The following is a 226,276-nucleotide window of genomic DNA, read 5'->3' as shown; positions in this document are numbered from 1 at the left end:
CTGCATGCGCCGCTGTCAGCGATGATTGAAACGAAGGCTATTTATCAGAGCCTCCATATCAGCCGGTTAAAAGACGTTTTGTCTCTTGAACGAAAGGCCCAGGAAAATATGAGAAAAACGGATGATCATAAAGAGGGCATCCGCGCCTTTTTAGAAAAACGGACGCCGCAATTTAACCGGTAAAATACAGAAGCCGGAAAGCTTCTGTTATCTGTGGAATAAAATCAGCTTTCCGGCTTCATTTACCAAGCGATGAGTACTGTTCTCAAGCTTTTTTTCCTTCAATAAAGCCTCTCCGGCGGCCTTCGCCTCCGCCTCATTATCCGCTTCGATCCGTTCATTCAGCAGCGTTTCTCCCGACGCATGGAATGCGGTCAATACATATTGTCCCATCATGTCACCCCCTTTATAGAATGATATTCTGATAAAGAATTTAAAATCCTCCATTAATTTTTACCCATTATTAGTATATAATGGGTCAAGGAAGGAGTTGGATTTGTGCTTACAATTGAAAACGTAACGAAAACATTCGGCAGCTTTACCGCTGTTGACAATTTGAACCTGCAAATACCTGAAAGGGAAATGTTCGGGCTGCTCGGCGCAAACGGCGCGGGAAAAACGACGACCTTTCGGATGATTTTAGGTCTTTTAAGCCTGACTGACGGGCATATCACCTGGAAAGGGCAGCCGGTCAATTATTCCATCAGTGAAAAAATCGGCTATCTCCCGGAAGAGCGGGGGCTGTATCCGAAAGTGAAGGTGAGTGACCAGCTTGTCTATCTGGCGAGATTAAAAGGAATGGGCAAAAAAGAGGCGGAAAAAGAGCTCATGACATGGCTCGAGCGGTTCGGCATTACAGATTACAAGAATAAGAAAGTCGAAGAGCTGTCGAAAGGAAACCAGCAGAAAATCCAGTTCATTTCGGCCGTCCTGCATAAGCCTGAACTGCTGATTCTCGATGAACCTTTCAGCGGTCTTGATCCGGTGAATGTCGAGCTGCTGAAAGAAGCGGTTATTTCTTTGAAAAACAGCGGCGTTTCTATCGTTTTTTCAAGCCACCGAATGGAGCATGTGGAAGAGCTTTGCGAGAATTTGTGCATTCTCCAGAAGGGAAAACCCGTCGTTCAAGGCAATCTGAAAGACATTAAGCGGTCTTTCGGCAAAAAAAATGTCACCGTTCATTCAGATGATGACCTCAGCTTTTTAAAAACGCATGAAGGCGTCGTGAAATGGAAGGAAACAAATGACGGGATCAGACTGCAGGTCGCGAATGAACCGGTTTCTCAGGATATTTTCCGGGCCCTGCAAGGGAAAGGTTTTATACGGAAGTTCGAATTGGAAGAGCCGTCACTGCATGATATTTTTATAGAAAAGGTGGGGGCCGTTTATGAATAAATTTTGGATTATGCTGTTTCATACATATAAAAACAAAATCGCGGCAAAGTCATTCATTATTTCGACCGCCATTACCGTTTTATTAGTATTAGCGGTGACCAACCTGCAATCGATTATATCCGTGTTTCAATCGGATGACGGCAAGCAGCAAATCGCGGTGATTGATGAAACGGGCGGGCTGTACCCGGCGTTTGCAAAACAGCTTAAAGCGGCGGATACAGACAATGATCTCCAGGCAATGGAGACGAAGGAGTCCGAAAAAGATGCCGTAAAGCGTGTCAAAGACGGTGAATGGGACGGACTGTTTATCATCAGACAAGATCAAAAAGGAACGATAACAGGAGCATACAAGGCGCTGACCATTTCCGATGAATCAGCGTATAAACTGCTCAAGCAGGCTTTAACCCAGACAAAAACCGCTGTCGAAACCGCCAAGCTTGGCATTTCGGCAGAAAAAGTCAGCAGCCTCTACACTCCGCCGGAAGTCAGCAAAGACGCGCTGGAAAAAGGGGCGAAGTCTGAGGAAGAGCTCGGTCAGGTAATGGGGCTTGTATACATCATGCTGTTTGTCATCTACTTCTCAGTTATCATGTACGCAAGCATGATTGCGATGGAAGTGGCGACGGAAAAATCGTCCCGCGTCATGGAAATTTTAATTTCAAGCATGCCGCCGATTCAGCAGATGTTTGCCAAGCTGTTCGGTATCGCGCTCGTGGGGATCACACAGTTTGCGGTGCTGATTGCAGCGGGTTATCTCTCACTGAAGCTGAACCCTCATAATGAGGCGTCGTCGCCGATCAGTGCATTTCTCAATTTTACGGATGTTCCAGTCTCGACGATAGTCTATGCCGTCATTTTCTATTTGCTCGGCTATTTTCTTTACGCGACGCTTGCCGCGTTTCTCGGCAGTGTTGTCAGCCGGATAGAGGACGTACAGCAGACGATTCAGCCGATGGTTTTTTTAGTCGTGGCAGGTTTTATGATCGCCATGTTCGGCATCGGCAATCCTGACGCCGGTTTTATTACCGTTACATCTTACATTCCGTTTTTCACGCCGATGATTATGTTTTTACGCGTAGGGATGCTCGATATCCCGTTTTGGCAGGCTGCGGCCGGAATCGCCCTGACACTGGTCACTATCGTGATCTTTGCGGCGGTCGGCGCGAAAATTTACAAAGGCGGCGTATTGATTTACGGAAACGCCAGCGGATTCAAAGCGATTAAACAAGCGCTGCGCATCTCCAAAAAATAAGAGAAACAGCCCGGAACAGCCGGGCTGTTTTTTTATTTTGCAGAACGTGCATTCGTATAAAAACGGTGCTAAAATAAGGGTAATTCAATTTGCAGAAAGGGGAGGGCGAGATGACTGATCTGACGTTTATTCATGCAGCTGACCTGCATCTGGACAGCCCGTTTTACGGCATTTCGAATCTGCCTGAACCGGTATATGCGCGTATTAAAGAAAGCACATTTCACAGCGTCCGCCGTCTGACGGACGGGGCACTCCGGGAGCAGGCAGATTTCGTGCTGCTTTCGGGGGATCTGTTTGACGAAGCCAACAGAAGTTTAAAAGCCCAGCTGTTTTTGAGAAAACAGTTTACGAGATTACAGGAAGCGGATATCCAAGTGTTCGTCATATTCGGCAACCATGATCATTTGGGCGGTAAGTGGACGCCGATTGAATGGCCGGAAAATGTACATATCTTCACCTCGGATACACCGGAGGAAAAATCTTTCTTTAAAAACGGAGAGCTTGCGGCAAGCATATACGGATGCAGCTATCAAGAAAGAAGCGTAATGGTCAATCAGGCAGCCCGTTACCGGAAAATGACCGGCGCGCCTTATCATATTGGCATGCTCCACGGCATGTTATCAGGAGCGGAAGGGCATGACCCGTACTGCCCGTTTACGAAAGAAGACCTTGAAAAAAGCGGCATGGATTACTGGGCGCTCGGACACATTCATAAACGGCAGGTTCTGTCCGCCCGGCATCCCGCCGCCATTTACCCCGGGAATATTCAAGCACGGCATTTAAAAGAAACCGGGCCTAAGGGATATTATCTCGTCCGGGCGGCAAACGGTGAGATGTCTTGGGAATTCAAAGAAGCGCATGATGTGTTATGGGAGGAAATTGATCTTGATATCTCCGGAGCTGAACATATGACTTCACTTCTGAAAGCCGCATCGGATACATTCTCCGGCTTGCGCGCGGCGGGCCGCCCGGCATGTGTCAGGCTGGTGCTTCGCGGCGCGGCGCCCCGCTTTTGGACGGAGGCGCCCGCAGGCATCGCGGAGGAGCTTCTTTCCGCTTTACAGGAGGAAGAGGCCGAAGAGGAATGTTTCGTCTGGCCGCTTGCGCTTGAGGATCGGACGGATGAAACAGACACCGTGCCGCCCGATCCGTTTTTTAAAGGGCTCCTTCAGGACATAGAACAATGCGCGGACATGAGCGGTGTATTTGAAGCCCTTGAGCGTCATCCCGTATACCGGCGTCAGATAGCTTCATTTACAGATGAAGAGATACTGGATATTAAGCGGCAGGCTCAAGCCGTTTTAAGACGCCAGATGAAGGAGCTTCAGCGATGAAAATAACGGCGATGCATATTTACCAATACGGAAAATTTTCCGACCGAAGTTTTCAGCTGTCAGATTCTTCCGTGCAAGTGATCTACGGGTTAAATGAAGCGGGGAAAACGACATTGATGTCCTTTATCAAAAGCGTGCTGTTCGGTTTTCCGAAATCAAAAAAATACGAACCGAAAAATGGCGGGGTTTACGGCGGCACTGTGGAATTGAAGCATGTCGATCACGGTGCTGTCAAAATCGAACGGACAAAAGGCGCTGCCGAAAAAGTCAGAGTGTATACGGCTTCAGGCGAAATTAAGGACGGAGAATGGCTCAAACAGCTTCTTTCCGATACAGATCGGGCGCTGTACGAAGCGATCTATTCGTTCGATGTATTCGGACTGCAGGAGATTCAAGCTTTTAACCGGGACAAAATCGGCGAGTTTCTCCTGTATTCGAGCTTATTCGGGTCGGAAGCGGCGGCAAAGCTTGACGGGCGGCTGGCAAAAGAACTTGACAGGATGTATAAGCCGAACGGGCGGAACCCCCGCTTAAATCAGGAGTTGGATACATTAAAGCGGCTCAGCGCCCAGCTGAAACAGGCGGAAGCTGCGGAAGCGGGCTATCACAGCCTTCTGGAAGAGAAAAAAAGCGCCGGCGGCCGTTTGCAGGATGCCGAAGCACGATTGAAAGACATAACTGAAGAAATCAAAACAGTAAAATCAGCGATAGAAGCAAAGCCGCTCGCAGACAAAAAAACAGCCTTGGAAAGCGAACTTTCTTCTTATCCGGAAGCATTGAAGCAATTCCCGAAGGACGGAATGCATCAGCTTGAAAAATACGAATCGCATCTCCATCCGAAAGCGGCCCGTCTTGAGGGGCTTCGGGCAAAAGCGGATGAACTCCGGCGGCAGGCTGAGCTGCTCGCTCCAAATGAGGACTTGCTGCAAAAAGAGCGGCAGCTGCAGGAGCTTTCCGGCGAGCAGCATATGTACGAATCGCGCGGCGAACAGCTTGCCGCCATCCAATCACAGATCCGGCAGACATCTGCCCGCGTTTCGTCAGGATTGCAGCAGCTCGGAAGACATGAGGAAGACGGCATTCTTTCACTGAACACCGATTATGAATATGAATGGCGGCTGCAGGAAGCCGTGCAGAGCGCCGGACAGGCAAGAGAAAGAAAGGCACAGCTTGATGCGATGTTCGAACAAGCGCGGCTGGAGCTGGAAGAAGCCGAACGAAAACATGCCGTGACGGCGGAAAACATTTTGGACCCCGCTGTCAGGAAAGAAAAAGAAGCCGCTTTACAATTATATAAGCAAACGGCTGATACAGAAGGAAACGAATGGCAGGCACATGTTCAGCATCTGGAAAAACAGCGCGCCAAACAAAAAAAGCTCTTTCTCGGTGCGGGCATTCTGTTCATTGCGATTTTCGCTATGTTAAAAGAATGGCTGCCCGCCGCCCTTTTTACCGGCGCTCTGCTGCTGTATATGCTGTCCGGCATGCAAAAGCCGCTGCCGTCAGAAAGAGGAGGGCCCGGACACAAGAAAAAGAAGCCGGCGATCTCTAAAGAAGCGGCTGATCTTCTGCAGGAAGAGCTTTGGCGTGACGGCCGGCACCGGCAGCAGCTGATTGCGGATCAAGCCGTGCTTGAACAGAAAGAAGCGGCATATGAAAGAGTCATCCGCCAATATGAAGAATGGGAGGCGGAAATGGCGCCGTCTGAAAAACAGGCGGAACTTTTTATGAAGGAACTGGGGTTTTCAGGAAGTCCTTCCCATCTTCTTGACGCATATCATGTGATGAAAGATGTCAAAAAAGAAATCCTTAACAAGCATGAGCTGACCATTGAAGCGGGCCGGCTGCAAAAGCTGCAAAGAGCATTTGAGGACCGGGTCAAAAAGCTGAGTCCTTCAGACGGAAGGGAGCTGTCCGTAAAAGAAAGACTGCACGTTTTGCTGGCGCAGGCGGAACGGGCCCGTGAGGAAGCAAAACGAAAACAGGCGCTCGAAACGGATCTGCTGCATGCACAAGAGCAAATGCGTGAATTAAACGAAGAAGTTCATTACTACGAACAGCAGGTCAAACTGCTTTTCATGGCGGCAGGCGCAAAAAACCGCGAACACTTTTGTGAACTCGCCAGGCTGAATGAAAGCCGCCGGGAAACAGAGCGGCAGCTGCGCGAAATCAAAACGCACTTGTCCGGCATAGGCGGAAAACAGCTGGAGCCGTACATGAGCCGCACAGTGTCCGAACTTGAACATACAGTCGTTCAGAAGGAAACAGAGAAAAAAACGCTTGAGGAAAAAAGCGCCCAGCTCCGTGAGCAAACCGCTTTATTAACGGTGAAGCAAGAGCAGCTGGAGTCCTCGGGGCTTGTATCCGATTTAAAACAGCAGACAGAAATGCAGAAGGAGCGCGTGAAAAAAACCGCTAAAGAGTGGGCCGCATTACAGACGGTCAGACACATTATCAGGGAAAAAATGGAGCGGCATAAAAAAGTGACGCTTCCCCGTCTGTTAGAAACCGCCGGTGCATTATACGGACCGCTTACGGACGGACGCTATCACAAATTGTATTTTTCCGAAGCTGATGATTCCATTATGGTCATGCGGAAAGACGGAACGGTGTTTTCTGCAGGCGAACTGTCACAGGCGGCATGCGAGCAGCTTTATGCGGCGATTCGTTTTGCCCTTGCGTCAGAGAGGGAGTCTGCGGTATCACTGCCGTTTTTACTTGATGACAGTTTTGTCCATTTTGACAGGCAGCGGCTGCAGCGGCTGTTTGATGTGCTGAATCAGCTTTCAGAAGGCGGGCGGCAGATACTTTATTTCACCTGCCATGAGCATGTCAGCCGGTCTTTTCACAGCGGACAAGTCATGCGGCTCCTGTCATAAAAGAGTTTATTTTCAAAAAAGAGGTATGTGCTATACTGGTATTATGTAAGATATGGAGGGAGCTTTTAATAGAATGGCAAAAGGTATTATGCTGCACGAGGTCGGCGAGCAGGTCGATCAATACTTTCTGATTAAATCTTCGACTAAAGGAATCGCAAGCAACGGAAAACCATTCCTGACGTTAATACTGCAGGACCAATCGGGAGATATCGAAGCGAAGCTGTGGGATGCCAAGCCGACTGATGAAGTAACGTACGCGGCGCAGACGATCGTGAAGGTGATCGGAGATGTCCATCACTATCGCGGACGAAACCAGCTTAAGCTGAGAAACATCCGGCCGGCCGGCGAGAACGAAAATGTCAGCATTGATGATTTTCTGGAAACGGCGCCGATTCCGAAAAATGAAATGATGGAAACCGTCACTCAATACATTTTTGAAATGAAAAATCCAAACATCCAGCGGATCACAAGACATCTGGTCAAAAAATATGCGGCTGAGTTTATGGATTACCCGGCTGCGGCTAAAAACCACCATGAGTTCGTCTCCGGGCTCGCGTATCATGTAGTGTCCATGCTGAACCTGGCAAAAGCGATTGCCGATCTGTATCCGTCTCTTGACCGGGATTTACTGTATGCCGGAGTCATTCTGCATGATCTCGGCAAAGTAAAAGAGCTTTCAGGCCCCGTCTCCACAACGTACACCGTGGAAGGGAATCTGCTCGGGCACATTTCGATCATGGTGACAGAGCTTTCAAAAGCAGCCGAAGAGCTTCAGATTGACGCTGAAGAAGTGCTGATTCTGAAACATTTGATTTTAAGCCATCACGGAAAAGCGGAATGGGGAAGCCCGAAACCGCCGATGGTGAAAGAAGCGGAAATTCTGCACTACATTGATAATCTGGATGCAAAAATGATCATGATGGACAGAGCGCTGGAACGGGTGAAGCCGGGCGAATACACAGAGCGTGTATTTGCGCTTGAAAACCGTTCTTTCTACAAACCGACTTTCCATCAATAAGATAAAAAGGCCGATTCTCTATGATCGGTCTTTTTTACGTTCAGCTCTCATAACTTGTCTTTATCAAGCATAGCTTAGAATAAAGACTCTGGGTGAAAAAGGGAGGAAACCGACGTGCTATTTTTTCCTTGGTGGGTATACCTTTGCATTATCGGAATTATTTTCAGCGCATATAAGCTTTTCACAACAGCTAAAGAAGAGGAAAAGCTTGACCAGTCGTTTATTGAAAAAGAAGGAAGGGTGTATATTGAACGGATGGAACAGGAACGCGAGCGCCGTATGGCTGCGCCCGCAAGTGAAAACGGGGATGCAGAAGAAAACTCCAATCATTCCATCGCATAAAAAAACTGTGCGGCTCGCCGAGAGCCCGCACAGTTTTTTTATTTAGATTCAGAAGATGTTGAAGTGTTAAACGTGTCTTTTAAGTCTTTGTCTTCAACTTTTACGTCAGCTTTTTTCATGACTTTTTGAATCGCTGCCTGTACAGCTGAGTTGTCGTTTAATTTCTGTTTAAGAACTTCTTCTTTCAGTTCTTTTTTCATGTCATCATATTTGCCGCGTTCTTCCGTCTTTTTGATGATATGATAACCGAATTTTGTTTTGACCGGATCGCTGACTTGTCCGACTTTCAGGCCGAATGCAGCTTTGCTGAATGTTGCATCCATTGACTTTTTATCGAACCAGCCAAGGTCGCCGCCGCTGTCTTTTGATGTGTCAGTTGAGTATTCTTTCGCAAGCGTTTCAAACTTCTCGCCTTTTTTCAGCTTTTTCTCCACTTCGTCAGCTGTCTTTTTGTCAGCGACAAGGATGTGGCTCGCGCGGATTTTACCTTTTAAGCCGTCGTAATATTCTTTCGTATCAGCGTCAGTCACTTTGATGTTGTCTTTCGCCGCTTTTTGTGCAAGCAGTTCGTACTTCACCTGATCTTTCAGGTAATCTTCGCCGTACTGCTGTTTAAGGGCGCTGTACTGATCGCCGAGCTGCGTTTTGTACTCTTTCAGCTTGTTATCGATTTCTTTATCCGTTACTTTGTATTTTTTTGCTAATACTTTTTCTTGTACGAGCTGTGTCAGCACACTTGCACCCGCGGTTTTTTTCATGTTCGTGTAGAGCTCGCCTTTTGTTACATTTCCGGCATCTGTCTTGGCGATTACGTCGTTGTCGCCGCTGCTGCAAGCGCTGAGAGCCAGGACGCTCGTTGCCGTAATAGCTGCTATCGCGATTTTCTTCATTCCTTTAAACACTCCTAATCATCCAAATTAAATTGCATATGCGTATCATAACATATTGTGGCTTTCTGTAAAAAGATTTTAAATAAAGGGCATTCGTCTAGTCAAACTTTTTCCTGATACATACAAATATATTGATCATGAAAAGGAGGTAATGAACCATGGGCGGAGGATATTCAAACGGTTTCGCGCTGCTCGTAGTACTGTTCATATTGCTTATCATCGTAGGTGCAGCTTACATTTGTTAAGCGAAACGGATCGCTTTTTCTAAAAGCGGTCCGTTTTCTTACCCGGGCGCCTAATCGTTTCAGAAGTACATTGCATATGATGTAATTGGAAAAATAAAACGTTTTGTAGGAGGTGCTTTTGGAGATGGGTGAAGTATTTGCAGGCGGTTTTGCATTATTGGTTGTTCTGTTCATCTTATTGATCATCATCGGCGCTTCTTGGCTTTATTAAGAAAAAAATATGGCTGTCGGGGGTCAGACCTCCGTCAGCCATATTTTTTTGCCTGTTTACACAGTAAAGGAGATCTCGACGAATGAAGAGATCAGTAAAATTAAAATAGATACATTAATAAAACGGAATACCTTATCCTGCCGGTCTTCAGGAATCTCTCTGACAAGGCATAATGTATTTGTGAGCCTGTTTATGAAATAAAGAATAAACAGGGCAGCCACGATAAAATAGAATAAAATGATGGGAGATTCCCCCTCTCTCTGAACTGCTCCCATATTACATTACCAAATATTTATTAAAAAAGATAGAATGTAACCTGAAAAATCAGCGGGACATCAAGACTCCGGCACTTTTTTCACTAAAATATCAAAACCGTCGGATTCCTGGTCAATCAGACATGATTTGGGCGCTTTGACCAGATGGAGCGCAAACAGAAGATCAGGCAGGCAATACCCCGCATGAATGCTCGAAATCATATAAAAGTAATGAGCGTGTCTCGGAAATGCCAGTCCGGCATAAAACAATAACGGCGTAATGAATAAAAACGGGCTGATCGTAGAAATCAGCATCGTCGTTTTCGGTATGCCTTTCCATGTCGGCATCCGCAAGAAGTACATTTTCATTTCCTTTTTTCTTTTTTTACAGATCATCGGCAGGACATGTATGACTTTATGTACAAATAAAGTAACAACGAGCAGAACACAAAAAGCAAACACGTGCCCGTCACTTAAACTGATATTCGGACGCAGCAGCCCGAATGCCAAGAAGTTGCATATAAAAAACAGGATCATAAAACCTACAGCAGTCAATAATAAACGAACCGCACCATAATCTTTGATCAGATTAATGGTTTTCCAGCAATTCATCAGAGTCATCCTTCCGTACAAAGATGGAATACAATCTCAAAATAATTTACTCTCTTCAGGAGAAAAAATCAATCCTTTTTTAAAGAAAAAAATAAACCTGGAAAGAGAAGAACAGAAGAGCTCGGTGAAACATGGAAATGTACGGTTTAACCTTTCTTCTCCATTCATTATCAGCTAAAATAAGATTAAAGATAGAAAGAAGTGAAACGGATGGATTCAATGGATCAGCGTATCGGGCGTTTAGAATATTACATACAATTGCTGGTGAAAACGGTGGATATGGATAAGTACCCTTTTTATGCGATGATGATTGAAAAAGGGCTGACCGAAGAAGAAGGAGAAGAGGTCGGGCGGATCTGCCGCGAATTGGAGGACGAGCTGGAGTCGCAAAAAGCGCAAGGCTTTGTGACGTTTGACAAGCTCCTTGCGCTTTTTGCGGGACAGCTGAACGAAAAATTAGATGTTCATGAAACGATTTTTGCTTTGTATGAGCAGGGGCTTTATACAGCGCTGATGGAAGAGTTTATTGAGATTATGAAGCACTTTGATTAACTGTTGATCGGTTCCAGCTCTTCAGCCGTTTCATGGACAGCCGATTCGTCCGTTTTTTTCTTCAGCCTTCCGTCTTCACTTTCAAAATCATTGTTTATGTTTGTCAATGATTTCTCGAATATCTCCATAAAATCTTCGCCGTAAATGTGGCGGATGACACAGGTTAATTCTTCAACCTCAGGAAACTTCCCGAATAAGTGGTAGATCGGCTGTGAGCCTTTAAACACCGCGTTCCTCGACGGATCAAACTCCTCAAGCAGGCTTTCGAATACATTTTCCCCTTCTTCAGTTAACTGAATGTACGTGTTCCGTTTATCATTCAGCCGCTTGGAAAATTTCAGATATCCCCGTTCTTCAAGCTTTTTTGAAAAGTTAAATGCAGTTGATACGTGCATAACGCCGAATTTGGCGATTTCTGAAATAGAAGCTCCTTTAAGCTGATAGGCAATCCATAATATATGATGCTCATTAATATTAAGGTCGTACGGCTTCAGCCAATTCTGCCAGTCTTTCTCGATAGATTTCCAGAGCGCTTTGGACAGCTGCGCCATTTTTTGGGTATAGATTAAAGCTTCTTTTAGATCGTAAGGCGGTTCAACACGATTCAATACAGATCACCTGCTTCACATTTTCTTTTCCTCTATTATGCCAATAAAATAAAGATTAATAAAGATGAAAATTTAAGAATTTTATAATAAATTCTTAATCCTTTGCTGGGAAAGGCTTTAAACCGCAAAAAAAAGTGCGGAACGCAATAGGTCCGCACTTTTTTTGGTTGTATAGGATATTAGTTTTGTAAGGTTTTCTCCAGCTGTCTGATTTTCTCTTCGATATCAGCGATTTCCTTTTGGAGATCCTGCTGGTGCGGCTTGATTTCCTCCTGCCACCTTTTAATGCTGGTCTGAAGCTCTCCGCCTACGTCTTTAATGACTTCTGCGCTTTCTTTCGCCGTTTGGACAAGCTGGTCCTTAAGCGCCATTCCGTCTTTTTTTAACCGTTTGATTGTGTCCTCAATTGAATTGCAATTCTCTTTGATTTTGCCCCGCAGCTCTTTTCCGGATGAAGGAGCCGAGAGTAACACCGCTGCGCCTCCGATCAATCCGCCTACGAAAAGGCCTGTTAAAAGGGAACGTCCGTCAGCCATTTGAAATCACCCCGTTTTTTTTCTCATAACTTTTATCATTTTTGTTCAGAAGAATAAACTTCTATACATAGCTTGCTTTATTTTAGCATATTTTTTAAGGGAAAAGGAGGGAGAAGGTTGTCTGTCTTTATGATTGTTTTATCTTGTATGGCTCTTGTCTTTGCGGCGGGCGCCGTTTATTACCTGAAACTGCTCGGCCAGGCCGCTTCATATCCGCCGAAGCGGGTCGTCCGCCAAAAGGCCATTGTCTGCTCAGCAGGAACCGCCCTCGCATTGTTCCTTATCTTTTTCACAAAACTTCTCGTATAAAACATGCTGAAACACATTAAAAAACCTCTTCCGGCCGGAAGAGGTTTCGGTATGCGGTTATTACACCGTTTCAATCATATTGGACCGTTTTAAGATCGTCTGCACAATCGGATGCATAATGATCATGGCGATCGCGTTCAGCACAGCCGCCGGAAGGACGACCGCGAGCACCAATGCGGTGAATCCGCCCGGCAGGCCGACAATCAGAAGGGCCAGCGCCAAAAAGAGCAAACCGGAGATGAAGGTGCCGGCTATCGTAATGACGGCGGCGGCCGCAGTTTTCACGCTCTTTTTCACCAAAAGCGCCAGCGCGAGAAACAGAAACGCCGTTACCGGTTTTTCAATGATATTCGGAAGCTGTCCGCCCGGAAAAGATGTCGTGAGTGCGGAAATGATTCCCGTTACAATCCCGATCATCAGCACGTTCTGCACACGGGGGAATAACAGAATACCCATAAACATCATCACAAGCATCATATCGGGTTTCATTCCGAATAATACCGGCGGCATAATGGAATGAAGCACCGCTCCGATTGCCGCAAACAGGGCCATAATGACTAATTCTTTTGTTTTCATACTAAGCTCTCCTCTGCTAAGCTTTTTCGCCATCCAATAATATGCTCGTCATTTATTGCGATGGCCGGAAAAATTGATATGCAAACAGTATATCAAAGGAACCGTTATGTTAGAAGAAATTTATTCGTTTTCCTGCTGGAACTTTCTCATAAACTGAGCCAGTTTTTCACAATCAGCCAGGCTGACGGCGTTGTAGATAGACGCCCTGCAGCCTCCGACTGAGCGGTGGCCTCCGAGTCCGATCATTTTAGCCGCTTTCGCTTCTTCAACGAATTTTTTCGTTAGACTGCTGTCGCGGAGGGTGAACGTGACGTTCATGTGAGAACGGCTGTCTTTTGCGGCATGCCCCGCGTAAAACCCGCCGCTTGCGTCGATTGTGCCGTACAGGACATCGGCCTTTTCCTGATTGCGCCGTTCAGCCGCTTCGACACCGCCGTTTTCAGCCAGCCATTCAAGGACGAGGCTCAGCATATAAATCGCAAATGTAGGCGGCGTATTATACAGTGAGTCGGCTTTTGTGTGAGTGGAGTATTTCAAAATTTTAGGGACGTTGGCGTTTTCGTTTTCAAGCCATGATTTTTTCATGATGACGACCGTGACGCCGGACGGCCCGAGGTTTTTCTGGGCTCCGCCATAGATAACATCAAACGTTTTGACATCAATTTTTCTGCTCAGGATGTCGCTTGACATGTCGGCTACGAGCGGGATCGGTGAATTCGGGAACTCTTTCCACTGCGTTCCGAAAATCGTGTTGTTTGACGTAATATGCAGGTAGGCGCCGTCTTTGATTCCTGAGAGGTCCGCTTCCGGTATGCGGTTGTGGTTTGAATCTGCGCTTGTTGCCGTGACGGATGTGTTTCCGAACAGTTTCGCCTCGGCGAGTGCTTTTTCAGACCATGCGCCCGTTACGATGAAGTGCGCCGTTTTTTCCGGCGTTAAAAAGTTCATCGGCAGCATGGAGAATTGAAGGCTTGCGCCGCCTTGAAGAAATAAAATATCATAATCGTCGGGAATATCCATCAGTTCTTTCAGAAGGCTTTTGGCTTTTTGGTGCACCGCATCATATTCCGTGCTCCGGTGGGACAGCTCCATGACGGACATGCCGGTATCATTGAAGTTGACAAATTCTTTTTGTGCTTTTTGCAGCACATCCAGTGGAAGGGCTGCGGGTCCTGCATTGAAATTCGTTGTACGTTCCATGTTTACGATCTCTCCCTGTTTTCCGCTTTAGTGTAAGAAATAATACAATTATCCTATCACAATTTTTTGATTTTTTTGATATAAAAAAATATAATTTATGTTTTTTGTGTTTCCGGATGCAAAAAAACCTCATCTTTAAGATGAGGCAAGCCGTTTTCTGACGGTTGAAGCGATCTCCTGAAGATCGTCAGGCGTATAGTCTTCGGCGTGGGTCTTCCAGACAGCCCCGAAACCGTCGCCTTTTCCGTAACGCGGAATGATATGCATGTGAAAATGGAACACCGATTGGCCCGCTTTTTCACCGTTGTTATTGAGAATATTCAGCCCGATCGGCTCGAATTCATCGCGGATGGCGCGTGCGATTTTCGGCACCGCTTCAAAATATTCTTTAGAAAGCTCAGGCGTAAACTCGTACACGTTTTCGATATGTGTTTTCGGAATCACGAGCGTGTGGCCCTTTGTGACCTGGCTGATATCAAGAAACGCCGCGACGTGTTCATTTTCGTATACTTTTGAAGACGGAATGTCACCGGCAATGATTTTGCAGAAAATACAATCGTCCGCTTTGTGCATAGATGGGTTTCCTCCCTGAAAAGAAATATATGTATATTCTCATCGTACCACAAAAACGGCCAAAACAAAAAACAGGATGAACGGCTGCGCGTTCACCCTGATGCAGAAGTACGAAGCTTTATCACAGAAAATTGAATATGCCTTTTGTAAGCACCTCATTTGTTTTTAAAATGAAGACTTATGGGTCTGCTTAATCATTCCTGGGACAAACACCTCATTTGATTATTTCATCATGAATGAAGAACATCATCAAAGCAGTGTGTGAAGAAATTGTAAGCACAGGACATGTTGATTTTCATCCAACTGTTCTAAGACGTCTTTTATAAACACCTCATTTTCAGTTGATTAAAGCTGTTTCCTTCTACATACATTATGATGTCCGCCAAAACGATAACTATGCACGATTTTCACGTGAGAAAAAAAGGGAATCGTTTCAAATCAGACTTTATTTTTGGTACTATGAAGAAAAACGAATCAGAAGGGGAGAAATTATGTCTCTGCTATCGGTAAAAGACTTAACCGGCGGTTATACGAGAAACCCGGTCTTAAAAAATGTTTCATTCACCCTTGAGCCGAACCAGATTGTCGGACTCATCGGATTAAACGGCGCGGGCAAAAGCACGACGATCCGGCATATTATCGGATTAATGGACCCGCATAAAGGCTCGATCGAGCTGAACGGCAAGACGTTTTCGGAGGATAAGGAAAGCTACCGCTCGCAATTTACGTACATCCCCGAAACGCCGGTGCTGTATGAAGAACTGACGCTCAAAGAGCATTTGGAGCTGACGGCCATGGCGTACGGCCTTTCCAAAGAAACACTTGAAAAAAGGCTTCCTCCGCTTCTGAAAGAATTCAGAATGGAAAAAAGGCTGAAATGGTTTCCCGCTCACTTTTCCAAAGGGATGAAGCAGAAGGTCATGATCATGTGCGCGTTTCTCGCGGAGCCTTCGCTTTATATCATTGACGAGCCGTTTCTCGGCCTTGACCCGCTTGCGATCAATGCATTGCTGGAGCGGATGGACGCCGCGAAAAAAGCCGGATCAAGCGTGCTGATGTCAACGCATATCCTGGCTACGGCAGAGCGCTACTGTGACGCTTTCATTATTTTACATAACGGCGAAGTGCGGGCAAGCGGCACACTGGAAGAACTGAGAGAGCAGTTCGGCATGAAAGACGCAGCTCTTGATGACTTGTATATCGAACTGACGAAGGAAGACGCCGGCCATGAATAATATGTCTACGATTTGGCAGTCCCGGCTTGAAGAGCATATAAAGGAAACCAGAATGTATATGAAATATATGCTCAATGATCATCTCGTCATTGTGCTGATCTTTTTTATTGCCGGCGCGGCAAGTTGGTACAGCAAGTGGGTCAAAGACATTCCCGTTCATTTTCCGTCATTTTGGGTGATGGCGGTGCTCTTTTCATTTGTGCTGACCGGTTCATACGTCCGGACGCTGTTAAAGGAAGCGGACCTCGTGTTTCTGCTGCCGCTTGAACCGAAAATGGGGACATACTTTAAGCATTCATTTAAGTACAGCTATCTGTCACAGCTGTTTCCGCTTATTGCCCTGTCGCTTGTATGCATGCCTCTGTTTTTCGCTGTAAGTCCGGGGGCGTCGCTTGCGTCGTATGCCGCCGTATTTATTCAGATGCTGGCGGTAAAAGCGTGGAATCAGGCCATGGAGTGGCGGATGACGTTTATGAATGACAGAAGCATGAAAATGATGGATGCGGTCATACGCTTTATCTGCAATATGCTGCTTTTATACTTCGTCTTACAGTCGTTTTATGTGTACGCTGCCGCCGTCTACATTGTGATGGCCGGCCTTTATGTGTATTTCACATCGGCCGCAAAACATAAATCATTAAAATGGGAAGCCCATATTGAATATGAATTAAGAAGGAAGCAGCGGTTTTACAGAATCGCCAATCTGTTTACCGATGTGCCTCACCTGAAGAAACAGGCAAAACGCCGGGCGTATCTCGACTTTTTGCTCAGAATGATTCCGTTTGAACAGCGGAAAACGTTCTCCTATATGTATGCGCGGGCCTTTCTGCGTTCAAATGATTATCTCGGCATTCAGGTCAGGCTCACGATTATTTTTATCCTGATTATTATGCTCGTTTCCGCCAATCCGTGGATAACGGCGGCGTTAACCGTATTTACCGTCTTTATTACGGGGATACAGCTTCTACCGCTGTTCGGGCATTTTCATCATCTGTCGTTACAGGAGCTTTACCCGGTCAACCAGAAAGCGAAGCTGCAAAGTTTCTTTTCGCTGATGAAATCGGCATTAACCGTGCAGGCGCTGCTGTTCTGTGCAGCGTCAGCTTATGCCGCGGGAGTCAGCGGGGCGCTGTATGCGGCTGTTGCTTCAGCCGTTCTGATTTTTGTGATCATGCCTTCGTATATGGGCGGAAGATTGAAAAAGTACGGCAAGCTGTAATCAATCGGGTTTTTGAAACCTCAATGAAAGAAGGAGACACAGATGACCGACGATCAGCAGCTGATACAGGAAGCACTGCAATGGAAAGCGCGTTTTTTGCGCAAAGATTCCATGCTTGAACGCTTTTCTAAAGGAATGCAGGCGAAAATAAATGAGCGGATTCCCGATAAAATTCATGCCGTCATCACAGAAAGCATTAAAAAAATGACCGAAGCAACAATGGCGGGTTCAAATCTGGTGAAAAGCAAGCGGGATACAAACGGTATGACGCTTGCTGAAAAAGATGCCCTCGCCAGACAAACCGTCGCATCGTACCAAAAGGTCGCGGCAGCTGAAGGTATCGGTACGGGGGCCGGCGGAATTTTTTTAGGGATGGCTGATTTTCCTTTGCTGTTATCCATTAAAATGAAATGTCTGTTCGATCTTGCCTCCATTTACGGCTATGATGTGAAAGACAGGGATGAACGATTGTTTTTGTTGTTTATTTTTCAGCTGGCTTTCTCAAGCGGTGAACAGCGGAAACGCATATACTCAATGATTGAACAATGGGATTCGAAAAAGCATGATGTCGATTGGAGAGTTTTTCAGCAGGAATACCGCGATTATCTGGACGTGGTGAAATTGTTTCAGCTTTTGCCGGTCGTCGGAGCCGCCGTGGGCGGAGCGGCCAATTATAAACTGCTGTCACAGCTCGGTGAGACGGCAAGGCACGTTTTTCATTTAAGAATCACAGCAGCCGGTACGTAATGTACCGGCTGTTTTTTATGTCAGCGGGGGTAGCTCACCGCAGCACCGATAAGCACCTTGGCGGCCGTCAGCATCGCTTTTTCATTAAAATCAAATTTCGGATGATGATGAGGATAAATGGTTTCCGCGTTTTCTAAAGCGGCGCCCGTAAAGAAAAATGCGCCTTTTGTATGCTGCAGATAATAGGAAAAATCCTCTCCGGCCATCTGCGGCTCTCCTTCAACGACCTTCGTGACGCCGTCTGTTTCCGCTGCGGCTGCCGCAGCGTGCGCCGCTTCCTCAGGATGATTAACGACGGCGGGATAACCGCGCTTGAAACGATATTCATAGGAAGCGGAGTGCATGGAACAGATTCCTTTTACGACGGCTTCTATTTCTGCTTCGAGCAGGCTGCGCACACTTTCGTCAAACGAGCGGACGGTACCTGATATGACTGCCTGATCGGCAATCGCATTAAACGGATTTTCAGCGATGAATGAGCCGGCTGAGATGACGGCCGGCTGCACCGGATTTACCCGCCGGCTGACGATATGCTGAAGAGCCGTGACGATTTGTGAGCCGATTAAAACGGCGTCCTTCGTATCGTGAGGAATCGCGCCGTGGCCGCCTTTGCCGATGACTTTAATCGTAAAGCCGTCAGCGGCGGCCATCACTGCGCCCGGGCGGCATAAGACCGTCCCGACGGGTTCAGTCGCCCAAAGGTGTGTGCCGAAAATGGCATCGACATGTTCGAGGCAGCCATCCTCAATCATTGCTTGTGCTCCGCCGGGAGATAATTCCTCAGCGTGCTGATGGATCATCACAAATGACCCTTTCAGTTTTTCCCGGTTGCGGTACAGCACTTTTCCGACCGCAAGCAGAGCCGCCGTATGGCCGTCGTGCCCGCAGGCGTGCATGACGCCGGGAATTTGTGAAGCATAGGGCACATCTTTTTCATCCTGTATCGGCAGAGCGTCAAAATCAGCTCTGAGTGCCACGGCCGGTCCCGGTTCACCGCCTTCAATATAGGCTGTGACACCGTTGCCCCCGACATTCGTCCGGATGGGGACGCCGAGCTTTTCATAAAATGAGGCGATGAACGCCGGTGTTTTTTTCTCCTTAAAGGATGGCTCGGGATTCATGTGAAGGTGACGCCTGATTTCAACCATTTCCTCATACAGCCCGTCAAGCTGAGCGTTTAAGCTTTTTTGAAGTGTCGTTAACGTCAAAAGCGATGCCCCCCTCGTCTGCTTTTCCCATGATTGTATAGAAAATGTCAGAAGATTTCAATCCTTTTGCTACGGGAGAATGATGATGGCGGCCATCGTTGTGACGACTAGCCCGGCCGCAACCGGGATAAAGTTTTTCCTGGCAAGCTCAAACGGATCAACTTTACAAATAGCCGCAGCGGGGATCAGTGCCCAAGGGACCAATGTTCCGCCCCCGACCCAGATCGCTGAAATCTGGCCCAACGCCGTTAAAACGGCCGGGTCCGTATGAAGCGCGGCGGAAAACAGCTTTGCCATCGAGCCTGCAAGAGATATACCGGAAAACCCTGACCCGTCGAGCCCGGTAATCGCACCGACTGCTGCCAGGGCGATGCCGGCGAATTCTCCGGACATCGGAAAAGAATGGGACAGGGCCAATCCGAGGTCATTGACGATCCCCGCAGATCCTTTCGGCAGCGGGGTGTTCAAAATACTTTTAAACCCCGCGTCACCGAGATAAAAGAAGGCCGCGATCGGAATGACGGGGCCGAATACTTTAAAGCCGAATTGAAAACCGCCGATAAAATACTCGGTGATCTTTTCTAAATGCCGCTCTTTATATACAATGAAATGAACGATCAGGAGAATGCCGATCGCGGTTCCTCCGACGAGTGCCGTCGCCTCGTTTCCCTGCAGACGGTATACGATCATGCAGATAATATCGGCGAGAAAAACAAGCGGAATGAAAACCGCCAGGATCACCCTGAGTTTTTTCGGCAGATACATACTTGTGTCCAAAGAACCGGAGCTGTCCAAGGAGAGGGGGGCCTTCGTTTTTTTTCGATCCCGCATGATGAGGAAGAAAGCGGTGATTGTCGTCGTTAACCCCATGATCAAAACGAGCGGAATACTTGCCTGCATGACATCGCCCACGGGAATGCCCGCGGCATCGGCCGTTAATTTCGGGGCCGCCTGAATGACGTAATCCCCCGATAAAGCGAATCCGTGGCCGAACAGGTTCATCGCCATAGCCGCGGCGATCGGAGAAAGGCCCGCCCGGATCGCTGCGGGAAGCAGCACAGCGCCGATCAGCGCCACCCCTGGTGACGGCCAGAAAAAAAGAGAGATGGCAAACATCAGACAGCCGATAACCCAATACGCGACAGCCGGCCCTTTCATCAGCTTTGCAAACGGAGAAATCATCGCTTCATTAATACCGGTTTCGGTCAAGAGGCCGCTCATCGCCACGATAAAACAAATGATAAAAATCGTCGGCAGCAATTCTCCGGCGGCATACGTGAAGCTGTGAAACAGGCTGCTGACCGAAGCGGAGAATGAATGCGTCGTCCATAGCGCAATCACAAAAATGCCGGCGAGTGAAATAAAGGTTGTATCTTTTCTGAGAAGCATAAAAACGATAATGGCCGCGATAAAAGCAACATAAAGCAGATGTACCGAGTAGACGCCGATCCCCAATTGAACCACTCCGTTTATAAATAGGATTGCTACAGGTTATTCATAGGCGGGCGGAAGGTGCAAAGAACGAAGCGTAAAATCGGGACATTAAAAAAGCCGGAGAATCTCCGGCGGTTTTTTAGTCTATTGCGTAATAAGCGGTTACATAAGACGGCCGGGAGAAAATAGACGTCGTGTCGATGCCGGCAGATGTTCCGCGTTTTTTATGAGCTTCCTGATAAGAGTTTGACTGCTGCCAATCCTGAAAGGCTTTTTCCTCTTTCCACAGGGTCAAAATGACATACGTATCGCCTTCGAGCGGTCTTAATACGCGGATGGCTTGAAAACCGGGTTCATTTTCCACTTTGCCGGCGCGGTTTTTAAACCGGTTTTCAAACAGCGGACGGCCTTCCTGGGTAACGGCGATGTTGTTGAGGACGGCGTAGCCCGGATTTTTGATTTCCCCGACGCTGTCGATGCTTTCATAGGAATGGGGCGCCTGAAAAACGGTTTCTCCATTTGTTTCATGAATTAAAACCGCATTATCCTCACCTTGCATCAGCACCATATTCTCACTCGGGTGTTTCTTTGCAATCGTCTTTAAAAAATCGGCTGTCCCGTATGTAATATAAACCTTCATATCAGCCACCTCCTGCTTGCTAGTATATCAAAAGAGTGGTATAAGTTTCTATTGGCGACTCATTCTGACATAATTCGAAACAATATTTCCCATACTACAAGTTAAGAAAGGCGAGGTGACTTATGCTGAAAAAGAAAAAAAGATTCTTTATTCCGGCTGTAATTGCGGCGGCAACCGCTTTTCTCGCGTTAATCGGATACATTATCATTATATTTCTCGGCCATTATGTCATCGATGAAAAGAAATTAATACTGCACGCATCTTCAAAAATCGTCGATCAAAACGGTGATAAAATCGCGAGCCTCTATACGGAAAATCGCGAGCCGGTATCCATTCAGCAGGTTCCGGAAGATGTGAGAGATGCCTTTATCGCCGTTGAAGATAAACGGTTTTACGAACATCACGGCATTGATGTGAAGTCTGTCGGCCGGGCGGTGTTCCGGGATGTTTTAGCAGGCGGCAAGGTGGAAGGCGGAAGCACGATCACCCAGCAGCTGGCGAAAAACATTTTTCTGACTCATGATAAAACATTTTTGCGCAAGACGAAGGAAGTCATTATCGCCATCAATCTTGAGCGTGATTACAGCAAGGACAAGCTGCTTGAAATGTACCTGAACCAGCTTTATTTCGGCCATGGCGTTTACGGCATTCAAGCCGCGTCCCACTACTACTTTAATAAAGAAGTAAAAGATTTAACCGTTGCGGAAGGAGCCGTTCTGGCAGCGATTCCGAAGGCGCCATCTCTTTATTCGCCGATTCAGCATCCGGATAAAAATAAAGAACGCCGCGATACGATTCTTGCAATGATGAACGACCAAGGCTATATCAGCGCCAAGGAAGCCGTCAGAGCCCAGGGCCGGACATTGGGGCTTCATGTCAAGAAAACATCAGAAACGCCTTGGTTTGACAGTTATATCGATCTTGTCATCAAGGAGGCGGAATCCCGTTATTCGATGTCGGGTGAACAGCTGCTTCAAGGCGGCTATACGATCCGGACGTCACTTGATTCCAAGCTGCAGAAAACGGCATACACCCTCATGAAGGAAAGCGGCTATTTTCCGGGGACGGATCAAGCGGCAGAGGGAAGCGCCGTCTTTATTGATAATAAAACCGGAGGCGTGCGCGCGGCGGTCGGCGGACGCGACTACGTGACAAAAGGATACAACAGGGTTACGGCGAAGCGGCAGCCGGGCTCAACGTTTAAGCCGATTGCCGTATACGGTCCCGCCATGCAGGAAGACAAGTTCAAACCGTATTCGCTTCTCCAAGACAAACTCACGTCCTACGACGGGTATGAACCGAAAAATTATGACGGACAGTACAAGGGGGAAGTGACGATGCAGGATGCGATCACTTACAGCATAAATGCGCCCGCTGTCTGGACATTGAAGCAGATCGGCGTAGATACGGGAAAATCGTATCTTGAGAAAAACGGTATGAACATTTCTGACAACGGACTCGCGATTGCGCTGGGCGGTCTGTCTGAAGGCGTCACCCCGCTTCAGCTTGCCGGAGCTTATCATACCTTTGCGGCAAGCGGAATGTATACGAAGCCATTTTTTATAGAGAAAATCACGGACGAAGACGGAGAAACGTTGTCCGGGCCTAAAAACGGCAAAACGCGCGTCTTCAGCGGACAGACGGCATGGAATATGACGAGAATGCTTCAGCAGGTCGTAAAAGAAGGAACCGCTTCACAAGGCAGCTATCAAGGTGACCTGGCGGGGAAAACCGGCACGACCACATTTACCGGCGTCCCCGGCGCGACAAAGGACGCCTGGTTTGCGGGATACACTCCCGGACTGACGGGAGCCGTCTGGATGGGCTATGACAAAACGGATAAAACCCATTACCTGAAAGGCGGAAGCCAATACCCGGTCAGACTCTTTAAAGATATCGTTACAAAAGCGGGGGAAAACGGCCGGACATTCAAAAAGCCTGAAAATGTGAAGGAACTGGGCAGCCCGATTGAGCTGGAGGCGGTAAAGTCCCTGTCGGCCCGTTATACATTTAAGGCGATGGGACTGATTACGGTTCAATTAAAATGGGATATTCAAAAGGATGATCGGGTTGTTTACCGAATATATGAGAAGAAAGACGGAAAAGACAAGCTTCTGGATTCAGTGAAAGGAAAAGGCAGCTTTGACATACCGTACGCCAATCTGTTTTCAGGGGCTTCATACAAAGTCGTTCCATATAATTCACAGACGGATCAAGAAGGAGAGGGAACGGAATACGTTCAGCCGAAGCTTTTTTCTTCTTAATCATGAATTCGGCGATTTTTTGAACATTAAGCCTCAATTCTATACGCTTTTGAAAAAACAAGGTATAGTGTAATGGGCGAAGAACACGAACGTATGGTTGCAGGAGGAAAGGTGGAAATTCAGATGAGTAAACGAGAAGCGTTTAATGATACGTTTTTAAAAGCGGCACGGGGAGAAAAGACAAATCACGTCCCTGTCTGGTACATGAGACAGGCGGGGAGGTCGCAGCCGGAATACCGCAAGCTGAAGGAAAAGTACGGCTTAGTCGAAATTACGCATCAGCCCGAGCTGTGCGCGTATGTGACGAGGCTCCCGGTCGAGCAGTACGGAGTGGACGCTGCCATTTTATATAAAGACATTATGACGCCGCTTCCTTATATCGGAGTGGATGTTGAAATAAAAAACGGAATCGGCCCGGTGATCGATCAGCCGGTGCGCTCTGCTGCGGATATTGAAAAGCTCGGCGAACTGAATCCCGAACAGGATGTTCCTTACGTGCTGGAAACGATCCGATTACTCGTAAACGAACAGCTGAATGTTCCGCTCATCGGTTTTTCGGGAGCGCCTTTTACGCTGGCCAGTTATATGATTGAAGGCGGGCCTTCTAAAAATTACAACAAAACAAAAGCGTTTATGCACAGTATGCCGCAAGCGTGGCAAATGCTGATGGACAAGCTCGCGGACATGATTATCGTTTATGCAAAAGCGCAGATTAACGCCGGCGCAAAAGCCATTCAGATTTTTGATTCATGGGTCGGCGCGCTGAACCGCGAAGATTACCGGCAGTTTATAAAACCGGTGATGGACAGAATTTTCCGGGAGCTTTCTGCAGAGCAAGTTCCGCTGATCATGTTCGGCGTAGGCGCAAGCCATCTGGCCGGGGATTGGCATGACCTTCCTCTTGATGTCGTCGGTCTTGATTGGAGACTCGGCATAGATGACGCCAGAAAACAAGGCATTACAAAAACGGTTCAGGGCAATCTTGATCCGTCGCTTCTTCTTGCGCCTTGGGAAGTCATCGAGAAAAAAGCGAAAGCGATACTTGATCAAGGCATGAAAGCGGACGGGTTTATTTTCAATTTAGGGCACGGCGTATTCCCTGATGTCAATCCGGAAACGCTGAAAAAGCTGACGGCGTTTGTACATGAATATTCCGCTGCCAAAAAAACGGAACAATCTTCCTGAGCAGATCGTTGGTTATAAGTAGATTTTCCTGTCAAAATCAAGGTAGACAGACCATCAAAAGAGGTGTTTAACAAAATGAGCAGCAAAAAGAAAATGGGACTTCTTGTCATGGCTTACGGAACGCCTTACAAAGAAGAGGACATAGAACGTTATTATACGCATATCAGACGCGGAAGAAAGCCGGAGCCTCATATGCTTCAAGATTTAAAAGACAGATATGAAGCGATCGGAGGCATTTCTCCGCTGGCGAAAATCACGCAGGAGCAGGCGGAGAAGCTCGCACAGCGTTTAAATGAAATCCAGGATGATGTAACATTCAAAGTGTATATCGGATTAAAACATATTGAACCGTTTATTGAAGACGCGGTGGCGGACATGCATAAAGACGGCATTACAGAAGCTGTCAGCCTTGTGCTCGCCCCTCATTTTTCAACATTCAGCGTCCAGTCATACAACAAACGCGCGAAAGAAGAAGCGGAGAAGCTCGGCGGCTTGACCATCAAGTCCGTTGAAAGCTGGTATGATGAACCGAAATTCGTTGATTATTGGGTCGGCCAGGTGAAGAAAACGTATGAATCAATGCCGAAAGAAGAACGGGATGACGCGATGCTGATCGTCTCAGCGCACAGCCTTCCTGAAAAAATTAAAGAATACGGCGATCCGTATCCTGACCAGCTGGAGGAATCCGCAAAACTGATTGCCGAAGGCGCCGGAATTACCGATTACGCAGTCGGCTGGCAAAGCGAAGGGAACACCCCTGATCCGTGGCTCGGGCCGGATGTGCAGGATCTTACGCGCGAGCTGAATCAAAAGCATCCTTATAAGGCATTTGTATACGTGCCTGCAGGCTTCGTTGCCGATCATTTAGAGGTGCTTTACGATAATGATTATGAATGCAAAGCTGTGACCGAAGAAGTCGGCGCAAGCTACTATCGTCCGGCCATGCCGAACGCACAGCCTGAATTTATCGACGCGCTTGCAGCGGTCGTGCTGAAAGAGCTGGACAAGTAGAATTAAACGGTAAAGAAGGCGATAAAAATGAGTGGCGATAAAAAACATCTGGTCATCATCGGCGGCGGCATAACGGGATTAGCCGCCGCCTTCTACATGGAAAAAGAAATCAAAGAAAAACAGCTGCCGCTTGAGGTCACCCTGATCGAAGCGGGCCCGAGAGCCGGCGGCAAAATTCAGACGGCGCATAAAGACGGCTACATCATTGAGCGGGGGCCGGATTCTTTTTTGGAAAGGAAAAAAAGCGCGCCGCAGCTCGTCAAGGATTTGGGGCTTGAGCATCTGCTCGTCAACAATGCGACCGGACAGTCTTACGTGCTCGTCAACGAGACGCTTCATCCGATGCCGAAGGGCGCGGTGATGGGCATTCCGACCAAAATCGCTCCGTTCATCTCCACCGGTTTATTTTCTGTTCCCGGAAAGGCGCGGGCGGCGCTTGACTTTGTCCTGCCTGCGAGCAAACCGAAGGAAGATCAGTCTCTGGGGGAATTTTTCCGCAGACGCGTCGGTGACGAAGTCGTTGAGAATTTAATAGAACCGCTTTTATCAGGGATTTATGCCGGAGATATTGATAAGCTGAGCCTCATGTCCACGTTTCCGCAATTCTATCAGACTGAGCAAAAGCACAGAAGCCTGATTCTCGGTATGAAAAAATCGCGTCCGCAGCCTTCGGGACAGCAGCTGACGGCCAAAAAGCAGGGCCAGTTTTTAACGCTGACGACAGGGCTTCAAACGTTGGTGGAGGAGCTGGAAAAGCAGCTTACGCTGACAAAGGTGATGAAAGGAACGAAAGTCACCCATATCGGCCGCGAGGAGAAAGGATATTCCGTGACGCTTGATAACGGCAAAGTGCTCTATGCGGAAGGATGCATAGTAACAGCCCCGCATAAAGCCGCGGCGAAAATGCTTTCTGATCTGCCGGCGGTTTCATGTCTCAAAGACATGCATTCTACGTCCGTTGCCAACGTCGCCTTAGGTTTTCCTGAGGGAGCCGTCAAGATGGAGCATGAAGGTACGGGATTCGTAATCTCAAGAAACAGCGACTTCTCCATCACGGCCTGCACATGGACGAATAAAAAATGGCCGCACGCGGCGCCGGAGGGCAAAACGCTTCTCAGGGCGTACGTCGGAAAGGCCGGAGATGAATCCATCGTAGATCTTTCAGATAACGAGATCATTAAAATCGTAATGGAAGATTTGAAAAAAGTAATGAAAATGAATGGCGAACCGGAAATGACCTGTGTGACCCGCTGGAACGAAAGCATGCCGCAATACCATGTCGGCCATAAGGAGCGCATCAAAGAGTTCAGAGATGCGCTGAAAGCTTCCTATCCGGGCGTATACGCGACGGGCGCATCTTTCGAAGGGGTGGGCATCCCCGACTGTATCGACCAGGGAAAAGCCGCCGTATATGATTCACTGGCTTATTTATTTGAAACGTACCAGCCTCCGTTATCGTAAAACGGAGGTTTTTTTGCATGTTCCCGTTCTGTAAAGGGAACACCAATAAAGAGAAAAAACATTTGAATCTTCTTTGCGACTGTGATAAGTTATCTTATGTACAAAATGACTAAAACGTTCAAACGGTCAATTTAACGAGGTGGGAAACATGTCCGTCGATCGGAAAAAGCTCATTCTGGAAGCGGCAACGAAGTCTTTTACACAATTCGGCTACAAAGCAACGACAATGGATCTGGTGGCAAAGCTTGCAAATGTGGGGAAGGGAACCATCTACACGTTTTTCAAAAACAAAGAAGAACTGTTTGATGATATTTTCACCACTATTTTAAGAGAAATGAAGGAACACGCAGACGAAGCGATGAAACCGGAGCTTTCATTTCACGAAAATGTCCACCGGGCGCTTGTCGCGATTTTGGAATTCAGAAAAACACACCAGCTGACTATTAAAATTTTTCAGGAGAACGCCGAGATTGGTACAATAGCCGTTCAGGATGTCATTGCGAAAATGGAGCGGGCCATTCTGTCATACATTAAAGAAAAGATAGAAACAGCCATTGAAAACGGAAGCATTAAACCGTGTGATCCGGAACTGACCGCTTTTGTGATGCTCAAGCTCTACATCGCGCTGATATTTGACTGGGAAAAAAACCATCCGCCTCTTGAAAAAGAGACGATCGCCGAATTGCTGGAAATGTATGTTGGTCAAGGATTATCTAAATAATAGATGATCCTTCACTTTTTAGGTGCCGTGACCGTTTTGTCAAATGAGTCAGTTTGCGGAAGGAGGCAACAGGGTTGAATACAATAAAAAGCCAGTGGAAAGACATTGTAACGAACAAGAAACTGTTAATCCCCATCATTGCCATATTATTCGTTCCGCTGATCTACAGCGGAGTGTTTTTGAAGGCGTACTGGGACCCGTACGGCACGGTGGATCAGCTGCCGGTTGTCGTTGTCAACCAGGATAAAGGGGCGGACTACGAAGGGAAACATCTTCAGATCGGTGACGATCTTGTGAAAGAGTTAAAGAAAAATGATAATTTTGATTGGCATTTTTCAAGCGATCTTGATCAATCGTTAAAGGACTTATTAAATGCTAAATATTATTTATTGGTCGAGATTCCTGAAGATTTTTCGAAAAACGCCAGCACGGTAATGGATAAAAATCCGAAGAAGCTGGATCTGAAATATCATACGAATGCCGGATCAAACTATGTCGGCGCGACAATCGGGGAAAAGGCGATCGACAAACTGAAAGCCTCCGTGTCGAAAGAAGTGACAGAGCAATACGCAAAAGTTATTTTTGATAACTTTAAAGATATTGCCAAAGGGCTCGGCAAAGCCAGCAGCGGAGCCAAGAAAATAGACGACGGCACGAAAAACGCGAAAGACGGCAGCGCCAAGCTGAAGGAAAATTTAGCGAAGCTTACTGAAAGCACCGCCACCATCAGCGATAAAACGCAGCAGCTTGCAGACGGAGCGGCGAAAGTGACAAGCGGAATTCAAACGCTTGACAGCTCTATCGCAAAACTTCAGAGCGCAAGCGCCGAAATTCAAGATAAATCAGGACAGATTGCTTCAGGAGGAGGCCAAGTGGCCAGCGGGCTGAAAACAAGCCTTGACGCACAAAAGCAGCTCCAGCAAAAGCTTCCGGATTTAACGAATGGATTAAGCGCGTTAAACAGCAAGGCGCAGGAAGTGTCGCAAAAAGCGGCGGCATTTGAAGATGCGATCAATTCAGTCAACCTGTCAGACATTGAAAACGCGGTTGGGCAGCTCGAGCAGACTGAAAAGGACCTGCAGCAGTTTAAGAAGAAGCTTTCTGATCTGAAAAACAACCTGGATGCCCGGGATGACGCGGTCAAAAAGGTGATTAAGGACAGTGATTTCTTAACGGATGAGCAAAAAGCGAAACTTGTTCAGCTACTGAATGAGAAGCTTCCGAAGGCCGACCTTCCGGATTTAGACAATATCGTCAGCCAGCTTCCGTCCGGCGGAGATATTCAGCTTCCGGATATGTCAGTCATAAAAAACGCGCTCAAAGATGTAAAAGCGAAGGCTGATCAGCTGAAAGCACTGCCTCAGTCCACATCGAAACTGTATAACGGCGCAGCGGCGGTACAAGACGCGATTAACCAGCTGACAGCTGGAACTGATAAATTGTACAGCGGAGCGCAGACCGTCTTTGAAAGCCAAAACAAACTGACGGCCGGCATCGGTGAATACAACAGCAAGTTCGGACAGCTCAAATCAGGATCAGAAGCGTTAGTGTCAGGGAGCGGCCAAGTATCAGGCGGCTTAACGAAACTCCTGGATGCGCAAAACAAAATCCATGACGGCTCGTCCAAAATTGAGCAGGGTCAAGCATCTCTCGGCACCGGTTTAAGCAAGCTTTTAGACGGCACCGGACAATTGTCCAGCCAGCTGAAAGATGCGGCCGATCAAACCGGGGACATTAAGACAGATGACAAAACGTACAGCATGTTTGCCGATCCGGTAAAAACGGACGATAACGCGATTCATTCCGTGCCTAACTACGGTACCGGACTGACGCCTTATATTCTCTCTATGGGCTTGTATGTCGGCGGATTGATGCTGACGGTCGTATTCCCTCTGAGTGAAGCTTCAGGGCGTCCGAGAAACGGTTTTGAATGGTTCCTCAGCAAATTCAGCGTTATTCTGCTTGTCGGACTGATTCAATCTGTTATTGTCGCCACGGTTCTGTTAAAAGGAATCGGGCTTGATGTGGAGAGCACTTGGAGATTCTATCTCTTTACGATGATTACCAGCATCGCGTTCCTGTCCATGATTCAATTATTGGCGACAACGATGGGAAATCCGGGACGCTTTATCGCTGTCATCATTCTGGTGCTCCAGCTCGGGGCAAGCGGAGGAACCTTCCCGCTTGAACTCCTGCCGGGATTCTATCAAGTGATTCACGGGGCACTGCCGATGACTTACAGCATCAACGGGTTCCGCGCCGTCATTTCAAATGGCGATTACGGCTATATGTGGCAGCAGGCATCCATTCTGTTAGGCATCGCCGTTGTCATGATCGCGCTGACCATCGTGTATTTTACGGTGCAAAGCAAAAAAGAACACAAAACGGAAGAAGAAATAACAGCATAAGAAAAAGAGGCTCTGAGCAGATGCTCAGGGCCTCTTTTTTTTTAGATTTCGATCGTCGTGCTATTAAAATCCCCATCTCACCAACAGTCCGGTATACGTCAATCCTCCGCCGAACCCGAATAATACCAGCGTCTGGCCTTCCGACAGTTTTTTTGCTTTCACAGCTTCATCCAAAGCGAGAATAATAGAAACCGATGAAGTGTTGCCGTAATATTCAACGCTTGTCAATGTCCGTTCAAGCGGGAAGGGCAGTTTTTCACAGATGGATTCGATCATCCGCATGTTGGCGCTGTGAGGAACGAACCAATCCAGATCGTCTTTTGAAAAGCCGGCTTTTTCTAAAAGGGCATTGCATTCCTCAGGCACTGTTCTGGCCGCCCATTTATATACTTCGCGCCCGTTTTGCACCATGTTTCCTCCGCCTTTAAGCGGCTCGCCGTTTAATTCTGCGCTCAGTCCCGTGCGATACAGCACGTCCGCGCTGCCTCCCGCTGTTCCTTGCACGGCTGCCAAAAAGCCCGGCGCTGATTCATCGCGTTCCACCAATAGGGCGCCAGCAGCGTCTCCGAAAAGAACGCAGGTCGTCCGGTCAGTATAATCCGTTACCTTTGATAATGTTTCACCGGCAATGACAATCACTTTTTGATGGGAACCGGCGGTAATTAATGCGTCTGCGAGCTGAAGGCCGTAAGTGAGTCCGGCGCATGTGGCGTTAATATCAAGCGCCCCCGTTTGCGGCCAGCCGAAGTAAGCCTGCACGCGTGCCGCGGTGCTTGGAAACGCATAGTCCGCCGTCGTTGTGGCGACAAGGATCATATCGACATCATCAAGAGTTCCGCTGTATCGTTCTGCAAGATTTTTCACCGCTTCCACACACAAATCCGATGTGAATTCATGTTCGCCGGCAATGCGTCTTTCCTTCATACCGGTGCGCTGGACGATCCATTCATCAGATGTATCGACGATGCGCTCCAAATCCGCGTTTGTTAATCGGCGTGCCGGAGCATATGTACCGATTGCTGTAATTTTAGATTTTGACATGAAAAAATCACTCCTTTATATCAGATTATAACACCTGATATTATTACTTGGTACTAATTTTAATAAAAAAACCCAAGCAGCATCCGCTGTTTGGGGAGCATGAGAATCTATTTGTAAAACGGGCTTGTGTGAACGATTACCAATGACGGCAGCGGCAGCATGAATGATGATGCTTCTTTTTATCTTTCTTCTTTTTACAAGGGTCTTCTTTTTTCTTTTTACAGTGATCTTTTTCTTTTTTACAGCCCCAGAAGGCTGCACCAGACCAATTATCCTCAAACCAATCCTCAAACCAATCATTATGAAATCTTTTCCGCTTGTGCGGTTTACGGCTGATCATACATTTCCCTCCTATGCTCATGCTCCCTTCATTCTATGAAAAAAGAGAAGGAAAAGATTGGACGGGTTATGGATCAAAAGAGTATATTTTAAGAAGAATAAAATTGATAGGAGGAATGACCTGTGGAAAATATGAAACATACGATGGAACTGATTAAAGAATTGGTGTCGATTCCGAGTCCGACGGGCAATACATACGAGGTTATCGCCTATACAGAAAGTCTTTTAAAAGAATGGGGCGTCTCCTCTTACAGAAACCGCAAAGGCGGTCTTTTTGTCACAATTCCCGGCCGTGATGACAAGAAACACAGATTGCTGACGGCGCATGTCGATACGCTCGGCGCGATGGTAAAGGAGATAAAGGCGGACGGCCGGCTGAAGATTGACTTGATCGGCGGCTTCCGATATAACTCGATTGAAGGGGAATATTGCGAGATCCAAACTTCTTCCGGCAAAACCTATACAGGCACCATCTTAATGCATCAGACTTCAGTGCACGTCTACAAGGACGCCGGCAAGGCAGAGCGGAATCAGGAGAATATGGAAGTCCGCCTTGATGAGCCTGTCCGGACGAAGGAAGAGACGTCCGATCTCGGCATCAGGGTCGGCGATTTCATCTCATTTGACCCGCGTGTGCAGATTACGCCGAGCGGCTTTATTAAGTCCCGGCATCTTGATGACAAAGCGAGCGTGGCACTGCTCTTGAATTTAATCCGCCGCATCACGGAAGAGAAAATCGAACTTCCGTATACGACGCATTTTCTGATTTCTAATAATGAAGAAATCGGCTACGGCGGCAATTCCAACATTCCTCCTGAGACCGTCGAATACTTGGCTGTTGATATGGGAGCGATCGGCGACGGCCAGTCTACGGATGAATATACCGTCTCCATTTGCGTGAAGGATGCGAGCGGCCCGTACCATTATCAGCTCAGAAAACATCTGGCCGGGCTTGCGGAGCGCTATGGCATTGATTATCAGCTTGATATTTATCCGTATTACGGTTCTGATGCCTCAGCAGCCATCCGTTCGGGCCATGACATCGTCCACGGGCTGATCGGCCCGGGAATTGACGCTTCACACGCTTTTGAACGCACGCATGAATTATCGCTTCTTAATACGGCGAAGCTTTTGCATCGGTACGTTCTATCGCCGATGGCATAAAAAACCCTGCGCGGAAATCATTCCGTGCAGAGTTTATTTTAACCTGAGATGGTTGTGTTTTGTTCTGTTTTGGCGAGGCTCATGACCTTCGCGCCTTTAACGGGATCATACTGGCCTTCCCATTTTGACATCACAACGGATGCCAGCGCGTTTCCGGTCAGATTGACGACCGTACGGGCCATGTCCATAATCCGGTCAACCCCGGCGATGAATGCAAGGCCTTCTGCAGGAATGTTGAATGCGCCTAATGTCGCAAGCAGGACGACGAAAGAAGTCCCGGGCACGGCAGCCATTCCTTTGGAAGTGACCATCAAGACAAGCACAAGGGTAATCTGCTGCCAAATGGACAAGTCAATGTGGTATACCTGAGCGAGGAATAAAGCGGCGATAGATTGGTACAGCACAGATCCGTCTAAGTTAAAGGTATATCCGATCGGCACAACAAAGGAAACAATACCTTTCGGACAGCCGATTTTCTCCATTTTTTCCATAACGCGGGGGAGTACGGTTTCGGAGCTTGACGTACTGAACGCTAATAAAATTTCATCCTTCATATAGGCGAGGAATTTGAAAATGTTTACTCCGGCAAGCTTTCCGACGATTCCGAATACAACAATGAGAAAGAAAGCCAAAGCTACATATACTAAACCGACCAGTTTACCGAGTGAAAGCAGGGAACTGAGCCCAAATTTGGAAACGGTAACACCAATCAACGCAAAAACACCAAACGGCGCAACTTTCATGACCAGGTTCACAACATGGAACATCGCATGAGAAACACCTTCAAAGAAGGCCAAGACAGGCTTTCCTTTTTCACCGATTGCCGAGATGCCGAGTGCAAACAGCACGGTAAAGCAGATAATGGCAAGCAGATCTCCTTCGGCTAATGATTGGAAGAAGTTTGTCGGTACGATATGCAGGAATGTGTCTGCGATAGATTTGTTATTTTGTTCTTTTTCTGTTTCAACATATTGACTGATATCTGTCTTTTGAGCTTCATGTATATTAACGCCTGTTCCCGGATGAAACAGATTCGCCAAAGCCAGCCCGAGAATAATGGCAAAAGTGGTAATGATCTCAAAATACAAAATCGTTTTGAAGCCTAATTTTCCGACTTGTTTTCCGCTTCCCGCGCCGGCAACGCCGATGATTAAGCTGGAGACGACAATTGGAATCACTATCATTTTGATTAAGCGTAAAAACAAATCGCCGATAGGCTGTAAATATGTTGGAATGGCGGGATTGCCGTACCAGATGACACCGACTACAACCCCTAGTATGAGTCCGACGAAAATTTGCGTCGCTAGTCCAAAGCGTAATTTTTTCATAGATTACCTCCCGAAGAAAAAAGTGCAATAAGTATCTAAAAAGATAGCTATTAGAACAAATTATAATAGAAAAGAAAACAATCCGTCTATAGAAAAATATAGATTGAAAATACTGAATATTTTAAAACGTACAGATAATTGCTAATAATGGTGAATAACGCCCTATTCAGAAAGTATGATGACGGACGAAAAAAACGGGCGCCGCACAACTTAGAATTGTGCGGCGCCCTATTGTCACATATCCTTAATTTTCAAGCAGTCATTACACAAATTAATGTGACACTCATACTGCTCAACAATCTCATTTCCGCATTCTTCGCATTTCTTACCGGGTAAATTTCTGAAAAAATCCGACATCTTTTCCAACATACCCATCCCTCTTTCATTGTTTTGTCTTTACATTGTATTATAACAGTTTGAGAAAATCAACGGCTGTTTTGGCACAATGTTTAAAACATGCAATTTGTACGAAAAATAGGTATATTGGAGGAAAGGAACTTTTTATCATAAACATTCGGAGGATTATATGAAAGTTACAGTTATTGGATGCTGCGGCGGGTTTCCGGCCGCAAACGAAGCAACTTCAGGCTATCTGTTTCAGTCCGGCGGCTATTCTCTGCTCGTCGATTGCGGAAGCGCCGTATTATCAAAGCTGTTTGCCTATGTTCCGGCAGAAGAGCTTGATGCCGTCATTTTGTCCCATTATCATCATGATCACATCGCTGATATCGGGCCGCTTCAATTTGCCAAACAGGTCGGCTCCTTTCTCGGAAAAGGGACGCATGCACTGCCGATTTACGGGCATGATGCTGATATAGAACAGTTTGAGCGTCTTACATATAAATCGCATACAAAAGGAGTGGCCTATCAGCCGGACCGCCCGCTTTCTGCCGGGCCGTTCACCATTACCTTTCTGAAAACGGTGCATCCGGTCACTTGTTATGCGATGCGGATTACTGACGGTTCAGCTTCTGTTGTGTATACGGCTGATTCAAGCTACCAGGACGCGTTTATCCCGTTTGCGGAAAATGCCGATCTGCTGATCTGTGAGTGCAATTTTTACGCAGACCAGGACGGCACGTCAGCCGGCCATATGAACAGTTTGGAAGCCGGACGTATCGCGAAGGAGGCCGGAGCGGGGGAGCTGATTCTCACGCATCTGCCTCATTTCGGCGAGCACCGGAAGCTGAAAGAAGAAGCGGAATCCGTGTTCGGGGGCGAAGTGACAATCGCCGCTTCCGGATTGAAGTGGGAGAAATAAAGGAGGAGCACCATGTTATTTATCGACAATCAAAACATAACCGACCCGAGGATCAACCTCGCGATCGAGGAATATTGCGTGAAGCATCTCGACCCTGAACAGACATACCTGCTGTTTTATGTCAATCAGCCCTCGATTATCATCGGGAAGAACCAAAACACAATAGAAGAAATCAATACGAAATACGTAGAAGATAACGGAATCATCGTCGTCCGCAGGCTGTCAGGGGGCGGTGCGGTTTACCATGACCTCGGGAATCTGAATTTCAGTTTTATCACCAAGGATGACGGCGACAGCTTTCACAATTTTAAAAAATTCACCGAACCCGTTATTCAGGCGCTGCGCCAGCTCGGTGTGGAAGCTGAATTAAGCGGCCGAAACGACATCGTCGCGGACGGCAGAAAAATTTCCGGCAACGCTCAATTTTCGACGAAAGGGCGTATTTTCAGCCACGGAACATTAATGCTGGATTCCGCCATTGATCATGTCGTGTCAGCCTTGAAAGTGAAAAAAGACAAAATCGAATCAAAAGGCATTAAGTCAATCAGAAGCCGTGTCGCCAACATCAGCGAGTTTCTTGATGACAAAATGACGGCGGACGAATTCAAAAAGCACCTGCTTCACCATATTTTTAATACAAATGATCTTTCCGAAGTGCCGGAATATAAACTGACCGATGAAGACTGGAAAGCGATCCGGAAGATTTCCGAAGAGCGCTATCAAAACTGGGACTGGAATTTCGGAAGGTCGCCCGCATTTAATCTTCAGCATTCGAAACGTTATCCGGTCGGATCGATTGATCTGCGTCTTGAAGTGAAAAAAGGAATCATTCAGGACTGCAAAATTTTCGGTGATTTCTTCGGTGCGAAAGATGTGAGTGAAGTCGAACAGGCACTGACCGGAAAACAGTATGACCGAACCGCTATCAGGGAGGCGCTGGCCGGAATCGATCTGAAACAGTATTTCGGCAAAATAGAGCTGGAAGATTTCCTCGAGCTGATTTATTAGAGCATTTGCCGAACGCATGATTTGAATCAGCGCCCGTTTTTGTGAAATGATAGAACCATAATGAATAGGGAGGGATCATGATGAAAGTATTTCTCATCGGAGCAAACGGACAGATCGGACAGCGGCTGACCGGGCTGTTTCAAAAAGACGGCACGCATACGCTGCGGGCGATGGTCCGGAAACAAGAGCAGAAAGAAGCGCTTCAAGCCGCGGGAACAGAAGCCGTTCTTGCAGATTTGGAAGGAAGCCCGGAAGACATCGCGAAAGCCGCCGAAGGCTGTGACGCGATTGTGTTTACCGCCGGATCAGGAGGAAGCACCGGATACGATAAGACGCTTTTGATTGATCTTGACGGAGCGGCGAAAGCGGTAGAAGCGGCAAAGAAAGCCGGCATCAAGCGGTTCATTATGGTAAGCGCCCTTCAGGCTCATAACCGCGGCAATTGGAATGAAGCGCTGAAGCCGTATTACGCCGCAAAGCATTATGCGGATAAAATTCTTGAAGCGAGCGGTCTGACGTATACGATTATCCGGCCGGGCGGGTTATTAAATGATCCCGGCACGGGAAATATCAAAGCCGCGGCCGATTTAGAAAGAGGCTCCATTTCAAGAGACGATGTCGCCAAGACCGTTATCGCATCCCTTGATGAACCGAATACGTATGAAAAAGCATTCGATCTGACGGCGGGCGGCACGCCGGTCAGTGAAGCGCTGAAACAATTATAGTTTCCGGTTTTACGGCACTCGGGGCTTTTTGCCCTTGAGTGTTTTTCTATATTTTTCTATAATAAAAGTGAACGTTTATTCCGGATAAATGAATGACTATTCATTCATTACATTTTTAAAGGGGTGGGAAAATGAATCTGGTTTCCAAATTGGAAGAAACGGCATCGCAGAAACCGGAAAAACCAGCTTGTCTGTTTCAAGATCAGTACATGACGTATGAGGAGCTGGCAGGTAAAATCAAAGCATTTGCAAACGGCTTGGAGGACAGGGGACTGAAAAAAGGGGATCATCTCGCGCTGCTGCTCGGAAATACGCCTGATTTTGTTATTGCGTTTTTCGGCGCGTTAAAAGCGGGAATTGTCGTCATACCTGTTAATCCGGCATATACACCTTCAGAAATCGCATACATGCTGAAAAACGGCGATGTCAAAGCGATCGCCGGCATCGATCTATTAATTCCCGTATTTGAAAGCCTGCACGGCTCGCTGCCGCTGCTGGAGCATATCATTATCAGCCAGACAGCAGAGAACGCTCCATCGACAGAAGACCCTCAATTGCGCTTAAAAATGACAACGTTTACAAAAATGCTTCGCCCGGCGGAGCGCAGCAGAACTTATCCGACATTGTCAAAAGATGATACTGCCGTCATTTTATACACCTCAGGGACGACCGGAAAACCGAAAGGCGCCATGCTCACCCAACAGAATCTTTTCTCCAATGCAAATGATGTCGCCGGATACTTAGGAATGAATGAGAAAGACAAAATTGTGGCGGCATTGCCGATGTTTCACGTTTTTTGTTTAACCGTTTGTATGAATGCGCCTCTGATGAGCGGAGCGTGTGTCTTAATCGAGCCGCAATTCAGCCCGGCTTCTGTGTTTAAACTGATTAAAAGCCGTCAGGCAACCATTTTTGCCGGCGTTCCGACGATGTATAACTATCTGTATCAATACGAGCACGGCAAGGCGGAGGATTTTGCGTCCGTCAGACTGTGCATTTCAGGCGGCGCCTCCATGCCGGTCGCTCTGTTGCAGACGTTTGAACAAACCTTTGACGTCACCATTCTGGAGGGGTACGGACTTTCTGAAGCGTCGCCGGTTACTTGTTTTAATCCGTTTGACCGGGGGAGAAAGCCCGGCTCGATCGGGACGAATATTTTACATGTCGAAAATAAAGTCGTCGATACACTCGGACGCGAATTGCCCGACCATCAAGTGGGAGAATTGATCGTGAAAGGGCCGAATGTGATGAAAGGCTATTACAAGATGCCCGAGGAGACGGAGCACGCGCTGAAAGACGGCTGGCTGTACACGGGTGATTTGGCGAAGCGCGACGAAGACGGTTATTTTTATATCGTCGACAGAAAAAAAGATATGATTCTCGTCGGCGGATACAACGTCTATCCGCGCGAAGTAGAAGAAGTGCTCTACAGCCATGAGGGCATTAAAGAAGCCGTGGTCATCGGCGTTCCTGACGCCAAAACGGGGGAAGCGGTGCATGCTTATATAGTGCCTGGGGACGGTGAGCTGACAGAGCAGGCGGTTTTTGATTACTGTGAAACACATTTGGCAAAATATAAACGGCCGGCGGAAGTAGTTTTTCTTGATGAGATTCCGAAGAACGCGACCGGGAAGCTGCTGAGACGGGCGGTCCGGGACATGCTTCCGAAATGACGGACGAAAAGCGAAGCCGGGGGGCTTCGCTTTTACATGCTGATCCGGTCAGCTCTGCGATTCTTCCTTAATGATGCTTTGCACAAGCTTCGTATCATGCCGGGTCAGTTTGTAATACGTGTTTTTATACTTGTACATCATATAATTGCCGCCTTCGAGCCACATGCTGAATGAATCAAAACGGTCTTCATGGTATTTGACCGTTCCGTCGTAATCGGGAGATACGCTTTTGGTCAGTTTGACTTGTTTTCCTTGGTTCAAGATATCGAGCATATCTTTTACATTCTGCCTGTCTTTAATTTTGATTTCTTTTTTTCCGTGCTCAGACAGAATAATCAGATCTGCGTTGCTTGATGGAAACACATCGCCGGTCCGGCTGTATACATAGAAGAAAGCAATAACCAAAAGGGCGATTACTACAATAAACGCAATTATTTTTTTCATATTCATCACTCCGTCTTTTAGTCTTTCCCGCTTCCTGTTGTTCCATTCTTTTCTGTTGTGAAAAGATTAACATCCGTTTGGAGGCTTGGTTCTATTTATTTGCATTTATGCTTACAATAGGAGTAAGTCATAAGGCTAAGGAGGGAGACTTCCATGCGCAAATGGATAGCGGCAGCGGGACTTGCCTATGTGCTGTACGGCCTTTTTTTCTATTGGTATTTCTTTATGACAGGAGACTCCGCCGTCCCGGAGGCCGTAAAGGGAACGAAAGCCGATCCGTCCTCGTTTATGGACCCGGGCCGCCTGGCAGCCGCTGAAAACTTTTCAAATGTAAAGGATTTTTTGTTTTTCATCGGAGCGCCGTTAGATTGGTTTTTATTTTTTCTGCTGCTCATTACGGGGCTTGCCAAAAAAATAAAGCATTGGCTGGAAGCAGCGGTGCGCTTTCGGGTGCTGCAAATCGTAAGCTTCGTCTTTGTGATTTCACTCATCGTTACGGCGGCTTCGCTTCCGCTTGAGTGGATCGGATATCGGGTTTCGCTTGCGTATCATATTTCGACGCAGACAACAGCAAGCTGGATAAGAGACCATGTCATTGATTTCTGGATCAGCTTTCCGCTGTTTGCCGTGTGTGTGCTTGTGTTTTACTGGCTGATCACAAAGCATACAAAAAAATGGTGGTTTTACGCTTGGTGTCTTACTGTGCCGTTTACCCTGTTTTTGTTTTTCCTGCAGCCGGTCGTGATTGATCCTTTATACAATGATTTCTATCCGCTGAAAGACAAGGAGCTGGAAAGCAAAATTTTGTCGCTTGCCGACAAGGCCGACATTCCGGCCAGCCATGTTTATGAAGTAAATATGTCGGAGAAAACGAATGCGCTGAATGCGTATGTGACGGGGATCGGTTCGAATAAGCGAATCGTTTTGTGGGATACGACGCTTAACAAACTGAAGGATCGGGAAATTTTGTTCATTATGGGGCATGAGATGGGGCACTATGTGATGAAGCACGTGTACATCGGACTGGCCGGGTATCTGCTGCTGTCATTAGCCGGGTTCTATATCATTGACAAGCTTTATAAGCGGCTGTCCAAATTCTTCGGCCGAATGCTCCATATAAAGGGGCCTGAAGATCTGGCCGCCCTCCCGCTGTTATTGCTGCTCATATCCGTTCTCAGTTTTGCTTCTGATCCGGTTACGAATGCCGTCTCCCGGTATCAGGAAAACGCCGCCGACCGCTACGGCATCGAGCTGACCGGAAACCGGGAAGCGGCGATTGAGACGTTTCAGGACTTGGCCGATACGGGACTGAGCCGGGTCAACCCGCCGTTTCTCGTCAAAATTTTCAGAGGGAGCCACCCGTCGATCATGGAGCGGATTGAACATGCGGAGGAAGAAAAATAATAAAAAAACCGGCGGGGCCATGGCCGACGCCGGTTTTTTATGTTTTACTGAGCTGCCGCCTGTACGTTGATCAGCCCTTTTCCGTAGTAGAAAGCATCACCAAGTTTTGTAGTGGTGTTTTCTAAACTGCTGCGGACTTGAGTGTTTGTCCAGTTCGGGTGCTTAGAAAGAATCAAAGCAGCCGCTCCGGCAACGTGCGGAGATGCCATTGACGTACCATTGTACGCGCCGTATTTGTTTCCAGGAAGCGTGCTTTGGATAGAGACGCCTGGTGCCATGACATCAAGCTCAGAACCTACGCTTGAGAAAGATGCTCTTTGGTTGCTGCTGTTAACTGCCCCTACCGCAATGACAGAAGGGTATTTACCAGGGTAGCCCACTGTGCTTGAGCTGCCGGAAGTGCCTTCGTTACCGGCTGCCGCTACGACTACGATGCCGGAAGCAACGGCTTTGTCAACTGCCGCTTTTAACGCTGCAGAACCAGAAGGTCCGCCGAGGCTCATGTTAATAACGTCCATATTGTTTGCGATCGCCCACTCAATTCCGTTAATGATCCAGCTGTACTGGCCGGAACCGTCAGCGCCGAGAACTTTTACAGCGTAAAGAGATGCGCTTGGCGCAACGCCTAATACACCGACTGAGTTATTAAGAGCCGCAACTGTACCGGCAACGTGAGTTCCGTGAGAGTTGTTGTCTTGGAAAGGATTTGTTTCAGAAGGAACCATGCTGGCTCCGCCTGCTACCTTTAAATCAGGATGAGAAGAATCGATACCGCTGTCGATAACCGCTACTTTAACATTTGATCCGGTGAAGCCTTGAGAGTGCAGAGCAGGGGCTTTAATCTGTGATACGCCGTAAGGCACGGACTGCGCGTACGCCTGTGCAACGTGATCTTCTTCAACGTAAGCGACGCTAGGGTCTTTTTTCAGCTCTTTTACAGCTTTTTCATTTAATGTAGCTGAAGCTGCGTCTACATATTTGAATTGCTTTTGCACTTTCCCGCCTTTTTCAGAAATGACATCTTTTTTCTTAGCGGCGCTCATCGTGCTCATTGTCTGTTTAAATCCGACAATGTATTTCTTTTCCCCGTTTGATTTCCCTGCCGCCTGGGCAGGAGACGTGCTGCCGAACGCCATCGTAAAGATTAACGCTAAAGCAAACAGCAAACTGATCCATACCTTTTTGCCTCTCACTCTTTATCCTCTCCTTTTTTTCATTTGCAGAACAACCAATAGACAGATTATTCTGTGGATTAATTGTATAGCATGGAATAATATTTTAGTAGACCCAATTTTTTTCAGTTTGTTTTATTTCTATTTAGGTATATCATCTCTCTTTCGTTTAATAGGAACCCGAAATATTTAAATTTTAATGGAAAAAACCGATGGAAGGACATGAGTATTTGTACACAGCCGCGAGCGCTCTCTTGTTTGCTGGGTCGAACGGTTTGATTCCATTTTTGGAAGCTGCGGCAAAAACAGGATAAATGTCACCTTTTGTTGAATGCAGAAGTCTGATGGAAACGAAAGCGGAATGAAATAAAGCGGCCGGCATGAATCAGTCTTCGGCTTTCTTGACGTAGAAAAGCTGGGAAACCATTTTATAAAAATAATGATAATGAATATCATTGATACTTATATTGTCAATGATATAATTGCGGAAAAATGAAAGAGGGGGAACAGATGAAACCAATTTTCAGTATGCTGATGATCTTATCCGTTCTCTTCATAACGGGATGCTCAGAACAGGAACATGAAACCGCCGTCAGGCATGATCTGGGGACGGCACATGTGGCTGCGCATCCGCAGCGCGTCGCCGTATTGAATGATGGCTTTATTGATACCCTCCATGATCTCGGCATAAAGCCGGCGGCCGCGGCGGATGACCGGGCAGAGCGAAACGACGGCAGTCCGTCCGTCGGGCTCCCGTCACATCCCGATTTGAAAAAGATCACTTCGTTAAAGCCCGATCTCATCATTGCTGACTCAAGCCTTCACAAGGGGATATACCATGAGCTGACAAAGATCGCTCCGACAATCGCTTTACAAAATGAAGCTGCGGATTATCAGGATGCGGTTGACGCTGCCCTTACTATTGAAAAGGCGGTCGGTAAAGATGGCATCATAGAGAAACAATTGTCGGCCCAGGAAGAAAAGCTGAATGACATCAAAAGAAAGCTGGATGCAGAAGGCGGCACGATTTTATTAATTGACGCTGCAAATGACAGCATTTCCGTAAAGGATGACCGGTTTTTCACATCCCGGCTTTTGACGCTCGCAGGGTTTACATATGCGGTCCAGACGGATTCCGGCGGGAAATCAGACTCTATCAAAATGACGCCCGGGCAGCTTTTGCATATCGATCCTGATTACATCGTACTGTTGGACGGTGAGAAAGAACTCGAAAAAAATCACCTTTGGAAACAGCTGACAGCCGTAAAAAACGGACACGTTTACCGCGCGGACAGGGCGGTATGGACGGAGCGCCGGAGCATTGACGGTGCGGACGCCATATTACATGATCTTCAGAAAAAAATGCTCGCCAAAAAGGCCCAAAACTGAATTCGGGCCTTTTTGTTATGATTCTGATAGGTGGTTGCTTATATTGTAATCTTTGACGCGCCACTTATTTTCAATTCGTTCGATATTGCTCAGGCACGCATTGACAAGCTTAGCGTTTTGTATGTCGGTATCACCGTCAGAAATGGCGGACAAGAGGGCGTGAATGGCTGCGCCGTGAGCGACGATCAGTACTTTTTGCTCAGGAAACCGCTCCTGAATTTTCACTAAACCGGCAAGCATTCTGTCTGTCAGCTCTTCTGCTGTCTCCATGTTCGGGTAGTTTTTATCCGGGTAGCGCTTCGACCGTTCCGGTAAAGGCATTCCTTCCGCATCACCGTAGCTCCGTTCTCTGAAATCTTCCATGACGACAATGGGAAGATTCAAAAACCCGTTAATAATGTCAGCTGTTTTTCTGGCCCGTTTCATCGGGCTTGAGACGATGACATCCCATTCGGACCCCTTTAAGTACTCTCCTGTTTCTTTCGCCTGACGCTCTCCCGTCGCATTTAACGGAATATCCGATTTGCCTTGAAGCTTCTTTTGGGCATTCCAATCAGTCTCTCCATGTCTTACTAAACAAACGGCAGTCATAAAGTCTCCACTCCGATCATTTTTTATCGATATTATCTATTATACTGCCGTTACGTTAACACTTCAAAGAGAAGCGCCAGTCCGACTCCGCCTCCGCTGCCGATCGCTGCTGCTGCGTAGCGGGCATCCGGGCGTCTTTTTGCTTCATAAAAAAGCCGGGTGACAAGCGCCGCCCCGGAAGCCCCGTACGGATGCCCGACGGCCAGAGCGCCGCCCCGGACATTTATTTTAGAATACGGCACTTGAAGCTGCTGTGAAAAAACGCATATTTTGACGGCAAACGCCTCGTTGATTTCGTATATATCAATATCATCCGGTGACAGGTTCCGTTCCTTCAAAAGCTTTTTGACGGCATAAACCGGGGCTGCTGACGGATAATGCGGATGGACGCCGCTTACCGCGCTTCCGATAAAACGCAATCTTGGCTTTAAACCGAGAGACCGCGCTTTTTGTTCTTCCATCACACAAACTGCCGCCGCCCCGTCAGAAATTCCGCAGCTGTTGGCGGCGGTGACAGAGCCTCCGGACTGAAAGACGGGTTTGGCACGGGAGATGAGAGGCTCCATGTTCCGCTTTTTCAGCATGTTTTCGTCAGCGGCGAATCCGTGACAGGGAAGAATTTCCCGGCGGTATAAGCCGTCTTCGTTCGCTTTGACGCTCCGTTCATAGCTGAGAAGGGCATATTCGTCCTGCATCTTTCTCGTTACGCCGTAAGCCTGTGCTGTATACTCGGCTGCTATGCCCATATCAGGATCGCCGATGTGTTCAGGAGAAAAGCGCGCCCGGGAAGAGAAAGGGGAACGGCTGCTGCTCTCCGCTCCTCCCGCGATGTACATGCTCCCCGCGCCGGCTTTGATAAAGTGGCACGCGACCCTCACGGCGTCCAGTCCGGAGCCGCATTGCCTGTCGATGGTCGTACCGGACACGCTCAAAGGAAGTCCGGCGGCCAAGGCTGACAGCCGGGCGAGATTCCCGCCGCGGCCCGTCGCGTTTCCGATCAGGACTTCATCAATGTCTTCGGGCATGTTCCGGCTCAAATGGCGGATCAGCGGAGCTGCCAAATCTTCTGGGAGACAGTCTTTTAACAGGCCGTTTTCCCGGGCGAAAATCGTCCGTTTCGCATCCGTAATTACAGCTTCCATTCCATCATGTCCTTTGCCTGCTTTTGTACGGCGGCACGGGCGATCTTTCCGCCGGCTGTTTCCGGTATTTCTGAAAACAGCCATTTTTTCGGGATTTTATATGCCGCCAGCTGCTCGCGGCACTGTTTCTTCAGTTCCTTTACATTTGTATGTCCGTCGATCACCGCAACGGCGATGCTGCCCCAATAATCATCAGGAACGCCGATGACTGCCGCTTTTCTGACGCCCGGACAGCGGTTGAGCACACGTTCTATCTCTTCAGGGAATACATTCAGGCCGCCTGATACGATCATCCCGTTTTCACGTCCTTCGATATAAAGATAGCCTTCACGATCGATATATCCCATGTCATCAACCGTCATCCAGCCGGAATCATCAGGTTTTGCGCCGTTGATGTATCCGGAAAATTTCATCGGGCTGTTCACAAAAATCTTCCCCGTTTCGCCCGGCATGCAGCGTTCTCCTCCGGGGCGGCGGATTTCGATTGTAACATTTTCAAACGGACGGCCCGCCGCGTCAGGCTTTCGGGCGCTGTCTTCAGGCGATAAGAACGCCACGAAACTCAGCTCGGACGTTCCGTAAAAATCGTACAACCGCAAATGGGGATAGCGCTCTGACAGCGCTTGTTTAGACGAAGCGGGCCAGTCTGCACCGGAAGAAATCACCTTGAGCGGTGTATCCGGAAACGCCTCCAGTGAGAGCAGGGCGTCCGTCATTGTCGGCACGGTATATAGAACGTCAGCTTGTCTGAGCCGGTCTTTCATTCCGGCCGGATTGAATTTTCTTTGAAGGATGACGGTTCCGCCGATAAACAAAGTGCTGACGGCGCCGTATAAAAAGTGTGACGAGCGAAGCGTGCCCGGTACCAGCACTTTGTCATCAGGGGAAATGCCGAATTCACGTTTCGTACAAGAAAAGCTCTCCAGCCACGAACGGTGAGAGCGGGTGAAGGCTTTCGGCTTACCGGTCGATCCCGAGGTGAATCCGGTATAAAAGGGCAGGCCGGTGTTTTCGATAAAAGCGCCTTCCGTTTTTTCCGCCTCGATCAAAGGCCTGCATTCATCCCACAGGATGACAGGCGTTTTGACGCCGTCCAGTCTGCCGCTCAGCCGGCGGTCACAGATGACGAGGTCGGTTTTGCTGATGTTAAGCTGGTCCGCGAGTTCCGCCGCTGCCGAGCGGGGATCTAACGGAACCGCCGTGCAGCCGGCATGCGCCGCGCCTGCGAAAAGTTGTAAAAATGGGATGCCGTTCGGCAGTAATATTGCAATGTTTTCGGGCTTATCTGAAAGGCTGCCAAGCCAGTTTGCGGTTTGGTTTACCAGCCTGTTCCAAGTTTGATAGTTGATCTGTTCTGTTTCTGTCTGAATTGCGATCTGTTCCGGCGCTTGTCCGGCTGTATCTGAATATGATGATGTAATCATGATGACTAAAATCAGCTTCCTTTCGTCGGCAAAAGCCGGCTTGCTTGAAGAGTTTTTCTGATTCTTACGGCTGCGAATGAGGCTGCGGCCGCTTTAAGCAGATCTCCGGGCACATAGATGAGGCTGAGCTTTACGGCAGTCAAGATATCAATGTGCATTATAAAAGCCTGAACGGGAATGCCGATGACATACAAAAACAGCACGCCGAACAAGAACTGTCTGATAAACAAATGGGGGACAGCAGCTGAGCGAAGGCCTTGGATGCTGAGGCTCAGAAGTAATGCCGCCAGCGGATATGCGATGAGATATCCGGCGCTCGGCCCGAAAAAAACCCCGAACCCGCCTCTGCCGCCTGAAAGGAGAGGCGCTCCGCATGCCACAATCAGCAAAAAAAGCAATTGGCTTAAAAACGCCGCTTTCGGTTTTAGGATGCTTCCCGATAAGAGCACACCGATCGTCTGGAGCGTAATCGGAACCGGCGTAAAGGATAAGAAAAGCGGCGGGAGCAGCCCCAAAAGTCCCATAATGGCGGTAAACACGGCAATATGCATCATTTCTGTCAATTTCATTATGTATTCCTCCAGCTTATCAAAATATGTTTATACAATAAAGCGAGTCTTTATATATGTCAACTCTATTATATTTCAAGTTAACATTAAAAAGACCGCCCTTTATGAAAAAGGCCGGTCGGTTTATCTTTATTCTTCTGTAAGGATAACAAGTGAATCAACGGATGATGCAACGTGGGAAACGGCGCGGCTGACTTCTTGAAGACCGCCGAGAAAGGCCTGCAAATCAACGTCGATTTTGCCTGTCTGGTCTTTGCTCGTTTTCATGCTTTGGACGATGTCATCAAACAGACGGTTGATCTGCGTCATTTTTTCTTTCGTTTCACTTACAAGTCCGTTGACATCTTTAATATGTTTGGACACGATGTTGATTTGTGTATTGGTATTGTTCACGAGCTCTGATACGGTGGAAACGGTTTTTTTCGTATCCTCTGAAAGCTTTCTTACCTCCGTCGCCACAACGGCGAACCCTTTGCCGTGCTCCCCGGCTCTCGCGGATTCTATTGAAGCGTTGAGTGACAGGAGATTCGTTTGCTCGGCGATCCCCGTCACGATGCCGAAGATTTTTTCGATCTGCTGGGCGATGTCATTCAGCTTGTCCATTTCTTCTTCAATCTGCAGAAGGCTGGCGTCGATTTTATTCATCTGCTTCTGCTGGCTTTCAAGCTCTTTTTTCCCGCCGATTGATTTTTCTTCGACATGTACGGAAGTGACGGTGCCGGCTTTTGACGCCTCGGAAATGCCCTCGGATTTATCGACCAGCTCCTGCACGGCTCTGCTCGTTTCTGAAAACAAATCAGCGAGTGATCCGGATGTTTCCTGGATTTTTTGATGAAGACGGGCTTTCTTTTCCTCTTGTTCGTCACGCTGGCAGTTATATTCGCTCTGGAATGCTTCAAGGACGAGCTGCTGTTCAAGATTCAATATTTTCGTCGTCGCTTTGATCGCTTTTAAAAGCTCATGCAAATCCGGAATTGCTGCTTCATATATGTTCATCATCGACAGAAGCAGATCCTGAAACGCTCCCATATACCATTTCGGTTCAAGGCCGATCCGCAAGTGGATGGAAGCGATGCGCTGTCTTTTTTCGATGAATTCATCATCAATTGTGCCGGCGAACATCTCATGGATATGACGCCGTAATGTTTTTTTCAGGCGCTCGACCGTGCTGTGGTCGTTAATGATCGTCATTAATGATTTTTCGTGATCCAGGTTTCGGTAAAAGGAATCGACGATTGTTGAGATATGCTCTTTAATTAACGGCTGCAGCTCTTCAAGCACATGAAGTTCTTCGTTTCCGAGCCTGACCATTTTCAGCTGTTTTTGGACATCTGCATATTGATTTGAAAGCGCGATGCGTTTTTTTCCATCGGCTTCTGAAAAATAAGCTGTTTCTTTTTTGCGGTCTTTTTTAAATAACAATATAAGTTCCCCCAGATATTCTCTTTTTCTTTTTATCGGTATGGAAGGAACTTGAATGAAGGAATCTGATAAAAATATTTTAATGCGGAAAAAAATAAAACCATTCGTACAGAATGGTTTAGTCAATCTTGGCTGAGGCGCTTCAGCGGCTTGATGGCGGGACCTTCGGCAACCCCGCCGTCAGGTGTGAACCGGGACCCGTGACAAGGACAGTCCCACGTCCGTTCGCCGTCATTCCATTCGACCTCACAGCCCAAATGGGTGCATGTCGTATCGACAAGATGCAGACAGCCTTTTTCATCTTTATAGGCGCCGGCCCGTTTGCCGTTTACCGTTACGATTTTTCCCTCCCCGGGCCGAAGAGTCTCAGGTGAAGCGTCCGGCCTCTCAAGTTTGCCCGAGATAAGGTGTTTGGCCACGTCGGCATTATAAGAAATCAGTTTTTTCAGTCCCGGATCTGCGTGGAAGCGTGACGGAATAAACAGGCCGGAAAACGGGTTCTTTTTGTTTTGAATATGATCAGCCAAAAGCTTCGCGGCGAGCGCTGAGCTTGTCATGCCCCATTTTTTAAAACCGGTCGCCGCCAAAATATGTTCTTCATCGCCCGAGATGGGACCGATGAACGGAATTTTGTCAATGGTGACAAGGTCTTGTGCAGACCAATGATATGGGATGCTTTCAACTCCGATTGTGTCTTCCGCAAATTGTTTCAGTGCTTCGTAATGCTCGGACATTTCTTTTCCTTGGCCTGTTTTGTGGCTTTCGCCGCCGACAAGAACCAGTTTTTCACCGTTCAAATCGGTGTATCGCAGTGATCTGGACGGCTTGTCTATGCTGAGATACATCCCGTCCGGATACGCTTGTTTCGGTTTTACCGCGAGTACGTAGGATCTGCTGGCATACATTCTGGCGGCGTAAAGCCCGCCTCCGTCATAAAAAGGAAAGTGGGAAGAGCAGACAATGTAGCTGCACTTGATGCCGTGTCTGTTTTTCGTGACCACTTCGGGCTGCGGTTCTTTTTTTATGTCGATCGCAGCCGTCTGTTCAAAAATCCGCGCCCCGTTTTTAACGATCTCTTTGACGAGCGCCGCGCCATATAAAAGCGGATGGAATTGCGCCTGATTCTTCATGGCGAGGCCGAGCCTGCAATCAACGGGGACGGGAAGTTCTTTCACAAGCTCGTGTTCAATACCGAGCTTGGTATAAGCTTCCTGCTCACTGCGGATTTTTTTGGCGCCTGATTCTGTATTGGTGTAAAGATATGCGTCTTGTTCAATCAGTCTGCAGTCAATCGAAAGGTCCTTGATGATCTGCTTCATGTCTTCCATGGCGCGGAGATGGGCTTCGAAATACAGCCTTGCGCTGGTCTGTCCGATCTGCTGAATAAGATCGGCATAGATGAAATCATGCTGGGCGGTGATTTTTGCGGTCGTGCCCGCGGTCGTCCCGTTCAAAATCCGGTCTGCTTCAATGACAGCGACACGGAAACCTCTTTTCGTCAGTTCATATGCCGTTGTCAGGCCCGTAATTCCTCCGCCGATAACCGCAACGTCACATTCCGTATCTTCAGTGAGGGCGGGAAAGGAAGGAATGTCAGCTGTCGCTTTCCAATAGGAAGCCGGTTCCTCGTTTGAAAAAGTAGTCAATTCAGATTTACCTCCTCTGTTGTATATTCTTAATTTTTCCAATAAGACTCTGTTCATACATGAAATTCGTATAAGTTGCTCAAATTACTCATAATATAGTAATTAATGTAAAGGAGTGATCAAAATGGCTAATCAGAAGAAGAAAACCTTGCCGCCGCAGCATCAAAACCGGCAGCCGGGCTTTGAATATGTAATGGACCCGCGCCCCGTTTTTGACAAACCGAAAGCGGCGAAAAAACTTGAAGGGAAAACGGCGATCATCACGGGCGGAGACAGCGGGATCGGCCGCGCCGTATCCGTTTTATTCGCGAAGGAAGGCGCTAATGTGGTCATCGTTTACTTTGATGAGCATCAGGATGCCGAAGAGACGAAGCAATATGTAGAAAAAGAGGGGGCGAAGTGTCTGCTGATCGCAGGGGATGTCGGAGACGAAGCCTTCTGCAACGATGTCATCCGCCAGGCGGGCCAAGCCTTTCCTTCCATTGACATCCTGGTCAACAACGCGGGGGAGCAGCACGTGCAGCCGGGGATTGAGAAAATCACGAGCCACCAGCTCATCAGAACGTTTCAGACGAATATTTTTTCAATGTTTTACTTAACGAAAGCCGCGCTCCCTCACCTGAAAAAAGGAAGTTCAATCATTAATACGGCCTCCATTACCGCCTATAAAGGCCACAAAACATTGATTGACTATTCAGCGACAAAAGGGGCGATCGTCACGTTTACAAGATCTCTTTCCCAATCTCTTGTCACTCAGGGCATCAGGGTAAACGCAGTGGCGCCGGGGCCGATCTGGACGCCGCTGATCCCGGCGAGCTTCTCGGCGAAGGAAGTGGAAGTCTTTGGCTCAGACGTGCCGATGCAGCGCCCGGGAGAGCCTGTTGAAGTGGCGCCGAGCTATTTGTACTTAGCAAGCGATGATTCTTCCTATGTCACGGGACAGACGATTCATGTGAACGGCGGCACCATCGTAAACGGATAATGTAAAAAAAGCCAATCCATATGGATTGGCTTATTCACTCTGTTTGAGTGCGGCATATTCTTTTGAAAGCGTGAGGAACGCTTCTTTATTTTTATCATCAAGCGCCTTATTAATCTGCATTGTCAGCATGGCGATCCGGCGTTTATACAAGGATTCATCAAGCACCATTTGAATGTAAATATCGGCCATTGTCACATCGAATTCGTTTGCTTTTTGCGTGTTGCGGGACTTCATGAGCTCAGTGTACGACTTTTTCTCTTTCATAAAGAATCCCCCCAATGCCTTTTTTATAGTATATGGATAACGGCCGGAAAAATCAATTAATTTTTATAATCTTTAGACAACTAATACTTGGAAATATATCGACATATCCTGCAAATTGACGAAAAAACAAAAATGATCATTGTATAATGAGGTGAAATGAAAAAGAAAAATAATATTTAAATAGTAATTTAAGACTAAATTACATCTTTAAAAGGTGATTTTTAGCTATATTCGAAAAAAACCTGTCGTTTTCCACTGACAGATGATAGATTATTAGTATAAATTTTCAAGAAAAGGATTGGAGGCTGCACATCATGTGCCAGAAAACACACGCACCCTTAGAAAGCTACGAAGTAAATCGTTCAACTATCGCTGTTTTGCCTGAGGAAATAGACGGTAAAATGGGGTCGAAGGTCATTGAAAAAGACTGCATTCTGTATGTCAGCATGAAGCCGATTCACATCATCGACAGAAGCTGCCGCTACTTTGGTTCCAGCTATGCCGGGAGAAAAGCGGGAACATATGAAGCGATTAAAATTTCTCACAAGCCGCCGATTATGGTGGACCCTTCAAATCACATCTTTTTATTCCCTACACTTTCTTCTGCAAGGCCTCAATGCGGCTGGATATCGCATGTGCACGTTAAAGATTTTCAACCGACGGCATTTGATGACACAGCGGTCACGTTCTCAAACGGCAAAACGATGGAACTGGAAGTATCCTATCATTCTTTTGAAAATCAGGTTTACAGAACCGCCTATCTCAGAACCACTTTTCAGGACAGGATGGGCAGTCATATCCCGAAGCGGCAGGAATTCATGCTGTATCCGAAAGAAGAGCGGACAAGAATGATCTATGACTTTATTTTGCGGGAGCTGGGGGAGAGATATTAGAGAGAGCTGTGATGTGAAGGGACGGGTCCTCTCCTTTTGGGGAGGGCTTTTTTCGATTTACATGCCGGTATAGAGTTGTATCGTGTCCGTCTGTTGGCTATGATGATGTAAAGAGTAATGATATTTCATTTTAGGAGAGATGGGCATGGATGTGTTTGCAAAATATGTATCAGGAATCGATAACCCGGATCACCGTCTCAAAGCAGAGGAAATTTTGTCGTGGACGGCTGGCCAATTTCCGAACTTAGAAGCGCAGATCAAGTGGAACACGCCGATGTTTACCGATCACGGCACCTTTATTATCGGCTTTGCGGCAGCAAAGCATCATGTAAGTGTTTCCCCCGAAGAAGCTGGAATTGCGCATTTTGCCGACGACATTGCCCGTGCCGGCTACAGCGCTACTTCCCGTTTGTTCAGAATTCAATGGACTGAACCAGTGCATTATGAGCTGCTTGAACGCATGATTCAATTCAATATTCAGGATAAGGCGGACTGCTCAGCATTTTGGCGGAAATAATGAAAGAAATGTTAAAAAAACAACCCTGAGGAGGGCTGTTTTTTTATTGGAAACACATGATCAGCCCATTTTAATCAAGAAGCAATGGATGACGTACTATAAAAAATAAGGAGTACGAAGCAGTGAATGAATTTTATAAGGCGTTAACACATGTAAATAAAATTTTTTATGAACCAAATCACTTAACGATACATGATATTCAAGAAGAAGCTCAAAATTCAGAGTATGGGGCCGGTATGTTTCAACTGCATTCAAAATCAGTTCGATTCAGAGTCGCAAAAATAACGCCTAACAAGATAGGACAGTTTGTTGCTTTTTGGGAAAAAGATGGAGATGGTAAAAACCAAGCCTTTTCATATGAAAAAGCTGCTGATTTATTGGTTATCAATACTTTTGCCGGTAATAATCATTTTGGACAATTTGTTTTTCCAAAAGAAGTTCTTGTAAAGCAAAATATCCTTAAAACAGCCGCTGCAAAAGGAAAAATGGCAATTAGAGTTTACCCTAAATGGGAAAATCCCACTAGCAAACAAGCTATCAAAACACAAAAATGGCAGTTGGCATATTTTGTTGAGGCGAACGATGCAGATCGTTTTCCAGCACAAGACCTGTTAAAGCTATATTCTAACTAAAATTGGACAGCCCTGAGCCGGCTGACAGTATGTGAAGTTAACCGGTGCGTGAGTTGGAGAATAACGGGGAACCTCAACAAATGAGGTTCCTCTAATTGTTATATAGAAATCGACATTTTGAATGTAACAGAGTTTGTTTATTAAACGTAATCCAAAAAATAAGGGATTTGCGTATCCGGCAGACCCTCACGAAACGCACGATGTCAGAAATCGTGCGTTCAACATTCTTTATTTGACGACAGACATGCTGACGCTGCTGCCTGACACTGTCAATTTGGCAAAATCCTGTGTATCAATCACAGGGGTGACTGCTTTATTGTCGATCGAGATGTTCGTAAAGGCTGTTGAGAAGTTTGATTTGATGTAAGGGCGCTGATCCTCTGATGTGACCGCGACGGTGGCGAGCGCTTTCCATTTTGAGACAGAGCCTACATTTGTTTGGGCGAGTTCTGAGATGATGCGGCCGGTGTATCCGTCATTATTCGTGCCCCAATATGTGGCGCGGGTATTGCCGTTCAGATTTTTGTAAATGGTCAGCTGTACGGTGCTGCCGGGCCGGAAGCCTTTCGTATAGGTGAATTGGCTTTCTCCTTCCAGATACCGGACCTGGCCTTGCCCCTTTGAACCGACTTTCATGATCGGTTTCCATACATGATAGGTGTCACTGTACTGAAGCCCGATATCAGCCTCTGTGCCTCCGGTAAATCCTGAGTAAATATAGGCTGTCCCATTTGACACCTGAATCGAGCTTGGAAGCTGAATTTTCGTGACGAGAACTGAGCCCGTGCTGTTCAGGTAGGCCCTTCCGCCGATTCCTTTGCTGAGCTGGGACGCCGCTTCCGCCGTTTTGGGACTGATCACCCCCGGAATATCCGCCGTACATGCGCCGAATAGAACGGCTGTAGTGAGCACACCCGCAAGAAGCCCTTTTTTCATCATCATTTCTCCTCCTATCATCATAGTCAGATAGCGCTATCAATTCATATTATAAAAGGTTTTGGGAAAAATTCCATAAAAGATATACGGGCGGACGTAAATTAAAACTATTTTCCTATTTATCTTGTAAATGGAGATTATTTGAACTATGATATGTTCAGCAATACAGCATGATTCAGGAAAGGGGATAGGATAGAAATGAAAAAGACGGCAGCTGTGCTTTTGTCTTTCGGTCTGGTGTTCGGTTGTTCATACGGAGCGGGGCAGACGGCAGAAGCGAAAACAAAGGTAAAAACGTATCAAAACTGCAAGGCGCTGAATAAGGTGTATAAGGGCGGTGTGGCCAAATCGTCGAAAGTGAAAAACAAGGGCGGCAGAACAAAGTACAAGCCGTATGTATCAAAAGCGCTTTACAATGCAAATAAAAGACTTGACCGAGATAAAGACTATATCGCATGTGAGAAATAAAAAAACAAGCCTCTTTAAAGAGGCTTGTTTTTTTAAATGGATTCGGCGGTGACGGCGGTTCCGTATCCGATTAATTCGGATGTGTTCTGTCCTGCGGTCAGTTCGAACCGCAGGCCGACGATGGCGTTCGCTCCGAGCTGCTCCGCCTCTCTGATCAGCCGCTCTTTCACCGCTTTTTTGGAGTCTTCCAGCATTTCAGTATAGCTTTTCAATTCGCCGCCGACGACAGATTTTAAGCCTGCAAGCAAGTCTTTGCCGATGTGTCTGGACTGGACGATACTGCTTGTCACCAAGCCTTTCACTTCTGTAATCTGTTTTCCGGCGACAGTTTCGGTCGTTGTCATGATCATGCGTTTTTCCCCTTTCGTGTATCTTACCGCTATCTTACCATTTAAGCCGCCTTTTCGGCTGCGCTGATTTGTTTTTTTCTGACTGCGGCGCTGACTGCAAACATGACGGCAATGTTCAGAACCAGTGCGATGATGCCTGTATTCATATCCTTAACGATCTGCGGAAGAAACGGAAAGAGGGTTCCGATGGTTGATTCGGTCAGCGTAATGAAGGCTACCGTTCCGACCCCGGCCGTTATGCCGGCAAAAGCGCCGTGGCTTGTGATGAAACGCCGCTTCGGCAGGCTGAATAAGAGGGCGGGGAAAAGCTGGGTGACAAGGCTGTAGCCCATTAAAAGCAAGGTGACGATGGTATTTCCGCCTTTCAGCGTAAAATATACGGATATCAGCGCGATGACGGGTACGGCGTATTTTGCGAGCCGTGAGACTTTTTCGTCAGTCGTGCCGGGCAGAATGGCTTTGTACACATTTTTGGCGAACAGCGTGCTTGAGGCCATTAATATCATTGAACCGGGTACAAGCGCCGTCAGAATGCCCGCCGATCCGATCAGTCCGACAAACCAGGGATCAAAGGTTTTCACAGACAGCTTTAATAAGGCGAGATCCGTATCCGCCCCTTTTAAACCGGGCACCTGCAGAATCGCCGCAAATCCGGTAAAGATGACAAACAGCAGGACGAGCTGATAAAGAGGCATGATGATTGCGTTTTTCCGAAACACCCGCGGATGCTCCGCCGAATAGGAAGCGGCAAATGTATGGGGCCACATATAAAAGCCGAGAGCGGTCAGCAAAACCGTTGAGCTGAACCAGGAAACGCTCTGTCCGGTTTCCGGCAGCGTGAGAAAATCGGGTTTTGCGGCGTCAATTTGTTTGAACATCTCCGTAAACCCGCCATAGTAATGAATGGGCAAATAAATGCCTAAATACAGGACGATGCCTAAAATCATGATATCTTTAACGACTGATATCCACGCTGAACCGTGGATTCCTGATATCATCACATAAATCGTGATGGAGACAGCGCCGATCCAGACAGCGGCTGAGGGCGGAATCTGTCCGTATGACGTTGCTGAAACAATTAATCCGAGCCCTTTCAGCTGCAGGACGAGATAGGGGATGAGGGATGCGATGCCGACGAGCGATACGAGAATGCCGAGGAGCGGGCTGTTGTATTTTGAAATAAAAAAATCTGATTGCGACATCAGTTTGTGTTGTTTGGCGTAAGTCCACACGGCTGGCAGAAGCCAATATGACAAAATGTAGGCAAGGCAGCCGTACGCGATAATATAAAAGGCGGGGCCTCCTTTTCCGTAAGCCCATCCGCTTCCGCCGAGGAATGTAAAGGTCGTGTATATTTCTCCCGCCATTAATAAAAAGACAAACATCGTGCCGAAGCCGCGTCCGCCCACTGTCCATTGTTCAAGGTCCATATTTTTTCCTTTTCGGGCCCGGATTCCGAGATATACACAAAACAGGAGCACGGCGGCCATTACGGGAAATGCTGCGTTCATTCCGCCTCACCCGCCTTGTTTTCTTTGTCCAATTTGTAAACGGCGGCCATCAGAACGGAAGTCAGCACCGCCCAGATGACGACATACGCGAGAATGAAAGGCATTCCGAAAACATAAGGCGTCACCCGGTTGGCAAATGGAATGCCGGCGAGAATTCCGAAAAAGGGCAGGGCGGCGAGAACATGAATCAGTTTCATAACATTCCTCCTTTTCATTGAAAACAGCGTGTCCCGATTATAAAGAAAATCATGTCGAATGTATAGTGCGAATAGTCTGAAATTTATCAGCTGAAAAGGAAAAGCAGTCCCGGCTGCTTTTTAAATGGTCGCAATAGACAGGTAATATTCCAATAAGGCGGTTACCTGTTCCCGTATTCTCGGGTTGAAATAACGGTGTTTTTCTTCATAGCCGTTAATGGTGCATATATAAAGCGTAAATGCTTCATCTCTTTCCGCTTCGTATAGTTTAATTTTACGCTTTCTTAACTCTTTTCGAACATCACTCAAATCCTTTTGTGCTAATTTTAAAGAGCAGCCGATAAGCTGTTTATAGGGTTGTTTTAATTTGAACGGGCACGAATCAAGCGCTTCGAGGTCCCGGTTCAGGATGGCAGCCGCCATGGGCAGAAACAGCCCTTTTTCGATGAGATCGCGGGTGCCGCTCCGGATGTCAGGCATAAATACTCCTTCTTTCTTAAAAAAGAGAACGTTTGTTCTTATTTTATACTCGCTTACACGATATTTCAAGTCGGAAAATCTCGTAAACATTTTCGTTTTTTGGAGATAATGTGTAGAATAAGGATAGACAAACTCGTTAAGGAGTATAAACGTTGGAGCATTTTTTATCATATTTGACTGAGGAACAGCTGACGGAATGGTTCCAAAGCTATAGAGCTTTCGGCCCGGCGGCTGCGGCTGCACTGCCTTTTATTGAAGCGTTTCTTCCGTTTTTGCCGCTCGTTGTATTTGTGGTGGCGAATACGAATGCATTTGGTTTGTGGGAAGGTTTTTTTCTGTCGTGGCTTGGATCTGCGGCAGGATCGATACTGATGTTTTATGCCGTCCGCCGTTTCGGACAGAAAAGAGCTTTCGGTTTCATCCGCAGGCATCGGACCATAAGGCGGATGATGCTCTGGGTTGAGCGGCACGGTTTCGGTCCGCTGTTTATTTTACTTTGCTTCCCCTTTACGCCGTCCGCTGCGGTTCATATCGTTGCCGGTCTGTCACGGGTGGGGGCGCTGCAGTTTATATCAGCAGCCGCTATGGGGAAAATGGTCATGATCTTTATGATCAGCTTTATCGGGTATGATCTTCACGCACTCATGACACAGCCTTTCAGGATGGCGGGCGCTATAACGGTGATCGGGGTGCTGTGGTATGCCGGAAAGCATATCGAACGGCGTTTACAGACGAGAATCAGTCAGCATGAGAAAGACGGAGGGAGACAGGAATCTTGAAAAAACGATTTTGGTTTATAGCCGGCGTGCTTATCGTTGTTTTGGCCATACAATTAAAGAATGCCATTTTTATTGATTATAAAGTCGAAGGAATCAGCATGAATCCGACCTTTAAACAAGGAAATGAGCTGATGGTCAACAAGTTTTCCCATCGTTACAAAACGATCCGCCGTTTCGATATTGTCCTGTTTAAAGGCCCGCACCGCAAAGTGCTGATCAAACGAGTCATCGGGCTCCCCGGCGAGTCAATCGCATACAGGGAGGATCAGCTGTATGTGAATGGAAAACGGGTGGCGGAACCGTTTTTAAAACCGTTAAAGTCATCATTGTCCGCCGGGAGCCATGTGACCGGTGATTATACGCTGAAGGAAACGACCGGGCGCAAAAGCATACCGAAGGGACAATACTTTGTTATTGGCGACAACCGCATATACAGCCTCGACAGCCGTCATTTCGGTCCGATTAAGGATAAAGACATTGTCGGAGTCATCAGTGAATCAGACGCCAAGTGAACGGCGTCTTTTTTTTCGGAAATGATTGTCAAAAAGCAGAGGAAAGACTATAATGAAAATTGTTACGCGCGAAACAAAAAAGAGGCGTTTTATTTTTGGTGATATTGTTACGTGTGTAACAAAAAATATGAAAGAGGACTGATGAGATGAAAACACAGACTGCCATTATCGGGGGAGGTCCGGTCGGGCTTATGCTTGCATCAGAACTGGCGCTGGCCGGAGTGAAAACGACTGTCATTGAACGATTGAAGAAGACGGTGCCATATTCCAAAGCGCTTATCATGCATCCGCGCACACTTGAGCTTTTTGCCATGAGAGGCATATTGGAACGCTTTTTGGAAAAAGGGACGAAGGTGTCTTCCGGCCATTTTTCCATGCTGGATACACGGCTGGATTTTTCTCGGCTGGATACGAAGCAGAATTATTCGTTAATGCTGCCTCAGGCAGAAACGGAGCGGATTTTGGAGGAGTATGCATCAAGTCTCGGCGCAGACATCATCCGCGGGGCGGAAGCGGTGGCTGTCACTCAGACGGATGACGGAGTGGAGACGGTGTTCCGGGACAAAAGCGGTATCCGCACTCTTCACAGCTTTTATGCCGCGGGTACAGACGGAGCGGGGAGCATTGTCAGGAAACAGGCGGGCATCGCTTTTTCGGGCACTGATGCCGACTTAACAGGAACCCTTTGTGATGCCGCTTTGAAACATCCGCCCGAATCTTCCTTTTTGTCAACGTGCCGCCTGGAGGGATCGGTTGTGATTGTCCCTCTTACGGACGGACTTTTCCGCGTCCTCATCGTTTCTCCGCACGCTCCGCAAAAGCGGAAGGAAGAGCCGGTCACTGAAAATGAGCTGAAAGAAGACCTGCGGCGGATATGCGGCACTGATTTCGGATTGAGTGATCCGGTATGGATGTCGCGGTTCGGCAATGCCGAGCGTCAGGCCGAACAATACCGCTCCGGCCGGGTTTTTGTGGCCGGGGATGCGGCGCACATTCATTTTCCCGCAGGCGGCCAAGGCCTGAACACGGGGCTTCAGGATGCCTTCAACCTCGGCTGGAAGCTGGCGGCGCAAATGAAGGGGAAAGCGGCGCCTCATCTTCTGGACAGCTATCATCAGGAAAGGCACAGCACAGGAAAAGAAGTGTTGCACAATATAAAAACCCAGATAAAGCTCATGGATTTTACCGAGTCGGGGATGGCATTAAGAGAAACGATGACCGCTTTGCTGGATTTTCAGGAGTCCAACCGTTTATTGGCGGGAAAAGTATCCGCGCTTGATCTGCATTATGAACCGGATGCGGAGCTGCCGCCGCATACCCTGAACGGAAAACGCCTGCCGGATATCGAATTGACCCTTCATGACGGGCGGCCGGCCCGGCTGTATGATTTTCTTCATAAGGGCGCCTTTGTGCTTCTGTCATTAAGAGGGAGCATTCCCGCCGGTATTGATACGGACAGCGTGGCAGCTGTCAGAGCGGATCTTGCTGAAACACGTGCCGATTGGGATGACGTCCACACCGTTTTAATCCGGCCGGACGGCCACGCGGCATGGGCAGCCGGCGGCTCGGGACGTGAAGCGGAAGAAGCCGTTCTGGCCGGTTTGGAGAGATGGGGGTTCATCTGATACCCTTTTATGCGCCTATGTGATTGTTTCTTGTGTAACAAAACGTTATAGTAAAAGAAACAATCAATACGGAAGGGTGACTCAGCAGTTGGACAGAAGACAGCCAGACCATGCAAAACACATGATTCTTGAAGGGCTGACAGATATTTTTCACGAGCAGGAGAGGTGTCAGGAGGACATCAGGGCGTCGTTGGCCGGACGGATGGACGAACTCCGTGAAGAAAACGGGAAAAAATTACAGCTGACCTTGACGGAAATTCACATTTTGTCGTGTATCGGAGATCATGAACCGATCAATGTCACGTCAATAGCGGAAAAAATGAAGACGACAAAGCCGACCGTGTCGAGAAGCTGCGCGAAGTTTTTGGAAGCCGGCTTTCTGCGCAGAACCCGGCTGAGCGACAATAAAAAAGAAGTCTATTTCCGGCTGACTCCTGCCGGGAAAGAGCTGCATTCCCTTCATCATGAATATCATGAATTGATAAAAAAGCGGCTCTTGGCGTTTTTAGACCGCTATACAGATGAAGAACTGTTATTTGCTGAACGGCTGTTCCGTGATCTTTCAGCAAACTGGCGGTCTGTAAATGGCGGCGGAGAGCTGTTCAAATAAAAAACACGCATATGAATGCGTGTTTTTTTATTCGGATCATGTTCCTCTTTCTGCCCGGCCTCTTTCGCCGTGTGCCCGTTTCAGCTGAGAAAGGTGGTGCAGCAGCCGATAGAAGGGCGGAAGCATGGCGATGACGAGAACGATCCGGATGACCTGAACCGCGACGACGAAAGTCGAGTCTTCGTGCAGGGTGATCGAAGTCGCCGCCATCTCGGCGATCCCGCCGGGAGAAAAGGCGAGAACAGATGTAATCATGGAGATGCCCGTTAATTTAGAAACCGCAACCGCGCTCAGAATCATGGCGGCGATTAATCCGACCGAAGAAATAAATCCGACGGTCAGCACTCTCGTCACGCCGGTGAACATGCTTTTGTACATTTTTGATCCGATTGTGGCGCCGAGAAAAATTTGTGACAGCTGGTTCGCTTCCGGCGGCCACCAGGCCAGCATGTCTTTGCCTGCCAAGGCGGACACGCCGATTTCCGCAGCAGCAACGCCGATCATGCTGCCGAGTAGCCAAGGGGCGGGAAATTTCAGCCGTTTTGCGCCTTTGCTTGCAAGCCAGGCAGCCAAAATAAATCCGGCCGTTAACAAGACGGGAATAAGGCCCGGGTGTGAAGCTCCTGCCGAAACGGCTCCGGCTGATGTCTGAGCCGTACCGTTTTGTTTGGTAAATAAGAAAATGACGAGAAACGGTATTGTCATGACGACCAAAAGGACGCGCGTCAGCTGAATAAGGCTTACAATCGCGGTGTTTGCGCCGACTTCCTGGGCGATACCGGGCATGGCGGATAAACCGCCCGGCGCCGTGCCTACAAAGCTTGTCATCATGTCCGTCCGGCTGAACCGAAAGAGCGCATATCCGGAAACAAGCGCCATCACGATAGAGAAAATCAGCATGAAGCCTACCGGAAGCCAATGCTCCCGTAAAACCGACAGAACGGACAGGTTCAGTTTCTGGCCGAGTTCGATGCCGAGGATCATTTGTCCCGCCGCAAGCCATCTGCGGTGAATCCCTCTTCTGTCAGGCGCCATGAACAGCCAGCGGGGCCTCGTCATGGAGAGGATGCAGCCGGCGGCCAGCGTTCCGAGCATCCAGGCGATCGACATCCCTGTAAGCGAAAGAAGAAACCCCCCTGCCGCACTGATGAGAATAAACCAGATATCCGTAAGGAGATGTTTGTCTTTCTTCAATGAAAACCCTTCTTCCTGAAACATTCATATTAAATTGTTAAGCTCGTTAACCTTACTATTACTATAGTATAGATTTTGAGATAAATAAATAATGAATTATTTCTCATAATCCATTCATTTTTCTTATCACAAACATAAAAAAAGCTCCGGAGATGGGTGAGTGCACCCTACTCCGAAACCTCGCCCGCTTTTCCTTTCCACACAAAGGTCAATCCCAGACCGAGAAATAAAACCACACCTGCGAACAGAAACGGGAAGTGAATATTCATATCAAATAAAATACCGCCCAGAGCCGGGCCGAAAATGGTGCCCAAACTCGTGTATGTTGAGTTCATACCGGCAACAAACCCCTGCTGATTTCCTGCGATTTTCGATAAATAAGTAGTCAGTGCCGGGCGCAGTAAATCAAACGCAAGGAAAATGATGCAGGTGACAGCGAGCACGGGCAAAAATCCTGACATCACCGTAGAAACGAAAGCCAGCACAGCGCCGATGATCAGACAAAGCTGAATGACTTTTTTCTCCCCGAGGAAGTTGACAAGTCTGCCGAACGCGAGCACTTGAATGAGGACCGCCACAATGGAGCTGAACGTAATAATAATGGCGATATCCTTTGGCGTGAAGCCGAATTTATGGTTTGTAAATAAGCTGAATACCGTTTCGTACGCCGACAGTCCGAATGCCAAAACAAAGACGATGATGAAGGCGATCAAGTAGCTTGGATGAATCGACTTTTTCAAATCTTTTAAGAAGGTTGATTCTTTGACGCTTTCCATCTGCTTTGCGCGTTCTTCTTTAGTTAACGGCTCTTTCAGCATAAAGACAGAGGAAATCACTGCGATAAATGCAATTCCCGCCGCAAAGAAAAACGGCATTCGAACGCCGTGATCGGCAATAAATCCTCCTATGCCGGGCCCGATGATAAACCCTGTGCTGATGGCGGCAGATACATAGCCCATCGCCTTCGATCTTTCCTGCACCGTCGTAATATCTGCGACATACGCTGTAACAGCGGGCATGATAAAAGCGGCACTGATGCCCCCCAGCACCCTTGCGAAATATAAAATGGAGACATGTGTGCCCAATCCGAAGGTCAGTTCGGATAATGCGAACAAAAACAGTCCGGCGAGAATCATGATTTTTCTGCCGAAGCGGTCAACCCATCTCCCCGCAATGGGGGATGCAATTAATTGCGCGACGGCGAAGGCAGCGACAAGGTATCCCATTGTGCTGCCCGTCAAGTGCATCACATTCATAAACAGCGGCATAACGGGAATGATCAATCCGATGCCTAAAAACGCAATAAATATGTTGCTTAATAAGATGATGAGTACAGCCTTTTGTTCTCTGATCGGTTTTTGCATGTTGTTTCTCCTTTGTCAGCTGTCATTCTGTTTATCAGCGCTGATCGACCCGTGAATAAACGCGGAGATGGCTTCTTTTTGCAATTCGATTCTTTGCTGAATGGTATCGTTTTTATATAACACATCTAAACCGTAGAAGACGGATAGCAGGATTTTCACTTTTGATTCGACATGATGAATGGACCAGCTGCCGTCTTGATTTCCCTCTTCTAAGATCTCCCTCATCACATCGTCATATTCAATATCAATTTTGTTGAGCCGCTTTACGACCTCCTCTGACGTAAACGCACTCGCATAAAACTCTTCACTTGCTCTCATAAGCGGGTAATTGATGCTCATCCGGCTGAGCAGCTCCGCAAAGCCCGTCAGCTTTTCGGCAGCATCTTTCAGATTAGCTTCCATTTCCCTCCACGTCTCGATCATCACGCGGTGATCCTCTTCCATGATATGAAGAAACAGAAACTCTTTTCCTTTAAAATGGTGATATAGATTGCCTTTACTGATTTCGGCCGCCTCTAAAATATCCCGAATCGATGTTTCTGAATATCCTTTTTTTGCAAATAAGTCACGCGAAGCGGATATGAGCCTGTTCTTCGTCTTTTCGCTCTTTCCGGCACCGCCTTTTGTATTTGTCACTTTACACAGATCCTTTCCGCCTCATTCATATCGTTGTCCCGGCAAAGCGGGGCTCGGTTCGTTTAAAACCGACCAGTTGGTTTATTTTATTATAAAGGGTTTTTGCTGATTATACAATGAAGAAGTTATCCATTGTTTAGAGGGAGTATAAAAACGGCTCGAAAAGTAAACCCCATTCTCTCATGTTGAAAGAACGGGGTTTGTCTGCGGTCTGAAGACTCCCGGCGGGGGAGCGTGATCTGCCTGAACCGTTATTTTCCGGTATTTACCTCGGTGTAGCTTGTGTTCGGCGCGTTTGATACCGTTCCCCCTGTATGGTGGAAAGGAGAGTGGGCCATATCGTATAAAAACCAGACGGCATGACGCTGCTCGTCAAATGCCGTGCGGGCAAATAACCGCTTCGCTTCCGGATGCACCGCTCTATCGGATGCCTGCAAATAAAAATCATTCGTTTTCTGCTCATCATAAAACGCCGCCCTCAGTCCTTCTCTGTATGTGTGCGGACAATGCTCCGTCTGTTTCGGCGTCAACTGTTTTCCGGTAATTGACGTATACAGTGAAGAGAAAGCGTGCAGGTGGCGCACTTCTTCTTCTCTGATATGTTCGATTCGTCTTCTGATTTCTGCGGTCGGCGCTTTTTCGGCTAATATTGAGTAGCAAATCACAGCGCTGTATTCACCGTTTATGGATTTTACCAGATCCTTGATAAGCACAGAATCGTCACTGCAGATGGCTGTATAATGAAAAAAATTCTCGTGCATTGGACTCACCCCCGGATGTTTATAGGGTATTATACGGCGGCAGCCCGTGACATGTGCGGATGTCATTTTTATTCTTGATCTAGCGGCGATGTAATATGGTCGTCGTATGTGTCGACAAAAAGCCGGCCGTTGCTTCCGCGCACAGCGTATACGACGTCTTCCGGTTTGAGGTTTCTCTTGTCCAATTCTTCTCTCAGCCATTTTTCCGATACGTGGTTTTCTTCCAGATTCTTCATCACCAGCCGGCCGTCCATAATCAGCTCAACGGCAAAGTTCTTTTCATGTCCGGCAAAGATGCCGAGATCCTGTCTTGTAATGGGCGCAAATTCCGGTTTGACCTCCACTGACATGCTGCCGTTTGTTTCAATGATGGCAGTCTGAACCTGAGAAATGTCAAATACGTCATTTACACGCAGCTGCTGGTTCAAGTAGTCGATGGTATAACGCATCGTTTTCATATTATGCTCAAGTATTTTACCGTTTTGAATGATAATGGTCGGTTTGCCTGCAAAGAAACCCCTAAGGGTCCTATTTTTCATAGAAAGATATGCGACAAGGTAAATGATTGCCACGAAAATAATGTAGGCAATGACATTATAATGAATCGGCAGCTTTGTATTAAACGACAGATTTGCCGTGATGGCGCCGAGCGAGATGGCCGCAATGAAATCAAAAAGCGTCATCTGTGAAATGGTTTGTTTACCGAGTATCCGGGCGCCGATAAACAGAATGCTGAACGACAGAGCCGTCCGTACAATCACTTCGGGATATTCTGACATCATCATTAGTCCTTTTTTCTTTATTTTGGTCAGAAGCGATATTTTTTAAAACAGTCATCCCGTTTTTACCAGCAGATGAGATTGGTCATTTTCGTCAACTTTCGATAAAATGTAGAAAGATAAAAAGAGAGGGGTCTTCTAATTTGGGTGTTGAGTTTTTAGTAGGCAGATCGGGGAGTGGGAAAACGAGGCTGATTATCGACAGCATTCAAGATGAACTGCGCCGGGAGCCGTTCGGGAAACCGATCATTTTTCTAGTCCCGGATCAAATGACGTTTTTAATGGAATATGAGCTTGCTAAAACGCCGGATATCGGCGGCATGATACGCGCTCAAGTGTTCAGTTTTTCGCGTTTGGCGTGGCGCGTGCTTCAGCATACCGGGGGCATGAACCGCCCGTTTGTGACGACGACGGGTGTGCAGATGCTTTTAAGGAAACTGATTGAAGAACATAAGCACGAGTTTAAAGTGTATCAAAAAGCGAGTGACAAAATCGGGTTCACTGAGCAGGTGGAACGGATGCTGACAGAGTTTAAGCGGTACTGTATTGAGCCTGGAGACGTCCGCCGCATGGCGGAAAGCGGAACGGCGTCAGAATATCGCGGAGAGCGGATGCTGTCTGAAAAACTTCATGATTTAGGCATTTTATATCAGCAGATGGAAAGAAGCCTCGCCGGACACTATTTGCATTCAGAGGACTATTTGACGCTGCTCGCTCAGCAGATTCCTTTGGCGGACGTTGTAAAAGGCGCCCGTGTTTATGTCGACGGATTCTATCAATTTACGCCGCAGGAATTAAGGGTGCTGGAGCAGCTGATCATGCATGCTGAACATGTCACATTCTCGCTGACGGCGGACAGCCCTTCGGCGGAACAGGCACCGGATGAGCTCGATCTGTTCAGAATGACGGGAAGCACATACTATAAGCTTTATCAGACGGCAAAGGAATTGAATGCCGATATTTCCTGCAAGGAACTGCATGGCACGAAGCGGCATCGGCATGTGCCGGAGCTTGCCTGTATAGAGTCGCAGTACGATGTGCGTCCCGCCGCGGCGTATACCGGCGGACAGGAAGCTTTTACCGTCATGCAGGCGCAAAACAGAAGAGCTGAGCTTGAAGGTATTGCCCGGGAAATTCAATCACTTGTCCGGGACGGAGGATACCGGTACAAAGATATGGCGATTCTCATCCGTCAGCCGGAAGATTATAAAGATTTGCTGAAGGAAGTGTTTGCCGATTACGGGCTTCCTTATTTTATAGACGGAAAAGCTTCTATGCAGCATCACCCGCTTATTGAATTCATCCGTTCAAGCCTGGATGTCGTGAAGGGGAACTGGAGATATGAAGCGGTGTTCCGCTGTGCGAAAACCGAACTGTTATTCCCGCTTGATCAGCCGGAGCAGAAAATAAGAGAGCAGGTCGATCAGCTTGAAAACTACTGTATCGCCTACGGCATTAAAGGGGAGCGCTGGACGAGCGGCGAGCGGTTTGTATACAGGCGCTTCGTATCGCTCGATGAGGATTTCGCGCAGACAGATCAGGAAATAGAGATGGAGCAAATGCTGAATGAGACGAAAGAGTGGATGGCCGCGCCCCTTGTCCGGCTTCAAAACCGGATGAAAAAGGCGAAAACGGTTCAAAGCATGGCGGAGGCTCTTTATCTCTTTTTGGAAGATACCGATGTTCCCCTGAAGCTGGACCGAAAAAGGCAGCGGGCCGAAGAGGCCGGAAACATGATCGAAGCGCAGCAGCACGGCCAGGCGTGGGATGCCGTTATCCAGCTTCTCGAGGAGTTTGCCGGCATGATGGGTGAAGATGAAATATCTTTGGCGCTGTTCCAGCAAATGCTTGAAACGGGAACGGAATCGCTTCATTTTTCTTTAATTCCTCCTGCGCTTGACCAAGTATTTGTAGGGAATATGGATCTCTCAAGAATGTACGGCACGTCCTGCACATTCGTCATCGGGGCCAATGACGGCGTTCTTCCGGCGCGCCCGGATGAAAACGGCGTGCTGTCTGATGATGACCGGGAGTGGCTGAAAGCGGTCGGAGTGGAGCTGTCTTCCGCGGGGCGTGAGCGCCTGCTTGATGAGCATTTTCTCATCTATATGGCGCTGTCGAGTCCGTCTGACCGTCTTTATGTGTCATACCCGATTGCCGATGCGGAAGGAAAAACGCTCCTGCCGTCAATCGTTGTAAACAGGCTTGGCGAGCTGTTTCCCGATCATCAGGAAAAGCTGTCAGCGGCTGATCCCGAGCAGGTAAGCGAAGAAGAGCAGCTTCAGTATCTCGTCAATATACAGGTGGCTCAGACATATACGGCAAGTCAGCTCAGGCTGTGGACAAGAGAGTACGAGATCAGTGACGTATGGTGGAGCGCATACAATGTGCTGATGAAAGAGTCTGATCACCAACGTGCGAAAAAGCTGTTTTCAAGCCTGTTTTTCCGCAATGAGGCGAAGCGTCTTGAACGGCCTGTTTCGCGCCAGCTTTACGGCGAGCATATTAAAGGAAGCGTCTCCCGGATGGAGGCGTTTAATGCCTGCCAGTTTTCCCATTTTGCATCACACGGGCTTCAATTAAAAGAGCGGCAGTTTTTCAAGCTGGAAGCCCCGGATATCGGCCAGCTGTTTCACTCCAGCCTGAAGCTGATTTCAGACCGGCTTCGTGAGCAGAAGCTGGAATGGCGCGATCTGACGAAAGATCAGTGCCGGAATTTCTCCTATGAAGCGGTGGAACGGCTTGCGCCAAAGCTGCAAAAAGAGATTCTGCTCAGCTCAAACAGACACTTTTATGTGAAGGAAAAACTGCAGAAGATCGTCACGCGTGTTTCTGGCATATTAAGCGAGCATGCGAAGGCGAGCGGTTTCGTCCCGGTCGGTCTTGAACTCGGTTTCGGCGGAAGCGGGCCGCTGCCTCCGCTCACTTTCACGCTGAAAAACGGCTGTACGATGGAACTCGTCGGACGGATCGACCGCGTGGATAAAGCGGAAAGCTCAAAAGGCCTGCTGCTGAGAATCGTTGATTATAAATCAAGCGACAGAGGGCTTGATCTGGCTGAGGTGTATTACGGGCTCGCTCTGCAAATGCTCACATATCTTGACTTATCGATTACACATTCCGCGGATTGGCTCGGCATGAAAGCGACCCCGGCAGGCGTTTTGTATTTCCATATCCATGATCCGATGGTTCAGGCCAGTCTCCCGATGGGGCTTGATGAAATCGAGCAGGAAATTTTCAAGAAATTTAAGATGAAAGGCCTTCTCCTCGGTGACCGGGAGGCGATCAGCCTGATGGACACGACTTTGGAGGAAGGGCGTTCAAATATCGTCAATGCCGGTTTGAAAAAGGACGGTTCTTTAAGATCCGATTCAGCCGCGGTCAGTGAACAGGATTTTCATCTGCTGACAGACCATGTGCGGCGGACATTTGAACAGGCGGGCGAAGCGATAACGGACGGGCTTGTGTCCATTACCCCGTATAAGCTGAAAGATAAGACGCCTTGTACGTATTGTGCGTTTCAATCGGTGTGCCAGTTTGATGAGTCGCTTAAGGAAAATGAATACCGCAGCCTGAAAGCGGAAAAAGACGGCACCATACTGGATTGGCTGAAGAAGGAGGCGGATGATGATGCAAATTCCTAAACCGAAAGACAGCATATGGACGGATGACCAATGGAGCGCCATCGTTTCTTCCGGCCGCGATATTCTGGTCGCTGCCGCAGCCGGATCAGGTAAAACGGCCGTGCTCGTGGAACGGATGATCAGAAAGATAACCGCGGAGGAAGATCCGGTTGATGTTGACAGGCTCCTTGTGGTGACCTTTACAAACGCCTCAGCAGCGGAGATGAAGCATCGGATCGCGGAAGCATTAGAAAAAGAGCTCGCCAAAAATCCGGGATCTCTGCATATCAGACGGCAGCTCTCTCTATTAAATCGGGCGAGCATTTCGACGCTTCACTCTTTCTGTCTGCAAGTGCTTAAAAAATATTATTATATGATTGATCTTGACCCCGGTTTTCGGATGGCTGACCAGACGGAAGGCGAATTGCTCGGAGACGAAGTGCTTGATGAGCTGTTTGAAGATGAATACGCAAAAGGGAATCAGGCGTTTTTTGAGCTTGCGGACAGATATACGACAGACAGGCATGATCTGGATCTTCAAGACCTTGTCAAACGGGTGTACGAGTATTCCCGGTCGCATCCTGACCCGGAAGCGTGGCTGCAAAGCTTTGTCCGCCTGTATGACGTGACGGAAGAAAGCAAAATGGAAGAGCTTCCGTTTTACCAGTATGTGAGAGAAGATGTTGAAATGGCGCTCTTCGGGGCAAAACAAAAGCTTGAGAAGGCGCTTGAACTGACAAAAGCGCCCGGCGGGCCGGCGCCGCGCGCTGATAATTTTCTGGATGACCTTCAGCAGATAGAAGAGCTGATCAGCTGCCGGCATGACTTCGATGCGCTGTATGAACGGGTTCCCGCAGTCTCATTTAAGCGGGCGAAGGCGGTAAAGGGTGATGAATTTGACAAAGCGCTTTTGGACGAAGCGACCGATTTGCGAAACGGCGCGAAGAAACTGATCGAAAAGGTAAAGACAGATTACTTTACAAGAAGTCCGCAAGATCACTTAAAGAGTTTAACAGATATGAAGCCTGTCATCGAAACGCTCGTTCAGCTCGTGATATCGTACGGAAAACGATTTGAAGCGGCGAAACAAGAAAAATCAATTATTGATTTCTCAGATTTGGAACATTACTGCCTGGCGATTTTAACTGCGGTTGATGAAGAAGGCCGGCGGGTGCCGAGCGAAGCGGCCGTTTATTATCAAGACCAGTTTCATGAAGTTCTGGTTGATGAATATCAAGATACCAATCTTGTGCAGGAGTCTATCCTGCAGCTTGTTAAAAGCGGGAATGAAGAGGCGGGAAATCTGTTTATGGTAGGCGACGTCAAACAATCGATCTACCGTTTCAGACTTGCCGAGCCGCTGCTGTTTCTCGGGAAATATAAAAGGTTTACAGAAAGCGGGGAAGGCGCGGGGCAGAAAATTGATCTGAACCAAAATTTCCGCAGCCGCTCCGATATTTTGGACAGTACGAATTTCTTGTTTAAGCAGCTGATGGGCGGAAAAATCGGCGAAGTGGACTACGATGAACAGGCGGCATTGAAGCTCGGCGCATCGTATCCGCCGAATGACGCGGCAAAAACGGAACTGCTGCTGATTGACAGCGCTGATGACGCAGACAGCGCCGAGGATGCCGAAGACTTTGAAACCGTGCACTGGGAAGCGAAAGCGATAGCCGGGGAGATCCGAAAGCTTGTCTCATCTCCGTTTAAGGTATATGACGGCAAAACAAAAACACACCGGAATATCCAGTACCGGGATATCGTGATTTTGCTGCGCTCCATGCCGTGGGCGCCGCAATTAATGGAAGAGCTGAAAAACCAGGGCATTCCGGTGTACGCCAATTTGACGTCGGGTTACTTTGAAGCCGTGGAGGTGGCTGCGGCGCTTTCAGTCTTGAAGGTGATTGATAATCCGTATCAGGATATTCCGCTTGCTTCCGTGCTGCGCTCGCCCATCGTCGGATGTGACGAAAATGAACTTGCGCTGATACGCCTTGAAAAGAAAAAAGCGCCGTTTTATGAAGCGCTGAAAGCATATATAGCGAACGGTGACAGGCATGATGACCTGTATCAAAAACTGAGAACCTTTTATGACAGTCTGCAAAAGTGGCGGTCATTTTCGACGAATCATTCGGTGTCTGAGCTGATTTGGGAAGTATACCGCGATACCGGATATTTTGACTATGCAGGCGGCATGCCTGGCGGAAAGCAGCGCCAGGCCAATCTGCGCGTCTTGTATGACCGGGCGCGCTCGTACGAAGCGACGGCGTTCCGCGGGTTATTCCGCTTTTTGCGGTTCATTGAACGGATGCAGGAGCGCGGCGATGATCTGGGGACGGCCCGGGCGCTCAGCGAGCAGGAGGATGTCGTTCGGCTGATGACGATCCACAGCAGCAAAGGACTTGAATTTCCCGTCGTTTTCACCGCCGGACTCGGCAGAAGTTTTAATATGATGGATCTCAACAAATCATACCTGCTTGATAAAGAGCTCGGTTTCGGCACGAAGTATATTCATCCGGAACTCAGAATCAGCTATCCGACTCTGCCGCTTGTGGCGATGAAGAAAAAGATGCGCAGAGAGCTCTTATCGGAAGAATTGCGCGTATTGTATGTGGCGCTGACCAGAGCGAAGGAAAAGCTGTTTCTCGTCGGTTCCTGCAAAAACCGGGAAAAACAGCTGGCCAAATGGCAGGCGCAAGCAGACCGGGCTGATTGGCTTCTTTCTGAATTCGACCGCTATCAGGCGTCATCTTATTTGGACTTTATCGGGCCGGCGCTCATCCGCCACCGTGACATGGAGGCGCACAGGACGCAAGGGCTTTCATCGCCTGAGGATATCGCGCGCGACCCGTCGCGTTTTCACATCCGGATGCTGCAGCAAAGTGAATTGCTGGAAGAGAATCCAAAAGAACGTGCAGAAGAAAAGAGCAAACGTCTCAAAGCGATTCAGCAGGGCGAGCCGATTCCTGGTTCGTTTTCATTTGATGATCAGGCGCGCCGTCTGCTTGAATGGGAATATCCGTACCGAGAGCTGACGGCTATCAGAACGAAGCAGTCAGTTTCTGAGCTGAAGAGAAAGCAAGAATACGAGGATGAATACAGCGGCCGCTCTCTCATCAAACCGTCAGGAGACACGCTTTTATACAGGCGTCCCGGTTTTATGATGAAAAAAGGGCTGACAGCTGCCGAAAAAGGAACGGCGATGCATACGGTGATGCAGCACATACCGCTGACGCACGTGCCGACTGCCGAAGAAGCGGAGCGGACGGTCCGGATGCTTTACGAAAAAGAGCTGCTGACAGAAGAGCAGCAGGAAGCTATTGATATAGAAGAAATTGTTCAGTTTTTCGGAACTGAAATCGGGAAAGATCTTCTCGGGGCGCTGCGGATTGACCGGGAAGTGCCGTTCAGTATGGCGCTTCCGGCCGGCGAGGTGTACAAGGATGCCGAAACGGCCGGTGAACCGCTGCTCGTGCAGGGGATTATTGACTGCCTCTACGAAACTGCGGACGGTCTCTATTTGCTGGACTATAAGACAGATCGGATAGAGGGGAAATTCCGGAACGGATTTGAAGGCGCGGCTCCGATTCTGCAAAAAAGGTATGAAACACAAATCGAATTGTATACAAAAGCGGTTGAACAAATTACGAAAACGAAAGTGAAAGGGCGTGCGCTCTATTTCTTCGATGGAGGTCACGTTCTTACACTGTAACAAGATCCGAAGCTCCTTTTTGGAGCGGATCTTTTTTTCTATCAAAAAGTGAGGTGAATGCGGTATGCGCATTTTACATACAGCTGACTGGCACCTCGGCAAAACGCTGGAAGGCAGAAGCCGGCTGAGCGAGCAGGCCGAGGTATTGGAAGAGCTGAATACCATTGTCAAGGAAGAAAATATTGATGCGGTCATTATGGCGGGGGATGTATTTGATACGGTCAACCCGCCTGCGCTCGCTGAACAATTGTATTACGAAAGTCTTTCCGCGCTTTCTGACGGCGGAAAACGACCGGTCGTCGTCATTGCCGGAAACCATGACAATCCCGACAGGCTGGCGGCGGCTTCTCCGTTAACAAATGAGCGCGGCATTCATTTAATCGGCTATCCGCGGACAGAACCCGTGCATATTGAGGTGCCGTCGGCGGACGAGCTGTTAGCCGTAGCCGCGCTGGCATATCCGTCAGAGGCGAGATTAAACGAAGTGCTTTCTGATACGTTTGAGGAAAAGCTTCTTCGCGATCATTACGATGTCAAAATCAGAGAGGCGTTTGCTCACATGTGCGGACTGTGCCGGGACGATGCCGTGAAAATCGCGGCGAGCCACATTTATGTCGCGGGGGGAAATCAGACCGATTCAGAGCGTCCGATTGAAGTCGGGGGCGCTTACACAGTTGCCGCTGACAGCCTGCCGGCTGGTGCGGCTTACGTGGCTCTCGGCCATCTCCACCGTCCGCAAACGATCAAGCGCGCCAAGACGGCTGCCCGTTATTCAGGCTCTCCGCTGGCATACAGCTTTTCAGAAGCCGGTTATGCCAAATCGGTGACGGTGGTAGAAGCGAAGCCCGGCGGAGAAGCGAAGTGGGAAGAGATTTTTCTGTCTTCCGGTAAACCGCTCGTCAAATGGAAAGCGCAGGGGCTGAGCGAGGTTCACGGCTGGCTTGATGAAGGGCGTGACCGGAATGCCTGGATCGACCTTGATATCCATTTGACGGATCAGCTTTCTCTCGAGGAAATTCATCGGCTGAGAAAGGCGCATCCCGGCTTTATCCATATCAGGCCGGTTTTTGAAGAAAAAGAGACCGGCAATGACCGGATTGAAGTGAAACACACATCAATTGAGGATCGATTTAAGAAGTTTTATGAAAAACAAACGGGCGGCGGCGTGCCGGATGAGGAGATGGTCAAGCTGTTTTTAGAGCTTGCGTCAGCAGATGATGAGGAGGATGCGACATGAAGCCGATTCTGTTAACGATAAAAGGGCTCCACAGCTTCAGGGAGGAACAGACCATTGATTTTGCCGGACTGTCAGGAGCCGGGGTGTTCGGGATTTTCGGGCCGACCGGAAGCGGAAAATCGTCGATCCTTGATGCCATGACACTCGCTTTATACGGAAAAGTGGAGCGCGCCGCAAATAATACGCACGGCATCCTGAATCATGCCGAAGATCAGCTCGCCGTCTCATTTACATTCGCGCTTCAATCCGGCCACCGGGTTTCCTACAAGGTCGAGCGCGTTTTTAAGAGAACGGATGAAACGAAAGTAAAAACCGCCCTCTGCCGCCTGATTGAAATCAAAGACGAACAAACGGTGCTGGCCGATAAAGCGAATGAAGTGAACAAAAAGGTAGAGGAGCTTCTTGGCCTGACCATTGACGACTTTACAAGAGCCGTCGTGCTGCCGCAAGGAAAGTTTGCCGAGTTTCTGTCGCTTAAAGGCGCGGAAAGAAGACATATGCTCCAGCGCCTGTTTAATCTGGAACAGTACGGGGACAGGCTTGTCAAAAAATTGCGGAGGCGGGCGCAGGAAGCGGCAGCGAAAAAAAATGAAATGCTGGCCGAACAATCCGGCCTCGGAGACGCAGGAGAAGATGCGCTGAAGCAGGCTGAACAGCAGTTTCACGAAGCGAACGAACGGCTTGAAGAAGCGGAGAAGAAACGGGTCCGGGCAAAAGAGCGTTTTGAAAGTCACCAGGAAATTTGGAACCTGCAGACAGAAAGAGATGAATATGAGCGCCGGGAGAAAAAGCTTGAGGAAAGACGCCCGTACATCACGGATTTGACTGAGCGTCTTAAAGAGGCGGAAACCGCTCTCGCCCTTGAGCCGTACGCAGACCGTTACACAGAAGCCGTCCGCCGGAAGCAGCGCGCCGAACAGGAGCACGAACTGGCCAAACGGAAATCAGAGGCGGAAACCGTTTCATTTACCCGGCAAAATGAAGCCTATGAAGCATGGCGGGCCCATAAGGCCGAACAGGAGCCGAAGCTTGTCAAGGAAGAAGAGCTGTATCAAAGACTTTCAGCCATAGAACAAAAACTGCTTGAAGCGAAAAAAGAAGCGGAAAAAACAAATGCGGAACACAGCAAAAAAGAGGAAGAATACGAAGCCGCCTCGAAACAGCTGGCCGGAGTGAAAGACCGCCTGACCCGCGGTAAAAACAGGCAGAATGAGCTGAAAGAAGAGCTGAAAGCAGTTCAAGTGACCGCCAATGAACGGAAAAAATGCCAGACCGCAGCACAGCTGGCGGCGGGCTTTCAGCAGACACAGGAACAAATCACGAAAGAACGGGCCAATCTGACAACGCAGCTGAAAAACATGGAGAAGCTGAACGGAGAAAGCGAGTCGCTCACAGCGAAAGCGAAAATCGAAGAGGAAGACATTACGCACGCTTATCAAACGCTTCAAACCGTTTACCATATGGTCTGTGAAACGGAGCGTTCACTGAAAGCCGCAGCCGAACGGGCTGACAAAACGCAAGCCGATCTCCGCAGGCGCTCAGAGGAAGCGAGAACGGCTGCATTAACAAAAGAATTATCGGAAAAACTAATCGAAGGAAAGCCTTGTCCTGTATGCGGCTCGACGCAGCATGACCGCCCGCGTTCCGCTCATGAAACATTCTCGCCTGATACGGTTGTACAGGAACAGTTGCAGCAGGTTGAAGCGCTGCTTTCTGAGGCGGCGGCTCTTTCTCAGGAAGTGCTGACAGCCAAGGTTGCATTAGAAGAGCAGTCGGGGCGTTTTACCGAAGAATGTCCGTTTCTGCAAAGCGCCCGGGTTCCGGAGCTGGAAGCCGCTTCTTCCATCAGCGGACGCCCGCTTGATGAAGCGTTCAGCGCCGTCCGCTTGGAATGGAAACAAATGAAACAGGATATGCTGTCGGTAAAAGAGAAGGTCACAAGACTGATCAGCGCGCATCAGCAGACGGTGAAACAAGCTGAGCAGCTTGCCGAACGAATCCGCTACGAGGAAAAAGAAGCCGACCGTCTCAGACATTCATTAGAAGAGCTTGAATCGCTGTCAGAAAGCCGATTGAATCAGTACAACGAAGTCTGCGGTGATATTCCGCCAAACCGGATTGACGCCTGGCAGGCTTCGATAGATGAGAAGGACAGGCAGGCAGAAGAATGTGAGAAGCGCATTGAAACAAGCATCGCATTCCTCAAGGAACATGAAGAGGAGAAAGAACGCCTGCAGGAGATGAAGCATCGGCTTGAACGGGAACGGCTCGAGCTTCACTATGCGTCTGAGCGCCTGCAGCAGGTGATTGACGGATATGAACAAGAGCTCGGAACAGCAGCTGAAGAAACATCAATTTCCGCAAAGCTTGAAGCGGTGCGGCAGGAATTACAGCTGTTAAAATCGAAAGAGCAGTCCCTATTCGATGCGCTGAAGCAGGCGCAGCAATCACTGAATGACGCAAAAGGCCGGGAATCCGGGAGTCTCATGTCACTCAGGGATGCTGAGACCTCCCTTGAGAAAGCGCAAAACGACTGGCGCTTGAGGTCAAAAGACACCGGATTTACCGAGCCGGACCAAGTCAAAAAAAGTCTGCTTCCGCAAGGGCGTGCAGAGGAAATGAAAAAAGAAATTGATGAGTTCCTGGACACCTCAAAACAGCTATCGGCAAATATCAGCCGTGTTACTGATAAATTAGCCGACCGCCGGATATCAGAGGAAGAATGGACAGTATCCGTTTCTCTGCTGAAGCAGGCAGAGGCTGAGTCAGGCGCCGCCATGGAGGAAAAAGGAGCACAGGCAAAAGCCTTCGCGGTTATGCAAAAACAGCATAAGCGCTTTAAAGAGATTGAAGCCGAACTGAAAAGCTGGCAGACACAGATTGACAGGCTTGATAAGCTCCAGTCTGTATGTAAAGGCAATACATTCGTCGAATTTTTAGCGGAAGAACAGCTGGAAAGCGTGGCTCGGGACGCCTCTGCCCGTCTCGGAGCGCTGACAAGGCAGCGGTATGGCATATTAGTCGATTCAGAAGGCGGTTTCGTCATGCGTGATGACGCGAATGGAGGCGTCAAACGGCCCGTATCAAGCCTTTCCGGCGGGGAGACGTTTCTGACATCGCTGTCGCTTGCGCTTGCCTTGTCCGCCCAGATTCAGCTGCGGGGGCAATACCCGCTGCAATTCTTTTTCTTAGATGAAGGATTCGGGACTCTTGACCAAGGGCTCTTAGACACCGTTGTCACAGCGCTCGAAAAGCTGCAATCGGACAACTTATCCGTCGGAGTGATCAGCCATGTGCAGGAGCTGAGAGCGCGTCTGCCGAAAAAATTAATCGTTCATCCGTCCGAACCGGGCGGGAAAGGCACCCGGGTCACATTGGAGATCATGTAGAAAGGAGAAGGAATTATGGCCGATTCTGCCGAGGGCACATGTGAATTATGCGGCCGCCATCATGTGCGGCTGACGGAGCACCACTTAACGCCTAAGGAAGAAGGCGGGACATTCCTTCCGACCGCAATGCTCTGCATCCCTTGTCATAAACAGGTTCACGCGCTCTATACGAATCCGGAGCTTGCGGCAAGGCTCGCGGGAATAGAAGAGCTGCGGCGTGACCCGAAACTCGCGCGGTTTGTGAAATGGATCAGAAAACAGCCGCCAAAAAAGCTTGTAAAAACAAAAAAAGCAAATGAACGAACATAACGCTGAACCAAAAGCAGCCCTCTTCTGAAAGAGCGGCTGCTTTTTAGGCGTTTCCGACCACATTTTGATCGCTGACATCGGGGTCTATATAGTTTGTCGCATTGACAACGTTGTTTAATAACAGGAAATCTCCGGTATTGCCTGCTCCCGAACCGAGCGCAGATTTAGAAGAGCTTTTTGGAGAAAGGTAAAAGGAATCACCAAAGTTTACGACTCCGCCCGATATGGAATTGATAGCTATAGGTCCGGTAATTGCTGGCATAAACGACACCCTTTATAGAAGTCTCACCGTCATTATATGTCAGGGCTGCTGTGATTGTGAGCTTGATGTGAAGATCTGCCTAATATGTTTCAGCCGCGAATCTCCCAGAACGATCGACGTCGATCCGATTTGAACCACGGACGCTGACGATACCCCTTGAACTTTCACATTCCTTACCCGAATTGAAGGGTTTTCATGGCAGAATGCGCTTTGGACTCCCGTTTCCGGTAACGGCATGACGGCCGGCTGCCGAAAGATCTGGTATTCTTTTTTGTTAAATGAGCCTTCATCATCTCTGTATACAGCAAGACTACGCTGATCGGCCAATACTTTGACCCGCATATTGATTTCATTCGTATCGCCTGCTTGAAAGACACTCGCAATCCCGACTGAATTGATTTTGGCGTTCCGGAGGCGTGAAATGCGCTTTAACATTATTCCGGCGCCAGCGGCACATAAGGCCCGATAATAAGAGATTCCGGAGGCGTGTCAAAGATGGAAGACAGATAGACGGAATCGGTGTCGCCGATTAATAATAAGGAAGAACTGGATACACCAGTAGACCGGATGTCGCCGACTTCAATATTCCGGTTAATCACTGTAAAAATCATGACGGATCATCACCTTTCATTTCACCAGGTATGTGCTTAATAAAGTGCTCGACGGCCCTGACAATATCACGCTTCACATGTTCGGCAATCTGCTCGGCATATTGCGCGGGCGCCGTATTTTCTTCTTTCGGGACATGGGACAGATAATACTGAATCCGGCTGTCCATCTGCTTTCTGATATCTTCAATAATATGATATTTGTTCGCTTCGTCCAGCCTGCTCTCATACTGAGTTTCGAGCTTCTCTAAAAGCGCGGGGATTTCTTCATTCAGGTACATATCGACGTTTTGACGGATTTGCTGCATTTGCTGGCCCGCCTGTTCCTGCTGCATCATTCCGACCTGCGGAGATGTCTGGCCGACTTCGAAGTTTTGCACGGCATTCGGATCAGTCGGATTCAATCCGATATTCAGCGTTCCTTCCAGCCGTTCAATTTTCAGCTGATCAAATTTATACTCGAGCCGATCGATTCTTGTAGAAGGCTGCTGCTTCAGCGTTGAAATTTCATTTTGGAATTCTTTCAGCTGCCGTTCGAGCTCCTGAATCTGCTGCGCCTGCTGCTGGACGAAAGAATTTAAATTCTGCAGGTAGGATGAAACGGATTGATCATACATGACATTCACCTCGCGTCTCGTTTCCTTCATTAAAACTACCGGCTTGGCGGCTGGAGCGGTACAAATGATGAGGTGCCGGGACCTCCCCCTGTTGTTACAGTCTGCTGCCCCGCGGTAACAGGCGGCGCCGGCTCAACATAACTCCCTGTATTGTACAGATTGGAAAGAGATTTAATTGAACCGGCGCTTCCGATTTGCAGTATGGAGGAATTACTGACAGATTCTACACGCATGTAATTGATATGGATCGACTGATTGACGTAAAAATTCATACGGCGCCTCCTTTATGCGTTTCCTGCCATCGGCTGATCGATTACATCATTATCGTACACATTCGTTGAATTTCTGTAATTCGTCAGTGTGAGATTGTCTCCGGTATTGAAACTGCCCGCTCCGGCAAATGTCTTAACCTCTGCTTTTGGAGAAATGGTGATGCAGTCGCCTATATGAACGACTCCGCTCGTACCGACGGCATTAATTTTAAACGCTCCGACAATTGCGGGCATACGAGCACATCCTTTTCGTGAAGATTTTCATGACTGCACTCCAGGAGCTTATCTGGGCTGCCTGCCTAAAATAGCTTATGACAAATGCACATTTTTGTGAGCGGAAAAAACTTTAGACGTAAAAACACCGGCGCTATACGCATGCCGGGCCTTATACATAAATGATACAGATTTATATACACATCACGTTTATGAGAAAGCCTCTTTTTTTCCTGCGGTGCGTCCGTGCTCAATCTGTACGGACGGGTTCAGCCCGCTGTCTTTCGTTTGTTGGATGAGCCCGCCCCGGCACCCGTTTAAAAGGCTGTCCAGCTCTTGGCTGCACCTGATGGTCTCCGTCGCATTGATTCCGAATTTTTGCGCTGTCTCGAATAAAGTTAATCTTTTTTCTTCAATTTTGTTCATCGTGTGATCTCCAATTCTCGATTATTTTGGAAAACATAGGATGATAATAGTATAACCCATTTTGTCCAAGAAGGTTTTATTTCGTCAATATGACTAAAAAAGTGACAATTTTTGATACTCTTTTACACTTATTTTCAGCCTGTTTAAAAGAGGAATTTCCCGCCCGGAGGAAGAATACATAAAGGAATGCCAGATTTAAAAATGATGGGGGATTAACATGAAATTTGCGACAGGGGAACTGAACAGCCGAAAATTTGTCGGTCTGATCATTGATGATGACAAAATCTTAGATCTGCAAAAGGCTGAAAAAAAATTGTTTGAACTTGAGACGATTCCGGGTTCGCTGATCGAGTGCATTCAAAAAGGAGATAAGTTTGTCGCGCATGCCGGACAGCTTGCGGAATGGGCGAAAAAACCGAATGACGAGTCGGGTTCATTTATGTATGCGCTGTCTGACGTAAAGCTTTGCGCGCCTATTCCGAGACCTTCAAAGAACGTGATCTGCATCGGGAAAAATTATCGTGATCATGCCGTTGAAATGGGGAGTGAGGCTGATATACCGGAGCATCCCATGGTTTTTACGAAAGCCCCCGCTGCCGTTACAGGACACGGAGAAACAGTGAACAGCCACTTGGACGTAACGGAGCAGCTTGATTATGAAGGGGAGCTTGCGGTAATCATATCAAAAAGCGGATCGCACATCTCCAAAGAACATGCGCTTGATCATATATTCGGCTATACCATTGTAAATGATATAACAGCGCGCGATCTGCAGAAAAAACATAAACAGTTTTTTATCGGCAAAAGCCTGGATACGACATGCCCGATGGGCCCGGTCATTGTACATAAGTCGGCCGTCAGTGATCCGCAAAGCCTGAAAGTTGAAACGCGGGTGAACGGAGAACTGCGCCAATCAGGATCAACGGGGGACATGATTTTTCCGATAGCTGAATTAATCGAGACGCTGTCAAAAGGGATGACGCTTGAAGCCGGTGACATTATAGCGACGGGGACGCCGTCCGGTGTCGGAAAAGGGTTTAAGCCGCCGAAATTTTTAAAGCCGGGGGACCGCATTGACATTACAATTGAACCGATCGGCACGCTGTCGAACCAAATCGGATAATTGTGTGTCTTTCGCACGATTGATAATGCTCCGAGCGGCTTGTTGTGGTACCATAAGTGAGGCAGATTGATCTGATAGGGGGAATTGAACATAATGACACATTGGCATATTACTTCATGGGTCGTTGCGCTTATCCTGGTGTTTGTCAGCTACGGGCTGTACGGTGCCGGAAAAGCGAGGGGCGCAAAAATTACGCATATGATTCTGCGCTTATTCTACATTATTATTATTCTGACCGGAGCTGAGCTTTTTGTCCGTTTTGCGAATTGGAACGGAGAATACGCCGGAAAAATGCTGCTCGGCATCATTACCATCGGACTGATGGAAATGCTCGTCATTCGCAAGAAAAAAGGCAAATCAACCGGCGGACTGTGGATCGGTTTTATTATCGTGCTCGTCCTGACAGTGCTGCTCGGCCTTCACTTGCCGATCGGCTTTCACGTATTTTAATCAGTCGCTTGAAAAACCCGGATGCATCCGGGTTTTTTTAGTTGCGCATACATTTTGCGCAACTGTGCCAGCGTCAATCACTCTCGTTACCGCAAAAGCTACGGCTGTAAAGGGTAAAAGCAAACGCCGGGCGTCAATCAGCGCGAAAAACAAAGCTAAATCCATCAGGCGGCACCTATTTAAAAGTGCTGCCTGTTTGTTACGCGGTGCCGTCTTGTTTTGCCGCTGAATACATAATGGAGCGCCGCCCGTCAGATGCCGTCCATTCAAATCTGTCGTGTTTACCCGAGCTGCCGCGGTGATGCTGCAGGGCGCATTGAGCGTCATCCGCCGAGAAGTGATAAAACGAAACGCCTTCACCGGAAAACAGCGCCTGATTGTAGGAAAATACGCAATCATATACAGACAGGCCGAACCCGTGAAGATGGCTGAGAAACAGCAGAAACGTTTCATCGTCCAGCGAATCGAGCAAGGTTAACAGCGGCCGTTTGACCGCCTTTTCATAACGGATTTCTTCCCCGCCGAGCAGGGGGATGGTGTCAGCGCCGATTTCGGCCGCACCGCCGCAAATCCGTGCCGGCTGCCATCTGCCGCCGCGTTTCATCAATACGTCTGCGTTTCCTAGACTGTCTGCAAGCAGGATATCGCCTTCATCGTTTTCGACGAGGCAGATGCCGTCCTCTATCATCAGGGTGCCGCGCCCCCATTTGTTTTTTTCTGAGAAAAGCTGTTTTCGTTTCATAACCGTGCCGGTCTCCTTTGTTTGTTTCTTCTCTTCCGTTCTTTCCAAATCGGGCTTGTCTCATACAACTCTTAGTGGGACAAATCAACTATCTGCGTTTCTTTGCATAAACTGGGTAAAGTGCTGATAGAAACGAATTTGATACCGACAGAAACGGGATTGGAGCTGATATCACATGTGTGGAATTGCGGGTTGGGTCGATTTTCAAAAGCAGCTCGTCCAAGAGAAACATATTATGAACAATATGATAGACACTCTTTCAAAACGAGGGCCTGATGATTCAAACGTCTGGGGAGAGCCCCATGTTTTATTCGGACATAAAAGACTTTCGGTCGTTGACATTGAAGGCGGCCGCCAGCCGATGGCCTGCACGCATCAAGAGGAGACGTACACCATCATTTATAATGGCGAGCTGTATAACACGGAGGAACTGCGGAAGGAGCTTCAGGCGAGGGGCCACCGTTTTGAGAGGACCTCTGATACAGAAGTGCTGCTGCACAGCTATATTGAGTGGCGGGAGGAGTGCGTGAACCGCTTGAACGGTATTTTCGCTTTTGCCATCTGGGATGAAAAGCGCGAGCGGCTGTTCGGGGCAAGAGACCGGCTCGGCGTCAAACCGTTTTTTTATAAAGAACACGGCTCTTCCTTTCTGTTTGGGTCGGAATTGAAAGCCATCCTTGCTCATCCTGATGTGAAAGCCCGCACAGACAGCGGCGGACTTGCGGAAGTATTCGGACTCGGGCCGTCCAGAACTCCGGGCTGCGGGGTGTTTAAAGGAATTCACGAGGTGCGTCCCGCTCATGCGTTCACTTTCTCAAAGGACGGTTTGTCCATATGGCGTTATTGGAATGTAAAGAGCGAAAAGCATACAGACAGCTTCGATGAAACCGCGGCTCACATTCGGTACTTATTTCAGGATGCAGTGACACGCCAGCTCGTATCTGACGTGCCGGTTTGCACGTTTTTATCAGGGGGGCTTGATTCGAGCGCGATAACCGCGATAGCCGCCGCTCATTTTGAGAAACAAGGCAGAGATCCCCTTCATACTTATTCAATTGATTATGAGGAGAACAGCAAATTTTTTAAAGCGAGCGCCTTTCAGCCGAATGATGACGGCCCGTGGATCGATAAAATGACAAATGCATACGGCACACAGCATCATAAGTGCGTGATTACGCAGGATCAGCTGGTTGAACATCTGGAGGAATCCGTTCTCGTCAGAGACCTGCCGGGCATGGCTGATGTGGATTCCTCGCTACTATGGTTCTGCAGGGAAATTAAAAAAGATTTTGTCGTGAGCCTTTCCGGAGAATGTGCGGACGAAATTTTCGGCGGATATCCGTGGTTTCACACCGCAGCAGAAGAAGACGGATTTCCTTGGATGAGGTCGACTGAGGAGAGAATCACGCTCTTGGATGAAAAGTGGCAAAAACGGCTGAATCTTAGAGAATACGTGAATGCGAGATATGAAGAAACCATTGCGGAAACGCCGCTGTTAGACGGTGAGACGGGAACAGATAAAGCGAGACGGCAGCTGTTCTACTTAAATATGCTTTGGTTTATGACAAATCTGCTCGACCGCAAAGACCGCATGAGCATGGGCGCAAGTCTTGAAGTACGGGTGCCGTTCGCCGACCACAGACTTGTGGAATACGTTTGGAATATTCCTTGGGAAATGAAAATGCATGGCAGCCGGGAAAAAGGCATCTTGCGGAAAGCGCTTGAAGGACTGCTTCCTGAAGATATTTTGTACCGCAAAAAAAGCCCTTATCCGAAAACGCATCACCCGAAATACACGCAGGGGGTCACAGAATGGCTGAAAACGATTTTACAACAGAAAGATTCCGTGCTTCACACCCTGCTTGACAGAAAGAAGCTGGAAATGCTGCTGGAGACAGAAGGTTCATCTTTTCAGGTTCCGTGGTTCGGCCAGCTGATGAAAGGCCCGCAGCTGATCGCCCATCTTGCCCAGATCCATACATGGTTTGAGGCGTACCGTATCGATATAGAAGAATAACAGTGCCGCGACCGGTTTCCGCTGAAGGATATCGGTCTTTTTATTGTGAAACATATGGTACACTAAAAACAGAGGAGTGATACCATGACCGAATACGAAACATGCGCCCAGCTTGCCGAGGCGCACTTTCCTTTATATAAACGGACTTTCTCATCCCTGCCGCCAAAAAACAGGCGGGCCGCATGGGCGGTGCTTGCTTTGTTTCACGAAGCTGACCGGCTTGATGTGCAGGAACTTGGGGGATTTGAACAGGCGGCACAAGACTTTCTGAACGGGGCACGCGCCGACGGCTTTTTGTGGGAAGCGCTCGCCGATGTGCGGCAGCAATTTGCGCTTGAAGAAGAGCCGTTACGTGAGTTTATCGCCGGCCAAATCTCTGACAGAGAAAAAGTAACGTATCAAGAGTTTGATGACCTGCTGATGTACGCGGGCCAAACAGGCGGAGCCCTCGGCCTGCTTCTGCTGCCGGTTTGCGCGCGCCGGAACCAAGAGAAACTCCGCCATGCAGCCGTTTCATTAGGAGCAGCCATTCAGCTGACCCGGGTGCTTCTGGGGGTCCATACGGATGAGCGGGCGAAAAAGCGTCTCCCGCGCCAGGTGATGAAGCAATTCGGCTATACGGAAGAAGAGCTGGAGAGCCATACCGTCAACAAAGCTTTTATGAATGTATGGGAGTACATCGCATTCGAGGCCGAGGCGTATTTCGAGGAGGCGTCTGAAGAGCTGGAGCTGTTTCCGTTATACTCAAGGCCCGCCGTTACCGGTTTGCTGGCACATTACCGGTCAGAGCTCGGTGACATGAGACAACGGCTTTCGCAAGCATAAAAAAACGCCCGGCTTCATAACGAAGCTTCGGGCGTTTATGCAATCCCTTTTTGAATCCAAATCCGCGACCGCCATCTTCTGTACATAAGAATGCCTCTGACCCATTCATCCGCGATAAATGAAATCCAGATGCCCATAAGCCCTAATCCGAAATGGATGCCGAACAGATAAGCGAGAGGCAGTCCGATACCCCACATGGAAATCATCGCCATGTAAACGGGGAATTTTGCATCTCCGGCAGCCCGCAGTGAGTTGATGATAATGACATTAAATGAGCGGCCGGGCTCAAGAATGATCGTCATGGCGATCAGCATGCTCGCCGTCGCAATAATGTCAGGGCTGCTTGTGAAAATTCCGATCAGCTGCTTTGAAAACAAGGTCATGATCACGGATGTCAAAGCGGCAATGCCAAGCGCCCAGTACAGACTTTTCATGCAGCGGTCATAAGCGTCGTCAAACCGTTTGGCGCCGATATATCTGCCGATCAAAATCTGTGTGCCCTGGCTGATCGCCGTTCCGAACAGCAGGATAAACATGGTGATGTTTTGCGTATAAACCTTTGTTGTAAGCGCCTGAGCGCCCATAATTGCGATAAAATAAGTAACAACCATTTGTGAAATGTTGTAAGACAGCTGTTCGCCGGCAGACGGAATCCCGATTTTCAGGAGTTTCCGCAAGTGCTCTTTATGGACGTGAAAAATCTTTTGCCATGTCAGACCGAGTCCGATGCGTTTTTTGACGATCACAATCATCGCGATCAGCCCGATGATCCGCGCGATGGATGTTGACATCGCAACACCGGCGACGCCTAACACCGGAAGGCCGAGCGGCCCGAAAATGACAAGAAAGTTTCCGGCAATATTTAAAATATTCATCCCGATCGTAACGAACATCGTATCCTTCGTATGACCGTAGCTTTTTAAAATGGCGCTGAATGTCATAATCAAAGCCTGAATGAAGGACAGCCCGCCGACCACCTGCAAAAAGACTTTAGCATCCGGCATCAATTCATTGGAAAGACCCATCACATGAAGCAGCGGAACGGCCGCAAAAAATATGGCGGCGCTGATGGCGAGACTGATGACAAAGTTCGCTCCTATTGATACATAAGCCACTTCCTGCGCCTCTTTTTTCTGTTTAGATCCTAAAAACTGTGAAATCACAATTGTCGTACCCGTAGCGATAAAGCTGAACATCACGATAATTAAATTTAAAATCTGATTGCTGACACCCACGGCCGCCACACTGTTGTCAGAGTATTGGCTAAGCATAAGAGTGTCGGCGTTTCCCATAAACATATATAATGAAACCTCAATAAATATCGGCCAAGTCAGCGCGTATAATGAGAGTTTGTGATCAGAGGATTGTTTGAACGCAGCCCGTTTTAAAATCGCTTGTTTCATTTCTTTTAACCCCTTTCCTGACAAAATCAACGTTTAAAAGTGTACCTCCATTTTCTTATAATAAAAAGGGAGAGAAACGAAACTTCTTGCAAAAATCCGACTTAAAAAGGAGGGCCGAAAATATGTCCTTTCTCGAGTTCACAGTTCCTCCGTTCCCGGTCTTTATCGCTGCGGGAGAAGGAGTGTTCAAAAAAGGCGAAACCCATGTGAGACGGGTCTTCCCGGTGTTTGATCTGCTGTATGTGAAAAAAGGCGTCCTCTACATTACAGAAGACGAAAACGCCTTTTCCGTTGAAGCGGGAGAATATATTCTGCTTTCTCCCGGCCTTGAACATTACGGAACAAAAGGCAGTGAAGAAACGACATCCTATTCGTGGCTTCATTTTGAAGGAGCGGCTTATGAGGTGACGGAAACAACCGGGAACAACTGGTCGGAGCTGAGGCGAAAAAAAGGGAGCTTTGAAGAGCCGTCCCGCTACCGCCTGTCCCTGCCGCAAAAAGGGAAGGTGAGACGCCCGCAGTTTATGGCCGGGCAATTCAGTGTCCTGACAGATGACAGCGCAGAGAACTCCGATCTGCCGCTCAGAAAGCAGATTCTGTTTGAAGAGCTGCTGCTCCATCTTCAGAAAGAAGCGTTCCAAATCCCGTCCGCAAAGGAAAGAGTCGCATGGGAGGCCGCCCGGTACCTGCAGGAGCACTATCAGGAGAAAACAACCATCAAAGCGCTCTCTTCGGCTCTTCATTACAACCAAGACTACGTGACCCGCTGCATGCAGCAGGTGCTCGGCGTCACGCCCGGCCAGTATACGAACAAAGTCAGAATGACGGAGGCGAAACGTCTTTTGTCCGCAACCAATTACAAAATGGGGACGATCGCGGACGCCATCGGCATGGAGGACCCAACCTATTTTTCCAAACTGTTTAAACAGATTGAAGGCATTTCGCCGCTTGAATACCGCAAATTCGTAAGCCGGAAAACGGACTGACCTAAAACCAGAGAACAGAAGAGGGATCGGTAAGCATGAAAATGACAATTTACGACGTGGCCGAAAAAGCGGGCGTCTCCATCTCGACGGTCTCGCGGGTCATCAACAATACGGGGAGGATCAGTGACAAAACCCGCCGGATGGTGCTCCGTGTCATGGAGGAGATGGACTATCATCCGAATGTTCACGCATCCGCTTTGACGGGCAAAAAGACGAATATGATCGGCCTGATCACCCCGGATATTTCAAACCCGTTTTTCGGGGAACTGGCGAAAAGCATTGAAGACAGCGCCGGTGCACTGGGATTTCATATCATTATCTGCAGCACCGATTATCAGCCTGAAAAAGAAACGAAGTATTTTTCGATGCTGCGGCAGAAGCAGGCGGACGGCATTATTTTCGCGACGGGACTTGATCATGATGACAGCGTCACAGCGCTTGATGATATGGTGAAATCGGGCATCCCGCTTGCGATGATTACGCAGGATAAACCGCTCGCGCCGATGGACGTCGTCATTATCGATGACTTTCTCGGCGGCTATACGGCGGCTGAGCATCTCATATCTTTAGGCCATAAAAGAATTGCCTGTATCGTCGGCAACGGTTCGACGACGGGTGAAAGAGACAGAATCAAAGGCTTTCGAAAAGCGATGCGGGAAGCGGGGATGACACTAGATGAATCGCTGATCATACCGACGGAATATTCGCTGGAAAGCGGAAAACAGGCAGCGGGCGAGCTGTTTGACAGAGACCTTCCGACCGCCGTTTTCGCCTTTAATGACGTCTTGTCATGCGCGGCGATACAGGCGGCGCGCTCCCGGGGCATTCGGGTGCCGGAAGACTTGTCGGTCATCGGCTTTGACAATACCATTCTCGCTGAAATGACGGCACCGCCGCTCACGACGATTTCTCAGCCCATCCGCGAAATGGGACGGCGTGTCGTTGAACTTCTCATTGATGAGATTCAAGGGAAGAAAAAAACAAAAAGCAAAATCATTTTATCTCCGGAACTCGTCATCAGGCATTCTACGGCACCGGCAAAAACGCGCCCTCAGCGATAAGGCGCGTTTTTTTCTGTGAAAAACATTGTCAAACGAGAGAAAAGCATTGTAAAATTAAAACAGATTTGAGAAAGCGCTTGCTCATATACTGCGGATTACAGAAAAGAAAGCAAACAGCTTGGGTTATAAATAAAGCGCTTTCAAAATGATGATTTCTGTTTAATAAGGGAAACCGCTTGCGCAATTGCGGCATGCGGCCTCAAGAAAAAAGGAGCGGTGATAGATGACAGATCAAGTCAGATGTGCGGTGCTGGGATTAGGACGATTAGGGTATTTTCATGCGAAGCATTTAGTCAGCGAAGTGCGGGGAGCCGAGCTTGCGGCCGTCTGTGACCCGATGAAGGGAAAGGCGGAAGCGTGTGCGAAAGAATTAGGAATCGCCAAATGGACGGAGAATCCGTATGACCTGTTGGAAGATCACACGATTGACGCCGTCATCATTGTCACACCGACAAGCACACATGCGGAAATGATCATGAAGGCTGCTGAAAACGGCAAGCACATCTTTGTTGAAAAGCCGCTCACCCTGAGTCTTGAGGAATCTAAAGAAGTCATGAAAAAAATCGAAGAAACGGGCGTCATCTGCCAGGTCGGTTTTATGAGGCGGTTTGATCCGGCATACGCCGACGCGAAAAGAAGAATCGACGCCGGGGAAATCGGCAGGCCCATTTATTATAAAGGATTTACAAGAGATCAAGGCGCACCGCCCGCGGAATTTATCAAGCATAGCGGAGGGCTTTTCATTGACTGTTCGATTCATGATTACGACATCGCGAGATATCTCATGAATGCCGAAGTTACGTCCGTCTGCGGGCACGGGAGAATTTTAAAGCACCCGTTCATGGAAGAGTGCGGCGACGTTGATCAGGCATTAACGTATCTTGAATTTGATTCGGGCGCGGCCGGCGATGTGGAGGCAAGCCGAAATTCTCCGTACGGGCATGATATCCGAGCCGAAATTATCGGGACGGCGGGAAGCATCTTGGTCGGTACGCTGCGGAAAAGCCATGTCACCGTTTTAACGGAGTCAGGCAGCAGCTACGAAATTATTCCGGATTTTCAAGCCCGCTTTAAAGACGCTTACCGTCTGGAGCTTGAGCACTTTGCCGAATGTGTGAAAAAAGGGGAAACGCCGATTGTGACAGACGTCGATGCCACGATTAACTTAGAAATCGGGATCGCCGCGACGGAATCGTTTAAAACCGGAAGGCCTGTAAAGCTTACCCCGGGCGCCTTCGGCTATGCCGGACTATGATAGATTCGAAGTGAAAAAGCAAAGGCCCGGGAGGCCTTTGCTTTTTTATGATTCGTATGAGAAAAAAATGTAGTCAGTCGGCACGCTTTTATAGCCCATTTGGTGAAGCATCGCGCTTATATTGCCGCGATGGTATGTGCCGTGATTCACAACATGCCGGATCACATCGGCATATGTCGTCCGGAGCGTTCCCATGCGCGGATGAGAAATGGAAATCGGACCTTCCGTGTTCTCCAATTCTTTTAAAAATTTGCTGTATTCTTTGTCCAGTTCAGCCATTCTATGTTCAATCGCCTCAAAATCTCCGTCAAGCTTTTCAAATTGATCAAACTGCGAGACGATTTGTTCGTAAGTTTCTCCGTAAAGCACGTGAAGCCAAATGTAATCAGCCCGGTATATATGCACAAGCACGGCGTTCACAGTCGGAAAAACACTTTTCAGTTTCTGCTGTAAGCTTGCCGCGGGCAGGGTCTTCAGATGCTGAATAACTTGCTCATTTGCCCATCTGTGGTAGTGATACAGCTTTAAAATGTCTGACATTCCAATTCCCCCTCTTCCTTCCGGTACATTCAACATGACCTGGCTGAATTCCTTTTATCGAAACAAAAGCGCCGCAAAATAAAAAGCAGCACCCCACATCACCAATGCCGAGCATTTATTCAGGATGCCGAGGAGCCGGCCTCCTGTATCCGCCGTTTGGACGAGCCGTCCCGCGAATGCCAGTCCGGCGAACCATACCCAGGAAACCGCGATACAAGCACCGGCAAACAGCCATTTATCAATTCCCGGATAGGCGGCGGAGCTTGTGCCGATGACACTGACGGTATCCAAAATCGCATGCGGGTTCAAAAGGGATACCATGGCGGCCGTGACCGCCTGTTTTTTTGCCGAGAAAACCGTTTTTTTCGCCTGTTCGGCCTGCGGTTTGCTTCTCCAAGTCTGCCAGCCTAAAAAACTGAGAAACAAAAAGCCGCCTATAAGCATGACGGTCTGAAAAACGGGAATCTCTGCAATAATCATTGAAACGCCTGCGACGGCCGCGATGATGAGAATCGTATCGCATACCGCGGCGGCAATCACTGCGGGAAACGCCTGCCACACATGTTTTTGCCAGGCTCCCTGCTGAAAAATAAATACATTTTGCGCGCCCAATGGCAAAATAAGGCCGAAAGCGAGCATCACTCCGTGAAGAATGGCATTCATATCGTAAAACCCTCCAATCGTCAACTAAATCTCATTGTAGCCGTACTATGTGCTGATGTCTCCGTCCATTTGGCTGGTACTTGAACCAGCCAAATGTATAATAAATAAAGAAGGAGGGATGACGTATGAACAGCTGGCGTCCGGATCGGGAGTCGTACATACCGCTTTATCTCCAGATCGAACAGCATATAAAAGAAAAAATACTTCATGGCGAATGGACCATCGGCACGAAAATTCCCTCACAAAGAAAGCTCGCCGAGGAGCTTCAGGTCAACCGAAGCACAGTGACGGCAGCAGTTGATGAGTTAATCGCCCAAGGTCTTCTGGAAGGAAAAAGAGGGGGAGGCACAAAAGTCGTCAACAGTACGTGGAGCATCATGGCAGCGGCTAAGCCCCTTGATTGGAGCACATACGTTACATCGGGGAGTCATCAGCCGAATTCAGCCTTGGTTCAGGCCATTAATCAAAACGAGCCGCGTCCGGATCTGATCAGGCTGGGGACGGGTGAGCTGAGTCAAGAGCTTCTGCCTGAGAAGGAGATGGCCGAACTGTTCCGTGAAGCGGGAACTAACATTTTTGCGCTCGGCTATGAAGAGCCGAAGGGCAGCCTGAAGCTTCGGCAAAGCGTCGCGGAACATGTAAAAACAAAGGGGATTCACGCGTCCCCGGCATCCATCGTAATCGTCTCAGGCGCGCTGCAGGCGCTTCAGCTCATTTCAATCGGGCTGTTAAAGCCAAACTCTGTCATGCTGACTGAAAATCCGTCGTACCTCCATTCCCTGCGTGTGTTTCAATCAGCGGGCGTCAGGCTTAAGGGAGTGCCGATGGATGAGAGCGGAATCAAAACGGATCATCTTCCCGCTTACCGTCGGCAATACGAAGCAGGGCTGCTGTACACCATTCCGTCATTCCATAATCCGACCGGAACGGTAATGTCCCTTAAGCGGCGGAAGGAACTCATCGCGCTCGCAAGAAATCACCGTCTGCCTGTCATTGAAGATGACGCTTACGGTGATATATGGATCGATAAAGAACCGCCGCCTTCGTTAAAATCCATGGACGGTGAGGGGAATGTACTGTATATCGGCACGCTGTCAAAAACCGTAAGCCCGGGTCTGCGCATCGGATGGGTCGTCGCCCCTGAGCCGGTTGCAGACAGGCTCGCCGATATTAAAATGCAGACGGATTACGGCTCCAGCGCTTTATCTCAATGGGCGGCATGTCAATGGCTGTCAAGCGGCCGCTATGAAGCGCGTCTTTTGCGTCTCAGAAAGGAACTCAAAATCAGGAGAGATGCGGCATTGCGTTTTCTTGAAAGATACGCGGGAGATATTGCGGAGTGGCGTGTGCCGGAGGGGGGCTTTTATATTTGGGTCACTTTTCATCAAGCAATCGCCGTTCAGAAGCTTTTCACCCGTGCCTTGGAGGCCGGCGTGCTGATCAATCCGGGAGCTCTCTATCTTCCCGAAGACCGGCAAAGCCTGCGTCTTTCCTATTCGTACGCATCCTTACCGGACTTGGAAAAAGGCATTCAAACGATAGTGGACATTGCCCGCCGTTTCGTTTAATAAAAAGATCACGTCACAATGGCTCCGAGCGCTTCTGCGAATGTCACGGCATGAGACGGAGAGATGCGGCATCCTTTCAGCTTATCAAGCGAGACGTGCAGATGATCAAATGTGCACGTGCTGATATCCATATTAAAAAGAGACGTGCCGATGAAGTTTGCGCCGTTCAAATCACAGACGTCAAGATCTGTGTATTCAAGAACGGCATCATTCCACTCACTTTCTGATAGGCCGCACGTGTCAAACCGGACATGCTTCATATTGGAATAGCTGAAGGAGCTGTAATGTGCGAGGCAGTCTTCAAACCGTACATGACGCATGGCGGAATCCGCCAGATTCAAGCCGAGAAGTTTTGAATGCTGAAACGCCGTTCTATGGATGATGCTTCCGCTGAAGTCAGCGTTTGAGACATCACATTTGTCAAACAGGACATCCGTACATTCCATATGTCTGAAAGAGACATCCGTAAAAACGGTGTTTCTGAAAATGACTTTTTCGGCGCGCAGGCCGTCCAGTTTGCCGCTTATCACGGCGTTTTCTATGACGACTTCTTTGATGAGGTCGTCCTGAAGCGCTTCTGTGAAAGAAAGCACCGGCAATTCTTTCGGGATTTTCGGTTTTTGGATCGTATTCATCTCATACTTCCTTTTCTGAATTAATCGCTGAAATCGGCAATTGACAGATATCGTTTTCTGCCTGCCATCTTTGCTGTTGCGTAAAAGCGGGAGGACGTCAATAGTGTCGCATATAAAAGCAGACGTGACCTTCAAGGTAATGCCCTTAGAGACATGTCCCCAAGGGCTTTTGTCTGTTTCAGGCGAGTTCTTTATACATGATTACATGCGGGCCGATGCCGGGTATATCAAAGGGGCTGCCCGTGCTTTTCCAGCCGAGCTTTTCGTAATATCCCTTTACGTGACATCTGGCGTTGCACCAGACAAGCGCCGCCCCCATATCTGCCAGTTTCCGTTCCGCATAGGCGATTAACGTGCTTCCCGCTTTTTGCGTCCGGTATTCCTCAAGCGTCGCCATGCCGCGCAGCTGGTAGGCGGGCGCTGCCTGTAAAGCCTGCTGGTTCTGCGGGTAGAAAGAAGCGATGCTGATCAATGTTCCGTCGTAAAAACCTCCGAGATGAAAGGCTCCTTTGACGCTGTCCTGATCATATTTACAATCCTCAATCGTCTGATGGGGGCGCAGCACGCTGTGTCTGATCGCGTATGTGTCTTCTGCGGTGATGGGTTTTACTTCAACCATGAAAAAATCCTCCTTTGCTTGATTCTTTTTCTGTATCGTACCATGAAAAAGCCGCCTGTCATATCAGGCGGCTTCTTTCGCGTCAATGCAAATATACATCAGCCCGCTTTTCATCCTTTTGCTTAATATAAGCTGCAAGCTCTGACGTCAAATCAGAACGGAGAAACGGGGTGATTAAATAAATTCCGTTAAACAGTTCGCACGCCGTGTCGAGAAGCGACTTGGCGATGGCGAGGCCTTCGGCTTTCTGCTTTCGCTTGTCTTCGCCGGCGAGCGCCATTTTTTCGCGGATGCTGTCTGACAGCTTAATGCCCGGGATTTCATGATGAATGAACTCTGCGTTGCGGCTGCTCGTTAACGGCATGATTCCGATATACACCGGTGTTTTGAGATGCTTCGTTTCATGATGAATGTCAATGAGCTGCTGCTCCGAGTAGACAGGCTGGGACACAAAGTAGTCAGCTCCGCACTCGATTTTTTTCTCCAGCCGTTTGACTGCTTTATCAAGATGGCGGACATTCGGATTAAATGCTCCGGCTACGGAAAAGTTCGTTTTCTTGCCGAGCGGTTTCCCTGATAAAGAAATGCCCTCGTTGAATTGTTTAATCAGCCTGATCAAATCAAAGGACGTTAAATCATAGACGGAGGTAGCCCCCGGAAAGTCACCGATTTTTGAAGGATCACCCGTGATGGCTAAAATGTCGGTGAGCCCGAGCGTATCCAGCCCCATTAAATGTGACTGAAGGCCGATGATGTTGCGGTCTCTGCATGTAATGTGAACGAGAGAACGGATATCAAGGCGCTCTTTCAGCAATGAACCGCACGCGGCATTACTGATCCGCGGTGTCGCCAATGAATTGTCGGCGAGCGTCAGCGCTTCTATGCCGGTTTCTTTTAATTCAGCCGCCGCTTGCAGAAATTTGTCAAAATTCAATTTCTTCGGCGGATCAAGCTCTACGATAATTGACCGTTTTTGAGCGGCGATTTCGTTTAAACCAGGCTCGGTCCGTTCATTACGGACTGAGATGACTTCCTCTTCCCGTCTGATTTTCACTTCTTTATCAGTGACGGGAGAAAGTCCGCGGACCGCTTCAGCCATGGCTCTGATATGGTTTGGCGTCGTACCGCAGCAGCCGCCGATAATGCGCGCGCCCTGAGTGCGGAACTGTACGGCGCTCTCCCGGAAATAGGCATCGTCCGTATCATAAACAAGCCGGCCTTCTTCTAAAGACGGAAGGCTGCTGTTCGGATAGACCGATAAATAAGCGTCACGGAAAATCGGCACTTCGGTGAGCGCTTCAATCATGTGGTACGGGCCGAGCCGGCAATTGATTCCCGTTATGTCAGCGCCGAGATCGGCAATGGACCTGAGGGCTTCCCGAAGCGGCGTTCCGTCCTGCAGAACGCCCTGTTCGTGCATGGATACGTTCAGCATAATCGGAAGTTCCGTTTCTTTTCTCGCGATCTTCAGCACTTCACGCGCCTCTTCTAAATCATAGTATGTTTCCAGAAGCAGACCGTCCGGCTCTTCGTGCAGCAATAAATAAAGCTGCTCCCGAAAGCTGCGTTTAATCTCCTCCAGGCTGTAGGCGTTTTTGTTAAAGGTGCGGATGCCGCCCATCGTTCCCAATACATAAGCGCCGTCTGAGGAAGCGCGCGCGATTCTGACCGCCTCCTGATTGATTTTTTTCGTTTCATCCTCAAGTCCGTATCTTGAGAGCTTAATAAAATTCGCGCCGTACGTATTTGTCTGGATGATGTCTGCCCCGGCTTCCACGTAAGCCTTATGTATCCGCTTGATTTCTTCGGGCTTTGATACGTTCAGTTCCTCAAAACATCTGTCAATGCCGTAGGAATAGAGGAGAGTGCCCATCGCGCCGTCCCCGATTAAAATCCGTTCTTCTAAGTCTTGTAATAGTCCCATTGTTTGCCTCCTTCATCACATTCAGCAAGGAAAAAAGAGAAATAAAAAAAGTCTTCTTAAGAAGAAGACTTTGTAATCATTTGTCTCTCTTCTTATCTTCCAAGCTGTTTTTAGCTTGCTGGATTTAGCACCTTGGTCATGGTTTGGGTAAACCACTACACCGGTTGCTGAAGCGTCGTCGGGCCAGTCCCTCGGCTTCTCTTGATAAGAACGTTCATGTAATTGTCATGGGTTTCCAAAACTTAACTGTGAAAATCCCTTTCTCCAAATTTACCGAAAATAGAGACAATAATCAATAGGAATCACATAATTTATCTAAAATTAATAAATTGAACGTCAATCGGCAGGTCTGCTCCGCGGACGGCTGCAATAATCTGCTGCAGATCATCTTTATTTTTTCCGGTGACGCGCACTTGGTCGTCCTGAATCTGCGACTTGACCTTCAAGCCGGAGTTTTTAATCACCGCGTTGATTTTTTTGGCATTGTCTTTATCAATGCCCTGTACAAGCTTCGCGCGCTGGCGCACCGTGCCTCCAGTTGCATTTTCGATTTTGCCGTATTCAATGTTTTTCGTCGGCACGTCCCGTTTGATCAGCTTGCCGCTCAGCACATCTTTGAGCTGATTCAGTTTAAACTCGTCATCAGAAATCAGGACAAGTTCTTCCTTTTCTAACTTCACATCGCTTTTCGATCCTTTAAAGTCATAGCGCGTGCCGATTTCTTTCAGCGTCATCTGAATCGCATTCTGCACTTCGGGAAATTCAACTTTGGATACAATATCAAAAGAACTTTCTTTTGCCATGAGAAAACCTCCTATAACATTTCACTTATGAGTTGATTATAGTAGAATAAAGAGAAATGTCCAACAGCATAAAGCATGAATTTATGCATATTGGAAAAAATGAGAAAAACATCAGCCTCATACGGGCGAATCAGGAAGGACGATAACATGAGACCAGGGCAGCAGCTCACGCTTAGTATAGATCACCAAACCGATTTCGGTTATTTTTTAACTGACGGCGAGGATACGGTTCTTTTACATAACAGTGAAATCACAGAGGATATCGAAGACAGAGATGAAGTGGACGTATTTATTTACGTCGATCATCAGGAAAGACTCGCGGCGACGATGAAAAAGCCGCTCATCAGCTTTTATGACTACGGATGGGTGGAAGTGACGGACGCTGTGGAAGATATGGGCGTATTCGTCGACGTCGGTCTGTCAAAAGACGCGCTCGTCGCAACGGAGCACCTGCCTCCGTACAAATCCGTCTGGCCGCAAAAAGGAGACAGACTGTATTGCATGCTGAAGGTGACAAGCCGCGGGCGCATGTTTGCCAAACCGGCGCCTGAGGATATCATCAGTGAATTATTTACGGATGCAGAGGAAGACGTCATGAATAAAGACCTGACAGGCACGGTGTACAGACTGATCGCATCAGGCTCTTTTCTGATTACCGATGAAGGCATCCGCGCGTTTATTCACCCTTCAGAAAGAAAAGAAGAGCCGAGACTCGGCAGCCGCGTGACAGGGCGTGTCATCGAGGTAAAGGAAGACGGCTCCGTCAACATGTCCCTGCTGCCGAGAAAGCAGGATGCGCTTTCGGTTGACGCGGAAGAAATTCTGACCTATCTGAGATCAAGAAACGGCGCGATGCCTTACGGAGACAAAAGCCATCCTGACGATATCCGCGAACGGTTTCATTTAAGCAAAGCCGCCTTTAAGCGGGCGCTCGGGCATCTGATGAAAAACGGCAAGGTCTATCAGGAAGACGGCTGGACATACGAAAAACAATAAATGTTCTGCAAAAACATCGGTGAACCAAAACCGATGTTTTTTATTTTCTCAAAAGCTGCTATATTCCTCATTTGTTTAACACCCTGCCGAACATACATATTTTATTGAAATAAAATATTCTGACATCCGAACCGATATATAACTATAGAAAAAACAAAAGGAGAGTTTCAATGAGAAAAATGGCGATATTTGCGGCTGTACTGCTGCTTGCGCTCAGCACGGCGGGATGTGCCGGCAAATCTGAGGAAACGGCGGCCGAAAAAACGAAAACAATCGGCATCATGCTGACAGACAACGGCCTCGGCGACCAATCATTTAATGATTCAGGCTTTCAAGGTTTGATGAAAGCGAGAGACGAGCTCGGCATCACATTTGATTACCGGGAAATAAAAGATACCGGTACATACGAAAAAGGACTGACCCAGCTTGTCCGGGAAGGCAATGATCTTGTTGTGGGGCTCGGTTACAGCATGCAGGCGGATTTAGAAAAGGTCGCCAAAAAATATCCGAAGCAGCGGTTTGTGCTGATTGATTCCGTATCAGACCTGGATAATGTCACCTCCGTCACTTTTAAAGAGGATGAAGGAAGCTTCTTAGCCGGAGCGCTGGCGGCCATGACGAGCAAAACCGGCACGATCGGATTTATCGGCGGTTCCGATGCCGACGTCATTAAACGGTTTAAAAAAGGCTATCTGAAAGGCGCGGAATCAGTCAAACCGAAAATCCGCGTGCTGTCGGACATCAGCGGTACGTTTGATGATGATAAGCTCGGGAAGCGCATCGCCCAAAACATGATCCGAAAAAAAGCCGATGTCCTGTTTACGGCGGCCGGCTTCACGGGTGTCGGCGCACTGAAAGAAGCGGAGGCGCAAAAAGTATACGCCATCGGTGTTGACAGCGATCAATATTACACCGCCGAGCACGCCGTTATTTCTTCTTTAGTGAAAAATGTCGACCGTGTCATCTATGAATTGGCGAAAGATTTAAAAGACAACAAGGAGATCAAAAGCGGTGAGATCGTTTACGGACTGAAGGAAAACGGCATGGAATTAGCCAAGATCAGAGTTGTCAAAAACGCAGGCGGGCTGGCGAAAAAGATCACGGATATGAAAAACAGCCTGATTGAAAAAGGAGGCGATCTGAAGTGACATTACGGACAAGGCTGCTCGTTAACGCAGCCGTTACGATGATTTGCTTCGCCGCCGTCATCGGCTTTACCATCGTAAACATGATGAAGATTCAGGCTTCAAATGAAGATGAAGTGGACGCGCTGTTAAACGTCCAGGAAGCAAAAGCTGACCTTAATACGTTAAAAGAAAGCATCACCGGCTATTCCTATACGCTCGCAGACGCCCAGAAAGAAGATGTGCGAAGCTATATGAAAAGCAGCTCAGACAAACTGGCGGCGCTCGAAAAAACGATGACGGACGATGCGGACAAAGCCGCTTATGACAAACTCGCCAAAAAATACGAATCGTGGCAGGCGGAGGCGGACGCTGCTCTTGATTCGAAAAGCCCGGCTGAAGCGACAAGGACGGCGGCCCGCATCAACGGTCTTCTGAATGATATTTATATGCTGAATCTGAAAAGCCGGGGGGATCACTATGAAGACATGCAGAAGCAGACGGCTGACCAGATTCAGTTTATCGTTTACAGCGCAGCCGTGCTGACCATCGTGATACTTACTGTTACCGTCATATCTTCCATCAGGCTGACGAAGAGAATTGCAGGGCCGATACGCCGTATGGCTGAAAATGCCCGTCGTATTGCGGGAGGGAACCTTGCTGTTGAAATGCTTGATTATAAAGGGAAGGACGAACTGAAAGAGCTGAATGACTCATTCGGAATGATGGCTGAACAGCTCCGCACCTTAATTCAGGCGATCGGAGAGGTCGGCCGTGAAGTCGAGACGTTTGCGGAAGGTTTGACGAAGGAAAACCAGACGCTGAAGGACATGACCGAGCAGGTGTCCGTGTCAACGGAAGAAATGGCGCAAGGCTCCCAAACCATTTCAGAAGATCTGCAGCATGCGGTGCAATTCATTGAACAAATGGATGAACATTCAAAGGCGAACGCCGAACGTTCAAAACAAACGACGAGAAGCAGCGAAGAGACGATTGCGGCGGTGGCTGCGGGGCGCGGTGCTTTAGCCGAGACCAAGCAAGCCATTGATAAAAGCAATGAGACATCAAAAGAGATTTCCGAAGCCGCCGATCTCTTCATAGAACATGCGGCAGGCATCAGTATGATGGCGCAGACCGTTTCTGACATTGCGGGCCAGACCAATCTGCTGTCATTAAACGCCGCAATCGAGGCGGCCAGAGCAGGCGAGTCCGGAAAAGGATTTGCCGTCGTTGCCGAGGAGATACGGAAGCTCGCAGACGGATCAGCCAAAGCGACAGCGCAGATTTTCGATATGGTAAAGCAAATTGAAGACGGCATCACGTCTATTACCGGAGCTGTCACGACCGGCGTCGCTTTAGCGGACAGACAGCAGGAGCTGATGGAGAAAACGTCAGAATCATTCGCCCATATTGAACAAAAAGCCGCCCATATTAAAGCGGAGCTTACTCAATTGGACGGACGGATCATCGAATCGAAACAGCTTGGTGAGCAAGTGCTGCATCATGCCGAAAGCATCAGCGCCGTCGTTCAGGAAACGGCTGCAGGAAGCGAAGAGATTTCTGCCTCCGCACTTGAGCAGCTGTCTTCTTTTCATAAAATGGCGGAAAGCGTCAATAATCTGGTGAGCCTGACAGAGCGGTTAAACGATCAGGTCCGCCGGTTTACTTTGTAACGGGCTTTTGCCCCGCCCCTGATTTTTGCAGCCTGACATGAGTAACTTCTGAATGAAACACAAATACTGAATATACATGTGTTTATATTTATTCTTTTTCGTGAAAGGTGAAAAAAGAAGGGAGGAATCGGGATGGATGAACAAATTCCGCATGAAAAGGGTCTTGATAATAGTCTGGCTTTATTACGCGATGGTTATGTGTTTGTGAAAAACCGAGCGGAGACTTATCGCTCAGATGTGTTTCGCGCCCGTTTATTAGGGAAGACATTCATTTGTATGAGCGGAGCGGAAGCCGCAAAGCTTTTTTATGACACAGAACGATTTCAGCGGCAGCAGGCCCTCCCCAAACGGGTGCAGAAAACGTTATTCGGAACAGGGGCAATCCAGGCAATGGACGGTGAACGGCATAAGCACAGGAAGCTTCTATTTATGTCGCTGATGACGCCGCCCCGGCAAAAACGGCTTGCGGAAGCGGTGGCAAAACAGTGGAAAGCATCTGCGGAAATGTGGAAGGGTTCAAACCGAATTGTTCTTTTTGATGAAGCGAAGAAAGTGCTGTGCCGGGCTGCCTGTGAGTGGGCCGGCGTCCCGCTGAAAGACTCAGAAGTGAAAGAGCGGGCAGAGGATTTCACCGATATGGTAGACGCATTCGGCGCTGTCGGACCGCGTCATTGGAAAGGCAGAAGGGCGAGGCTGAAAACGGAGAAATGGATAGAGGAGGTCATTGAGGATGTGCGGTCCGGCAAGCTGCAAACGCCGGAGGGCTCAGCCTTGTATGAAATGGCTTTTCATACAGAACTTGACGGGAACAGACTTGATTCTCACATGGCTGCTGTTGAGCTTATTAATGTTCTGCGCCCGATTGCCGCCATTTCTTACTTCATTACGTTTTCAGCTCTTGCATTGCATGATTACCCTGAATATCGGGGCAAACTGAGATCGAGAGATGATCAGGAGGCCGAAAGATTTGCGCATGAAGTTCGGCGGTATTACCCGTTTGCCCCGTTTTTAGGAGCCGTTGTGAAAAAAGATTTCGTATGGAAGAACTGTGAGTTTAAAAAGGGTGCATCCGTCATGCTTGACCTATATGGGACAAACCATGATTCCCGGCTTTGGGAGGATCCGAATGAATTTCGCCCGGAACGTTTTCAGGGGCGGGAGGAAAATAAATTTGATTTCATTCCCCAGGGCGGAGGTGATCCGGCTAACGGCCACCGCTGTCCGGGTGAGGGAATGACCGTGGAAGTCATGAAAACTTCCCTTGCGTTTCTTGCCAATGAAATAGAGTACGATGTTCCGTCCCAAGATTTAAGCTTCAGCCTGTCCAGAATGCCGGCATTGCCTGAAAGCGGATTCGTGATAAGTGATGTTAGACGCATATAGAACAAAAAACAGCCCTCTTTCTTCTAAGACAAGAGGGCTGTTTTGCTTTTACAGATGGTCCGGTTTTTTGGAATTCTGGTTTTTTCCCGCCTGCCGGTTTTTTTCGGCAAGCCGGTTCTTTTTCTGATTTACGGCGTTATTGTCCAACGGTTTTTTGTCATCATCTTTCATGCGGCAAAGCCTCCCTTCTGTCCGTTAGGATGCCCGCCCGCATTGAAATTATGGCTTCAGGAAAAAAATCGCGAGCGTGCCCGGCCCGGAGTGGGCGCCGATCGCAGAGCCGATTGAATGAAGAATGATCTCTTTCGGATGGAACGCTTCTTCAATCATTTCCTTCATCCGAAGCGCCGTCTCCTCGTTATCTGCATAGCTGATCCCCACGGTTTGATCCGCCCAATCGCCGCCTTCTTCCTTCATCATTTCTATAATCCGTTTAAACAGTTTCTTTTGTCCGCGCAATTTTTCGAGCGGCACGAGCCTGCCGTCATCCACATGCAGAATCGGTTTGATGTTCAAAAGCCCCCCGACAAAAGCGGACGTTTTTGAAATTCTGCCGCCCCGCGCGAGATAAGCGACATCATCGACCGTAAATATATGTTTCATCCGTGCGCAAAAGCTCTTTACAGACGTTTCGATTTCTTGTATTGTATTCCCGTTAACACAGAGTGTTTGCGCGTGCATCACCGCGAGGCCGCAGCCCAATGAAGCGCATTTGGAATCTACAATCCGTAAATCAAAATCGGGAAATTCCTCTTTTACTTCATTGGCCATCATTACGGCCGTCTGATAGGTGCCGGAAAGACCTGAGGAAAAGGCGACGTATATCGCCGGTTCTCCCAGTTCCGCGTATTGTAAAAATACTTTTTTTATCGTATCCGGTGATGCCTGGGATGTTTTCGGAACTTTCCCGTCCCGCATCGCTTGAAATATATGATCCGCCTGAATGGTGACCGCGTCCTCATATTCGTTTCCGTCAAGTGTTACGTGCAGCGGAATGAACCCGATCCGGTTTTCTTCAATATAAGATTTCGGCAGGTCAGAGGCGCTGTCAGCAATAAGGTGAACTGTCATCATAATTCCCTTCTTTCCGATTGGTGAGAGTGATGCCAACTATATCATATAAATGTGGCAAAATAGTGTTCAAAACTTTGTTTTAAGGGAAAAGCTAATAATGAAAATGAGCGGAGGAGCAAGCCATGGTACTAGAACAAGCAAAAAAATTAGCAATCGTCGTCATCGGCGCGTTTCTGTATGCGGCGGGACTGAATTTATTCCTGATACCGGCGAATGTATATGCCAGCGGTTTTACCGGTGTCGCCCAGCTGCTGTCAAGCGTCGTTGATCAATACGCCCCCTTTTATATTTCGACAGGAGTTCTCATGTTCCTCTTAAACATTCCCATCGGTGTGTTAGGGTGGCTGAAAGTCGGCAGATCATTCACCGTATACAGCATATTAAGCGTAGCGATGACGTCCGTCTTTATGGGAATTCTCCCGGAAATGAGACTGTCGCACGATATTCTTCTGAATACCGTATTCGGAGGAGTCATCTCAGCTATCGGCATCGGTTTAACGCTGAAATTCGGCGCTTCGACAGGCGGTCTTGATATCGTGTCGATGGTGTTGGCCAAATGGAAGGATAAACCGGTCGGCACATATTTCTTCATTTTGAACGGGATTATCATTTTGACGGCAGGATTATTGCAAGGATGGGAGAAAGCATTATATACCCTTGTCGCTCTGTATGTCACAACAAGGGTGATTGACGCCATTCACACCCGCCACATGAAACTGACCGCCATGATCGTTACGAAAAAAGCCGATGAAATCAAAGAAGCGATTTACGGGAAAATGGTCCGCGGCATTACGACGGTGCCGGCAAAAGGCGCTTACACAAACGAACAGAAAGAAATGATGATCATCGTCATCACGCGGTACGAATTGTATGACCTTGAGAAAATCGTGAAAGAAGTCGACCCGAAAGCCTTCACAAACATCGTGCAAACGACGGGGATCTTTGGTTTCTTCAGAAAAGACTGATAGGAGCGGATAGAATGAAGTGGCTGTTTGGCCTGTTATTACCGGTCATTTTATTGATCGGGTGCAGCAGTCAATCCGGGCAGAAGGAGCCCGCTGAGGAGGTATCCGGAGAGATGAATGAACAGCAAGCGGAATTAGCCGTAAACCCTGTGCAGACGGATCAGCAGATCGAATTTCAAATGTCTTTAAAAAACAAAAGCGGCAGCCCGATCGATTTCACATTCAGCTCTGGGCAGAAATTCGAATTGACCGTACATGACCAACATCACAAAGAACTGTACCGCTATTCAAAAGACAAAATGTTTACTCAGGCGTTTCAAACCGTGACTTTAATGCCGAATGAAACGTATGACTTTTCAGATGTGTGGAAGAACGTGCCCGGTCCGGGAACATACACGGTGACGGTGACGTTTTTAGGGAAGTCCGATCAGATCGGAAAAAGGCTGAAAACGGTAAAAACATTTGAAGTGAAATAAAAAAGCGGCGCCCTCGTCTAAACGGGGCGCCTTTTTTTTATTGCAATTTCTCCAGCTGATCCTGAAATTGGTGCAGCTGCTGACGTTCTGCATCCGTCGAATTGGCGTACGCGGAAGACACGGCGTTTTTGGCGCGTGAGACGGCTTTTTCCTGATCGCCGTCCTCGAAACCGTTAGCAATCATGACGGCCTGCTGGACAAATGACTTGGCTTGAGAAAACAGTTCGTTTCTCATTAAAAGTCAACCTGCCTTTCAGCCGAATCTTTTGCTGCATCATGCTGTGCTTCCTCTAATGTAGACCGATATGGAAATCTTGCGTCATGAAGACTGACAGAGTCCTTGCCTTGCTGAATAAACCGTTTTGATTTGTTTCGTTTACCCATTGCAATGTCCCCCTTCCATATTTAGACGAGATGAGTCGTCTGTTTTAGTATGGGCGGAAGGCTTTTTGTTATGAGCGGCAAAACCTCACAGGGAGAAATAGGATTTTAAAAATTCGGCGATTCCGTCCGCTTCATTTGATCCCGTGACTCGGTCGGCGGCCTGTTTGACTTCATCCGTGCCGTTTCCCATCGCTACGCCGCACCCGGCAAATCGGAGCATTTCAAGATCGTTGTCTTCGTCGCCGAACGCGATGATCCGTTCTCTCGGCACTTGGTAATAGTCGCTGATTTTCTTCAGGCCGACCGCTTTATTCATCCCGTGTTTAATAATTTCAATCACATGCCAAGGAGCCGCCCATCTTCTGTGGTCAATGACCTCGGCGTGCACATCGGATAAATGCGCGCGTATGTCCGCGACGTCCTCTTCCTTCGCGTGAATCAATACGGACGTCACATCCTCTTGGACTGTTTCGCGCAGATCGCCGAATGTGACATTCGCCGTATTCATATGAAACGCCTCAATTAAATGCTCATCATGATAATGGAAGTACACATCATCAATGATCTCAGCGAGCACATTATGTATTTGATAGGTCTCTGTAAGTTCGGCAAGCTGTCTGACCACATCGACAGATAAGGACGTGTGGTATCGTCCCCATGACTCGTCTTTCGGGTGGTGGACAAATGCCCCGTTAAAATTGACAATCGGCGTTGTCAGCCCGAGCTCGTCATAATACATCGAACTGGAACGGAAAGGGCGGCCGGTTGAGATGCAGACATGATGACCCGCTTCTTTCAGCGTCTGAATCGTCCGCGCCGTTTCAGGGGAAATGGTTTTATCATCTTTTAATAAGGTTCCATCCAGATCTAAAGCGATGAGGTAAGGTTTTGTCTCCATAAATAACTCCTTTTGTCATGTAATTTGCTGTTTTTCTCTTATGTACAGTGTAGCTTTTTACCATCTTTATTGTCTACATGTTACACTTATGATTATGGTTATCCTAAGGAGGGAGTCAACGTGATTCTTATTGATCATCAAACCGTATCAGGCATTCCGTTTTTACATATTGTAAAAGAAGAAAATCGGGACCGTCCCGCTCCCCTTGTTTTCTTTATTCACGGTTTTACAAGCGCGAAGGAGCATAATCTTCATTTCGCTTACCTGCTTGCTGAAAAGGGATTCAGGGCGGTACTGCCGGAAGCTCTTTACCACGGTGAACGCGCTGAACAGCTGTCAGCAGAAGAGCTCGCCGTCCATTTTTGGGACATTGTATTAAATGAAATCGAGGAGCTTGACGTGCTGAAAAAGGATTTTGAAGCGCGCGGTCTGATTAAAGACGGGCGGATCGGTCTTGCGGGCACGTCAATGGGCGGAATTACGACATTCGGCGCGATGGCCGCGTATGATTGGGTCAAAGCCGGCGTCAGCCTGATGGGAAGCCCGAACTATACGGCGTTTTTTCAGCAGCAGATTGACCACATTCAAAAGCAGGACATCGACATTGACGTCACAAAAGAACAGGTCGATGAACTGTTTGCGCGGCTCAAACCGTTTGATCTCAGTCTGGAACCGGAAAAACTCCGGAGCCGCCCGCTGCTGTTCTGGCACGGCGTTCAAGACAAAGTCGTTCCGTATGCACCGACCCGCGGCTTTTATGAAACGATTAAACCTCATTACAGCAGCCGACCTGACCATCTTCAGTTTCTGAAAGACGAACGGGCTGACCATAAAGTCCCGAGATACGCCGTTTTAGAAACCGTCGCCTGGTTCGATAAGCATTTATAAAGCACAAAGGTGTTAACAAAACCCGCTTTTACGTTATACTGAGGAAAAAGGAGTGATGGAACGTGGAAGAAGCATTAAAAGAAAACATCATGGGCGCCTTGGAGCAGGTTGTTGACCCTGAGCTCGGCGTCGATATCGTTAATCTCGGCCTTGTATACGACGTTGATATGGATGACGACGGCCTGACGCACGTTACGATGACACTGACATCAATGGGGTGCCCGCTCGCTCCGATCATCGTCGACGAGGTGAAAAAAGCGCTCGCCGACATTCCGGATGTAAAAGAGACGGAGGTCCACATCGTCTGGAATCCGCCGTGGACAAGAGACAAAATGTCACGCTACGCAAAAATCGCATTAGGGATTCAGTAATAAGAAAATGCACCTCGGATTTTAGGTACATCCTAAAGTTTGGAGGTGCTTTTCTTTTGTCTGCATATAAGCGACAGTGAGGGTTTGTTTTGGATCGCAAACAAACCTTTATATATAAAATTTCATATGAGGTTTATCTTTTTTGTAATAGGACAGTCTGTCTTGGAGTGTGCCTGTGTGGAATTCAAATTTATGCCCATCGGGATCAGTAAAATAAATTGACTTTTGATCTTGTTTATCTCTAGGACGCCCATTTAATATATTTACATTTAGATTTTTTAGCCGTTGATGTATTGCATCAAAATCTTTTGGGTCAATTGTAAAGGCCATATGCGTATAAGATTTATGTATTTCATTTCTTGGTATATCCGCCTCTAAGTTAAGTGCAAGCCAAAGCCCGTTCAGATCAAAATATGCTGTCTTTTGCCCTTTAACCAGGAGTTGTGCATGAAATACTTTTTCATAAAATTCTATAGATCTTTCCAAATTTGAAACAGAAAAAAGAAGATGATTGATTCCTTTTATGTTTATTTTCCCCACCTCATTTAACATGTTTGTCTTAAACAATCCCTTTGGTAATACATCTGCATATATATCGATTATATACTGACTAAAAAATCATTTTAAGGATTTCTGTGTATTTTTTATGCCGTGTGTTTTCCGGTATCGGATTAAAAAGGAAAAAAACGGACGTAAGGCATGATATAATAGACCGGCTGCATGCGAGGGAGGAACCCATGAAGAAAAAATTACTTCTCATTATCCTTAGCATTCTTGTTTATACGGCGCTGTTCGCTGTTTCCGCTTTTCACAAAGAGCCGGAGCAGCAGGCAGGGACAATGACGGATGTCAGCCGTCTCATGCCCGTGAAAATTAAGCAGACGGTCAAAGGAAAAGAGAAAGAAACATTGATCGAAACCATTAAGGAAGCAAAGAGAAAGCATCTGAAGATCTCAATCGCAGGCGCCCAGCACTCAATGGGCGGCCAGACGTATTATGAAGACGGTATCGTTCTCGACATGACGGGCTACAACAAAATACTCGGTCTCGACCGAAAGAAAAAAATCATCAGAGTGCAGGCGGGAGCGACGTGGAATGATATTCAGCGCTATGTCAATCCGTACGGGCTCGCGGTAAAAGTCATGCAATCGCAAAACATTTTTACGATCGGCGGCTCACTGAGCGCCAACGCCCACGGCCGGGATATCCGATACGGTTCGCTGATTGATACGGTCAAATCGTTTCATCTTTTAAAGGCGGACGGCACAATCATCACCGTTACTCCGAAAGATGACCTGTTTTCAGCCGTCATCGGCGGCTACGGCCTGTTCGGCGTCATCCTTGACGCGGATATTGAGCTGACGGATGATGAACTTTATGAAATGAAAACGAAACGCATGAACGCTGATACATACAGTGAATATTTTACGCAGCATGTTCAGCGCAACCCCGCCGTGCGCATGCATCTCGCACGGATCGCAACAGGGGATAAAGGCTTTTTGCATGACATGTATGTGACTGATTACACGCTCTCAGACAATCAGAAAGAATTAAAGCAGCACAATGAACTGAAAGAAGATGAGCATCCGGCGCTGACGAAATTCGCGCTCGGCCTCTCCCGCCGGTATGACTGGGGCAGAAATTGGTTCTGGTCAACCCAGCAGTCTTATTTTCTCACCCAAAACGGCGTGAAAGTCTCCAGGAACAATGTCATGCGGTCAGAGTCGAAATTTTTGGAATATGAAAACACGGACAACACCGACGTGCTACAAGAATACTTCGTGCCCGTCGGCGAATTTGCGCCGTACATTCATGATTTACGCAAGACGCTGTCACATGAAGATCTCAATCTCGTAAATATTACGATCCGCTACGTGCAAAAAAATGAAAAAGCCGATCTGTCATACGCAAAGGAAGACATGTTTTCACTCGTCCTTTTAATCAATGAAGGGTTTTCAAAAGACGGCCAGGCGAGTGCGGCGCGGATTGTCAGAAAAATGACGGATACGGCATTGCGCCACCGCGGCAGTTATTATCTCCCGTATATGCTGTATCAAACGAAAGAGCAGATGCGCGAGGCATATCCGAAAAGCGATATGTTCTTTCAGAAAAAACACAAATATGATCCGGATGACTTGTTTATGAATTATTTTTATCAGAGGTACAAATCATGAAACACAACCATTTAAAATGGCTGATCCTGTCACAGAGCAGTGTCTTTTTTGCCGGCAGCCTGATCTTTCCGTTTTATATTTTATTTATTAAAAACATCGGTTCCAGCTACACGCAATTCGGTCTCTCATACGGCTTGTTCGGCCTGAGCGGCGCATTGATTCATCCGCTGCTCGGCCGGCTGTCGGCAAGACTGGATCCCCGCTGGTTCCTTATGGCGAATTCGTGGGGGATGGCGGTGCTTCTTCTGACGCTCCCGCACATTACCGGCGTGCACCAGGTTTATGTTGTGCAGGTGCTTTTGGGCCTGTTCGGCGCGATGCAAAAACACGGCGAGAAAATCATGATCGCCGATTACACCGACGGCGGGGAGCGGGGAAAAAAAGTCGGCAGCTATCATTTCTGGACGGCCGTATTTTCAGCTGCCGCCATTATTCTCGGCGGGTTTCTCGCTGATTTCTTTACGGTTTATATTATTTTTCACGCCAGCTCCGTGCTGTTTTTTATAAGCGGGCTGATGATGCTGAAGAAAACAGGCTGATCCGATCAGCCTGTTTTTTTGTCAGCGAAAACAGATGGAAAATGAATGAAAAAATATTAAATATACAATTGAATTAATTTTTATTCATGTTATAATGTTAAATAATTTCACAAAAACCAAGAAGGTGAACCCGTTGAAAATAGGTATTATAGGCGCTACTGGTTATGGAGGCGCCGAACTTGTCAGGATTCTTAACCATCACCCTTATGCAGAGGATTGTATATTATATTCATCGAGCGACGAAGGGAAAGAATATGCCGCTTCATATCCGCATTTGAGGAATATAGCGTCACAATCACTTCAGCCGCTTCATATAGAAACGATCCGAAACGAAATTGATGTCATGTTCATAGCCGCGCCGCCCGGCGTCTCCGGAGAGTGGTCGCCCAAGCTGGCGGAGGCGGGCATTCCGGTCATTGATCTATCCGGCGATCTGCGGATTCAAAACCCGGCCGTGTATGAAAAGTGGTATAAGCGGAAGGCCGCTCCGAAAGGAACGATTCAAAGCGCGGTTTACGGTTTAGCTGAACTGCAAAAAGAAGAGATTCAGACTGCAAAGCTGATTGCCAATCCGGGATGTTTTCCGACGGCTGTGCTGCTCGGGCTCGCCCCGCTGGCGAAGAATAAGCTTTTACAAGATTCATTTCTGATTGTTGATGCGAAAACGGGCGTATCCGGCGCCGGCCGAAAAGCATCCATGGGCACTCATTATTCTGAGCTGAATGATAATTTCAAAATTTATAAGGTTAATGAGCATCAGCATACTCCGGAAATTGAACAGCAATTAGCGGCTTGGCAGCCCGGAACAGGCCCGATCACGTTTTCCGCTCATTTGGCGCCGATGACAAGGGGCATTATGGCGACGATGTATACGGAGGCTCCCCCGGGTATGTCTGCTGCACAGGTAAGAGAATTGTATTCCGAATTCTACAAAGATTCATATTTTGTCAGAATCAGGCCGGAAGGTGAATTTCCGGCGACGAAAGAGGTATACGGCAGCAATTTTTGTGATATCAGTGTCACCGTGGATGAAAGAACAAACCGTGCCACCATCGTTTCTGTCATAGATAATCTGATGAAAGGCGCCGCGGGGCAGGCGGTTCAAAATTTAAATATCATGAATGGCTGGCAGGAAGAAACGGGACTTACGATGACGCCAGTCTATCCATAGAACGAAAGAGGGATTCAAAAATATGATTCAGCTGAGTGAGGAAATCACGAAAATAAAAGGCGGCGTATCCTCGCCGAAAGGGTTTGAGGCAAAGGGCGTGCACTGTGGTCTGCGCTATTCAAAAAAAGATCTCGGAGCGATTATCAGTGAAGCGCCTGCAGTCAGTGCAGCGGTATATACGCAGAGCCATTTTCAGGCAGCGCCGCTGAAAGTGACGCAAGCCAGCCTGAAAAAAGAGGGTGTGCTTCAGGCGGTTATCGTCAACAGCGCGATTGCTAACGCCTGTACGGGAGACCAAGGATTAAAGGACGCCTATGAAATGCGGGACGGCTTCGCGAGCCAGCTCGGCATTGAGCCGGAGCTTGTTGCGGTTTCGTCAACCGGGGTGATCGGCGAGCTTTTAGATATGAAAAAAATTCAAGCGGGCATTGAACAGCTCGGTCAAGCGCCGTCCGTGTCCGGAGCATTTGAAGAAGCCATTTTGACGACGGATACAGTGACGAAACAGACGTGTTATGAACTGGTGATCGGCGGAGACATCATCACGATCGGCGGAGCGGCGAAAGGCTCCGGCATGATCCACCCCAACATGGCGACAATGCTCGGCTTTGTCACAACGGACGCGGCCGTGGAAGAACAGGCGCTCAAAAACGCGCTCAGAGAGATTACGGATGTTTCATTTAACCAAATCACCGTTGACGGAGAAACATCGACGAATGACATGGTGCTTGTGATGGCGAACGGCTGCGCGGGGAATGATTGCCTGACGGAGCAGCACCCTGACTGGCCGGCTTTTAAAAAGGGATTAAAGCTTGTATGCGAAGACCTTGCCAAAGATATAGCCAGAGACGGTGAAGGAGCGACGAAATTAATTGAAGCCAGAGTCGAAGGCGCGAAAAATAACCTTGAGGCGAATATTATCGCCAAAAAAATCGTCGGTTCAAGCCTTGTGAAGACCGCCGTTTACGGCACAGACGCCAATTGGGGGCGCATCATCGGCGCAATCGGGCACAGTGCGGCAAGCGTAACGGCCGAACAAGTGGAAGTTTTCCTCGGCGGCCAGTGTCTGTTTAAAAACAACGAACCTCAGCCGTTTTCGGAAACTGATGCCAAGGAGTACTTATCAGGTGATGAGATTATGATTGCAGTCCGCATGCAGGAAGGCTCCGGCAGCGGCCGGGCATGGGGCTGTGACTTAACCTATGATTATATCAAAATCAATGCGAGCTATCGCACATAACAAAGGGGAGCGGCATGAAGAAAACCATCGTTTTTAAGTGCGGCGGAAGCGTGATCCGCGAGTTATCCGCCGATTTTTTTCAAAATGTAAAAGAGCTTATGCAATCGGGCTGGAACATTGCCGTCGTGCATGGAGGCGGCCCGGACATTTCAAGAATGCTGAAAACATTGCAGATTGAAACGGAATTTGTCGATGGACAGCGGAAAACGACCAAACCGGTGCTGGAAACAGCGGAAATGGTCTTGTCAGGGACGATCAATAAATTTTTCGTAACCGAACTCGCGAAAAACGGGCTGAAAGCCGCGGGAATATCAGGTAAGGACGGCGGTCTCCTTCAAGCATCCTATCTTAATCAAGACAAATACGGAGAAGTCGGCGAAATACAAAAAACCGATCGGTCAATCATCCAAGCGTTAATGAAAGCAGGCATCATTCCCGTTATCGCTCCGCTTTCCATGACAAGTGATTTCGAAACGCTGAACGTCAACGCAGACGCCGCGGCATCGGCCGTTGCTTCAGCCTTACACGCCGATAAACTTTTATTTGTCACGGATGTCGAAGGAATTATGGACGGAGAGAACAGGCTGGATACTTTGACGCCGCAAGAGATTCAGGCCCTCATAGATGACGGCGTGATTTCAGGAGGGATGATTCCGAAGGTAAACTCGGCATTATCGGCACTGAGTGAAGATGTCGAGGAAGTGATGATCGTAAACGGAAAAGGAGCGTTTTTCACCGATCAAGCCTTCCAAGGAACAAAAATCGTCAAAGAAAAGGAGAGCGTGTCATGAGCAGTCTATTTCAAACCTACAGCCGCTGGCCCATCGATATCAAAAAAGCGAAAGGGACAATCGCAGAGGATGAAAACGGAAAAACGTATCTCGATTTTATTCAGGGCATCGCCGTTTCCAATCTCGGCCATTGTCATGATGAGGTCACAGAAGCGGTGAAAGAACAGCTTGACAGCGTATGGCACGTTTCCAATCTGTTTGAAAATGATCTTCAGGAAAAAGCCGCGGCAAAGCTTGCCGAACATAGCGCGGGGGATCTCGTTTTCTTCTGCAACAGCGGGGCCGAAGCGAATGAAGGCGCCATTAAGCTTGCCCGTAAAGCAACGGGAAAGACAAAAATCGTAACATTTCATCAATCCTTTCACGGCCGGACCTATGCGGGGATGGCCGCCACCGGACAAGACAAAATCAAGACCGGTTTCGGACCGATGCTTCAAGGCTTTCACTATCTTCCGTTCAATGATCCGTCGGCATTCAGCACGCTTTCAAAAGAGGATGATATCGCCGCCGTCATGCTTGAGACGGTGCAGGGAGAAGGGGGAGTCAATCCCGCCGATCCGGAATTCATCGAAGCCTTACAGACATTTTGCCAAGACAAACAGACGCTGCTTATCGCAGACGAGATTCAAACCGGAATCGGCCGGACGGGCAAGGCATTCGGCTATGAGCATTTCGGCATCTCTCCGGACATCATCACTGCTGCGAAAGGGCTTGGAAACGGTTTTCCCGTCGGAGCCGTGATCGGCAAAAAGAAGCTTGGCGACGCCTTTACGCCGGGTACGCATGGTACGACTTTCGGCGGTAATAAGCTTGCCATGGCAGCTGTGAAAGCAACCTTGGACATTGTGTTTCAGCCGGACTTTCTCCAGGCGGCGGCAGACAAAGGATCATTTTTAAAAGCGCAGCTGAACCGTGAACTGACAGGGCCTTTTGTAAAAGAAATCCGCGGAAAAGGGTTATTAATCGGCATTGAATGCGCAGGTTCCGTGTCCGGCATCATCGGAGATCTGCAGGAACGCGGACTTCTCGTGCTTCCGGCCGGACCGAATGTCATCAGGCTGCTTCCGCCGCTTACAGTTTCTGAAGAAGAAATGCTGTCGGCCGTCAGTATGCTGAAAGCAGCGATCGAAGCGCATTCGGCAGTGAAACGGTAATTTTTTTTCGATATAAGGGTATAAAAATTCATGTTTTTAATTAATTATTCATCAAGAGGTGGGCTTTAGATGAAAGGCTATTTAGTATTGGAAGACGGAACATCATTCGGCGGTGAACTTGAAAAAGAGGCCCGCTGTGTTGGCGAAGCGGTTTTTTTCACCGGAATGACGGGCTATCAGGAAGTGCTTACTGACCCGTCATATAAGGGTCAGATCGTCGTCTTTACGTATCCTCTGATCGGAAACTACGGAATTAATGAAAAAGACCTCGAAAGTAAGATTCCTCAAGTCAAGGCTGTTGCCGTCTATGAAGCGTGTGAACATTTTTCTCACCATGAAGCAGTTTCAAGCTTGAGAGAGTATTTAAATAAATGGAACATCCCGCTCTTAACCGAAGTGGACACACGGGCCGTCGTCAAAACCATCCGCTCCGGCGGCACGATGAACGCTGCCGTGTCAACAACAGGAGAGATTCCCGCAGCATCCGGAACAGAAAACCCGGCGGAGCTGGCGCAGTCTGAAGACATCACGTCAATGGGAAACGGAGACCGGCATATTGCGCTGATTGATTTCGGTTATAAAAAATCAATCGCCTCGTCACTTGTAAAGCGCGGCTGTAAAGTAACGGTCATTCCGTATCAGCAGATGAACGCCGTTTATGACATTCAGCCTGACGGAATCGTGCTCTCAAACGGCCCGGGCGACCCGAAAGCGATTGCGCCGTACATGAACCGGATTAAGGCTTTACTGAAGGCTTTCCCCGCACTCGGCATTTGCCTCGGGCATCAGCTGATTGCCCTGGCTTTCGGAGGAAATACGTATAAGCTGCCGTTCGGCCACAGGGGTGCCAACCATCCCGTCATTGACCGGAAAACGAAACGGGTGTTTATGACAAGCCAGAACCACAGCTATGTCGTCGATGAAGCATCAATTGACGAAAACGAGCTGTCCATCAGATTTCACCATGTCAATGACACATCGGTGGAAGGGCTCATTCATAAGCGCCTTCCCGTATTAAGCGTCCAGTTCCACCCTGAAGCTCATCCCGGCCCGGCTGAGAGCGAGTGGATATTTGATGAATTTCTAGAGAAAGTGATACCAGCAAGGAGAGAAATCGCTCATGCCTAAAGATACAACCATTTCCAGCATATTAGTCATCGGCTCCGGCCCCATCATCATCGGCCAGGCGGCAGAATTTGATTATTCAGGAACGCAGGGCTGCATGGCTCTGAAAGAAGAAGGATACCGCGTTATTCTAGTCAACAACAACCCGGCAACGATTATGACGGATGAGGCGTTTGCCGATGAAATATATTTTGAACCGCTCACAACCGACAGCATCGAGGCCATTATTGAAAAAGAAAAACCGGACGGTCTGCTTGCCAATTTGGGCGGCCAGACGGCATTGAATTTAGCCGTTAAGCTTGAAGAAGCAGGCGTGCTGAAGAAGCATCACGTCAAGCTTTTGGGAACATCAGTGGAAACCATTCAAAAAGGCGAAGACCGGGAGCAGTTCCGCGCCCTGATGAAAGAGCTCGATCAGCCCGTTCCGGAAAGCGAAATCGTCGACAACGAAGAAGACGCCCTCCGTTTCGCTGAGTCTATCGGATTTCCGGTCATTCTGAGACCGGCGTACACGTTAGGCGGAAAGGGAGGCGGAATCGCGAAAACGAAAGAAGCGTTTCAGACGCTTATTAAACAGGCGCTGTTAGCAAGCCCGATCAGCCAATGCCTCGTCGAAAAAAGCATCGCCGGATTTAAAGAAATCGAATATGAGGTCATGCGCGACAGCAATCATACATGCATCACCGTCTGCAATATGGAAAACATCGATCCCGTCGGCGTGCATACAGGAGACTCCATCGTCGTCGCACCGTCCCAGACGTTAACGGATGAAGAATATCAGATGCTGCGTTCAGCAAGCCTGGCGATTATTTCGGCGCTGGATGTGGTCGGCGGCTGCAACATTCAATTTGCGCTGGATCCGTTCAGCAAACAGTACTATGTCATTGAAGTGAACCCGCGTGTCAGCCGTTCATCGGCCCTCGCGTCAAAAGCGACCGGCTACCCGATTGCCAAAATGGCGGCGAAACTTGCCGTCGGCTATACGCTCGACGAACTGAAAAATCCGCTGACGGGCTCTACTTATGCAAGCTTTGAACCGGCGCTTGATTATGTCATCGTCAAATTCCCGCGCTGGCCGTTTGATAAGTTTAAACATGCCGATCGCACGCTCGGAACGAAGATGAAAGCGACGGGAGAGGTCATGGCGATCGAAAGAAATATGGAAGCGGCCATTCAAAAAGCGGCGGCCTCCCTTGAGCTGAAAACGATCGGCACCCGCCTGCCTGAACTCGGCGGCTGTACGATCAATCAGCTGTGGGAATTAGCGGTAACGCCGGATGACCGGAGATTTTTCGTCGTCATGGAACTGTTAAGCCGCGGTGAAACGATAGAAGACATCCATGCCAAAACGAAAATTGACCCGTTTTTTCTCCATGTATTCCGAAATATCATCACATTGGAAAACAAGCTGATGGAAGAAGGGGATCATCTGTCTGTCCCGCTTTTAAAGCAGGCGAAGGTAAAAGGCTTCACTGATGTCATGATCGCATCTCTCACGGGAAAAACGGAAGAAGACATCCGTGCTCTCAGAAAGAAATCAGGCATCGTCCCGTCGTTTAAAATCGTAGATACATGCGCCGCTGAATTTGATGCCAAGACGAATTATTTCTACTCCACCTATCTAGGGGAAAGTGATGGAGATATCAGCCGAAAAGAGAAAAAACGCGCCCTCATCATCGGCTCCGGCCCGATCCGCATCGGTCAGGGAGTGGAATTTGATTACAGCGCCGTCCACGGCGTTCTGACCCTGCAAAAGCTGGGGTATGAAACGATTATGATCAATAACAATCCGGAAACAGTAAGCACGGATTATGAAATCGCCGACCGGCTTTATTTTGAACCGCTGACGACAGAACATATTTTGAACGTGGCGGAACATGAAAACATTGATTTTGCCATCGTCCAATTTGGGGGACAGACCGCGATCAATGCCGCTGAACCGCTGGAAAAAGCGGGCATTCCGCTGCTCGGAACATCCTTTGAAACCCTTGATGCGCTGGAGGATCGGGATCTGTTTTATCAGCTGCTTGATGATCTTGACCTGAAACATGCCAAAGGCGAAACCGCTTATTCAAAAGAAGAAGCAACGGAAAAAGCAAGCCGAATCGGCTACCCCGTGCTGATCCGTCCGTCTTATGTCATCGGTGGGATGGGCATGATCATCGTTGATTCAGAAGCGCAAATGTCAGAACTGCTGGAAAATGAAGCGGGCATGCCGTATCCGATTTTGATCGATCAGTACATTACAGGAAAAGAATTGGAGATCGATCTGATTTCCGACGGACATGAAGTATTCGTGCCGACTTACACAGAGCATATTGAACGCGCCGGCGTCCATTCGGGCGACAGTTTTGCGATTCTTCCGGGTCCGTCTGTCACACCTGATATGCAGCGGAATATAAAAGAGGCCGCCGAAAAAATCGCGGTAAAACTGGCTTTTAAAGGCATCATGAACATTCAGTTTGTCATTGATGACAAAGGAGATATTCTCGTTCTTGAAGTGAACCCGCGGGCAAGCCGCACGGTTCCTGTCGTGTCTAAGGTAATGGGGGTGCCGATGATCCCGCTTGCCGCCAGATTGCTGGCCGGCGCTTCCCTTAAAGACATCAAGCCCGAGGTTCAAAATCAGCACGGAACGGCAGTGAAATTCCCGGTTTTTTCTTCGCACGCCATTCAGGATGTGGACGTAAAGCCCGGGCCGGAAATGAAGTCGACCGGAGAAGGCATGTGTGTCGCGTTTGACGCAGAAAGCGCCCTGAAAAAAATCTACGCGCACGTCTGGGAGAAAAAAGGCAGCATCTATCTGGAAGGCTGTGATGCGGAATTGGAACGTCAGGCTCAAGAGGCGGGATTTACGGTATGCAAAGATGCGTTCCCGGCATGGGCAGAGCGAAAGGATAAAGCGGTCCATATCAATTTCAATTACTCTGAAGAAGCGCGTAAACAACGGATCGAAGCCATGACGCACGGCGTGACGGTCTTTACTGAACCGGAAACCGTAAAGGCATTTTTAGCAAGCGGCTCCGGCAAACCTCAGCCTGTATCGCTCAAAGATCTTTATCAAAAGGAAGTGGCATCATGCACACAATAAAAGCGGAACACACATTAACCCATTTGTACGGCAAAGATTTTCTTTCCTTAAAAGATGTCAGCCCGTCAGACATCAATGCGCTTTTGACAGAAGCTTCATTATTAAAACAACATCCGATACAGCCGATTTTCCAAGGGAAAACATTGGCGATGATTTTTGAAAAATCTTCAACCCGCACACGTGTGTCTTTTGAAGCGGGAATGGCCCAGCTCGGGGGAACGGGACTATTTCTTTCAAGCAGCGACCTGCAGCTTGGGCGGGGGGAGACGGTCGCGGATACGGCGAAGGTGCTGTCCGGCTTCGTTGATGCCATAATGATCCGCACCTTTGAACATGAAAAAGTCGAAGAGCTTGCTGAGCATGCAGATATTCCTGTCATAAACGGGCTGACCGACCGGTATCACCCGTGTCAGGCACTCGCGGATCTGTTAACGATACAAGAAATAAAAGGAAAATTAAAAGGAGTAAAAGCCGCCTATATCGGTGACGGAAATAATGTAGCGCATTCACTAATGATCGGCTGCGCAAAAATGGGCTGTGACATTGCGGTTGCTTCGCCGAAAGGCTATGAAGCCGAAGAAGAGGCTGTGAATGCCGCAAAAGAAGCGGCGGCTGTTTCCGGAGCGAAAATCACACTTACCGAAAATCCGCAGGAAGCGGTGCGGGATGCAGACGTGATTTACTCCGACGTCTTCACGAGCATGGGGCAGGAGGAAGAGACGCAGCAGCGGCTGAATGTGTTTGCCCCGTATCAAGTCAACGCCTCACTTGTCAGTCTCGCCAAACCTGACTATACATTTTTGCATTGCCTGCCCGCGCATCGGGAAGAAGAGGTCACGTCCGAGATTATCGACGGCCCGAACTCTGCGGTATTCCAGCAGGCGGAAAACCGGCTTCACGCGCAAAAAGCGCTCCTGAAAGCTCTTCTATACAAACAGGATGAACAAAAAAACCGCTGAACCTCATTCAGCGGTTTTTGATATTTCTCCGCATACAAGCGCATACTACATAAAAAAGAAAAAGGAGGAAATGACGTGGGACAGCAGCATCAATTCCGCCCGGGACAAAAAGCGCCGAATAACGGTGTGTACGTTGAAATCGGCGAAACGGGAAGCATGGTCAAAAATCCGCAGAAAATCAAGCTCACAGTGGGAGAAATGTTCCCTGAAACTTCAAACCACAACAGATTATGGACGTATCAACGAAAACCGTGAACACAAAAAAACCTGCTGAATAGCAGGTTTTTTTATTTAATGCTGGCTTGCATCCTGTTTGACAGGCATGATCTCCGCAAGAACAAAGACAAGCACCGCAATAACTACGGCAATAACGGATGATTGCTTGAAATTGTACGCCGCACTGTTCATGGAGGCGACCAAATAACAGGCCATATGTGTTAAAAGGAACGTCCAAATAAAACCGATAATAAACCGCACGTTTCCACCTCGTCCTTCATTTTATTCTACGTTGTATCATACCATACATAAAGCGCGGGCGGAAGGTCATTTTCTCATCAAAAAGCGCGCCTGAAACTGACATTTGCCCGCCTGTCAGGCCGTCTGAAGGAAAATTCGGTTCCCGTGCTCGGGATAATAGCCAAAACATAGCAGCAAATAGGAGTTTATCCGATCCGTTTTCATTCTTCTTACATATGATAGCCAATAGAGAGATTAGGAGTAAAAGGAGGCGGGCAGGCATGGGGATAACGGAAAGATTCTTCCAATTCGGATCTGAGCTGAACGTCATCCATCTGCCGTATCGGCCGAACGGCTTCTGTATCTTTATTCTGGGGGACAGAACCCACTTTGTCAGCCGGGACTCAAGCTTTTGGCTCGAACATGAAGGGAGAAACCAGCTGTTAAATACGATGCTTGACAGAGGGTACACCATTTTCAACAGCAATTTATACGGACGGCATTGGGGTTCGGAAAAAGCCGTCCTTTACGCCAGACAGCTGATTCATTATGTGCTGAAACAAGAAACCCTCAATCCGAAAATACACTTGCTCGCAGAAGGCATGGGCGCCCTCATCGCCGATCAATTGCTGCAGTCTTCACCGGAGCATATCCGTTCAGCCGCAATGTTAGATCCTTGTCTTGATCTTCAAGCCCATTTTGAATCAGAGAAAGAAAATAAGTTTTTTTATAAGCAGTTTCTGAGGGAAACGGCACAAAGCTTCGGTGTTTCTGAAAAAGAGGCAAGCTCACTGAGCTATCAGACCATTACCGGCTGCCGCACCCGCGCGCCGGTACATATATGGCAAAGAACGACCGGAGCGCCGTACCCGTACACCCTGCATGCGAACGCGTATAAAGAAGCCCGGGAAAAGACCGGAAGCAAGACTGATATCACGTATCACCTGCTTGAGAACCCTGCGCGTATGTACAGAGCCATCTGCCGGTTTTTCCGCAGTCATGAAAAAGACCTGTAATGAATAGAATACAACAGCCATCTCTTTTCAGAGGGCTGTTTGGCTTGTGTGCGAATGAATAACCGGAAAGGCGGCAGATGTGATGAAGACAGCGTTGATCATTGGAGCAGATGAATTTCTCGGCCTTTCATTGTGCGAACGGTTGATGGATGAGGGTGTGCATGTTGATGTCATTTTGGCAGAACCGGAGGACAAAACGAGGCAGCTGTATTTAGAAGAACGTTTAATGTGGCTCGCGAGAAACGGGCTTTTTCAAATAATAGATGAAATCGGTGAAAAGGAATACGATCGTATCTGCGTTCAATACGGGAGCGGGTGTCTGCCTGAAGAAAGGGCTGAGCCTTTATATTGGATTGTTTACAGTGAGGATCACGGAGACTGGGAAAAAAACGGTCAGCGGGATACGGCAAAAGCGATTATCCTTCCTCCCCTCTACGGTCCGTGGACGGAAGCAAAAGAAGATGGCGAAAGCAGGATCTATTTAGAAGACGCAGTCTGCGGGCTGATGAATCAGCTTGAGGCTGACGGTACAGAAGACGAAAACCAGATTATTACCCTGGAAATAAAAGAAAAAACACAAAAAACGGAAGCGGAAGAAAAAATTAAAGAGTGGAAAAGACAATTTTCATCAATATTCGACATTTTTTAAGAAATACCTTCCATGTTATGTGCATTACCGCTACAATAAACGTATATCAATTTATACATGTTATGAGTTTGAAAAGGGGTTGAACATGGCTTGATCACCAGGCTTGTCATGACCTTTTCTGTCCTCCTTTTATTGAGCGGATGCGCACAAACTCCGTTTAAAGGAAAAATTGAGAAGGTCGGAATGCTTTTTCCCGATACCATCAGTGACTTGGTATGGGGGACAAAAGGTTACAAAGGTTTATTAGCGATACAATCTGAATTTAACGTTGACGTTTATTATAAAGAAAATATCAGATCCGATGAAGATATTTTAAAAGCGATAGATGATTTTCATAAAAAAGGAGTCAATCTTTTATACGGGCACGGAAATGAATACGAGGAAATTTTCAATATGATCAGCAAGGATTATCCCGACATGGAATTCGTCGTCGCAAACGGAACGGCGAAAAGCGATAATGTCACAAGCGTTCATCTTATGGGAGAAGCAATGGGCTTTTTCGGGGGAATGACGGCCGCCCATATGTCAAAAAACAATGAGGTCGGCGTCATCGCCTCTTTTTTGTGGCAGCCTGAAGTAGACGGCTTTATCAAAGGAGCGAAATATGAAAAGCCTGATATCACCGTCAATACTGAATTTACGGACCACTGGGATAACGGCAATGAAGCGCTGCATCTTTACGAGAAGTTAAAAGCGGAAGGCACGGATGTTGTATATCCGGCCGGAGACGGGTATAATGTTCCTGTCATTCAGCAAATCAAAAAAGACGGGCTTTACGCCATCGGCTATGTCGCCGAGCAATCGAATCTCGGCAAAAACACGGTGCTGACAAGCACGGTGCAAAACGTAGATAAAGCCTATACATTAATTGCCGAGCAATATAATAAAGGTACGCTCAAGAGCGGAGATCACAACTTTGATTTCAGGGAAGGAGTCGTTGAAATGGGGACGTTCAGCCCTCTGGTGGACAAAGCATTTCAAGACAAAATCTCAGACCTTGTCAAAACGTATAACAGAACAAATGAACTGCCGTCAAATGAATAGAGGTGGATATACATGCAGCATGAAAAGTCTCTTGAATTTATGCAGATCGCGATGAAATACCTGCCGGAAGCAAAGGCGGAGCTTGAGAAATCCGGCATAGATCTGTCTATGGAAATAATTCAGCCGTTTATGGACCTGTTTACATCGGTCATGGCGGAAGCGTATGAGCTTGGCAGATCTGATGCCGGGGAGCTGAATAAATAAAGAGAGCCACTTTTCATGAAGTGGCTTTTCACATGATTTTTTTCTTTATAGCGGACACCATCGGCGCGAAGTCTTTAAATACGGGCTTTAATTGATCCAGAGAGTTCATGATGGACCCCAGCTGATTCATCACGTGGTTGTAATCGATCTCTTCTTCGTTTTCAGCCTGAGGCTGCTCCGGGTTTTCTTCCGGTTCTTTATCCCGGTCTCTGGAATCGCCGAACATCATTTTGGAGAAAATATCCATAGTGAAGCCTCCTTTCGTCTTCCTTTTATTCTATGAGGAGAAGCGTCCGATAGTTTAGACGAATATATTGCCAACAGAAAAAAAATAGGGTAGAATTAGTACCTGATACTAATAATTGATCATAACTAATTAGTTTTAAATTCATTATAAAAAAGGAGTCTTTCCAATGAAAGCTGGAATTCTTGGCGTCGGCCGTTACATCCCGGAAAAAGTGCTGACAAATCATGATCTTGAACAAATGGTAGATACATCGGACGAGTGGATTCGTACGAGAACAGGTATAGAAGAAAGAAGAATCGCCGCGGAAGATATGTATTCATCCGGCATGGCCGCTGAGGCAGCGCAAAAAGCGCTTGATCAGGCCGGCATTTCCGCTGAGGAGCTTGATATGATCCTCGTGGCGACGGTTACTCCTGACCAGTCCTTCCCTACCGTTTCCTGTATGATACAAGAGAAGCTCGGGGCCAAAAAAGCGTGCGCGATGGATATCAGCGCCGCATGTGCGGGCTTTATGTACGGTATCGTAACCGCCAAACAATTCATTGAATCGCAAACATACAAACATGTCCTCGTGGTCGGCGTGGAAAAGCTCTCAAGCATTACCGACTGGGACGACCGCAATACGGCTGTGCTGTTCGGAGACGGAGCCGGAGCGGCGGTCATCGGACCGGTCAGCGACGACAGAGGCATACTGTCATTTGAGCTCGGAGCAGACGGTACAGGCGGTCAGCACTTGTACTTAGATGAAAAAGGGCATACAATCATGCATGGAAGAGAAGTATTCAAATTCGCCGTCCGGCAAATGGGTGAATCGAGTGTAAATGTCATTGAAAAAGCCGGCCTCTCCAAAGAGGACGTAGACTTTTTGATTCCGCATCAGGCAAACATCCGCATCATGGAAGCGGCACGGGAACGTTTGGAGCTTCCGGTTGAAAAGATGTCTAAAACAGTCCATAAATATGGAAACACATCCGCAGCATCCATTCCGATTTCATTAGTAGAGGAACTGGAAGCAGGCAAAATTAAAGACGGCGACGTCATCGTCATGGTCGGTTTCGGCGGAGGATTGACATGGGGCGCCATAGCAATACGCTGGGGACGATAAAAAAAAGTGAGGTGCACACAAGATGAGTAAAAAAAGAGTAGTCGTTACAGGGCTTGGAGCCCTGTCTCCGCTTGGCAACGACGCCGAAACAAGCTGGAAAAATGCAATCGGCGGCGTATCCGGAATCGGACCGATCACACGTGTGGAATCGGACGAGTATCCGGCGAAAGTAGCTGCTGAACTGAAAGATTTCAATATTGAAAATCACATGGATAAAAAAGAAGCGCGAAAAATGGACCGCTTCACGCAATACGCTGTCGTAGCCGCGAAAATGGCCGTTCAAGATGCCGGTCTGAACATCACAGACGAGATCGCGCCGAGAGTCGGCGTTTGGGTCGGGTCCGGAATCGGCGGTCTTGAAACGCTTGAATCCCAATTCGAAATCTTCCTGACAAAAGGGCCGAGAAGGGTCAGCCCGTTCTTTGTTCCGATGATGATTCCGGATATGGCGACAGGCCAAATCTCAATCGCTCTCGGAGCAAAAGGAGTCAACTCCTGTACGGTGACGGCATGTGCCACGGGAACGAACTCTATCGGTGACGCGTTTAAAGTCATTCAGCGCGGCGATGCCGATGCGATGATTACGGGCGGAACGGAAGCGCCGCTGACAAGAATGTCATTTGCGGGCTTCAGTGCAAACAAAGCCCTTTCTACAAATCCTGATCCGAAAACGGCAAGCCGCCCGTTTGATAAAAACCGTGACGGCTTTGTCATGGGAGAAGGCGCGGGGATCATCGTGCTTGAAGAGCTTGAGCATGCCCTTGCCCGCGGTGCGAAAATCTACGGGGAAATTGTCGGCTACGGCTCAACGGGTGACGCCTACCACATTACCGCGCCTGCCCAAGACGGGGAAGGCGGTGCGAGAGCGATGCAGGAAGCAATCAAAGATGCGGGCATCAAGCCTGAAGAAATTGATTATATCAACGCTCACGGCACAAGCACGTACTACAATGATAAATACGAGACAAAAGCCATTAAGACCGTTTTCGGTGATCATGCGTACAAGCTTGCCGTCAGTTCGACAAAATCAATGACGGGTCATTTGTTAGGCGCTGCCGGAGGAATTGAAGCAATCTTCTCCGTCATGGCCATTAAAGACAGCATTATCCCGCCGACGATTAACATCGAAACACCTGATGAAGAGTGTGATTTAGATTATGTACCGGACAAAGCGCGCGAGCAGGATGTCAACATCGTTCTCAGCAACTCGCTCGGCTTCGGCGGACATAATGCCACTTTGATCTTTAAAAAATATCAATAATACAGTTTTTGACCGGCTGCCTGAAAAAGGTGGCCGGTTTTTTTGTGCGTGCATATGATAACAACAAGAGGAGGCGAACGGTATGAGCGTCAAGCAGACATATCAATGGATGGAAAAGGCGGCATCCGTAAATGATCTGGCCCAGCATCTTTTGCCGCTTTTTTCAGGGGCCGATAAGAAAGAGTGGAAGCCGATACTCGGGATGCTGCAAAACCACGGCATGTTCCGCTATTTGAAGGACGGCGTTAGGACCAGTAAACGGCTGAAAGAAAAAGGATGCTACAGCCATATTCAAAAGGAGGAAGCCTATTTAAAGGAGAAGTGGAACGGGCCGGACGTGCCGATCGTAGTTTTGCCCGTCGATGAACGAAACCGGAAAATCCGTCAGGAATTCGGGTCAAAATCCGGTCTGGCCTTTCGGGACAAAATGTTCCTCTTTCTATCATCGGATAGTTCCAATTCAGCTGTATCCGCCCTTATGACACATGAATATAATCACGTCTGCCGGTTAGAACATGTGACAAAGGACGAAAAAGATGAGACATTCCTTGATACAATCATGATGGAGGGACTGGCAGAATATGCTGTATATGAGCGGTTCGGCTCAAGTCTTACGGCGGAATGGACGTCCTACTATACGCCTGAGCAGCTTGATTTTCTGTTTGAAAAAAGAGTCAAGCCGAACCTCCGCTTAACGAGAGACAGCAGAATGTTTTCCCAGCTGTTATACGGAAAAGGATACTTCCCCTCAATGCTCGGCTATGCCGTCGGATTCAATATAGTAAAAAAATATTTAACCGACCATCAAAAAACAGTAAAAGAAGCATTGGCCATTCCTTCAAAAACCTTTCTGGAGGCAACGCTTTAATAGATTAAAACAATGGAAATTATTTAAGGATATTACATTTATCCTAAAAAATTCTTGCTTTTGTAATAATGATGTAATAATATACAACTATAAAATTTTTCGACTATTCTATATTTTGTGATAGCGAAACGTATGTTTCCCTCTGCTTCAGCGGAATGAGAAAGGGGCGTATCATGAGCACACTATTAGAAGTGAATAATTTAAAGACCTATTTTTTCAGAAAGAAACAGCCGATCCCCGCAGTCGACGGGGTTGATTTTCACATTAACAAAGGCGAAACCGTCGCTCTTGTAGGAGAATCCGGCTCGGGCAAAAGCATCACCTCGCTTTCTATTATGGGACTTGTCCAAGGCTCGGGCGGAAAAATTATGGATGGCTCGATTAAGCTTGAAGGCAGAGACCTGGCCTCCTTCACCGAAAACGAATATTGCAAAATCCGCGGAAATGACGTCTCTATGATCTTTCAGGAGCCCATGACTTCCCTGAATCCGGTGCTGACTATCGGCGAACAAATTACCGAAGTGCTTGAATACCATAAAAAAATGAATAAAAAAGAAGCGTCCAAAAAAGCCGTTGAGCTTCTGGAACTCGTCGGATTCTCCAGAGCGGAACAAGTGATGAAAGAATATCCGCACCGCCTTTCCGGAGGGATGAGACAGAGGGTGATGATCGCCATCGCGCTCAGCTGCAATCCGAAGCTTCTGATCGCTGATGAGCCGACGACGGCGCTTGATGTGACGATACAAGCCCAAGTATTGGAGCTGATGAAAGACCTCTGCAAAAAATTCGATACTTCCATTCTGCTGATCACTCACGATTTAGGTGTGGTTTCCGAAGCCGCCGACAGGGTGATCGTGATGTACTGCGGACAAGTCGTAGAGAGCGCGAGTGTGGAGGACTTATTTTTAAACCCTCTTCATCCGTATACCGAAGGGCTGTTAAACTCCATACCGGTGATAGATGGAGAGATTGATACATTAAAAGCGATCAAAGGCAGTGTCCCGACACCGGATAATCTTCCGGAAGGCTGCCGATTCGCCCCGAGGTGTTCAAAAGCGATGGACAAATGCAAAACAGGGCAGCCGGAGCTGATAACTCATGAAAGCGGCCGTTCTGTAAGATGTTTTTTATATGAGGAAGAGGGTGCCCCATCAAAATGACAGCTGCAGGCCAAGAAACGATTTTAGAGCTGAAAGACGTAAAAAAATATTTCCCGATCCGCTCCGGTTTTTTTCAAAGGAAAGTCGGTGATATAAAGGCTGTTGACGGCGTTTCTTTTTCACTGAAGCGCGGGGAGACGCTCGGCATCGTCGGTGAATCAGGATGCGGCAAATCAACGGCGGGAAGGACGATGATCCGATTATACAAGCCGACAGACGGCCGGATTCTTTTTAAGGGTCAGGATATTTCCGGCTTATCTGAAGAAAAGCTGAGAAAAAGCGTCCGTAAAAACATCCAGATGGTCTTCCAAGATCCCTTCGCATCCCTTAACCCGAGGAAAACGCTGCGTTCCATTATTAAAGAGCCGTTCCAGACTCACCATATGTACAGCATGAGCGAGCGGAACGAGCGAGTGGAGGAGCTGCTGGCGAAAGTCGGCCTTCATCCGAGCTTTGCAAACCGCTATCCGCACGAATTTTCCGGGGGGCAGCGCCAGCGGATCGGGATTGCGCGGGCTCTGACATTGAATCCCGAGCTGATTATTGCGGATGAACCCGTTTCCGCACTCGATGTCTCCATTCAGGCCCAGGTCATCAATCTGATGGAAGAACTGCAGGAAGAATTCAACCTGACCTATTTGTTTATTTCTCATGATTTGAGTGTTGTCCGCCATATCAGCGACAGAGTCGGCGTCATGTATCTGGGAAAAATGATGGAGCTGACTGAAAAACACGAGCTGTACGGCAATCCGCTTCACCCTTATACGCAGGCGCTTTTGTCTTCAGTGCCCGTCACGAGAAAAAAAGACGCCGTCAAGCGGGAACGAATCATCCTGAAAGGAGAACTGCCAAGCCCGGCAAACCCGCCGAAAGGCTGCGTGTTCCACACGCGGTGCCCGATGGCCAAACCGATCTGCAAGGAACAAATCCCGGCATTTGAAGAAGCCGCTCCCGGCCATTACGTCGCCTGCCATTTATATGCCTGAAATGACAAGCATCGAGAGGGGGTATGCCGGATTACATAACCAGTTTGCTGCATATATATCACAAAGGGGGAATTGATATGAAATTACGTAAAAGCGCACTGATGATGCTAAGTGTTTTTATGGCGCTCGCCATCTTCCTGTCAGCCTGCTCCGGTTCAAAATCCACAAGCACCGAATCCAAACCGGCAGGAAAACCGCAAAAAGGCGGAGATTTGGTTGTCGGGTCAACCGGGGAACCCACACTTTTTAATCCACTTTATTCTACCGATGTTGCAAGTTCTGATATTGAAGGAATGATTTACAGCACATTATTGGAAACTGATGAGAAATTAAACGTCAAGCCGTCGCTGGCTGAAAAAGTAACAGAAGCTGACGGGGGATTAACGTATGATGTAAAACTGAAAAAAGGCGTTAAATTCCATGATGGAAAAGAGCTGACGGCCGATGATGTTGTTTTCACCTACAGCATCCCTCTTAACAAAGATTACAACGGTGAGCGTGGCTCGGGTTTTGAGTCCCTTAAATCCGTAACGAAAAAAGGGAAATATGAAATTCAGTTTAAAATGAAGAAAAAAGATGCCTATTTCTATAATGTCGTTCTCGACAGTTACGGCATTTTGCCTAAACATATATTGGGTAAGGTGCCGGTTGCAGATCTGGGAGAGAATGAATTTAACCGTAAAAATCCAATCGGTTCCGGTCCGTTTAAGTTTGTTGAGTGGAAAAAGGGCGAGTATGTCAAACTGGAAGCAAATGATGATTACTTTGGCGGCAGACCTTACCTTAATACAGTGACAGTAAAAACAATACCTGATTCTAACGCTGCTGTGGCTCAGTTAAAAGCGGGGGATATTGATTTCTTCGTTGTGCCGGGCACAGATTTTGATACGGTTAAAACGTTTGGAAACGTGAAGGTCAAATCTGACCTTGGCTTAAACTACAGCTATATCGGCTGGAATGAGAAAAAAGAGATCTTTAAGGACAAAAAAGTGCGTCAGGCATTGACTTACGCTCTTGACAGGCAGGCAATGGTGGATCAAGTGCTGAACGGAGACGGTAAGGTAGCGGATGTTCCTGAGAGTCCGCTGTCATGGAATTATCCGAAGTCTAAAGTGCCGACATTTGATTATAATCCGAAAAAAGCAAAGCAGCTGCTAAAAGAAGCCGGATGGGAAGACCATGACGGTGACGGCTACCTTGATAAAGACGGGAAAAAATTCTCATTTGAAATTAAAACGAATCAGGGCAATAAAATTCGTGAAGATTTAGCTGTTGTCGTTCAGCAGCAATTAAAAGAAGTGGGAATCGAGGCTAAACCGCGAATTGTTGAATTCAGTGCGTTAATCGAACAGACAAGTGCCCCTAATTGGGATTATGACGCTCTTCTTCTCGGATGGAGTCTTGCAACGTTCCCGGATCAATTCTCTATCTTCCATTCAAGCCAATCGAAAAACGGGCTGAATAATATCTGGTATAAAAACCCGAAAGTCGACAAGCTGCTTGAAGAAGCGAAGTCAATTACTGACAGAAAAGAATACCAAAAGAAATATGAAGAGATATACAAATTGATTGCTGAAGATCAGCCGTACAGCTTCTTATTCTATTACAATTACCACAGAGCGATGCCGAATAATTTACAAGGCTATGTATTCCACCCTAAAAATGACTTGTACAATATCGAAAAATGGTGGCTGGATCAAAAATAGCAAAAGCCCTGGAGAGGGAAGGAGGTTCCTTTCCTCTCTTATCCTATTTAAAAAGGGGACAAGAACATGGTTACATATATTTTACGGCGAACATTAATGTCCTTGCCGATTCTCTTAGGCATTACAATTTTGTCGTTTGCCATCATGAAAGCAGCGCCGGGAGACCCGATGTCACTTATGATGGACCCTACAATCAGTCAAGCGGACAGGGCGAAATTCATTGAAAAATACGGGTTGAATGATCCGGAACCTGTTCAATATGTGAAATGGCTGGGGAATATGCTGCAAGGGGATTTCGGGACTTCTATCGTCAAGAAAGGCACTCCAGTTTCTGAACTTATCTTATCCCGCTTACCGAATACGATTGTGCTTATGCTTTTCTCAACCCTTGTCGCTCTTCTTATTTCTATTCCATTTGGTGTTCTGTCAGCGAAACGTCCTTATTCAAAATTGGATTACGGGATAACTGTTACTTCATTTTTAGGGCTTGCCATACCGAATTTTTGGTTCGGTTTGATTTTAATCATGGTTTTATCTGTAAATCTGGGGTGGTTTCCCACTGGCGGAGTAAGCACTTTAAATGCTGACTTTAACATATTTGACCGATTGCATCACTTGATTCTGCCTGCTTTTGTGCTCGCCACGGCAGACATGGCAGGGATAACGAGATACACAAGATCCAGTATGCTGGATGTGTTAAAACAGGATTATATACGAACGGCGCGTGCGAAAGGATTCCGAGATAATAAAGTGATTTTTAAACACGGTTTGAGAAACGGACTTCTTCCTGTCATCACTATTTTTGGTCTGATGATACCGTCATTTATCGGGGGAGCGGTAGTGGTAGAACAGATTTTCACTTGGCCGGGTCTCGGCAAATTGTTTATTGATTCAGCCTTTTCGCGGGATTATCCGGTTATCATGGCCATGACGGTCATTTCAGCTGTTTTGGTTGTAGTGGGGAATTTAATTGCGGACATCTTATATGCGCTGGTTGATCCCCGCATTGAATATTAACAAAGAGAGGTGAGAGGTCAAATGTTACAGCCCAATACCGGCACACCCCCCAGTGAAGTAAAATTAAAGGAAAATATTCAATCCAAACCGGAAACAATGACGAAGATTTTTTTCGAAAAGTTCTTTCAAAATAAACTAGCTGTAATCGGAGCCGTTATATTAACCATCATCATCTTGTCAGCCTTATTCGCTTCGGTAATCGCTCCTTACTCTCCGGAGAGTCAATCTCTTATCAATCGTTTGAAGCCGCCGAGCTTAAAACATCTAATGGGAACTGATAAATTCGGAAGAGACATCTTTACGAGGGTTCTGTACGGGGCGCGCGTCTCCTTGCTTGTCGGATTCGTTTCTGTGATCGGCGCGATTACAATCGGGACAGTTGTCGGAGCCGTTGCCGGATATTTTAAAGGGATTGTCGATGCCGTTCTCATGAGAACCGTTGATATCGTATTATCCATACCTGATATATTTTTGCTTATTACACTTGTTACGATTTTTCAGCCCGGAATGGATAAATTAATTTTAATTTTCTCCCTTACAGGCTGGACAACAACGGCACGCCTTGTCCGGGGGGAATTTTTATCGCTTCGTTCCAGAGAGTTTGTATTAGCTGCAAAGACGATCGGTACAAAAAATCATCACATCATCTTTTCTCATATATTGCCGAATGCGCTCGGACCGATCATTGTCTCAGCGACATTAAAGGTGGGAACGGTTATTTTGGCGGAATCTACATTAAGTTATCTCGGTTTCGGGATTCAGCCGCCGATCGCAAGCTGGGGCAATATGCTTCAGGATGCACAGAACTTTACGATTATGATTCAGGCTTGGTGGTACCCGTTATTTCCGGGACTGTTCATTCTTCTTACCGTATTGTGCTTCAACTTTGTCGGAGACGGGCTGCGTGATGCGCTTGATCCGAAAAATGTGAAATGATCTCCCGGACGGAACGGGAGATTTTTTTTGTTGCAATGCAGTCGGAAATCCAGCTCCGTATTGCGGAAATCTCATATTGAAATGGAATAATTTATCTATCCCTTGCCTATACTGTGGACAACAGTTTTTATAAAGTGAGGGGTCGAATATGTTATTTCTTCATGATGTATGGGTCAATTGGTTTGAAGGGGAAGAAAACGGCTACAATGTATGCCATTTTCACGAATGGCGGAAGGAAGACACGGTTGAGCTTTTGGATCAGACACCGCTGCTCAGAGTGCCGTCGGTATTATTTCATTACATAGAAAACGACTTATCAGAGCTTCCGAAAGAACTGCTTGACCAAGTCCACCAAAAGTCATACGTGCGAAAAAATCATGAGCGGACAAAGCTGGAGTACTGTTTTGTCGTGACAGACGGGATCGGCATCATTGCCGTGGATACGATCGGGTATACCATTCCGGTCAGAAAGAGCCGCCTGATTCCGAGGCAGGAGCAGCTTGTTTATGAAATGGTAAAGGATGTAGAACCGGAATCGTTTCAATTTGAGCCGGCGCAATTGGAGTCTTCAAAGGAATATCACATTTTGTCATTGGCGCCGGAGCATGTCAGAGGGCTGACGAGAAAAGAGCGGCAGATCAAGCAGCTGATGTTTATGGCGCTCGACCAGCTGAAAGGGCTGAAAAACCGTGCGGAAATTGTGTATTGGTACACGGAATGGAATCCGCATATGTATGAGCAGATCAAACGGATGAGCTTTGAAGAGATTTGGGACATGCTTTACAATGAAACAATTGAAGGCTGGTCAGATAAACATCTTGCGTTCTGTGAAAATTTGATTAAAGGGCAGCCGTTTTTCGAAAAGCTTTGGGAAATGGAGCAGGAATCAAAAGTGAACTAAAAAAGAGGCGGGATTCTCCCGCCTCTTTTCTTTATCTTCTTTTCCGTCCGAGACCCATGGCATTTTCCATTTTTTTCACCATTTTGCCGGCCGTTTTGTTTGCGCGCGCCGCTCCTTCGTCGAGAATGCGGTCAAGCTCGTCGCTCTCAATTAATTCACGGTAGCGTTCTTGGATCGGTGTCAATGCGCCGATAACGACTTCGGCTAAATCGCTTTTGAATTCACCGTACCCTTTGCCTTCATATTTAGCCTCTAAATCTTCAATTGATGTGTTTCCTAAAATAGAATAGATCGTCAAAAGATTAGAAACGCCCGGTTTGTTTTCTTTATCATACTTTACAATGCCTTCAGAATCAGTCACGGCGCTCTTGATTTTCTTTTCGAGCTGCTTCGGCTCATCAAGCAGCGTGATGTATGCCTTTTGGTTCGGATCTGATTTGCTCATTTTTTTGAGCGGATCAGCCAGTGACATGATGCGCGCGCCTGATTCAGGAATTTTCACCTCAGGAATCGTGAAGATGTCATTATATTTTTTATTGAAGCGTTCCGCCAGGTTGCGGGTCAGTTCAAGGTGCTGTTTTTGGTCTTCTCCGACCGGAACAAGATCCGTTCCGTACAGTAAAATATCGCCGGCCATCAGCGGCGGATAGGTTAACAGTCCGGACACGACGGCTTCTTTGCCCTTTGACTTATCCTTAAATTGCGTCATCCGCTCAAGCTCGCCGATATATGCGACGCATTGGAGCATCCACCCCGCCTGGGCATGAGCGGGAACCTCCGACTGGATAAAGAGGGTCGCTTTCTCAGGATCGAGTCCGACGGCCACGTAAAGGGCCGCGAGATTGCGAATGTTCTTCCGCAGTTCAAGCCGATCCTGCGGAACCGTAATCGCATGCTGATCGACAATGCAGAAGTAGCCGTTGTAGTCATGCTGCAAGTCGACAAATTGCTTCATTGCGCCGATATAGTTGCCGAGGGTAACGGAACCGCTCGGCTGAATGCCTGAAAAAATCGTTTTCTTCATATTTCTTACCTCATTTCTTAAAACATAATAAAAAAAGCCCATTCTTCCCGTAGAAAAAAGGGACGAATGAACCGTGGTGCCACCCTGATTATTCCATTACAATGGAATCGCTCGAGACGTTGGTAACGGAGGCTGCTCCGGCTGGGCCTACTAACGTTCGGTCAGCTGCTCAGAAGTCCATTCCACATCGCCCGTTACCTGCTCCCAGCACCGCAGACTCTCTTCAAACGGATGAAAATGTGTACTACTCTTCATCATCGCAATCACAACAAATGTATTTGATTGATCTATTATAAATCAATTATAGCCAAATGTCATCAGAGGAATACAAGCTTATTTCCAGTTTGCTAAAGGGCTGGAAATCCTCAAAAAGAACTGAAAATGCTTAAATGATAACGTATATCAACATTTCGTATAACGAATATTATATGTAAAAAGCAATATGAACTGGAAATTGCAATAAAAAAATTTAGTTAGGTCATGCTTTAAACTATAGAAGTGTATCACCTTTTTGACAGAAAAACTGACCAAATTTAAATATTTTAAATTGAGAAAATAGTATTGCAATAAATTATTCATTTCATTATAATGAACTTGTTCACTCTATTGTTACAGCTTCTTTACATAAAATAATCAGAAAAGACGGAACACAATTAAAGTTTAGAAAAATATTAAGTTATTTTGTCTGATATTTCTGAGTATTTAGTAGTAAAGGCTGAAAAATTTGATTAGGGGGTTAGTGCATGAAAAAGCGTTGGTCTATTGTAGGTTTGATGCTTATCTTCTCGCTTGTATTAAGTGCGTGCGGCGGATTCAGCGGCGGATCAGGCGGCGGTAAAAAAGACACCAAAGGACAGACTTCACTTAATATCAATATTAAAACCGAGCCGTTCTCACTGCATCCGGGTTTAGCGAATGATTCCGTGTCAGGAGGCGTAATCCGACAGACTTTTGAAGGATTGACACGCGTAAACTCCAAAGGTGAGCCTGAAGAAGGAATGGCATCTAAAATTGAAACAAGCAAAGACGGAAAGACCTATACATTTACGATTCGTGACGGTGCGAAATGGTCTAACGGCGACCCTGTGACGGCGCAGGATTTTGAATATGCGTGGAAATGGGCGCTTGACCCGAACAACGAATCACAATACGCTTATCAGCTCTACTACATCAAAGGCGCTGAAGCTGCCAATACAGGAAAAGGCAAGATTGATGATGTAGGCGTAAAAGCCGTAAATGACAAAACATTAAAGGTTGAACTGAATAACCCGACACCTTATTTCACGCAATTAACTTCATTCTATACGTATATGCCGGTCAACAAGAAAATTGCGGAAAAACATAAAAACTGGAACACAAACGCAGGCGAAAATTACGTGTCAAACGGCCCGTTCAAAATGACGGCCTGGAAACACAGCGGTTCCATCACGCTCGAAAAGAACGATCAATATTGGGATAAAGACGCTGTGAAATTGAAGAAAATCAACATGGTGATGATTAACAATAACAACACCGAACTGAAAAAATTCCAGGCCGGTGAGCTTGACTGGGCAGGGATGCCGCTCGGCCAGCTTCCGACTGAATCATTGCCGACATTGAAAAAAGACGGATCTCTTCACGTTGAACCGATCGCAGGCGTGTATTGGTACAAATTCAACACAGAAGCGAAACCGCTGAACAATGTCAACATCCGTAAAGCCCTTGCTTATGCGATCGACCGCTCGTCCATCGTGAAAAATGTAACGCAGGGCGAACAAATCCCGGCCATGGCTGCGGTGCCGCCGTCAATGAAGGGATTCAAGGATAACACAAAAGGTTATTTCAAAGACAATGACGTCAAATCAGCTAAAGAATTCTTAAATAAAGGACTGAAGGAATTAGGCGTCAAGAATGCCTCTGACCTTCCGGCGATCAAACTGTCCTACAATACGGATGACGCGCATGCGAAAATCGCGCAGGCCGTACAGGAAATGTGGAAAAAGAACTTAGGCGTCAAAGTTGAGCTTGATAACTCCGAATGGAATGTTTACATCGACAAGCTGCACAGCCAGAACTACCAAATCGGGCGTATGGGCTGGCTCGGCGATTTCAACGATCCGATCAACTTCCTTGAATTGTTCCGTGATAAAGAAGGCGGAAACAATGATACCGGATGGGAAGATCCTGAGTTTAAAAAGCTGCTGAACCAATCTCAGCTTGAAACGGATCCGGATAAACGTATCGAAGAGCTGAAAAAAGCAGAAAAGATCTTTATTGACGCAATGCCGGTCGCGCCAGTTTATTTCTATACGGATCCTTGGGTGCAGGATAAAAACCTCAAAAATGTAATCTTGACCGGAACAGGCGAAGTTTACTTCAGAAACGCTTCTTTTGAATAAAAGACGGTTCTGAAAACAAAAGACCCAAGGTATATGGGGAGGATGTCCCCATATACCTTTCTTACTGATTACGTATAAAATTGTAAAAAACATGGAGGTGTTCACCTTGCTGAAATATATCGGTAAACGATTCATTTACATGATCATCACATTGTTTGTGATTGTGACCGCCACATTCTTCTTAATGCAGGCAGCGCCGGGCGGACCATTTTCCGGCGAAAGAAAGCTGCCGCCTGAAATTGAGGCAAACTTAAACGAACACTATGGCCTGGACAAGCCTCTTTTCGTTCAATATGCCAGCTACTTAAAATCTGTGGCGATGTGGGACTTCGGACCTTCTTTTAAATATAAAGGCCAAAGTGTTAATGATTTAATCAATTCAGGCTTCCCCGTCTCATTCACTCTCGGTGCAGAAGCTATTCTCCTCGCTTTAGCGTTCGGTGTGCTTTTCGGGGTGCTTGCTGCCCTGTACCATAATAAATGGCAGGATTATACCATTGCGATTTTAACGATCTTTGGGATCTCAGTTCCGAGCTTTATATTGGCGACGATTTTGCAATATATTTTCTCAATTAAATTAGAACTGTTCCCGGTCGCAGGGTGGGAATCCTGGGCATACACCTTTCTGCCCTCTATTGCGCTCGCTTCCATGCCGATGGCGTTCATTGCCAGACTCTCCCGTTCAAGCATGATTGAAGTGTTAAACAGCGATTACATACGGACTGCAAAAGCTAAAGGACTTTCCCGTCCGTCAGTCACCGTGCGCCATGCGCTTCGAAACGCGCTTTTGCCGGTCGTGACATATATGGGGCCGATGGCGGCATCCATTTTAACGGGAAGTTTCATCATTGAATCCATTTTCGGAATTCCCGGTTTAGGCGCGCATTTTGTAAACAGCATTACAAACCGTGATTATACGGTCATTATGGGAGTTACCGTGTTCTTCAGCGTGCTCCTGCTTTTATGCGTATTAATTGTAGACGTGCTGTACGGATTAATCGATCCGAGAATCAAGCTTTCCAAAGCAAAGAAAGGAGCCTAGACCATGCAGAACATTCCTAAAAATATGTTTGAACCAGCTTCAGCTAATGCCGGCGATGCCGAAAAAATAAATAAAAAAAGCCTTTCCCTCTGGAAAGACGCCATGCTCCGCTTCCGCAGCAATAAGCTTGCGATGGTCGGGTTCGTACTGATCGTTCTTATTATTCTGATGGCGATTTTTGCGCCTGTCTTTTCAAGGTATGATTATGCGACTACCAATCTATTAAATGCGGATAAAGCGCCGTCGAAAGATCATTGGTTCGGCACGGATGACCTTGGAAGGGATATATTCGTCCGGACATGGGTGGGCGCGCGGATTTCCATCTTTATCGGTGTCGCAGCTGCCGTGCTTGATTTATTAATCGGCGTAATCTGGGGCAGCATTTCCGGATTCCGCGGCGGACGCACAGATGAAGTGATGATGCGCATCGCCGACATTCTGTGGGCTGTTCCTTCATTATTAATGGTTATTTTGCTGATGGTTGTCCTGCCGAAAGGATTGCTCACCATTATCGTCGCCATGACAATCACGGGCTGGATCAATATGGCGAGAATCGTCCGCGGACAGGTGCTGCAATTAAAGAATCAGGAGTATGTGCTTGCTTCACAGACACTCGGCGCCAAAACCGGCCGGCTTTTGTTTAAACATATCGTCCCGAACGCGATGGGCTCTATCCTCGTAACGATGACACTGACGGTTCCGACGGCGATTTTTACAGAAGCGTTTTTAAGTTATTTGGGCCTCGGCGTACCTGCGCCGCTTGCGAGCTGGGGAACGATGGCCTCAGACGGATTGCCTGCATTAACCTATTACCCTTGGCGTCTGTTCTTCCCTGCCGGCTTTATCTGCCTGGCGATGTTCGGCTTTAACGTTGTCGGCGACGGGTTAAGAGACGCGCTGGATCCTAAGTTACGCAAATAAGGAGTGATATGAGTGACACGTTTGCTAGAAGTAAAAGACTTAGCCATTTCATTTAAAACATACGGCGGAGAGGTACAGGCAATCCGCGGCGTGAATTTCCATTTGAATAAAGGAGAGACGCTTGCGATCGTGGGGGAGTCGGGTTCCGGAAAAAGTGTGACCTCCCAAGCGATTATGAAGCTGATCCCGATGCCGCCGGGCTACTTTAAAAGAGGACAGATTCTTTTTGACGGACGCGATATCGTGCCGATGTCTGAAAAAGAAATGCAGGCCATCAGAGGAAAGGACATCGGAATGATTTTCCAAGATCCGATGACCTCTCTGAACCCGACGATGAGAGTCGGCAAACAAATTACGGAAGTGCTTTTCAAACATGAAAAAATCTCAAGTGAAGCGGCGAAAAAGCGCGCCATAGAGCTGCTTGATCTCGTCGGGATTCCGATGCCCGAAAAACGGATCGGCCAATTCCCCCATGAATTTTCAGGCGGGATGAGACAGCGTGTCGTCATCGCGATGGCGCTTGCGGCAAATCCGAAACTGTTAATTGCCGATGAACCGACAACAGCGCTTGATGTGACGATTCAGGCACAGATCCTTGAGCTGATGAAAGATCTGCAAAAGAAAATTGATACGTCTATCATTTTTATCACGCATGATCTCGGCGTTGTCGCCAATGTCGCCGACCGGGTCGCTGTCATGTACGCGGGTCAGGTCGTCGAATCGGGCACGGTGGATGAAATATTTTATGATCCGCGCCATCCGTATACGTGGGGGCTGCTTGCCTCAATGCCTAGCCTGGACAGTACCGATCAGGAAAAACTGACGGCCATCCCGGGCACGCCGCCTGATCTGACGAATCCTCCGAAAGGGGATGCATTTGCGCTCCGCAGCTCATATGCGATGAAAATTGACTTTGAACAGGAACCGCCGATGTATAAAGTGTCTGATACGCATTTTGTGAAATCGTGGCTTCTGCATCCTGATGCGCCTAAGGTCGAGCCCCCTGAAGCGGTGAAGGCTAAAATCCGTCAGCTTCCGAATACGTATCAGCATCCTGTTTTAATGAAGGAAGGTGAAAAAAATGACTGAGAAACTTCTCGAAATCAAACATTTAAAACAGCATTTTTTCACGCAGAAAGGAACGGTAAAAGCCGTAGATGATTTGTCATTTGATATTTATAAAGGCGAAACGCTCGGCCTTGTCGGAGAATCGGGCTGCGGTAAATCAACGACGGGCCGCAGTATTATCCGGCTGTATGAGGCAACCGGCGGGGAAGTTCTCTTTAACGGGGAAAATGTCCACGGGAAAAAATCCCGCAAGAAGCTGCTGGAATTTAACCGGAAAATGCAGATGATTTTCCAGGATCCGTACGCATCTTTAAATCCGAGAATGACAGTCGCCGACATTATTGCCGAGGGAATAGATATTCACCGCCTGGCAAAAACGAAAAAAGAGCGGATGCAGCGGGTTCACGAACTGCTGGAAACGGTCGGTTTAAATAAAGAGCACGCCAACCGCTACCCGCATGAATTTTCGGGCGGACAGCGCCAGCGTATCGGAATCGCCAGAGCGCTGGCGGTTGATCCGGAGTTTATCATCGCGGACGAACCGATTTCGGCGCTTGACGTCTCCATTCAGGCGCAAGTCGTCAATTTAATGAAAGAATTGCAGAAAGAAAAAGGGCTCACTTACCTGTTTATTGCCCATGATTTATCAATGGTCAAATACATCAGCGACCGCATCGGCGTCATGTATTTCGGAAAATTGGTGGAGCTTGCGCCGGCGGATGAGCTTTACGAAAACCCGCTTCACCCATATACGAAATCATTGCTGTCCGCTATCCCGCTCCCTGATCCGGACTATGAAAGAAATCGCATGCGAAAGAAATACGATCCGTCCATTCATCAGCTCCAAGAAGGAGAAAAAATGGAATTCAGAGAAGTGAAACCGGGACATTTTGTCATGTGCACAGAAGCTGAATTTAAAACCTATCTATAAAAGTATCATCCTCCAAGACTCAGTCTTGGAGGATTTTTTTGCGCACATTCAAGTTTATTAAGCCTGCTCCCGTTTTTCTATAATGGAAAAAAAGGGGGAGATCAGTATGAAAACCATTTTGTGCGCCATTTGTGCGGGACTGTTTATCAGTGCAGCCGCTTATCCGGCCCACGCCGCTGCGAAAGAGGAGCAGCCGCTTGTAAAAATAGCGCTGGCTGAAAAAGAACTGCCGAAATCAAATTCACGGTTCGCTTATCCGTCAGGGCTGCATTTTACACATCCTGATAAGGTGCGGGGCATTTACGTCACAGGGCATTCAGCGGGAGGAAGCAAATTCGGGGAGCTGACAGACTTTGTGGACAAAACGGAGCTCAATACAATGGTGATTGATGTCAAGGACGACAACGGAAACCTCACCTTTAAGCCGGACGGCCATTCTGAGTATGCCAAAATCGCCAAGCCGTACATCAAAGATCCAAAAAAGATGATGAAAAAGCTGGAGGAAAAAAAGATCTATCCGATTGCGCGTATTGTCGTATTTAAAGACAGCGAACTCGCGAACAAAAAGCCGGAGTGGTCCTTTAAAGAAAAAAACGGAAGTGTCTGGAAAAACGGCCGCGGCGAATCGTTCGTCAATCCGTTTATGAAAGAAGTATGGGATTACAATGTAAAGATTGCAAAACAAGCCGTAAAGATGGGTTTTCAAGAAATTCAGTTTGATTATGTCCGTTTTCCTGAAGGATTTGAAAAACGTGATGACGAACTGACATACGGTCACGGCGATTACGGAAAAACAGCAGACAGCAATGTGCAAAAACGCGTTCACGCCGTCACCGATTTTGTCGGTTATGCGAAGAAAAAACTCAAGCCGTACGGCGCGGATGTGTCGGTTGATATTTTCGGCTATTCTGCCACGCTGCCGGAAGCGCCGGGGATCGGCCAGAATTTCAGCAAGATTTCAGAACAGGTCGATGTCATTTCATCCATGATTTATCCGAGCCATTGGACAAGCTATTTCGGCATTGATAAACCGGATCTTGAGCCTTACAATGTCGTCAAAGAATACGCGAAGGTGGAAAATAAAAAACTGTCTAAGCTGAAACACCCGCCTGTATCGCGTCCGTGGCTTCAGGACTTCACGGCATCATATCTCGGCAGCGGAAATTATCAAAAGTACGGAAAACGCCAGGTGGAAGAACAGGTTAAAGCGCTGCATGATGAAGGAATTGACGAATTTTTGCTGTGGGACGCGGCAAACCGTTATACCAAAAACGTCGATTACACACCATTTTTAAAAAATTGAAACCATGTTAAAGGATCACACGTCTTAATAGATGTAAGATTGTTTAAACAATCGGAAATGGGGTATATCTAAAAGTGTGAAGACAACGAACCCATAAGGAGCAAATGAATGAACTGGTACGAAAAGCTGAGTGAATATTTTCCGATTGAAGAAATGAAATCAAAAGCGCATATGGAAGCTCTGTTAAAGGAGCAAAGCGATGTTTATCATAAAGAAGAGGGGCAGTACCACGTGCTGATGTATGCGGAATTTGACTCTTTCATCTTTATTGATTACCTGTTTGTGTCAAAGAAATCCAGAGGACAAGGCCTCGGAAGCAAGCTGATCGGCAGGCTGAAAAAGAAAAACAAGCCGATTCTGCTTGAGGTGGAGCCTGTTGACGAGGATGACACGGATACACAGAAACGCTTGCGTTTTTATCAAAGAGAGCATTTCAAGCACGCGCAGTCAATCGGGTATCGGCGCCGGTCATTGGCTACGAATGAAGTGAACAAAATGGAGATTCTGTACTGGTCACCTAAGACGGAATCAGAAGAAGAAATGTTTGAAGCGATGAAACAGACATATGAAAACATTCACACTTATAAAGATGAAAAATGGTACGGAGAATCATACGAAAAAACGGATGAAGTTCTCAAAGTCATTGATGAGAAAAAACGAAAAAACATTTTCGATCAGCTGAGCTAATTGAGAATGGGGAAAAATCCGCCAGCCGTAAATTTGCCGGATTGACACATTTTTTTCTCAGGAGACTGTTCACACTTACTTTTTTATAGTATAATACCTATAAAGATTCCTTTTTTAAAGTCATTTCAATTTGAGAATACAAACATGTTCATCCTACTAATTAGAGGAGTGAAGATTAATGGTTACATTATACACATCACCTAGCTGTACGTCATGCAGAAAAGCAAGAGCTTGGCTTGAAGAGCACGAGATTCCGTTTGTAGAGAGAAACATTTTCTCCGAGCCGTTATCAATTGATGAGATCAAGCAGATTCTGCGTATGACTGAAGACGGTACGGATGAAATTATCTCTACCCGTTCTAAAGTATTCCAGAAACTGAACGTAAATGTTGAATCTATGCCGCTTCAAGACTTATATACTTTGATCAATGAGCATCCGGGACTGCTCCGCCGTCCGATCATCATTGATGAAAAACGTCTGCAAGTCGGCTATAACGAAGATGAAATCAGACGATTCCTGCCAAGAAAAGTGCGTTCTTTCCAATTAAGAGAAGCACAGCGTCTTGCCAACTGATATAAGCTTACGATAGCATGGAAAAAGCCCAAAACCATCGCGGTTTGGGCTTTTTGTTATTTTTCAGTCTGCTGGTAAATCATACTGGCGAGGATAACAAATACGACGGTCAAAATCGGCAGCATCATTTGTATAATGCCGTGTTCTGCCATGAAAAATGACAGCTTGCTGTCTCCGGCAATCATTTCACCGCCGGTAAATGCGAGAAGACCGCTCCCGGCGTACATCAATAAAGGCATTTTGTCCATGGCGGCATGAACGAGCTTGCTGCCCCAAATGATAATCGGCACCGAGATGAAGAGGCCGATCACTACAAGTGTCAGCTCACCGTGAGAAGCGCCGGCTACTGCGATGACATTGTCAAGCGACATAAAGATATCAGCCAGAACGATTGTGCGGATGGCTTTCCAAAGAGAAGAACTGCTTTTCACATGCTGCGCATCTTTCTTCTCAATCAGAAGCTGATAGCCGAGATACAATAAAAATACCCCGCCTGCGCATTGTAAAAAAGGAACATTCAATAAATAGACCGCAGCGCTCGTCAGAACGATTCTCAAGACGACTGCGATAAACGTTCCGAAGATGATCGCTTGCTGTCTTTGTTTATGAGCCAGATTCCGGCTGGCCATCGCGATGACGACGGCATTGTCGCCGCCGAGAATAAGGTCAATCCCGATAATAAGCAGAAGGGACAGCAGGTAATCGTGCGGCATGGTAACACCTCGCTTATAGATCGATTGCTTGTACAGCTAATATATGAAGCAGTGCGCTATTTATGATGGGAACCGGGAGAAAGCCTGTTTTTCGGTGTGAAAATGCTTTTTTATTTCTTTTATAACTGTTTTATCATAAAATAGAAATATAAAGAATTTGCGCTGTCCTCTATAAGGTTAAGATGTGGACGGAATGGGTAAAGTGTAGTAAAGTACTATTCATCGGGAGCTTAGATGTCCCTTCAACATCTTATAAAGAAGGGAAGGTTGGCAAAATGGAAATAGAAAGAATTAATGAGCATACTGTAAAATTTTATATGTCTTATGGTGATATTGAAGATCGCGGTTTTGACAGAGAAGAAATCTGGTACAATCGCGAGCGCAGTGAAGAACTGTTCTGGGAAGTCATGGATGAAGTGCATGATGAAGAAGAATTCGCTGTCGAGGGTCCTCTTTGGATTCAGGTTCAGGCATTGGACAAAGGACTGGAAATAATCGTAACAAAAGCCCAGCTTTCAAAGGACGGACAAAAACTCGAACTGCCGATCCCGGAAGATAAAAAACAAGAGCCGGCAGATGAAAATCTCGATGCTTTACTTGATGATTTCCAGAAAGAAGAGCAGGCCGAGAGCCGGGAAGATAAGGAGCAAAAGCTTCAGTTCACTTTGCGGTTCGATGATTTTGAGGATCTCATCTCGCTATCAAAATTGAATCTTAACGGAATCAAAACGACCCTGTATTCGTTTGAAGACCGATATTATTTATATGCAGATTTTTATGAGCAAACTGATGAAGAGGTTGAAAATCAGCTAAGCATCCTGTTGGAGTACGCGCACGAATCATCAGTCAGCATTCACCGTCTTGAAGAATACGGCAAATTGGTGATCGCTGATCATGCGTTATATACAATAAAAAAACACTTTGCATCATAACAAACCGATTTCTCTCAGCAGAAATCGGTTTTTTTTGTTCTGAATGACACGATGAACGGCTGAAAACCGTATAACGGGCTCTCATCCGCAAACAGGATTATGCCTTCTTCCTGCTGAATACAACAAGATTCAGGAAAGGAGAAGATGCAACATGTTCAGTGCTGTGACTGCCGACGGACGGCTCATTCAGCTGGCCGGAAGCTATTCAAAGGAAAAAGCGGCGGAGCTGAGAAAGAAAAGCTGGTTCTGCCCTGTTTGCAAAAGTGAGCTTGATATCAAACTGGGACGGGAGAAACTGCCGCACTTCGCTCATAAAAAAAGCAGGCTGTGTCCGGGGGAATCCGAACCCGAAAGCGAATACCATCTGGAAGGAAAAAGGCAGCTTTTTCTCTGGCTAAAGACACAAGGGTGCAGTGTCAGCCTGGAACCGTATCTGACTTCCGCTGGACAGCGGCCTGACTTGACGGCAGTAAGCGGAGAAGAGAGGCTGGCTTTTGAATTTCAATGTGCGAACCTTTCGGCGGACTCTTTAAAGAGCCGGACGGCAGGCCTGAAAAATGCCGGTTACCGGCCGGTCTGGATCATCGGGGCAAAACGGTTAAAACGGATGGCCACGCAATTTTTCCGGCTTTCTGCTTTTCACTGGCAGTTCTTTGAAGTCCATTCATTTTCCTCCTTACTGTTTTACTGCCCCGACGCCCGCTCCTTTTACAGGCTGCATTCCATCACTCCGTTTTACACCGGCTATTCTTATGCCGGCTTAACCGCAATCCCTCTTCACAAAGCAAACCTGAACGACATTTGTCATCCGGAAGGGCGGCACAGCGTCAAACTTTCCTCGTGGGGACGTGCCGTAGCCGGCTTCCGCAACAAAAGCGGGCGGTTTTTATCTGAAGATGCCGGTCTTATCCGGCGTCTTTTTTACGAAAGACATCAGGTTGCATTTCCATTTCTCCCCTCTGAAGTGTTTATTCCCGTTTCAGCGGGCTTTGTGTTTGCAAGTCCCGTTTTTGTGTGGCAGAGCCATTTATACTTGCGGCTTGAGGAACTTTTTAAAAAAGGCGCGCCGATCCGATTATCCGGCATGGTTCATGATTTACGGCAAAAAATCAGGGGTAAGGAGATCCGGATGAGGTATGGTTCACAAGATAGCCTTATCGGAATGGCGGTAAAACAATATGCTGATTTCTTATGCTTGCAGGATTTTTTAAGGGAAATTGAGAATGAAGTATATATGCCCTCATCTCCATGGAAGCGCCCTCAAACGGCAGAAGAGCTGCGCCGGCGGGATCTGCTCTTTTTTGGGGAATGAGAATGCTTCATTTCGTTCACCCTAACGTCAAGGTGGTGGCGAATGTGAGGGGCGTACAAGCATTTTGTTTTCGTTTTTTCACTGTATTATTGGTATGCTCGGTCTTATATGCCGCATATGATTTGACAAAAGGCAGTGAAAAGCCGGAAGATAATCACAACACAAGTTTTTGGAGAAACAATCGTTTTTTCAATTGGCTTGAAGTAAAGAAAACGAGGGGGATCACCATGACTGAGGAAAATAAAGCAGCACAGCTGCCTGACAGAAGTGAAGTAAAGGCAGAGCATACATGGAGACTAGAGGATATTTTTCCTAGTGATGAGGCCTGGAATAAAGAATTTCAAGCAGTTAAAGAATTAATCCCGAATTTATCTTCTTTTAAAGGAACGCTTGCTCATTCGGCTGACAATTTATACGCGGCGCTTACGGCACAGGATGAAGTGACGAACCGCCTTGGCAAACTTTATGCATACGCGCATATGCGCTCAGACCAGGATACGGGAAATTCTTTCTACCAAGGGCTGAACGACAAAGCCGCAAGCCTGTATTCCCAGGCTGCCAGCGCGACTGCTTACATTGAACCGGAAATTCTGGCGATTCAGGAGGACAAGCTGCACCAGTTCATTCTGGAAAAAGAAGAGCTTAAGCTTTACTCCCATGCAATTGAAGAAATTACAAAACAGCGCCCGCACGTGCTGAGCGAACAAGAAGAGGCCCTGCTTGCGGAAGCCTCAGAAGCGCTGTCGTCGCCTTCCAATACATTCAGCGTTTTAAATAACGCCGATATTACATTTCCGTCGATTAAAGATGAAAACGGCAAGGAAACTCAAATCACACACGGCAACTTTATTAATTTTCTGGAAAGCAGCAATCGTGAAGTCCGCAAAAACGCATTTGAAGCTGTATATAAAACATACGGACAGTATAAAAACACGATGGCGACTACACTCAGCGGCACTGTGAAAAAAGATAATTTTTACGCCCGTGTGAAAAAATATAAATCAGCACGGGAAGCGGCTTTATCCAATAACAGCATCCCTGAAGAAGTTTACGATAACCTTATTAAAACGATAAATAAACATCTTCCGTTATTACACCGTTACATTGACCTGCGGAAAAAGGTGCTCGGCCTTGATGAAGTCCATATTTATGACCTGTACACACCGCTCGTAAAAGATTCGGGAATGAAGGTCACATATGAGGAAGCGAAAGATTATATGCTCAAAGGACTTGCTCCGCTGGGCGAGGAATACGCGTCTATTTTAAAAGAAGGACTTGAAAACCGCTGGGTCGATGTATACGAAAACAAAGGAAAACGCAGCGGTGCTTATTCGTCCGGTACATACGGCACGAATCCGTACATCTTGATGAACTGGCATGATAATGTCAATAATCTGTTTACGCTCGTTCACGAGTTCGGCCATTCCGTGCACAGCTACTATACGAGAAAATATCAGCCGTATCCGTACGGTAACTACAGCATTTTTGTCGCTGAAGTCGCTTCAACGACTAATGAAGCGCTGCTCGGTGAATATATGCTGAACAGCTTAAAGGATGAAAAACAGCGTCTGTACCTGCTCAACCACATGCTTGAAGGATTCAGAGGCACAGTGTTCAGACAGACGATGTTCGCTGAATTTGAGCATCTGATTCATACGAAAGCGCAGGAAGGCGAGCCGCTGACGCCTGAACTGCTGAACGAACTTTATTATGATCTGAATAAAAAGTATTTCGGTGACAACATGGTGATTGATAAAGAAATCAGTCTGGAATGGTCAAGAATTCCGCATTTCTATTACAATTATTATGTGTATCAATATGCGACAGGCTACAGTGCGGCCCAAGCGCTGAGCAGCCAGATCTTAAAAGAAGGCAAGCCTGCGGTGGAGCGCTATACCGAATTCTTAAAAGCGGGAAGCTCGGAATATCCGATCGACATACTGAAAAAAGCGGGAGTCGATATGACATCGCCTGAACCGATCGAGGCGGCCTGCAAAATGTTTGAAGAGAAGCTGAACGAAATGGAAGAGCTTCTTTCGAAAGTGAACCCTTCGTAATTCAAAAAAGCCTGTGCATAAGTTGCGCAGGCTTTTTCTAAAACCCTTTAAACGTTTTTCTGTGATTCAGCCGGTACAAGGCAAACAATATGGACAGAAACAGCAGGGGAGATGTAATGTAAATCGGCAGCATGTGCATCATGGCCAGCAGATTTAAAAAGAAGAAAAACACAATCATTCCGATGATCAATACGGTGCGGAGCATTGATTTCCCTCCTTGTTTTTCATTGATATATTCTATGAAAACAAGCAGTCAGTTATGTTTTGTGACAAAAATATGAACATTAATCTTATGGCTTGTCAAAACTCGACAAGATTTGATATGATAAGGATGTGAAATTGATCACAAACAAACATTACCCCTTTGTTTGACCGTGAAAAATTTCTCCCATCCCCTTTGTTGTCGTTAAGACATATGAAACCGCGCTTATCCCGGCGCGGTTTCTTTATTTGCACAAAAAAAAGCCGGCTCCGTAAGGAATCAGCTTTTTTTAATGATCACAACAGGTGACATCCTCCTGAGTGCCGGCCAGAGATTTCCAAAACAGGCCGTGCTTTGCTTCCACTCTGGCGACCTTTTTGGCGAATGCCAGTTTTTTCATTTCTTTTTCAACTTCTTCTAGACTCAAATCATAAACGAGTGCGATTTCTTTCGATGCGACAAACCGGAAATATTCAATGAAACATTCCAAAGGCGGCGTTTCAGAAGGCTTCGGTTCATCCCCGAGCATTTCGAATAAGATCTCTTCGTATACGTCATAAGAATAGTTGCCGGGAACCTTCAGCCCTTCATCATCATGCAGGCTGTTAAAGAACGTCAATGTCGGGTTGACGGTGACGTCCATTTCCGCCGCGATTTTCATATCGCACTGAAGCGCTTTTACCGCGCTTTGCGAATGGAGGTCACGCTTGAATTCTTCAACATCCAATTTCGTCTTTTCGGCAATTTCTAAAAGAACGTCTTCATCTGTAATATTCTGCTTGGAGACAAACAGGCTTTCCTGCATGCTGCGGAGAAACAGAATGCCCGCTTTTCTTCCCTGCAGTTCAGCCGCTTTTAAAGCGAGTGCGGCAAGGTAGGGCGATGAAAGAGGCTGATCCTGCTCGAGCCAAAGGCTTCCGTCACAGGGCATCCCGGAACGGTTCGCAATTTTTTCCCAAGCTTCGGCAAGAAGGTGTTTTTTCCGCTTTTGCTTATTCAGCGATGTAATGCTCGCGGAAACAATGATCCGCAGCGTAAAAAAACGTCCGTATTTGATTTTTAATTTTTTTATGGCGGGCTCCAGCGACCAGCATTCAGGACATAAAGGGTCGACAAACATGTAAATTTCGAGCGGTTTTTTTGGATGTCCGTGGCAATGGGCGAAGTATTGCTCATGCTGATAATTCGTCAATATGATCGATCCTCCGCTTCTGACTGGTTTACCATATGCCTGGCCGTCAGTTCCAGACGCCCGTACAGAAATTCACGAATATCGCCCTCCAGCCCGACCTGATCCATCGCTTTGCTCATACAGCTTAGCCACGCATCAGCCCTCTCGTCCGTAATCGGAAAGGGGAGATGCCTTGCCTTGAGCATGGGATGTCCGTGCTCTTCAGTATAAAGAGGAGGTCCGCCCAAATACTGGGTTAAAAATTGCTTTTGTTTTCTGGCCGTTTCAGTCAAATCACTTGGAAATATCGGCTTCAGCAAGGGATGAGACGAGACACGCTCATAAAAAGTATCAACAAGTTGCGATAGAAGTTCCTCTCCAATCGCTTCATATGGTGCGTTAAACGATTGTACCATGTTGACTACTCCTTTATATGGCTAATAGGAATCATAATTCCCATTGCGAATTTATCTTTTTGTTTTACTATCTTCAGTTACTGTATATTTTAGCAATAACATTTTATTTCTACAAACAAAGTGCCTTTCTGTCAGGCGCTTGTATTTCATATCATATCACATCGCCTTCATTCATGTGTAAGATTTCACTCCGCAAAAAAACCAGAGGGCGAAGGAAGCCTCTCTGGTTTACGCGTAATACTGTTTGGTTATGTTTTTGACATACTGCTGTGTTTCCTTAAACGGCGGAATGCCTCCGTACCGATCTACGTTGCCGGGGCCTGCGTTGTAGGCGGCTAACGCGAGAGATACATCTCCGTCGTATTTCGTGAGCATCTGCTTTAAGTACTTCGTGCCGCCCTCAGCGTTCTGGACGGGATCAAGCGGGTTTGACACCCCGAGTGATTCTGCCGTGGAAGGCATGAGCTGCATCAGTCCCATTGCCCCCGCACCGCTGACCGCTTTCGGATTAAAGCCTGATTCCTGTTTAATAACCGCGCGGATCAGCTTTTCGTCCACACCGTATTTTTCGGCCGCTTTCTGAATGGCGCTGTCTATTGAAAAGTTTCCGGTGCTGATGTCAGAAGCCGCATTCGCAGACTTTATGCTTGGGGAAGCGGTCTGTGAAGCTGCCGCGGAATCGGATGAAACGGGAATTCTCGGTGAATATGAAGCGTGAGCGGTCCGCACACCGTTTAAAATCCCTGATTCCGGCTGCTGCCGGACGGCTGTGTCCGTATACTGGCTGAGAAGCGCGCTGAAATTGGCAAGCGGGCTTTCTGAAGATTGTCCGCCTGAAGCCGTGCTTGTATGAGAGATTGATTGCAGCGCCATTGATTGCAGCTGGAGAAGGGCCGCCCAATTCGTTATATTCACTGTGTCATTCCACCTTTTTTTGTTTCTGTTCATAAAAACGCTGGATTTTATTTTTCGTGATCCGCTCTGGGATGCCGAATTGCTTGAGCAATTGTTCAAACGCCCGTTTTCCTTCATCCCAGTCAGCAGCCTCGAATTCCAATTCAAAGTCTTCTTTCTCTAAATATCGGCTGTGATCTAAAATGATTAAGCCTTTTTCTGATTCTTTTTCCGCGCGTGCGGTCGACAGCGTTCCGAAATAGCAAATGTGTTCTGAGTTGATTCCGAGACCTTCCAGCTGACGTTTGACGGGGCCATCCGGAATCTTGAAGACGTCAAGATCAGGTGCCGCAAGCTCTTGATGGGTTTCCAGCAGACCGACCGCGGCAGGTTCTTTTAACGTCAGGACGAACGCGCCGTCTTTTTCTCGGATGCGGAGTGCTGATTTTTTTTGTTTCAGGGAAAAATCTTTCGTGTCGAAATAATGATTGACCTGCTGTTTAAAATCATGTTCTTTCATGCAGAGTGCTTCACTCAGCTTCAGAAATTCTGATTTTGTCAGCAGGTTTTTGAATTCAATTTCTATTTCTTGGGTCATGACAGTCTTCCTTTCAGGACGAAAAATTGTATAATTCCCATTATCTCTTTAGAGGTTACGTTTATCAATATCGACCTTGATATGATAAAATAAATGCTGTACTTTGTTAAAAAAGGAGAACATTATGCAAAAGAGAATTGAAATCCAAAATGCATCATTAACAGAAGACGCGCTCCGCTTGAAGTGCGGAGAGGACTTAAGCGGAGCGGAACGCAAAGCCTCAGGTCAAATGCTTGTTGATTCCGATCACTTTGCTTTTGTATACATACTTGAATCAGCTGACTCTTTTGAATATGTCATTATAAAAGAACATATCTGGCCGGATCTGAAAGAAGCCTTAGACCAAAGAAAGCCGGCGGTCCTTGAGGCCGGCGGAAAAACGGTTGAACTTTCAGGGCTGCATGAAGAACTCGATTATCTTCTTGAAAATATTAAAGATAATGCAAACTACGGAGATATGGAAGAAAAAGTGAAAAACGTATTTCTTTAGAACAGGTTCGGAATTGGGGGATGTACGATGGATGACAAACAATGGGAGCAATTTCTAGCGCCATACCGCCAGGCTGTTGAAGAATTAAAGGTGAAGCTGAAAGGCGTCAGAACCCTTTATGAGTATGAAGATGACCACTCACCGATTGAGTTTGTGACAGGCCGCGTGAAGCCGGTGGCGAGCATACTTGAAAAAGCGAGACGAAAAAGCATACCGCTTCATCAGATTGAAACGATGCAGGATATCGCGGGGCTGCGTATTATGTGCCAATTTGTCGATGATATCCAGATCGTCAAAAATATGCTGTTTGCCAGAAAAGATTTTACCGTTGTCGATAAGCGGGATTACATAGCAGAGCATAAGGAAAGCGGATATCGGTCTTACCACCTTGTCGTTTTATATCCTTTACAAACAACGTCCGGTGAAAAGCACGTTCTTGTGGAAATACAGATTCGGACGCTTGCCATGAACTTTTGGGCAACCATTGAGCATTCACTGAATTACAAATACAGCGGGAACATTCCCGAAAAAGTAAAGCTGAGGCTGCAGCGGGCCTCAGAAGCCGCATCCCGGCTCGATGAAGAAATGTCAGAAATCCGCGGAGAAATCCAGGAAGCCCAAGCCGCGTTCTCGCGAAAGAAAAAAGCGGGAGACCGCCAGTAGGAAAGGAGGGGAATGGCATGAAATTTGCCGTTTCTTCAAAAGGAGACGAGGTTTCAGATACACTGAAAAGCAAAATACAGGCGTATTTACTCGATTTTGATATGACCTTGGATGAAAAAGAGCCGGAAATCGTTATTTCCGTCGGCGGTGACGGAACGCTTCTTTACGCATTTCACAGGTACAGCGACCGTCTCGATAAAACGGCGTTTGTCGGAGTTCACACGGGGCATTTGGGTTTTTATGCCGATTGGGTTCCGCAGGAGATAGAAAAGCTCGTTCTGGCCATTGCCAAAACGCCGTATCATACCGTGGAGTATCCCCTTCTTGAGGTGATTGTCACTTATCATGATGAAGAGCGTGAGGAGCGGTATCTGGCTTTGAACGAATGTACGATCAAAAGCATAGAAGGCAGTCTCGTCGCTGACGTGGAAATTAAAGGCCAGCTGTTTGAAACGTTCAGGGGGGACGGTTTATGTCTGTCTACGCCTTCCGGAAGCACGGCTTATAATAAGGCGTTAGGCGGCGCAATCATCCACCCTTCCATCAGGGCGATTCAGCTTGCGGAAATGGCATCCATCAACAACAGAGTGTTCAGGACTGTCGGTTCGCCGCTTTTGCTTCCCGATCATCATAACTGTGTCATCAAACCGAGAAACGACGTCGACTTTCAAGTCACAATTGATCATTTAACCTTGCTGCATAAGGATGTCAAGTCCATTCTATGCCGTGTGGCAAATGAAAAAGTCAGATTTGCAAGATTCCGCCCTTTTCCGTTTTGGAAAAGGGTGCAGGACTCCTTTATCGGAAAAGGCGAATAGAAAGAGGAAACGGATTGGACAACTTTTTTATCCAAAAGAACATGACTGCCCGGGAAGCCGGCATGACGATAAAAGAATATACGGCGCAGCTCGGCATTTCAAAGCGGCTACTCGCTGACATTAAATTCGGCGGGGGAGACCTGCTTGTGAACGGAGAGCATGTAACCGTCCGCACCGTGTTAGCGGACGGAGACGTGCTTAAGATTGAATTTCCGAAGGAGCATGTGAGTGAAACGCTTTTGCCTGAGCCGGTTCCGCTTGATATTCTTTATGAAGATGACCATGTGCTTGTGGTCAATAAACAGCCGTATGTCTCCTCAATTCCATCAAGAGAACATCCGTCGGGAAGCATCGCTAACGGAGTGATCAGCCACTACCGAAAAAGCGGCGTGCCATCAACGGTTCATCTTGTCACCCGCCTTGACAGGGATACATCGGGGGCGATGCTGATCGCCAAACATCGGCTTTCCCATTCTCTTTTGTCAGCAGCGCAGAAGAAGGGGCTTGTCAGCAGGCGGTATCTCGCTGTCGTACACGGCATCATGCCGCAGAAGGAAGGAACGGTGGACGCGCCCATCGGAAGAAAACACGACAGTATTATTGAGCGGATGGTAACGCCGGAGGGACAACGAGCGGTGACGCATTTTCAAACGGAAAAAGCGGGACATGCGTTTACGCTTGCAGCCCTGCGGCTGGAAACGGGGCGGACGCATCAAATCCGGGTGCACATGAGCTACCTCGGCCATCCGTTAGTCGGTGATACACTGTACGGCGGAAAAAATGAGGGAATTGCGCGGCAGGCTCTTCACAGTGAGCGGCTTTCATTCGTACACCCCATGACCGGAGAAACGCTCGTTTTTCACGCCCCGGTGCCTGACGATATGAAAACATTAATTGAACACATGTAAAGCCCGAACCGTGTGCCGGTTTCGGGCTTTTTTCATGCCTGCCTGCCGTGATCCTCGCGAAATCGTGAAGCATCATACGGCATTGAGCTTTCCACAGAGACGGTTTCGTGCTCGGGAAAACGAAAGCCTGTCAGTTGATTGCCGAAGACGCAGCCTGTGTCAATGTTGATTGTACGGTTGACGATCCGGGGGCGTTTTACCGGGGTATGGCCGTAAACAATCCATGCCTTGCCTTCGTAAGCGGCGGCCCAGTCTCTTCTGACGGGTCTGCCGTCGGGATACGTTTCACCCGTGATATCGCCGTACAGAACAAATTCTTTTACCTTACGCGAGTATTTACCGATATCGTCAGCTTTTATGCCGGCGTGGGCGACAACGAGATCGCCATTATGTAAAATGTCATAAAGCGGCGCTGACTCATATAATCGGATGAATTGTCTGGAGACTTCCGTTCTGTCGGCGGGAGACAGCTCTTTCAGTTCGGCTGCCGTCGTTTCCAGTCCGTGCATCACTTTTACGGGGTTTCCTTTTAAGTAACGATACAGTTTGTTGCAATGATTTCCCGGGACATAACGGACGGCTCCTTTTTCATATGCTTTTGCCACAAAACGCATCACTTCTACGGATTTTGGGCCTCTGTCCGTTAAATCCCCCGCAAAGACAAGCGTCCTGCCTTCAGAATGAACGGGCGTTCCGTCTTTCACTTCATATCCGAGCTTTTGCATTAACGCGATCATTTCGTCATAACATCCGTGTATATCGCTGATGATGTCATAAGCCATTCGTGTCAGCCTCCTTATTAACGGTTTTTTATTTATTATGGGGCTAATTCCTATACCTAATTACGCTGTTTTGGTACAAATTAAAAAAGAATTAAAGAAATAAAGCCTTATCACTTTTTTTTCGCGTTCAGCCTTGTTAGAATATGCGTTATGTTTTTAAAAAAAAGTAAGGTTTCGCCCGCTTTAAGCGGGCTTTTATAGCCCTTGTTTTAAGGAGGTATTTACGAATGGAACACACATCAGTCGCATCTTTAGTCGTCGTTCTGATCGTCGCTTTTTTGACGCCGCTCCTTTTACATCGGTTTAAGCTCAGCATCCCCGTCGTCGTCGCGGAGATCATCATGGGGCTTATTATCGGAAAAAGCGGCCTGAATCTTGTCGTTCAGGGAGACACGTGGCTGGAGACGCTGTCTGTTCTCGGCTTTATCTTTTTAATGTTTTTAAGCGGCTTGGAAATTGATTTTTCTTCATTTGAGAAAGGGAAGAAAAAACAATTCCTTCCGAATGGCAAGGAAGCGCCCAACACGTTTTCTGCCGCACTGATTATCTTTTTCGGCATCTTTATTTTATCATTGCTGCTGTCCTATGCTTTTGTATTAGCCGGTTTTATACAAAACGCATTTTTAATGACGCTTATTATTTCGACGATATCACTCGGCGTGGTGGTCCCGACTTTAAAGGAAGAACGGATCATGAACTCCAATATCGGCCAGATTATCCTGCTTGTCGCCGTTATCGCGGACTTGGCTACGATGATTCTGCTCGCTTTCTTCTCTTCTCTTTACGGAGAAGACAGCGGAAATATGTGGCTTCTGTTGATCCTTTTTGCCGCGGGGGTCGTGCTGTATTTCTTCGGCAGGATCTTTAAACACCGTTCATTTGTGCAGTCGATGTCTAAAGGCACCGTGCAGATCGGCACGAGAGCCATTTTCACACTGATTATCGTGCTTGTCGCTTTATCGGAATCTCTCGGGGCGGAAAATATTCTCGGCGCGTTTTTGGCAGGCGTTCTGGTATCGCTTCTGTCTCCGAATAAAGAAATGGTGGAACAGCTGGATTCATTCGGATACGGGTTTTTAATTCCGATCTTTTTCGTCATGGTCGGGGTGAAATTGGACATTTGGACGCTTTTCCAAGATCCGAAAACATTAACGATGATTCCGCTGCTTCTGCTTGCGCTGTTTATCAGCAAAATGTTCCCGGTGTTTTATTTAAAGAAATGGTATGACAAAAGAACCGTGTTTGCTTCGGGCTTTTTGCTGACGTCCACGCTGTCGCTTGTTATCGCGGCGGCTACGATCGGAGAAAGGCTCCACATTATCAGCGCCAATATGTCCGGCGCGCTGACTTTAGTTGCGGTTATTGCCAGCATCATCTCGCCGATCGGCTTTAAGAAATTATTCAAGCGGCAAAGCGCGCCGCAGGAAAAAAAGCGCATTACATTTATCGGCGCCAACCAAATGACGCTTCCGGTTACGCTGGAATTGCCTGTGGAGGAATATGAAGTACGGGTCGTCCATGTGTATCAGGAAAATGCCGGGGAAACGCTTGCGGAATCGGTTTTTTCGGTTGACACGATTTCTGATTACGAGCCCGGCACGCTTGAGTCGCACGGTATTTTCAAAACGGATATTCTTGTCGTGGCGACGGGAAATGAAGATGTGAACGCCGAAATTTCCTTAATAGCGAAAGAGAAAGGGACTGAGCGTATCATCGCAAGCGTCGGCTCGGTTGAGCATGAAACAAAACTGAAGGAAGAGGGCATCAGTATTTTTTCTATCCTTCTGTCTACAAAGACGCTCTTGCGCGCATTAATTGAGGCGCCGGGCGTGATGAGCCTCCTGACGAATGAGGAGTCTTCGTTATATCAGATCAATCTGGAAAACCCGGCGTATAACGGCATCATTCTGCGGGAATTTCCGCTGATGGGCGATGTGATTTTCGTCCGGATTTTCAGAGGTGTGGACAGCATCGTTCCGCACGGAGACACGCGGCTGAAAACAGGAGACCGTCTCATCGTCACGGGCTCGCGCAACTACGTGTCGGAACTGAGAAAAATCCTTGAAGCTTGACCAAATTGCAATTCGTGATAATATAGAAGGCATAACAATTAAATCATTAATCGTATGACCACTAGGGGTGTCCTTCATAAGGGCTGAGATAAAAGTGAGACTTTTAGACCCTCATAACTTGAACAGGTTCAGACCTGCGTAGGGAAGTGGAGCGGTATTTTTTTGGGGTTCCTTTTATCCATTTAAATTCCAAACCACTTTTCCGATGCGGGAAAGTGGTTTTTTTATTTTATCAGGGGGGAAGACATGATGACATTTTCTGAAGAATGCAGACAGGCGGCTGCCGAATGGTGGGACGGAAGTTTTGTTCATCCGTTTGTAACGGGAATCGGTGACGGAAGCCTGCCGATAGACCGTTTCAGCTATTACGTGCTGCAAGATTCCTACTATTTGACGCATTTTGCAAAAGTTCAGGCGTTCGGCGCCGCATATGCCGAAGACTTGTTTACGACGGGCAGGATGGCGGGCCACGCTCAAGGGACATATGAAGCGGAAATGGCGCTGCACCGCGAGTTTACGGAGCTTTTAGGGATTACGGAAGAAGAGCGTGCGGCATTTAAACCGGCACCGACCGCCTATTCTTATACGTCTCATATGTACAGATCGGTGATGAGCGGCAATTTTGGAGAAATATTAGCTGCGCTTCTGCCCTGTTATTGGCTTTATTATGAAGTCGGCGAACACTTAAAAGAGTGCAAACCGGAGCATCCGATTTATGAAAAATGGATCGGTACATACGGCGGAGACTGGTTCAGACAGCAAGTCGAAGAACAAATCAGCCGTTTCGACGAGATTGCTGAAAACAGCACAGAGGACATCCGCGCGAAAATGAAAGAGAATTTTGTGATTTCAAGCTATTATGAATATCAATTTTGGGGAATGGCCTATCAAAAAGAAGGCTGGTCCGAGAAGGGCGGAAAAGAGGTGGAATCTTTTGGAGCTGCACGCGGTAACTGATAATCGCAAACCCGTTGCCGAGCTTGCCGAGGATATTCTTTCGATTCAGCGCGAAGTAAGCTTTATCCATATCCGTGAGCGGGATAAAACAGCGGGAGAGATCATGCAGCTTTTGTCCCTTTTGAAAAAGGGCGGTGCGGATAAGGACAAATTGATTATCAATGACAGGGCGGATATCGCGCTTTTTGCCAACATACACCGTGTTCAGCTTCCGTCCCGCAGCTTTTCCGTAAAGCAGGTGCGAAGCAGATTTCCCCATCTTCATATCGGACGTTCGGTTCATTCGCTGAAAGAAGCTATCCAAGCTGAAAAGGAAGATGCGGATTATGTGGTGTTCGGCCATGTATTTGAAACCGAATGTAAACAAGGACTTGAAGCAAGAGGCATCAGCCTGCTTTCAGAGATCAAACGCACGCTTTCCATCCCCGTCATCGCAATCGGCGGAATGACAATGCAGACGATCGGACACACAAAGCAGGCGAAACCGGACGGAATTGCCGTCATGTCAGGTATTTTCTCAGCTGAAAATCCTGAGGAGGCGGCAAAACGGTATGCACGCGCGGTAAGGGAGGCCGATTATGAAGAAGCACTATGATACAGCGGTGATCGGCGGCGGAATTATCGGGTGCGCCATTTCTTATGAGCTGGCGAAGACGCAGCAGAACGTTGTCTTGTTTGAAGCCGGAGAAGTCGGCCGAAAAACGACAAGCGCTGCCGCGGGAATGCTGGGCGCTCATGCGGAATGTGAAAACCGGGATGCGTTTTTTGATTTTGCCATGCACAGTCAAAGGCTGTATGAAGCGGCGGGGCAAGAGCTTGAGGAAGCTTGCGGCATTGACATCAGGCGCCATAACGGCGGAATGCTTAAACTGGCGTATACCGAAGAAGATATCGCCCGTCTACGGAAGATGGATGATCTGCCTTCCGTCACCTGGCTTTCAGCGAAAGATGCCCTTGAAAAAGAGCCTTACGCTTCAAAAGACATTCTCGGCGCAAGTTTTATAAAAGACGATGTCCATGTCGAACCGTACTATGTCTGCAAAGCGTATGCAAAAGGAGCGCGGCGCTATGGCGCTCACATATATGAGCATACACAAGTCACCTCCGTAAAACGGGTGAACGGAGAATATTGCATCACAACATCCGGCGGGGATGTCTATGCTGACAAAGTCGCAGTTGCAAGCGGTGTATGGAGCGGCCGGTTTTTCAGCCAGCTCGGCTTGGGACAGCCTTTTTTTCCTGTGAAGGGAGAATGCCTTTCCGTGTGGAATGACGATACCCCGCTGACCAAAACCCTTTACCATGATCATTGTTATGTCGTCCCGAGAAAAAGCGGCCGGCTTGTCATCGGCGCCACGATGAAACAGGGCGACTGGAGCGATACGCCTGACATCGGAGGAATTGAGGCCGTCATTGCAAAAGCGAAAACAATGCTTCCCGCCATCGAACATATGAAAATAGACCGGTTTTGGGCGGGTCTCAGGCCGGGAACAAGAGACGGAAAGCCGTTTATCGGGCGGCATCCTGAAGACAGCGGCATCATCTTCGCCGCCGGCCATTTTCGGAACGGCATCCTGTTGGCGCCGGCAACGGCTGAAATGGTGCGGGATATGATCCTGGAAAGACAGATTAAACAGGAATGGGAAGAAGCGTTTCGAATTGATCGCAAGGAGGCTGTTCATATATGATCCTTCAGCTGAACGGAAAACAAATTGATTGGAATCGAAATGAGGGGACGGTTCAGGATTTGCTTGAATCGTACCAGCTTGATCAAAGAATCGTAGTTGTGGAGAGAAATAAAGAAATCATTGAAAAAAAGAATTATGAAAATACAAGTTTGTGTGACCGCGATGTCATAGAAATTGTCCATTTTGTAGGAGGCGGATGAGGATGTTAACAATAGGCGGAAAACAGTTTCAGTCAAGATTGCTGTTAGGAACGGGAAAATATCCGAGTTTTGAGATTCAGAAAGAGGCGGTGGCTGTCTCGGAATCAGATATTTTAACCTTTGCGGTGCGGCGGATGAACATCTTTGAAGAGTCTCAGCCTAACTTTCTCGAACAGCTTGATTTGTCTAAATACACGCTTCTGCCGAATACGGCCGGTGCCGCAACGGCTGAAGAGGCGGTCCGAATCGCAAGGCTTGCCAAAGCTTCAGGGCTTTGTGACATGATAAAAGTAGAAGTCATCGGATGCAGCCGGTCACTTTTGCCTGATCCGGTTGAAACGCTGAAAGCATCAGAACAGCTGCTCGAAGAGGGATTTATCGTGCTTCCGTATACGTCAGACGATGTCGTGCTCGCAAGACGTCTTGAGGAGCTCGGAGTGCATGCCATTATGCCGGGCGCTTCCCCGATCGGTTCCGGTCAGGGAATTTTAAATCCGCTGAATCTATCCTTTATCATTGAACAGGCGAAGGTGCCGGTCATTGTCGATGCCGGCGTCGGATCTTCAAAAGACGCCGCCTACGCGATGGAGCTCGGGGCTGACGGCGTGCTGTTAAATACCGCTGTGTCAGGCGCTGATGATCCGGTCAAGATGGCCCGGGCGATGAAGCTTGCCGTAGAAGCGGGCCGCCTTTCTTATGAAGCCGGGAGAATTCCGGTGAAAGATTACGGAACTGCAAGCAGTCCGCGAGACGGTCTTCCGGTATGACGGACAGATATTCCAGACAGGAGCTGTTTCAGCCGATCGGTCCCTCCGGCCAAGAGAAGCTCCGGTCGTCTCATGCCGTGATTATCGGCGCGGGTGCGCTTGGGACGGCAAGTGCGGAGATGCTTGTCAGAGCAGGGGTCGGGAAGGTAACGATCGCTGACAGAGATTATGTGGAGTGGAGTAATCTCCAGCGCCAGCAGCTTTATACCGAAGACGATGTCAGACAGGAAATGCCGAAAGCCGCGGCGGCTGAAAAACGGCTTCGATCTATAAATAGTGATGTAGAGGTCGAGGGATTTGTCATGGATGTCACTGCGGAAAACGCACCCGGATTGATTCGTGACGCCTCTCTCATCGTGGATGCCGCCGACAACTTTGAAACGAGGCTGATTGTGAATGATGCGGCTGTGCAGAAAGGGATTCCCTTTCTGTACGGCGCCTGTGTCGGCAGCTACGGGCTCTCTTTTACCGTCATTCCCGGTGTCACGCCGTGCCTTCACTGTCTGCTTGAGACATTGCCTTTAGGCGGTATGACATGCGATACGGCGGGAATCATCAGCCCGGCTGTATTGCAGACGGCCGTTTTTCAGGCAGCAGATGCGCTGAAGCTGTTAACGGGCGGATCTATCGAGCATGTTCTCCGTTCCTTTGATTTATGGAAAAATGAACGGTCAGAAATAAACGTCGCCCGTCTTAAGTCGGCTGATTGCCCAAGCTGCGGCACAAACGATTATCCGTTTTTATCCTATGAAAATCAGACAAAAGCGGCGGTTCTGTGCGGGCGGAACACGGTGCAGATCAGAACGGGGATCTCCGAACAGTTTGATCTGCAAAAACTTGCAGGACAGCTCAGACGGACAGGGCTTGATGTTTCAGCCAACCCGTATTTAATTTCGTTTTGCACAGACAAGTTCAAGATGGTTCTGTTTCGTGACGGCAGAGCATTAATACACGGCACAAGTGATATCAGCAGAGCGAAATCCTTTTATCATAAATGGATCGGATAATGCGAAAGGAGAGAAAAACATCATGAGCATATGCAAAGCATTGACGATTGCCGGATCAGATTCAGGAGGCGGTGCCGGTATACAGGCGGATCTCAAAACCTTTCAGGAGCTCGGCGTTTTCGGGATGTCAGCCATTACAGCGGTAACCGCCCAGAACACTTTGGGCGTTCACGGCATTTATCCGCTCACCCGGGAAGCGCTGGGCAGCCAGATTGACGCGGTGGCGGAAGATTTGCGGCCTGACGCTGTAAAAACGGGAATGCTGTGGAGCGCGGAAATGATTGCGGAAATTGCGGAAAAAACGGATCAGTACGGGCTTGATCATGTCATCACCGACCCCGTCATGATTGCCAAAGGAGGCGCTTCCCTGCTGCGTGAGGAATCTCAGGCCGCGTTAAAAGAGCTGTTAATTCCGCGCAGCTATGCGGTGACGCCGAATGTTCCGGAAGCTGAGGTATTGACGGGAATGGAAATCCGAACGTTTGAGGACCGGAAAAAAGCGGCCGAATGCCTTTGCAAGCTTGGTGCAAAGCATGTCATCATAAAAGGCGGACATCAGCCTGAACAGGGGAGAATCGTTGATTTATTATTTGACGGTTCGTCTTTTACCCAAATCAGCCACGCTTATATTGACACCAAACACACCCACGGAACAGGCTGCACGTTCGCAGCCGCGCTGACGGCGGAAACGGCAAAGGGGAAAAACATTCAGACCGCGTTTGAGACAGCCGTCAATTTTGTGCGGGAAGCCGTGGAACATACGCTTGGCATCGGAGAGGGACACGGCCCGACCAATCATTTTGCCTTTAAAAGGAACAGTCTGCAGACGAGATAAAAAAGAGACCGCTTCAACATCCGCGGTCTTTTTCCCATGCTTTCAATCTGGACAAGGTTATGATATGATAAAAATTAAGATCAGGTACTAAAACTATGTCTTTAAGACGATTACAGGAGGCTTTATACATATGAATTTCTCACTTGAAGGCCGCAACATCGTTGTGATGGGCGTTGCCAATAAACGCAGTATCGCATGGGGAATCGCCCGTTCGCTGCATGAAGCCGGAGCGCGCCTCATTTTCACTTACGCGGGAGAGCGCTTGGAAAAATCAGTTCATGACCTTGCGGCTACATTAGAAAGAAATGATTCCATCATCCTTCCGTGTGATGTGACAAATGACGCTGAGATCGAAACTTGCTTTGCGAGCATTAAAGAGCAGGTCGGCGTGATTCACGGCATCGCGCACTGTATCGCGTTCGCAAACAAAGAAGAGCTTGTCGGCGAATATTTAAATACGAACCGCGAAGGATTCCTGCTTGCGCATAACATCAGTTCTTACTCTCTGACAGCGGTTGCAAAAGCGGCGCGTCCGATTATGACTGAAGGCGGAAGCATCGTTACACTCACTTACCTCGGCGGAGAGCGCGTCGTTTCAAACTATAACGTAATGGGTGTGGCAAAAGCGTCTCTTGATGCGAGCGTCAGATATTTAGCCGCTGACTTAGGAAAAGAAAACATCCGCGTCAACAGCATTTCAGCAGGACCGATCCGTACGCTGTCTGCAAAAGGAATCAGTGATTTCAACTCTATCCTGAAAGAAATTGAAGAGCGCGCGCCGCTGCGCCGCACGACAACACCTGAAGAAGTGGGCGACACGGCTGCATTCTTGTTCAGTGACCTGTCAAGAGGCATCACGGGCGAAAATCTTCACGTTGATTCAGGATTCCATATTACCGCTCGTTAAATAACAAGCAGTCCCTTTCAGGGATTGCTTTTTTCTTTCTTCTGATTTTAATCATTCCGTCATATAAATAAAACATGACAGAATCGGAGGGATGAAGATGTCAAAACAAAACAGAAACGCGGAAAAAAAACCGCTCATGTATATTGTTCAGGCGGATTATTCAGACACGCAATCATCAATGCAGGACATATTAATCAAAAAAAGGAAAGCGCCTCAGCCGCCGGAAGAAGAGCCGATGCATGAAAAGCGGGAGGAAGAATGTAAAACTCAGCCTGAAGGAGCAGTGGCTGTCGAACCAGAAAAGCAAGTGCCTGAACAGCACAGCCGCACAGAAGAAGCCGTTCAAGAAGTTCCGGCGCAAGCGGAGCAGGACACTGCCAAGCCTGACGCCGCTAAAAAAGAGCCTGATACCGCTGAAAAAGAGCCTGAAGCGGTTCACAATGCCGCCCCAGAGGAAAAGGTTCCGCCAAAGCGCGTGAAAAAGCCGATGAGCAGAATGTCCATTCTTGAAAAAATTGATTTCTTAACGAAGCTGCCGCATAATATGCCGCGGACCCTTTGTCTGATAGAAGCCAACGGGAAAACCTACAGAGGCGTAATCGTCGGCAGAAAAAATAATGCGATCTTCCTGCGGACGACAAGCAACGGAGCGCCGGCAGAACTCGCGATAGACGATATTACCTCGCTGCATCCGCTTGGATTTTAACCATACAAAAAGCTGCCTGAATTCTTTAATCCGGCAGCTTATTTTTATGCTTTTTGATTTAAGAATGTGTGCGGTTGATCAGTCTCGGGTTCAGGCAATTGATGGCACAGAAGCTATGGAGATCGACTTCAACGCAATAGTTCGTTTTTTCTAAACGGAATACATCGCAGAGAGAGTCTTTATCTGTAAAATCAAGAATGTGCTTATGCTCGTCAAAAGCAATAAGCAGGCTTAATGTGGCACAGCCGTCACAGACCCTTTCAACTCTGAAAAAAACGGTGTTAAAACACGGACCGTTATCCAGCTCGCCGACATTTCCGAATGCGGTAAACGGTGATGATTTAGAAGTGAAAAGCACAAACGGCACTGTATCGCCTAATGAAAAACCCGGCGATAAAAGGTTGGAATAGCATCCGGCCGGGCAATCTTCCTCAACCGCATTTTGCAGGTCTTCAATATTTTCTACCGCTTCACGCACACAGTATGTTGTATGCTTGCTCATAATATCCCTCCTGACTTCACGTTTTATATACCGGATTAAACGATATCGGAGAGTCAGCCGCCCGGAAGTCCGGGCGGGCTGATGATTGCATCTGTAATAGAAGGTTGGAAGGGGATTCTTCTTTAGGAAAGATGCGAATCAATGACTATCCGTGATGCTTTTTCTCTTTGTGCGGCTCAGGCCGGTCAACAAGCTCCGGTGAAAGGCATTGAATGGCGCTGAAGCAGCTCAGATCAACTTCAATGCAAAAATCTGTTTTTTCTAAACCGAAGAAATCCGGGTCACAAGGATGGCAGACGCTGAGGGTGTCGCCGTGCACATCTACGGGGCGCAATACTGAAAGCGTTGCGCAGCAATCACAAACTCTTTCTGCCCGGAAGAAAATAGACTCGAAGCACTGGCTGTCATCCGCAAATCCTCCGACGTTCCCGAATGTGGAGAACAAACCGCCTTTTTTATCAAACAAGAGAAACGGGATGGTATCTTTACCGGTAACCGTCGGGCTTAACAGATTGGTATAGCATCCAGTCGGGCATTGTTCTTCAACAGCCTCTTGTTCTGCTAAAATCTTCTCGACTGCATCGCATACACAACTTTCATCTCGGCCATGGTGTTTTCCGCAGCTCATGGATTTCAGCTCCTTCTTTTAGGGTATTTGACTTTTGTCTTTAACAACATATGTACGCGAGCCTCACTTGGTGTGGGTGAACGTCTATATATTCATCATATGCGGAGAAAATAAGAAAAAGCAGAGCATTTTTAGCTCTGCTTTTTCTTTTTAGAGGATCAGGGTGATGACTAAGATGGCAACCAGTGTATTTGTCGCTGTTGAGATCAACACTGCGATATCGGCATCTACTGTTGTCACGTTTACGCCGCGGGAGTTTTCGATGAGCAGTTTTTGACGGTTGATTTGTTTGTTAGCTGTTAGCTGCAATAAGTCTTGTGCGACCAATTCAGCGATGACTCCGTCAGCGATTGAAGTGAGAGTGGCCGTTACGACTGCTGCATTAAGAGCTGTCATGACTGAAGCGACTGCCTGAACGTCTGTTGACGTTACGTTAATATCACAAGAGTCTCTGATAATAATCGCTTCTTCAGAAACTTGTTTGTTGAGATTCGCTTGAGCCAGGTCCTGGTCGATGAAGGCATTATCTTCGCCGAATCCGTTTCCGTTACAGCAAACACTGCATCTTCTGCCTTCTTTTTCTTCTTTTTCTTCTCGCGGATGTTCGCATTCAGGATCAAGTGCAACCCAAGAGTATGGTCTGCTTTCCATATCTATTCCTCCTTTTCTTTTACTAATATTAAATGAGCCGGCCCCTTACTTTGACTCAGGCATCTATCCTGATAAAAATCACTATTTTTTAGTTATTGACCGGGATTTTGGCGTCTTTGCCGGAGCTGTTCGATTAATTGTTCTCTGCGGGTTTGCGGATTTGTCTGCTGTTCTTGCGCTTTTTCCTGCTCTTTTTTCTGTTTCTGGCTTTCAAGAAAAGCTTCTGATTTCGCCTGCATGTCTTTGACTAATGCGATCAGCATTTCTTTTTCTTCATCAGGGATATCCCGCATTTTATCCTTTGTCACGCCGTGTTTTTTGAAGACATTGCTGACAAGCACTTTTAAAAGCGGATCCACTTCTGGTAGACTTTCGAGTTCTTTTTTTAATTTTTCGTTATCTGCCATTTGTTCTCACCTCTATTTAAATATTTGAAAAGAAAGGTTAAAGGATGTCTAGTTCAGCAAAAAGTATATTTAATAATTGAAATAAAGTTTGTACAAAGGCCATGATATCGTCTGCTGTCAGTGTGATTTTGACATTGCGGCTGTTAATGACTTGAATGAGGGTTCGCTTTTTTATTTGGCAATGATCGAGGATCAGCAGTTCGGTTGCCATTTGGTCGGCTGTGTCTTCATCTGCGATCGCGAGCTGTGTCGCAAGGATAATCGCCGTAGTAACTGAAGCTTGTATTGAAAGAGCGGCCGTTATAAGTGTTGTATCTATTGTGACATTTTCGCAATCAATCACTTCGATCTTCTGCTCGAATTCGTTGGATAATTGTTCGAATATTTGCGGTTGCAGTGTTTCGACTTTTTCTTCAAACGACATAACCTTCACTCCTTTCTCATTCATACTTTATATAATGCAAATGAAACGCCGAGCGGAATAAGAAAAACAACTAAATCGCACCTATTTTTTTATCGGACAAGGTGCGATTCATGAAGATCAGGGTTTTCGCATATGTATAAAGAGGTCAAGTTTTGAAAAGGAGTGAACAGGTGGTTATCAATTGGCTTTCATTTATTCTGTTATCGTTTGCCGTTTTCCGGCTGGCCAGGCTTTTCGTATTTGACACCATTATGGCGCCGCTTCGGAGCCTTTTTCACGAGGAAAAAACAGAAACCGCACCAGACGGCACGACAGAAACCTACATTGTCATAAAAGGAAAAGGCATCAGGGCATTTATCGGTGAACTTCTCAGCTGCTACTGGTGTACGGGCGTGTGGTGCGCCGCCTTTTTAATTGCGGCCCAGATTGTGGTACCCGAGGCTGCGCAATGGCTGATTTTGCTGTTAGCCATCGCCGGCGCGGCCGGGATCATTGAAGCTGCGGTTTCTCGTCTTCTGCAGGAATAAGGCGGTTCCACCAGCAACTTACCGTCACTTTCGGCATAAACTGGCATATATGACATAAGGAAAGGAAGGATCACCATGAATCAATCAAGCAAACCTTCCCAACATTCTCCATACAAGTCAACTGTGCATCAGCCTTACGAAAAAAAAATTAAGAAAAAAGGCTGCGGCTGCGGCCAAAAGAAAAAACCGAAATAGCCGTTTTCTAAAAAACCGGAACTTCCGGTTTTTTTGTTTTTTGCCGAACGCCGGCCTCTGTTCGGCATAGATCATAGGAGGAGGGGATGTTATGAATATATTTGAATCATTCATAAACGGTAAATACCGCCGGCACAATCAAAACCAGCGGGAGCATGACAAATATATCTTATCTATTGAAAAACAGCTGTTTGAGTTTGATGAAGCGGGATCGCGCTTTGAGGAATGGATAGATGTGTTTGCCGCCGAAACAGAAGCAAAACTGAAGAAAAATGAGCATTCTCACTAAAATGAATGAAATCCGCACCGGCCCTATGCATTTATCCAAGCCAAACAAGTCGGCTCACATAGAGTATAGAGAGTAAAGGAGGTGCTTAGATATGGGATTCGGATATGGCGGATTCGGCGGCGGCTACGGCGGTTATGGCGGCTGCGGCGGATACGGAGGCGGCTATGTCGGAGGCGGATACGGCTCAACATTTGTTCTTGTTGTCGTATTGTTCATCCTTCTGATCATTGTCGGTGCATCCTTTTTTGGCTAAACCTTAGCAAGACCTTGGATAAGCGCGGGACCGTTCAGTCCCGTGCTTCCCTGATGTATGAAGGAGTATAGAGACGGGGCACTCGGAATTTTTTCCTTGTCTTACGGGCACATGTTCCGCTCTTTATTCATACAATATCGTATTACTCCACAAAAGGAGGCACACCATGGATAATCAATTTTTCAAAAATATTGAGAAGAAAACAGGCGTCAGCATGAAGGATGTCATGAACCTTGCAGGATCATTGCAAAATGCCAATTTCAAAGATGAAAACACGGTGAGAGGCGTCATTCAGAAGGTGTCCCAGCTGGCTAACAAGCGTGTTCCGAAAGAATTGGAAGACAAAATCGTTCAATCTATTACAAGCGGTAAAGAGAAACTTGATTTTGGCACCATTTCTAAAATGCTGAACAATAAATAGGCATCAGCCGGCCTTGCTAAAAAGGCCTTTTTATGTGAGAAGAACCCGGCAGCGATCTGCCGGGTTCTTTATATCCTGAGTGCGCTCCGTCTGTCCGTCCGAAGAAGGGGCTCGAGAAATCTTGAGCTGCGCGCTGTTTTTCCCCGCCTGTACGCGGGACAAGATACATATAAATGCTGCATGGCCCTTGTCATTGCGACATACAGAAGCCGTCTTTCTTCTTCGAGCGGAGCGGGATCGCCCTGTCTCGCCGTCTCAAGCGCGAAGTCATGGGGGATCGAGCCGTCAGCCGCGCCTAAAATATAGACCGTATTGAATTCAAGACCTTTAGAGCGGTGAATGGTCAGCAGTTCGACGCCGTTTTCATCGGTTTTCAGATTCTCAGCGGCGCGCATATGATCGACATGCGCAAGAAAATCGGGAATCGTTTTGAATTTTTTGGCGGCCACTTTGACATCCCTGAGATCATCAGAGCCTTTTTCCAGTTTGTTCCCCTCATTGCCCCGTTTTTTTAAATACTCGGAAAAACCCATTTTGCTTTCTGCAAAGGTGATGGCTTCAACCGGCTTCATTGTCCGGATGCTTGCGAAAAACGGAACGATCTGCTTGATCTTCCCTATTTGAAAAGGCTTCAGGTCAGGCAGTTTCGTCAGTGCCTTAACCATCGTGCAATCTTCCGTGATTGACAGCGCCTTTAACGTTTGCAGGGCGGATTGCTTTAAAAATAAGGCGGGCAGCAGGTCTTTCACCGCATCCGGATCATCTTCATTCTGACTCGCATATAAGTAGGCGAGGATCTGGCGTACGATTCTGCGGCTGTAGAACGTCTGCACGCCCCGGTCGGCATGATAAGGAATCGATGATTGATGCAGTCTTTCATAAATGGCCCGTCCGGCGCTGTTTGTCCGGTAAAGCACGGCAAAGTCGTCAGGACTCGCCCCGTTTTGAATCTTCTCTTTCATATCCGAAACGATCATGGTCGCTTCTTCTTCTTCATCGTAAGGATAAAATATCACGGGATTGTGAACGCCGTCTTTGACGGCAGAAAGTGTTTTTTCATACCGTTTTTTATTTTTCTTTACGACGGCATGAGCGCTTGAGACGATCGGATGCGGCGATCGGTAATTTGCCGTTAAGTAAATGGTCTTTGCAGCCGGATAATCCTTTTGAAAATCTAAAATGAAAGACGGGCTGCTGCCGCGGAACGCATAAATGGATTGGTCGTCATCACCCACGCAGCACAGGTTATTCTCAGGGCTTGCGATCATTTGCATAATGTTGTACTGGACAGGATTGATATCTTGAAACTCATCAATCAAAATATGAGAAAATCTGTTTTGGTACTGTGCGAGAATATCAGGCCGGCTTTGAAACAGTTCATAACAGCCTTGGGCCATGTCATCAAAATCAAATTGCCGTTTTTCCCGCTTTTGCCGTTCGTAATGTTCGTAGAGCCTGTACACTTTTTTCTCCCAGTCGTCCGCAAGCGGAATGGTCTCATGGGGGAGATATGTGTTTTTCCAGCAGCCGATAAGCTGAAGCGCCTGGTCGACGGGAAACTCTTTTTCATCCAAATTTTCTTCATAGAGCGCCTTTTTCACATATTGCTCTTTTTGCCACTCCATTTTTAAAAGCTGGCTGCCGTTCCATTTTGAAGAATCATAGTGATAGAGTATTTTATAGAAAAAGCTGTGGAATGTTCCGGTCACGAGACGGGAGACTTTTCCGGCTGCCAGACCGTACTCATTCGCCATCCGCTCTTTCATTTCGGCGACGGCTTTTGTCGTAAAGGTCACAAGCAGCATATTCTCAGGTGAAATGCCGAGGTGTTCAATCATATGGGCGGCGCGTGCTGTCAGCACCCTTGTTTTTCCGCTTCCCGCTCCGGCAAGCACTAACAAAGGTCCGTCCGTTTCAGTAACTGCCTTCATCTGTTCACGGTTCAGGCCGATGCCGGGGAACAAAGATGTATCAGCCGCCTCGGATGTTGGTGAAAACGGTTCGGCCGCAGGCACTTTTTTCGGGCTTTTCCATTCTGAGACGATCGGTTTCGGATTCTCTGAAATCGCTTTTCCTTTCGGCAGGCGGAACATGCCGGCTTTCTTATACTCTTCTTTTTCTTTCTCCGCTTGCGGTTCCTCGGCCGCGCATGCTTTTTCACAGGCGGTGAAGTCTCCCTTTTGCCGGTGATAAAATGCCGGCTGCTCTAAAATCGAAAGCCGCATCAAGACGGGCTGCTCACAATGTGCGCAAAAAATATTTCCTTTCTGAGCTTCTTCAAAAAGGAATTGGTAATGTTCTCTAGAATATTTATGTAAATGTATCGTTCGGTTATTCATTCGGGCGCATTTCAAAAAGGGGTCCTCCCATTAAAAGGTGTTCATCCATTTGATAGACAAAGAATATCATAACAAAAGAACCGCGTTTCAAAAAGTAAGATTAAGGGAAATGAAAAGCGAAGGGGAGGGGTACATATGATTTATGCAGGACGGATTCAAAACCAGCAGTATTCTCAATACGCAAACCGGGCAGCGGGTTATAAGCCTGATTACGCCGGCATTACGAAAGCAGCCGCCCTCGCCAATGACAGGGTGTACAGAGAGGTGGAACGCCGCCAGGAAAACACCGCAGCCGCAGAAAAGAAAGTACTTGAGGAAAAACGTAAGCGCTCTCTTTCCCGTCTGCCGCAAATCATGGGAAAAGGCCGGTTAATAAATCAATACGTGTGAAAAAGCCCGGAAATATCCGGGTTTTTTTGAGTCGTATATATGAAAGATGCGGAAAGGAATGATTCAATTTGAGAAAGCTTTCATTATTAATTGCGGGGTTATTTCTATTCGGCCTCTTTACTGCCGGAATGAAACCGGCACATGCGGCGGATGGCTCCGCAGCAAAAGATGTCACTCTCACACAGCTGGCGCCGCATGTCTGGATGCATACAAGCATCGGTACGGCAGACGGAAGTCCCGTCCCTGCGAACGGATTGCTTCTTGAGACTTCCAAAGGAATCGTACTGATTGATACTCCGTGGAATGACAGTCTCACAGAGCAATTAATGACACAAATAAAAAAGCGGTTTCCCGGAAAAAGGATGACCGATGCCATTGTGACACACGCCCATGATGATCGTATCGGCGGTCTGAACACCCTGTACAAATACGGTGTAAAGGTGCACAGCACGAAACTGACCGCCGACTTCGCCCGACAGCAGGGATATGACCGGCCGCTCGGAGATTTGAAAAACGTGACAAAGCTGCAGTTTGGCGATATGAAAATTGAAACGTTTTATCCGGGAAAAGGGCATACGGAAGACAATATGACCGTCTGGCTGCCTGAGGATAAGCTCTTATTCGGCGGATGCTTAATCAAGGCTTTAGAAACAAAGGAAATCGTGCCTACTCCGGGCTTTTATCCGGATCAGTGGCCGCGCGCCGTCCGCAAAGTCATGAAAAGATATCAGGACATCAGCATTGTCGTTCCGGGCCATGGCAGTCCGGGGGATGACCGTCTGCTGCCGCATACGATAAGCCTTCTGAAAGAAACGTAATAAAGAAGACCGGCGCTCCCATTACGGAGTGCCGGCTTTTTTTATTTCTTCCTGATTTTCATAAAACTGAGGAAAGCAAGTGCAAGCGCCAAAACGGTATATCCCGCTATCGGCCAAATATGCTGATGAAATGAAGAATAATCTCCGGATATGACTTCCTGGGCCAGCTCGATCGAGTGAATAAACGGTAAGGCATAAGCGATATGTTTGAATGTGTCACCGAGCAGGCTCACCTCCATCCAAGCCCCGCCCAGAAATTGCACGAGTGTAATATAAATCGTTCCGATACCTGAAATTTGTTTGTCCGTAAACACAGCCCCTAAACATAAACCGAAGAAAACGGACATCATCGCAATCGGCAGCAAGACAGCGATACCTGCGAGAAGATTCATCCACTCGGCGGATAAACCGGCAGCCGCTGCTGCGATAAAACAAATGACGATTTGTAAAATGGCTAACGGCAGCATCGGCAGTGCATAACCGATGACATAATCGGCTGTTTTTAAAGGGGAAGCAAACAAACGGGTCAAAAGGGCGGTCTGTTTGTCTTTTGCGATCAGCAATGCAGAGAACATCGTAAGGAAAGCGAAACCGAAAACAATGAGTCCGGGTGCTAAGTGCTGAATTTTAAAGGTATCAAGCGGCGCATTTTTTTCAATCGCCGTAAACAGAAACAATAGAATAACAGGCAGTGCGATTCCAAGGATAATAGACAGGGGGTCACGAAAAATTTCTTTGCGGTTGCGAATGGCGAAATCAAGCATAAAGACCCGCCTCCCCGTCACAAATCGCTAAAAAGGCATCTTCAAATGTGGCTGAATGAGTTTGCATTTTCAGAGCCTCCGCCGTGCCCAGTGCTTTTAAAGTCCCATTTTCTAAAATGCAAATACGATCTGCCAGGGCTTCAGCCTCTTCTAAATAGTGTGTCGTTAATATAATCGTCATGTCTCCCTTTAATGCCTCAAGATTTTTCCACAACTCGCGGCGTGAACGGACGTCCAGCCCTAATGTCGGCTCATCTAAGAAATAAATATCCGGCTTGGTGATCATTCCCATTGCGATGCTGAGGCGGCGCTGCATTCCTCCTGATAATGTTTTTGTTTTTGCTCTTTCTTTCTCTTTTAATTGAAACAATTCGAGCATCTCATCTGTTCTTTTTTTTGCTTCTTTTTTCGGAATTCCGTAGACTCCGGCTATAAACTCTAAGTTTTCCCGTACGGTTAGATGAGGAGCGATGGCTGTTTCCTGCGGGGACATATTCAATTTCGGTTTTATTTTATCCAAATCAGTCAAAATACTGTGTCCAAGCACTGATGCATCACCGTCATCCGGAGAAAGAAGTCCGCAAAGCATACTGATTAATGTCGTTTTTCCGGCTCCGTTCTCACCGAGTAAAGCGAAAACTTCCCCTTTCTCAACTGAGAACTCAAGACGGTCAACGGCGGCGGTTTCTTTATAATGTTTCGTTAATTGCTTCAGCTCAATCGCGTGCATTTACTCATCCTCGCTATCTTCATCGATTTGCTTAGCGTTTAAAATATCTTTTGCAAATTCGAAAAAGAGTTCTTGTTTTACAAGTGCGATACCTTGCTGGTCATCCCCGAGCATAAGCAGTGAGTCCCCCGGATTTATATCGAAAACATCTCTTGCTTCTTTAGGAATGACAATCTGTCCTTTTGTACCCACTTTAACAGTCCCGAATATGTGTTTTCCTTTTGGTGCCGTCATGTTTATCCCTCCGAAATATGAATTGTATTTTTTGTATGAATTGTAATACTTCGTATACTAAACATACATTAACCTTCCATAAAATGCAATAAAATTCATGAAATAGTATTATTTTCATAAAAAAAGCACTCCTGCTATAAACAGGGGTGCTTTTGATTTTATCGTTTGTGTTCCTTTATCATTTCCAGATGGGGGATGCCCGCATCGAGAAATTCTTCGCCGGATGTGACGCGGTAGCCTTGTTTTTCGTAAAACGGAACCGCCTGCGTCTGCGCATGTAAGAGAAAGCTGTCGGCGCCCTTGGCTGCCGCCGCTTTTTCAAGCGCCTGCATAATGATGGCTCCGACGCCTAAAGAACGATGGCTTTTCATCACGCAGATGCGTTCTAATTTTCCATGTCCGTCTTTCATGCGCCATCTGCCGGCTCCGACCGGCTGGCCGCCGTCATATATGACTATATGTTCTGACGTGTCCTCGAATTGATCAATCTCTTCTTCTTCCGGAACGTGCTGTTCTTTAACAAAGACCTCTTTTCTGACGAAAAAAGCGTCGTTCAGCTGTTTTTCAGTTTTTGCGATGATGGATTCCAAGCAGCTTATTCTCCTCCGCCTAATAAAAATGTTTCGTACACAGTCCATGAGCCGTTATCCAGCTGATAGAGCAGGTGAAAACGGTCGATGACTTCTTCGTGGGAAATGTCCTGCATTTTCAGCTGTCCGAGTACGTCGGAATGTTCATCTGACGACAGCTTCTGGCCGACCGTGACATGCGGAACGAAGCTGTATTCCGGCTCGCCGGATAATGCTCCTGAGTAGCATTTCTCACTCAGAGATTTTAATTCCTCCGTCGGTTCTGCTTTCATATATATCACATTATTCACAGGAGAAAACGAGCTGTATTTTGTGATTTTCAGAACGAGCGGATGCGACTCTTTCGCCGTCTGTCTCAGCTGTGATACGACCTGCTCGATTTCCTGTTCTGTCGCTTCAAACGGATCTCTTACCGTCAGATGCGGCGGAATGAGCGCGTAGCTCGGGTCGTAGCGTTTCCGGTACGAATTTGCGAGATCCTGTAATTTTTTTGATGGAAATAAAACAATACCGTATTTCATGAAAGTTCCCTCCTTAAATGAATGGTTACAGCATTTTTTTCAGCGCCGGCGTGATGAGCGGCTGCCAGTAGGTCCATTTATGATCCCCGTCGAAGGTTTCATACGTGTATTCGGACTGTTTGCTTTCCAGCAGCTGTTTGAGCTCTTCGTTCGGCGCGGTGAAATCAAGAACCTGGCCGTCCGTCGTGTGAACGGCGGTTTCTTTTTCTCCGATTTGATGATAAACGGAAATCTGTTTGAGATCCTCCGACTGCCGGACGGCATCCAGCACGTGCCCGTCAACATACGGAGACTGCATGATGACGTTTCCAAACATGTTCGGATAGTCAATCGCCGTCATGAGCGAAACGGTTCCGCCGAGGGAATCCCCGATCATCGTGCGGCCGTATCCGACTTGATAAGTCGGGTATTCTTTGTCGATAAAAGGAACGAGCTCATTTGCGATAAACCGCTTATATGAGGCGAACTTAGAGCCTTCTGGATGGTATGTGTTTCTTCGCTCCCGCACATTTTTATAAGGGACGCCGATAATGATGCAGCGGTCAATTTCCCCTGTTGACATAAGCTCTTCCGCCTGCCGCCCGATTCTTCCTAATCTGAAATAATCATGGCCGTCCTGAGCGATGACCGTATGATATTTATAGAGAGGGGAGTAGGTGGCGGGCAGGTAGACCAAAACGGTCATTTCCTCTTCAAGCTCATGGGAGAAAAGTTTTTTCTCATGAATGATTCCGTTTTTTGATGCCACATCGCATTCCTCCAGGCCGCTTCTTATCTTGATGGTTTTTTCCTATTGTACCATGAATTATTAGAAATTTCTTTCTTCAGGTGCACTTCTTGCGAGAGTTCAGATAAATAAAAAGTTGTTGAAATCCATTTTATTGTGCGTTAATATAGAACAATCAGAAAATACAAAACAATATTCTTATCACGAGAGGTGGAGGGACTGGCCCTTTGAAACCTCAGCAACCGGTTTGCTTTGCCGCGGGAAGGCAAAGTGCCAAGGTGCTAAATCCAGCAAGCGATTCACATGCTTGGAAGATAAGAGGAAGAGAAAAGCTCCTTCTTCTTATGAAGAGGGGGCTTTTTTATTTTTGAAAAAGGATGGTGCTTACTGATGACGCAGCATGTTGATACAAAATTAGCCCAAATCGGAAATAGAAGCGAAGAAGCAACGGGAACGGTCAGTCCGCCGATTTATCTGTCCACCGCTTACCGCCATAGAGGAATAGGAGAATCTACAGGTTTTGACTACGTGCGCACGAAAAACCCGACACGCCAGCTCGTCGAAGACGCCATCGCCGTGTTGGAAAACGGTGCGAGAGGATTTGCCTTCAGCTCGGGAATGGCAGCCATTCAAACCATTATGGCATTGTTTAAAAGCGGGGATGAATTGATTGTATCCTCCGATTTATACGGAGGCACGTACCGTTTGTTTGAAAACGAATGGAGAAAATACGGCTTAAGCTTTATTTACGATGATTTCAGCGATGAAGACTGTTTACGCTCCAAAATAACGGAAAACACGAAAGCGGTATTTGTTGAAACGCCGACAAACCCGTTAATGCAGGAGGCGGACATTGAAAAAATTGCCCGGATTACGAAAGAAGCCGGCCTGCTTTTAATTGTGGATAATACGTTTTATACCCCGGTGCTCCAGCGCCCGCTTGAACTGGGAGCGGACATCGTCATTCACAGCGCCACAAAATATTTAGCCGGGCACAATGATCTTCTTGCCGGTCTGGCTGTCGTTAAGGATGAAGAGCTCGGCGAGATCATGTTTAATCACCAAAATGCGATCGGCGCGGTTCTTTCGCCGTTTGATTCGTGGCTTTTAATGAGAGGGATGAAAACACTCGGACTCAGAATGCGCCGTCATGAAGAAAACGCTCGTGAACTTGCAGAATTTTTAGAACAGGAAAAAGAAATCGCCGACGTATTATATCCCGGAAAAGGCGGAATGCTGTCTTTCCGGCTGCAAAAAGAGGAATGGGTCAATCCGTTTTTAAAGGCGCTGAAAACGATCTGTTTCGCAGAAAGTCTCGGCGGGGTGGAAAGCTTTATTACATATCCCGCGACGCAGACGCACATGGACATTCCGGAAGACATCCGTATCGCAAACGGCGTCTGCAACCGTCTGCTGAGATTTTCAGTGGGCATTGAACATGCAGAAGATTTGAAGCGGGATGTCAAGCAGGCATTACAGCAAGTAAAAGAGGGGGCCGTGTCATATGAGTAATCACAATTGGACGCTGGAAACCCAGCTTGTGCACAATCCATTTAAAACAGACGGAGCCACCGGAGCCGTCAGCGTGCCGATCCAGCATGCTTCCACATTCCATCAGTCTTCATTTGAAGAATTCGGGACATATGACTACAGCCGCTCGGGCACACCGACAAGAACAGCGCTTGAGGAAACGATCGCAGGTCTTGAAGGCGGAACGAGAGGTTTTGCTTTCAGCTCCGGTATGGCGGCGATTTCGACGGCGTTTCTGCTCTTATCCCAAGGCGACCATGTCCTCGTCACGGAGGATGTGTACGGCGGAACATTCCGCATGGTGACTGAGGTTCTGTCCCGTTTCGGAATCGAACATACCTTTGTCGATATGACGGATATCAACGAAGTGGCGCGGAATATCCAGCCGAACACAAAGGTCATTTATATGGAGACACCGTCAAATCCGACGCTCGGAATTACTGATATTAAAGCGGTTGTCCAGCTTGCAAAAGAAAACGGCTGTCTGACCTTTCTGGATAATACATTCATGACACCTGCACTGCAGCGTCCGCTTGATCTCGGCGTTGATATTGTGCTTCACAGCGCAACAAAATTCCTGAGCGGACACAGTGACGTGCTGTCAGGCCTTGCCGCCGTAAAAGATGAAGAGCTCGGCAATCAGCTGTATAAGCTGCAAAATTCATTTGGAGCGGTGCTCGGCGTTCAGGACTGCTGGCTCGTATTGAGAGGCTTAAAAACATTGCAGGTCAGACTGGAAAAAGCGAGCCGGACGGCTGAGCGGCTGGCTGCCTATTTTGACGGGCATCCCGCAGTCAAAAACGTTTACTATCCCGGCCTTGCCGGACACCCGGGAGCCGATACCCATAAACGTCAAGCGAGCGGAGCGGGCGCCGTCCTGTCCTTTGAATTGGAAAGCAAAGAAGCCGTCAAAAAGCTGGTCGAAAACGTATCGCTTTCGGTATTTGCCGTCAGCCTCGGCGCCGTCGAGTCCATTCTCTCATACCCTGCAGCCATGTCGCATGCCGCCATGCCGAAAGCAGAGAGGGAGAAACGCGGCATCACAGACGGCCTTCTGCGCCTGAGCGTCGGAGTCGAAAACGCCGAAGATTTAGAACGGGACTTCGAACAGGCATTGAAAAAAATAACCCCCGCCCAAGTGAGATCATAAACGAAAAGGGCGCCGTCAATTTTGCGACGCGCCCTTTTTTTTATTTTAGATAAAAAAAGTGTTGACGAATGAGAAATCAGGATATATAATTATAAATGTCAGAGAGACAACAACATACCCAGCAACACATACATATCATGATTCCGTAGCTCAGCTGGGAGAGCGCTACCTTGACAGGGTAGAGGTCGCTGGTTCGAGCCCAGTCGGAATCATAGCCAAAACCCTTGCGCAGCAAGGGTTTTTTACTTTTTATTGAAACAGCTCTAGAGGCTTACATTATTTCAGTAAGAAGGGCAAGGAAATGGCATTGATAGCTATTATGCACTGAAAACCGAAAATTCGTCAGACGGTTCCTAATGAGTTCTCCAGATAGTAACTGCGGATCGAAAACAAAGTGAAACTTGAAGCGGTATTAAGTAATAAAAAGGTCCCTTGAATTTCAAGGGACCTAAAGTTTCAATCATCACTCTTATACCTTTGGGGGATCTTGTCTCTCCAATCGAGTATAAGTTTTTTGAATTTTTCTGTCTCCATGGAGCTTCTATCGTTTTCATTTTCTGTATAAAGGTGTTCTATGACTGTTTGATCTTCTTTTATATATGCAATGGTTGTATTTAGTTGAATCTCATATTCTTCAGAAGAACCATCCAATACATCTTGAATCAATTTCAAGTATTCATCAGCTTCATCTACCGAAACAATGTCTTCAATGAAATCAGAAAAGTATTCTAACTCTGCGGGGAGAATTACTCGTAAGTATCCTAAATGATCTCTTTTACATTCAAATGAATATTCCATAATAAAATCAATCATTCCCTTGGTTTTTTATATAAAGGATATGCAGTAGCTATTGAGCCATCTTTATTAATATACATCTCTACATCTAATACAGCCGATATGGTTTAGCGACTTTTTGTTCATCAGAGAGATGGGAAAAATCCCATAAAATGAGATTAAAAGAATATAAATTAAGTCCATTATTATGGGTTTTTTTATTACCCTCTTTTTCTGCAGTTTATACCACTTCAATTTATCTGTCATCAAAAATGCGGTCGAACGATTCAGTCCATGTTTGTTTTGAAGACATACGGCATTTACGGACTAAAAACGAAAGCGGAGCTAGAAGTGAAATTGAAATTATAAAAGAAGCCCTTCTTATAAGAGGGCTCTTTTTCTAACTATGTTGTTTTAAGGTGTTTTTTAATTTGTTCAGTGACTTGCTTAAGCCATTCTAATGGAGTTATATCATCTTCAGGAAAGTATATGCCATCCGCTGCTTCCTCTATAAATTCATTCTTGTCTTCTTCTGAATAATCACTATTTACAAACTCAGTTAGTGCTATTAAATCTCTTTCTTTTAGTTTTTGTGATGCTTCATTTAAATATTTATCAAGTGCATTTGCCGGAGACTCTATTCCTTGGTGGAAATGTCCACCGAGAAATCTAAATACAGGATCAGAAACTTTAATTTCAATCATTACTTATCACCACCAAGAAATGAACTTCAAATCTGAGAAATGGTGCGTATCGTTATTCTATATAACTTTCTGCTATATCAATATCGTTTGTCATTTCTAAGTCAGGGCACTTTTCATCTAATTTTTTTAAACAATTAATAAGTTCTTTACTGTGCAAACTTTCAGCTAAATCTTCAAATACCTCACTGACCCAATATAAATCTGTTTATTACAATTTTCTAGATAGCTGATTGTATTTTCTTCGTTTTCTGAAAGCACTTCAATTATTTCATCCCAACTTTTTTGAATGCCATAGTCATCATTAAGATTAAGTTTTTTTCTTTTAATTAATATATCTTTCATTTTTTTCTCTAAATTCATATTGATTCTCTTAACTAAGAAGGGCTAATATTTTCATATTGCTTTTCCTATTGTTACATCTCCATCATGGAAAAATTCAATAACATAACCAGATTCGCTGAACATGAAGGTATCTGAACCTACAGCAGTTACATCATCAATTACGTTTAAGGCGTTGTCTAAGCTGGTTTTTACAGCTGGATAATCACCGTAAGCCCAAAGGAGAATAACAGTTTTATTATCTATTTTATTCTCAACTAACCATTCATCAATATCTTCAGCGTAATCAATAGATCTGTGATAAGTTACTTCATCCCATTTAATTCTTCCCCATGATGTGAAGGGGAAACTTTCGCCAAGATGCTCATGATATTTACGTGTCTCAGAAATAGTGAGGACTTCTTTGTTATCTCCAAGAGCTTCTAGACATTCTTCGTATAAGGTCATATTAACACTTCCTATTTATTTAAATGTTTTAAAAGGGATTTATAAGTATCTTCGTTTCCGTTAAAAGGTATATAATATTTCTTTGCCATATCTCCTTTTCCATTTCTATAATCCTCAACATTTATATGAGGTCCCTTTTCGGGATCATAATCTAATCTCCAAAGGACTTTATTATCTTCAGACATTCGGCCAGTAACTTTACCAAAGCCTGCGCTTTTAGATAAAGTACCTATAAAAGGCTTTGAATCTATTCCTAAATCACCAATTAGATTTAGCGCCTCATTTCTAGCTTGTTCATATGTGTCTACCTTTGGAAGCGCAACTTCTCTTGATTTTTTGGAAAGGCCTTTTTTAACTGCCTTGTTTTTTGATGACTTACCATTGATTGATTTAAAGAGTACCCTATCTTTAGTGGAATCGGCTATTCCTTTTAGGAGTGGTGTATTTTTTACGTTAATAGTATGCTCAGCATCTTGAAGGATTCCTTCTAATGCAGGAGTATACCGATTGACAGGAGATTTGTAAAACTGTTTTACAGACTTTCCGCCTTTCTTAATTGTGCCGCCAGCTTTAGCAAGATCTTTTGAGCCTGTTGAGACAGAGGACTTTCCGCCTTTCAATAACAGAAGACTTCCGCCCAAGTAAGTAACATAGTGCATCCGTGTATATGCATCGCCGTGAATCATCTTTTTATCCCAATCATCCTTCAATGTGTCAACCATACTTTGAAAGACACCTAGATAGTCGTATTCCAGAACAGTATCCAGAACTTTTTGAGGATCTTTGTTTAAGTTGTCAATTGTCCAACCAATATTCCGTCCGAGTTGAAGTGCTCCTTCACCGGTATCCTTGGCAAGATCGTATACACCTACAAGCAGACCTTTGGCGCCATCACCTATGATTCGCAATGCTTCTTTTCCGTTATCAATGAAAGCTTTACGCTGTTCCAGAAATGAAACAAATTCAAGCTGTTCAGGGGTGAGATTCTCATAGCCAACCTTTTTGGCGATTTCTAAGTATTCATCCGGATCAGTGACTCCATCGGCCAGCTTTTTCTTCAGATCCTTGATTTCCCGCTCTTTCGCTTCTTCCTTTTTAATCGTCAAATAAGCATCCGAATGCCTAGCAATCTCGCCTTTTTTCTTATGGATGTCGCTTTCACGGTACGCTTTGGCGTTGTAGTGAAGCGGCGTGGCGCCTTTTCCTTTGCCTGTGGCGTTTTGAAGCTGTTGAAAGTCGGCTTGGATGAACTGTTCGTTCGCTTCGGTTTCTGCGTATTCTTTCGTTAGATCGTGATCAAGCTTGCCGAGCTTATGTATCGTTTCGCTTCTTTTTTTGTCAGCTGAAGAAATCTTCTGATCTGTGTTTTCGGTTGAAAACAGATCAAGCGAGATGATGTCTTCAATCTCTCCGAGGATGGAGCGCATGTCCTTTTTCTGCTCTTCCATAATCGCCTTTGATTTACTGAGGGCGTGGGTGAGCTCATGCTCCAGAAATGATTCCTCCACATGCGAATTGGAAAGTCCGGCATCTTCGACCTTACCGGGAAGGCTTGTGAGAAATGCGATTTTCATATCGATCAGATCAAGCCAGCTGTCTGTGACGCCGGCGTGGTCTTGGAAAAAGGCTTTGATGTTGTCAGCGCCCCGGCCTGAGAAGTCGCTGTCACCGAGATCAGCCATACCTTGAAACGCTTTTTTCAGATTGACCATCTGGCCGCGCAGTTTTTTGTATTCATCGGCACGCTGTTTGGCAGCGGCGAGGAGGGTGGTTGCTTCGAAAACTTTCATGACCATAATCCTTTCATTCGAAATACTTCAACAAGATTTTACCATGGAGGAATGTGGAATAAGGTCAATGTACTATCTAAAATGGTAAAATGAATCATTTGACCCACTTCTTTGTCCTTTTAATTATGTGATTAAGCATTTGAGAAGAGAGCTTATGGATGGGAAACCGGAGTGCAGGAATTACTCGGCAGTGTTTGAATGAATTGGAAATATTAAGCCAGTTAAAAGGCTGGAACATATTTTTAGATAATGAATTGTAGTGTGTAAAAGATGAAAATGGCGTAATTCAAGATGCAGGTGATTTATTAACCGGAATTGATATATTAACGGAAAATAATGTATAATGTACCGGGCAGCTTTGAACTCATTGAATGTGATGAACATGAAGAAGTGGAAAGTTTTTATAAGATAAATCCTGACTGAAGAGACTTAATTGAATGAAAGTTAACATAAGTCTATTTACCCTGTTCTTTTTTAGGAGGAAGGTATGTAAATATTAACAATAATTGAAATCGCATTAGTGGCAACTGTATTAGGTTTATTTGCATGGACTTTTAAAAAAGAGAAAAATACTGATGAAGATGTATTAAATTATGCTAGATATATGATTTATTTGCTTGTAGCTGAAGTTGCATTGTATGCCGTGTTTCAAATGGTTTAAGTTTAAACACGTCTTTACTCTAACAAAGAGAGATGTGAACAATGATAAATATCTTAACTAATATCTTAAAAAATGACAGATTAGATGAATACCCATTATTACATAGAGAGTCTCGATTTCTAGGGTAGCATATAGTGTTCTAAGTGATGATAAGGGTTTAAAAGAAGTATTTTTTAGAGAAGAAGAGTTTATTGGAATGAGATGATGGCATTTGACTAAAAAAATCAGAGACAGAATGCCCCGTTTTAACCTATAAATCTAATGATTAAACACTGGAGGTTTTTGTATGAATAAAATTACCAATACTGGCAAGATGCAAGATATTGGTGGTATTAAGCTCTATTACGAATTTTTTGAAAGGCAAAATGAAAACATTACAGTCATATTTGAATCAGGGTACGGATGCCCTTCTGCTTCTTGGGACCCTATAAAAGGTGAAATTTCAAAATTTGCGCAATTTTTCATCTACGATAGAGCAGGTTTAGGAAAAAGTGAAAAAGACGATAGACCAAAAGACAGCAAGCAGTCTGTTGAAAATCTTCGTACTCTTTTACAAAATGCGAATATTAAACCACCATATATGCTCGTAGGGCATTCATTTGGAGGAGCAAATGTAAGATTATATGCTTGTACATATCCAGAAGAAGTAGCAGCGGTTATTCTCTTAGATTCCTGCCATGAAGATCAAAACAAAATTATGCCACCACTATTCAGTGAAGAAACAAGATCTCTTTACTTTAATCAATTTTCGGTAGAAGGTTCTTTAAGTGAAATTCAAGATAGTTTTGAACAAATAGACAAATGCACATCATTAGGAGATATCCCACTTATAGTTGTCAGCGCTGGTTTACAGTCTTATCATACAACTGAATCCTTCGCTGCGTGGAATCTATTTCAAAGAGACTTTCTGCGTTTATCAACAAATAGCAAACATATTGTTGTGAAGAATGCATCACACGGTCTACATGTTGATCAACCCCAGATTATTGTTGACATTATTAAAGATACATTGAAAGAGATACAAAAATTAGTTTAGTTAAAAGCAGTAGATGAGGGCAGTCTTGTATTGGTTAGAATAGGTAGCAATCCTTAAACACCGTATCAAAAGCGGCTGGATTGCACGGAATGGAAAATTCTATAAAGCAATACGATAAAGAGTAAACATTTTATTTAGACATTATTTCTTAGAGGAGAAAGCTTATGGATTTACTTAATTGGACTTACATTATATCTACAATTATAGGAGCTGCTGGATTCATAAGTTTATTGTGGTTCTCTTATTTTAATGATAAAGGTGAAAAATAAAGCAGAGCATCGAGTGAATTTGTATATTGACTATGAAGATCAACGCTAAAAAGTAAGGGGGGGATTAATGATGACAGAAGATTTTTATTGCGATGAAGTATTAAGCGGAAAAACAAAAGTAAATAAAGTTTTAGAAACCGAGAATGTATTGGCGTATCATCATACAAGACCTTTTTGGCCGGTGCATATTGTTGCTATTCCTAAAAAACATATCTCTTCTTTAATCACTTTGGAAGAAGACTACAATGAACTTTTACTCGAGTTGCTGGGTGTGATTAAAAAGGTTGCGGCGAAGGTGACAAAAGAAAGTGGTTCTTGCAGGGTGCTTACAAACTTAGGAGATTATCAGGATTCAAAGCATCTGCATTGGCATATAGCTTCAGGAGACCCATTGAGATAAAAGAATCCTTTTAAAGTGGACTCCAAGGAGCAGTTGATTCTAAATAGCCAAAAATTGAGGATATAAAATGAAATTGTATAATGAATTTATAAATATAGCTAAAACTCTTAATAAAGAGTTAGACATTACTCCATTATTATATGGCTCTTTAGGTCTTGAAAAGGTAACTGGGTTGAACTTTTCACCAGAAGATATTGACATCCTTATTCCTTTAATATTTTTAGAGGAAAAGTGGGAAAAACTTAAAAAAATTATGGAACTGCAAGGATATAAATTGGTTGATTTACATGAGCATGAATTTAGGAAAACTAATACTAAAATAGGCATTGCTTACATTGAGGATTTAAAACCATTTGCAGATGTAGACTATCATAACCTAGGGGTTTTTGAAGATGACGGAGCCAAATATCATTTGCTGACTATTGATGATTACCTCAAGGTTTATAATATGTCTTTATTAGATGGATATAGAAGAACAAAGAAGAGTAATAAAGATCAAAGTAAAATTAACATATTGAATAAACTGATACAGTATTAATTAAATATTTGTACATTAACATGGCGGCAAAATCATCACCTCTTCAATCCATTTTTGCATCTCTTCGTTTGGAGTTCAATAAAGAAATATCGGCCGCATACTCAAGACCCCCTCACCATTAACTGTGAAGGGGTCTTTTTTATTTATCTTATTAATTTGGAATATGCATTGACTAGCAATTCATATTCAGAAAGGTCAATTGTTTTTAGATTCACCGTTCTTTTTGTTCTCGGCAATCTTTTTGTCGACTAAATCACTTTGTTCAGGTTGAATCGGTTGTTAGAACATCATGTGATGCACCTCCTTTAAAAAGCATAGCACACACATATTAGAGGGCTGAAATTCACCCGTATGAATTGGGATACGGCTTTTCGCATGGAACCAACATGCGGCAACTGGTCAACAGCTTTAGAAATTTCATCCTAACAGGGAAGTGCGGCAAGCATTGGGAATATAAAGGAATATAGGCTTGCAGCTATGAAGGATGTATGAAAATCCGTCAGATGGCGGTGTCGTGACAGTTCGAATGCGAGTGTATGGAACTTCCCGTTCATCCGGAGTTATGTGAGAGGGACGAAAAGACTTTTTTTGAGGAGGAAGCGGAATGATTGAATTTACACGGCCATCACCTATGAAGAAAACATGCACGATGCACCCGGAAAAGGAATCTGTCAGATCGGTTTCGTTTACTGATTTTAACGGCAATTCTGTAACAGTAACACTTTGTCAAATGTGTCTGGCTGAATTAAAAATGAAAGCCGCGACTGAATACAGGAGCATGACCGAGGAGCGGGCCAAACAGAATCGTTTCAAGATTGGTGATCATGTGTATTTAGAGCATTTGGGAATAGTCAGCGAGATAAAAAACATGGAAGGCGTTCAAGTGGCAAACAGGACAGACGCAGACGGAGTCCGGAAGGCTACCCCTAAGGAAATCGCAGAATTTAAAAAGCAGGGGAAGCAATGACGGTGAAAAAACGATTCAGTCAATCATTTATCAGTTGTGTTACTTATGGGAGCGGCGGCCGTTGCGCCGCCTGCTTCCGCCGTATGGTCCGGCTGGCAAAATGAATTCGGGTAGAGCGGCTGGGTGTTTTACGAATGCCGCGACATACACGGCCGGCGTATACAAGAAGCACAGCGGCGGCGGGCTGAATGATACGAATCTGGTGCCGCAGGGCGGCTCCGGCAAGAAATCAAACGCTGTATCACACGGGTTTTTCTCGAAATATCTGCCGGAAGAAACACTATCCATTGAAGAGATTCAGGGGTGTTTTTAATTAAATTTTCAGCTGATTTCCTAACTGTCATGGACAACATCTCACAGGAAATATATTGACTTTCATCCTGTTTGTAATGTTAATTAGAAGATGTATACAAAATCATTTTAATGAGGAGGCCTGAATGTGAAAAATAAAGCGGGAATACAAGTTGGAATATGCATTGGACTTTTATGTTTAAGCTTTACCGGTTTCAATCCTTTATTCGGCTCAGCGCATGCTGAAGCGAAGTCTATAGAAAACACAAAAATGACAAGCTGTATAACGAATCAAAAATTTGTTCAGCTTGAGAAAAAATTTGATGCCAGGCTTGGGGTTTATGCGATTGATACAGGTTCAAACAAGACAATCGCCTATCGGCCGAATGAACGGTTTGCTTACGCATCAACCTATAAAGTTCTGGCCGCAGCTGCTGTTCTGAAGAAAAGCTCAAATGAAAAACTTAATGCCATCATCCGCTACAGCAAAGACGATTTAGTTACATATTCTCCAATCACAGAAAAACACCTGGATACAGGCATGAGCCTGAAAGAAATCTCAGAAGCCGCTGTCCGTTACAGCGATAATACCGCCGGGAACCTATTGCTGCAGCAGCTTGGCGGCCCTAAAGGTTTTGAAAAGTCATTGAAACAGATCGGGGATCATGTAACGAAAGCTGATCGATTCGAGACGGATCTAAACTCTGCGATTCCCGGGGATCGTCGTGACACAAGCACCGCAAAAGCACTGGCAACTGATCTTAAGACTTTCGCTTTGGGTAACACTCTCACGACTGACAAGCGCACGATTTTAACAGATTGGATGCGGGGCAACGCTACCGGCGACGAACTGATTCGGGCAGGCGCTCCTGCAGGATGGGAAGTCGGCGATAAATCCGGAGCCGGAAGCTACGGCACACGAAACGACATTGCCATCGTGTGGCCGCCTGACAGAGCCCCAATTGTTTTGGCAATCCTGTCAAACCGGTTTACGGAAGATGCCAATTATAATAATGCTCTTATCGCTGAGGCTGCAAAAGTCGCTCTTAATGCCCTTAAATAAACATTGCCGTTCATTTTTTATGGACGGTTTTTTATATGTTGAGAATGCGGTATGCCGGTTTCGATGTTATAATGTAAAGCCATAAAAAGATGGGAAGAGGGGGAATTTCGATGCATTACATAACGGCATGCTTAAAAATCATCAGTGATAAAGACCTTAATGAAATAATGAAGGAATTCAAAAAACTTGAGGAAGAAACGAACAAAGAAGACGGCTGTATTCAGTTCCATGCTCATCCGCTCGAACCATCAGAACGCAAAATCATGCTTTGGGAGATTTGGGAAAACGAAGAAGCTGTTAAAGTCCATTTTACGAAAAAACATACAAAAGACGTTCAAAAACAAGAATTAACGGAAGTAGAATGATTAATGAAAAGCAATGTGAATGAGTAAAAGGCTTTGTCTATTGTTGGCCGACTCTGTCAACAACAATCATCAGTTTCGTTCACTAAAACCCTTGCTGCGCAAGGGTTTTTTACTTTAAAAAGTTCTTTATATCGCAGTCTTTTTATGGGTAAGGAACAGACTTGGAATGAAGATGGCCGCAAGGATGATGACGGATATTAAGAATCCGGCATGGTAGCCTTTTAAACTGTTCGGAATCGTTGGCTGCAATCCTTGTATGACAGTTGCGGTAACGGTTGCGATCACAGCTGAGCCAAAGCTGGAACCGAGGTTTTCAATCATATGAATACCGACACCCGCTTCCGGAAGCTGTTTGCTGTCAAGGCCTGTATAAGCGTCACTCATTAATGGGAGCATAATTCCTCCAAAACTGGTGCCGCGGATAAATAATACGACGGAAATCCAGATCATACTTGTGTTATCGGTGATAAAAATAAGCGGGATAGATCCGATCAGCGAAAGAACAAGACTGACCGTAACCACGTATTTCGCACCGATTTTATCAATCATTTTTCCGATCAGCGGACGAGTCACGAGCATTCCGACTCCTTGAGGGATTAAAGCGAGTGCTGCTCCGACTGCCGTGAAATGACGAATGTTTTGAAAAAACAGCGGAAGTATTAACATCGGCCCCATGATGGCAACATTCGCTAAGAACAACCCGATCGAAGATGATAAGAAGCTCTTGTTTGCAAACAAATTCATAGGCAGCACGGTTTGGTTTTTCTTGATCAGATTATATACAAGATAAATGGCTGCTGAAACAAGACCGATGCCCGCCCATAAAATGGTGTCGCTATTGTTAAATGATGCATGATCCGCCGCTTTTGTAATAGCGTAAATCAATGCCGCGCTCATTAATGACAAATTGATAATCCCGAAAATATCGAGTTTACGATCTTTGTTGAATGGTTCAAAGTCTGGAATGGTTTTCATCATAAGCGGTGCAGCAATCAAAACGATGAACACGTTGATGTAAAAAATCCAATGCCATGAAGCGCCTTGGACGATGAAGCCTCCGATGACAGGTCCTAAGATCGGGCCGAAGATCATAGGGGTGCTGACGATTGCCATCACTTTTCCCAGGTTTTCCGGACCTGCCGTTTTAACCAAGAGTGTTGACATAAGCGGAGTCATAATGCCGGCGCTGAATCCTTGAAGCAAACGAAAGAAGATGAAGCTGGAAACGTCACGGCTCATCCCCGCAAAAACAGAAATGACACCAAAGGCGATGACTGAGCCGATGAAGATTTTCTTACCGTTATATTTGTTCATAAGCCAGCCGGATACGGGTACTGCAATCGCAAGTGCTAAGACATAGCCTGTAACGGACCACTGAATGGTATCCAATGTCGTGTTGAAGTCTTTGGTCAGTTTGTCGATGGCGATGTTTACCATCGTAGAGTCAAGCATTGGAGCGATTGCTCCCAGTGCAATAGCCCAGGCGGCTGTGAGAACTTCTTTTGGCAGCCGAAGTTCCTTTCTTTTATGTCTTGACATAGTATTCTCCTCTCAAAATCGCTGTCTTTGTTTCCTTGTCAACAAAATAATAGAGTGATTTTGTTTCTTTGTCAACAATAAGAGGGGTATAAAAAGGCAGCCCGTTTTCATGGAGCAGGGCTGCCTATGGTTTTATTCATATTTATTCCGATTTCATGTCTGCACCAAGTTTCTTTATTTCTGAATCCAAATGCCTGCTGTATGTTTCCACGAAGTTCAGCATTGTGTCAAATTGTTCATCAGTTACTTGTTCAAACACGATTTTGTCGCGTTCTTGAAACTCTTTGTGCAATTCCTCGTGAATTTTATAAATGACTTTTCCTTGCTCGGTAAGCCTGAAATAGATTTCTTTCTTGTTAAGCGGCTTCTGATAGCTTTCGATAAGGCCTTTATTGATAAGCTTCTTCGTTAATTTACTTATGGCGCCTCTTGTCATATAAAGAGACTCCGCAAGTTTTGTCACATTGGCGTCTTCAATTTTTTCGATGAATTCGATGCAATGCACTTCAGAAGGTTTATGCCCCTTAAGGCTTTCTTCCATCTTCAGCCTATTCAGCCACACCATCTTGTTAAAAAAGTCCCTGAAATCCGTGAGGAGCTGTTCTTTTTTGTCCATGTCCCGTCCTCCTGCTCGGTGGTGCTTACACAATATTATAAAATTTTTGTTTCTTTTTCAACAATCGTAAAGTTATTATTTAGGAACTGAGAGATAGTGCGCAGAAATAAGAAGGAGGGGGAACAGAAGAAGTATTCTATTTAAAAAGCGGCTTTTCGGGTATCTTTCTTTCCGTATTCGTTACTTTCTCTGTTTCATAACAGGCTAACTCTACAGCCTTATAAAAAAGCAGGCTGCGCAATGAGCCTGCTTGAGATTCGCATCAATCATTTTCCTGTTGCGGCGTCATAAAAAGCGTCAATTGCGGTTGTGTATTTCAAGACGTTTTTAGACACTTTGGCGGTTGCGCCTAATGGATACGCGTCTGACAGAACGCTGGAGTGAGCCTCGGGCTCCCAGTAAAATACGCCGGTTCCTTTACCGTTCGGAACCGCTTTCACCAGTTTTATGGTGTCTTTTATGGTCCAGTAGGAATCTTTCGGATTATTTTCATCTCCGCCCAGTTCAACCACCATAACTTCCTTGTTGTAGCGTGAGGCGATGTCATTTAAATTAGAGGATAATTGGCCGGTGAGCTCCCAGTACGGCTTACCCTCCCAATAGGGATAGAACGAAACGCCGATGATGTCGGTTTTTCCTCCGTTTTTAAAGAATTGATCAAACCACCATCTGAATAGGCTGTTGTCCGTGCCGTGTGCCAAATGGCTGATGACCTTGGTGGCCGGGCTGACGGATTTCACGGCGTCATAGCCTTTGTTCAGTAAGGCGGTCAATTTGCTGAAATCGTTCGTGCTGCCGTCGGGCAGTAAAATTCCTGAATTCATTTCATTCCCTACTTGCACCCAATCAGGGGAGATGCCGTGATTTTTAAGTTCTTTCATGACATCGTACGTATGGTTATACACGGCTGCCTGCAGCTGGCTGCTTGAATAGCCGGTCCATTGGTTCGGCTTGGTCTGGTGGCCGGGATCAGCGAACACATCACTGTAATGGAAGTCAACCATTACCTTCATTCCTAACGCTTTTGCCCTTTTGGCCGCCGCAAGTACGCCCGCTTTGTCACTATAGCCGAGCATGGTCCATGTTGTGCCGTCTTTCAGCCAATAATAGCTGCTTGGCGGATTCACAAACACTCTCAGTCTCACGGCATTTATTCCGTGATCTTTAAGAATCTGCAAGGCATCTTTCTGTTTTCCGCCGTCATCCAGCCAGCGCACACCTTCGTCCTCCATTTGTTTCAGCCATCCTATATCAGCGCCATAGGCAAACGGGGCATCCGCTTTTGCTTTAGGAGACTTCTCAAAGAATGTAAAAGCAGTGAAAATGAGAGAAAGACAGATTGCGTTTACAAATACACGTTTCAATCGGTTTTTGAACATCACAATACCTCCTGATAAAAAAGATTGTTGATTGATTTCACTCTGAATGTTTCAGCTGCCATTCTCCAATAACGTCGTGAAACGCTGAAACGCCTGAATTCCTTCGGGTGTCATTTTAAAAACGCCTGAATCGGTCAGCGCGCGTAAAAATACATTCGCGGTTTCTTTTTGTAAAACAGCGGCTGCATTTTCCGGTGTCACGTCTTCATCCGCTTTGATGTTTTCAGCCCACGGAAGATGAATGTCTTTGATGTCATGAGGTTCATTCAGTAAATACTTTTTCACTTCTGCCAGCTCATCTTTCAGGCGGGGAGGTAAAACGGCGAGCCCCATCACTTCAATCAGACCGATATTTTCTTTTTTGATGTGATGGACATCTTGATGCGGGTGAAAAATGCCATCCGGATAATCTTCGGAGGTGCGGTTGTTTCTGAGAGCGAGATCGATTTCGAAATCCGTTCCCCTGCGTCTGGCAATTGGGGTGACGGTATTATGGGGTTCATTTGTCTTTGCGATGATGCTGACGGTTTCGTCTGAATATTCCCGCCACTTTTCAAAAACATACGCAGCGGCATCTGTCAGCAAATTCGGATCTTTTGCGCGAAGGCGGATCACTGATACCGGCCACTTCACGGCTTCGGCCTGAACGTCTGGAAAATGACGCATATGAAAAGGGTAGAGGGAACCCGCTTTTGCCATCGGAAACTCATGGGCGCCGCCTTGATAATGATCGTGTGAAAGAATGGAACCTCCTACGATCGGCAGGTCAGCGTTTGATCCCGCGAAATAATGCGGGAAAATTTCCGTAATGGCCAGAAGCCTTCTGAAGCTGTCACGGCTGATGTTCATCGGCTTGTGCACGCTTGAAAGAAAGATAGCATGCTCGCTGTAATACGCATAAGGAGAGTATTGAAACCCCCACTGTTCTCCCGCTAAGTCAAGCCTGATGATGCGGTGGTTTGAACGGGCGGGGTGATGCGGTGTTCCGGTATACCCCTCGTTTTCCATACAGAGCAGGCATGTCGGATACCGGTTTCCCGGGCTGTTTTTTATCGCGGCGATGTCTTTAGGGTCTTTTTCGGGCTTTGATAAATTAATGGTGATGTCCAATTCTCCAAAAGGTGTTGGTGAGCTGTACACGATATTTTTTCGAATGGCCTGCGTCTTAATATAGTCGTTGTTTTGACTCAATCTATAAAAATAATCTGTTGCTTTTTTCGGGCAATCTGATAACAATTTGCTGAATGCGGCATTGATCAGAGAAGGGGCCGGTGTGATCACGTCCATGATTCTGCTTTCCAGCATGTCTCTTTCAGCCGGCGTATCGTTAATGATTGACCGTTTTACCGCGTCTTTCACCATTTCGTCCAAATAGTGAAGCCTGTTTTGTTTCTTGATATGTTTCGGTTCTGCATAATTCGTCAGTCCGAGCAGATCGAGAAGTCTGTTTCTTGTATAAATCACATCTGTTTCATTTATGTCGCCTAAGACAGTGCTTTCTTTCAGAAACCCTGCGACTGATTCAAAAACGTCAATGACCGCCGCCTCCATTTCATTTGTCCTTGTATCCGTTTGGATGATGCCGATGCCAATTCCATGCTGACGCAATGATTTCCGATATGTTCGTTTGTTTCGGATTCCAGCCCAGAATGTTCCGCGCTTTATCGCTGGAAGCGATGAGGGTGCTTGGATCACCGGGTCTTCTTGCGGCCGCTCTTACTTTTATGTCTCTTTTGGTCACTTGCCGGGCCGCTTCCGCCATTTCTGATACGGAAAACCCGGTGCTTGATCCTAAATTGAAAATGCCGCTGTCTCCGCCGTTTTGCAAATATTCCAGAGCGAGAATATGAGCATCGATTAAATCGGAAACATGGACATAATCGCGGATGCACGTGCCGTCTTTTGTATCATAGTCAGTGCCGAATATCAAAACCTCCTCGCGCTGACCGAGCGCGGTTTGTAAAAGGATAGGGATAAGATGGGTTTCCGGATGATGATCTTCTCCGATGGAACCGTCCGTTTTCGCGCCGGCAACGTTAAAATACCGAAGCGAGACATATTTTATGCCGCAGGCGGTTTCACACCACTTCAGCATTTTTTCTGCCATGAGTTTTGATTCGCCGTATGCGCTTTCCGGCTTTTCCGGCATGTCTTCTGTGATGGGCACTTTTTCAGGTTCGCCGTATACAGCGGCGGATGAAGAAAACACAATGTGTTTCACCCCGAATTCCTGCATGACCTCCAGCGTAATTTGTGTACCGTACACATTATTATTGAAATATGAAAGAGGGTCTTTCATTGATTCGCCCACAAGGGATTGAGCGGCAAAATGGAGAACGCCTGTTACGTTCTCCTTCGCAAACACAGAGCGAAGAAACGGTTTGTCACGGATATCTCCATAGTAAAAAACTGCTTTTTCATGGACAGCTTTCCGGTGGCCTGTCTGCAGATGATCCACAGCTATCGTTTTCAATCCTTTGTTTAATAATTGATCAACCGCATGAGAACCGATATAGCCGGCGCCGCCGAGAACGAGAATCGCCATGATTAGTTTTCCCTCCATTCAGCCGCGCCATCGCTTATATCTGCGATGTAAAAAGAAGCTTCAAGACCTGTCCTGCTGCGGTAGTGAGATGAAACGGCCCGTATAAAGCCGGCGGTTTCTTCACTTTCTACAATGGCTATGGCGCAGCCGCCGAACCCCGCGCCCGTCATCCGCGCTCCGAGTGCTCCTTCTTTCCAGGCTGCTTCAGCGAGCGCGTCTAATTCGTCACCGGTCACTTCATAATCATCGCGTAACGAACGGTGGGACGCATTCATCAGCTCGCCGAACGTTTTCAAATCATTCGATTTGAGAGCTTCCGCGGCTGAGAGGGTTCGCTCGTTTTCATTGACCGCGTGCCGGGCTCTTTTACGCAACGTTTCACAGGAGAGAAGGGATTCGAGTTCGTTGAATTCTTCTGCCGTCAATTCCGCAAGTGATGCGATATTCCGATATTGCCGCAGTTCCGAGAGAGCCTCGTCACATTCGCTGCGGCGTTCATTATATTTTGAAGCCGCCAGCTCCCGGCGCTTGTTCGTATTCATAATGACGATTTTATATCCGTTAAAAGCAGCCGGAATCATTTCGTGCTCAAGCTTATCGCAGTTTAACAGAATAGCCATGTTCTTTTTGCCTTTTTGCACTGCGAATTGATCCATAATGCCTGAATTCACGCCGATAAATTCATTTTCGACTCTTTTTCCGATAAGCGCCAGTTCAGTATCGGAAACATCCAGACTGAATAACTTCCTTAAAATGGAACTGGTTAACATTTCAATAGAAGCGGAGGAGCTTAAACCGGCTCCGTTTGGAATCGTACCGTGAAAAAGAATATCCATTCCGCTGTCTATTTGGCCGCCGGCTTTAAGAAGGTAATGGATCATCCCCTTCGGATAATTGGCCCAGCCGTCTTCTTTTTTGTATGCTGTGGCGGAAAGATCAAGGCAGACAATGCCGCTGTCAGGAAAGTTTTCTGAGTATAACCGGATCTGATGATCTTCGCGTTTTGCGCATACGGCATAAGTTCCGATCGTGATCGCGCATGGAAGAACGTGGCCGCCTATATAATCCGTATGTTCCCCGATCAGGTTGATCCGGCCGGGTGCGAAAAACAGTTCTCCGTTACTTCTCTTGAAAACGTCTTCGAATCTTAATTTCAAAAGTTTGGCATCCATGATAAACCCCCGATTCTATTTTGAGGTATGCTCCAGTATGAACTGAATGGCTTTTTGTGAATTTCTGGTGAGGCTGATATATTCCGCTCCTTTCGTTGCGATGAGTTTCACTTGCAGGCGATCCGCATCTTCTTTAATGTCATCGTAATAAGAGCCGACTTGCGGAGCCAAAATGATCATATCGAAGTCTTTCATGATGTCGTAATGGGAACCGTAGGCGCCTGCTGAGGCGGTAATCGGCACGTTATATTCTTCGGCTCCTTCTGTCAGTGCGTTCGCAAGCATGGCGCTCGTTCCCGCTCCGGCGCACAGCACTAACACATTGGTGCTGTGTTCCAAGGCGGATGAGGATTCCTGAAGATTTGTGCTGATGACGGAGGCCGCGTCTTCGGAGGCGCCGGCCATGGCGGGCTGTAATGTTTGCGGCGCGCTTTCAGGTTCGGTGTGTTGGGCTTCTTTCGCCGCTAATACTTTGTCATAAGCTTTGCAGAATGGCAGGTATATCAGGAAATCGACGATGATTAATACAGCCGTCAGTACAAAAGCCGAGAGCCCCATGCCGGTTCCGAGAATCAAGCCGGCGGGCGCCGGGGTGGCCCACGGAAGAACATACATAAAACTGTTCATTCCGATGACATCCACAAAAAATTTAAACAGACAGACATTCACCATCGGCGTTACAACAAACGGAATGAAAAAATAAGGATTTAAAATGATCGGCGCAGCAAAGAGAAGAGGTTCGTTTACTGCGAAAGACACCGGAACCGCGGATGCTTTTCCGACTGCTTTCAATTGCTTGGATTTCGCGAAAAGAAGAAAGATAAACGGAACAACAAGGGTTGCGCCGGTCCCTCCCATTGTGCCGACGAAGTTCCCGAGTCCGACGGTCAGCACGTTGGACGCTTGCTCGCCGGCATTATGAAGCTGAAGATTCGCCTCCACATTTGCGTAAATAATAGCTGCGATGGCAGGTTCCACAATAGAAGGCCCGTGAACGCCGACAAACCAGAACAGCGCCATCATTCCCCAAATGATACAAATCCCAAGATAACCGTCTGCGGCGGTAAAAAACGGCGATAAGAGAGAGGAGAGAGCCTCTGCAAACGATACATTCAGCGTATTCCTGATCAATAAATCAACGATCACCATAGCCAAAACGGAAAAAGCGAACGGAAAAACATCTTTAAATGTTTGTGAAATGGTACCCGGTACTTCTTTAGGCATTTTAATCGTAATATTTTTCAGCACGCAGAATCTGTAAACGTTCACTGTTATGAAAGCGGATACAAAAGCGGCTAAAAGACCTTTTGTGCCGAGGTATTCCGTGGAGAATCCGCCATCGATTTGAGTGACGCTTAAAATGAGAAACCCGACGACTGAAGCAAGCATCGCTGAAACGGGGTTGATCCCTTTGTTTTTAGGCATTTTTCGGTTCATTGATTCACTCAGGCATTTCGCACTTGTTGCCGCAACGATCAGACCGAGGGCGCCCATTGAATAGTTATAAACTTTCCAAAGCCATTCAGAAACACTTTTAGGCCAAGTGAAACCCAACACTTCCGGCACAGCGGCGGTGAGGATGAAAATGCTGGCGAATAAAATAACAGGCATGGCAGTTAAGAAGCCGTCGCGGATCGCGCCTAAATAAATGTTTCTTGAGATTTTTTCAAAAAACGGTTTTCCCTTTTCGATTTGCTTGATGATACCGTTCATTTTTCCACTCCTTATCGGCGGCTTCGGTAGAGTTCTATAAAATCCTGAATAAGATCACGGAGCAAAAGGGTTGTCATCAAGTGGTCCTGACCGTGAACGAAAATAAACCCTAATTCCATGTCCTTGCCGTCAGCTTCTTCAGCTAACATTTTCGTTTGCGCATTGTGGGCGAGGGTTAAATTTTCATCGGCGCTTTTCAATGCTGCTTCCGTGTTTTCGAAGTTTCCGGCACGGACTTCTTTCAGGACTTTCAATAAAGTGCTTCTGGCGTCGCCGGCATAGGCGACGATTTCAAAACCGAGCATCTGCAATTCTTCCTTTGTCATGAAAAAAACCTCCTAAAGACGGCACACATGATGAAAAGAGACTCTTTTCACCATGTATGATCGTTAAATGATTGTTTTTGTTTCACTTACAAGTTTGTACCAGTAGGCCGATTCTTTCGGATACCGTTTTTGGGTGTCAAAGTCGACGTAAAAAAGACCGTAACGTTTGTTGTAGCCGTTGGTCCATGAAAATAAATCCATTAAGGACCATAAGAAGTACCCCTTTACGTTGACCCCGTCGGTAATCGCTTTACTGACGGCTTCTAAATAGACTTTTAAATAGTCGATTCTTGCCTTATCCATAATGATGCCGTCTTCAAACTCATCTTTATAGCCCATGCCGTTTTCGGTAATGTAAATTTTGTTATATTGCGGATAGTCCCGTTTGATGCGCATCAGCATGTCATACATGCCTTCAGGATAAATGAGCCAGTCCCAATCGGTCCGCTTCAGGCCTTCTTTGTAAATTCTTTCGCCGATTCCTTTTACTTTATAGACCGAAGTGCCCTTATCGCCCGTTCCGTTATGGTGAATAACGGTTTCTCCGTCGTACGCTTTGACGAAATGGCATTGATAATGATTGATGCCGAGATAATCATTGCGCGTTGAAGCTTTTTTCATCACGTCAAAGTCACTGTCTGAAAACTCGTAGGAAGCGCCGTTTGCCTCACAGATTTCATCCAGAGCCCGCATGGTTTCCTCAGAATAATAGCCGAGGTAGGTGGCGTCGAGGAGGAATCTCACTGATAACGCGTCATCCAGAAAACAGGCGTGGCGGTCATCTTCTGAGTCGCTGGCGGGATATTTTGTTTCTAATGAGTGAACGACACCGATTTCTCCCGGATAGCCGCCGTCTTTAAAAAGATTGACGGTCATCGCATGCGCTACCATCATGTGATGGAGGCATTGAATGACTTTTGTGATATCACTTTTAACAGATGGCGGGAAAACCCCGAGTAAATACTGGTTGGTGGCTGTGGGATAAATTTCGTTAAACGTGCTCCAATATCTGATTTCGCTGAATTCTTTAAAGCAAAATTCCGCATAGCTGACAAACGCTTCTATTGCAGCGCGGTTGAGGAAATCTCCCTGATCAAATAATCCTTTCGGTGTATCGAAATGATGCAGCGTGACAAAAGGGATGACGTTGCGTTTATGGCACTCTGAGAAAATACGATGATAGTAATCAACACCTTCCTGATTGATTTTGCCCGTGCCGTCAGGGAAAATTCTCGTCCAGGCTATAGAAAGGCGGATGCCGTTTATTCCGAATTTTTCACATAGTTTAATATCTTCCGGAAACTGACGGTAAAAATCACTTGCCGGATCAGGGCTGAATCTTCCCTGTTTTTCAAGAAATTCATCCCAGGCTACAGGCCCTTTGCCGCCTTCTTTTGTGGCGCCTTCCGCTTGATATGCCGCAGTCGCCCCGCCGAAAATAAAGTCATTAGGTAATTTGAGCATTACTGAATCCTCCTTCGCCAATGTGTGAATTGGAGTTTGTTAATGTTCGTAATTGTTATCTTTTGTTTAATAGTAAACGCATACATTTTTGTTGTCAATAGCTTCATAAAGAAATAACATCTGTTTTTATAGGGTTTATATAAGTTTTTCGTTGTTTTATATGTTAATTATGTTGTTTGTTAGTGTTTGTTTTTGTTGACCGGATTGCCGCAGTGTGTTAGATTGTGTGTAAAGTTGAGGGGATGATTGAACATGTTAAAAAAAGAGCGTCTTTTAAAAATCATCGATATCGTAAACTCGCGGGGGTTTATTACGGTGAGTGATATTATCGATGAACTGGATGTTTCTGATATGACAGTGAGAAGAGATCTGGACGAGCTGGATAAGGCCGGAAAAATCGTACGTATTCACGGAGGCGCACAGAGCATATCTTATTCCATTGATCACGAATTATCGCATAATGAAAAACTGGGTGTTCAAATGGAGGAGAAGGAGAAGATCGCGGAACTCGCAGCTTCCTATGTAAATGACGGCGATACCGTTTTTTTAGGGCCCGGCACGACGATTGAACTTTTAGCCAAACACCTGCTGCATAAGCGAATCAGGATTATCACAAACAACTATCCCGTATTTGATATTTTAAAACATGGTGACACTGCGGATACCATCCTGATTGGCGGCGATTTCCGAAAAAATACCGGTGCCTTCGTCGGACCCATCGTGAACGGCAATCTGCAGAAATTCAATTTTACGAAAGCTTTCATCAGCGCAAACGGCATACATAATGATGAGATTTCTTCTTACAGCATTGAAGAAGGGGAAGCCCATCAAATCGCGCTGAATAATTCGCGGACGAAATTTTTACTGGCGGATAATAAAAAATTCAACCGGGAAGATTTTTACGTGTTCTATAACTTGCATGATATGGATTATCTGATTACGGATGATAAAGTGATGAAAGATGTTCAAATTCATTACGAGCAATATGTAGATGTCAAAATCGCAAAAAAATAAAAAAGGCGGGCGGTTCGATGAAAGGGGTTATTTTTGATTTCAACGGCACGATGTTTCAAGATTCGCATCTGCACGAAAAAGCATGGTTTTTCATGGTGAAAAAATACGCGCCGAAAACCATTTCTGATGAAGACATTTTCGTTAACATTCACGGGAGAACAAACAGTGAAATCCTGACGTATTTTATTTCCGGCGATTTAACAAATGAAGAAATCGAGAAGCTGTCTTTTGAAAAAGAAGCCTACTACAGAGAATTATGCCTTGAAAACAAAGATGAGTTAAAGCTGACGAAGGGACTGACCGGCGTATTGAACCATCTGAAAAAATCAGAAACGCCAATGACCATTGCCACGGCTACGGTAAAGGAAAATGTCGAGTTTTACTTTGACGTCTTTCAGTTGGATCGGTGGTTTGATTTTGACAAAGTCACGTTTGATGACGGGAGCTTCCCCGGAAAACCGGCGCCGGATATTTTTCTCATCGCATCGGAAAAGTTAGGCCTCAGACCTGAAGAATGCTTAGTCATTGAAGATGCCTTTTCGGGGCTCACAGCGGCGAAAAAAGCAGGTGCAGGCAAGATTATGGCCATTGACCCGCTCGGAAAAAACCGCGCGCTATTTGAAGAAAAGCAGCTGGCGGATGACGGGATACTGACAGATTTCACCTCGTTTTTTGAGGTGATTGCCGGACATTCTGTTTGAGAGATCAGCCGGTTTTTTATGCCGATATGGCTGTACAGGCTGCGGACTCCGTTCGCAACACGGGATGTTTTTGTGTTCGGCGGTGTCTGCTTCTCGTGAAGAAAGGGGGTTCGCTTTTTAATCGGAGTCACTTTTAAGACAGGGGTATCCCTGTTTTTTTAAATTCCTCGTATTTACAAACAAGCGCTAAGATGCTTATTGCTGACTGTTTATATGTTTTACGATAAAATCCTGAGCATACAAGAAAACCAGCCATCCTGTAAGTCCAAGCCCTGATGCGGCAATGAAAGACAGTGAATGGCGAAGGGCGATGCCGATAATGACCAGCATAATGACTGTGGAGGGGATGCCGGAAGCCGCGCTGAATGCAAAATGACTTAATGTCTCCTTCGTTTCGCCTTGGATGTACAGCCAAACCATGCTCAGCATACTGACAATTGGTAAAGCCGCTATAATACCTCCATAACTCGGGCTTCTTCTTGATATTTCAGTGATAATCCCAATAATAGCAGCGGAGACAATGATTTTAACGATCGTAAACATCTTCAGCACGCTCCTTCATCAAACTGAATGCTTTTAAGACAAGTGTTCTTTCTTCATGATTCATGCTGTCAAAAAGAAGCTGTTTAAGCTTTTCTTCATCAAGACCGGAATGCCGGTAAAGGACATCCGCCCCCAAACTGGTAAGTTTTAAAATGACTTTCCGCTCATCCTCAACACTTCTGGTTTTATAAACGTACTTTTTCTGCAGTAACCGCTTTATATGTTCCGAAGCGGTATTATGTGATACTTGAATCGCTTCGGCAATGTCTTTTATTCCGACTGCCTTCTCTTTTTGAATGACTTGCAGAATCCGTACACCTTGGTGAGTGATTTTTTCATGGTGCTGATAACGGAGCCGGTAGTAAATATCTGTCCAGAGGTCATTTAATCGCATGATTTCGTTTGACATCATCATCCACCTTACATCGTTTATTGAGATTATATCTTATATTACGATATATTTTTGCGGATTGAAAGCAATTTTTGAGCATGAGGGAGCGGCATTCGTTCTGTTTTTAGAAGATTGGAAGAGACAAGCGGCCGCAGCTTCAACGAATAAACTTGTTTAATATACTCTCAATAAGTTATTTTCCTTATTTTAGAAACGTCAGCTTCATACCTTCCGCATATAAATAAGAGCACTGACAATATGATAAAGAACCAAAGTATATATTCAAATGCAGTTTTTTTCAGCTGGGCAGTCCTGTGCTGATTGAAAAAGATACGGGGGATAAAAAGCGGGTAAGAAGATAAGGAAAGGAGAGAGACGGATGGAACTTGATTTTGTGATTCGTCTGGCGGTTGCGGGTCTGCTTGGGGCTCTTATTGGATTGGAGAGAGAATTCAGGGCGAAGGAAGCCGGTTTGAGGACGCATTTTTTAGTGGCCGTCGGCAGCGCCTTGATGATGATCGTTTCCAAATACGGCTTTTTTGATTTGTTATCCAACAGCCATACGTCCTTTGATCCGAGCCGGGTGGCGGCGCAGGTCGTCAGCGGCGTCGGATTTTTAGGAGCCGGCACGATTATTTTGCAGCGGCATGTCGTGCGGGGGCTTACGACGGCCGCGGGGATTTGGGCTACGTCTGGGATCGGGCTGACGATCGGGGCGGGTATGTATGTCATCGGCATCAGCGGCACGATTTTGGCGTTAATCGGGCTTGAACTGTTAAATTTTCTGTTTAAACCGGCGGCGCATTCTTTGTCTGTCAGTTTCAGGATTGAGGAGAAAGCCGTCATGCATGATATTTTAACTTCTCTTGAGGAAAAAGGAATTCTTATTACGTCCTATGAATTGAATAAGGCGGTGCTTGAAGTGAAGGGAAGGGTGAAAAGCAAAAGCGGGAAAGCGGCGGTAATGGAAAAAGTTCAAGCTCTCCCGTATATTCTGTCGGTCAAAGTTGAATAGCAGACAGGAGAAGCCTCCTGTCTGCAGTCATTTCTTTTCAAACATTAATACCAAGGATAGTACGGGATATACGGCCGCGGATAGTATGGATACGGTCTGGGGAAATAATAAGGCGGCCGCGGATAGTATGGATATGGTCTGGGGAAATAATAAGGCGGCCGCGGATAATGATATGGCACCCGTTCGTGGCTCTCAGCTGTGTATTCATGATAGAAAGGATCGTACAAGAGGAAAACCTCCTTTTCAAATGTTGGTTCCGTTTACCTTATTCCTGTATGCCCGGTATGGTGTACGTACAACGGGCAAAAAAAAAGACGCCGGTTATCATCCGGCATCTTTTTTTACACTTTCACATCAATTGAATGTCCGGCAGTCGGGTGCTGGGACGGCAGCATTTTCACTGTTTCTTCCGCCGCAGCCTGTGCATGCTGCATGACCGTTTTTGTTAAAGCGATATTTACATTCTGCGCCAGAGATGCCTGGTGCATAGCGATTGATAACGCAGGGATATCCATAGCTTCCACCTCCTTATCCCTTCATATCGGCGGCGTGCTCCGATTATGAAGGGGACTGGCGGTTTCTTTTTACGGCCCATTCTAAAAGTGCGGCAGCGCATACCCCGAGAGTATAGGCAAAAATGTCACTCCAGACAAATTGCCAGCCGAGGATCAGCCCGCCGAGCGTGCTGCTTCTGATTGCGTCAATCCAAGGCGCGTGATACAGCTGGCTGCATTCAATCAGACAGCAAAACGAGAGGCTCAAAAATGCGGCTGTTTCCGTCCGGATGTGCCGAAAGAAAAGCCCGAATCCTGTAAAAATCATTGCCGCCCACAAGGCATCTCCTAAATAAGCGTTTATGATGCCGGGCAATAGGGCGGTGATGTATGCGGTTCTGGACAGCAAACCGAGGGCGATGATAAAAACGGTACATATTCCGTATGTCAATGGATGTCTAATCACTTCACATTGTTCCCCTTTTTTTTGTACTCCCATGTATTGTAAGGAACGACGGAGAAGCTGTCTATGAAAAAAACGGCCCGGGAGGCCGCTTTTTTTGCGTTATCTGGCTTTTAGGTTGACGTGGTCTGCTTTTTGGTCACTGCCGATGACGAAGCGGAGCTCATACTGCCCCGTATGGTAGACGTAATCTGTTTCGCCCGTTTTTGGCACTGTCAGGATTTTGTCAGCGCTGCCGATTTGTTTGCTTAAGACGTCAGGTGTGACGCTTCCGAGGTTTAAGCGCCGCTCGACCCCTGTTCCGAAATAGCGTATTTCCGAGATTTTTCCGTTTTTATGATAGGAAAATCCATAACCGGGGTTTCCCATGTTCCAGCTGTATAAATCAAATGGGTTGCGGCTGTCTGCTTTTTGTTCCGGCTCGCCGATTTTATTGTAAACGTCCAGTCTTGTGCTTTGGTTGATTTTCAGGCCTTTCACATGTTGCGGCATTTCCCCTTTAAACGCCGATTGGTAAAGGCTGTTCACCAGTTCTTGTGCACGTTGGTTTTCCGTTTTTGAAGCGGCTGCGGCATGGACGGGCTGTGTATCTGAAAATGCTTCTGCGCCGAATGCGCATCCCGTGAGCATCACTGCCGATAATCCCGTGGCGAGTGTTTTTTTCTTCAACATATGTGAACGCCTCCTTTTTACCGCTCATACCCGTATGTTTCCTGAGATAAACGAGATGTTTTAGTGAAAGGCCGGTTGGGAATCATAGAGGATGTATAGAGGGGGACAGAAAGGGGAAAAGAAAATGGCTGATACAAAGAAAGTTACAATCAATGGGGTTGAAATGGAAGCGCCGGACGGCCAAACCGTTTTGCAGCTTTTGAACAATAGTTCAATTGACGTGCCGCACGTGTGTTATCATCCGAGTCTCGGGCCGATTGAAACGTGCGATACCTGTATCGTCAATGTTAACGGGGAACTGGTGCGTTCGTGTTCCGCGCAAATAAAGGACGGAGATGTCATCGATACGCTTTCGTCCGATGTAAAAAAAGCGCAGATTATCGGCATGGACAACATTTTGCACAACCATGAATTGTACTGCACGGTCTGTGATTACAACAATGGGAGCTGCGAAGTACATAATACCGTAAAGGAAATGAAAATCAATCATCAAAGCATTCCGTTCGATCAAAAACCGTATCCTAAAGATGAATCAAATCCGTTTTACCGATATGATCCCGACCAGTGCATCCTATGCGGCCGCTGCGTCGAAGCCTGTCAGGACGTACAGGTAACCGAAACCTTAAGCATTGATTGGGAGCGGAAACGCCCGCGGGTCATTTGGGATCAGGATGTGCCGATCAATGAATCATCATGTGTTTCCTGCGGACATTGCTCGACGGTATGTCCGTGCAATGCCATGATGGAAAAAGGCATGGAAGGCGAAGCGGGGTATTTAACAGGCATTAACCAAGAGACGCTTCGGCCGATGATTGACATCACAAAAGGGGTCGAAACCGGGTACGGATCGATTTTGGCCATATCGGACATGGAATCGGCCATGAGGGATGAAAGAATCAAAAAAACGAAAACCGTATGCACTTACTGCGGTGTCGGCTGCAGTTTTGATATATGGACGAAAGGAAGAGACATTTTAAAGGTTGAGCCTCAGGCCGAGGCGCCCGCAAATGGCATTTCGACGTGTGTGAAAGGGAAATTCGGCTGGGATTTCGTCAATAGTGAAAAGCGCCTTACCAAACCGCTTATCCGGGAAGGAGACTCGTTTCGGGAGGCGGAATGGGATGAAGCGCTGCAGCTGATCGCTGATAAATTTACCGATATAAAAGAACATTTCGGCCCGGATGCACTTGCCTTTATCACATCTTCCAAATGCACGAATGAAGAATCATACGTGATGCAGAAGCTTGCAAGAGCTGTGATCGGCACAAATAATGTCGACAACTGCTCACGCTACTGCCAGTCTCCCGCCACGGCCGGATTGTTCAGAACGGTCGGATACGGCGGTGATTCAGGGTCGATTACAGATATAGAAAAAGCTGAGCTCGTTCTGATAATCGGTTCAAATACGTCTGAGTCTCACCCCGTCCTGTCCACACGCATTAAACGTTCTCATAAGCTGCACGGACAGAAGCTCGTCGTCGCTGACTTGCGAAAACATGAAATGGCCGAGCGCTCCGATGTGTTTTTCCAGCCGCGTGCCGGATCAGATATTGTCTGGCTGAATGCCGTATCGAAATATCTGCTTGATCACGATTTGGCGGATACTGCATTTCTGAATGAGAGAGTGAACGGATTAGATGAATTCGTGAAAAGTCTTGAACCTTATACAATGGAATATGCGGAAAAACATACCGGTGTGGACAAGGATACCCTAATCAAAGTGGCCCGGATGATTCATGAAGCCGGCAGCGTGTGCGCACTGTGGGCGATGGGGGTCACCCAGCATATCGGAGGAAGTGATACGAGCACGGCCATTTCCAACATGCTCCTTGTGACCGGAAATTACGGCAAGCCCGGCGCAGGCTCATATCCGCTTCGTGGCCATAATAACGTGCAGGGAGCCAGTGATTTCGGCAGTATGCCTGACAGCTTCCCCGGCTATGAAAAAGTAACGGATGAAAAAGCCCGCAAAAAGTATGAACAGGGCTGGGGAACAGACCTGCCGAAAGAAATCGGAATGACAAATCATGAAATGATCGAAGGCATCCACTCAGGAAAACTGAAGTCCATGTACTTAAAAGGAGAAGAAATGGGGCTTGTCGACTCCAATATTAACCATGTTCATGCCGCATTTGAAAAGCTGGATTTCTTCGTTGTGCAGGATATCTTTCTTTCGCGTACGGCCGAGTTCGCCGATGTCGTGCTTCCGGCAAGCCCGAGCCTTGAAAAAGAAGGGACGTTTACGAATACGGAACGAAGGGTGCAGCGCCTTTACGAAGTGTTTGAACCGCTGGGAGATTCAAAGCCTGATTGGCAGATCATTACGGACATCGCCAACCGTCTGGGCGCTGATTGGCACTATGAACATCCGGCAGACATTATGGAAGAAGCGGCAATGCTTTCGCCGCTCTATGCAGGCGTCACTTACGAACGTCTCGAAGGCTACAATTCACTGCAATGGCCGGTTGCAGCGGACGGAACCGATTCACCGCTTTTATTTACGGATAAGTTCCCTTTTTCAGACGGCAAAGCGATTTTATATCCCGTTCAGTGGACCGAGCCGAAAGAATTTGGTGAAGAATATGATATCCATGTGAATAACGGGCGGCTGCTCGAGCATTTTCACGAAGGAAATCTGACTTACCGATCAAAAGGAATATCCGAAAAAACACCGAGTGTGTTCCTTGAGGTCTCGCCCGAACTCGCCGAAGAAAGAGGGCTGGAAGACGGAACGCTTGTCCGTCTGACATCACCGTACGGAAATGTGAAAGTCAAATGCGTCATCACAGACAGGGTAAAAGGCAAACAAGTCTATCTCCCGATGAACGATTCAAAAGACGCCGCCATTAACCTTTTGACAAGCAGCTATGCGGATAAGGATACCGATACACCGGCTTATAAAGAAACATCAGCGAAGATGGAGATTTTGAAAAAAGAAGGCGTTAATCCGCTTCCGAAAATCAATTTCCGTTATGGAAACCCGCAGCCGCAGATCGGTGTCCGGGTTGAGCGGAAATGGGCGCGTAAAGATTATGTATTTCCGGGAGACGCCGTAAAAAGGGGGAAACAGCAAAATGGCTAAAGCAATCAGCGGCATCCGAAAACAGACCGTCACAGAAGAAGACAAACGAAAAAAGGACTTAGAAGAGATCGAGACGGCTCTTTTACGAAATAAAGACGCGATTTTGGAATCTCTGCACATTCTTCAGCACATGAACGAGCGCGGCGTTTTGGCGCTTTTGCGCGGGCTCTTCGGCCAGGGAGACAAAGTGATGGATATCCTGGTGAAGAAGGCGAATACTCCGGAAACGGCCAATATGCTGAAAAATCTCCTGCTGTTAAGCGGCGTTCTCGGCATGCTCGATGTAAAACAGCTTGAGCCGTTTATCGTTAAAATCAATGCGGGCGTCACAAAGGCCGTCGAGGAAAAAGACAGCGGCAGGAAGACGGGGTATTTTGATATCGTCCGCGCTTTAAAAGACCCGGAAATCAACAAGGCCGTCACTCTGCTGTTTTCTTTCCTGAAAGGCATGGGCGCTGATACGGACGATATGGAAAGAAATACGCAGCCTCCTGAAGACCAAAAGCAGCACCAGAAACCGCAGACGAATGAGTGAACATATCTCCCGAGCCTGGCCGAAGGCTCGGGTTTTTTGTGCGCTTCTGCTGTTTTCTTGGGAGAAATTTCACCTCCGGATTTATGACTTTTGTTGTGTTATGTTAATAGTTCAGGTTATGAATAGAAAAAAATTGAAAATATGTGCTAGGATAAAATTCAAGGTACGTCAACTATTCAAATATGAAACAATCAGGAGTGATGAAACATGAGTAAGCTGAGGAGCACGAGACAAGCCATCCAAAGAACCCTGATGAAAGGAAAAAACGGCCTGGACGTATACAACCCTTTTCCTTGGTACGAAAAAATGAGACGGGAAAGCCCTATACACTTTGATGAAGAAACGAAGGTTTGGAGTGTGTTTTTATACGATGATGTCAAAAAAGTCATCAGTGATAAAGAGACGTTCTCAAGCCTCATGACTGATGTGAAAAGCTCGATTGCAAAGTCCATGCTGAATATGGACCCGCCGAAGCATACCCAAATCAGATCTGCCGTCAATCGTGCTTTCACTCCCCGCGTCTTGAAGGAATGGGAGCCGCGAATTAAAGACATTACCGATCATCTCCTGAAACAGGCAAAGAACAAAGGGCGGATTGATATCGTTAAAGATCTCTCTTACCCTTTGCCGGTCATGGTGATTTCAGAATTATTAGGCGTTCCGTCCGAACATATGGATCAGTTTAAAAAATGGTCGGACATTCTCGTCAGCATGCCGAAAGATGCGAGTCCTGAAGCGGCGGAGAAAAATCAGCAGGAACGTGACCAATGTGAGGCGGAGCTGGCGGCGTTTTTTGCGGAAATAATAGAAAGCAAACGAAAAAAGCCCGGCCAAGACATTATTTCTATTTTGATAAAAGAGGAAGAAGAGGGAGAGAAGCTCACGGCAGAAGATCTGATCCCGTTTTGCAACCTGCTTTTAGTGGCGGGAAATGAAACAACGACTAATCTCATTTCAAATGCGGTTTACAGCATATTAGAAACGCCCGGCCTTTATGAAGAGCTGAGACAGGACCCTTCTCTCATCGCGCAAACGGTGGAAGAAACGCTGCGTTTTCGCGCTCCCGCTCCGTTTGTCAGAAGGACGGTCCGGCACGACACTGAACTGCGCGGACGCCGCTTGAAAAGCGGGGAGATCGTTCTCTGCTACGTTGCATCTGCCAACCGTGATGAAAACAAATTTGAGAAGGCGGGCGTATTTGATATTCATCGCCAATCGAATCCGCACCTTTCCTTCGGATTCGGCGTACACTTCTGCTTAGGCGCACCGCTTGCCAGACTTGAAGCGGAAGCCGCGCTGAAAGGAATTGTAAAAACCTTTTCACACCTTGAGCCCGTCGGGATTGAGCCGATCCGAAACAGTGTCATGTACGGGCTGGAGTCTTTAGAAGCGGAGATAAACGAAAGTGAGGGAGAAGAAAAAAGATGAGAAAAACACACATCGCCATTATTAATGTGGCCGCTCACGGTCATGTCAATCCCACGCTGCCTGTAGCCGAGGAACTTGTCAATCGCGGGTATAAAGTGACATTCGCTACGACTGAGGAATTTGAAGCTTCCGTTGCCAAAACGGGCGCCATTCCCGTTTTATACCGCACAAGCATAAAGGCGGACCCGGAGACGATAAAAGAACGGGTAAATAAAAATGACGCGTTTGTGATGTTTCTGGAAGAAGCGGTTGAAGTGCTTCCGCAGTTGGAAGAGCTGTACAAAGACGACCTTCCTGACATCGTCCTGTTTGATTTTTTAGCTCTTGCCGGAAAATTGTTTGCGGATAATGGCGGCATCCCGGCCGTAAAGTTCTGCCCGAGCTATGCAATGAATGAGTATTTTCAATTAGGAAGAGACGAAGAAACACTGGAAGCGGCCAAACAGGCGATAGAAGAATATCAGGAGCAGATTGAAAATGAACAATTGAAACGGATGACAATGGAAGAATTTTTTATGCCTGAAAAACTGAATATTGTCTTTATGCCAAGGGCCTTTCAGCCGAAACAGGAAACCTTTGATGAACGATTCTGTTTTGTGGGTCCGTCTCTTGGAGAACGCACAAATACGGGAAGTCTGGAAATTGATGCAGCCGATGACCGTCCGCTTATGCTCATCTCACTGGGAACGGCGTTTAACGCCTGGCCTGAATTTTACCGGATGTGTATTGACGCGTTTCGGGACTCGGACTGGCGGGTTATTATGTCAGTCGGCACAACAATTGATCCGGAAAGTTTTTCGGATGTCCCCGATCACTTTATCATCCGCCAGCACGTTCCTCAGCTTGATGTGCTGGAGAAAGCAAAGCTGTTCGTATCTCACGGCGGGATGAACAGTACAATGGAGGCGATGAATGCGGGTGTCCCGCTCGTTGTCGTTCCGCAAATGCACGAACAAGAGGTCACCGCAAAGCGTGTGGATGAATTGGGGCTTGGCGTGCATCTGCCGCCGAAAGAAGTCACTGCGGCCCGTTTGCAAAAAGACGTTCAGAACGTATACGGCGATAAGAACATCCTCAGCCGCGTGAAAAGCATGCAGCAGAAAATAGAAGAAACCGGCGGCCCCAAACAGGCTGTTTGCGCCATTGAAGAATTTTTGAAAACGGCGGCCGTCGAAAATTGATTGAGAAACAGGCAGCGCACCGGAAGACGGCTGCCTGTTTTGTTATATGTTTTTCTTCATGCCGCATCTCCGGCATTCCCTCAAAAATTTTCCGCCCTTCACTGAACTTTTAAACAGCGTGTAGTCGCAATTGTCACATCGGCCGCTGTGAACATCAGGATATTCATTGAACTCATAAATGACCGAAGTATCGTATCCTTTTGTCTCGAACTCTTTTTTTGTTTCCATGATTGAAAGTCCCTCCGCGAATCAAATCGTTCTGCCCGGTTAATGATACAGCAACTGCACGGGGGATTCAACGGGAGCATAGCTTGATTTTCCCGGCTGATTGCGTAACAATAATAGAAATAAATGACGGCCTGCCATAGGGCGCCCGGCATCTGAAGGGAAGAAGAAAACAGCGATGGGAAAAGGATTGAACGGGAAACGGATTGCCATCGGCGGTTCGCGGAAAACAGAAGAGATCACAAAATTAATAGAAAAGCAGGGCGGAACGGCAGTCGTCCGTTCCCTCCAAGGAACCGTATACCTGGCGGAGGATCAAATTGAACCCGACGTAAGAACATTTGCCGGGCAAAAAGCCGACTGGGTGATATTCACCACAGGCATCGGTACGGAAACGTTATTGTCGGTATCGGAAAAAATCGGTCTGAAAGAAGAATTTTTAGCGGCCGTTCATGAAGCGAAAATCGGCTGCAGAGGCTATAAAACATATGCGGCCTTAAAAAAGCTCGGCATCACGCCGCATGCCTCAGATGAAGACGGTACAACAAGAGGGCTGATCCGCTCCTTGGAACGATTTGACTTTAAAGATAAAAAAGTCATGATACAGCTTCATGGCGAAAAAGCGCCGGTCTTAACGGAGTTCCTTGAGAAAAACGGAGCGGAGGTTTTCCCTGTTCTGCCGTATAAGCATATTCCGCCTGAAAGGGAGACGGTCGATAAACTGCTGGGAGAGCTGTTAAACGGAGAGGTCGATGCCGTATGTTTTACGACAGCCATTCAAGTGCGCTCTCTCTTTGATTATGCAAAAGAAAAAGGGTTCACAAAAGAATTGCAGCAGGCATTCGAAAAACATGTGCTTGCCGCCGCAGTCGGCAAAGTGACGGCTGAAGCGATCCGGGATGAAGGGGTAAAGAGGGTCCTTGCTCCGGACATTGAGCGGATGGGAGCGATGATTATTGAATTATCCCGTTACTATGAATCTCTGACCTTGTCATAAACCATCATTCAGCAGGGAAAAAAGCCTACGCTTCCCTGCTGAATTTTTTTAATTGCCAGTGTTCCGTGAAAAGGGAAGGATATGTCAAGGCGCTGAGTATGATACATGTAAGAAGAGCGGAGGCCATCGTTGTAAAAACGATCAGCAGCTGAAAGCGCACCGCCTGTATCGGATCAGCCCCCGCTAAAATCTGCCCCGTCATCATGCCGGGAAGCTGAACGAGACCCAATGTTTTCTGGCTTTCAAGCGTCGGGATCATACTGAGCTTCATACTGGACGTCAATATCTGCCGGACGGCCTGCTTAGGCGTTCCTCCGAGAGAGAGAATCAGCTGGATTTCTTCTTTCCGCAGGTCTGCTTCCGAACTGAGCCGGCTTAAAAACAGGCTTGAGAGCACCATGGAGTTTCCGATGACCATACCGCTTATCGGAATGACATATCTTGAAGTGAACGGAATGATATGCAGGGTCAGTAAAAGTCCCTGCGTCACAACTTCCACGATCGCCAGTGTCAGAAAAACGCGCCAAAATGAGCCGATCCGCATTTTTTTCCGTTTGGCGACATTGTGCGAAGCGGCCGTGAGCATGAGAAGCACCATTAATATGATAAACACCGGGTGATCACCGCGAAAAATCAGCGACAGCACATAGCCGATGATGAGAAGCTGAATGACGGCCCTGACGGTTGCGACGATCATATCCTTTTCGACGCCGGCTTTAAAAGATTTAGACAGGAATAAAGCGATAATGACAAATATACTTGTTAGTAACAGAGAAAGATCATTCATATCAGCACCCGCTCCCTTGTAAAAGCGCCCGGGCCTTTTCGTGTTTCGGTTCTTTAAAGAACGTTTTCGTTTCCGCGGTCTCTAAAAGCCGTCCCTCAGCCATAAACCATACTGTATCGGATAATCGTTCCGCTTGTTCAAGGTTATGGGTGATCCACAGGATCGTCAGCTGTTTTTGCCGATGGAGTTTCGTAATCAGTTTCTCAATGGTGAGAACGGATGACGGGTCCAGCGCCGATGTGATTTCATCAAGCAGCAGGATGGACGGCAGTCCGGCGAGAGTTCGCGCTAATGAGAGCTTCTGCCGCTGACCTCCGGATAATTCTTTTGCATTTCGATCCAGAAGCCCGCGCGGAAGATCTGTAAAATCTGCGAGCTCTTCAGGCGTATAGTGCTGTGCCCCGTGGAGTTTTTCTGCGAGCAGAAGGTTGTCCCGCACCATGCCGTCCATGACGGGAGCTGATTGAAATGCAAGGCCCGCGGTTTTTCTGAGCTCTCTGATGTCCCAGTGTCTTATTTCTTTTCCGAATACAAGCACTTCTCCTTCATCAGGTGTATTCATCAGATTGCACAGCGACAGCAATGTGCTTTTTCCCGCGCCGGAAGGCCCTATCAACGCCGTGATAGAACCTTTTTGAATATGTCCGGTTACACGGCTTAGGACATCAAAGGACGTATGGTTTTGTTCAAAGCGTTTGCCGGCTGACAGAAAAGATATTGCCGGAGTTTCTTCTTTCATACAGGATGACACCTTTCGTAAAAAAATCAGGAACCGGTGAGATTGGCTGACGTTTGCTCAGCTGTTTTCTGGTCTGTCTGCCGGGAAGCGAATGTATGCATGACCATTCCCGCAATAATAATGAACAGTCCGGCAAATGAAAGAAGTGACGGAAACACCGCGGATAAAAAGACGATTTCGCCGATCAGTGCAAAAAGAACCTCTCCGGACTGCGTCGCCTCAACAGCAGCGAGCTTCTGCGGCTCATTCCTCACCATATCGGTGGCGCGGAAAAATAATACTGTTGCGATAACGCCAGAACTGAGTGCGACGATAAATGATTGGAATGTCTGTCCCATTGAGGGAAGCCCGTCTCTATGCCAGCCGAAAGCGGCGATCAAAAGCCAAAACGGAAGGCTTGCGAGCGTCATGCCGAGCACCCGCTGAAACGTATCGAGTTTTCCGCCGTATTGTTCCAGCATTTTGCGGTTGCCGAGCGGATAGGCAAAAGCGGCGATGACGACCGGCACAACGCTGAATAGTATCGTGCGGCCGGACAGAGAACCCGCATGCTGAAGCTGAATCAGACCGGCTCCGATCAGGATGATGACGGAAGTAACCAGCGAAATCAGCGGGATCTTTTGTCTGGCGGAAACCGGGCCCGCCGGTGAATGTTTTGTTTCGTAGAAAAACGGCGACAGAAGCACACCCGCGACAATTGTAATCTGCCACGTGCCGGCGATCAGCCAGCCCGGCCCATATGCCGCCGCAAACGTAATCGGGGCATAAAAAAGCACGAACCCGGTAAAACTCCACTTCAGCCAAAACAACGGTTTTTTTCGGATTTCATGCCAGAGCGGCACCCATTTTCCTTTCGCATAAACGATCAAAAATAAAAACGGAACCATAAAAAGAAAACGCAGGGAAGAGCTCCACATCCAGCTTCCGCCGGAAAGCTCCATCGCCCTGTTTAAAATAAAGGTGACTGCAAAAAACAGAGATGCCAATATTCCGATCACGATGGCTTTCATTAAATCCCTCATTTTGACACATATTTTTTTATACTATACTATTCACCGGCAGGCTTCGCAATGGAATATGAAAAAATAGCGTTTTAACAAATGATGAATGGGAAACAGACATATACGGAGGTGAAAACAGTGCAGAAAGAGGATATTCAAGTGCTTTATTTCGAAGATGACGGCCGCATTCCGAATAACCCGAATCTTCCGCTTGTTATTTATAAAGCGGTATTTAATGAAGAAACGGTACAGAAAGCAGAGTCCGTCCTCCGCCGGCACGATTGGTCGAACAGCTGGACGGGCGGAGTATTTCCGTATCACCATTTTCACAGCACCACGCACGAAGTTCTTGTCGCGGTAAAAGGAAACGCGGTTTTGAGGTTCGGCGGGGAACAAGGAGCGGACGCGGTTCTTCAAATGGGAGACGCAGCGGTCATTCCGGCCGGCACCGGACATAAAAAACTGTCGGGCAGTTCTGATTTTACCGTGATCGGGGCTTATCCGGGCGGCCGGCAGTACGATACAAAAACGGAGAAAAATGATAGAACTTCAGAAGAAATCAGCCGTGTCCCGCTCCCGGAATGCGACCCCTTTACGGGAAAATCGGGCCCGCTTTTAAAATTGTGGGAAAAATGACAGGGGAAAAGCGGATGGTCTGTAAAAAAATAGCCTGAAAGAAACGTTATTACACCCCCGCCATATAAATAATTTCATAAACGAAACAATTCACGTTCAAATTTTGTTCAAAAAGTGTTATTATATAAGAGTAAATCAAATTGGGGTTTTTTATGTTTGCTATTTTCAGAGAGGAAAAAGAAATTTTGACTTATTCAATTGTTTTTGTTGATATAAAAATAATACTGGATATGGCAAAGTGAAAAACTGGGTAGTAAACATTTATTTTTGTAAATGATTGTGCATGAATTCACAATCTTGCTTTTTCATGCTTTTCTGCATGAAGGGGGAAAGGCTACCCTTTCCAAAAAAATCAGCATACTGCTTATAGTAAAGGAGAATCGGATATGCCAGAAACAATCGATCAAACAAATGCATCTGTCAGCCAAGGCCAACGCGATCTTATTGATCAGCTGCTAAAACCTGAAGTTCAAGAATCACTGACTGTTTTAGTGGATCAGCTTCCAAAACTGACTGAGTTAGTAAATATTTTAACGAAGTCTTATGATTTTGCACAGTCTGTAGCGACAGACGAAGTATTGAAGAGCGATACAGTGGGTGCGCTTACAGAAATTCTTGAGCCGGTGAAAGAAACAGCGAAAGAAGTGGCGGCTACTGCGATCGAAGCAAAAGACCGCGCGGATGCAAGCAATGAAACGATCGGACTTTTCGGCCTGCTGCGCATGCTGAAAGATCCTCAAGCTCAAAAGCTGTTCCGTTTTGCTAACAGCTATCTTGAAATCATGAACGAAAAACAAAAATAATCTCAGATTCAAATTGATATAAAGGACGGAGGATATACGATGTCAAAACATATTGTCATTTTAGGCGCTGGTTACGGCGGAGTTCTTTCTGCTTTAACCGTTCGCAAACATTACAGTAAAGATGAAGCACGCGTAACCGTTGTGAACAAATACCCGACTCACCAAATCATTACGGAACTGCACCGCCTTGCAGCAGGCAACGTGTCTGAACAGGCTGTTGCTATGCCGCTTGAAAAACTTCTGAAAGGAAAAGACGTCGACATTAAAATCGCAGAAGTCAATTCTTTCTCAGTTGATAAGAAAGAAGTTGCCCTTTCTGACGGTTCTAAGCTGACTTATGACGCGCTTGTTGTCGGACTTGGTTCTGTTACGGCTTATTTCGGCATTCCTGGACTCGAAGAAAACAGCATGGTGCTGAAATCTGCTGCTGATGCCAACAAAGTATACAAACACGTGGAAGACCGTGTGCGTGAATACGCTAAAACGAAAAACGAAGCTGATGCAACGATCCTTATCGGCGGCGGCGGCTTAACAGGCGTCGAGCTTGTCGGTGAGCTTGCTGACATCATGCCGAACCTTACGAAAAAATACGGCGTAGATCCGAAAGAAATCAAACTGAAATTAGTAGAAGCAGGTCCGAAAATTCTTCCTGTTCTTCCTGATGACCTTATCGAACGCGCGACAAAAAGTCTTGAAAAACGCGGCGTTGAGTTCTTAACAGGTCTTCCTGTTACAAATGTTGAAGGAAACGTTATTGATCTGAAAGACGGTTCAAAAGTCGTTGCCAACACATTTGTATGGACAGGCGGCGTACAAGGCAACCCGTTAGTCGGCGAATCCGGCCTTGAAGTGAACCGCGGCCGTGCGACGGTTAACGATTTCTTACAATCTACTTCTCACGAAGATGTATTCGTTGTCGGAGACAGCGCTGTATACTTTGCGCCGGACGGCCGTCCGTACCCGCCGACAGCGCAAATCGCTTGGCAGATGGGTGAACTTGTCGGTTACAACCTGTTCGCTTACTTAGAAGGAAAAACGCTTGAAACATTCAAGCCTGTAAACTCTGGTACGCTTGCAAGCCTCGGACGTAAAGACGCGGTTGCCATCATCGGAGCGAACTCTACTCCGCTGAAAGGTCTTCCGGCATCTTTAATGAAAGAAGCAAGTAACGTACGTTATTTAACACATATCAAAGGATTATTCAGCCTCGCTTACTAATCCTCAAGATCACACAGAAGACATTGCCGGACTTTCTCGGCAGTGTCTTTTTTTGTATGAAAATGTTAACGGATACAATTTTCTGAAAAATAAAATAAAAATGATTGATATGTGAGAAAGAGGAAGCTAAAATAAAAAAGAACCATTTTGTTAACGTTAACATTTTTAAGAGGGAGGATGAAAGTGTGAAAGCTTTTATGGGTGATGATTTTTTACTGGATAGTAAAACGGCCGTAAAGCTGTACCGGGAATACGCTGAAAACATGCCGATCATTGATTATCACTGTCACTTAAGCCCAAAGGAAATCTATGAAAATAAAACCTTCGCAACCATTACGGAGGCATGGCTTTACGGTGACCACTACAAGTGGCGGATTATGAGGGCCAACGGCATTGAAGAGCGCTGCATTACCGGAAACGCTTCAGATGAAGAGAAGTTTTTCGCCTGGGCAAAAACGGTGCCGATGGCGATAGGCAATCCGCTGTACAGCTGGACGCATTTAGAGCTGCAGCGCTGGTTCGGCATTTATGACGTATTGAATGAAAAAACGGCCGCGGCCATTTGGAAAAAAACGAATGAGCTCCTGCAGGGAGACGGGTTTGGCGCAAGGGATCTCATTCTGAAATCAAATGTCAAAGTCATTTGCACAACCGACGATCCTGCCGATGCGCTGACATACCACGAACTGTTGAAAGAAAGTGATTTTCCGGTTCAAGTGCTGCCCGGATTTCGGCCTGACAAAGGACTGGACATCAGCAGACCGGGTTTTGCCGATTGGGTCCGTTCGCTGGAGAGTGCTTCCGGAATAGCTGTCACCACCTACCAATCGTATTTAGATGCGTTAGAATCCCGCGTCCGCTTTTTTCACAATGCCGGGGGAAGAGTGTCGGATCATGCGTTAGATCAAATGGTTTATGCCGAGACGACCGAAGAGGAAGCGGCCCGGATTTTTGCAGCCGGATTAAGCGGAGAGCATGTGTCTTTTGAAGATGAAAAGAAATTCAAAACACGGACGCTGAAATATCTTTGCGGCCTTTACGCCGAACTGGACTGGGCGATGCAGTTCCATATTAACGCGTTAAGAAATACCAATACAAATAAGTTCAGCAGCCTCGGTCCTGATACGGGATATGACTCAATTAATGATGAACGTATCGCAAAACCGCTTGCCCGGCTGTTAGATTCCGCCGAAAAAAAGCGGCAGTTGCCTAAAACGATTTTGTATTCTTTGAATCCGAATGACAACTATATTATCGCCAGCATGATCAACAGCTTTCAGGATGGGAAAACACCGGGGAAAATTCAATTCGGCACAGCCTGGTGGTTCAATGACACGAAAGATGGAATGCTCCAGCAAATGAAAGCGTTATCAAACATGGGCCTGTTCAGCCGTTTTATCGGGATGCTGACGGATTCAAGAAGTTTCTTGTCCTATCCCCGCCATGAATACTTCAGGCGGCTTGTCTGCACGCTGATCGGCGGCTGGGCGGAACAAGGCGAAGCGCCTTACGATATGGAGCTTTTAGGAAAGATTGTCGAGGGGATTTGTTACCGGAATGCTGAGGAATATTTCCGCTTTTAAAAAATGGAATGAAAGAGGTGGCCTATGAGTAATGTGCCTGTCGTGACAGCACCTGCCGCAAAAGTGAAGGAGCATAAGCTGAGTCTGAAAGAAAAAGTATCCTATGGATTTGGAGATTTTGGGAACGGATTTATGTTTGATCTCGGGCAGATCTATTTGCTGAAGTTTTTCACAGATGTCGCAGGCATTCCGGCAGCGTTCGCCGGCAGTATTTTTTTGGTCAGCAAGCTGTTTGCGGCTGTGACTGATCCGATTGTCGGCTCGGCCATTGACTACAGAAAAAAGATCGGACCCCGGGGTAAATTCAGGCCGTATTTATTATTCGGAAGTATTATTCTTGCGGTCATGACCGTATTGATTTTTGTGTCACCGGACGTGAGCGTCACCTGGAAGCTTGTGTACGCCTATGCTTCTTACATGCTGTGGGGGGTCGCTTATTCTTTCGTCAATATTCCGTACGGCTCCCTCGGCGCGGCCATTACACAGGATGCGGAGGACAGAACGGCGCTTTCTGCATTCCGCCAGATCGGCTCCCTCGGCGCGCTGCTCATTACAAGTGTCATCGTCATCCCGATTCTCGTTCATTTTGATAACGTTCACATCGGCTACCCGGCAGTCATGGGAATGATGGCCGTAATCGGAATCGCGGGATTTATGATCTGCTACCGAAACTGCAAAGAAAGAATTATCGTCCGTGAAGCGCCGAAAGAAAAGCTGTCCGTCATGTCGGTTTTCAAATGCTTTATCGGCAACAAACCGCTTCTGACCGTCGTTTTCATGACGATTTTCTCAATATCGGCATATAACATTAAATCCGCTATGCTTGTTTACTTCGCCCAGTACAATCTCAACAATGCGGAGCTGATGTCCTACATGAGTTTTATCATCATCGGTTCTTCATTTTTAGGTGTTTTGTTTATGCCGAAACTCGTCAAACGCTTCGGAAAAAAGCAAACGGTGATGATCGGTTTTGCCGTCAGCGCCGCGGCTGATGCGCTGAATTTCTGTCTCCCGTCAAATGTATATATCTTTACGGCGTTAGCGAGCATTGCTTTTATCGGGATCAGCATACCAAACGGCATTACGTGGGCGCTTGTGTCGGACATTATTGATTACGGAGAATGGAAGACGGGTGAACGGAAGGAGGCGACGACATATTCGCTTTTCAACTTCTCCAGAAAACTCGCCCAATCTTTATCAGGTTTTCTTTCAGGCATCGGGCTGAGCGTTATCGGCTATATCCCGAATGCATCTCAGACAAAAGGCACGTTAATCGGGATTAAAGGGCTTCTGCTGCTGTACCCGGCTTTCGCTTTAGCGTGCGCCATGCTGATTATCGGTTTGATGTATAAACTGACGGACCGGCAGCATGCCGAGCTCGTTCAGGACTTACATCATGCAAAACCTCAACTTTAGTGATTTTATGGACTGTCCGTTAATGGTACAATAGAAATAAATGACAGCATACAGAAAGAAAGGAAAAACGATGGTAACCATAAAAGATATCGCAAAACTCGCCAACGTATCCCACACCACCGTATCCCGGGCACTTAACGGCAGCCCCTACATTAAAGAGCATACAAAACAGAAAATATTAGCGCTCGCTTCACAGCTGAATTACACACCGAATGTAAATGCAAAAAGCCTTGCCATGCAAAAGTCCCATACGATCGGACTGTTTTTTACAAGCATCACAAACGGAACCTCACACAGCTTTTTTTCCGATACCATCAAAGGTGTAAACCGCACAATCAGTGAGGAATACAATTTGTTCGTCCGCGCGATTGACGACCTGAAAAGCTTTGAAACCATTACGCCCATGAGATATGACGGAATCATTTTAATGAGCCAAAGCGACAGTGATAATTCATTTATTTATCATATTCGCGAGAAAAACATCCCGCTTGTCGTGCTGAACCGGGACATTGATGACCGGAGCATCACCAATATCCTGTCAAACGATAAAGAAGGCTCCAGACAGGCGGTCGACTGCCTGATCGCAAACGGACACAGAGATATCGCGATCATTGAGGGAAAGGAAGGATTCAGGTCAACTTCTCAGCGGAAAGAAGGCTATTTGACATCTTTAATTGATCATTCTATCCCGATTAAGCATGAATACAGTGTAAAAGGCCGCTATGATATGGAAAGCGGCAGTCAGGCGATGGAAAAACTCTTGGCGCTTCAATCACCGCCTACGGCTGTTTTTTGTTCAAACGATGATATGGCGATCGGGGCGATGAATGCCATTTTCGCCAAAGGCCTGAACGTTCCGGAAGATATATCCGTTATCGGGTTTGATGACATCGGCATTTCCCAATACATGACGCCGAGGCTTTCGACAGTAAAACGCCCGGTTGAAAACATCAGCATACTCGGCGCAGAGAAGATTTTGGCGCTAATCGCCGACCCGGATACGGCGGCGGAAAAAATATACGAAAACACCGAGGTGATGATAAGAGATTCAATTAAAAAACTCACATAACGGCCCGTCTGATTATCCGGGTTTTCGTACAGAAAAATGTTAACGTGTGCATAAATGCAGAAGGAGGCGGACAGCTTGCGTCAGCTGAATAAAAAGATGTGCGGTGAATACATTCAATATCCTGAAAAAGTCCTTCAGTTCGGCGAAGGCAACTTTTTGCGGGCCTTCGCAGACTGGCAGATCGATCAAATGAATCAATTGACGGATTTTAACGGAAGCGTTGTCGCCGTACAGCCGAGAGGCTCTGAGAAAATCAAACGTTTAAACGAGCAGGACGGTTTGTTTACGCTTTTTTTGCGGGGGATAAAGGACGGAAAACCGGCTGAAGAACACATGATCGTCAAATCCATCAGCCGCGGCATTGATCTTTTTTCTGACTATGATTCCTTTAAACGGCTGGCAGCACAAGAGGAGCTTCGTTTTATCATTTCCAATACGACAGAAGCGGGAATTACGTTTGAGAAAGGCGACCGGCTTGAGGATAGACCTCAAAAAACATTCCCCGGGAAATTAGCGGCGTTCCTTTATTTCCGCTATAAGGCATTTGCGGGTGACGCCGAGAAAGGGTGCATTGTGCTTCCATGTGAACTGGTCGAAGAAAACGGACGGAAACTGAAGGCTGCCGTGCTTCAATATGCCGGGCTGTGGGAGCTGGAGCCTGATTTTACTCAATGGATTCATGACGCGAACATCTTCTGCAATACTCTCGTGGATCGGATTGTTCCCGGATTTCCTGTTGATACCACGGAAGAACTTACCGATTTTCTCGGATACGAAGACCGTCTGATTGTGGTCAGTGAGCATTATTATTTGTGGGTGATAGAAGGGCCGGAACAGCTTCAGAATGAGCTTCCTTTTGCTGAGGCCGGGCTGAACGCACTGATCACGTCTGACCTTACGCCTTACAGGACAAAAAAGGTGAGAATCTTAAACGGCGCTCACACGGCATTGGCGCCAGTGGCTTTACTATACGGACTGCAAACCGTCCGGGAAGCGGCTGAGCACGAGGTGACGGGCAGATTCATCGAAGAGCTGATCAATGAAGAAATCCTCCCTGTGCTGCAAATGGAGGGTGTCACCCAATACGCGGCAGATGTGTTACAGCGGTTTAAAAACCCTTATATCCAACATTATCTGCAAAGCATTACCCTTAACGCCGCCGCGAAATTCAAAACAAGAAACCTGCCGACGCTGAAGGCTTATATCGAACAGGAGGGCCGGCTACCTGAGAAGCTGGTATTTTCGTTCAGCTCCATGATCTATTCATACTGGAACGAACCGAACAAACCGGCTGACGGCGAGGAGGTTCTTAACCGTTTTCAAATGGCGCGGTCCCGTTGCAAAGATGATATGTTTCAAGCGGCATCTTCTATATTAGGAGAAGAGCGACTGTGGGGGAAGAACCTGAATCATCTTCCGGGGCTGACTGAACGAACGGCTTATTTTCTGTCTGTCATTCATAAGCGGGGTATGAAGCATGCGTTACATGAATGCTGAGGCAAAAAGGGGGAAGTAAAATGAAAGAGGTCATAAAAATCCATAAAAACGATAACGTGCTTCTCGCCATGCGCCATTTTAACAAAGGGGAGCGGCTGCATACAGACGGACTGACGATTGAAGTGAAGGACCCTGTAAAGCGGGGGCATAAAATCGCGCTGCAAACCATTGAAGAAAACGGCAGCATCATTAAATACGGTTTTTCGATCGGGCGTGCGACAAGGCGGATTTCGGCCGGCGAGCATATTCATACCCATAATCTGCAAACGAATTTATCCGATGTGCAAGAATACACGTATTCACCGCGCTTCGAGGACAATCCTTTTACAAATGAGAACCGGACATTTAAAGGCTACAAAAGAGAAAACGGTACATCCGGCGTCCGGAATGAACTGTGGATCGTGCCTACAGTCGGCTGCGTAAACGGCGTCGCTGAGAAAATCCTGCAGCGCTTCGTAAAAGAGGCGAAAGACATTGCGCCCTTTGACAATGTGCTGGTTTTAAAGCACCAATACGGCTGCTCCCAGCTTGGCGATGATCATGAGAATACGAAACAAATGCTGATAAACGCCATCCGTCATCCAAATGCGGGCGGTGTGCTGGTTTTAGGGCTCGGCTGTGAAAATAATGAGCTGGCGGCGATTAAGGAAACGCTTTCTGAAGTGAACGGAGATCGGGTGAAATTTCTCGAATCACAGGCTGTCACAGATGAAATTGAAGCAGGGACTGCGCTACTTAAAGAGATACACCTTGCGGCAAAGGGAGATAAACGTGAGGAGATTCCGCTGTCAGAATTGAGCATCGGATTGAAGTGCGGCGGGTCGGACGGTTTTTCCGGCATCACCGCAAACCCTTTATTAGGGAGATTTTCAGATTACTTGATTGCACAGGGAGGGAGCACGGTCTTAACGGAGGTGCCTGAGATGTTCGGCGCTGAGACGATTCTCATGCAGCGTGCGGCGAGCGAAGAAGTGTTTCATAAAACAGTCCGATTGATCAATGATTTCAAGCAATATTTTATGAAGCACGAGCAGCCGATTTATGAAAACCCGTCACCAGGGAATAAGGAAGGCGGCATTTCAACGCTCGAAGACAAGTCGCTCGGCTGCACCCAAAAAGCCGGTCTTGCACCGGTTTCTGATGTGCTGACATACGGTGAAACCCTGAAAACAAAGGGATTGACACTGCTCAGTGCGCCCGGCAATGATTTAATCGCTTCTTCAGCGCTCGCCGCGGCGGGCTGTCACATCGTTTTGTTTACAACCGGAAGAGGCACGCCGTTCGGCACATTTGTCCCGACTGTGAAAGTATCAACAAATACCGATTTATTTCAATCAAAGCCTCATTGGATTGATTACAACGCGGGCAGATTGGCGGAAGACCAAACAACAGAAGATCACATTGTAAGAGATTTTATTCAATACATTATTAAAGTTGCAAGCGGAGAATGCGTCAATAACGAAAAAAACGATTTTCGGGAGCTTGCAATCTTTAAGTCCGGTGTGACGTTATAAGGGAAAAGGCGATCTGACAACAGACCGCCTTTTTTATATTAATTTTATTCCGCTGATTAAAATAATCGCCGCCATCACAAATTGCAGCGGGCGCGGTGAGAATTTCGGCGAAAAGAAGCTGCCGAGAAGCACACCCGGCACAGAGCCGATCAACAGATTCAATACAAGCAGGTAATCGACGCTTCCGAAGCTTGCGTTTAACAGACCGGCAGCAGTTACGAGCAGAAAGGCATGTGCGATATCCGTTCCCACTACTTCTGCCGTTTTCATTCTGAACAGGTATAGCATGGCGATCGCAAATAACGAGCCGGACCCAATAGATGTCAGGCCGACGATGAAGCCGAAAATGACGCCGATCAATATCATGAGTGTCCGCTTTTCTTCAAGCGTTTTTTGCTGCCAGCGGTTCGGCCGCAGTTTTTTATCGAAAAAAAGGCGGGCGATAATGGAAATGGCGACAAGGGTCAGCACGTAGCCGAGCGCCTGTTTGATAATCTGCTCCTGATGCTGGTGAAAAGCGGGAAACAAGTGAAGAACACCGATGGCGGCTGTTGCGCTGGGAATGCTCCCGAGCGCCAAGTAGCCGACAAGTTTAAATTGAACGGTACGCTGCTTCCAATGAGAAACGACACCGAACAGTTTGGTGATGGAGTTATATAAAAGGTCAGTGCCGACGGCGATTGAGGGGTTGATCCCCAAAACGATCAGTAAAGGAGTCAAAAGCGCCGCTCCTCCCACACCCGTCAATCCGACCAGCGTTCCGACAAAGAAACCCATAAACACAATGCTTACAGTCATCTGTGTGCCTCCTGAATAATCCTACTATTTTTATCAGATTATATATGATTAAGAGGCGGTAATCAATTAAATTTTCGGAAAATTTTATACAGAACAAAAAATCCGCCAGCCTGCTGTTATGTCGCAGACCGGCGGATGGCCGGATTATGATTTTTGCTGATAAAACGGAAGTTCCGTGTGGCCCATTTCTCTGACATACACGAAAAGATTGCCTTTATGATGAATTTCATGCTCCATGGCAAGCTGAAGGAGAGCCGCGCCGGTCACTTTTCTGCCGAAAGAGGCGGTCAGGTCAATTTCGCGGTTCAGCTGCTCTTCAGTCAGCTGTGACAGGATGTCTGTCGTTTTTTCAGTACATGCTTCCGCCAGTTTGACGAGGTCTGTTTCCGCTTCTTCTTTCGGTTTGTTCTGGATGGCTGATCCGTTTCCGTCGTTAATGACGTTTGCAAACATAAGAAAAGAATAAACGATGTGTTTTACAAGTTCCTGAGCGGACATTGATGTCTCTGCCGGTTTGTAGTCGTAATGCTCGCGGCTGATTTTTTCCGCCAGTTCAATCGTCACGTTTCGATGTGACAGAAAGTGGCTGACCAATTGATTTTGTGCTGTCATGTGATAACCCCCATTTAATACAGAATAAAAGCTGCAAGGATATGCTATATCAACGGCACGGAAGAAACAAGCAATACGCTTGTGACGGAGATAAATCGTTGCGGATATCCGAAATTCGACAATTGCGGTCTTTTTGCGTTCTTCTTTTTCTAGCAAATATGATAAAATATGACATATCTCGGTCATTCCAAAAGGGGGGATTTATTGAGGATGAAGCAGACTATTCCGTCCTCTTTTGTCGGGCTCAAAATTAATGAATGGTATACCCATATCCGGCAGTTTCACGTCCTTGAGGCGGAGCGCGTCAAGCGTGAAGTAGAGAGAGAGATCGAGGATATGGAAGAAGATCAGGATCTGCTGCTGTATTATTCATTAATGGAATTCAGACACCGTGTCATGCTGGATTACATCAAGCCCTTAAAGGAGGACCCTTCTCAGCCTGAGTTTTCAGAATTATTGGAAGACATTGAAGGCAACCAGTATAAACTGACAGGACTGCTTGATTACTACTTTAATTTTTTTCGAGGAATGTACGAATTTAAACAGAAAATGTTCCTAAACGCCATGATGTATTACAAACGGGCTGAAAAAAACCTTGCACTCGTTTCTGATGACATCGAGAAAGCTGAGTTTGCTTTTAAAATGGCCGAGATATTTTACAACCTGAAACAAACCTACGTCTCCATGAGTTATGCCGTTCAAGCCCTTGAAACGTACCAATCGTATGAGACGTACAACGTCCGCAGAATCCAATGTGAATTCGTTATTGCAGGGAATTATGATGACATGCAGTATCCAGAAAGAGCATTGCCCCACTTAGAACTTGCTTTAGATCTTGCAAAACAAGAAGGCAATCCCCGTCTTATCAGTTCAGCCTTATATAATCTCGGAAACTGTTACGAAAAAATGGGAGACCTCTCTAAAGCAGCCGAATATTTTGAGACATCCGTTTCCATTTGCAGGTCAGAAAAGTTCGATAATCTTCCGCATTCTATTTACTCATTAACACAGGTTCTTTATAAACAGAACACTACAGCCGAAGCAGAGAAGCAATACCGCCTCGGGCTCAGTATCGCCCGCGAATACAATGATGAATTGTTTGTGAATCTGTTCCAATTTTTACATGCGTTATACGGCAAGGAAATGGATAACGCATCCGTCAGGCACACGTTTGATTTTCTGGAAGAACACATGCTGTATCCGTATGTGGAAGAATTGGCGCATGATGCTGCCAAATTTTACATGAAACACGGACAGCCTGAAAAAGCGCTCACGTTTTATGAAAAAATGGTGCACGCCCAAAAACAAATCCAGAGAGGAGATTGTCTATATGAAATCTAAACTGTTGTCAGGATTGCTGCTTGTTGCTGTCGGGTTCAGCTTTACACAGGTGATCGGCCATGAAAGCCATTTGGAAAACCAAGCGGACGGCACATTCCATATTGCCGCGCGCAACCAAACATAACATAAAGACCCTTCTTTGGAA

At 47.0% G+C, this 226,276-nt stretch carries 240 protein-coding genes, 1 tRNA gene, 3 pseudogenes, 3 riboswitches and 1 other annotated feature (1 of these 248 cut by a window edge); of the genes and pseudogenes, 139 read left to right on the top strand and 105 right to left on the bottom strand.

The genetic code is table 11. The features are described 5' to 3' along the window. On the top strand, positions 1-183 hold the 3' end of the coding sequence (locus tag CXL14_RS18135; RefSeq protein WP_007409232.1) for an enoyl-CoA hydratase. Its footprint begins 585 nt before the window's first position; 183 of the gene's 768 nt are visible here — the last part of the coding sequence; its start codon lies off the left edge, out of view; it ends in the stop codon at positions 181-183. Positions 184-207: 24 nt separating this feature from the next. Here CXL14_RS18135 and CXL14_RS18130 read toward each other — a convergent pair whose 3' ends face one another. Continuing rightward, complete coding sequence (locus tag CXL14_RS18130; RefSeq protein WP_015239502.1) at positions 208-393, bottom strand: YhzD family protein; 186 nt, start codon at positions 391-393, stop codon at positions 208-210. 105 nt (positions 394-498) lie between these two features. Here CXL14_RS18130 and CXL14_RS18125 point away from each other — a divergent pair, with 105 nt between their 5' ends. The 6 genes from CXL14_RS18125 (at position 499) to CXL14_RS18100 (ending at position 8,220) form a co-directional block, all read left to right on the top strand. Next, positions 499-1,395, top strand: coding sequence for an ABC transporter ATP-binding protein (locus CXL14_RS18125; RefSeq protein ID WP_007409231.1), 897 nt, complete (start codon positions 499-501; stop codon positions 1,393-1,395). Beyond that, positions 1,388-2,647 carry an ABC transporter permease gene (locus tag CXL14_RS18120; RefSeq protein WP_014417324.1) on the top strand — a complete coding sequence of 420 codons (1,260 nt, stop codon included), beginning with the start codon at positions 1,388-1,390 and terminating at the stop codon, positions 2,645-2,647. The genes CXL14_RS18125 and CXL14_RS18120 overlap by 8 nt, the downstream gene beginning before the upstream one ends. 110 nt (positions 2,648-2,757) lie before the next feature. After that, positions 2,758-3,981: a metallophosphoesterase family protein gene (locus CXL14_RS18115; RefSeq protein ID WP_014417325.1), complete on the top strand. Its 1,224-nt coding sequence runs from the start codon at positions 2,758-2,760 to the stop codon at positions 3,979-3,981. Continuing rightward, entirely contained in the window at positions 3,978-6,860 is a 2,883-nt protein-coding gene (locus tag CXL14_RS18110; protein ID WP_014417326.1) for an ATP-binding protein, read from the top strand. Before CXL14_RS18115 ends, CXL14_RS18110 begins: the two co-directional genes overlap by 4 nt. A gap of 73 nt (positions 6,861-6,933) precedes the next feature. Beyond that, complete coding sequence (yhaM, locus tag CXL14_RS18105; RefSeq protein WP_014417327.1) at positions 6,934-7,878, top strand: 3'-5' exoribonuclease YhaM; 945 nt, start codon at positions 6,934-6,936, stop codon at positions 7,876-7,878. A gap of 114 nt (positions 7,879-7,992) precedes the next feature. Then, positions 7,993-8,220, top strand: coding sequence for a sporulation YhaL family protein (locus CXL14_RS18100; protein ID WP_012117207.1), 228 nt, complete (start codon positions 7,993-7,995; stop codon positions 8,218-8,220). 38 nt (positions 8,221-8,258) lie between these two features. On the opposite strand, the gene CXL14_RS18095 is transcribed toward CXL14_RS18100, so the two are convergent. Beyond that, positions 8,259-9,110: a peptidylprolyl isomerase gene (locus CXL14_RS18095; protein ID WP_014417328.1), complete on the bottom strand. Its 852-nt coding sequence runs from the start codon at positions 9,108-9,110 to the stop codon at positions 8,259-8,261. Between the two features lie 158 nt (positions 9,111-9,268). Between CXL14_RS18095 and yhzE1 the strand changes: the two genes are divergently transcribed. Continuing rightward, on the top strand, positions 9,269-9,355 hold the full coding sequence (yhzE1, locus tag CXL14_RS18090; RefSeq protein ID WP_017417375.1) for a sporulation protein YhzE1: 87 nt from the start codon (positions 9,269-9,271) through the stop codon (positions 9,353-9,355). Between the two features lie 124 nt (positions 9,356-9,479). Continuing rightward, positions 9,480-9,566 (top strand): sporulation protein YhzE2, encoded by an 87-nt coding sequence (gene yhzE2, locus CXL14_RS18085; protein ID WP_003155248.1) that lies wholly within the window; start codon positions 9,480-9,482, stop codon positions 9,564-9,566. 56 nt (positions 9,567-9,622) lie between these two features. Here yhzE2 and CXL14_RS18080 read toward each other — a convergent pair whose 3' ends face one another. Beyond that, positions 9,623-9,841, bottom strand: a complete 219-nt coding sequence (locus CXL14_RS18080) for a hypothetical protein (RefSeq protein ID WP_003155245.1) — start codon at positions 9,839-9,841, stop codon at positions 9,623-9,625. A 60-nt stretch (positions 9,842-9,901) separates the two neighbouring features. After that, entirely contained in the window at positions 9,902-10,432 is a 531-nt protein-coding gene (locus tag CXL14_RS18075) for a DUF3267 domain-containing protein (RefSeq protein WP_007409225.1), read from the bottom strand. Positions 10,433-10,642: 210 nt separating this feature from the next. On the opposite strand from CXL14_RS18075, the gene CXL14_RS18065 reads away from it, so the two are divergent. Beyond that, the gene (locus tag CXL14_RS18065; RefSeq protein ID WP_003155243.1) at positions 10,643-10,984 is read left to right on the top strand and encodes a YhaI family protein; all 342 of its coding nucleotides are present in this window, start codon (positions 10,643-10,645) and stop codon (positions 10,982-10,984) included. On the opposite strand, the gene CXL14_RS18060 is transcribed toward CXL14_RS18065, so the two are convergent. Then, entirely contained in the window at positions 10,981-11,592 is a 612-nt protein-coding gene (locus tag CXL14_RS18060) for an HTH-type transcriptional regulator Hpr (protein WP_014417329.1), read from the bottom strand. The two genes, CXL14_RS18065 and CXL14_RS18060, sit on opposite strands and share 4 nt — an antisense overlap. Before the next feature lie 179 nt (positions 11,593-11,771). Next, positions 11,772-12,128: a YtxH domain-containing protein gene (locus tag CXL14_RS18055; protein ID WP_014417330.1), complete on the bottom strand. Its 357-nt coding sequence runs from the start codon at positions 12,126-12,128 to the stop codon at positions 11,772-11,774. Between the two features lie 117 nt (positions 12,129-12,245). Between CXL14_RS18055 and CXL14_RS18050 the strand changes: the two genes are divergently transcribed. Then, the gene (locus CXL14_RS18050; protein ID WP_007409223.1) at positions 12,246-12,437 is read left to right on the top strand and encodes a membrane protein YhzF; all 192 of its coding nucleotides are present in this window, start codon (positions 12,246-12,248) and stop codon (positions 12,435-12,437) included. Positions 12,438-12,497: 60 nt separating this feature from the next. On the opposite strand, the gene CXL14_RS18045 is transcribed toward CXL14_RS18050, so the two are convergent. The 3 genes from CXL14_RS18045 to CXL14_RS18035 form a co-directional block, all read right to left on the bottom strand. Beyond that, positions 12,498-13,013, bottom strand: coding sequence for a tryptophan transporter (locus CXL14_RS18045; RefSeq protein WP_022553601.1), 516 nt, complete (start codon positions 13,011-13,013; stop codon positions 12,498-12,500). 120 nt (positions 13,014-13,133) lie between these two features. Next, a complete protein-coding gene (gene serC / locus CXL14_RS18040) occupies positions 13,134-14,213 on the bottom strand; it encodes a 3-phosphoserine/phosphohydroxythreonine transaminase (protein ID WP_088056541.1) in 1,080 nt (359 codons plus the stop codon). 135 nt (positions 14,214-14,348) lie between these two features. Continuing rightward, complete coding sequence (locus CXL14_RS18035) at positions 14,349-14,786, bottom strand: HIT family protein (RefSeq protein ID WP_014417333.1); 438 nt, start codon at positions 14,784-14,786, stop codon at positions 14,349-14,351. Positions 14,787-15,277: 491 nt separating this feature from the next. On the opposite strand from CXL14_RS18035, the gene ecsA reads away from it, so the two are divergent. The 3 genes from ecsA to CXL14_RS18020 are packed head-to-tail and all read left to right on the top strand — an operon-like array spanning position 15,278 to position 17,987. Further along, on the top strand, positions 15,278-16,021 hold the full coding sequence (gene ecsA / locus CXL14_RS18030; protein WP_003155231.1) for an ABC transporter ATP-binding protein EcsA: 744 nt from the start codon (positions 15,278-15,280) through the stop codon (positions 16,019-16,021). Then, a complete protein-coding gene (locus CXL14_RS18025) occupies positions 16,014-17,240 on the top strand; it encodes an ABC transporter permease (protein WP_007409219.1) in 1,227 nt (408 codons plus the stop codon). The genes ecsA and CXL14_RS18025 overlap by 8 nt, the downstream gene beginning before the upstream one ends. A 42-nt stretch (positions 17,241-17,282) precedes the next feature. Beyond that, positions 17,283-17,987, top strand: a complete 705-nt coding sequence (locus CXL14_RS18020; RefSeq protein WP_014417334.1) for an EcsC family protein — start codon at positions 17,283-17,285, stop codon at positions 17,985-17,987. Positions 17,988-18,007: 20 nt separating this feature from the next. Here CXL14_RS18020 and CXL14_RS18015 read toward each other — a convergent pair whose 3' ends face one another. The 3 genes from CXL14_RS18015 to hmoB form a co-directional block, all read right to left on the bottom strand. Then, complete coding sequence (locus CXL14_RS18015; protein WP_014417335.1) at positions 18,008-19,195, bottom strand: M20 family metallopeptidase; 1,188 nt, start codon at positions 19,193-19,195, stop codon at positions 18,008-18,010. A gap of 69 nt (positions 19,196-19,264) precedes the next feature. Beyond that, a complete protein-coding gene (locus CXL14_RS18010) occupies positions 19,265-20,650 on the bottom strand; it encodes a membrane protein (RefSeq protein ID WP_014417336.1) in 1,386 nt (461 codons plus the stop codon). 118 nt (positions 20,651-20,768) lie between these two features. Next, positions 20,769-21,269: a heme-degrading oxygenase HmoB gene (hmoB, locus tag CXL14_RS18005; RefSeq protein ID WP_014417337.1), complete on the bottom strand. Its 501-nt coding sequence runs from the start codon at positions 21,267-21,269 to the stop codon at positions 20,769-20,771. Positions 21,270-21,391: 122 nt separating this feature from the next. Here hmoB and CXL14_RS18000 point away from each other — a divergent pair, with 122 nt between their 5' ends. The 6 genes from CXL14_RS18000 (at position 21,392) to CXL14_RS17975 (ending at position 30,319) form a co-directional block, all read left to right on the top strand. Further along, positions 21,392-23,533, top strand: a complete 2,142-nt coding sequence (locus tag CXL14_RS18000; protein WP_014417338.1) for a transglycosylase domain-containing protein — start codon at positions 21,392-21,394, stop codon at positions 23,531-23,533. 123 nt (positions 23,534-23,656) lie between these two features. Beyond that, the gene (hemE, locus tag CXL14_RS17995) at positions 23,657-24,718 is read left to right on the top strand and encodes a uroporphyrinogen decarboxylase (RefSeq protein WP_014417339.1); all 1,062 of its coding nucleotides are present in this window, start codon (positions 23,657-23,659) and stop codon (positions 24,716-24,718) included. A 75-nt stretch (positions 24,719-24,793) separates the two neighbouring features. Continuing rightward, positions 24,794-25,729, top strand: coding sequence for a ferrochelatase (gene hemH, locus CXL14_RS17990; protein ID WP_014417340.1), 936 nt, complete (start codon positions 24,794-24,796; stop codon positions 25,727-25,729). 27 nt (positions 25,730-25,756) lie between these two features. Then, positions 25,757-27,190 (top strand): protoporphyrinogen oxidase, encoded by a 1,434-nt coding sequence (gene hemY, locus CXL14_RS17985; RefSeq protein ID WP_014417341.1) that lies wholly within the window; start codon positions 25,757-25,759, stop codon positions 27,188-27,190. A gap of 148 nt (positions 27,191-27,338) precedes the next feature. Beyond that, complete coding sequence (locus tag CXL14_RS17980) at positions 27,339-27,911, top strand: TetR/AcrR family transcriptional regulator (RefSeq protein ID WP_003155219.1); 573 nt, start codon at positions 27,339-27,341, stop codon at positions 27,909-27,911. 74 nt (positions 27,912-27,985) lie between these two features. Continuing rightward, positions 27,986-30,319: a YhgE/Pip domain-containing protein gene (locus CXL14_RS17975; protein WP_014417342.1), complete on the top strand. Its 2,334-nt coding sequence runs from the start codon at positions 27,986-27,988 to the stop codon at positions 30,317-30,319. Between the two features lie 63 nt (positions 30,320-30,382). Here CXL14_RS17975 and fabHB read toward each other — a convergent pair whose 3' ends face one another. Both fabHB and CXL14_RS17965 read right to left on the bottom strand, forming a co-directional pair. After that, the gene (gene fabHB / locus CXL14_RS17970; protein WP_014417343.1) at positions 30,383-31,360 is read right to left on the bottom strand and encodes a beta-ketoacyl-ACP synthase III FabHB; all 978 of its coding nucleotides are present in this window, start codon (positions 31,358-31,360) and stop codon (positions 30,383-30,385) included. 136 nt (positions 31,361-31,496) lie between these two features. Next, complete coding sequence (locus CXL14_RS17965; protein ID WP_021494937.1) at positions 31,497-31,700, bottom strand: hypothetical protein; 204 nt, start codon at positions 31,698-31,700, stop codon at positions 31,497-31,499. 131 nt (positions 31,701-31,831) lie between these two features. On the opposite strand from CXL14_RS17965, the gene CXL14_RS17960 reads away from it, so the two are divergent. Next, entirely contained in the window at positions 31,832-32,863 is a 1,032-nt protein-coding gene (locus CXL14_RS17960) for a M42 family metallopeptidase (RefSeq protein ID WP_204283013.1), read from the top strand. Between the two features lie 38 nt (positions 32,864-32,901). Here CXL14_RS17960 and CXL14_RS17955 read toward each other — a convergent pair whose 3' ends face one another. Further along, complete coding sequence (locus CXL14_RS17955) at positions 32,902-34,191, bottom strand: glutamate/proton symporter GltT (protein WP_003155211.1); 1,290 nt, start codon at positions 34,189-34,191, stop codon at positions 32,902-32,904. 234 nt (positions 34,192-34,425) lie between these two features. After that, the gene (yhfH, locus tag CXL14_RS17950) at positions 34,426-34,548 is read right to left on the bottom strand and encodes a protein YhfH (RefSeq protein WP_370465857.1); all 123 of its coding nucleotides are present in this window, start codon (positions 34,546-34,548) and stop codon (positions 34,426-34,428) included. Positions 34,549-34,717: 169 nt separating this feature from the next. Between yhfH and CXL14_RS17945 the strand changes: the two genes are divergently transcribed. The 4 genes from CXL14_RS17945 to CXL14_RS17930 all read left to right on the top strand — a co-directional run bounded on the left by CXL14_RS17945 (position 34,718) and on the right by CXL14_RS17930 (position 38,858). Further along, complete coding sequence (locus tag CXL14_RS17945) at positions 34,718-35,452, top strand: MBL fold metallo-hydrolase (protein ID WP_014417345.1); 735 nt, start codon at positions 34,718-34,720, stop codon at positions 35,450-35,452. Positions 35,453-35,464: 12 nt separating this feature from the next. Continuing rightward, the gene (gene lplJ, locus CXL14_RS17940) at positions 35,465-36,460 is read left to right on the top strand and encodes a lipoate--protein ligase (RefSeq protein ID WP_003155205.1); all 996 of its coding nucleotides are present in this window, start codon (positions 35,465-35,467) and stop codon (positions 36,458-36,460) included. An 80-nt stretch (positions 36,461-36,540) separates the two neighbouring features. Further along, positions 36,541-37,185 carry an SDR family oxidoreductase gene (locus tag CXL14_RS17935; protein ID WP_032863814.1) on the top strand — a complete coding sequence of 215 codons (645 nt, stop codon included), beginning with the start codon at positions 36,541-36,543 and terminating at the stop codon, positions 37,183-37,185. A gap of 131 nt (positions 37,186-37,316) precedes the next feature. Beyond that, entirely contained in the window at positions 37,317-38,858 is a 1,542-nt protein-coding gene (locus CXL14_RS17930) for a fatty acid--CoA ligase family protein (RefSeq protein ID WP_014417347.1), read from the top strand. 48 nt (positions 38,859-38,906) lie between these two features. On the opposite strand, the gene CXL14_RS17925 is transcribed toward CXL14_RS17930, so the two are convergent. After that, positions 38,907-39,302, bottom strand: a complete 396-nt coding sequence (locus tag CXL14_RS17925) for a YhfM domain-containing protein (RefSeq protein ID WP_007409201.1) — start codon at positions 39,300-39,302, stop codon at positions 38,907-38,909. Between the two features lie 153 nt (positions 39,303-39,455). Here CXL14_RS17925 and CXL14_RS17920 point away from each other — a divergent pair, with 153 nt between their 5' ends. Next, positions 39,456-40,706, top strand: coding sequence for a M48 family metallopeptidase (locus tag CXL14_RS17920; RefSeq protein WP_014417348.1), 1,251 nt, complete (start codon positions 39,456-39,458; stop codon positions 40,704-40,706). Positions 40,707-40,750: 44 nt separating this feature from the next. On the opposite strand, the gene CXL14_RS17915 is transcribed toward CXL14_RS17920, so the two are convergent. Continuing rightward, the gene (locus CXL14_RS17915) at positions 40,751-41,899 is read right to left on the bottom strand and encodes a S8 family peptidase (RefSeq protein ID WP_014417349.1); all 1,149 of its coding nucleotides are present in this window, start codon (positions 41,897-41,899) and stop codon (positions 40,751-40,753) included. Positions 41,900-42,388: 489 nt separating this feature from the next. Here CXL14_RS17915 and CXL14_RS17905 point away from each other — a divergent pair, with 489 nt between their 5' ends. Continuing rightward, complete coding sequence (locus CXL14_RS17905; RefSeq protein ID WP_014417350.1) at positions 42,389-43,267, top strand: ABC transporter substrate-binding protein; 879 nt, start codon at positions 42,389-42,391, stop codon at positions 43,265-43,267. A 15-nt stretch (positions 43,268-43,282) separates the two neighbouring features. Here CXL14_RS17905 and CXL14_RS17900 read toward each other — a convergent pair whose 3' ends face one another. From CXL14_RS17900 to CXL14_RS17875, 7 genes and pseudogenes are all read right to left on the bottom strand, one after another. Further along, positions 43,283-43,858, bottom strand: a complete 576-nt coding sequence (locus tag CXL14_RS17900) for a histidine phosphatase family protein (RefSeq protein ID WP_014417351.1) — start codon at positions 43,856-43,858, stop codon at positions 43,283-43,285. A 50-nt stretch (positions 43,859-43,908) separates the two neighbouring features. Then, positions 43,909-45,000 carry an acetyl-CoA C-acyltransferase gene (locus CXL14_RS17895; protein WP_014417352.1) on the bottom strand — a complete coding sequence of 364 codons (1,092 nt, stop codon included), beginning with the start codon at positions 44,998-45,000 and terminating at the stop codon, positions 43,909-43,911. Continuing rightward, positions 44,988-46,424, bottom strand: a complete 1,437-nt coding sequence (locus CXL14_RS17890; RefSeq protein WP_089072420.1) for an acyl-CoA synthetase — start codon at positions 46,422-46,424, stop codon at positions 44,988-44,990. Before CXL14_RS17890 ends, CXL14_RS17895 begins: the two co-directional genes overlap by 13 nt. An 11-nt stretch (positions 46,425-46,435) precedes the next feature. Next, complete coding sequence (locus CXL14_RS17885; RefSeq protein WP_014304743.1) at positions 46,436-46,993, bottom strand: biotin transporter BioY; 558 nt, start codon at positions 46,991-46,993, stop codon at positions 46,436-46,438. A gap of 129 nt (positions 46,994-47,122) precedes the next feature. Then, a complete protein-coding gene (locus CXL14_RS20675) occupies positions 47,123-47,920 on the bottom strand; it encodes a methyl-accepting chemotaxis protein (protein ID WP_411377950.1) in 798 nt (265 codons plus the stop codon). Between the two features lie 9 nt (positions 47,921-47,929). Next, positions 47,930-48,304, bottom strand: a pseudogene (locus CXL14_RS20670) (protoglobin domain-containing protein); the annotation flags it as partial. 233 nt (positions 48,305-48,537) lie between these two features. Then, positions 48,538-50,061, bottom strand: a complete 1,524-nt coding sequence (locus CXL14_RS17875; RefSeq protein WP_014417355.1) for an FAD-dependent oxidoreductase — start codon at positions 50,059-50,061, stop codon at positions 48,538-48,540. Positions 50,062-50,185: 124 nt separating this feature from the next. On the opposite strand from CXL14_RS17875, the gene CXL14_RS17870 reads away from it, so the two are divergent. Beyond that, a complete protein-coding gene (locus tag CXL14_RS17870; protein ID WP_007610477.1) occupies positions 50,186-51,043 on the top strand; it encodes an SDR family oxidoreductase in 858 nt (285 codons plus the stop codon). A 30-nt stretch (positions 51,044-51,073) separates the two neighbouring features. On the opposite strand, the gene CXL14_RS17865 is transcribed toward CXL14_RS17870, so the two are convergent. After that, positions 51,074-51,307 carry an IDEAL domain-containing protein gene (locus CXL14_RS17865; RefSeq protein WP_007610478.1) on the bottom strand — a complete coding sequence of 78 codons (234 nt, stop codon included), beginning with the start codon at positions 51,305-51,307 and terminating at the stop codon, positions 51,074-51,076. Positions 51,308-51,621: 314 nt separating this feature from the next. On the opposite strand from CXL14_RS17865, the gene CXL14_RS17860 reads away from it, so the two are divergent. From CXL14_RS17860 to CXL14_RS17850, 3 genes are all read left to right on the top strand, one after another. Beyond that, the gene (locus tag CXL14_RS17860) at positions 51,622-52,200 is read left to right on the top strand and encodes a competence protein ComK (RefSeq protein WP_003155179.1); all 579 of its coding nucleotides are present in this window, start codon (positions 51,622-51,624) and stop codon (positions 52,198-52,200) included. A 145-nt stretch (positions 52,201-52,345) separates the two neighbouring features. Further along, complete coding sequence (locus CXL14_RS17855) at positions 52,346-52,717, top strand: iron chaperone (RefSeq protein WP_014417356.1); 372 nt, start codon at positions 52,346-52,348, stop codon at positions 52,715-52,717. 122 nt (positions 52,718-52,839) lie between these two features. After that, positions 52,840-53,349, top strand: coding sequence for a MepB family protein (locus CXL14_RS17850; RefSeq protein WP_014417357.1), 510 nt, complete (start codon positions 52,840-52,842; stop codon positions 53,347-53,349). A gap of 228 nt (positions 53,350-53,577) precedes the next feature. Here CXL14_RS17850 and CXL14_RS17845 read toward each other — a convergent pair whose 3' ends face one another. After that, positions 53,578-54,288 (bottom strand): YrpD family protein, encoded by a 711-nt coding sequence (locus tag CXL14_RS17845; protein ID WP_017417404.1) that lies wholly within the window; start codon positions 54,286-54,288, stop codon positions 53,578-53,580. Positions 54,289-54,483: 195 nt separating this feature from the next. On the opposite strand from CXL14_RS17845, the gene CXL14_RS17840 reads away from it, so the two are divergent. After that, positions 54,484-54,753, top strand: coding sequence for an excalibur calcium-binding domain-containing protein (locus CXL14_RS17840; protein ID WP_003155168.1), 270 nt, complete (start codon positions 54,484-54,486; stop codon positions 54,751-54,753). A gap of 32 nt (positions 54,754-54,785) precedes the next feature. Here the strand turns inward: CXL14_RS17840 and CXL14_RS17835 are convergent, their stop codons facing one another. The 4 genes from CXL14_RS17835 to CXL14_RS17820 form a co-directional block, all read right to left on the bottom strand. Continuing rightward, the gene (locus CXL14_RS17835) at positions 54,786-55,103 is read right to left on the bottom strand and encodes a YbjQ family protein (RefSeq protein ID WP_003155166.1); all 318 of its coding nucleotides are present in this window, start codon (positions 55,101-55,103) and stop codon (positions 54,786-54,788) included. Between the two features lie 41 nt (positions 55,104-55,144). Further along, entirely contained in the window at positions 55,145-56,614 is a 1,470-nt protein-coding gene (locus tag CXL14_RS17830) for a sodium:solute symporter family protein (RefSeq protein WP_032863809.1), read from the bottom strand. After that, positions 56,611-56,811 (bottom strand): DUF3311 domain-containing protein, encoded by a 201-nt coding sequence (locus CXL14_RS17825; RefSeq protein ID WP_007409181.1) that lies wholly within the window; start codon positions 56,809-56,811, stop codon positions 56,611-56,613. The genes CXL14_RS17830 and CXL14_RS17825 overlap by 4 nt, the downstream gene beginning before the upstream one ends. A gap of 120 nt (positions 56,812-56,931) precedes the next feature. Then, positions 56,932-57,291 carry a YhjD family protein gene (locus CXL14_RS17820; RefSeq protein ID WP_014417360.1) on the bottom strand — a complete coding sequence of 120 codons (360 nt, stop codon included), beginning with the start codon at positions 57,289-57,291 and terminating at the stop codon, positions 56,932-56,934. 152 nt (positions 57,292-57,443) lie between these two features. Between CXL14_RS17820 and CXL14_RS17815 the strand changes: the two genes are divergently transcribed. From CXL14_RS17815 to CXL14_RS17800, 4 genes are all read left to right on the top strand, one after another. Beyond that, positions 57,444-58,070, top strand: a complete 627-nt coding sequence (locus CXL14_RS17815; RefSeq protein ID WP_014417361.1) for a TVP38/TMEM64 family protein — start codon at positions 57,444-57,446, stop codon at positions 58,068-58,070. Continuing rightward, complete coding sequence (gene lepB / locus CXL14_RS17810) at positions 58,067-58,582, top strand: signal peptidase I (RefSeq protein ID WP_003155158.1); 516 nt, start codon at positions 58,067-58,069, stop codon at positions 58,580-58,582. Before CXL14_RS17815 ends, lepB begins: the two co-directional genes overlap by 4 nt. Before the next feature lie 146 nt (positions 58,583-58,728). Next, entirely contained in the window at positions 58,729-60,207 is a 1,479-nt protein-coding gene (locus tag CXL14_RS17805) for a monooxygenase (RefSeq protein ID WP_014417362.1), read from the top strand. Between the two features lie 88 nt (positions 60,208-60,295). After that, on the top strand, positions 60,296-60,817 hold the full coding sequence (locus CXL14_RS17800) for a MarR family transcriptional regulator (protein ID WP_012117244.1): 522 nt from the start codon (positions 60,296-60,298) through the stop codon (positions 60,815-60,817). 36 nt (positions 60,818-60,853) lie between these two features. On the opposite strand, the gene CXL14_RS17795 is transcribed toward CXL14_RS17800, so the two are convergent. The 5 genes from CXL14_RS17795 to CXL14_RS17775 form a co-directional block, all read right to left on the bottom strand. Further along, entirely contained in the window at positions 60,854-62,011 is a 1,158-nt protein-coding gene (locus CXL14_RS17795) for an AbrB family transcriptional regulator (protein WP_014417363.1), read from the bottom strand. Positions 62,012-62,178: 167 nt separating this feature from the next. Continuing rightward, complete coding sequence (locus CXL14_RS17790; protein WP_014417364.1) at positions 62,179-63,375, bottom strand: MFS transporter; 1,197 nt, start codon at positions 63,373-63,375, stop codon at positions 62,179-62,181. 15 nt (positions 63,376-63,390) lie between these two features. Further along, entirely contained in the window at positions 63,391-64,011 is a 621-nt protein-coding gene (locus CXL14_RS17785) for a TetR/AcrR family transcriptional regulator (RefSeq protein ID WP_014417365.1), read from the bottom strand. A gap of 251 nt (positions 64,012-64,262) precedes the next feature. Beyond that, positions 64,263-64,772 (bottom strand): ferritin-like domain-containing protein, encoded by a 510-nt coding sequence (locus tag CXL14_RS17780; protein ID WP_007610501.1) that lies wholly within the window; start codon positions 64,770-64,772, stop codon positions 64,263-64,265. Between the two features lie 68 nt (positions 64,773-64,840). Beyond that, on the bottom strand, positions 64,841-65,554 hold the full coding sequence (locus CXL14_RS17775; protein ID WP_014417366.1) for a DUF421 domain-containing protein: 714 nt from the start codon (positions 65,552-65,554) through the stop codon (positions 64,841-64,843). A gap of 140 nt (positions 65,555-65,694) precedes the next feature. On the opposite strand from CXL14_RS17775, the gene addB reads away from it, so the two are divergent. The 5 genes from addB (at position 65,695) to CXL14_RS17750 (ending at position 77,821) form a co-directional block, all read left to right on the top strand. Then, on the top strand, positions 65,695-69,195 hold the full coding sequence (gene addB / locus CXL14_RS17770) for a helicase-exonuclease AddAB subunit AddB (protein WP_014417367.1): 3,501 nt from the start codon (positions 65,695-65,697) through the stop codon (positions 69,193-69,195). Beyond that, the gene (addA, locus tag CXL14_RS17765; protein ID WP_014720976.1) at positions 69,182-72,886 is read left to right on the top strand and encodes a helicase-exonuclease AddAB subunit AddA; all 3,705 of its coding nucleotides are present in this window, start codon (positions 69,182-69,184) and stop codon (positions 72,884-72,886) included. Before addB ends, addA begins: the two co-directional genes overlap by 14 nt. Before the next feature lie 64 nt (positions 72,887-72,950). Continuing rightward, positions 72,951-74,123: an exonuclease subunit SbcD gene (gene sbcD, locus CXL14_RS17760; protein WP_014417369.1), complete on the top strand. Its 1,173-nt coding sequence runs from the start codon at positions 72,951-72,953 to the stop codon at positions 74,121-74,123. After that, a complete protein-coding gene (gene sbcC, locus CXL14_RS17755; protein WP_014417370.1) occupies positions 74,120-77,512 on the top strand; it encodes an exonuclease subunit SbcC in 3,393 nt (1,130 codons plus the stop codon). Before sbcD ends, sbcC begins: the two co-directional genes overlap by 4 nt. Before the next feature lie 15 nt (positions 77,513-77,527). Continuing rightward, positions 77,528-77,821, top strand: coding sequence for a hypothetical protein (locus CXL14_RS17750; protein WP_014417371.1), 294 nt, complete (start codon positions 77,528-77,530; stop codon positions 77,819-77,821). Between the two features lie 43 nt (positions 77,822-77,864). Here the strand turns inward: CXL14_RS17750 and CXL14_RS17745 are convergent, their stop codons facing one another. The 7 genes from CXL14_RS17745 to CXL14_RS17715 all read right to left on the bottom strand — a co-directional run bounded on the left by CXL14_RS17745 (position 77,865) and on the right by CXL14_RS17715 (position 80,219). Next, on the bottom strand, positions 77,865-78,083 hold the full coding sequence (locus tag CXL14_RS17745; RefSeq protein WP_003155143.1) for a spore germination protein: 219 nt from the start codon (positions 78,081-78,083) through the stop codon (positions 77,865-77,867). Between the two features lie 39 nt (positions 78,084-78,122). Beyond that, entirely contained in the window at positions 78,123-78,518 is a 396-nt protein-coding gene (locus CXL14_RS17740; RefSeq protein ID WP_014417372.1) for a spore germination protein GerPE, read from the bottom strand. Further along, positions 78,518-78,694 carry a hypothetical protein gene (locus CXL14_RS17735; protein ID WP_003155141.1) on the bottom strand — a complete coding sequence of 59 codons (177 nt, stop codon included), beginning with the start codon at positions 78,692-78,694 and terminating at the stop codon, positions 78,518-78,520. The genes CXL14_RS17740 and CXL14_RS17735 overlap by 1 nt, the downstream gene beginning before the upstream one ends. Further along, complete coding sequence (locus tag CXL14_RS17730) at positions 78,691-79,308, bottom strand: spore germination protein GerPC (protein WP_014417373.1); 618 nt, start codon at positions 79,306-79,308, stop codon at positions 78,691-78,693. The genes CXL14_RS17735 and CXL14_RS17730 overlap by 4 nt, the downstream gene beginning before the upstream one ends. A gap of 35 nt (positions 79,309-79,343) precedes the next feature. Beyond that, on the bottom strand, positions 79,344-79,580 hold the full coding sequence (locus tag CXL14_RS17725) for a spore germination protein GerPB (protein ID WP_007409164.1): 237 nt from the start codon (positions 79,578-79,580) through the stop codon (positions 79,344-79,346). Positions 79,581-79,592: 12 nt separating this feature from the next. Beyond that, entirely contained in the window at positions 79,593-79,814 is a 222-nt protein-coding gene (locus CXL14_RS17720; protein WP_003155135.1) for a spore germination protein, read from the bottom strand. A gap of 189 nt (positions 79,815-80,003) precedes the next feature. After that, positions 80,004-80,219 (bottom strand): aspartyl-phosphate phosphatase Spo0E family protein, encoded by a 216-nt coding sequence (locus tag CXL14_RS17715; RefSeq protein WP_014417374.1) that lies wholly within the window; start codon positions 80,217-80,219, stop codon positions 80,004-80,006. Between the two features lie 217 nt (positions 80,220-80,436). On the opposite strand from CXL14_RS17715, the gene CXL14_RS17710 reads away from it, so the two are divergent. Both CXL14_RS17710 and CXL14_RS17705 read left to right on the top strand, forming a co-directional pair. Then, positions 80,437-81,342 (top strand): fumarylacetoacetate hydrolase family protein, encoded by a 906-nt coding sequence (locus CXL14_RS17710; RefSeq protein WP_014417375.1) that lies wholly within the window; start codon positions 80,437-80,439, stop codon positions 81,340-81,342. Positions 81,343-81,435: 93 nt separating this feature from the next. Continuing rightward, the gene (locus CXL14_RS17705; RefSeq protein ID WP_014417376.1) at positions 81,436-81,792 is read left to right on the top strand and encodes a YisL family protein; all 357 of its coding nucleotides are present in this window, start codon (positions 81,436-81,438) and stop codon (positions 81,790-81,792) included. A gap of 199 nt (positions 81,793-81,991) precedes the next feature. Here the strand turns inward: CXL14_RS17705 and CXL14_RS17700 are convergent, their stop codons facing one another. After that, on the bottom strand, positions 81,992-82,534 hold the full coding sequence (locus tag CXL14_RS17700; RefSeq protein ID WP_014417377.1) for a DUF2777 family protein: 543 nt from the start codon (positions 82,532-82,534) through the stop codon (positions 81,992-81,994). A gap of 175 nt (positions 82,535-82,709) precedes the next feature. Here CXL14_RS17700 and asnB point away from each other — a divergent pair, with 175 nt between their 5' ends. Beyond that, positions 82,710-84,551 carry an asparagine synthase (glutamine-hydrolyzing) gene (asnB, locus tag CXL14_RS17695; protein ID WP_014417378.1) on the top strand — a complete coding sequence of 614 codons (1,842 nt, stop codon included), beginning with the start codon at positions 82,710-82,712 and terminating at the stop codon, positions 84,549-84,551. A gap of 84 nt (positions 84,552-84,635) precedes the next feature. Further along, the gene (locus tag CXL14_RS17690) at positions 84,636-85,376 is read left to right on the top strand and encodes a squalene/phytoene synthase family protein (protein WP_014417379.1); all 741 of its coding nucleotides are present in this window, start codon (positions 84,636-84,638) and stop codon (positions 85,374-85,376) included. A gap of 35 nt (positions 85,377-85,411) precedes the next feature. Here CXL14_RS17690 and CXL14_RS17685 read toward each other — a convergent pair whose 3' ends face one another. Next, positions 85,412-86,779 (bottom strand): MATE family efflux transporter, encoded by a 1,368-nt coding sequence (locus tag CXL14_RS17685; protein WP_014417380.1) that lies wholly within the window; start codon positions 86,777-86,779, stop codon positions 85,412-85,414. Between the two features lie 122 nt (positions 86,780-86,901). Here CXL14_RS17685 and CXL14_RS17680 point away from each other — a divergent pair, with 122 nt between their 5' ends. The 3 genes from CXL14_RS17680 to iolG all read left to right on the top strand — a co-directional run bounded on the left by CXL14_RS17680 (position 86,902) and on the right by iolG (position 90,081). Next, a complete protein-coding gene (locus CXL14_RS17680) occupies positions 86,902-87,765 on the top strand; it encodes an AraC family transcriptional regulator (protein WP_014417381.1) in 864 nt (287 codons plus the stop codon). A 35-nt stretch (positions 87,766-87,800) separates the two neighbouring features. Next, on the top strand, positions 87,801-88,826 hold the full coding sequence (locus CXL14_RS17675; RefSeq protein WP_014417382.1) for a LacI family DNA-binding transcriptional regulator: 1,026 nt from the start codon (positions 87,801-87,803) through the stop codon (positions 88,824-88,826). A gap of 223 nt (positions 88,827-89,049) precedes the next feature. Continuing rightward, entirely contained in the window at positions 89,050-90,081 is a 1,032-nt protein-coding gene (gene iolG, locus CXL14_RS17670) for a scyllo-inositol 2-dehydrogenase (RefSeq protein WP_014417383.1), read from the top strand. Positions 90,082-90,126: 45 nt separating this feature from the next. On the opposite strand, the gene CXL14_RS17665 is transcribed toward iolG, so the two are convergent. Further along, positions 90,127-90,621, bottom strand: coding sequence for a DinB family protein (locus CXL14_RS17665; RefSeq protein ID WP_014417384.1), 495 nt, complete (start codon positions 90,619-90,621; stop codon positions 90,127-90,129). A gap of 54 nt (positions 90,622-90,675) precedes the next feature. Then, positions 90,676-91,284, bottom strand: coding sequence for a LysE/ArgO family amino acid transporter (locus CXL14_RS17660; protein WP_014417385.1), 609 nt, complete (start codon positions 91,282-91,284; stop codon positions 90,676-90,678). Positions 91,285-91,409: 125 nt separating this feature from the next. Between CXL14_RS17660 and pdxR the strand changes: the two genes are divergently transcribed. Next, a complete protein-coding gene (pdxR, locus tag CXL14_RS17655; protein WP_014417386.1) occupies positions 91,410-92,852 on the top strand; it encodes a MocR-like pyridoxine biosynthesis transcription factor PdxR in 1,443 nt (480 codons plus the stop codon). A gap of 8 nt (positions 92,853-92,860) precedes the next feature. On the opposite strand, the gene CXL14_RS17650 is transcribed toward pdxR, so the two are convergent. The 4 genes from CXL14_RS17650 to CXL14_RS17635 form a co-directional block, all read right to left on the bottom strand. Then, a complete protein-coding gene (locus tag CXL14_RS17650; protein ID WP_014417387.1) occupies positions 92,861-93,487 on the bottom strand; it encodes a pentapeptide repeat-containing protein in 627 nt (208 codons plus the stop codon). 178 nt (positions 93,488-93,665) lie between these two features. Then, entirely contained in the window at positions 93,666-94,106 is a 441-nt protein-coding gene (locus tag CXL14_RS17645) for a GNAT family N-acetyltransferase (RefSeq protein WP_007409151.1), read from the bottom strand. An 82-nt stretch (positions 94,107-94,188) separates the two neighbouring features. Beyond that, positions 94,189-96,030 (bottom strand): bifunctional homocysteine S-methyltransferase/methylenetetrahydrofolate reductase, encoded by a 1,842-nt coding sequence (locus CXL14_RS17640; protein WP_014417388.1) that lies wholly within the window; start codon positions 96,028-96,030, stop codon positions 94,189-94,191. An 89-nt stretch (positions 96,031-96,119) separates the two neighbouring features. Then, a riboswitch (SAM riboswitch) is annotated at positions 96,120-96,241 on the bottom strand. 100 nt (positions 96,242-96,341) lie between these two features. After that, entirely contained in the window at positions 96,342-96,833 is a 492-nt protein-coding gene (locus CXL14_RS17635) for a YajQ family cyclic di-GMP-binding protein (protein ID WP_014417389.1), read from the bottom strand. 99 nt (positions 96,834-96,932) lie between these two features. On the opposite strand from CXL14_RS17635, the gene CXL14_RS17630 reads away from it, so the two are divergent. The 4 genes from CXL14_RS17630 to CXL14_RS17615 all read left to right on the top strand — a co-directional run bounded on the left by CXL14_RS17630 (position 96,933) and on the right by CXL14_RS17615 (position 102,009). Then, a complete protein-coding gene (locus CXL14_RS17630) occupies positions 96,933-97,829 on the top strand; it encodes a CvfB family protein (protein WP_170936341.1) in 897 nt (298 codons plus the stop codon). A gap of 170 nt (positions 97,830-97,999) precedes the next feature. Beyond that, a complete protein-coding gene (locus CXL14_RS17625; RefSeq protein ID WP_014417390.1) occupies positions 98,000-98,977 on the top strand; it encodes a BMP family lipoprotein in 978 nt (325 codons plus the stop codon). Further along, positions 98,974-100,626: a methyl-accepting chemotaxis protein gene (locus CXL14_RS17620; RefSeq protein WP_014417391.1), complete on the top strand. Its 1,653-nt coding sequence runs from the start codon at positions 98,974-98,976 to the stop codon at positions 100,624-100,626. The genes CXL14_RS17625 and CXL14_RS17620 overlap by 4 nt, the downstream gene beginning before the upstream one ends. A gap of 132 nt (positions 100,627-100,758) precedes the next feature. Beyond that, positions 100,759-102,009: a CYP152 family fatty-acid peroxygenase CypC gene (locus tag CXL14_RS17615; RefSeq protein WP_014417392.1), complete on the top strand. Its 1,251-nt coding sequence runs from the start codon at positions 100,759-100,761 to the stop codon at positions 102,007-102,009. 48 nt (positions 102,010-102,057) lie between these two features. On the opposite strand, the gene CXL14_RS17610 is transcribed toward CXL14_RS17615, so the two are convergent. Together CXL14_RS17610 and CXL14_RS17605 are read right to left on the bottom strand one after the other, a co-directional pair. Further along, on the bottom strand, positions 102,058-102,180 hold the full coding sequence (locus CXL14_RS17610; RefSeq protein ID WP_003155105.1) for a hypothetical protein: 123 nt from the start codon (positions 102,178-102,180) through the stop codon (positions 102,058-102,060). Between the two features lie 48 nt (positions 102,181-102,228). Further along, positions 102,229-103,080 (bottom strand): DegV family protein, encoded by an 852-nt coding sequence (locus tag CXL14_RS17605; protein ID WP_014417393.1) that lies wholly within the window; start codon positions 103,078-103,080, stop codon positions 102,229-102,231. Between the two features lie 125 nt (positions 103,081-103,205). Between CXL14_RS17605 and CXL14_RS17600 the strand changes: the two genes are divergently transcribed. Further along, positions 103,206-104,048, top strand: a complete 843-nt coding sequence (locus CXL14_RS17600) for a YitT family protein (RefSeq protein ID WP_007610547.1) — start codon at positions 103,206-103,208, stop codon at positions 104,046-104,048. A 14-nt stretch (positions 104,049-104,062) separates the two neighbouring features. Continuing rightward, positions 104,063-104,524 (top strand): BsuPI-related putative proteinase inhibitor, encoded by a 462-nt coding sequence (locus CXL14_RS17595; RefSeq protein ID WP_007409142.1) that lies wholly within the window; start codon positions 104,063-104,065, stop codon positions 104,522-104,524. Positions 104,525-104,561: 37 nt separating this feature from the next. On the opposite strand, the gene CXL14_RS17590 is transcribed toward CXL14_RS17595, so the two are convergent. The 3 genes from CXL14_RS17590 to CXL14_RS17585 all read right to left on the bottom strand — a co-directional run bounded on the left by CXL14_RS17590 (position 104,562) and on the right by CXL14_RS17585 (position 105,806). Beyond that, entirely contained in the window at positions 104,562-104,759 is a 198-nt protein-coding gene (locus tag CXL14_RS17590; RefSeq protein ID WP_003155097.1) for a DUF3813 domain-containing protein, read from the bottom strand. After that, positions 104,759-104,908: a hypothetical protein gene (locus CXL14_RS20255; RefSeq protein ID WP_003155094.1), complete on the bottom strand. Its 150-nt coding sequence runs from the start codon at positions 104,906-104,908 to the stop codon at positions 104,759-104,761. Before CXL14_RS20255 ends, CXL14_RS17590 begins: the two co-directional genes overlap by 1 nt. A gap of 85 nt (positions 104,909-104,993) precedes the next feature. Beyond that, a complete protein-coding gene (locus CXL14_RS17585) occupies positions 104,994-105,806 on the bottom strand; it encodes a Cof-type HAD-IIB family hydrolase (RefSeq protein WP_007610550.1) in 813 nt (270 codons plus the stop codon). A gap of 120 nt (positions 105,807-105,926) precedes the next feature. On the opposite strand from CXL14_RS17585, the gene CXL14_RS17580 reads away from it, so the two are divergent. After that, complete coding sequence (locus CXL14_RS17580; RefSeq protein ID WP_014417394.1) at positions 105,927-106,694, top strand: prolyl oligopeptidase family serine peptidase; 768 nt, start codon at positions 105,927-105,929, stop codon at positions 106,692-106,694. A 62-nt stretch (positions 106,695-106,756) separates the two neighbouring features. Next, positions 106,757-107,065 (top strand): metal-sulfur cluster assembly factor, encoded by a 309-nt coding sequence (locus tag CXL14_RS17575; protein WP_003155088.1) that lies wholly within the window; start codon positions 106,757-106,759, stop codon positions 107,063-107,065. A gap of 108 nt (positions 107,066-107,173) precedes the next feature. Here CXL14_RS17575 and fosM read toward each other — a convergent pair whose 3' ends face one another. Beyond that, the gene (gene fosM, locus CXL14_RS17570) at positions 107,174-107,617 is read right to left on the bottom strand and encodes a FosM family fosfomycin resistance protein (RefSeq protein ID WP_014417395.1); all 444 of its coding nucleotides are present in this window, start codon (positions 107,615-107,617) and stop codon (positions 107,174-107,176) included. Positions 107,618-107,802: 185 nt separating this feature from the next. On the opposite strand from fosM, the gene CXL14_RS17565 reads away from it, so the two are divergent. From CXL14_RS17565 to CXL14_RS17520, 10 genes are all read left to right on the top strand, one after another. Further along, a complete protein-coding gene (locus CXL14_RS17565) occupies positions 107,803-109,239 on the top strand; it encodes an FAD-binding oxidoreductase (RefSeq protein WP_014417396.1) in 1,437 nt (478 codons plus the stop codon). Continuing rightward, complete coding sequence (locus CXL14_RS17560) at positions 109,236-109,778, top strand: MFS transporter (RefSeq protein WP_014417397.1); 543 nt, start codon at positions 109,236-109,238, stop codon at positions 109,776-109,778. The genes CXL14_RS17565 and CXL14_RS17560 overlap by 4 nt, the downstream gene beginning before the upstream one ends. Before the next feature lie 133 nt (positions 109,779-109,911). Further along, on the top strand, positions 109,912-110,949 hold the full coding sequence (gene argC, locus CXL14_RS17555; protein WP_014417398.1) for an N-acetyl-gamma-glutamyl-phosphate reductase: 1,038 nt from the start codon (positions 109,912-109,914) through the stop codon (positions 110,947-110,949). Positions 110,950-110,971: 22 nt separating this feature from the next. Further along, positions 110,972-112,189 carry a bifunctional ornithine acetyltransferase/N-acetylglutamate synthase gene (gene argJ / locus CXL14_RS17550; RefSeq protein WP_014417399.1) on the top strand — a complete coding sequence of 406 codons (1,218 nt, stop codon included), beginning with the start codon at positions 110,972-110,974 and terminating at the stop codon, positions 112,187-112,189. A gap of 14 nt (positions 112,190-112,203) precedes the next feature. Then, positions 112,204-112,980: an acetylglutamate kinase gene (gene argB / locus CXL14_RS17545; protein ID WP_014417400.1), complete on the top strand. Its 777-nt coding sequence runs from the start codon at positions 112,204-112,206 to the stop codon at positions 112,978-112,980. Then, entirely contained in the window at positions 112,977-114,134 is a 1,158-nt protein-coding gene (locus tag CXL14_RS17540; protein WP_014417401.1) for an acetylornithine transaminase, read from the top strand. Before argB ends, CXL14_RS17540 begins: the two co-directional genes overlap by 4 nt. 69 nt (positions 114,135-114,203) lie before the next feature. Continuing rightward, entirely contained in the window at positions 114,204-115,262 is a 1,059-nt protein-coding gene (locus CXL14_RS17535) for a carbamoyl phosphate synthase small subunit (protein WP_014417402.1), read from the top strand. Continuing rightward, positions 115,255-118,350, top strand: a complete 3,096-nt coding sequence (locus CXL14_RS17530; RefSeq protein WP_014417403.1) for a carbamoyl-phosphate synthase (glutamine-hydrolyzing) large subunit — start codon at positions 115,255-115,257, stop codon at positions 118,348-118,350. Before CXL14_RS17535 ends, CXL14_RS17530 begins: the two co-directional genes overlap by 8 nt. Beyond that, positions 118,338-119,309, top strand: coding sequence for an ornithine carbamoyltransferase (gene argF / locus CXL14_RS17525; RefSeq protein ID WP_014417404.1), 972 nt, complete (start codon positions 118,338-118,340; stop codon positions 119,307-119,309). Before CXL14_RS17530 ends, argF begins: the two co-directional genes overlap by 13 nt. 75 nt (positions 119,310-119,384) lie before the next feature. Further along, positions 119,385-119,564 (top strand): YjzC family protein, encoded by a 180-nt coding sequence (locus CXL14_RS17520; protein WP_003155070.1) that lies wholly within the window; start codon positions 119,385-119,387, stop codon positions 119,562-119,564. Between the two features lie 36 nt (positions 119,565-119,600). On the opposite strand, the gene CXL14_RS17515 is transcribed toward CXL14_RS17520, so the two are convergent. Next, entirely contained in the window at positions 119,601-119,786 is a 186-nt protein-coding gene (locus CXL14_RS17515; RefSeq protein ID WP_007409129.1) for a YjzD family protein, read from the bottom strand. 260 nt (positions 119,787-120,046) lie between these two features. On the opposite strand from CXL14_RS17515, the gene CXL14_RS17505 reads away from it, so the two are divergent. From CXL14_RS17505 to CXL14_RS17490, 4 genes are all read left to right on the top strand, one after another. Continuing rightward, entirely contained in the window at positions 120,047-120,781 is a 735-nt protein-coding gene (locus CXL14_RS17505; RefSeq protein WP_014417405.1) for a lipase family protein, read from the top strand. An 82-nt stretch (positions 120,782-120,863) separates the two neighbouring features. After that, the gene (locus CXL14_RS17500; protein WP_032863798.1) at positions 120,864-121,430 is read left to right on the top strand and encodes a Rossmann-fold NAD(P)-binding domain-containing protein; all 567 of its coding nucleotides are present in this window, start codon (positions 120,864-120,866) and stop codon (positions 121,428-121,430) included. A gap of 90 nt (positions 121,431-121,520) precedes the next feature. Then, positions 121,521-122,474 (top strand): BMP family ABC transporter substrate-binding protein, encoded by a 954-nt coding sequence (locus CXL14_RS17495; RefSeq protein ID WP_014417407.1) that lies wholly within the window; start codon positions 121,521-121,523, stop codon positions 122,472-122,474. Between the two features lie 12 nt (positions 122,475-122,486). After that, on the top strand, positions 122,487-122,678 hold the full coding sequence (locus tag CXL14_RS17490) for a ComZ family protein (protein ID WP_014417408.1): 192 nt from the start codon (positions 122,487-122,489) through the stop codon (positions 122,676-122,678). Positions 122,679-122,706: 28 nt separating this feature from the next. On the opposite strand, the gene CXL14_RS17485 is transcribed toward CXL14_RS17490, so the two are convergent. After that, positions 122,707-122,925, bottom strand: coding sequence for a hypothetical protein (locus CXL14_RS17485; protein WP_007409123.1), 219 nt, complete (start codon positions 122,923-122,925; stop codon positions 122,707-122,709). A gap of 166 nt (positions 122,926-123,091) precedes the next feature. On the opposite strand from CXL14_RS17485, the gene CXL14_RS17480 reads away from it, so the two are divergent. The 9 genes from CXL14_RS17480 to CXL14_RS17440 all read left to right on the top strand — a co-directional run bounded on the left by CXL14_RS17480 (position 123,092) and on the right by CXL14_RS17440 (position 132,865). After that, entirely contained in the window at positions 123,092-124,030 is a 939-nt protein-coding gene (locus CXL14_RS17480) for a beta-ketoacyl-ACP synthase III (protein WP_007409122.1), read from the top strand. A gap of 22 nt (positions 124,031-124,052) precedes the next feature. Further along, positions 124,053-125,291, top strand: a complete 1,239-nt coding sequence (gene fabF, locus CXL14_RS17475; protein ID WP_014417409.1) for a beta-ketoacyl-ACP synthase II — start codon at positions 124,053-124,055, stop codon at positions 125,289-125,291. Between the two features lie 82 nt (positions 125,292-125,373). Next, a complete protein-coding gene (locus CXL14_RS17470) occupies positions 125,374-126,159 on the top strand; it encodes a DUF2268 domain-containing putative Zn-dependent protease (RefSeq protein ID WP_014417410.1) in 786 nt (261 codons plus the stop codon). Between the two features lie 173 nt (positions 126,160-126,332). Beyond that, positions 126,333-127,319, top strand: coding sequence for an ABC transporter ATP-binding protein (locus CXL14_RS17465; protein ID WP_014417411.1), 987 nt, complete (start codon positions 126,333-126,335; stop codon positions 127,317-127,319). Then, positions 127,316-128,305 (top strand): ABC transporter ATP-binding protein, encoded by a 990-nt coding sequence (locus CXL14_RS17460; protein WP_014417412.1) that lies wholly within the window; start codon positions 127,316-127,318, stop codon positions 128,303-128,305. The genes CXL14_RS17465 and CXL14_RS17460 overlap by 4 nt, the downstream gene beginning before the upstream one ends. Before the next feature lie 77 nt (positions 128,306-128,382). Then, positions 128,383-130,011: a peptide-binding protein gene (locus CXL14_RS17455; protein WP_032863796.1), complete on the top strand. Its 1,629-nt coding sequence runs from the start codon at positions 128,383-128,385 to the stop codon at positions 130,009-130,011. Between the two features lie 66 nt (positions 130,012-130,077). After that, positions 130,078-131,028, top strand: coding sequence for an ABC transporter permease (locus tag CXL14_RS17450; RefSeq protein WP_003155051.1), 951 nt, complete (start codon positions 130,078-130,080; stop codon positions 131,026-131,028). Between the two features lie 21 nt (positions 131,029-131,049). Next, positions 131,050-131,964 carry an oligopeptide ABC transporter permease gene (gene opp4C / locus CXL14_RS17445; protein WP_101287885.1) on the top strand — a complete coding sequence of 305 codons (915 nt, stop codon included), beginning with the start codon at positions 131,050-131,052 and terminating at the stop codon, positions 131,962-131,964. 148 nt (positions 131,965-132,112) lie between these two features. Continuing rightward, the gene (locus CXL14_RS17440) at positions 132,113-132,865 is read left to right on the top strand and encodes a YjbA family protein (protein ID WP_007409116.1); all 753 of its coding nucleotides are present in this window, start codon (positions 132,113-132,115) and stop codon (positions 132,863-132,865) included. Between the two features lie 31 nt (positions 132,866-132,896). Here the strand turns inward: CXL14_RS17440 and trpS are convergent, their stop codons facing one another. Next, entirely contained in the window at positions 132,897-133,889 is a 993-nt protein-coding gene (gene trpS, locus CXL14_RS17435) for a tryptophan--tRNA ligase (protein ID WP_014417415.1), read from the bottom strand. Between the two features lie 55 nt (positions 133,890-133,944). After that, positions 133,945-134,156 (bottom strand) — a binding site (T-box leader). Positions 134,157-134,632: 476 nt separating this feature from the next. On the opposite strand from trpS, the gene CXL14_RS17430 reads away from it, so the two are divergent. The 8 genes from CXL14_RS17430 (at position 134,633) to spx (ending at position 142,793) form a co-directional block, all read left to right on the top strand. Continuing rightward, positions 134,633-136,267 (top strand): peptide ABC transporter substrate-binding protein, encoded by a 1,635-nt coding sequence (locus CXL14_RS17430; protein WP_014417416.1) that lies wholly within the window; start codon positions 134,633-134,635, stop codon positions 136,265-136,267. 106 nt (positions 136,268-136,373) lie between these two features. Continuing rightward, the gene (locus tag CXL14_RS17425) at positions 136,374-137,309 is read left to right on the top strand and encodes an ABC transporter permease (RefSeq protein ID WP_014417417.1); all 936 of its coding nucleotides are present in this window, start codon (positions 136,374-136,376) and stop codon (positions 137,307-137,309) included. Between the two features lie 3 nt (positions 137,310-137,312). After that, on the top strand, positions 137,313-138,230 hold the full coding sequence (gene oppC / locus CXL14_RS17420) for an oligopeptide ABC transporter permease OppC (RefSeq protein ID WP_007409113.1): 918 nt from the start codon (positions 137,313-137,315) through the stop codon (positions 138,228-138,230). A 12-nt stretch (positions 138,231-138,242) separates the two neighbouring features. Beyond that, positions 138,243-139,319 carry an ABC transporter ATP-binding protein gene (locus CXL14_RS17415; protein WP_003155039.1) on the top strand — a complete coding sequence of 359 codons (1,077 nt, stop codon included), beginning with the start codon at positions 138,243-138,245 and terminating at the stop codon, positions 139,317-139,319. Next, positions 139,312-140,229, top strand: a complete 918-nt coding sequence (gene oppF, locus CXL14_RS17410) for an oligopeptide ABC transporter ATP-binding protein OppF (protein ID WP_014417419.1) — start codon at positions 139,312-139,314, stop codon at positions 140,227-140,229. The genes CXL14_RS17415 and oppF overlap by 8 nt, the downstream gene beginning before the upstream one ends. Positions 140,230-140,335: 106 nt before the next feature. Then, complete coding sequence (locus CXL14_RS17405; protein WP_014417420.1) at positions 140,336-141,532, top strand: putative glycoside hydrolase; 1,197 nt, start codon at positions 140,336-140,338, stop codon at positions 141,530-141,532. Positions 141,533-141,640: 108 nt separating this feature from the next. Next, positions 141,641-142,219, top strand: a complete 579-nt coding sequence (locus tag CXL14_RS17400; protein ID WP_007409110.1) for a GNAT family N-acetyltransferase — start codon at positions 141,641-141,643, stop codon at positions 142,217-142,219. Between the two features lie 178 nt (positions 142,220-142,397). Next, positions 142,398-142,793, top strand: a complete 396-nt coding sequence (spx, locus tag CXL14_RS17395) for a transcriptional regulator Spx (RefSeq protein ID WP_003155034.1) — start codon at positions 142,398-142,400, stop codon at positions 142,791-142,793. A 56-nt stretch (positions 142,794-142,849) separates the two neighbouring features. Here the strand turns inward: spx and CXL14_RS17390 are convergent, their stop codons facing one another. Further along, entirely contained in the window at positions 142,850-143,506 is a 657-nt protein-coding gene (locus CXL14_RS17390; protein WP_014417421.1) for a TerC family protein, read from the bottom strand. A gap of 275 nt (positions 143,507-143,781) precedes the next feature. Between CXL14_RS17390 and mecA the strand changes: the two genes are divergently transcribed. The 3 genes from mecA to pepF all read left to right on the top strand — a co-directional run bounded on the left by mecA (position 143,782) and on the right by pepF (position 147,807). After that, the gene (gene mecA, locus CXL14_RS17385; RefSeq protein WP_003155032.1) at positions 143,782-144,438 is read left to right on the top strand and encodes an adaptor protein MecA; all 657 of its coding nucleotides are present in this window, start codon (positions 143,782-143,784) and stop codon (positions 144,436-144,438) included. A 151-nt stretch (positions 144,439-144,589) separates the two neighbouring features. Continuing rightward, positions 144,590-145,750 (top strand): competence protein CoiA family protein, encoded by a 1,161-nt coding sequence (locus tag CXL14_RS17380; protein ID WP_014417422.1) that lies wholly within the window; start codon positions 144,590-144,592, stop codon positions 145,748-145,750. 227 nt (positions 145,751-145,977) lie between these two features. Further along, positions 145,978-147,807 (top strand): oligoendopeptidase F, encoded by a 1,830-nt coding sequence (gene pepF / locus CXL14_RS17375; protein WP_003155028.1) that lies wholly within the window; start codon positions 145,978-145,980, stop codon positions 147,805-147,807. 37 nt (positions 147,808-147,844) lie between these two features. Here the strand turns inward: pepF and CXL14_RS20250 are convergent, their stop codons facing one another. The 5 genes from CXL14_RS20250 to CXL14_RS17355 form a co-directional block, all read right to left on the bottom strand. Further along, positions 147,845-148,012: a hypothetical protein gene (locus CXL14_RS20250; RefSeq protein WP_003155026.1), complete on the bottom strand. Its 168-nt coding sequence runs from the start codon at positions 148,010-148,012 to the stop codon at positions 147,845-147,847. 286 nt (positions 148,013-148,298) lie between these two features. After that, entirely contained in the window at positions 148,299-149,201 is a 903-nt protein-coding gene (gene spxH, locus CXL14_RS17370; RefSeq protein ID WP_003155024.1) for a protease adaptor protein SpxH, read from the bottom strand. Further along, the gene (locus CXL14_RS17365; RefSeq protein WP_014417424.1) at positions 149,198-149,596 is read right to left on the bottom strand and encodes a globin domain-containing protein; all 399 of its coding nucleotides are present in this window, start codon (positions 149,594-149,596) and stop codon (positions 149,198-149,200) included. Before CXL14_RS17365 ends, spxH begins: the two co-directional genes overlap by 4 nt. Before the next feature lie 228 nt (positions 149,597-149,824). Continuing rightward, positions 149,825-150,511, bottom strand: a complete 687-nt coding sequence (locus tag CXL14_RS17360; protein WP_014721000.1) for a lytic transglycosylase domain-containing protein — start codon at positions 150,509-150,511, stop codon at positions 149,825-149,827. A 4-nt stretch (positions 150,512-150,515) separates the two neighbouring features. Next, the gene (locus tag CXL14_RS17355; RefSeq protein WP_014417426.1) at positions 150,516-151,088 is read right to left on the bottom strand and encodes a CYTH domain-containing protein; all 573 of its coding nucleotides are present in this window, start codon (positions 151,086-151,088) and stop codon (positions 150,516-150,518) included. Positions 151,089-151,212: 124 nt separating this feature from the next. Between CXL14_RS17355 and CXL14_RS17350 the strand changes: the two genes are divergently transcribed. Genes CXL14_RS17350 through CXL14_RS17335 form a run of 4 tightly spaced genes read left to right on the top strand, consistent with a single transcriptional unit; the run spans position 151,213 to position 153,967 of the window. Continuing rightward, entirely contained in the window at positions 151,213-151,578 is a 366-nt protein-coding gene (locus CXL14_RS17350) for a UPF0738 family protein (protein ID WP_012117290.1), read from the top strand. A gap of 27 nt (positions 151,579-151,605) precedes the next feature. Beyond that, entirely contained in the window at positions 151,606-152,241 is a 636-nt protein-coding gene (gene yjbM / locus CXL14_RS17345) for a GTP diphosphokinase (RefSeq protein ID WP_003155019.1), read from the top strand. Between the two features lie 17 nt (positions 152,242-152,258). Next, positions 152,259-153,059, top strand: coding sequence for an NAD kinase (locus tag CXL14_RS17340; protein WP_003155018.1), 801 nt, complete (start codon positions 152,259-152,261; stop codon positions 153,057-153,059). A 14-nt stretch (positions 153,060-153,073) separates the two neighbouring features. Continuing rightward, a complete protein-coding gene (locus CXL14_RS17335) occupies positions 153,074-153,967 on the top strand; it encodes an RluA family pseudouridine synthase (RefSeq protein WP_014417427.1) in 894 nt (297 codons plus the stop codon). Between the two features lie 32 nt (positions 153,968-153,999). Here CXL14_RS17335 and prpE read toward each other — a convergent pair whose 3' ends face one another. After that, positions 154,000-154,749: a bis(5'-nucleosyl)-tetraphosphatase PrpE gene (prpE, locus tag CXL14_RS17330; protein WP_007409101.1), complete on the bottom strand. Its 750-nt coding sequence runs from the start codon at positions 154,747-154,749 to the stop codon at positions 154,000-154,002. 227 nt (positions 154,750-154,976) lie between these two features. Here prpE and CXL14_RS17320 point away from each other — a divergent pair, with 227 nt between their 5' ends. The 10 genes from CXL14_RS17320 to CXL14_RS17275 all read left to right on the top strand — a co-directional run bounded on the left by CXL14_RS17320 (position 154,977) and on the right by CXL14_RS17275 (position 163,888). Then, positions 154,977-156,821, top strand: a complete 1,845-nt coding sequence (locus CXL14_RS17320; RefSeq protein WP_014417428.1) for a monovalent cation:proton antiporter family protein — start codon at positions 154,977-154,979, stop codon at positions 156,819-156,821. A 53-nt stretch (positions 156,822-156,874) separates the two neighbouring features. Further along, positions 156,875-156,983: riboswitch (TPP riboswitch) on the top strand. Positions 156,984-157,070: 87 nt separating this feature from the next. Further along, complete coding sequence (gene tenA / locus CXL14_RS17315; protein WP_015417218.1) at positions 157,071-157,778, top strand: thiaminase II; 708 nt, start codon at positions 157,071-157,073, stop codon at positions 157,776-157,778. Then, positions 157,756-158,373, top strand: coding sequence for a thiazole tautomerase TenI (gene tenI, locus CXL14_RS17310; protein ID WP_014721002.1), 618 nt, complete (start codon positions 157,756-157,758; stop codon positions 158,371-158,373). The genes tenA and tenI overlap by 23 nt, the downstream gene beginning before the upstream one ends. Beyond that, positions 158,357-159,466 (top strand): glycine oxidase ThiO, encoded by a 1,110-nt coding sequence (thiO, locus tag CXL14_RS17305; protein ID WP_014417430.1) that lies wholly within the window; start codon positions 158,357-158,359, stop codon positions 159,464-159,466. Before tenI ends, thiO begins: the two co-directional genes overlap by 17 nt. Beyond that, positions 159,463-159,666 carry a sulfur carrier protein ThiS gene (thiS, locus tag CXL14_RS17300; RefSeq protein ID WP_007409096.1) on the top strand — a complete coding sequence of 68 codons (204 nt, stop codon included), beginning with the start codon at positions 159,463-159,465 and terminating at the stop codon, positions 159,664-159,666. The genes thiO and thiS overlap by 4 nt, the downstream gene beginning before the upstream one ends. Further along, positions 159,663-160,433, top strand: coding sequence for a thiazole synthase (gene thiG / locus CXL14_RS17295; protein WP_007610655.1), 771 nt, complete (start codon positions 159,663-159,665; stop codon positions 160,431-160,433). Before thiS ends, thiG begins: the two co-directional genes overlap by 4 nt. Next, positions 160,430-161,440, top strand: coding sequence for a thiazole biosynthesis adenylyltransferase ThiF (gene thiF / locus CXL14_RS17290; protein ID WP_014417431.1), 1,011 nt, complete (start codon positions 160,430-160,432; stop codon positions 161,438-161,440). The genes thiG and thiF overlap by 4 nt, the downstream gene beginning before the upstream one ends. A gap of 22 nt (positions 161,441-161,462) precedes the next feature. Then, positions 161,463-162,275 (top strand): bifunctional hydroxymethylpyrimidine kinase/phosphomethylpyrimidine kinase, encoded by an 813-nt coding sequence (gene thiD, locus CXL14_RS17285; RefSeq protein ID WP_014417432.1) that lies wholly within the window; start codon positions 161,463-161,465, stop codon positions 162,273-162,275. Positions 162,276-162,405: 130 nt separating this feature from the next. Then, the gene (gene fabI, locus CXL14_RS17280) at positions 162,406-163,182 is read left to right on the top strand and encodes an enoyl-ACP reductase FabI (RefSeq protein WP_003155001.1); all 777 of its coding nucleotides are present in this window, start codon (positions 162,406-162,408) and stop codon (positions 163,180-163,182) included. Positions 163,183-163,279: 97 nt separating this feature from the next. Next, on the top strand, positions 163,280-163,888 hold the full coding sequence (locus CXL14_RS17275; RefSeq protein ID WP_014417433.1) for a CotO family spore coat protein: 609 nt from the start codon (positions 163,280-163,282) through the stop codon (positions 163,886-163,888). A 58-nt stretch (positions 163,889-163,946) separates the two neighbouring features. Here CXL14_RS17275 and cotZ read toward each other — a convergent pair whose 3' ends face one another. The 5 genes from cotZ to CXL14_RS17250 all read right to left on the bottom strand — a co-directional run bounded on the left by cotZ (position 163,947) and on the right by CXL14_RS17250 (position 166,500). Next, positions 163,947-164,390, bottom strand: a complete 444-nt coding sequence (cotZ, locus tag CXL14_RS17270) for a spore coat protein CotZ (RefSeq protein ID WP_003154997.1) — start codon at positions 164,388-164,390, stop codon at positions 163,947-163,949. A 145-nt stretch (positions 164,391-164,535) separates the two neighbouring features. Continuing rightward, the gene (locus CXL14_RS17265) at positions 164,536-165,018 is read right to left on the bottom strand and encodes a CotY/CotZ family spore coat protein (protein WP_003154995.1); all 483 of its coding nucleotides are present in this window, start codon (positions 165,016-165,018) and stop codon (positions 164,536-164,538) included. Between the two features lie 150 nt (positions 165,019-165,168). Then, on the bottom strand, positions 165,169-165,669 hold the full coding sequence (gene cotX, locus CXL14_RS17260) for a spore coat protein CotX (RefSeq protein ID WP_014417434.1): 501 nt from the start codon (positions 165,667-165,669) through the stop codon (positions 165,169-165,171). Positions 165,670-165,761: 92 nt separating this feature from the next. Then, on the bottom strand, positions 165,762-166,076 hold the full coding sequence (locus CXL14_RS17255) for a hypothetical protein (RefSeq protein WP_014417435.1): 315 nt from the start codon (positions 166,074-166,076) through the stop codon (positions 165,762-165,764). 37 nt (positions 166,077-166,113) lie between these two features. Then, a complete protein-coding gene (locus CXL14_RS17250) occupies positions 166,114-166,500 on the bottom strand; it encodes a spore coat protein (RefSeq protein WP_101287883.1) in 387 nt (128 codons plus the stop codon). Positions 166,501-166,670: 170 nt separating this feature from the next. On the opposite strand from CXL14_RS17250, the gene CXL14_RS17245 reads away from it, so the two are divergent. The 4 genes from CXL14_RS17245 (at position 166,671) to CXL14_RS17230 (ending at position 168,185) form a co-directional block, all read left to right on the top strand. Next, positions 166,671-167,027, top strand: coding sequence for a DUF1360 domain-containing protein (locus CXL14_RS17245; RefSeq protein ID WP_014417437.1), 357 nt, complete (start codon positions 166,671-166,673; stop codon positions 167,025-167,027). Positions 167,028-167,313: 286 nt separating this feature from the next. Further along, positions 167,314-167,511 (top strand): hypothetical protein, encoded by a 198-nt coding sequence (locus CXL14_RS17240; protein WP_014417438.1) that lies wholly within the window; start codon positions 167,314-167,316, stop codon positions 167,509-167,511. A gap of 91 nt (positions 167,512-167,602) precedes the next feature. After that, positions 167,603-167,764, top strand: a complete 162-nt coding sequence (locus CXL14_RS17235) for a YjcZ family sporulation protein (RefSeq protein ID WP_007610678.1) — start codon at positions 167,603-167,605, stop codon at positions 167,762-167,764. 166 nt (positions 167,765-167,930) lie between these two features. Beyond that, the gene (locus tag CXL14_RS17230; protein ID WP_003154986.1) at positions 167,931-168,185 is read left to right on the top strand and encodes a sporulation-specific transcription regulator SpoVIF; all 255 of its coding nucleotides are present in this window, start codon (positions 167,931-167,933) and stop codon (positions 168,183-168,185) included. Between the two features lie 68 nt (positions 168,186-168,253). Here CXL14_RS17230 and CXL14_RS17225 read toward each other — a convergent pair whose 3' ends face one another. Next, positions 168,254-170,539, bottom strand: coding sequence for an ATP-dependent helicase (locus tag CXL14_RS17225; protein ID WP_014417439.1), 2,286 nt, complete (start codon positions 170,537-170,539; stop codon positions 168,254-168,256). A gap of 120 nt (positions 170,540-170,659) precedes the next feature. Here CXL14_RS17225 and CXL14_RS17220 point away from each other — a divergent pair, with 120 nt between their 5' ends. Together CXL14_RS17220 and bla (CXL14_RS17215) are read left to right on the top strand one after the other, a co-directional pair. Beyond that, positions 170,660-170,914 carry a hypothetical protein gene (locus CXL14_RS17220; protein ID WP_014417440.1) on the top strand — a complete coding sequence of 85 codons (255 nt, stop codon included), beginning with the start codon at positions 170,660-170,662 and terminating at the stop codon, positions 170,912-170,914. A gap of 68 nt (positions 170,915-170,982) precedes the next feature. Next, positions 170,983-171,732: a subclass B1 metallo-beta-lactamase gene (gene bla, locus CXL14_RS17215; RefSeq protein WP_014417441.1), complete on the top strand. Its 750-nt coding sequence runs from the start codon at positions 170,983-170,985 to the stop codon at positions 171,730-171,732. Positions 171,733-171,773: 41 nt separating this feature from the next. Here bla (CXL14_RS17215) and CXL14_RS17210 read toward each other — a convergent pair whose 3' ends face one another. From CXL14_RS17210 to CXL14_RS17185, 6 genes are all read right to left on the bottom strand, one after another. Continuing rightward, complete coding sequence (locus CXL14_RS17210) at positions 171,774-172,496, bottom strand: ABC transporter permease (protein ID WP_014417442.1); 723 nt, start codon at positions 172,494-172,496, stop codon at positions 171,774-171,776. After that, on the bottom strand, positions 172,489-173,226 hold the full coding sequence (locus tag CXL14_RS17205; protein WP_014417443.1) for an ABC transporter ATP-binding protein: 738 nt from the start codon (positions 173,224-173,226) through the stop codon (positions 172,489-172,491). The genes CXL14_RS17210 and CXL14_RS17205 overlap by 8 nt, the downstream gene beginning before the upstream one ends. Beyond that, on the bottom strand, positions 173,227-173,460 hold the full coding sequence (locus CXL14_RS17200; RefSeq protein ID WP_007409078.1) for an AbrB/MazE/SpoVT family DNA-binding domain-containing protein: 234 nt from the start codon (positions 173,458-173,460) through the stop codon (positions 173,227-173,229). Between the two features lie 158 nt (positions 173,461-173,618). Next, on the bottom strand, positions 173,619-174,050 hold the full coding sequence (locus CXL14_RS17195) for a GNAT family N-acetyltransferase (RefSeq protein ID WP_014417444.1): 432 nt from the start codon (positions 174,048-174,050) through the stop codon (positions 173,619-173,621). 5 nt (positions 174,051-174,055) lie between these two features. Next, positions 174,056-174,571 (bottom strand): YjcG family protein, encoded by a 516-nt coding sequence (locus CXL14_RS17190; protein WP_003154969.1) that lies wholly within the window; start codon positions 174,569-174,571, stop codon positions 174,056-174,058. Positions 174,572-174,596: 25 nt separating this feature from the next. Further along, positions 174,597-175,319 carry an esterase family protein gene (locus CXL14_RS17185; protein WP_014417445.1) on the bottom strand — a complete coding sequence of 241 codons (723 nt, stop codon included), beginning with the start codon at positions 175,317-175,319 and terminating at the stop codon, positions 174,597-174,599. Positions 175,320-175,493: 174 nt separating this feature from the next. Further along, positions 175,494-175,619, top strand: a riboswitch (SAM riboswitch). Positions 175,620-175,688: 69 nt separating this feature from the next. Between CXL14_RS17185 and CXL14_RS17180 the strand changes: the two genes are divergently transcribed. The 3 genes from CXL14_RS17180 to CXL14_RS17170 all read left to right on the top strand — a co-directional run bounded on the left by CXL14_RS17180 (position 175,689) and on the right by CXL14_RS17170 (position 178,190). Beyond that, complete coding sequence (locus CXL14_RS17180; protein WP_014417446.1) at positions 175,689-176,810, top strand: methionine biosynthesis PLP-dependent protein; 1,122 nt, start codon at positions 175,689-175,691, stop codon at positions 176,808-176,810. Beyond that, positions 176,803-177,978, top strand: a complete 1,176-nt coding sequence (gene metC, locus CXL14_RS17175; protein WP_101287881.1) for a cystathionine beta-lyase — start codon at positions 176,803-176,805, stop codon at positions 177,976-177,978. Before CXL14_RS17180 ends, metC begins: the two co-directional genes overlap by 8 nt. A 139-nt stretch (positions 177,979-178,117) precedes the next feature. After that, positions 178,118-178,190, top strand: a tRNA-Val gene (locus CXL14_RS17170). Positions 178,191-178,434: 244 nt separating this feature from the next. On the opposite strand, the gene CXL14_RS17165 is transcribed toward CXL14_RS17170, so the two are convergent. The 5 genes and pseudogenes from CXL14_RS17165 to CXL14_RS17145 form a co-directional block, all read right to left on the bottom strand. Continuing rightward, the gene (locus tag CXL14_RS17165) at positions 178,435-178,791 is read right to left on the bottom strand and encodes a hypothetical protein (RefSeq protein ID WP_014417474.1); all 357 of its coding nucleotides are present in this window, start codon (positions 178,789-178,791) and stop codon (positions 178,435-178,437) included. 365 nt (positions 178,792-179,156) lie between these two features. After that, the gene (locus CXL14_RS17160) at positions 179,157-179,456 is read right to left on the bottom strand and encodes a contact-dependent growth inhibition system immunity protein (protein WP_014417475.1); all 300 of its coding nucleotides are present in this window, start codon (positions 179,454-179,456) and stop codon (positions 179,157-179,159) included. A 52-nt stretch (positions 179,457-179,508) separates the two neighbouring features. Continuing rightward, positions 179,509-179,816: pseudogene (locus tag CXL14_RS17155) on the bottom strand (hypothetical protein). A gap of 33 nt (positions 179,817-179,849) precedes the next feature. Then, a complete protein-coding gene (locus CXL14_RS17150; RefSeq protein WP_014417478.1) occupies positions 179,850-180,242 on the bottom strand; it encodes a CDI toxin immunity protein in 393 nt (130 codons plus the stop codon). 11 nt (positions 180,243-180,253) lie between these two features. Continuing rightward, positions 180,254-182,032: a T7SS effector LXG polymorphic toxin gene (locus CXL14_RS17145; RefSeq protein WP_101287880.1), complete on the bottom strand. Its 1,779-nt coding sequence runs from the start codon at positions 182,030-182,032 to the stop codon at positions 180,254-180,256. 947 nt (positions 182,033-182,979) lie between these two features. Here CXL14_RS17145 and CXL14_RS17135 point away from each other — a divergent pair. The 7 genes from CXL14_RS17135 to CXL14_RS17105 all read left to right on the top strand — a co-directional run bounded on the left by CXL14_RS17135 (position 182,980) and on the right by CXL14_RS17105 (position 187,622). After that, a complete protein-coding gene (locus CXL14_RS17135) occupies positions 182,980-183,729 on the top strand; it encodes an alpha/beta fold hydrolase (RefSeq protein ID WP_014417481.1) in 750 nt (249 codons plus the stop codon). 336 nt (positions 183,730-184,065) lie between these two features. After that, positions 184,066-184,398 carry an HIT domain-containing protein gene (locus CXL14_RS17130; protein ID WP_101287878.1) on the top strand — a complete coding sequence of 111 codons (333 nt, stop codon included), beginning with the start codon at positions 184,066-184,068 and terminating at the stop codon, positions 184,396-184,398. A 67-nt stretch (positions 184,399-184,465) separates the two neighbouring features. Next, complete coding sequence (locus tag CXL14_RS17125) at positions 184,466-184,936, top strand: hypothetical protein (protein ID WP_014417483.1); 471 nt, start codon at positions 184,466-184,468, stop codon at positions 184,934-184,936. A gap of 604 nt (positions 184,937-185,540) precedes the next feature. Beyond that, positions 185,541-185,903, top strand: coding sequence for a hypothetical protein (locus CXL14_RS17120; protein WP_101287876.1), 363 nt, complete (start codon positions 185,541-185,543; stop codon positions 185,901-185,903). A 61-nt stretch (positions 185,904-185,964) separates the two neighbouring features. After that, positions 185,965-186,216 carry a hypothetical protein gene (locus CXL14_RS20585; protein WP_375838657.1) on the top strand — a complete coding sequence of 84 codons (252 nt, stop codon included), beginning with the start codon at positions 185,965-185,967 and terminating at the stop codon, positions 186,214-186,216. Between the two features lie 120 nt (positions 186,217-186,336). Next, positions 186,337-187,257: a class A beta-lactamase gene (gene bla, locus CXL14_RS17110; protein ID WP_089072421.1), complete on the top strand. Its 921-nt coding sequence runs from the start codon at positions 186,337-186,339 to the stop codon at positions 187,255-187,257. Between the two features lie 110 nt (positions 187,258-187,367). Further along, positions 187,368-187,622 carry a putative quinol monooxygenase gene (locus tag CXL14_RS17105; protein WP_089072422.1) on the top strand — a complete coding sequence of 85 codons (255 nt, stop codon included), beginning with the start codon at positions 187,368-187,370 and terminating at the stop codon, positions 187,620-187,622. A gap of 126 nt (positions 187,623-187,748) precedes the next feature. Here CXL14_RS17105 and CXL14_RS17100 read toward each other — a convergent pair whose 3' ends face one another. The 9 genes from CXL14_RS17100 to lacG all read right to left on the bottom strand — a co-directional run bounded on the left by CXL14_RS17100 (position 187,749) and on the right by lacG (position 198,376). Then, on the bottom strand, positions 187,749-189,161 hold the full coding sequence (locus CXL14_RS17100) for an MDR family MFS transporter (RefSeq protein WP_089072423.1): 1,413 nt from the start codon (positions 189,159-189,161) through the stop codon (positions 187,749-187,751). A gap of 142 nt (positions 189,162-189,303) precedes the next feature. Beyond that, entirely contained in the window at positions 189,304-189,777 is a 474-nt protein-coding gene (locus CXL14_RS17095; protein ID WP_007407329.1) for a MarR family transcriptional regulator, read from the bottom strand. Positions 189,778-190,043: 266 nt separating this feature from the next. Then, a complete protein-coding gene (locus CXL14_RS17090; protein ID WP_014417488.1) occupies positions 190,044-191,156 on the bottom strand; it encodes a glycoside hydrolase family 53 protein in 1,113 nt (370 codons plus the stop codon). A 51-nt stretch (positions 191,157-191,207) separates the two neighbouring features. Beyond that, positions 191,208-192,707, bottom strand: a complete 1,500-nt coding sequence (gene galT / locus CXL14_RS17085) for a UDP-glucose--hexose-1-phosphate uridylyltransferase (protein ID WP_101287874.1) — start codon at positions 192,705-192,707, stop codon at positions 191,208-191,210. A gap of 1 nt (position 192,708) precedes the next feature. Beyond that, complete coding sequence (gene galE, locus CXL14_RS17080) at positions 192,709-193,701, bottom strand: UDP-glucose 4-epimerase GalE (protein ID WP_014417490.1); 993 nt, start codon at positions 193,699-193,701, stop codon at positions 192,709-192,711. 2 nt (positions 193,702-193,703) lie between these two features. Beyond that, entirely contained in the window at positions 193,704-194,873 is a 1,170-nt protein-coding gene (locus CXL14_RS17075; protein ID WP_014417491.1) for a galactokinase, read from the bottom strand. 15 nt (positions 194,874-194,888) lie between these two features. Then, positions 194,889-196,586, bottom strand: coding sequence for a PTS lactose transporter subunit IIBC (locus CXL14_RS17070; RefSeq protein WP_014417492.1), 1,698 nt, complete (start codon positions 196,584-196,586; stop codon positions 194,889-194,891). Positions 196,587-196,597: 11 nt separating this feature from the next. Then, on the bottom strand, positions 196,598-196,912 hold the full coding sequence (locus CXL14_RS17065; RefSeq protein ID WP_007407323.1) for a PTS sugar transporter subunit IIA: 315 nt from the start codon (positions 196,910-196,912) through the stop codon (positions 196,598-196,600). Between the two features lie 63 nt (positions 196,913-196,975). After that, entirely contained in the window at positions 196,976-198,376 is a 1,401-nt protein-coding gene (gene lacG, locus CXL14_RS17060; protein ID WP_014417493.1) for a 6-phospho-beta-galactosidase, read from the bottom strand. Between the two features lie 252 nt (positions 198,377-198,628). Between lacG and CXL14_RS17055 the strand changes: the two genes are divergently transcribed. Together CXL14_RS17055 and CXL14_RS17050 are read left to right on the top strand one after the other, a co-directional pair. Then, the gene (locus tag CXL14_RS17055) at positions 198,629-199,390 is read left to right on the top strand and encodes a DeoR/GlpR family DNA-binding transcription regulator (protein WP_007610724.1); all 762 of its coding nucleotides are present in this window, start codon (positions 198,629-198,631) and stop codon (positions 199,388-199,390) included. Between the two features lie 17 nt (positions 199,391-199,407). After that, positions 199,408-200,091 carry an HAD family hydrolase gene (locus CXL14_RS17050; RefSeq protein ID WP_014417494.1) on the top strand — a complete coding sequence of 228 codons (684 nt, stop codon included), beginning with the start codon at positions 199,408-199,410 and terminating at the stop codon, positions 200,089-200,091. Between the two features lie 195 nt (positions 200,092-200,286). Here the strand turns inward: CXL14_RS17050 and CXL14_RS17045 are convergent, their stop codons facing one another. Together CXL14_RS17045 and CXL14_RS17040 are read right to left on the bottom strand one after the other, a co-directional pair. Next, positions 200,287-200,634 (bottom strand): DUF3147 family protein, encoded by a 348-nt coding sequence (locus CXL14_RS17045; RefSeq protein ID WP_032863792.1) that lies wholly within the window; start codon positions 200,632-200,634, stop codon positions 200,287-200,289. Next, positions 200,618-201,043, bottom strand: coding sequence for a MarR family winged helix-turn-helix transcriptional regulator (locus CXL14_RS17040; protein ID WP_025649618.1), 426 nt, complete (start codon positions 201,041-201,043; stop codon positions 200,618-200,620). Before CXL14_RS17040 ends, CXL14_RS17045 begins: the two co-directional genes overlap by 17 nt. Before the next feature lie 361 nt (positions 201,044-201,404). Here CXL14_RS17040 and CXL14_RS20665 point away from each other — a divergent pair. Next, positions 201,405-201,801, top strand: a pseudogene (locus CXL14_RS20665) (MgtC/SapB family protein); the annotation flags it as partial. Between the two features lie 283 nt (positions 201,802-202,084). Here the strand turns inward: CXL14_RS20665 and CXL14_RS17030 are convergent. The 4 genes from CXL14_RS17030 to CXL14_RS17015 all read right to left on the bottom strand — a co-directional run bounded on the left by CXL14_RS17030 (position 202,085) and on the right by CXL14_RS17015 (position 203,669). After that, positions 202,085-202,267, bottom strand: coding sequence for a hypothetical protein (locus CXL14_RS17030; RefSeq protein WP_076983444.1), 183 nt, complete (start codon positions 202,265-202,267; stop codon positions 202,085-202,087). Positions 202,268-202,381: 114 nt separating this feature from the next. Continuing rightward, positions 202,382-202,555, bottom strand: a complete 174-nt coding sequence (locus CXL14_RS17025; RefSeq protein WP_012117340.1) for a YjfB family protein — start codon at positions 202,553-202,555, stop codon at positions 202,382-202,384. Between the two features lie 43 nt (positions 202,556-202,598). Continuing rightward, the gene (locus CXL14_RS17020; RefSeq protein WP_014417497.1) at positions 202,599-203,000 is read right to left on the bottom strand and encodes a ribosomal maturation YjgA family protein; all 402 of its coding nucleotides are present in this window, start codon (positions 202,998-203,000) and stop codon (positions 202,599-202,601) included. A gap of 99 nt (positions 203,001-203,099) precedes the next feature. Continuing rightward, positions 203,100-203,669: a YjgB family protein gene (locus tag CXL14_RS17015; RefSeq protein ID WP_014417498.1), complete on the bottom strand. Its 570-nt coding sequence runs from the start codon at positions 203,667-203,669 to the stop codon at positions 203,100-203,102. A 124-nt stretch (positions 203,670-203,793) separates the two neighbouring features. On the opposite strand from CXL14_RS17015, the gene fdhF reads away from it, so the two are divergent. The 4 genes from fdhF (at position 203,794) to CXL14_RS16995 (ending at position 209,895) form a co-directional block, all read left to right on the top strand. Beyond that, positions 203,794-206,751, top strand: coding sequence for a formate dehydrogenase subunit alpha (gene fdhF / locus CXL14_RS17010; protein ID WP_021494049.1), 2,958 nt, complete (start codon positions 203,794-203,796; stop codon positions 206,749-206,751). Further along, positions 206,744-207,286, top strand: a complete 543-nt coding sequence (locus tag CXL14_RS17005) for a helical membrane plugin domain-containing protein (protein WP_012117344.1) — start codon at positions 206,744-206,746, stop codon at positions 207,284-207,286. The genes fdhF and CXL14_RS17005 overlap by 8 nt, the downstream gene beginning before the upstream one ends. A gap of 207 nt (positions 207,287-207,493) precedes the next feature. Next, a complete protein-coding gene (locus CXL14_RS17000; RefSeq protein WP_014417500.1) occupies positions 207,494-208,714 on the top strand; it encodes a cytochrome P450 in 1,221 nt (406 codons plus the stop codon). After that, entirely contained in the window at positions 208,711-209,895 is a 1,185-nt protein-coding gene (locus CXL14_RS16995; RefSeq protein WP_014417501.1) for a macrolide family glycosyltransferase, read from the top strand. The genes CXL14_RS17000 and CXL14_RS16995 overlap by 4 nt, the downstream gene beginning before the upstream one ends. Positions 209,896-209,937: 42 nt before the next feature. On the opposite strand, the gene CXL14_RS16990 is transcribed toward CXL14_RS16995, so the two are convergent. Then, positions 209,938-210,123, bottom strand: coding sequence for a DUF8096 family protein (locus tag CXL14_RS16990; RefSeq protein ID WP_003154919.1), 186 nt, complete (start codon positions 210,121-210,123; stop codon positions 209,938-209,940). Positions 210,124-210,298: 175 nt separating this feature from the next. Between CXL14_RS16990 and CXL14_RS16985 the strand changes: the two genes are divergently transcribed. After that, the gene (locus CXL14_RS16985) at positions 210,299-211,117 is read left to right on the top strand and encodes a uroporphyrinogen-III synthase (RefSeq protein WP_014417502.1); all 819 of its coding nucleotides are present in this window, start codon (positions 210,299-210,301) and stop codon (positions 211,115-211,117) included. Positions 211,118-211,142: 25 nt separating this feature from the next. On the opposite strand, the gene CXL14_RS16980 is transcribed toward CXL14_RS16985, so the two are convergent. From CXL14_RS16980 to CXL14_RS16970, 3 genes are read right to left on the bottom strand one after another with little or no spacing between them, the layout of a single operon-like run. Next, positions 211,143-211,904: an ABC transporter permease gene (locus tag CXL14_RS16980; RefSeq protein WP_032863790.1), complete on the bottom strand. Its 762-nt coding sequence runs from the start codon at positions 211,902-211,904 to the stop codon at positions 211,143-211,145. 1 nt (position 211,905) lies between these two features. Beyond that, positions 211,906-212,643 carry an ABC transporter ATP-binding protein gene (locus CXL14_RS16975; RefSeq protein WP_014417505.1) on the bottom strand — a complete coding sequence of 246 codons (738 nt, stop codon included), beginning with the start codon at positions 212,641-212,643 and terminating at the stop codon, positions 211,906-211,908. A gap of 26 nt (positions 212,644-212,669) precedes the next feature. Then, positions 212,670-213,653 carry a DMT family transporter gene (locus tag CXL14_RS16970; protein WP_029973094.1) on the bottom strand — a complete coding sequence of 328 codons (984 nt, stop codon included), beginning with the start codon at positions 213,651-213,653 and terminating at the stop codon, positions 212,670-212,672. A 129-nt stretch (positions 213,654-213,782) separates the two neighbouring features. On the opposite strand from CXL14_RS16970, the gene CXL14_RS16965 reads away from it, so the two are divergent. From CXL14_RS16965 to CXL14_RS16930, 8 genes are all read left to right on the top strand, one after another. Continuing rightward, a complete protein-coding gene (locus CXL14_RS16965; RefSeq protein ID WP_014417507.1) occupies positions 213,783-214,280 on the top strand; it encodes a cupin domain-containing protein in 498 nt (165 codons plus the stop codon). A gap of 386 nt (positions 214,281-214,666) precedes the next feature. Next, on the top strand, positions 214,667-215,083 hold the full coding sequence (locus CXL14_RS16960) for a DUF1641 domain-containing protein (RefSeq protein ID WP_003154908.1): 417 nt from the start codon (positions 214,667-214,669) through the stop codon (positions 215,081-215,083). Positions 215,084-215,122: 39 nt separating this feature from the next. Next, entirely contained in the window at positions 215,123-216,301 is a 1,179-nt protein-coding gene (locus tag CXL14_RS16955) for an NAD(P)/FAD-dependent oxidoreductase (RefSeq protein WP_014417508.1), read from the top strand. A 185-nt stretch (positions 216,302-216,486) separates the two neighbouring features. After that, a complete protein-coding gene (gene uxaC, locus CXL14_RS16950; protein WP_088056521.1) occupies positions 216,487-217,884 on the top strand; it encodes a glucuronate isomerase in 1,398 nt (465 codons plus the stop codon). 24 nt (positions 217,885-217,908) lie between these two features. Further along, positions 217,909-219,300, top strand: coding sequence for an MFS transporter (locus CXL14_RS16945; protein ID WP_014417510.1), 1,392 nt, complete (start codon positions 217,909-217,911; stop codon positions 219,298-219,300). A gap of 70 nt (positions 219,301-219,370) precedes the next feature. Then, positions 219,371-220,369 (top strand): LacI family DNA-binding transcriptional regulator, encoded by a 999-nt coding sequence (locus CXL14_RS16940; protein ID WP_014417511.1) that lies wholly within the window; start codon positions 219,371-219,373, stop codon positions 220,367-220,369. A gap of 75 nt (positions 220,370-220,444) precedes the next feature. Further along, a complete protein-coding gene (locus CXL14_RS16935; RefSeq protein ID WP_014417512.1) occupies positions 220,445-221,866 on the top strand; it encodes a tagaturonate reductase in 1,422 nt (473 codons plus the stop codon). Between the two features lie 20 nt (positions 221,867-221,886). After that, positions 221,887-223,380, top strand: coding sequence for a UxaA family hydrolase (locus CXL14_RS16930; RefSeq protein WP_014417513.1), 1,494 nt, complete (start codon positions 221,887-221,889; stop codon positions 223,378-223,380). A 33-nt stretch (positions 223,381-223,413) separates the two neighbouring features. Here CXL14_RS16930 and CXL14_RS16925 read toward each other — a convergent pair whose 3' ends face one another. Both CXL14_RS16925 and CXL14_RS16920 read right to left on the bottom strand, forming a co-directional pair. Next, complete coding sequence (locus tag CXL14_RS16925; protein WP_007610763.1) at positions 223,414-224,178, bottom strand: sulfite exporter TauE/SafE family protein; 765 nt, start codon at positions 224,176-224,178, stop codon at positions 223,414-223,416. A gap of 144 nt (positions 224,179-224,322) precedes the next feature. After that, positions 224,323-224,790 (bottom strand): DinB family protein, encoded by a 468-nt coding sequence (locus CXL14_RS16920; RefSeq protein ID WP_021494037.1) that lies wholly within the window; start codon positions 224,788-224,790, stop codon positions 224,323-224,325. 204 nt (positions 224,791-224,994) lie between these two features. On the opposite strand from CXL14_RS16920, the gene CXL14_RS16915 reads away from it, so the two are divergent. Further along, positions 224,995-226,131, top strand: a complete 1,137-nt coding sequence (locus CXL14_RS16915; RefSeq protein WP_087920760.1) for a Rap family tetratricopeptide repeat protein — start codon at positions 224,995-224,997, stop codon at positions 226,129-226,131. Next, positions 226,121-226,255 carry a PhrA family phosphatase inhibitor gene (locus tag CXL14_RS20105; protein WP_003154881.1) on the top strand — a complete coding sequence of 45 codons (135 nt, stop codon included), beginning with the start codon at positions 226,121-226,123 and terminating at the stop codon, positions 226,253-226,255. The genes CXL14_RS16915 and CXL14_RS20105 overlap by 11 nt, the downstream gene beginning before the upstream one ends. The last annotated feature ends 21 nt before the right edge of the window (positions 226,256-226,276 follow it).

Source organism: Bacillus sp. SJ-10 (genome assembly GCF_002843505.1).
GTDB classification, from domain to species: domain Bacteria; phylum Bacillota; class Bacilli; order Bacillales; family Bacillaceae; genus Bacillus; species Bacillus velezensis.
This window is presented reverse-complemented; position numbering and strand designations above follow the sequence as displayed.

Excerpts from the sequence above, each read along its gene's own strand:
- trpS (WP_014417415.1), bottom strand. The coding sequence starts at position 133,889 with ATGAAGAAAACGATTTTTTCAGGCATTCAGCCGAGCGGTTCCGTTACC.
- CXL14_RS17960 (WP_204283013.1), top strand. The coding sequence starts at position 31,832 with ATGAAACATACGATGGAACTGATTAAAGAATTGGTGTCGATTCCGAGT.
- CXL14_RS17135 (WP_014417481.1), top strand. The coding sequence starts at position 182,980 with ATGAATAAAATTACCAATACTGGCAAGATGCAAGATATTGGTGGTATT.
- yhzE2 (WP_003155248.1), top strand. The coding sequence starts at position 9,480 with ATGGGTGAAGTATTTGCAGGCGGTTTTGCATTATTGGTTGTTCTGTTC.
- metC (WP_101287881.1), top strand. The coding sequence starts at position 176,803 with ATGAGTAATCACAATTGGACGCTGGAAACCCAGCTTGTGCACAATCCA.
- fabI (WP_003155001.1), top strand. The coding sequence starts at position 162,406 with ATGAATTTCTCACTTGAAGGCCGCAACATCGTTGTGATGGGCGTTGCC.
- CXL14_RS18045 (WP_022553601.1), bottom strand. The coding sequence starts at position 13,013 with ATGAAAACAAAAGAATTAGTCATTATGGCCCTGTTTGCGGCAATCGGA.
- CXL14_RS17130 (WP_101287878.1), top strand. The coding sequence starts at position 184,066 with ATGATGACAGAAGATTTTTATTGCGATGAAGTATTAAGCGGAAAAACA.
- CXL14_RS17685 (WP_014417380.1), bottom strand. The coding sequence starts at position 86,779 with ATGAAACAAGCGATTTTAAAACGGGCTGCGTTCAAACAATCCTCTGAT.
- CXL14_RS17905 (WP_014417350.1), top strand. The coding sequence starts at position 42,389 with ATGAAACCAATTTTCAGTATGCTGATGATCTTATCCGTTCTCTTCATA.
- galT (WP_101287874.1), bottom strand. The coding sequence starts at position 192,707 with ATGGAGGCGGCGGTCATTGACGTTTTTGAATCAGTCGCAGGGTTTCTG.
- yhzE1 (WP_017417375.1), top strand. The coding sequence starts at position 9,269 with ATGGGCGGAGGATATTCAAACGGTTTCGCGCTGCTCGTAGTACTGTTC.
- CXL14_RS17855 (WP_014417356.1), top strand. The coding sequence starts at position 52,346 with ATGGATGTGTTTGCAAAATATGTATCAGGAATCGATAACCCGGATCAC.
- argJ (WP_014417399.1), top strand. The coding sequence starts at position 110,972 with ATGATTCAGCTGAGTGAGGAAATCACGAAAATAAAAGGCGGCGTATCC.
- CXL14_RS17055 (WP_007610724.1), top strand. The coding sequence starts at position 198,629 with ATGTTAAAAAAAGAGCGTCTTTTAAAAATCATCGATATCGTAAACTCG.
- thiO (WP_014417430.1), top strand. The coding sequence starts at position 158,357 with ATGAAGAAGCACTATGATACAGCGGTGATCGGCGGCGGAATTATCGGG.
- CXL14_RS17100 (WP_089072423.1), bottom strand. The coding sequence starts at position 189,161 with ATGTCAAGACATAAAAGAAAGGAACTTCGGCTGCCAAAAGAAGTTCTC.
- thiF (WP_014417431.1), top strand. The coding sequence starts at position 160,430 with ATGACGGACAGATATTCCAGACAGGAGCTGTTTCAGCCGATCGGTCCC.
- CXL14_RS17625 (WP_014417390.1), top strand. The coding sequence starts at position 98,000 with ATGAGAAAAATGGCGATATTTGCGGCTGTACTGCTGCTTGCGCTCAGC.
- CXL14_RS17700 (WP_014417377.1), bottom strand. The coding sequence starts at position 82,534 with ATGAAACGAAAACAGCTTTTCTCAGAAAAAAACAAATGGGGGCGCGGC.
- CXL14_RS17745 (WP_003155143.1), bottom strand. The coding sequence starts at position 78,083 with ATGCCAGCAATTACCGGACCTATAGCTATCAATTCCATATCGGGCGGA.
- CXL14_RS16960 (WP_003154908.1), top strand. The coding sequence starts at position 214,667 with ATGCCAGAAACAATCGATCAAACAAATGCATCTGTCAGCCAAGGCCAA.
- serC (WP_088056541.1), bottom strand. The coding sequence starts at position 14,213 with ATGGAACGTACAACGAATTTCAATGCAGGACCCGCAGCCCTTCCACTG.
- CXL14_RS16955 (WP_014417508.1), top strand. The coding sequence starts at position 215,123 with ATGTCAAAACATATTGTCATTTTAGGCGCTGGTTACGGCGGAGTTCTT.
- iolG (WP_014417383.1), top strand. The coding sequence starts at position 89,050 with ATGACAGATCAAGTCAGATGTGCGGTGCTGGGATTAGGACGATTAGGG.
- thiD (WP_014417432.1), top strand. The coding sequence starts at position 161,463 with ATGAGCATATGCAAAGCATTGACGATTGCCGGATCAGATTCAGGAGGC.
- CXL14_RS16945 (WP_014417510.1), top strand. The coding sequence starts at position 217,909 with ATGAGTAATGTGCCTGTCGTGACAGCACCTGCCGCAAAAGTGAAGGAG.
- CXL14_RS17710 (WP_014417375.1), top strand. The coding sequence starts at position 80,437 with ATGAAATTTGCGACAGGGGAACTGAACAGCCGAAAATTTGTCGGTCTG.
- lacG (WP_014417493.1), bottom strand. The coding sequence starts at position 198,376 with ATGCTCAAATTACCTAATGACTTTATTTTCGGCGGGGCGACTGCGGCA.
- CXL14_RS17535 (WP_014417402.1), top strand. The coding sequence starts at position 114,204 with ATGAAAGGCTATTTAGTATTGGAAGACGGAACATCATTCGGCGGTGAA.
- CXL14_RS17750 (WP_014417371.1), top strand. The coding sequence starts at position 77,528 with ATGGCCGATTCTGCCGAGGGCACATGTGAATTATGCGGCCGCCATCAT.
- argF (WP_014417404.1), top strand. The coding sequence starts at position 118,338 with ATGCACACAATAAAAGCGGAACACACATTAACCCATTTGTACGGCAAA.
- CXL14_RS17980 (WP_003155219.1), top strand. The coding sequence starts at position 27,339 with ATGTCCGTCGATCGGAAAAAGCTCATTCTGGAAGCGGCAACGAAGTCT.
- CXL14_RS17565 (WP_014417396.1), top strand. The coding sequence starts at position 107,803 with ATGAAGAAAAAATTACTTCTCATTATCCTTAGCATTCTTGTTTATACG.
- CXL14_RS17735 (WP_003155141.1), bottom strand. The coding sequence starts at position 78,694 with ATGATTTTTACAGTGATTAACCGGAATATTGAAGTCGGCGACATCCGG.
- CXL14_RS17920 (WP_014417348.1), top strand. The coding sequence starts at position 39,456 with ATGCGCAAATGGATAGCGGCAGCGGGACTTGCCTATGTGCTGTACGGC.
- CXL14_RS18095 (WP_014417328.1), bottom strand. The coding sequence starts at position 9,110 with ATGAAGAAAATCGCGATAGCAGCTATTACGGCAACGAGCGTCCTGGCT.
- CXL14_RS17885 (WP_014304743.1), bottom strand. The coding sequence starts at position 46,993 with ATGAAATTGACAGAAATGATGCATATTGCCGTGTTTACCGCCATTATG.
- CXL14_RS17945 (WP_014417345.1), top strand. The coding sequence starts at position 34,718 with ATGAAAGTTACAGTTATTGGATGCTGCGGCGGGTTTCCGGCCGCAAAC.
- CXL14_RS18065 (WP_003155243.1), top strand. The coding sequence starts at position 10,643 with ATGGATTCAATGGATCAGCGTATCGGGCGTTTAGAATATTACATACAA.
- CXL14_RS17005 (WP_012117344.1), top strand. The coding sequence starts at position 206,744 with ATGGCTAAAGCAATCAGCGGCATCCGAAAACAGACCGTCACAGAAGAA.
- CXL14_RS17440 (WP_007409116.1), top strand. The coding sequence starts at position 132,113 with ATGTTATTTCTTCATGATGTATGGGTCAATTGGTTTGAAGGGGAAGAA.
- CXL14_RS17705 (WP_014417376.1), top strand. The coding sequence starts at position 81,436 with ATGACACATTGGCATATTACTTCATGGGTCGTTGCGCTTATCCTGGTG.
- CXL14_RS17965 (WP_021494937.1), bottom strand. The coding sequence starts at position 31,700 with ATGATCAGCCGTAAACCGCACAAGCGGAAAAGATTTCATAATGATTGG.
- CXL14_RS16990 (WP_003154919.1), bottom strand. The coding sequence starts at position 210,123 with ATGGAAACAAAAAAAGAGTTCGAGACAAAAGGATACGATACTTCGGTC.
- CXL14_RS17650 (WP_014417387.1), bottom strand. The coding sequence starts at position 93,487 with ATGAATACGATCCAAAAACCGAAAATCCCGAAAGAATTGCCGGTGCTT.
- CXL14_RS17530 (WP_014417403.1), top strand. The coding sequence starts at position 115,255 with ATGCCTAAAGATACAACCATTTCCAGCATATTAGTCATCGGCTCCGGC.
- CXL14_RS17160 (WP_014417475.1), bottom strand. The coding sequence starts at position 179,456 with ATGATTGAAATTAAAGTTTCTGATCCTGTATTTAGATTTCTCGGTGGA.
- asnB (WP_014417378.1), top strand. The coding sequence starts at position 82,710 with ATGTGTGGAATTGCGGGTTGGGTCGATTTTCAAAAGCAGCTCGTCCAA.
- CXL14_RS17210 (WP_014417442.1), bottom strand. The coding sequence starts at position 172,496 with ATGCTTGATTTCGCCATTCGCAACCGCAAAGAAATTTTTCGTGACCCC.
- CXL14_RS17450 (WP_003155051.1), top strand. The coding sequence starts at position 130,078 with ATGGTTACATATATTTTACGGCGAACATTAATGTCCTTGCCGATTCTC.
- CXL14_RS17165 (WP_014417474.1), bottom strand. The coding sequence starts at position 178,791 with ATGATTGATTTTATTATGGAATATTCATTTGAATGTAAAAGAGATCAT.
- yjbM (WP_003155019.1), top strand. The coding sequence starts at position 151,606 with ATGGATGACAAACAATGGGAGCAATTTCTAGCGCCATACCGCCAGGCT.
- CXL14_RS17400 (WP_007409110.1), top strand. The coding sequence starts at position 141,641 with ATGAACTGGTACGAAAAGCTGAGTGAATATTTTCCGATTGAAGAAATG.
- CXL14_RS17150 (WP_014417478.1), bottom strand. The coding sequence starts at position 180,242 with ATGACCTTATACGAAGAATGTCTAGAAGCTCTTGGAGATAACAAAGAA.
- CXL14_RS17465 (WP_014417411.1), top strand. The coding sequence starts at position 126,333 with ATGAGCACACTATTAGAAGTGAATAATTTAAAGACCTATTTTTTCAGA.
- CXL14_RS17935 (WP_032863814.1), top strand. The coding sequence starts at position 36,541 with ATGAAAGTATTTCTCATCGGAGCAAACGGACAGATCGGACAGCGGCTG.
- mecA (WP_003155032.1), top strand. The coding sequence starts at position 143,782 with ATGGAAATAGAAAGAATTAATGAGCATACTGTAAAATTTTATATGTCT.
- CXL14_RS17015 (WP_014417498.1), bottom strand. The coding sequence starts at position 203,669 with ATGTTGAAGAAAAAAACACTCGCCACGGGATTATCGGCAGTGATGCTC.
- CXL14_RS18055 (WP_014417330.1), bottom strand. The coding sequence starts at position 12,128 with ATGGCTGACGGACGTTCCCTTTTAACAGGCCTTTTCGTAGGCGGATTG.
- CXL14_RS17630 (WP_170936341.1), top strand. The coding sequence starts at position 96,933 with ATGAGAAAAACATCAGCCTCATACGGGCGAATCAGGAAGGACGATAAC.
- sbcD (WP_014417369.1), top strand. The coding sequence starts at position 72,951 with ATGCGCATTTTACATACAGCTGACTGGCACCTCGGCAAAACGCTGGAA.
- CXL14_RS17870 (WP_007610477.1), top strand. The coding sequence starts at position 50,186 with ATGGCTAATCAGAAGAAGAAAACCTTGCCGCCGCAGCATCAAAACCGG.
- CXL14_RS17825 (WP_007409181.1), bottom strand. The coding sequence starts at position 56,811 with ATGAAACTGATTCATGTTCTCGCCGCCCTGCCCTTTTTCGGAATTCTC.
- CXL14_RS17470 (WP_014417410.1), top strand. The coding sequence starts at position 125,374 with ATGAGCGTCAAGCAGACATATCAATGGATGGAAAAGGCGGCATCCGTA.
- CXL14_RS17895 (WP_014417352.1), bottom strand. The coding sequence starts at position 45,000 with ATGGAAGCTGTAATTACGGATGCGAAACGGACGATTTTCGCCCGGGAA.
- fabF (WP_014417409.1), top strand. The coding sequence starts at position 124,053 with ATGAGTAAAAAAAGAGTAGTCGTTACAGGGCTTGGAGCCCTGTCTCCG.
- CXL14_RS18130 (WP_015239502.1), bottom strand. The coding sequence starts at position 393 with ATGGGACAATATGTATTGACCGCATTCCATGCGTCGGGAGAAACGCTG.
- CXL14_RS17320 (WP_014417428.1), top strand. The coding sequence starts at position 154,977 with ATGGAACACACATCAGTCGCATCTTTAGTCGTCGTTCTGATCGTCGCT.
- CXL14_RS17595 (WP_007409142.1), top strand. The coding sequence starts at position 104,063 with ATGAAGTGGCTGTTTGGCCTGTTATTACCGGTCATTTTATTGATCGGG.
- CXL14_RS17780 (WP_007610501.1), bottom strand. The coding sequence starts at position 64,772 with ATGCACGAGAATTTTTTTCATTATACAGCCATCTGCAGTGACGATTCT.
- CXL14_RS17355 (WP_014417426.1), bottom strand. The coding sequence starts at position 151,088 with ATGACCCAAGAAATAGAAATTGAATTCAAAAACCTGCTGACAAAATCA.
- CXL14_RS16940 (WP_014417511.1), top strand. The coding sequence starts at position 219,371 with ATGGTAACCATAAAAGATATCGCAAAACTCGCCAACGTATCCCACACC.
- CXL14_RS17590 (WP_003155097.1), bottom strand. The coding sequence starts at position 104,759 with ATGAGAAACGAACTGTTTTCTCAAGCCAAGTCATTTGTCCAGCAGGCC.
- CXL14_RS17230 (WP_003154986.1), top strand. The coding sequence starts at position 167,931 with ATGGATAATCAATTTTTCAAAAATATTGAGAAGAAAACAGGCGTCAGC.
- hemY (WP_014417341.1), top strand. The coding sequence starts at position 25,757 with ATGAGTGGCGATAAAAAACATCTGGTCATCATCGGCGGCGGCATAACG.
- oppC (WP_007409113.1), top strand. The coding sequence starts at position 137,313 with ATGCAGAACATTCCTAAAAATATGTTTGAACCAGCTTCAGCTAATGCC.
- CXL14_RS17000 (WP_014417500.1), top strand. The coding sequence starts at position 207,494 with ATGAGTAAGCTGAGGAGCACGAGACAAGCCATCCAAAGAACCCTGATG.
- CXL14_RS20105 (WP_003154881.1), top strand. The coding sequence starts at position 226,121 with ATGAAATCTAAACTGTTGTCAGGATTGCTGCTTGTTGCTGTCGGGTTC.
- CXL14_RS17890 (WP_089072420.1), bottom strand. The coding sequence starts at position 46,424 with ATGATTACATCATCATATTCAGATACAGCCGGACAAGCGCCGGAACAG.
- sbcC (WP_014417370.1), top strand. The coding sequence starts at position 74,120 with ATGAAGCCGATTCTGTTAACGATAAAAGGGCTCCACAGCTTCAGGGAG.
- ecsA (WP_003155231.1), top strand. The coding sequence starts at position 15,278 with ATGTCTCTGCTATCGGTAAAAGACTTAACCGGCGGTTATACGAGAAAC.
- CXL14_RS17860 (WP_003155179.1), top strand. The coding sequence starts at position 51,622 with ATGTGCCAGAAAACACACGCACCCTTAGAAAGCTACGAAGTAAATCGT.
- CXL14_RS18025 (WP_007409219.1), top strand. The coding sequence starts at position 16,014 with ATGAATAATATGTCTACGATTTGGCAGTCCCGGCTTGAAGAGCATATA.
- CXL14_RS17900 (WP_014417351.1), bottom strand. The coding sequence starts at position 43,858 with ATGACTGCCGTTTGTTTAGTAAGACATGGAGAGACTGATTGGAATGCC.
- CXL14_RS18020 (WP_014417334.1), top strand. The coding sequence starts at position 17,283 with ATGACCGACGATCAGCAGCTGATACAGGAAGCACTGCAATGGAAAGCG.
- CXL14_RS17840 (WP_003155168.1), top strand. The coding sequence starts at position 54,484 with ATGAAAAAGACGGCAGCTGTGCTTTTGTCTTTCGGTCTGGTGTTCGGT.
- CXL14_RS17835 (WP_003155166.1), bottom strand. The coding sequence starts at position 55,103 with ATGATCATGACAACGACCGAAACTGTCGCCGGAAAACAGATTACAGAA.
- hemE (WP_014417339.1), top strand. The coding sequence starts at position 23,657 with ATGAGTAAACGAGAAGCGTTTAATGATACGTTTTTAAAAGCGGCACGG.
- CXL14_RS16920 (WP_021494037.1), bottom strand. The coding sequence starts at position 224,790 with ATGACAGCACAAAATCAATTGGTCAGCCACTTTCTGTCACATCGAAAC.
- CXL14_RS18035 (WP_014417333.1), bottom strand. The coding sequence starts at position 14,786 with ATGCACAAAGCGGACGATTGTATTTTCTGCAAAATCATTGCCGGTGAC.
- CXL14_RS17615 (WP_014417392.1), top strand. The coding sequence starts at position 100,759 with ATGGATGAACAAATTCCGCATGAAAAGGGTCTTGATAATAGTCTGGCT.
- CXL14_RS17065 (WP_007407323.1), bottom strand. The coding sequence starts at position 196,912 with ATGACAAAGGAAGAATTGCAGATGCTCGGTTTTGAAATCGTCGCCTAT.
- CXL14_RS17430 (WP_014417416.1), top strand. The coding sequence starts at position 134,633 with ATGAAAAAGCGTTGGTCTATTGTAGGTTTGATGCTTATCTTCTCGCTT.
- CXL14_RS17460 (WP_014417412.1), top strand. The coding sequence starts at position 127,316 with ATGACAGCTGCAGGCCAAGAAACGATTTTAGAGCTGAAAGACGTAAAA.
- CXL14_RS18075 (WP_007409225.1), bottom strand. The coding sequence starts at position 10,432 with ATGAATTGCTGGAAAACCATTAATCTGATCAAAGATTATGGTGCGGTT.
- CXL14_RS16980 (WP_032863790.1), bottom strand. The coding sequence starts at position 211,904 with ATGAATGATCTTTCTCTGTTACTAACAAGTATATTTGTCATTATCGCT.
- CXL14_RS17070 (WP_014417492.1), bottom strand. The coding sequence starts at position 196,586 with ATGAACGGTATCATCAAGCAAATCGAAAAGGGAAAACCGTTTTTTGAA.
- yhfH (WP_370465857.1), bottom strand. The coding sequence starts at position 34,548 with ATGTCGGATTTTTTCAGAAATTTACCCGGTAAGAAATGCGAAGAATGC.
- CXL14_RS16925 (WP_007610763.1), bottom strand. The coding sequence starts at position 224,178 with ATGACTGTAAGCATTGTGTTTATGGGTTTCTTTGTCGGAACGCTGGTC.
- CXL14_RS17405 (WP_014417420.1), top strand. The coding sequence starts at position 140,336 with ATGAAAACCATTTTGTGCGCCATTTGTGCGGGACTGTTTATCAGTGCA.
- CXL14_RS17075 (WP_014417491.1), bottom strand. The coding sequence starts at position 194,873 with ATGGATGCCAAACTTTTGAAATTAAGATTCGAAGACGTTTTCAAGAGA.
- spx (WP_003155034.1), top strand. The coding sequence starts at position 142,398 with ATGGTTACATTATACACATCACCTAGCTGTACGTCATGCAGAAAAGCA.
- CXL14_RS17635 (WP_014417389.1), bottom strand. The coding sequence starts at position 96,833 with ATGGCAAAAGAAAGTTCTTTTGATATTGTATCCAAAGTTGAATTTCCC.
- CXL14_RS18115 (WP_014417325.1), top strand. The coding sequence starts at position 2,758 with ATGACTGATCTGACGTTTATTCATGCAGCTGACCTGCATCTGGACAGC.
- CXL14_RS17105 (WP_089072422.1), top strand. The coding sequence starts at position 187,368 with ATGCATTACATAACGGCATGCTTAAAAATCATCAGTGATAAAGACCTT.
- CXL14_RS16995 (WP_014417501.1), top strand. The coding sequence starts at position 208,711 with ATGAGAAAAACACACATCGCCATTATTAATGTGGCCGCTCACGGTCAT.
- lplJ (WP_003155205.1), top strand. The coding sequence starts at position 35,465 with ATGTTATTTATCGACAATCAAAACATAACCGACCCGAGGATCAACCTC.
- CXL14_RS17680 (WP_014417381.1), top strand. The coding sequence starts at position 86,902 with ATGTCCTTTCTCGAGTTCACAGTTCCTCCGTTCCCGGTCTTTATCGCT.
- CXL14_RS17190 (WP_003154969.1), bottom strand. The coding sequence starts at position 174,571 with ATGAAATACGGTATTGTTTTATTTCCATCAAAAAAATTACAGGATCTC.
- CXL14_RS17040 (WP_025649618.1), bottom strand. The coding sequence starts at position 201,043 with ATGTCAAACGAAATCATGCGATTAAATGACCTCTGGACAGATATTTAC.
- CXL14_RS17600 (WP_007610547.1), top strand. The coding sequence starts at position 103,206 with ATGGTACTAGAACAAGCAAAAAAATTAGCAATCGTCGTCATCGGCGCG.
- CXL14_RS17380 (WP_014417422.1), top strand. The coding sequence starts at position 144,590 with ATGTTCAGTGCTGTGACTGCCGACGGACGGCTCATTCAGCTGGCCGGA.
- CXL14_RS17830 (WP_032863809.1), bottom strand. The coding sequence starts at position 56,614 with ATGAACGCAGCATTTCCCGTAATGGCCGCCGTGCTCCTGTTTTGTGTA.
- CXL14_RS17660 (WP_014417385.1), bottom strand. The coding sequence starts at position 91,284 with ATGAATGCCATTCTTCACGGAGTGATGCTCGCTTTCGGCCTTATTTTG.
- CXL14_RS17740 (WP_014417372.1), bottom strand. The coding sequence starts at position 78,518 with ATGTTAAAGCGCATTTCACGCCTCCGGAACGCCAAAATCAATTCAGTC.
- CXL14_RS17390 (WP_014417421.1), bottom strand. The coding sequence starts at position 143,506 with ATGCCGCACGATTACCTGCTGTCCCTTCTGCTTATTATCGGGATTGAC.
- pdxR (WP_014417386.1), top strand. The coding sequence starts at position 91,410 with ATGAACAGCTGGCGTCCGGATCGGGAGTCGTACATACCGCTTTATCTC.
- CXL14_RS18000 (WP_014417338.1), top strand. The coding sequence starts at position 21,392 with ATGCTGAAAAAGAAAAAAAGATTCTTTATTCCGGCTGTAATTGCGGCG.
- CXL14_RS17865 (WP_007610478.1), bottom strand. The coding sequence starts at position 51,307 with ATGAAAGAGAAAAAGTCGTACACTGAGCTCATGAAGTCCCGCAACACG.
- CXL14_RS18120 (WP_014417324.1), top strand. The coding sequence starts at position 1,388 with ATGAATAAATTTTGGATTATGCTGTTTCATACATATAAAAACAAAATC.
- CXL14_RS16930 (WP_014417513.1), top strand. The coding sequence starts at position 221,887 with ATGAAAGAGGTCATAAAAATCCATAAAAACGATAACGTGCTTCTCGCC.
- CXL14_RS17715 (WP_014417374.1), bottom strand. The coding sequence starts at position 80,219 with ATGAACAAAATTGAAGAAAAAAGATTAACTTTATTCGAGACAGCGCAA.
- CXL14_RS17050 (WP_014417494.1), top strand. The coding sequence starts at position 199,408 with ATGAAAGGGGTTATTTTTGATTTCAACGGCACGATGTTTCAAGATTCG.
- CXL14_RS17560 (WP_014417397.1), top strand. The coding sequence starts at position 109,236 with ATGAAACACAACCATTTAAAATGGCTGATCCTGTCACAGAGCAGTGTC.
- CXL14_RS17585 (WP_007610550.1), bottom strand. The coding sequence starts at position 105,806 with ATGGAGACAAAACCTTACCTCATCGCTTTAGATCTGGATGGAACCTTA.
- CXL14_RS16970 (WP_029973094.1), bottom strand. The coding sequence starts at position 213,653 with ATGAAAGCCATCGTGATCGGAATATTGGCATCTCTGTTTTTTGCAGTC.
- thiS (WP_007409096.1), top strand. The coding sequence starts at position 159,463 with ATGATCCTTCAGCTGAACGGAAAACAAATTGATTGGAATCGAAATGAG.
- CXL14_RS17240 (WP_014417438.1), top strand. The coding sequence starts at position 167,314 with ATGAATATATTTGAATCATTCATAAACGGTAAATACCGCCGGCACAAT.
- CXL14_RS20250 (WP_003155026.1), bottom strand. The coding sequence starts at position 148,012 with ATGCTCCGCACCGTATTGATCATCGGAATGATTGTGTTTTTCTTCTTT.
- CXL14_RS17045 (WP_032863792.1), bottom strand. The coding sequence starts at position 200,634 with ATGTTTACGATCGTTAAAATCATTGTCTCCGCTGCTATTATTGGGATT.
- CXL14_RS17205 (WP_014417443.1), bottom strand. The coding sequence starts at position 173,226 with ATGCACGCGATTGAGCTGAAGCAATTAACGAAACATTATAAAGAAACC.
- CXL14_RS17490 (WP_014417408.1), top strand. The coding sequence starts at position 122,487 with ATGCAGCATGAAAAGTCTCTTGAATTTATGCAGATCGCGATGAAATAC.
- CXL14_RS17025 (WP_012117340.1), bottom strand. The coding sequence starts at position 202,555 with ATGGATATCCCTGCGTTATCAATCGCTATGCACCAGGCATCTCTGGCG.
- CXL14_RS17180 (WP_014417446.1), top strand. The coding sequence starts at position 175,689 with ATGACGCAGCATGTTGATACAAAATTAGCCCAAATCGGAAATAGAAGC.
- hemH (WP_014417340.1), top strand. The coding sequence starts at position 24,794 with ATGAGCAGCAAAAAGAAAATGGGACTTCTTGTCATGGCTTACGGAACG.
- CXL14_RS17455 (WP_032863796.1), top strand. The coding sequence starts at position 128,383 with ATGAAATTACGTAAAAGCGCACTGATGATGCTAAGTGTTTTTATGGCG.
- CXL14_RS17250 (WP_101287883.1), bottom strand. The coding sequence starts at position 166,500 with ATGTCGTTTGAAGAAAAAGTCGAAACACTGCAACCGCAAATATTCGAA.
- CXL14_RS17255 (WP_014417435.1), bottom strand. The coding sequence starts at position 166,076 with ATGGCAGATAACGAAAAATTAAAAAAAGAACTCGAAAGTCTACCAGAA.
- cotX (WP_014417434.1), bottom strand. The coding sequence starts at position 165,669 with ATGGAAAGCAGACCATACTCTTGGGTTGCACTTGATCCTGAATGCGAA.
- CXL14_RS17720 (WP_003155135.1), bottom strand. The coding sequence starts at position 79,814 with ATGCCCGCAATTGTCGGAGCGTTTAAAATTAATGCCGTCGGTACGAGC.
- CXL14_RS17665 (WP_014417384.1), bottom strand. The coding sequence starts at position 90,621 with ATGTCAGACATTTTAAAGCTGTATCACTACCACAGATGGGCAAATGAG.
- CXL14_RS17145 (WP_101287880.1), bottom strand. The coding sequence starts at position 182,032 with ATGAAAGTTTTCGAAGCAACCACCCTCCTCGCCGCTGCCAAACAGCGT.
- tenA (WP_015417218.1), top strand. The coding sequence starts at position 157,071 with ATGACATTTTCTGAAGAATGCAGACAGGCGGCTGCCGAATGGTGGGAC.
- hmoB (WP_014417337.1), bottom strand. The coding sequence starts at position 21,269 with ATGAAGGTTTATATTACATACGGGACAGCCGATTTTTTAAAGACGATT.
- CXL14_RS17730 (WP_014417373.1), bottom strand. The coding sequence starts at position 79,308 with ATGTATGATCAATCCGTTTCATCCTACCTGCAGAATTTAAATTCTTTC.
- CXL14_RS17690 (WP_014417379.1), top strand. The coding sequence starts at position 84,636 with ATGACCGAATACGAAACATGCGCCCAGCTTGCCGAGGCGCACTTTCCT.
- fdhF (WP_021494049.1), top strand. The coding sequence starts at position 203,794 with ATGGCTGATACAAAGAAAGTTACAATCAATGGGGTTGAAATGGAAGCG.
- galE (WP_014417490.1), bottom strand. The coding sequence starts at position 193,701 with ATGGCGATTCTCGTTCTCGGCGGCGCCGGCTATATCGGTTCTCATGCG.
- CXL14_RS17200 (WP_007409078.1), bottom strand. The coding sequence starts at position 173,460 with ATGACGGCACCAAAAGGAAAACACATATTCGGGACTGTTAAAGTGGGT.
- addA (WP_014720976.1), top strand. The coding sequence starts at position 69,182 with ATGCAAATTCCTAAACCGAAAGACAGCATATGGACGGATGACCAATGG.
- CXL14_RS17845 (WP_017417404.1), bottom strand. The coding sequence starts at position 54,288 with ATGATGAAAAAAGGGCTTCTTGCGGGTGTGCTCACTACAGCCGTTCTA.
- CXL14_RS17675 (WP_014417382.1), top strand. The coding sequence starts at position 87,801 with ATGAAAATGACAATTTACGACGTGGCCGAAAAAGCGGGCGTCTCCATC.
- CXL14_RS17955 (WP_003155211.1), bottom strand. The coding sequence starts at position 34,191 with ATGAAAAAATTACGCTTTGGACTAGCGACGCAAATTTTCGTCGGACTC.
- opp4C (WP_101287885.1), top strand. The coding sequence starts at position 131,050 with ATGTTACAGCCCAATACCGGCACACCCCCCAGTGAAGTAAAATTAAAG.
- CXL14_RS17125 (WP_014417483.1), top strand. The coding sequence starts at position 184,466 with ATGAAATTGTATAATGAATTTATAAATATAGCTAAAACTCTTAATAAA.
- yhaM (WP_014417327.1), top strand. The coding sequence starts at position 6,934 with ATGGCAAAAGGTATTATGCTGCACGAGGTCGGCGAGCAGGTCGATCAA.
- CXL14_RS16985 (WP_014417502.1), top strand. The coding sequence starts at position 210,299 with ATGGGAAAAGGATTGAACGGGAAACGGATTGCCATCGGCGGTTCGCGG.
- CXL14_RS17790 (WP_014417364.1), bottom strand. The coding sequence starts at position 63,375 with ATGCAAAAACCGATCAGAGAACAAAAGGCTGTACTCATCATCTTATTA.
- CXL14_RS17220 (WP_014417440.1), top strand. The coding sequence starts at position 170,660 with ATGATTTATGCAGGACGGATTCAAAACCAGCAGTATTCTCAATACGCA.
- CXL14_RS17090 (WP_014417488.1), bottom strand. The coding sequence starts at position 191,156 with ATGTTCAAAAACCGATTGAAACGTGTATTTGTAAACGCAATCTGTCTT.
- CXL14_RS17365 (WP_014417424.1), bottom strand. The coding sequence starts at position 149,596 with ATGGTACAATCGTTTAACGCACCATATGAAGCGATTGGAGAGGAACTT.
- CXL14_RS17930 (WP_014417347.1), top strand. The coding sequence starts at position 37,317 with ATGAATCTGGTTTCCAAATTGGAAGAAACGGCATCGCAGAAACCGGAA.
- CXL14_RS17120 (WP_101287876.1), top strand. The coding sequence starts at position 185,541 with ATGATTGAATTTACACGGCCATCACCTATGAAGAAAACATGCACGATG.
- thiG (WP_007610655.1), top strand. The coding sequence starts at position 159,663 with ATGAGGATGTTAACAATAGGCGGAAAACAGTTTCAGTCAAGATTGCTG.
- CXL14_RS17645 (WP_007409151.1), bottom strand. The coding sequence starts at position 94,106 with ATGGTTGAAGTAAAACCCATCACCGCAGAAGACACATACGCGATCAGA.
- CXL14_RS17500 (WP_032863798.1), top strand. The coding sequence starts at position 120,864 with ATGAAGACAGCGTTGATCATTGGAGCAGATGAATTTCTCGGCCTTTCA.
- pepF (WP_003155028.1), top strand. The coding sequence starts at position 145,978 with ATGACTGAGGAAAATAAAGCAGCACAGCTGCCTGACAGAAGTGAAGTA.
- CXL14_RS17925 (WP_007409201.1), bottom strand. The coding sequence starts at position 39,302 with ATGAAAAAAATAATTGCGTTTATTGTAGTAATCGCCCTTTTGGTTATT.
- argB (WP_014417400.1), top strand. The coding sequence starts at position 112,204 with ATGAAGAAAACCATCGTTTTTAAGTGCGGCGGAAGCGTGATCCGCGAG.
- fabHB (WP_014417343.1), bottom strand. The coding sequence starts at position 31,360 with ATGTCAAAATCTAAAATTACAGCAATCGGTACATATGCTCCGGCACGC.
- CXL14_RS18110 (WP_014417326.1), top strand. The coding sequence starts at position 3,978 with ATGAAAATAACGGCGATGCATATTTACCAATACGGAAAATTTTCCGAC.
- CXL14_RS17605 (WP_014417393.1), bottom strand. The coding sequence starts at position 103,080 with ATGACAGTTCACCTTATTGCTGACAGCGCCTCTGACCTGCCGAAATCT.
- prpE (WP_007409101.1), bottom strand. The coding sequence starts at position 154,749 with ATGGCTTATGACATCATCAGCGATATACACGGATGTTATGACGAAATG.
- fosM (WP_014417395.1), bottom strand. The coding sequence starts at position 107,617 with ATGTTAAATGAGGTGGGGAAAATAAACATAAAAGGAATCAATCATCTT.
- CXL14_RS17485 (WP_007409123.1), bottom strand. The coding sequence starts at position 122,925 with ATGGATATTTTCTCCAAAATGATGTTCGGCGATTCCAGAGACCGGGAT.
- cotZ (WP_003154997.1), bottom strand. The coding sequence starts at position 164,390 with ATGAGCAAGCATACAACATACTGTGTGCGTGAAGCGGTAGAAAATATT.
- CXL14_RS17820 (WP_014417360.1), bottom strand. The coding sequence starts at position 57,291 with ATGCCTGACATCCGGAGCGGCACCCGCGATCTCATCGAAAAAGGGCTG.
- oppF (WP_014417419.1), top strand. The coding sequence starts at position 139,312 with ATGACTGAGAAACTTCTCGAAATCAAACATTTAAAACAGCATTTTTTC.
- CXL14_RS17350 (WP_012117290.1), top strand. The coding sequence starts at position 151,213 with ATGCAAAAGAGAATTGAAATCCAAAATGCATCATTAACAGAAGACGCG.
- CXL14_RS17505 (WP_014417405.1), top strand. The coding sequence starts at position 120,047 with ATGGGGATAACGGAAAGATTCTTCCAATTCGGATCTGAGCTGAACGTC.
- CXL14_RS18080 (WP_003155245.1), bottom strand. The coding sequence starts at position 9,841 with ATGGGAGCAGTTCAGAGAGAGGGGGAATCTCCCATCATTTTATTCTAT.
- CXL14_RS17610 (WP_003155105.1), bottom strand. The coding sequence starts at position 102,180 with ATGAAAGATGATGACAAAAAACCGTTGGACAATAACGCCGTAAATCAG.
- CXL14_RS17640 (WP_014417388.1), bottom strand. The coding sequence starts at position 96,030 with ATGGGACTATTACAAGACTTAGAAGAACGGATTTTAATCGGGGACGGC.
- CXL14_RS17805 (WP_014417362.1), top strand. The coding sequence starts at position 58,729 with ATGAAAACACAGACTGCCATTATCGGGGGAGGTCCGGTCGGGCTTATG.
- CXL14_RS20255 (WP_003155094.1), bottom strand. The coding sequence starts at position 104,908 with ATGGGTAAACGAAACAAATCAAAACGGTTTATTCAGCAAGGCAAGGAC.
- CXL14_RS17775 (WP_014417366.1), bottom strand. The coding sequence starts at position 65,554 with ATGATGTCAGAATATCCCGAAGTGATTGTACGGACGGCTCTGTCGTTC.
- CXL14_RS17265 (WP_003154995.1), bottom strand. The coding sequence starts at position 165,018 with ATGAGCTGCGGAAAACACCATGGCCGAGATGAAAGTTGTGTATGCGAT.
- CXL14_RS17095 (WP_007407329.1), bottom strand. The coding sequence starts at position 189,777 with ATGGACAAAAAAGAACAGCTCCTCACGGATTTCAGGGACTTTTTTAAC.
- CXL14_RS17340 (WP_003155018.1), top strand. The coding sequence starts at position 152,259 with ATGAAATTTGCCGTTTCTTCAAAAGGAGACGAGGTTTCAGATACACTG.
- CXL14_RS17235 (WP_007610678.1), top strand. The coding sequence starts at position 167,603 with ATGGGATTCGGATATGGCGGATTCGGCGGCGGCTACGGCGGTTATGGC.
- CXL14_RS16975 (WP_014417505.1), bottom strand. The coding sequence starts at position 212,643 with ATGAAAGAAGAAACTCCGGCAATATCTTTTCTGTCAGCCGGCAAACGC.
- CXL14_RS17275 (WP_014417433.1), top strand. The coding sequence starts at position 163,280 with ATGTCAAAACAAAACAGAAACGCGGAAAAAAAACCGCTCATGTATATT.
- CXL14_RS17540 (WP_014417401.1), top strand. The coding sequence starts at position 112,977 with ATGAGCAGTCTATTTCAAACCTACAGCCGCTGGCCCATCGATATCAAA.
- CXL14_RS17480 (WP_007409122.1), top strand. The coding sequence starts at position 123,092 with ATGAAAGCTGGAATTCTTGGCGTCGGCCGTTACATCCCGGAAAAAGTG.
- CXL14_RS17725 (WP_007409164.1), bottom strand. The coding sequence starts at position 79,580 with ATGAATTTTTACGTCAATCAGTCGATCCATATCAATTACATGCGTGTA.